The organism is Hymenobacter bucti (assembly GCF_042681145.1).
Taxonomy (GTDB): Bacteria; Bacteroidota; Bacteroidia; order Cytophagales; family Hymenobacteraceae; genus Hymenobacter; species Hymenobacter bucti.
This window is the reverse complement of record NZ_JBHUFD010000001.1, coordinates 57672-288357: the sequence shown is the minus strand read 5'-3', so window position 1 is coordinate 288357 and position 230686 is coordinate 57672. Positions and strand designations below refer to the sequence as shown.

Sequence of the window (230686 nt, the reverse complement as noted above, 5' to 3'; positions counted from 1 at the left end):
TACCAAACCCCGGCTCCGGCATCGAACTTATGGTCAGAAGCGCCCTGAGCGGGTACGTTGATATCGTTGGGGTCGATGGCACGGTAAGTACCGTTGCCTAGGTAGGTGTAGGTACCTTGGATGCCGAGGCCCAGCACCCCACTGCCAAGCTTAATATGCTGCGAGTAAGACAGCGCTCCGTTGGTCGTTTTGATGGGTCCAGTTTGGTCGTAGTACACCACCAGGCCCACGCCACCGCTAATGGGCAGAATGGGCACCGAAAACGAGGCCATGCCAGTGCGCGGCGAGCCGTTATCGTCGCCCTGCGTATTGCTGAGGTTATAGTATTGGTAGCGACCAATTACGGTAACTTCAGTCTGCCCTTTTATCCCGGCATACGCCGGGTTCAGGTACATGCCATTGAAGCCGTAGTGCGTGAACTGGGGCTGCTGCTGGGCCATAGCAGTGCCTGCTGCTGCCAATAGCAGCAAGGGAGCAAGTACAATTCCCTTCATACAAGTGGAGAGAGAAAACGGAGAAGATAGGGCAGGCATGGGAAGAAAACGAGGAAACACCTCGCTTTCAAATGTAACTCCTAAATGGCCGCTACACGCAGCAGAATAGGCAAATAGCTCGCTCTTTACCCCCTAGCACGCAGCTACCTTCCTGCTAGCTGTTATCCTTGGCTTTGTCAACGCTGGCACTAGGAGCCAAGGTATGCTGCCGGATATACGCTTCGATGGCTCCCGTCATAGAGGGTGCATTAGGCATGGGGGCTTCGATGTCAAGAATAAGCCCAGCATCACGGACGGCCTTGGCCGTGGTAGGCCCAAACGCCGCGATGCGGGTAGTATCCTGCACAAAATCAGGGAAGTTAACGAAAAGCGAGCTGATGCCGGAGGGGCTAAAAAACGCCAGGCAGTCGTACTTCACATCCGACAGGTCGGAGAGGTCGCTGGCGACCGTGCGGTAGATAACGGCTTCCGTAAACTTGAGATTATTGGCCCGCATAAACTCGGGTAAGTCATCCTTACGGATGTCCGAGCATGGATACAAAAACTTCTCGCCTTTATGCTTTTTGATAACCTCGAAAAGGTCGGCGGCCGTGCGTAAGCCCACGAAGAGCTTGCGCTTGCGCAACACGATATACTTCTGCAGGTAGTTGGCCGTTTGGTCCGAAATACAGAAGTATTTCATCTCGGCCGGCATCTCCAGCTTGGCTTCCTGGCAAATGCGGAAGAAGTGGTCAACCGCGTTGCGAGAAGTAAAGATGACCGCGGTATACTCCAGAATGTTAATCTTTTCTTTCCGAAATTCCTTGTACGGTACGGCCTGTACGTCAATGAATTCGCGGAAATCAACCCGAATGCCGTACTTTTCAGCTAGCGGCGAATAGGGCGAAACATCAGTGGCGGGCTTAGGCTGGGTAACCAGAATGCTGCGGATGGGCTTGGCGTGCCGGTTCAGACCCGACTGTGCTGCGCTCTCGGCCATAAGAATAAATAAGGGTAACGCTAGGGCAATAGACTAAATGCTGGGGCTTCAACAGCCTACCTCAATCAGGGTATGTAAATACAATGATTTTGAGTAGTACTGCCAGGGGCAGTATTTCGGTAGCACAAAGGTACGCGAACAAATGAAGATTAAGCAGTGACGTGCGCTGATGCAGCGTACGCGCTACCCGCAATACCGTCACGGTAAGTAGTACCAGTACGAAACTATTTGCCAGTTTAACAATGGGGGGCCAGTAAGCGTTCAGGCTCAGCAGTAACAGCAGCACTACCGGCACCAGCAGCCCAATAAGCAGCGTAGTGCGCAGAAATTCGCGGTAGTGAATGGTAGCGAGGGGCCGCAAGTCAAAAATATAGCTCAATCCCTCGACTATCAACAACTTACTCACCATAAAGGCTACGATAAGCCCGGCATACAGCCCTACCCGCGACAGGGTGGCGGACTCGGGCATTTTGAGCAGTTGATTGACGAGCGGCAAACTGCTAAAATCGGTGTGCAACGCAGTCAGCAGTAGCGAAAGCGAAAGCGCAAACAGCAGAGTCAGAATTAAATTTAGCAGAGTGAACGCGGGCCGCACCAAAAAATCGGGCGTATCGGCCGACGTCCCAAACAAATCAGTCACCTGCAGCACCCGCGCCAAGCCCACCGGGTAGGCATTGCGCACTACACCATAGAGCAAGCCTACCAGCAACAACCCCAGCAGCAGCGGCTGGCTTTGCAAGGCTGCTTGCTGCGGCTGGGCAAGGCTAGGAGCTACGGCGGGCGTGCCCGCCGTAGCGGCGGGTCCTTTGGCCGCCGCTACGGCGGATGCAGGTTCCGTAGTAAATGACCCTAGGGCCGGGTAGCCATCGGGCTGCCACACGGCCAGCAGATGCGCGGCCGGGGCCTGGCGCGGCAGGCTGTGGGCAAGGTCTACCCTATAAGCACCAGCCTTAGTGGCCGTAAAAACCAACCGATTGTCGATAAAGATGCTCAGCCCGGGCTGGGCCGCGAAGGCAAGCGGCCAGGGCTGCCCGGCGCGCAGGCGCACCCACTGGTAGTAGGCGTGGGCGGGCGCATGGTAGCCCGGCAGGTACAGAATAAGCCGATTATGCAAGGCATCGTGCAGCAGCCAGCCGTCGGCCGAGAGGCCCGGGGCGGGCGCGGGGGGCAGCGGGCGGTACTCGGCCGCTTGGCTGGCAAACGCCAAACACCAGGCCATTGCCACGAGGGCCCACTGCGGCCGCAACCGTCGGCACCACTTAGCTACCGTGCGCACGCTACGAAGAGGCTACCTGCCGCCGGGCAACCCGGCTTTGATACACTCCCAGGAACACGCTCAGCAACACGCCAAAGGCGATGAGCGCGCCGATGAGCGCCAGATTGCCCAGGCCAGTGAAGCTGATAACGAACAGGATAACCACGGCGTTGAGCAGCCCTAGCAGGAGCACGGTGCTGATTTGGGAAAACCCCAGGGCCATAATCCGGTGGTGGATGTGGTTCTTGTCGGGCGAGAAGGGCGACTTACCGGCCAGCGCGCGCAGGGTAAATACCCGTAGCGTGTCGAACAACGGCACAAACAGGATACCTAGGGTCACGGCCGGCGCCATGTTGCCGAAGGGCTGCCCGGTGCCGTTGCCCATCTCGATGAACTGAATAGCCAGAATCGACACGATAAAGCCGCAGACCAGCGACCCGGTATCACCCATAAAAATGCTGGCCTTGTGAAAGTTGTAGCGCAGAAAACCCAGCATGCCACCAATTAGGCAAACGGCCACGAAAGCGTAGTTGCTGAACATGGCCCCGCCGTAGCGGTAGAAATAATAACCAAACGTGCCACTAATAATCAGTACCATCGTGCCCGCTAGGCCATCCAGCCCGTCGATAAGGTTGATGGCATTAGTGATGCCCACAATGACGACGAACGTGAACCCGTAGCTGAATCCCATCGGCAGCGTTTCGATACCTAGGATGCCCTGAAAGCTGGTGATGCGCACGTCGGCCATTATCATCACGACGCCGGTGGCCAGCAGCTGGCCGATGAATTTCTTCATCACCGAGATGGTCACCATGTCATCTTTGAGGCCCACGAAGAACAGAATGATGCAGCCCGCCAGCAGCTGCTGCACGCCATTGCCAAGGGGCGCAAAAATGGTGAGCGCCGACATAAAGCCCGCGAAGATGGCTACCCCACCCAGTCGGGGCGTCAGGGACTGGTGCACGGTGCGGCCATTGGGGGTATCGAGCAGGTTTTTGAGGTGCGCGATAAACACGATGGACGGCACCGCAAACATTGCAATCAGCAATGCCCACAGCGCCGCGAGTGCCAGGTAGATGGTAAAAGTGTGGTTCATAGCGCAAAAGCGACAAGCCCAACGACGAGCAAAAACAGAAAAAGCGGAGCAGGCGCCGCTACGCCAGAGGCAAGCGAGCGCTCATTAGCCGTGCAGCACCCCCGCCCGGCCCGCCAGCAGGTCGAGGCGGCTGAAGTTGCCGGGCACAATGGAATCCGGAACGAACACAAACTTTTTGTCGAAAATCTGTCGGTCGCGGTAGTAGCTCACCCAGTATTGGTTGGTGAGGTAAAAAATAGCGGGGTCAATCAGCTCAATGGGCGTGGCGGAGTGTGCCGCTACCTCCGGAAAATGGTAGCGCAGCGTAGAAGTCCGCACGGCCTCGCCATCGGGCTGCGTACCGTAGCCCTCTGAGGCAATGATGATATTTTCGAGCGGAAAGTCATTATTATTTAGCAGAAAAACCTGCCAGGTAGCCACGCCGGTTTCACCCGGTGTTGTTTCCGAAGCATCGGCATCGGGCACAATCGCAATGGAGACGCCCACAACGGGCTCAAAAGGAATGTCTTGTTTCATGAGGCAGCAAATGCTGGCGAGCCAGGGGCCGGGCCATCACTACTCCTTAGTGATGGCGACCCGCTTAAAAGTAAGCTACAGCCAGCTTATTTATTCTCGATATGGTGGGCGTAGATACTTGCATATCAGTATATAACACCCTAAAATTTCAACTTCATCTAACCTAGGTGCCATTGCACCGCCTACTCTAGCTGAGGCTAGCCCCCAGCTGAATGCCCAACTGCTCCAGCAACTGCTCCTGCACTTCCGCTACCGCCACCGCATACCCTAGCTCGGCTTGCAGCGAGGTCACGGCCTTATCAGTAATGCCGCAGGGCACGATGTGGCCAAAGTAGCTGAGGTCCGTGTTCACGTTGAGCGCCAGGCCGTGCAGCGTCACCCACCGGCTGCACCGCACGCCCATGGCGCAGATTTTGCGCGGGCGTGGGGCACCCTCTTCCCAGTCGAGCCACACCCCGGTGAGGCCCGCGATGCGGCCGGGCCGCAGCCCGTATTGCACCAGCGTCTGGATAACGGCTTCTTCAAGCGCCCGCAGGTACCAGTGAATATCGGGGCGAAAGTTTTCGAGGTCCAGCAGCGGGTACAACACCAGCTGGCCCGGGCCGTGAAACGTGATGTCGCCCCCGCGGTTGATGCGGTGGAAGGTGGCGCCGTGCGCCGCCAGGGCGGCCTCGTCGAGCAGCAGGTGCTCGGGCTTGCCGCTTTTGCCTAGGGTGTAAGTAGGCGGGTGCTGGCAGCACAGCACGTGGTTGGGCGTGGGCTGCGGCGGCTGGCCGGTGGCTTCGGCCTGGCGGTTGGCCGCCTTTATGGCAAGCGTGTCGGCCAGCAGCTGCTCCTGCAAGTCCCAGGTGGGCACGTAGGGCACGAGGCCCAGCCGCCGCACCTCTAGGCGCCGAGCGCCGGGCGTTGGCGGAGTACTTTCGCCTGGGCTAAGCGCTACTGGGGCGGCGCAGGCCGAATAAATATCCATAGCTTTCAGAGACAAAGCGCGGCGGTAGCGCGGTGGGCGGTTATACAAAGGTACTTCGCACCGCAGGCTTTGGCTTAGAGGCCGCGGGCAGCCCCCCGAGCAAGTAGCACGCAATGCTTTTTTACATTTCATGAGTACTTCCGCGCATGAGCTAGGCCGGGCCGGCGAAATGGCAGCGGCCACTTTTTACCAGCAGGCGGGCTATGCGGTGCTGGCCCGCGGCTACCGCCACGGCCGGGCCGAAGTAGACCTAGTCGTGCAACGTGGCCAGGAACTGCTCGTGTTCGTGGAAGTCAAAACGCGGTCGGGCAGCCATTACGGCCCACCCGAAACCTTCGTCTCGAACCGTAAAAAGGAGCTCTTCCGGCTGGCCGCCACGCACTTGCAGGAAGAGCTAAACTGGACCGGCGACATTCGCTTCGACATTCTGGCCCTTACCCAGCTCAGCCAGGGCTTCCGGCTAGAGCTATTTGAAGACGCATTTTATTAAAACTCCTTGACCATCGACCTCTCCTCAGCTGAGCCGACCAGCCCGCACCGCCACTTTCTGCTGCACAAACCCGCGGGCTACCTCAGCCAGTTTGTTAGTGCCTTTCCGCGCGAGGCGCGCACCAAGCGCTTCCTAGGTGCGCTCCACGACTTTCCGCCGGGCATCATGGCCGTGGGGCGGCTCGACGAAGACAGCGAGGGTCTGCTGCTGCTCACCACCGACGGCCGCCTGAGCGAGGCCGTGCGCAGCCGCCACATGGAAAAGGAATACTACGCTCAGGTCGATGGCCTCCTCACCGACGACGCATTAGCCCAACTGCGGCAGGGCGTTGATATCAGCATCCACGGCACGCGGTATCGCACCAACCCGTGCCAAGCCCACGCCTTGATTACGCCCCCTACCCTCGCCCCGCGGGCCCGCCCGGTGCGCGACGACCGCCACGGCCCCACCAGCTGGCTGTCGCTCACGCTCACGGAAGGCAAGTTTCGGCAGGTCAGGAAGATGACGGCGGCCGTGGGCTTGCCCACGCTGCGGCTGGTGCGGGTGCGCATCGGGCCGTGGCACCTAGGCGACCTGCTGCCCGGGCAGGTGCGCGAGCTGGCCGATGTGGCCGGGGTCTTTGCCTGAAAGAGTAGCTAATTAAGTTATTTTTCGTATCTTCGGCGGAATCTAATTGGCTGTTTTATCCTTTTATAGGATAAGATACTACTCCAACGATACCGCTACCAAAGCACCTATGGCAAGAGCACAGGAAACCTTTAGCAAAAAGGAAAACGAGAAAAAGCGCCTAAAAAAGAAAAACGACAAGGAAGAGAAGCGTAAAGAGCGCCAAGCCAATGCCACCTCGGGCCAGAGCCTAGAGGAAATGATGGCTTACGTAGATGAAGAAGGCAACATCACGGCGACGCCGCCCGACCCTAATCGTAAGCGCAGGGAAATCAGCCTGGAGAGCATCCAGGTGAGCGTGACCAAGCAGGAAGACCGCGAGCCGGAAGACACCATGCGTACCGGCACCGTATCGTTCTTCAACGACTCGAAAGGCTACGGCTTCATCAAGGACCAGGCTTCGCAGGAGAGCATTTTTGTGCACGCCAACGCCCTAGGCGGCCTCACCCTCAAAGAAGGTAACAAAGTGACCTTCGAGGTAGAGCCCGGCCAGAAAGGCCCCACGGCCGTGCGCGTAAAAATGGCGCCTACCGGCTAACGCGATTTTTTGAGCGCTTCGCGTTCGTACTACTCTATACAAAGAGGCAGCCGCTTTCGAAGCGGCTGCCTCTTTGTATTTCAGATGTATTGGCTTTGCTTTGGCCATTCCGTTAAGCACCCACTAGAATACTGTGCTCTGTGAGCAATAGCCAAACCGGACGATAGTGGCCTAGCAGGGCACCGCGCAGCTCACTAGGGTCATCCTGCTAGGCCACCAGCATCACCAGCAGCTGTCTATACACGCCGGCCTGAGCTTGGCGCGCCACCGCTGGGGCGCCGAAGTAGCTGCCACTACAACCAATTGGCAACCGCAACCTTGCCACAAACCGAAGCCGTATAGCCGCTTATGTCTGATTCGCCCATCTCCCCCACCCGCCCCGGCCAGGACAAGCCGGAGCTGACGCCTTCGGGCGCGCCCATCTACCGCTACGAAGGCACCGAGCCCGCCCCGTTTGAGCTAGCCAGCGGCGACGATACCACCATCACGGCCATTGCCGACCACATCGAGCGTTACCTAGGGCCAGTGAGCGGCGTGTACCACGAAATCATCTCCGACAAGGTGCACCTCGACGTGCACGTGGTGCCGCCCAGCGCCGACTTCCCGTTTTATGCCCTCGTCACTTCGGGCATGAGCGACCGGCCCATGACCGTGCCGCCCGAGGCCAGCCCCGACGATGCTCCGCCCTTTGCCGAGCTGTGCATCTTGCTACCCAGTACCTGGAATATTCCCGCTGACCCAACCGAAGTAGCCACTGCTTTTGAGGATGAGAACGTGTACTGGCCCATCCGGTGGCTGAAAATGCTGGCCCGCCTGCCGCACGAGTACGGCACCTGGCTGGGCTTCGGCCACACCATCCCCAACGGCGAAGACGCCGCGCCTTTCGCCGACAATACTCATTTGGGCTGCATGCTGCTACTCACGGCCCTCAGCCTGCCCGAAGAGTTTCAGACCTTGGAAATCAGCCCCGAGAAAACGGTGCATTTCTACACGCTCTACCCCATTTACCGCGAGGAAATGGAGCTAAAAATGGAGCAGGGCGTTGATGGGCTCATTGACCGCTTCGAGGCCTATGACACTGGCGACGTGCTGGACCTAGCGCGGCCCAATACAGCGCTGAGTTGAGCTTTATTGGAGTGGTTTACCAGAAACGCAAAAGAGGCTGAAGCTTCCATAGCTTCAGCCTCTTTTGCGTTTCTGCCGCAGGGCGGGGTATTACATGTGAATGGCCCTGTTCTCGGTAGCGGCCAGGCAGGCTTCTTTCATAGCCTCGGCGTAGGTGGGGTGCGAGTGGCTCATGCGGGCCACGTCCTCGGCGGAGGCGCGGAACTCCATGGCCGTCACGGCTTCGGCAATGAGGTCGGCGATACGCGGCCCTATCATGTGCACGCCCAGGATTTCGTCGGTGGTTTTGTCGGCCAATACTTTCACAAAGCCGTCAGTGTCGCCGCTGGCGCGGGCGCGGCCGCTGGCTTTGAAGGGGAACGAGCCCACTTTGTAAGCCTTGCCCTGCTCCTTGAGCTGCTCCTCGGTGTAGCCCACGCCGGCCACTTCGGGCCAGGTGTACACCACGCCGGGGATGAGCAGGTAGTTGATGTGCGGCTTCTGGCCCACGATGGTTTCGGCCACGAACACGCCTTCTTCCTCAGCCTTGTGGGCCAGCATGGCGCCGCGCACCACATCGCCGATGGCGTAGATGCCGGGCACGTTGGTTTGCATATGGGCATCGACCTTGATGCGGCCGCGCTCTTCCATTTCTACGCCGGCCGCCTCCAGGTTGAGGCCGGCGGTGTAGGGCACGCGGCCTACGGCCACGAGGCAGTAGTCGCCCTCAAATTTCACCTCCTCGCCCTTGGCGTTGGTGGCGGTCACGGTCACATTGTCGCCGTCGCGGGTGGCGCCGGTCACCTTATGATTGAAGAAAAACTCGATGCCGATTTTGCCCAGCACGCGGCGCAATTCCTTACCCAAGCCGCGGTCCATAGTCGGGATGATGCTGTCCATGAACTCCACTACCGATACTTTGGCACCTAGGCGGGCGTACACCGACGCCATTTCGAGGCCAATCACGCCGCCGCCAATCACTATCATGTGCTTGGGCACTTCGCGGATGTTTAGGGCCTCGGTGCTCGTGATGATGCGCTGCTTGTCCTGCTGAATGAACGGCAGCACCGTGGGCTTCGAGCCGGTGGCGATGATGACGTTCTTAGTTTCAATCTGCTGCGCCTCGCCGCCTTCGGTGGGCGCGATGCTGATGTGCGTTTTGTCAACGAACGAACCGACGCCTTGCAGCACGTCGATTTTGTTCTTTTTCATCAGGTAGGCGATGCCGTCCACGTTGGCCTTCACCACGCCGGCCTTGCGGTCTATCATGCGGTTCATGTCCACCGTCAGGTTGTCGAGCCCGATGCCGTGGTCAGCGAATACCGAGTGGGCGTTGTGGTAGTGCTCCGAAGAGTCGAGCAGCGCTTTGCTCGGGATGCAGCCTACGTTGAGGCAGGTGCCGCCCAGGGTGGGGTACTTCTCGATGAGGGCGGTTTTGAGGCCCAGCTGGGCGCAGCGGATGGCGGCCACATAGCCGCCGGGGCCCGAGCCAATGACGGTGACGTCGTACTGATTCATAATCACAAAAAACAGGTTCGACCAGCCAGCCGGCCAGCCCCACAAAGATACACGGGCCCGGCTGGCGAATACTCGCTGGCCGGGCCCGCTTTTCTAACATCCTAGGTCGCCGTAACGTGCTGCCGGGCAGCTACCCACCAGCCTAGGGTTCGCTATCTTTTAGCCAGGCCCTTGGCCAAGGCCGAGCCACCGGCCAGCACCAGGGCATCTTCGCCCGCGCCCACCAGGGCGGTGGGCGTGTTGGTTTTCTCACTGATGCCCTTGCGCAGGTAGTAGGTAAGGTAGGTGGCCGCCACCGTACTTAGGGTGCCGATAAGGGCGCCGCCCACCGCGCTGCCGCCCTTGGCCTTGTAGAGCGTGGCGCCTACCAGCGCGCCCGAGGCGGCGCGCGTAGCCAGCTGTTGCGGCACAATGCGGTTGGGCGTCTTGGGCAGCTTATCGCCCACCAGCTCACCGGCAATCAGAAATTTGAGCGCTTTGGCGGTGCCGGGGCGGGCCAAAAACCGCAGCGGCGAGCCGGCCAGGCCCGGTGCCAGCGCCTGGCCCGCCAAATACTGGCTCAGAAAAGCCGGGCCAACCGTAGCGCGCGAACCTGTGAGCGCGGCCAGACCGAGGGCCGGCCAGAACCGGGCTGCCTTGGGATTAAAAAATGCAGATGCCATGGGGGAAAAATCAAGTAAAATGAACTAGCCGCAGTACGCAAAAGCCGCGCGCCAGGCCGAAACCCCGGGCACACAAAAGCCCACCCGAAACCGGGTGGGCTTTTGGCCACAGTAGTCGGGTCGCCGCCGACTAGTTCATGCTGCCAGCGTGCGAGCGCAAAATTTCGCGGGCGATGGCCAGGTTCGTTTCGCGCGAGTTCACCACGAGGTAGATAAACTTGTTGCCCGCCGCATTCAGCTTGATGAGGTGCAGCTGGTTGGTGAGCGTAATGAGGATATCCTCAATGTTCTCACCCGTGAGCTTGAGCGCGCTCATAGCCTTCTGCTTTTGCTTCACCACCTCCGTGTTGTAGGCCGCCGCCGTCTCGGGGTTGAGCGAGGGCGAATTGGAGTGCGAGGCCAAAGCCATGCCCGAGGTAACGTCGACCACGGCGATGGCCACCAGGCCGGGCAGGTCGTTGATGATAGCTTCGACCGTTTGGCCGGCGGGGTTGTTTTTAGAATATGCCATTGGGGCTAGGGTAGGATAAAGTAAAGAATCGTTGAAAGTTGAATTGATGGACGATGAATCGGCGGAAGTTGAATGGGCAATAGTTGATAGCAACGCGTCTGCTTGCTGCTTCTTGGCAACGAGCTTGCGATAGGTCCTTGCTTTCACGCAGCGGGCATAAGGAGTGGGCGGGCCTAGGTGGGCTGGTGAGGCGGGGGCGGCGTGCAGCCCCTACCCCACCAGCTTCTACCCATCCCGCGTAACTCAGTTAAAAGAACAGCCAGTGCTTGCGCTTGCCCTCTTTGGGCTGCAACACAACGGCGGTAGTGGCGGCGTTGGCGGCTTTCACTTCCTGCTCGGTGTAGCCACCGTAGCCGTACTGAAGCGTGGCTTGGCTACTGGCCGCCACGCGCAGGCTGTAGTTGCCATTGGCGTCGGTGCTGGTACCGTAGGAAGTGCCTTTTTGCAGCACCGTGGCGCCGGCCAGCGGCAGGCCTTTTTCGTTCAGAATGCGGCCGTGCAGCACTACTGTGCGGGCCAGCGCTGCCTCGGGGGCCATGGCCTCGGGTGCGGCGGCCATCGTAGCCATCGACAGACTAGTGGCCGACGCCGATAGGTTGGTTGCGGGCAGCTTGCTAGCCGGCAGTTTGCTGGCGGGCAGGTTGGCCGCCATAGAAGCCCCGGCCACCAGGGCACCCATCATCACAAAGCTCATGGCCCGGCGACGGAAGCGCTGGGGCTGCTCGCGCATCGACTGCAGCTGGCGTCCTACCCAGGTGGGGGCGGCGGCAGGGTTTTCGTCGGCTTGCAGGTGGTGCCAGCGCGTTACTACCGAATAGGCCTCGCCAGCATCGCGGCGCAGGTAGTCTTCCACAGCTTGGGCCGAGGAGCGGGCGAGGTCGCCGCGCAGGTACGCATCACGATACACGGGCAGTAGTTCGCCGGTTTGAGCATCGAAGGGAGTAGCAGTAAGTTTCATGGTACGGAGGGTGTAAGAAGGTGAGAAGGGAATTAAATAAACTGGACTTTTGATACTAATAACTATTTGTGAATCTAAAATCTATCGTTTAGTAAGGCAATGGCTTGGCGCATGATTTCACGGGCTAGTGCCAGGTTGGTGTCGGCCCGGGCAATTGCCAGGCAGAGCAGGTATTGCCCGGTTGGGGCCAGGCGCAGCAGGTGCAGCTGGGAGGGTAGCGTCAGCAAAACCTCCTCTACTTGCTCAGCCTCTTGGTTTTGGGCTGCCTGGCTGGCTTGCAGTTGTTGCAGCGCGGCCGACCAAAACGGGGCCGCGCCCTTGGGCCATAACTGCGGCTGCGTGGTGTAGCTAGCCAACACCTCCCCAGAACCGGTAGCTATTACTGCCGCCATCAGCAGTTCCGGTAGCTCGGCCAGTAGGTACCGAAGGGAATTTTCTGCCCCGGTAGTGGTGGCTCCCGCAGTAGCTACCACTTTAAACAAAGGCCGTTGGCCCATACCGGGCAGATGACGCAGAAAGGGAAGATTCATAGTATCCGGGCTAGTAGCTCCCGGCTGATTCATTCAAAAAACAAAATTGGAGTGGACAAAGCTAAAGACTAGTTAGTGTAATTATTAATTATTAACATAATACAAATATCTATTTTGGTTAAAGTGCTTACTACCAAAGTTAAGCGAGGATAATTTGCAATGCGCTTCTGCCTTTTAACTATGACAAAGCTCGGCGTACAGCTGGTTTTGAAAAATGATAAACATCATTTTTCAGGATGATTATAGTCAAAATATATCATTTTCACGCTTTACACAGATTAGGAATAAAGTAACAAGTAGCTTTGTCCAATCAATCCTGGCTTAAAGCCAACGAGCAGGCCAACTACTTGCGCTAACCTGCTCGCAACTCAAGAAATTTTACGGACCTAGGGGCCTTAGTCGTACATCGTAGCGAGTTCTTGCAGGCGCGTCGGCCTAAGAATGGTAATCTGGCTGCCGCGCGTGGCAATCAAACCGGCATCCTTGAACTCGGAGAGCAGCCGGCTCACCGTTTCTTTGGCGGTGCCTACAATGGCCGCCAGGTCCTCGCGCCCCAGCGCAATCCGGAAGGGCAGCGCGTCGCCCTCCTCATGAAAGGTTTGCTGCACTTGCAGTAGGGCCAGGGCCAGGCGCTCGCGCACTGGCTTGTAGGCCAAGTGAAGCATGCGCTGCTCCGCTCGCCCCAGCGCGTGGGCCAGCAGCTGCATCAGGGCGGCCGCAAACTGCTGGTTGGCTTGTACTAAGTGCAGAAAATCGGGACGGGGCAGGAAGCACACCACGCAGTCTTCCAATGCCACTGCCGAATGCGTGTAGCGAACGCCCGCCACGAGGGCGCGGTAGCCAGCTACTTCGCCCGCGTGCAGCAGATGCACTATCTGCTCCTTATTGTCGCCCGCTGCTTTCGACAGCTTTACCTTTCCTTGATAAATGCAGAATAGGCCCATAGCCTGGCTGCCTTCCTGGTAGATGAGCTGCCCCTTCTGGTAGTGCTGGCTCGATTTGTTGTTATTAATAAACTCCAGCTCCTCTGGCGAGCAGCAGCTCATCAACGGGTTCTTTCGGTGAGGGCACGCTTGGCACTCGGGTTTGGTAAAGCGTTGCATGTGATAGTAGTAAGTATATAGCGGACATGTCAAAACTACTTGATTACTGGAAAAATATACGAAGTGATAAATACGTAGTTGGTGAAAAGCAATACGTATTTACCACAGATTATCAGCCGCTAATAACACTTACAACAAAAAAGGCCCATTCTTATAAAAAAGAATGGGCCTTTTAAAATACTATTTATTCTATTAAATACCTAACAGCAGACGCGTCGGGTCTTCCAGCAATTCTTTTACCCGCACCAGGAAAGAGACTGATTCGCGACCGTCGATGATGCGGTGGTCGTAGCTCAGCGCCAGGTACATCATGGGGCGGATGACCACTTGGCCGTTCTCGGCAATGGGGCGCTGGATGATGTTGTGCATACCTAGGATGGCCGACTGCGGCGCGTTGATGATGGGCGTGCTCATCATAGAGCCAAATACGCCGCCATTGGTGATGGTGAACGTGCCGCCGGTCATCTGCTCAATGGTGAGCTTGTTGTCGCGCGCCAGGCCAGCAAGGCGACCAATCTCTTTCTCAATGCCGTCGAAGGACAGCTCCTCGGCGTTGCGAATTACGGGCACTACTAAGCCCTTGGGCGCCGACACAGCGATGCTGATATCGCAGAAATCATTGTAAACCAAATCGGTACCATCAATCTGCGCGTTCACGGCGGGCCATTCTTTCAGCGCCACGCACACGGCGCGGGTGAAGAAGGACATGAAGCCCAGGCCTACCCCGTGCTTCTCCTTAAACTTGTCTTTGAACTTGTTGCGCAGGTCCATGATGGGCTGCATGTTCACTTCGTTGAAGGTGGTCAGCATCGCCGTTTCATTCTTCACCGATACCAGGCGGCGCGCCACCGTCTTGCGGAGGTTGCTCATGCGCTCGCGGCGCTGGGCGCGGTTGCCAGCCGGCGCGGCGTTGGCCGCGCTAGGAGTTGCCGCCGGCGCGGTAGCAGGCACCGGGACAGCGGGCTTGGCTTGCGCATTCTGGGCATCTTCTTTCGTGATGCGGCCATCGCGGCCCGTGCCGTTCACATCAGCCGCGTTGATGCCTTTCTCACCCAAGATTTTGCCAGCCGCCGGCGAGGGCACTCCAGTAGCGTACGTGCTGGCACCGCTGCTGGCGGGCTGTGCGGCCGCCGGAGCGGGCGCCGCCGCTGGCGCGCTAGCGGCCGGGGCCGCTGCAGGCGCGCCGCTCCCACCTTCGATGCGGGCGATAGTGGCACCAATGCTGATGGTTTCGCCCTCCTGCACCGCGTGGCGCAGGATACCGCTACCCTCGGCGGGCAGCTCAAAAGTGGCTTTATCCGACTCTAGCTCGGCGATAACTTCGTCGCGGTTCACCTGCGCACCGTCCGGCTTCAGCCACTTAGCCACCGTTACTTCGGTGATGGACTCGCCCACGGCGGGGATTTTCATCTCTACCGTGGCCGCCGTAGCGGGCGCGGCGGTTGGCGCGCCGGGCGTGGCCGGGCTGCTATCGGTGCGGTCGGCGGGCTGGCCGCCGTAGCCCGACTGGTCACTGGCCTGGGGGTTTTGCTCACCTTGGGCGAGGGCGTCGCCACCCGCGGCGGGCGCAGCAGCCGGGGCGGCTTGGCCGTTGCTAGCGGGCGCACCCGCACCATCCAGTTCAGCGATAACCGTACCGATGCCGATGGTTTCGCCTTCGGCCACCCAAATTTTGAGGGTACCATCGGCTTCGGCGGGCAGCTCAAAGGTGGCCTTGTCCGACTCTAGCTCGGCAATGACTTCGTCGCGCTTCACGGCCTCACCGTCAGCTTTGAGCCACTTGGCGATAGTGACTTCGGTGATGGATTCGCCAACGGCGGGTATTTTGATTTCGGTGGGCATGGTAGGCGGGTGGTAGGAAAGCGTATTTAAGGTTAAATCAAAAAGGCTTGTGCCAGCGGGCGCAGCTTGGTGCGAAAGCGGTAGGCCATCGCTAGTAAGTCAGCTGAGGTAAAGCTGGGCGCGTCGTCGGTTTCGTAACGTAGGTCTACAGCAAATTCGGTTAGCGTGGCCGCATCGGCAAAGTCTTGTTGAGTAAATGACACAACACCAGCCTGTTGAAGCGGCCTAATTAGCGTAACGATATTATGGATAAACTGTAATGGTATCCCAGAAGCGACTAGTACAGCTTTTGCATATTTCTCCACTGCCTGTTGGCATTGAAATCCAATGTTTTCGTATAGGTGAGGTGCAGCATTGACAAGGGCTTCGGCCGCTTCCATGTCGTGGTCGGCCGTCAACAAAGACATAGCTACCCGCTGTTGGTCAGGCGTTGGCATAGAGTAACCGGCCTTGCTCAGCCGCGATAGTTTCTACCGAATAGGAAATGCCTGCGGCCCGCTCCATTTCTGCTGGTGTACGAATTAGAATATCCATTGCTGGAAATTCGTCGTTCCATAAATGACGCCACACAGCTACAGCCCTTTCAGCCCGCTTTGCTTCCGCATTCTCCTTAATAATAAGTAAGTCCAGGTCACTGTGCTCCGTTGGAACGCCGTAGGCATACGAGCCAAACAAGATAATCTTGTCTGGCGCGTAGCCTTCGACGATGCGCCGTACCACGGCCTGAATTTGCTCTTCAGTTATCATAGACCGCAGATTTAGCGGATTTAACGGATTGCGCAGATACGCCCGCCTGCGGCGGGCTGACTAGGCTGTTAGCTGCTTGGGGTTACTCCTGCTTTTTGGCGATTTCGGCGGTTTCCTCGATTTGCTCGGAGGCTACCTCCTCGCGGCGCTCGCCGAAGGCGCGGGCCACGATTTCCTTTTGCTCTTTTACGTGCACTTTGTTGTAGCCAGTGGCGGGCGAAGCCGAAGGCTTGCGGGCCACTACGTCTTCGAGCTCGCGGCGCATAAAGCGCAGCAAGTAGTTCCAATAGCCCATGTTTTCGGGCTCTTCCTGCACCCAGTACACTTTCGCACCGGGGTACTTGGCCAGCTCTACGTCGAGCTGCTTTTTGGGGAAGGGATGCAACTGCTCCAAGCGCACGATGGCCACATCCTTACGGTCGGATTTCTGCTGCTCATCGAGTAAGTCGTAGTAGACTTTACCCGAGCATAACAGCAACTTCTCTACCTGGCCCGCGTCGGCGAAATCGTCACCTAGGACCTCCTGGAAGCGACCGCTCGTGAAGTCCTCCACCGGCGACACGCAGAGCGGATTGCGCAGCATAGACTTGGGCGACATCATCACCAGCGGCTTGCGGAAGCTCCAAGTGAGCTGGCGGCGTAGGGCGTGGAAGAAGTTGGCGGGCGTCGTGATGTTGGCCACCACGATGTTGTTTTCAGCCGCGAGCTGCAAAAAGCGCTCGGGGCGGGCGTTGGAGTGCTCGGGGCCCTGGCCCTCGTAACCGTGGGGCAGTTGCATCACGATGCCATTCATACGCTGCCACTTGCTCTCGCTGCTCACGATGAACTGGTCAATCATGGTCTGCGCGCCGTTGGCGAAATCGCCAAATTGCGCTTCCCAAATCACCAGCGCCGTGGGGTTGGCCATGGCGTAGCCAAACTCGAAGCCTAGGACGGCATATTCGCTTAGCAGCGAGTTGTAGATGCTCAACTGCTGGTGCTCACCCTCCAGGTGATTGAGCGAATTGTACGGGGCTGACGTTTCGGCATCGTGCAGCACCGCGTGGCGGTGCGAGAACGTGCCGCGCTGCACATCCTGGCCGCTCACGCGCACCATGTGATTTTCGCTCATCAACGAGCCGTAGGCCAGCAATTCGCCAGCGGCCCAGTTGAGGGTGCGGGTCTCGTAGAACATTTTGCGGCGCTCCTTCAACAGGTTATCAATCTGCTTGATGGGCCGGAAGTTCTCAGGAATCGTCGTCAGCGCCTTCGCTACGCGCTCTACTACTTCTTCGCTGATGCCGGTTTCCGGCGACTGGTCGAAGTCCTCATTAGTGCTGCGGCGCAGGGTGCGCCACTCGTTTTCGAGCGCCTGGTACTTATAAGGTAGCGGCTGTTGCTTCACCTGGTCGAGGCGGGCTTGCAGCGTGTCGCGGAACTCCTTATCCATCTGGCTGGCCAGCTCGGCGTCTACGTCGCCGCGCTTTACCAGCGTGGCGTTGTACACCTCGCGCGGGTTGGGGTGCTTCGAGATAACGTTGTAGAGCGTGGGCTGGGTGAACTTAGGCTCGTCTGACTCGTTGTGGCCGTGGCGGCGGTAGCACACCATATCAATGAAGATATCGGCGTGAAATTGCTGGCGGTACTCGGTAGCCAAACGCACGGCGAATACCACCGCCTCGGGGTCGTCGCCGTTCACGTGAATCACCGGCGCGTCGATAATCTTGGCGAGGTCGGTGCTATAGATAGACGAGCGAGCGTCCTCAAAATCAGTCGTAAAGCCGACTTGGTTATTAATCACGAAGTGAATCGTGCCGCCCGTCTTATAGCCTTCGAGCTGCGACATCTGGGTCAGCTCATAGCCGATGCCCTGGCCCGCCAGCGCGGCGTCGCCATGGATGAGGATGGGCAGAATCTGGTGGTAGTCGCCGTCGTACTGGTGCTCGATTTTAGCCCGCACAAAGCCTTCCACTACCGGGTTCACGGCCTCGAGGTGCGAAGGGTTAGGTGCCAACTTCAGGTTGACCTTATTGCCGTTCACAGCTTCTACTTCCGACGAGTAGCCCATGTGGTACTTCACATCACCGTCGCCCATGGTGAGGTCGGGCGTAGCGGTGCCTTCAAACTCGCTGAAAATCTGCTCATAGGTCTTACCCATGATGTTGGCCAGCACGTTGAGGCGGCCGCGGTGGGCCATGCCAATCATCACTTCCTTCACGCCCAGCTCGGCGCCCCGGTTGATGATGGCATCGAGCGCCGGGATGGCCGTTTCGCCGCCTTCCAGCGAGAAGCGCTTCTGACCCAAAAACTTAGTATGCAGGAAGTTCTCAAAAACTACCGCCTCGTTTAGCTTCTTGAGAATGCGCTTCTTGTAGTCTACATCGGGGTTGAAGGCCAATGCATCGTGCTCGGTTTTTTGCTGAAACCAGTCGAGCACCTGCGGATCGCGGATGTAGGTGTATTCAAAGCCAACGGTACCGGCGTAAATGCTAGTGAGCGCGTTGACAATCTCACGCAGCGTGGCGCCCTGACCTAGGCCTAGGTCCTCGCCCTGACGGAATTTGGTATCCAGGTCGCTGTCGCTCAGGCCAAAGTCGCTCAGGTTCAGGCGAGCCTGGCGGTCTTTGCGCTCGCGCACGGGGTTGGTTTTAGCGCGCAAGTGGCCCCGGCTACGGAAAGCGTGGATAAGGTTGCGAACGGCCGTTTCCTTGTCGCTAGCGGTTTCGCCGGTAGCAAGGCCAGGGGCATTGTTGGTTGAGGCGTTGGTGTTCAGCACTCCGTAGGCATCGAGCTGCGGCACGGGGCCGGGCGCCGGGGCAGCGGCCGTTTTGGGGGCGCTGCCATTGGTTGCGCTGGTGGCGCTCGGCACTACTGGCGCACCCTCGGGAAACTGCTGCGAGAAATCAAACCCCTCAAAGAACTTACGCCAGCCAAAATCGACGGATTCGGGGTTTTGTTGGTACGCTTGGTAGAGCGTTTCTATGGCCGCCGCGTCAGCATTGGCAATATAGGAGTAAGTGTCCATGGCGGGAATTTGAAAAGATGCTTGAAGCAGTGCAAAATTAAAGTGGCTGGCTACAAACTAAAAACCTACATGCGGTTCCACAAATTGACCTGATAGTCAATCTGTTATTAGTTGAATAACACCTGTCACAATTGTATTTTACTGCCAATCTAAGCTAAAACGATGAATTTTGGGTGGTAGCCTTTTTCAATGTGCGCTATTGCGGGCTTCATACAAAGCCCGCAGTCGTTTCCAGCTAAAGACAGCTGAAAGCAACTACGGGCTTTATTGATAGTGAGTAATCAGCTGACGATGAGCATTCGCTACTTTGTCAGCGCCATTTTATAGATGCGATAAGGCACGTGCGGCTGACCGACGCCCTTGTTCCAGTTAGGCGACTTATCGAGCTGCGAATCGGTAAAGTATATTGACTTGCCATCGGGGTCCCAGGCAAAGGTATCGGGCCACTGCAGGCGGTCTTCCTTCACCACGGTTTCGGTCTTACCATCGGGGGTGCGGCGCAGAATTTCGCCATTTTCGAAGCCGGTCAGGTAGAGGTTATTCTTGCTGTCCAGTTCCATGCCATCGCAGGCGGGGGCATCGGGCAGCTTCTCAACGGCGGCCGTTACCTGCGCCTCGCTCAAGGCCGCGTTGCGAAGCACCGCTGTTTTGATGCGATAGAGCGAGTGGCCCGACAGAGCCCGGTAGTAGAGGTACTGGTTGTCGGTGCTGAGGGCAATGCCATCGGCCTTGAAAGCGCCGGGCTTGCCGGTGGGGTCGTAGAGACCGTGGCCCTTGGCCTTCGTGATAAAGCCGGGGTCAGGCAACGTGGAGGGCTGCTTGGCGAGCAGGCTGCGCGACTTGCCGGTTTTGAGGTCGGCCACGACCAACGAGCCGGTGCCCGACTCGGTCATGTAAGCGTAGTTGTTCTGGAGGTCGATGCGTACGTCGTTGAGGTACGACTTGCGCGGGGCCACGCTCTCGGGAAAGAGAATGGTTTGCACTACTTTGTTGGTCCTAGGGTCAGTTTTGACCAGCTTGGGGCCACCGGGCACGGTAAACTTGAGGCCCGGCGCGGCGGGGTCTAGTATCCATAGCATGCCCTGGCTATCGACGTAGCCGGCCTGGGGGCAAATCCAGTGTTTTTGCGGCTCGGCTTTTACCGAGTCGTTCCACGTGCACCAGCTGGCATCGGGGTAAGGCGTGAGGGTATTGTTGGCGCCCACCAGGGCCACTGGGAACGTCGGGTTGTAGTCCCAGCGCGGCGAAAAAGCGAACACCTTGCCGCCCGGCGCCACCGCCACACCCGTGACTTGCGGCGCGTTGATTTCGGCCACGATGCTCAGGGGCGAATTGGCAGGCGCGGGAGCAGCTACGTGGGTGGCGGTGGAGTCGGCCGGAATGGTGCCGCGGGCTTGGTCGCCGGTGGCGGGGCCGCTGTTGCAGGCGCTGGCCAGGGCGCCCAGCGTAATAACCGCCGCGGGGGCCGCCCAGGCGGGAGAGAAAGGAGAGGACATAACCTAGGGAGAGATGGAGAAACAAAAAGCCCCCGCTTACACAGAAGCGGGGGCTTTGCATACGGCCGATGCGAGGTAGCGTTCGGCCGAACTCACTTATTTTTTGGCGCTTGGCTTAGCCACTGTAGGCCAGCACGGCCAGCTGCTCGGCGGCCGCGGCGGCCGGTTGCGGCTGCTCCGCGGCATCGTAGAGTAAGCTGAGCGGCTGGAACGGGTTGCGCATAATCAACTCCTCGGTCAGGCTCCAGCGCGGCCACAGGCCGGTGAGGGTGTGCGCGTAGGCGAGGTTATCCCAGGGATTGAAAATAGTAGCCGTCACATCATCCACCAGGGCATCGAGCACCAGCTCGACATCGAGCGGGTCGAGAGGGCCGGGGCGACGCGGATAGATATCGGGCACGGCGGCCAGCAGGTAGGCGGCGTAGTAGGTGCGGGCCTTGAACTCGGCTACCTGCGCCGGGTGCAGAGGCCGCTGCGCATCGGCGTACACCTGGCGCATGGCCTGCCCGATAAACCCGATATCGACCAGCGTGGCCACGAGCACGGACCGACCGAGCTTGATGCTGAATACCAGCGTATTCAAGTCATCGTCGTATTCAAAAACCGGGGCTTCGTACTGGTCATCGACTTCCAGCACAAACACGGAGCCGGGCACGAAATCGGCGTAATCGGTGGGCACCCGTAGGCCTTGCAACAACTGAAAAAACGCCCGGAAGCGCTGAAGCAGCTGCGCATTTTCAGCCAACGGGTACAGGGGCTTGATGAGCGGCTGCTGCTGCTGCACCAGCTCGGCCGCGAAGATGCCGTAGAACATTTTGCCCAGCCACTGCCAGAGGCGGGCGGGCGGTAGCGCCCGCAGCGCGGCGGGTCCTTGCTGCGCCGCGGCCTCTATCTCGGCTTCCAGCGCCGCCAAGCGCGGGCGCAGCGCGGGGGCCACTGGCAGGCGCAGGGCCTGGTAGGTGGTTTGGCTGTGGTCAAGCAGGTAAACGGGGCGCTCGGCTAGGTGATAAGTAGCTTGCAGCCAGTCGGCAAACACCGGCACCGTGTCGGCAGGGCCCACGGGCTGGCCGGTCAGAAAACACCGACCTAGGCCAAATTGCATCCCCTCGAAGGGGTCATAAAGAGAAATCATAGCGACGCGAATAGCCGCCGCAAAGGTCGGCAAAAAGTAACGCCGCTACGCAACGAGGACCTAGGGCGCCATTGTCATGCGTCCTAGGTCCTCGTTGCGTAGCGGCGCTAGGGGCTAGCGCGAGAGCAGGTTACCGGCCTTTATGAGCTGGCGGCTCAGGTTGTGCAGGGCATCGGAATAGCCGTTGGCAGCTTCCTCGCCCACCTTGGCGGTTTCGGCACCTAGGCTGGCCAAAATCTCGGCCACCTCGTGGGCTTTGGTATCGGGGGCCTCCAGCAGTTGGCGCAACAGCTTGACCTCCTGGGCTACTTTGGCCAGGCCGGGGCGCTCGACAGATTCGAGCACTACTTCCCAGCGCTCCAGCTCGTGCAAGCCGGCGGCATCGTTGGCATCGGGCAAGCCGTGCTCGAGCAGGCCCAGGGTATCAGTGAGCAGGGCCGAGCTTTGCTCGTCGCTGATGTGCAGCGGCACGATGGGCGTGGGAGTAGGCTGGGGGGTGGAAGCGGTGGAGTCCATGAGAAAAGAAAGTTAAACTATGCGGCTATACTCAGGCCGCTGCAAAAAAGTTAGTTGCCACCCTAGGGTAAGGCAAAGGTTACCTTTTGGTCAATACCCTAATTAAGCACTACAACTTCATCTTTTCACCAGTTTCTCTTTTTGTTATGCATACCACTTTCAAATCCCTGCTCGCCGTTGCCGTTGCGCTTAGCTTCACCGCCTGCTCGACCGAAACCGACACCACCAAAAACGCCGACGGCACCACCACCACGACCACCGAAGTAACCACCCCAAGCACCGACGCGGCCGAAGCCAAGATGGATGCTGCTGGCGACAAAATGGACGCTGCCGGCGACAAGATGGAAGCCAAAATGGACGCCGCTGGCAATAAAATCGACGCCAAGCTAGACGAAGCCGGCAACAAAATGGACGCCGCAGCCGACAAAGCCAAGGCTAACGCCAACGAAGCCGGTGCCAAAATGGACGCCAAAATGGATGCCGCCGGCAACAAAATGGACGCCATAGGCGACGCCGCTGCCAAGTCGGTCCGCCAGACCAAGGAGAACATGCAGAAAGCTGCTAACTAGTTGGCGTAAAACCCTCTGGTTAACGCATTGCTTCGGAAAAGACAGCCGGCCGCAGGGTCGGCTGTCTTTTTTTTGCGCCGGGCGTGTGCAATTGGGCCCGGCTAGGCATCCTGCCGGTGGCAGGTAGGGAGTATTCGCGCCTACGCCTACCTTGCCGCCGTGTTGTTCCGCCGCCGCGCCACCGTCGTTTCTGCCGCTTCCCTCCCCGACCAGGAGGTGCTGGCCCGCTACCGCCAAACCGGCAGCGTGGCCGACCTAGGTATACTCTACGAGCGGCACTTGCCCGAGGTGTTTGCCGTGTGCCGCCGCTACCTGGCCCCGCCCGACGAGGACGCTCAGGACGCGACCATGCACCTCTTCGAGCACCTTGTAACCAAGCTGCGCACCCACGTGCCCGATAATTTTTCGGCTTGGCTCTACACCACCGCCCGCAACTATTGCCTTATGGAATTGCGCGCGCGCCAGCGCGGCACCGCCAGCGGCGGCCCCCTGCTGCTGCTGCCCGACGCGGCCGATGTGGAGCTAGCCGCCGCCCGCCACCTACCCGATGCCACTGCCGACGCCGACGATACGGCCCAGCACGAAGCCGACTTGCAGGCCCTAGAGGCGGCCCTAGGCCAGCTACCCGCCGAGCAGCGCCGCTGCCTAGAGCTGTTTTACCTGGAAGAAAAATCGTATCAGGAGATTGTAGCAACCACCGGCTTGGCCCTGAACCTGGTCAAAAGCCACCTCCAGAACGGTCGCCGCATGCTCAAGCGCAGCCTGCAAAAAGAATTGAGAATGAACAATAAGGAGTAAAAATCATCCCTACCTCAATTTCTAATTCATAATTTCTAATTCATAATTCACCAAGATGCTGCCCACCAACCCGCTACTGAACGCTACTGCCCCGGCTGGCCCGCACCTGCCCGCGGCCCTGCTGCGCCAGTATGCGGCGGGCACGCTGGCACCCGCGGCCCAGCACCGCGTGGAGGCTCACACCCTAGGTTGCCCGCGCTGCGCCGACATCCTAGCCGGCCTGCTGCAAACGCCCGCCGCCACCACCGACCAGGCCGTGGCCCAGCTGCAACAGCGGCTGCGGCAGCGCGTGCAGCAAGTAGCGCCCGCCCGCCAGGGGCAGCGCCTGGCCCCCCGGCGGCCGCGCTGGCTGTCGCTCCAACTGGCGGCCGCGGCGGCATTGCTGCTGAGCATGGTAGCTGGCGGGTGGTGGGCGTGGCGGCAGCGCCAAGCCCCGCCGCAAGTCGCCACTTCCGCGACGTTGCCAGCGGCAGCCGGGCCAGCCGCTACGGCACCGCTCGCCTCCCCTACCCCGGCCGCCGTGCCCGAGGCACTACCCACGCCAGCTGTGGCGCCGCCGACGGCTCCGCTGGCGCACCTCGGCGCCCGGCGCCCGCATCGGCGGGCAGCGCCCGCTTCGGCTGCCGCGCCCTTGCGGGCTGCCCAAGCAGCCGAGGCCCCGGAGGTCGTTATACCGGCGCCCGCCGCGGCGCCAGTGCCTGACCTGATTGCCAGCCAAGCGCCCCACCGGCCCGACAGCCTTTCGCCTGCGCCCGCTACTAAGCCGCTGGTGGCTAGCCGCAGCTTTACCACCGACCCGGCCCACGTACGGGATGCTGCGATGCCGGCCGCCCGAAAAATTGCGCCCATGCCCATGGGGGGCATGGCCAGCCTTCGCGAACAGCTGCGCCGTGAGGCCGCCGAGTTTGTGCCCGAGGTGCCCGAGCGCTCGCTCTCGGGCACCGTGCAGCTTCGCCTCACCATCGGGACCGATGGCAAACTGGAAGCCATCAGCGTTTTGCGCGGCCTACGCGCCGACTACGATGCCGAGGCCCAGCGCTTGGTGCGCGACGGCCCCGCGTGGGTACCGGGCATCAGCGGCGGGCGGCGGGCGGCGCTGCAAGTTGATGTAGCGGTACCGTTTTGATGGAAGGTGATTAGGTGAGAAGGTTAAAAAGTGAGTAGGTAAATAAGTATCGGAGTTCAAGCTTGCTGACTTTCTTATCTAGTCACCTTCTCACCGCCTTACAGCTTCGTGCCGGGCTTGAAGGAGCCGTCATTCACTGCTTTGAGGAAGGTGATGAAGCCTTTCATGTAGGTCTGCTGGTCGTCATACATGGCCATGTGGCTGCCCTGGGGACAGGTAAGCGAGTTGCCGTTTTTGACCTGGGTGGCAATCCATTCCATGTGGGCGGGGTCCATAGTGTCGTACTTACCACCGATACTGAGCACGGGCACCGTCAGCCTAGGTAGGTCCTTGGTGCGGTCCCAGGTGGTGAGCTTGCCCGAGATACCGAACTCGCTGGGGCCCTGCATAGTCACGTAGAGCGATTGGTTAACCTTGCTCATGGCGCGGGTCACGGGCTCGGGATTGGGCACGATGCGGCACAGGTGCTGGGCGTAGAAGTTGGGCTCCAGCAAACCCATGTAGCGGGGGTTACCAAAATCCTTTTTGGCCTCAATCTGCCGGATTTCGGCCAGTACCTCGGGCTTTAGCTGCTTGGCCAGCACCTCGTCGGCGTAGCGGCCGTAGGCGGGGCAGCTCATCATCATGTTTGAAATGATGAGGCCCTTGAGGTTTTGCTGGTACTTAAAGGCGTACTCAGCGGCCAAAATGCCACCCCACGAATGCCCTAGGAGGTAAAAATTATCTTTGGTAAGGTGCAGCGCCTGGCGCACCTGCTCTACCTCTTCCACGTAGCGCGGCAGGCTCCACATGGCCGTGTCGCGGGGGTTGTCGGAGTTGCCACAGCCTAGCTGGTCGTAGTAGATAAACTCGATGCCCTCCTGTGGCAGAAAGCTCTCCATGCATTCGAAGTACTCGTGCGTGGCGCCGGGCCCTCCGTTGAGCAGCAGCACCTTAATTTTCGGATTATTGCCGAAGCGCTTGGTCCAGACGTTGAATTTGCCCTTGGGCGTCGTGATGGGAATAACCTCGACACCGCCCGTTTTTACGCCCGCTTCGGGCGCCGGGAAGTAGGTGGTAAGGCTAGGTCCGGCGGCGGCCGTGGTGGTAGCGCTGGACTGGCAGGCGGGCAGCGCGGCGGCCAGCAAGAGGCCAGCAGCGGCGCGGGCTAGGGTAACAAAAGACATAGGATAAGGCTGGGGCAGCACGGGTATTCGTACCGGCCCGCCAAGCTAGCGAGGATTTCAGAGAAGCTACTGAAAACGGCTTCCTCACCCACGAAGAAAGCATCTTGGTAAGGCCGAACGAGTTGTTCTGACCTCACCAAGATGCTTTCTTCGTCGGCATGACGGACGATTGGCAAGCGTTTGCTAGCCGCTGTAGCCGCCGCCGCTTTCGGGCTCGGTGGCACTGCCGCCGGCCTTATCGGGCGTGGGCAGCTCCGATTCGGTGTGGATTTCGAGGTGGCTGTAGTCGGGCACGCCGTCGCCTTGGACGGGTACGGGGGGCTCGGTGTGGGGGTCGGGGGTGGGCGTGGGCTCGTTCATTTGATAGGGTATGAGGGTGCGGGGGTAAGCGGGTAGGAGGTTATGGATACACCTACCAATAAGCTTTACGGAGCAAGCCGGCCGATGGCTGCCGGGCGGTGGGCAATAGCCTTACTTTTGCCTGCGCCGATGGCGTTGCTTTATCCGCAATGGCCGCGCCGCTTAACACCTCGCACCCTCTTACCCTCATACCCTATCACATGAGCCAGTTCCGCACCGAAAAAGATACCATGGGCCAAGTGCAAGTGCCCGCCGATGCCTACTGGGGCGCCCAAACCCAGCGCAGCATCGAGAACTTCCCCATTGCGCAGGACATCAATAAGATGCCGAAGGAAATCATCGCCGCCTTCGCCTATTTGAAAAAAGCCGCCGCCCTCACCAACCGCGACGCGGGCGTGCTCGATGCCGACAAGGCCGAGCTCATCGGCCGGGTGGCCGACGAGATTCTGGCGGGCCACCTCGCCGATGCCTTTCCGCTGGTGGTGTGGCAAACGGGCTCGGGCACGCAGAGCAATATGAACGTGAACGAGGTCATCGCCTACCGCGGCCACGTGCTGCACGGCGGCCTGCTGAGCGACGAGAAGAAGTTTTTGGCGCCCAACGACGACGTGAACAAGTCGCAGAGCTCCAACGATACCTTTCCGACGGCCATGCACATTGCGGCCTATAAAATCCTGGTCGAGCTAACCATTCCGGGCATCACGAAACTACGCGATACGCTGAAGAAAAAGTCGGAAGACTTCAAACACGTGGTTAAAATCGGCCGCACCCACTTCATGGATGCCACGCCGCTGACCCTAGGGCAGGAGTTTTCGGGCTACGTATCGCAGCTCGACCACGGCCTGCGCGCCATCAATAACACGCTGGCCCACCTTAGCGAGTTGGCCCTAGGTGGCACCGCCGTGGGCACCGGCATCAACACGCCTGCTGGCTACTCGGAGAACGTGGCCAAATACATTGCCGAGCTCACCGGCCTGCCCTTCGTCACGGCCGAAAACAAGTTTGAGGCCCTGGCCGCCCACGACGCCATCGTGGAAGCCCACGGCGCCCTCAAAACCGTAGCGGTGAGCCTGATGAAAATCGCCAACGATGTGCGGATGCTGAGCAGCGGCCCCCGCGCCGGCATCGGCGAAATCTCGATTCCCGACAACGAGCCGGGTTCCAGCATCATGCCGGGCAAAGTGAACCCCACGCAGTGCGAAGCCATGACGATGGTGTCGGCCCAAGTGATGGGCAACGACGTGGCCATCACGGTAGGCGGCAGCCTAGGGCACTTCGAGCTGAACGTGTTTAAGCCGGTCATGATTTACAACTTCCTGCACTCGGCCCGCCTGATTGGCGACGTGTGCGTGGCCTTCAACGACAAGTGCGCCGTGGGCATCGAGCCCATTTTGCCCAACATCAAGAAGCACGTCGATAGCAGCCTGATGCTGGTAACGGCCCTCAACCCGCACATCGGCTACTACAAGGCGGCCGAAATAGCACAGACGGCCCACAAAAACGGCTCGACGCTAAAGGAGACGGCCGTGCAGCTCGGCTACATCACACCCGAGGACTTCGACAAGTGGCTGAAGCCAGAGGATATGGTGGGCGAGATTAAGTAGTCTTTCAGACTTCTTCTGCTTGCTAGTTTTAAAAGCCGCTCGGCCTTGGTGCCGGGCGGCTTTTATTTTTCAGCATATTTGCAGCACCTGCTAGTCACCTTATCCCCTCCTAGGTCATGAGCTTCGACTTTTCCCGGCCCATTGTACTCGAAAATGCGCGTGTGCGCTTGCGCCCGCTCGAAACCACTGATTTTGAAGCCCTGAAGTCGGCGGCATTCGACTCCGACATCTGGCAGTTTACCCTCACCCGCGCCGACGATGCCGTGAGCCTAGCCGACTACCTAGCCACGGCCGTGCACGACCGCGAGGCGGGCCGGCGCTACGCGTTTGCCATCATCGACCGGGCCACGGGGCAGCTGGCGGGCAGCACCAGCTACTACAACCTGGTGCCCACCGACCAGCGCCTGAGCATCGGCTATACCTGGATAGGGCGCGAGTTTCAGGGCACGGGCCTCAACCGGGCGGCCAAGCACCTGCTGCTCAGCTACGCGTTTGAGCACCTAGGCTACGAGCGCGTGGAGCTCGAAACCGATTCGCGCAACCAGCAGTCGCAGCAGGCCATGCGCCGCATGGGTGCCACCGAGGAGGGCACCCTGCGGCGGCACCGCCTCACGCAGGGCGGTATTCGGCGCGACACTGTCATTTTCAGCATCATCCGGCCCGAGTGGGAAGGCTTGCGGCAGACTGTTTTTCGGGAGTACCATGCGTGAGGCCGATGCCCCGGCGCCCTACGTGCCGCCCGCGCCGCGCGGCCTGCTGCGGCGCCGGGCGGCCAGTTTTGGGCACGCCTTTCGGGGCGTGGCCGTGGCCCTGCGCTCCGAGCTGCACTTGCAGTTTCATGCGGTGGCCACGGTGCTAGCGCTGGGCCTGGGCTACTACTGCCACCTAGGTGCCACCGAATGGGCCCTAGTGGCGCTGGCCATCACTAGCGTGTGGGCGGCCGAGCTGTTCAACACCGCCATTGAAACTCTCACCGACCTGGCTTCGCCCGGCTACCACCCGCTGGCCGGCAAGGCCAAGGACGTGGCGGCCGGGGCAGTGCTGCTGGCGGCCCTGGGGGCCGTGCTAGTGGGCAGCTTAGTGTTTGGTCCCCGGCTGTGGGAGATGCTGTAGCGCTAACTTTTGGGGCTGTTTGGCGTAAGATGAAGCACTTTATGCGTGCTCTTCTACCTCTCTCCACCATGCGTCGTTCGCTCCTCTCCTTTACCGCGCTGGCGCTGCTCCTAGGGGCGTGCCAGCAAGATGTAGTGGTCAATACCCCCACTACCCCGCCCTCCGAGGGCTTCGTGCGCAACGCTGACACGCCCGCTCCTACTAGCACCAACACGGTGGATGCCCTGCCCGCCCGCGACATGCGCGTAGACAGCACCGCCCGGCCGCTGTGGCTGCGGCAGCGCATCCAGCGCATTCTGGCCACGCGCAAGCGCAACCCCACCATTCGCATCATGCGCTACCAGTACGGTGGCGAAACGGTGTACTACGAGTCGGCCCCGTGCTGCGACCAGCAATCAACCGTGTACGATACCGAAGGGAAGGTGGTCTGCCACCCCGAAGGCGGCATCACGGGCAAGGGCGACGGCCAGTGCGCCAACTTCGATAAGCGCAAAACCAACGAGCTGCTGGTGTGGCAAGACCCACGCTGATTGAGAGTTATGAGTTATAAGTTAGGGATTATGAGTTTGAGTGCGTGGGATGGCCGTCTGAGCCATCCGTAGCTTTGACCCATGAGTCTGCTTTGCCAACTCATAATTCCTAATTTTTAACTCATAACTACCTCATGATTAACACGATTGCCAAGCTTGGCGTTTTCAACGTGTGGGCCAACGAAACCCTGCTACGCCGCCTCGATTCATCGGTGGCGGCCGGCAAGGAGGCGCCGCAGCCCGCGCTGCGCATTTTCAGCCACGTTATCAATGCCCAAGCCATCTGGATTGCGCGCCTCACGGGCACCCAAAGCCCGCTGAAGGTGTGGCAGGAGCACGACCTCGCCGGCCTGCACCACTGGCACGAGCAAACTTCGCAGCGCTTTGCTGAGCTGTGCGCTACCACCGATGAGGCAGAACTGACCCGCCACATCCAGTACAGCAACTCGCAGGGCGACGCCTTCGATTCGCAGGTGAGCGACGTACTGACCCACTGCGTAGTCCACGCCAGCTACCACCGCGGCCAGGTAGCCGTGAAGATGCGCGAAGCGGGCCTGGAGCCGGTCAACTCCGACTTCATCACATACTGCCGCGAGGTAAGCGGCCAAGTTCAACCGCAGATTTAACTGATTTAACGGATTGCGCAGATACGCCCGCCTGCGGCGGGCTGACTAGGCTAGCGCAGGAGTGGCTTCGCCAGCTCTTTTTACAAGCTAGCCGAAGGCTGCTCTGCGCTAGCCTAGTCAGCCCGCCGCAGGCGGGCGTATCTGCGCAATCCGTTAAATCAGTTAAATCTGCGATACTGAGCGGGTGCCGGCGTAGTAGTAGAGTTCGGCTCTGGCCTTCTCGTAACTCGAGCGGAGGCTTTCCTGCTTGATGCGCAGCTCAATGAGCTTGCTTTCGCGGGCGTTGATGAGGAAAATGGTGCTTTCACCCAGCTCAAACTTGGCTAGCTCGGCGAGTAGCAGGATGCGCTGGTTTTTGATGGTCTGGGCTTGCAATGCCAGCTGGTACTGGTAGGCTTTGAGCGTGTTGTAGACCGTGTTTACCTGCGTGCCGATAGTGCGCTGGCTCTGCTGCTGCTCTAGGGCATTCTCCTTGAGCTGAATGCGGGCGTACTGAAGCTTGCCACGCTCGGCGCGGAGAAAGAGCGGGAAAGCAAAATCGACGGCCACCTTGTGGTTGTCTAGGCCCAGGCCGTAGTAGCTGGGCACCTCGCTTTGATAAAAATTACCCTGCGTGATGAGTGTGCCACTCACGTTGATTTTGGGCTTCAGCATCTCGCGGCGGTAGCGCTCCTCAATGCCGAGCTGCACGTTTTTGGCGCTCAGCTTCAGCAAGGTGGGGTGGTTGCTGGCGGCCTGCTCGGCCAGGCGCTGATACTCGGCGCGGGTTACGGTGTCGCGGGCGGGAGTTTGGGGGGCGGCGTAGGTGGGTAGCTCCACGGGTTGGCCATCTTTGTTCCAGAGGTGGTTGGAAAGCACCAGGCGCGCGTTTTGCAGCTCCACGAGCAACTGCGCGCCTTGCACTTGGCGGTCCTGCACGGTTATCTGGGCCTCTACCGAGTCTATCGGGGCTTGGTCACCGATTTGGGCACGGCGGGCGGTGGCCTGGAAGCGCCGGTCGGCCAGGGCCACGCCTTCGCGGATGAGCTGGTTTTGCTGGAAGGAATAGTACCAGTTCCAGTAGTCTTTGGCAGCTTGCAGCCACACTTCGTTTATCTGCTTCACGCGGTCGGCCTCGGCGGCGGCTTGCAGGGCTTTGGCCTGGCGCAGGGTGCTGCGCCGCGCATCGATGAGCAGGCCCGCCCCGAGGGGCACTGAAATACCCACGCCCGCCAAGCCGTTGAGCGGCGTGCGGTTTTCGGGGTTCACGTAGGTGCCCGCGTAGCGGTCGTAGGTGGCTTTCAGGTCGATGCCGCCGGGCCAAAGAGGCACCTTCAGCTCATTGTGCCAATTATTATAATAGTCGGTGCCGCCGAACTGCTTGCGGTGAAAATCAGACCCTAGTTTGGGGTCGAAGCCGCCACGGGCCTGCACCACCTGGCTGCGGGCCTCGTCGCTGAGCAGGGCTGCCTGCTTCACAATGGGATGGTTGGCAAAAACCAAGTCGGCCAGGTCTTGCAGCGAAAACACCTTGGCCGTGTCAGCGGGCCGGATTTCATCGAGCTGTAAGGTCTGGAGCGGGGCGTGCTCCAAGCCCGAGCGGCGGGCCGGCAGCTTGGGGTCCTGGGCCAGGGCCGGGATGGCCAGCAGCAATAGAACTGCCGTTGCGCGGGCTCTATAGTCCGCGTTTCCAAAGGCGCGTGCGCTGTAACCTAGGCTACCTGGCGAGCACACGCGAACTACGAAGTCCGCGCAACTGCGGGCCAGCCAATTAACGGTTTTTAACAAGAAAAAAAACAGGGGCATAAGCGGCTATTTGTCGGCTTTGCCGGATTCAGCTTTGGTAGGGGTTACGTTAGGTTCTTTGCTTAGGGTGGGCGGGAAGCCGTTGAGCTGCCGCCAGATTTCGTACCACACGGGCACCGTATCCAGGATAACCCAGCCCTGCACGCCCGAGCCCAGGCGCAATTGCTTAGGCCAGGGCTGGTCGCCGGGCAGGGGCTGGGTGGGGCGCACCAGCAGGCGGTACTTGCCGCCGGGGCTGTTGACCACGTCTATCACCGTGACCTCGCCGCCGAAAGTGCCCACCGCCGCCGAGGGCCAGCCCGAAAACTGGATGGCCGGAAACCCCTCGAACTGCAGGCGCACCGTGCGCCCGCGCTGAATGAGCGGCACATCCATGGCCCGCACGTAGACCTCGGCCGCCAGCGCCGGCGCCTCGGGCTGCAAGGTGGCAATGGATTCGCCCTCTTTTATCGTCTCGCCGATACCGGCTTTCAGAGCTCGCACGATGTAGCCGGTCTGGGGGGCGCGCACCACGTAGAGGCCGCGGCGCACCTGCACGTTGGCAATTTTATTGCGGGTGGCGGCTACCTCGCCTTCGTAGCTCACGCGGCTCGACACGGCCGTGCTACGGTCAGAGTTGGCTTTCGCCAAATCCTGGCCATACTTGGCGCGCAGGTTGGCCAGCTCGATGCGCGCATTAGCCAGGTTTTGGATGCTGCTGGCCACCTTATTGCGCTGCGAAGTCACCTTGGCTAAGTCTTCTTGCAGCTTGAGGCGGCGCGTTTCGATGTCGGTGAGCGAAAATAGGCCGTTTTTGTAGCCCTCCTCGTAGCGCAGCAGCCGGGCGCGCGACGTTTCGTAGAACCGGGTAATGGCCACCAGGTCGGCCCGGTCGCTGTTGAGGTAGTTCTGGGCCTGCTCCACCTTGTTTTGCGCCGATTGCAGCTGCACTTCCAGCGTGGTGCGCAGGGCTACTATCTGCTGGTCAGTAGCGTCGATTTTATTCTGGTAGGCCACTACGCTACCCTGCTTGGCAGCCAGCTGCTCGCGCAAGCGCTGAATCATGTTGGGGTCGAAGTACTCGTCCTTCACCTCCGAAAGCATGAGCAGCGTATCGCCTTTGCGCACCAGCTGGCCCTCGCGCACGTTCCAGTGCTCAATGCGGCCCGCTATCTGATTCTGAATATTTTGCGGACGCTCTTCGGGCGAAAGAGCCGTGAGCGTGCCGAAACCCTCAATGGTCTGGCGCCAGGGCAAAAACAGAATAACCAGGAACACCAAGCCGATAACCAGCAGGATGCGGCCCATTTTGCGGCTGGCGTAGGTGCGCAGCAACTCGGGGCGCGACTGCCGCGGCACATGCTGCCACACTTCCTCTATAACACTCTGATTAGATATATTAAGCATTCTCGAAGGCAATGGAATTCTTGTGCTCGTCCATGGGCAGGTCGGTCACGACGGCCACTTTCTCCACGGCCGTCAGCACGTCGAAGATGGTATTGATGCTGGTCATCAGCTTTTCTATCGAGCCGCTAATCATCACGATGAGCACCTCGGCAGCCACAAACTGCCCTAGGGTCATCTGGCGCGACACCACGAAGAGCGTACCCGCAATCAACAAGCCCGCCGTGAGGATGGTGCGCAGCGCAATGCCGTAGCTGTAATACGACTTGAGAATCCGGAAGTGGGCGTTGCGGGCGTGCAGGTACTCGGAGGTCAGCTCGTCGGCGCGGGCCAGAGTTTTGTGTTCCTCCTTGTCGTCGCCGCGTACCTCGTCGAGGCGGCCGGCTACTTCCTCCAGCCAGGCCACTAGCTCGTATTTATAAGCTGATTCTTCGATGCTTGTGCGCAGCGCCTGCCGGTAATTGAGCATGTACACAAACCCCAGCGCCAGGATAGTAAACAGCCCGAACCCGATGAAAATGGGGTGATAAAAGGAGAGCACAATCACGCCCATCAAAATCTGGAGCACCGCGAACATGACATCGACCAGCAGCTTAGTAAGACCTTTCTGGATGGTCAGGATGTCAAAAAAGCGGTTGACCAGCTCCCTAGGGTCCTGACCTTCCAGCGCCTCGGGCTTGATGCGCGGCAGCCGGTAGGCGTATTCAATGGCGGCTTTGGCAAAAATGCGCTGCTCGATGGCTTCGACCAGCGTAATCTGGCCCACTAGCAAAATGCCGCCCAGCAGCACACCGCCCACCACCACGGCCACCAGGATGTAGGTAGAACTGAACACGGCCCCGGTCGAAACCAGGTTGAACACGGCCTGCGTGCCCAGCGGCAAAGACAGGCTGATGAGGCCCGTGAGCACGGCGTAGAAAACGATATAGCGGATAGTGGGGCGCTCGGTGTCGAGCAGGCGGGTGAGGCGCTGCCAGGGAGTGGGCGGCGGCAAGCCAGCCGTAGCGTGATGGGCCATAGAGGAAGCTAGGGGTACTTAAGTAGGGAGCAGAAAAAATGCTTCGAATGCGAAGCAGGAGCCAGTAAGCTAAATGAACGAATGATGAATTTTGTTGCAAATTTATCACAAACACTCTACTAACAAGCATTTCTTGCGGCTCTGCCCGGCGCAACAAGACATTGTACGGGCCAGCTAAGCTGGCAGTTGGCTAGGCTTACTGCTCAGGTGTATTTAATTGGCCCCGGCCCGGCGGCCGGGGCGGGCCAACTTCTGGCCGCGCGGTAGGTATAGCTTACCTATCCTTTTGCTTCGTTTCATGCCCGCCTCCCCCACGCCCATACTCACGGCCGAGCAGCTCGCTACCGGCCTCCCCTACCCCGCCTACCGCCAGCACGTTGCCGAGGTGATGGCCACCCCACAGCCCGACGAGCAGCTCGCCAAAATGCTGCCCCACTACCAAACCGCCGTGGCCCAGATGGACCGCGTGGCGCCCACCATTACGCTGCTGCCCGAACTGCGGGCGGCCCTAGGTCAGCTCAGCGGGCGCTACCTCTGGGCCATCATCACGGAGGGCTGGTGCGGCGACGCTTCGCACACGGTGCCCGTGATTGAGGCGGTGGCCCAAGCTAGCGGCGGCCACCTGGAAACGCGCCACTTCCTGCGCGACTCGCACCCCGACCTCATCGACCGCTACCTCACCAATGGTGGCCGGGCCATCCCGATTGCGGTGGTGCTGCACGCCGACACCCTCACCGAAGCCGGCGTGTGGGGCCCGCGCCCCGCTCCGCTGCAAGCCATTCATCAAGAAATGAAAGCGCGCGAAGTACCTTTTAAAGAGGTGATAGTCACGGTAAATAATTGGTACGACCAGGACGCCACCGGCACCACGCAGCACGAGCTGCTGGCGCTGGTGCAGGGGTTGAAGTAGAAAGCACCAGACCAAAAAGCGGGTCATTTTCCACTGGAAAATGACCCGCTTTTTGGTCTGGTGCTTTGCTAAGCGCTTCGGCCAGTTAATTCAGTGGCGTGGCACCTAGGTCGGTTGCCTGGTCGTTGGTGACGGTGATGTTGGAGCGCACCACGTTCCTATAAGCTGGCTGGCCGGTGGGGGCGGCCACGCTCGGAAAGAACTGCACCTGATACGTGCCGGCCGGCAAGGCGTTGAGCTGGAAGGCGCCCGACGCATCGGCAAATGTGCTGACCGTATCGGGCCCCACGATAGACGAGCGGATGGCGAGCACCTGCGGCCGGGCGGCGGCCGGGTTCACGGTACCGCGCAGCCCCCCTTTGAGGCTCTGCGCCACCAGCCGAATCACGGGCTTCAGCAGGTAGCGCTCCTTTTTGTCATTACCAGCCCGCCAGTTGCCCCGCTCCACAATGGACTTGGCCACGTCAAAATCGAGCAGCAGCTGATAGGTGGCGTTGGCTTGCAGCGTCACGTTGTCGAGCTTGAGCTTGACGCCGGAAGTCTGGCCGCTAGGCGTTTTGAGGTCGTACTGCTGGTTATCGGTACCCACCACGTAGCTGTTGGGCCCCAGCACCAGCCGGATTTCCTTGAGGTCGCCGGGGGCAAAATCGGTATTTACCAGCAGCGCCGACTTGCCATTGACGTAGTCGAGCACGTTCACCGCCTGGGGCGTGAAAGCCAACGTTTGCCAGCCAGCGGGGTCGCTAGCTTCCTTGAGGTGCACCTCCACCTGGCGCACGTCGAGCACCACCGCGCTAAAATTACCGGGGGCATCCGTTAAGCGCACTTCCAGCTTGGCAGCGGTGCCGCTGGCACTGTCTGATTCGTTTTTTGAGCAGCCCGCTAATCCTAGTAAAGCCGCGCCGGCCAGCCCTAGAAGACGATAGTTTTGCATAAAATTGCTAATAGAAATAAGGAAAAGAATGGATTAAAAAAAGCCCAGCCCCCGAATCGGGAGCTGGGCTTTAAATGAGCAAAAACGCTGCCAGTGACCTCAACGCTAGGGCGTCGCTTTCTTGGTCGTGTCAGCGGGCGTTGGGGCGGGCGCGGCAGTCGGCGTAGCCTTGCGCCCCCCGCCAAACAAGCTGTTCAGGCCTTTGCCGATGGCTTGCTTGGCCTTTTCTTGCGCCTCCAATTTGCGCTTCTGAATCTCTAAGTTCAGCTGCTCCTGGGCGTTTTGCTGCGTAACGGCGGTGGCTTTTTGGGTGCTGTCGGTTTTCGCCCGGTTCTTGTTGGCGAGGTCGAGCAGGGTGCTGGTGAGCTTGGTTTTCACCACGTTGGTCACGATGGTTTTACCCTGGTCCTTGAGGCTGCCGCTGGTCAGCTTCACCACCGGGCTGGTCATATTGCCGCCAATGTTGAGGCCCAGCGTCACGCGGTCGGTGCCCTGGATGTTCTGCACGCCCGTCAACTGCGTGAGCTTGTTGCTAACGGCGCTGCCGAGCTTACCGGTGGGCGCGTTGATGGCGGCCACGTAGGACAGGATGCCTGCCAGGCTGTTGGTGCCCCCCAGGGTCATTTTTACGTCGCCCACCGTCAGGTCGAAGGGCTGCACCACGAGGTTGCCATTTACGATTTGAGCGTTCACAATCTTGTTAAGCACTTGCAGGTTTTTGAGTTCGGGCAAGGTCGTCAGGCTCGAAATCTGCGAGAGCACCGGCGACTGCAACACGCTGGCCTTCACGATATCAAACAATCCCTTGCCGCTCAGCGTGCTCAGCTTGGGCAGCATGTCCTGGCCCATCTCACCGCTCACGCTGAAGTTGGTACCGAATACGCCCTGCACCGTCGAGGCCAGCGGCACCAGCGCCTTCACTGTGTTAAAGGCTTTGAAAGCGTTCTGGAAATCGAGGTTCTTAATGTTCAGCCCCAGGTCAAACTTGGGATGCGCCAAATCCTGGGTGTTATAGCTGCCGGTGGTACCAAAAGTGGCCCCTAGGGTATTAAAGGTGAGATTATTGAGGGTAGCCACCTCATTCTTCACCGCTACGGTGCCGGTGGCGTTGGTCAGCTTCAGGTTGTCGTAGGTCACGTTATCGACCTTGCTGTTCAGTACCAGGTCGAAGAATTTGGGTATCGGCACCACGCCATCGGCCTTGGCGGGGGCGGCCTTCACGGCGCCGGCGGTGGGCTTCTCGCTCACCGGGTCCACCATAAACTCGTTCACGTTGAAGTTGTGCGAGGTCACGTTCATTGTGCCCTTCAGGGCCTGGCCGGGCGTGAAGAGGTACCCTAGGTAGTTGCTCACGGTGCCATTGGCCGCGAAGTCGGAGCTGCCAGCTGTGCCGTTCAGGCTCTGAATATTAATCTGGTTGTTGTTGAACGTGCCGGCTGCGCTGCTGATTTTTACGCCCTGCGGCAGATCCTTGCTCCGGTAGGTAATGTTGCTGGCCTTCACGGCGCCGCTGGCTTTCACGTTTTGGTAGCGGCCGGCCTGCACGTCGGCCATGTTGCCAGCGGCGGCGAGGTCGCCCGATACGCGGCCGGTCACGGTCATGCCTTCGAGCGGGAAGATTTTGGTGATTTTGGTCAGGTCCACCGTGCCCTTCACGTTGGCGTCGAAGATGGGCGAATTGATGTTGTGCGCCGTGAGGCGGCCGTCGAGCGGCTCGCCCTCCAACACCATGTGAAACTGCGGCAAGTTCACGTAGGTATCGTTCACCTGGCCGGTCGTGTTCACCACCGTACCGCTCAGGTTGATGTCCTCAATCGGCGCCGGAAACTGGTTCGACTTCACGTAGCCGTTGGTCATCTTGATGGCGGCGTTCACCACTGGCATCTGGGTTTTTGAGTAGGTGCCCTTGGCCGTGGCATCCACGAAAAACTGGCCGCGCATGTTTACGCCGGCCACCGGGTACACTTTCAGCGCCTCGGCCAGGTTCACGTTGGCTTTCACGCGGCCATCTACCTTCATCGGCTCCAAACCGTCGATAGTCACGTTGCCATCCACCGGGTCGTTGCCAAGGTCGAGATGAAATTTTGACACGTTGACTTTCACATTATTAGTGAAGCCCGAGGGGTTGTCCACCACCATCGCCACGTTGATATTCTTGGCCTCGCGGGGCAGCTGCGGGTATTTGAAGCGGGCGTTGGTCACGGTCAGGTTCACGCCGTAGCCGGGCATCCGCAGCTGGTTTTGCACGCCCTTGTAGTAGCCGTTAAAGGCGACTTGACCGCTAGCCTGCACGTCCTTAAACTGCGCATTAAACACGCCCGGCACCAGGCTCAGGATATTTTTAAAGTCGGTTTGCAGCGCCTTAAAGGTGATGTCATAGGTAATATCCGTGGCATTGGGCAGCCCCACCGCACCCGCGAAGCTGAACGGAAAGTCATTCAGCTTCACCTGGTTTTCCTTGAAGGTGTACAAGCTCTTGCCCAGGTCCATGTTCATGGCAATGTCGGCATCTACCTGCTTGTCGGTCAAGTAGTCCACGCCAGCGTAGTTGGCCGTGAGCTTGGCAATTTTGGTGTTCGAGGTCAGGTCGAAAATGTTCTTCGCAAAGTCGCCCTTGCCGGTGTGGTTGATGCCACGCGCATCCATGCTGAATGGGATGCTGCGGTCGTCGTAGCGCAGGCGGCCGTTCGTGATTTCCCAGCCCCGGATGGCGAGGTTCACGGCGCTGGTGTCTTGGCCCTTGGCGGCAGCGGCCGAATCAGAAATCATGATATCCCAGTTGGCGCGGCCGCTTTTCAGCACTTTCACCGCGATGTCAGGCTGGTCGAGGTTCACGCTCTTAATGTCAATCTGCTGGCCCTTGATGACGCTCATCAAATCCAGGCCCACCCGCAGCCGGGGCAAATACGCCAGCGTGTCGCGGCTAAACGAATCGACGCCAATCACGCGCAAGTTCTTGATATCCAGCCCTAGATCGGGAAACGTGCTGAGCAGCGTCACGTCGATGTCGGCGGGGTTGTACTGCACTTTGGCGCGCACGCGCTGGGCTATTTGCTTATCGGCCAGCGCCCGCAGCTTGTCTTTGAAAAGAAAGGGCGCCAGCGCGGCCGCCGCCACCAGCACCACCAGAAACAGCAGAAAACCAAGCAGAATTTTTCGCATCAGGAAGAGGTAATAAGTGGACCGGGGCAAAAGTAACCGCTCAGCCAATTACGGCTAAACGCGAAAATGCGGCCAACTACGCTGAGTCGCCGCATTTTTTCTACCAATCGGGTAGGTTCGCCTACTGAGGAAGAGGAACATACTAGCGTCTGTCATGCTGAGCGGAGCGCAGCGAAGTCGAAGCATCTCTACCGCTTCATCCAAACCGTTCAACGGTGCGGTAGAGATGCTTCGACTTCGCTGCGCTCCGCTCAGCATGACGATTTTGCACCTATACAATCTAACTATTCCATGCGCGACTTCTCGGCTTCCACGCCCGTTTCGCGGCGCTGGCTGGCTTTCACTTTCTGGTTGCCAAACTTGTAGCTGAAGTTCAGTTTCACAAAGCGGCTTTCCACTTTATTGACGTTCTGCGAGTTGATGCCGGCGGCGAGCACGTCGAAGCGGGCGCGCTGGGTGTTGAAGACGTCCGTGACGTTGAGGGTGAGCGTGCCGGCGCCCTTGAGGATGGTTTGCGAGATACCCACGTTGCCGCTGTAGCTCGACCGGATGGCCAGGCCGCCGAAGGTCATGGGCGACATGTAAGAGGCCGATACTTCGGCTTTCAGGCCGGCACGCAGCGTGAGAATGTGGTTGCTGGAGAGGTAAGCGCCGGGGCTGGCGGCACCTATGCCGATGGTGCTGGGGCCGGCCTGCACCCGGGCGGCCATCAAGCTTAGGGTGGTGTTGGTCTGCCACTTATTGTTCAGTAGCGGCTTCATCAGGGTGATGGTGGCGCTGAGCTGGTCGGCGCTGGGGTAGTTGGCGAAGGAGTTGGTCACGACCTGCGTGGCGTCGTTTTTCTCGAAGCTGCCGTTGATAACGTCGCTGAAGCGGCTGTAACTAACGGCGGCCGAAAGCAGGCTGCCGTAGGAGTAGCTCAGCTCAAAATTGTGCGAGAGCGAGGGCCGGATGGCCGGGTTGCCCTGCGCGTAACGGTAGGGGCTGATGTAGGTCAGAAAGGGATTGACGATGCCGAACTGGGCCCGCTCAATCTTGCGGCGATACGAGAAGCCAACCTGCGTTTTCTCCGAGTGGTTGTACTGCGCCGACACGCTGGGGAAGAAGTTGAGGTACTGGCGCTCGGTAGTTTGGTTCATCGTCAGCGAGGTGCCGGTGGTGCTGGTATGCTCGGCACGCAAACCCACTTGCAGCGCTACTTTTTTGATATCGCGGCTGAAGGTGGCGTAGGCGGCGCGCACGTTTTCCTGGTACACGAAGTGGTTGGTTTTACCGAAGTCGGTGGCCCAGGGCTGGCCGGCGGGCGCTTGCTCCCAGCGGATATTATTGTCGGTGGTGGTGCTGATGGCTTTCAGGCCGGCTTCGAGCGTGCCTTTCTGGAAGGGCTGCGCGTAGTCGGCCATCGCTGATTTTACCGAGTTGCGGGCCGGCGAATTGTCGCGTAGCAGGTCGGCTGGGCCGGTCGCATCGGAGCTGCTGGTGGCGTAGTCGTTGTAGCTGTTTTTGGCGTAGCTGAAGTAGTCGGCGCTCACGCGCAGCGTTTTATCCTTACCTAGGGTCGTTTTGTAGTACGCATTCACCGCGGGGCTCAGCACCTGCGAGGCGCCTTCGATGCGCACCAGCGTGGCCTGCTGCGCGGGGCTGAGCAACGCTTGGCTGTTGGCGTCGCGGGTGCGGTCGGTGAGCATACCTTTCACCAGCACGCCCACGGCGGTGGTTTTGCTCAGGTCGTAGTCGAAGCCTAGCTTGGCGTTGTTAGTTTGGAGGCGGCGGGTTTCGAGGCTGCTTTCGGCCAGCTGGCCCTCGGTGCTGAGGGGGCGCACGGCGCTGGTGGTGCTGTAGGTTTGGTTGTCGAGGCGGTCGAGGCCGCCGTACACGTTCAGCTTTTCGGTGCGGTGGTTGAGGTTAAAACCGGCGTTGTAGCGGCCGGCGCCCACGCCTAGGGTAGCGGTGCCGTTGGTGCCGAGTTTTAGGCTTTTGGTCGTCACCAGGTTCACGATGGCACTGGCGCTGGCATCGTACTTGGCCGAGGGGTTGGCGATGAGCTCGACCTTATCCAAGCTGTTGGCGGGCAGGGCGCTGAGCATGTTTTTCAGCTCGTCGCCGCTCAGGTTGGTGAGCTTGCCGTCGAGCATTACGGTCACGGTTTTGCCGCGCAACTGGTAGCCGCTGCCTTGCTCCAGCACGCCGGGAGCGCGGCTGAGCAGGTCGGCGGCGGTACCACCCGCGGCGATGGGGCTGGCGGCCACGTTCAGCACCAGCTTGTCGGCCTGCTGCTCGATGAAGGGCTTGGCGGCCGTCACTTTTATTTCGGCCAAGGCGTGGCGCTCGGGGGCCAGCGCCAGGGCTACGGCCGGGGTGCTGCCGGCGCCCACCGTTACGGCCACGGGCTGCGGGGCACGGTAACCTAGGTAGCGTACTTCGAGGGTGTAAGGGCCGGACGCCAGATTAGCGAAGCTGAATGCGCCCTTGTCGGTGGTTACCGCGCTCAAGGGATTCTTAGCATCGGCGGCGGGGCGCAGCACCACGGTAGCGAAGGCCAGCGCCTGCCGCGATACGCTATCGGCCACGGTGCCGGTAAGGGTACCTAGGGCAGTGGCGGCGGCGGTAGCGGGTGTTTGGGCAGCGGCCAGGGTAGCGGCCGAAGCCAGGGTGCCAGTGAGGAGCAGGGAGGCGAAAACGTTTTTCATATCGAGGGGGAGAGGTTGCTGAGTGAGTGACTCCCACGCCGCCAACCGGCTGGGAATGGGACAAAGCAACGACCGCCTAAACCCTTGTTTTCGCTTTTTTCGACCACGCCAGAGCCGTTTTCGACCAAGGCCGGCCGGCCGATTTTTAGTCGAAAAAATTCCCCATTTGGTCGAAAAAGCCTGTGCCGCGCACCCGTCTTGCTGCCAAAAGCCGCCACCTTCGCCACATGCAAAAAGACACCGTGCGGCCTAGCCGCTTCCCTTTGGTTTTTGAGGCCCTGATATGGGTTATTTATGTGGGCCTGTATAAATATTCCGCCTGTGTCAACCAAGTGCCGGGCCATCCGGTGGGGCATCCCAACTTTCCCTACCCCCACTTATGCGTGTATGCCTTCCTGATTACACTCTACGCTATCCCATACTACCGCTGGCTGATGCCGCAACTGCTGCAACGCCGTCGGTATTGGCTGCTGCTGCTGCTTACGCTCTTGTACTTCTGGCAAGTACCAAACTTGGAAACAGGGCTTGTCATCAAGCTATTTCGCTACCTGGCCAGCCACGGATTTAACAGTCTCAGCACCCTACCGCGCTACTGGGGCAGCCTGGATTTGCCCACCACTGACCTGATTGCCTTTAGCTGCGTGGCTTTCGTACGGGTGGCCTTCGAAAGCGAAACCCGCCGCCGCCAAATCGAGAAAGAGCACGCCGCCTTACAGCTCGAACAGCTCAAGGCGCAGCTGCAACCGCACTTCCTCTTCAATACCCTCAATAGCATCTACGGCCTGAGCCTAGCCGGCTCGCCCGAGACGCCACGCTTCATCCTGCTGCTGTCGGAACTGATGCGCTACGTGCTGTATGACAGCGGCAAAGAGTACATCAAGCTTGCCGACGAGGTGACGTTTCTAAAGAATTACTTTGAGCTGGAGCAGCGCAAGTACGAAGGCGCGAGCATCCGCTTCACGGCCAGCGGGGCCGACTTAGGGGCGCGGCAGGTGCCACCGCTGCTGTGGCTGCCGCTGGTCGAAAACAGCTTCAAGCACGGCCGCCACCACTTCAGCGACGACGCCAGCGTGGAGGCCACGCTCACGGCCGCGGCCGGCACGCTGCGCTTTGTGGTGGAGAACGATATGCTGCCCAGCCCACCGCCCGCCACGCCCCGCCGCAGCGGGGGCATTGGCCTGGAGAATATTAAACGGCGCTTGCAGCTCTATTACCCCGGCACCCACGAGCTGCACCTGACCGAGCACGCCGGCCGCTACCGCGCCGAGCTTATTTTGCACGTATGAGCATGAGTACCTCCCCCACCCGCTGCCTGATAGTGGACGACGAGCCGCTGGCCCACCAGGTCCTGAAGCAGTTCATTGCTCAAACGCCGGGCCTCGTGCTTAGTGGCCAGTGCCGCCACGCCCTAGAGGCCCACGAGCACCTGCGCCAGCACCCCGTCGATTTGCTGTTTTTGGATATTGAGATGCCGCTTATCACGGGCCTACACTTTCTCAAAACGCTGCCCTCTCCGCCCCAAACCATCCTCACCACCGCCTACCGCGAGTACGCCTATGAGGGCTTCGAGCTCAACGTGCTTGATTATTTATTAAAGCCTTTTAGCCTCGAGCGCTTTCAGAAGGCCGTGGCGCGCTACCAGCCGCCCGCGCCCGCCGCCACCCCAGCCGCCGATGAGCCGCACCTGCTGCTTAAGGAGCAGGGCAGCCTGTTGAAAGTGCCGCACCGCGACATTCTATTTGTGGAAGGCTGCAAAGACTACGTCAAGGTCGTGACCGCCACCAAAACCTACCTGCACCACGCCACCATGAAGGAAATGGTAGACACCCTAGGCGAGCGCTTCGTACGGGTGCAGCGCTCTTTCATCGTGGCGGCGGCCCATATCAAGCTGCTTCAGCCCGAGCAACTGGTGCTAACCACGGGCGACGAAATCCCGATTGGCAATTCGTACAAGGCTGACCTCTTGACGTTTTTCAAGAAGTAATCTATTCTAGAACGACCTTCACGCCGGAAAGCGAATGGTGAAGGTGCTGCCCACGTTCACCTGGCTCTCCACATTGATAGTGCCGCCCGCGTTCTCCACTATTTTCTTCACCATGTACAGCCCCAGGCCCGAGCCCTCGACGTGGGTGTGCAGGCGCTGAAACAGCTGAAACAGCCGCGCCTGCTGCCACTCACTCACGCCCAGGCCATTGTCCTGCACTGTCAGTACCAGGCTGTTGCCCTCGGTAGCGCAGGCCACCCGGATGCGGGGCGGCCGGTCGGGGTGGCGGTATTTGAGGGCGTTGCTGAGCAGGTTGTACACCACCGAGTGCAGGTTTTTTTCGGAAAACACGCGGGGCTGGCATTCATCCACGGCCACCTCTAGGTGGGCGCCGGCTTCGGTGAAGCGGGGCAGCAGGTCCTGGCGCACGTCTTCGACCACGGCCGCCAGCAGCAGAGTGGCGGGGGGCTGGGCAAATTCAGTTTGCAGCTTGGTAACGTCGGTGAGGTGGCCGATGGTGCGCGTAAAGCGCTCTACCGAGCTGTGCATACGGGCCAGCACGTTGGCCACCAACTCATCGGCGCGGGTGGCGGCGGGCAGCGCTTTTTTGAGCAGATACAGCAACCCCTCGATGTTGGTAATAGGCGCTTTGAGGTCGTGCGAAGCGGTGTAGATGAAATTATCGAGGTCCACGTTGGTGCGCGTAAGCTGCTGATTGGCGGCGCCCAGGTCCTGGTTGGCGGTGGTCAGCTCCTGGTTTAGGCGCTGCACCTGCTGGCGGGCCCGCACCTGGTCGGTCACTTCGTAGCCAAATACGAACACGCCATCTATCTCGCCGTGCTCGTTGCGGCGGGCCTGCTCGATATAGTTAAAGTAGCGCTCTTCCACCACCCCGTCGGGCCGGGCCACGGGCACCGGCTTACTTTCTGCGGTGTGGGTGCGGCCCGTTTCGTACACTCCTTTCAGGCCGTACCACACTGGCTGGCCCGCAAACTCGGGCACCGCGGTGAGGATGGGCTGCCCGACCTTGATGCGGCCCGCAAACAGCGCCTGGTAGCGGGGGTTGACAAGCTCGTACACAAAATCGGGCCCCGACAAGACGCAGATGGCGGCCGGGGCCTCGGCAATGAGCTGCGCCAGGCGGGTGCGCTGGTGCTCGGCCTCGGCCTGGGCGGCCAGGGCCTGCCGGGTGCGCTCCTGCACGCGGGCTTCCAGCTCCTGGTTGAGCTGCTCGAGCTGCCGGTGGGCCAGCACCTGGTCGGTAACCTCAATGGCAACTATCATGGCGCCGATAATTTCTTCTCCCTCCGCTCGCCAGGGCTGGTACCTGACGTAGTAGTACCCGTGGTTAGCCTGCCCTAGGTGGGCGCGGTCGAGCACGACGGGCGTCTCATCAAGCACAATAGTTTCGCCCTGCAAAACCCGCTCGAGTACCCGGTCGAAGCCCTGCCGCTGCAGCGCGGGCAGGGCTTCCATCATGGGCTGGCCCAGCAGCTTTTCGCGCGTGCTACCCAGCAGCGCAGCGCTGGCCTCGTTTATGAGCTCTACCACGTGCCGGGGGCCGCGCAGCAGGGAAATCGCCACGGGCGCCTGCTCAAAAAACCGGTTGATGTCCTGCTGCTGGCGCTCGGCCAGCTGCCACGCGGCCCGCTCGCGGGCCTGGCTGGCGCGCAGGGCGGCTTTGATGGCCGCGTGCGGCTGGTCAGCGGCCCCGGTCATGCTCACCACCAGCCGGCCGGCCTGCCGCCGCGCCACCAGGTGAAAGTGAAAAGCAGTGCCGGCCCGCTGGTAGGTACCCGAGTACAGCGACCGCGCCTCAACCGCCAGAAAAGCCGTGCGGAAGAAGGCAAACAGGTCGGTTTCGGCCGGGTAGATGGTCAGAAACGACTCAGTGGGCTGCGCTGGCAGCCGCAATAGCAGCTGCGCCTTCTCGTTGAGGTATTCGTAGGCGACGTCCACAATGGCTTCGCCCGCGGCGTCATACACGGGCCGCAGCAGCAGCAGGCCCGTGGGAGTTACGTCGAGCAGGGCATGCGCCAACTCGCCAAAGGCGTCGACATCGGCTGGCCAGGGGGATGCCATAGGCATACGTTATTGAAGTGGAAAACCAATCAACACCTGCATTCAACTATACTATGTTAACTCGGCCGTGCGCCTCGCCCCGCCCGTTGGCGGTGCGGGCGCCTAGGGCGGCTACTTGCCCGCGTGCTGCTCTAGGTACTGGTAGCGCGCGCGCGTCTGGTCGGGCTCGGCTTTGGTAGCCACGTCGAGGCGCAGAACCTGGCCATTCGCCTGGCTGGCCTTGGGCCAGGTAGGCAGGCCCGCGCCATTGGGATTGCCGGTTTTGATGAAGTTAGCGAAGTAGCCCTGCATGGTTTTAGACACCTGGTAATCATCGGGCGTCCAGGCAAATACCTTATTGCCGGGCAGGTTGCCCAGGGCGTACTCAATTTCGGCCGAATGCACGGCGCCCTTGGCGGGCGGGGCGGGCGTGGCCGCGCCGGTGCCTTTGGTCACGCCGCCGGCTAGGTTGGCGGTGGCATTACCCATTTCGGGCGTCATGGCCGGGCGGGGGCGGGCGTAGAGGTAGCGGTACACGGGCTGGCCGCCAGTCTGAATTTGGGCATCGGCCAGCTTCCAGGTGCTGTAGGCGATAAAGCGGTCGCCGGCCAGGTCGGTGGCCGCCTGCTCGGCGTCGGCATCGGTGGCGGCGGGGTAGAGGCGCTGAATATCAGCCGCCTGCTCGCCGTACAGCTTTTGCACGGCGGCGGCGTAGTTCTCCTTGGTCGGCGCGTTCGGGCCGAGAATCATCTGATAGGCCATTTCCTGCGAGTTCCAGCCCACCAGTAGCGGCACGTGCGCCTGCTGGCCAGCGGCAAAAATCTCGGCCGGCGAGCGCGGCAGAAAGTACCCGTCCACGATGGGCGAGAAGCGCGGCGCGCCCTGCTTACCGCCGGCTTCGAGCAGCTGCTGGGCCGGCATGGCCCGCAGCGCGGCCAGCGAGGCGGCACCTAGGCTGGTACCGAAGGCCGTACCCGTGGCCTCGCCCTGCACTAGCGTTGGCAGCGGCTGCAAGCCCAGCAGCGAGCCACTTTCGGCAATGGCGCCCTTTAGCAAATCCTTGGTAGCCGGCGCGGCCATCTGGGCGCTCACCGACCACGAACCCGCCGACTCGCCCGCGATGGTAATGTGCTGCGGGTCGCCGCCGAAGGCCGCAATGTTAGCCCGCACCCACTGCACGGCGGCTTGCTGGTCGAGCAGGCCATAGTTGCCCGAGGCGTGGTGCGGCGATTCCTTCGTCAGCTCGGGGTGGGCCATAAAGCCAAACAGCCCCAGGCGGTAGTTTACCGTCACGGTCACGATGCCTTGCTTGGCCAGGGCCTCACCGTCGTAGCGGGGCTCCGAGCCATCGCCGGCCACGAAGCCGCCGCCGTAGAAGTACACCAGCACGGGCCGCCGCTCCTGCGCCGCTTTGGCGCCCGTCCACACGTTCAAATACAGGCAATCCTCGCTCACGCCGTTCGAGCGGAAGTTCATGTCACCAAACAGCGGCAGCTGCATGGCCCTAGGGCCAAACTGGGTGGCCGGCCGCACGTTGGTCCACTTCGCGGCGGGCTGCGGGGCTTGCCAGCGGCGCTCGCCCACGGGCGGCGCGGCGTAGGGCACGCCCTTAAAAGCGTGGATACCACTAGGCAGCGTAGCGCCTTGCAGCGCCCCGCTCGCCGGGCGGGCGCGGTCGTGGGCCAGGTCGGCCGGGGTTTGGGCCAGCGTGGCGGTAGCGAAGAGCAGGGTGGGGAAGAGAAGAGCTTTCATGCCAGCAAGGTAGGGAAATTATTATGCCCGCCCCAACCGTTCAGCTATTGCCCGCCCGGCCGGCTTGAGCCCAAGAAAGCCCGCTCCGGGCACGCGCCCCAGCCGGATGGCGGGGGCCTGGTACCTTACCACTACTTTATACAAAATGCCAGCCCCTATGAAACCTGTTGCCATCGACGCGCTCTACGCCGCCTTCACGCCGGCGGTGGGCGATGCGCCGCCCGATATGCGGCGCGAACTAGGTCATTTCGACGTGTTTACGGTGGGCGGCCCGCAGTCCGGCGCCCCGCACCGCCCGCCCCGGCACTTCAACCGGCAGGCGTTTTACAAAATCAGCCTCACGCACGGCAGCGGCCGCCTCGAATTTGCCGACCAAAGCCAGGAAGCCGGGCCGTATTTTCTGTTTCTGGCCACGCCCAGCCTGCGCTACCGCTGGACGCCCACCGAGGCCACCCAAACCGGCTGCTTCTGCATCTTCACCGACGAGTTTTTGCCGCCCGCTCGCGGTGGCGTGCTGGTAGAGGAGCTGCCCCTATTTCGGCCCGGTGCCCACCCCATCATCACGCTCACCGAGGCCGAATACCGGGCTGTGGAAGCTATTCTGCGGAAGATGACCCAGGAAATCGCCTCCACCTACGCCTATAAATACGACCTGTTGCGCACCTACCTGGTCGAGCTGATTCACCTGGTGCAGAAGCTCCAGCCGGCGCCCGGGCCGGCGCTGGTACCGGCCCCTGCGCGGCTAGCGACTCAGTTTGCTGAGTTGCTAGAGCAACAGTTTCCAATAGATGCGCCCGCCGGCCCGCTGCGCCTGCGCACGGCCCGAGACTACGCCGAGGTACTGGCCGTGCACGTCGTGCACCTGAACCGCGTGCTCAAGGAAGCCACCGGCCACACCACTACCACCTTGATTAGCAACCGGCTGGCCCACGAAGCCCGCGTGCGGCTCAAGCAAAGCGCCCAGAACGTATCGGAAATAGCCGACTACCTAGGCTTTGCCGACGTGGCGCACTTCTGCACGTTTTTTAAGCGCCACACCGGTCTCACGCCGGGCGATTTCCGGCAATAAACGCCCGCTTGTTTGATTGGCGCAGTAACTGGTTTAACTGGCGCAGCCGGGGCCCTACCCCCTCCCCAGACCTTTGTGAGGTAGCAAGCCTGACGCAGGCAACGGCGCCGCACCGGGCTTACTACCTCACGATAAATCAGACTATTATGCGCGTTTTTGTTACCGGAGCCACCGGCTGGGTCGGCTCCGCCATTGTTCAGCAGCTCCTGGCCACCGGCCACCAAGTCCTCGGCCTAGTGCGCTCCGAAGCCAATGCCCAGGCCCTAACCGCCGCGGGCGGTACGCCGCACCTAGGGTCGCTCGGCGACCTTGACAGCCTACGGCGCGGGGCATCCCAGGCCGAGGGCATCATCCACACCGCCTTCGGGCTGGACCTGGCCGACATCGCCAAATCCAGTACCGAAGAGCAGCAAGCCATCGAACTATTTGGCGACGTATTCGCCGGCTCCGACCGCCCGCTCATCGTGACGAGCGGCCTTGGGTTTGCGCCGGTGGGCCAGGTGCTGCCCGAGGCGCTGACTCTGCCCGAGATACCGGGCTTTCCGCGCGCGCCGGAGCCCGCCACGCGGGCCGTGCTGGCGCGGGGCGTGCGAGCCACGTTCGTGCGGCTGCCGCGCACGGTGCACGGCGCCAATGAGCAGCACGGCTTCATGCCCATGCTCATCCGGCTGGCCCGCGAAAAAGGCGTTTCAGCCTACGTCGGTGCCGGCCAAAACCAGTGGCCCGCCGTGCACCGGCTCGATGCGGCCCGCGTGTTTTGCCTGGCCCTGGAGCACGGGGCGCAGGGCGGCCCCTTCCACGCCGTAGCCGAAGAAGGCGTGCCCTTCAAGGACATTGCCGAAGCCATCGGCCAGCACCTAGGGGTGCCCGTGGTGTCGCAGTCGCCCGAGGAAGCCGCCGCTCACTTTGGCCCCATTGCCCTGTTCGTAGCGGGCCACGGCCCCGCTGCCAGCGCGCAAACCCGCGCCCGCCTGGGCTGGCAGCCGACGCAGCCCGGCCTACTGGCCGATTTGGCTAATTATGCTGTTAGCTAACCAGCTGTTAGAATAAGTAATTGTCTTACTGCATTAACCAATGTAAAAAAGCCCCGTTGCTTCTCAGCAACGGGGCTTTTTGTTACCTAGGGCACTGCTTACAGCAATTCGGTGCTGCGCTTCACGAAGGCCGTGAGGGCCTCACCTTTCAGCATGCCTTGCGCCAGCAGGGCCAGGTCGAAGGCTTGCTTAGCTACGGTTTCGCCGCCGTCGGCGAGCACCTTGCTCACCAGCGGGCTGTTGGCGTTCACGGTCACGTCAAACGAGTCGGGCATCGAGCCAAACATTTGCATGCCGCCCCCGCCGCCAGTGCGCTGCATGTCTTTCATGCGGCGCATAAATTCGTTTTGGGTGATGACCACCGGCGCATCCTGCGGCGACAAAGCCGCCACTTTGACGTGCATGGCCGGGTTCTGGATGGCGCCCTGGAACACTGCTTCGAGCTTCTTCTGGTCGTCGTCGCTCAGTACGCTGGCCGTGGTCTCATCCTTCTCAATGAGCTGGCTAGCCGTGGCCGAGTCCACGCGCTTAAACGTGGTTTTCTCCAACTTCTGCTCGAGCTGGCCGATGAAGTGGGCATCGAGGATGTGGTCCATCAGCAGCACGTCGTAGCCGCGCTCTTGAGCCGCCGCCACGAAGCCGTGCTGCGCCTCAGCATCGTTGGTATATAGCACCACGGTGTTGCCATCTTTGTCCTGCTGGTTGGCCTGCACGTACTCGGTGTACTCGGGCAGCGTGCGCAGCTTGCCGTCCACGCTTTTCAGCAGCACGAAGTCCTTGGCGCGCTCATAAAACTTATCGTCCGAGAGCATACCGTACTTCACAAACAGCCCGATATCAGCCCATTTCTCCTCGTAGCCGGCGCGATCCTTGCGGAACAATTCGGCTAGTTTGTCGGCCACCTTACGGGTAATGTAGGTGTTGATTTTGCGCACGTTAGCGTCGGCTTGCAGGAAGCTGCGCGACACATTCAGCGGAATGTCGGGCGAGTCAATTACGCCGTGCAGCAGCATCAGAAACTCGGGCACCACGTCCTTCACCTCGTCGGTAATGAACACCTGCCGCGAGTACAGCTGAATCTTGTTGCGCGAGAATTGCAGCTCGTCCTTCACCTTGGGGAAGTACAAGATACCCGTCAGGTTAAACGGATAGTCCACGTTCAGGTGAATCCAGAACAGCGGCTCATCCATGCTCATCGGATACAGCTCCTGGTAGAACTTCTTGTAGTCCTCGTCGGTCAGGTCGGCCGGCTGCTTGGTCCAGATGGGCGTGGTGTCGTTAATCAACTCACCCTCAAACTCAATTGGAATGGGCAGGAACTTGCAGTACTTGGTGAGGATGGTCCGCAGCCGGGCCTCTTCCAGGAACTCGTCCGAGTCGTCGGCCACGTGCAGCACCACGTCGGTACCGCGCTCGGCTTTCTCGTGCTCGCCAGTGGGCTCGTCGAGCGTGAACTGCGTGCTGCCATCGCAAATCCAGTGCGCGGTCAGCGTGTCTTCTTTGTACGATTTCGACCAGATTTCAACCTCTTTCGACACCATGAAGGCCGAGTAGAAACCTAGACCGAACTGGCCGATTATCTGGTCTTTAGCCTGCACATCCGTCTCCTTGTACTTCTCCACAAACTCGGTGGCGCCGGAGAAGGCAATCTGGTTGATATACTTCTTAATTTCGTCGGCCGTCATGCCGAGGCCGTGGTCCGAAATCGTGATTTTGCGGGTGTCTTTGTCCACCGTTACGCGCACTTTCAGCTCGCCTAGGTCGCCTTTGTACTCGCCTAGGGCAGCGAGGCTCTTAAGCTTCTGGGTGGCATCGACGGCGTTGCTGACCAGCTCGCGCAGGAAAATCTCGTGGTCAGAATACAAGAACTTCTTGATAATCGGGAAGATGTTCTCGGTATGGATGGAGATGGAGCCGGTTTCGGACATCGGAAAAGCTAGAATGGGTGAAAACAATAAAAGGCTGACTAACAGGCAGCGCCTGTCAATCAACCCTTCGTTTCAAAGGCTGTTCCAAGGTGGTGGCGGCTGCCAGGTTGGCAGAGGCCCGCGGTTAGGGGCGGCGGTAGGGGGCCCGCGGCTCGGCCAGTAGGTAAGTATCGGGCGCTACCGGGCCAAAGGTACCTTCCCACTCGGCCAGCAGGGCCGGCAGGCGCCGCGATTCGTTGGTGAGCCAGTGCATGGCGGCTACCGGCTGGCCAAAGAACTGAAAATCAGTCTTTACAAATCTGCGATTGAGCGTCAGCAGCGTCTCGATGGCTTGCTGGTTGTACACCTTACCCGACGAGAGCACGACGACGGCCTGTTTCAAAGCCAGCCGCTCGTTCTTGGGCAGCCATTGCGAGCCCAGCCATATCTGGTCGTACGCCGAAATGTCGGGCAGCGTGTCAATGGCCAACAGGCCGTGCGTGACTTGCAGCCGAATAGCCACTTGGGAGAGCTGCTCCAGCGCGGGCCGCAGGCGGCGCATGTCGCGGCCCGCCGCCCACTCTACTCGCAACAAATGCAACGGTTCGTCATACTGAATTTTGAATTCTTTAATGTCCGTAATAATCATAAAAGCGACGCAGAAGAAAGAAGAGCTTATCCTGATTATACGACGTAACGCACAGCAGGCAACATAATTTCGTGCAAGAAAGCGGCCGAGATACGTAGAAACCTTATTTTTGGTCGGGATAGACACTCAAAAAAAGCAAAATATATTAAATATAAGATAAATGCAGCACGCTCATCAATAAAGGTCACTATTTCCTTGATTTCCTGTGAATTCTATGCTTAGTATTAAATTAATATTTAGATAACAGCTATCGCCTGCGCTACCCGCAAAGGAGGTTATATTTAAGCAGTATTTTTTATTACTTTAACCAATAATAAGTTACTTTTCCGCTCGCACTAGGCATACTTCCGCAATGCGCGGGCCGGCACCTACGCATTAGGCGGAGGCCAAGCTCAGCCGGGACCATAGGATAAGCTGCTTGCGTAATGCCGTTCCTGCTCGGCCGCGCCCACCACGCTGGCATCATGCGCACTGAAACCTAGGGCCTTTGCAGCGCCCACGCCGCCGCCACTCGCCGGGCGGCAACTGCCGGGGCGGGAGTTACGACCTAGCCGCTAGCACCACCCAACGGCATTTGCACATGAAACAATGTTGTATTTACGGTGCCACGCTTGCCGGGCTCTGCCTACCTTTGCCACGGCAGTGCAACGCTGGAAAGCGGGCGTAGTCTGTTAATCGGTTGTTTTAACGTCATCGTGTTGCGGCTCCTTCTTCGCCCCTACGTTGCTTTGCTGCTGCTGCTCTGCCTCACGCGGACGCTGCTGCCGGAGGCGTGGATACTGGCGCTGCACGCCCACGAGCACACCGCTGCCGAGCCCGCCTTTGCCCCGCGCGCCAAGCGCCAGCCGGGCAAAGCGCTGCTCACCACCAAGCACACCCACTGCCAAACCGAGCAGTTTTACAACGTGGCCTACCAGCCGGCGCCGCCGGTAGCTGTGCCCCTCCCCCACCGCGGGCCTACCTACCGGCCGCTGGCCGTGCCCGCCACCCTAGCCTGCTCGGCCGCCGCGCTGCGGCGCACGGCACTGCGCGGCCCGCCGCGGGCATAGCGCCTGGGCGGCAGCGCGGGTAAGCTACCCGGCCAAACCGGCGCAATTGCAGGTTTTCCACTTCATTTTCTGGGTTTTAGCCCGCTGGCTGCGTGTGCGCCAGCGGGCAAGCGCTAAGGCGCCGGTATACTAGCCGGGCGGCTCCCTCTTTCTCTGGTTTGGTTTTAGAGAAAATGCAAACAGGCCCTGGCTGCTGGCGGGGGCTTGTTTGCGGAGCCCGGCCGCTGGCTGGGGCAGCCGATTTAGCGCCTCCTTTATTCTTTACAATAGCGGGTTTTATGTTTCGCACCTCTTCTATTATGCTGCTGGCTAGCAGCTTGTCTTTTGCAGCGGTGGGCCAGACGGCGCCAGTAGCCGCACCTCGCTCGCGGGCGGCGGGCCCGGTGAGCGGCCGCCTCACCGATGCCAAAACGGGCGAGGCGCTGCCGGGCGTCAACGTCGTTTTTCCGGACCTCAAGCAGGGCACGGCCACCGACGCCGACGGCCGCTTTAACTTCGCTAACCTACCTAGGGGCCGCTTTACGGTGCAGATTACGTCCCTAGGGTATAATACGGTCAGCCAGCTGGTAGACACGGGCACGGGCCAATTGCTCGACTTCAAGCTGAGCCCGGCGGCCACCGAGATTGGGCAGGTGGTCGTCACGGGCGTGAGCCAGGCCACGGAGCTGCGCCGCTCGCCGGTGCCCACCACTGTTATCGACCGCACGCGCCTGAATCAGACGTCGGCCACCAACGTGATTGACGCCATCGCGCACACGCCGGGCATCAGCCAGATTACGACCGGCGCGGCCATCAGCAAGCCTGTCGTGCGCGGGCTGGGCTACAACCGCGTGGTGGTGCTCAACAACGGCGCCAAGCAGGAGGGCCAGCAGTGGGGCGACGAGCACGGCATTGAGCTCGACGAGTTTAGCATCGACCGGGCCGAGATTATCAAGGGGCCGGGCTCGCTGCTCTACGGCTCCGATGCCATGGCGGGCGTCATCAACTTCGTGGCGCCCGACCCTATTGCGGAGGGCCACATCACGGGCCAGGCCACGGCCAACTACCAGACCAACAACCGCCAGCAGGGCTATTCCTTGCAAAATGCGGGCAACATCAACGGCCTCAACTGGCTGGTACGCGGCACCCGCAAGGTGGCCGGTGACTACCGCAACCGCTACGACGGCCGGGTTTTTAACTCGGGCTTTAACGAGTGGGACGCCAACGGCTACGTAGGCCTGAATAAAAGCTGGGGCTACTCGCACCTCACCTTCAGCACCTTCAATCAGAACCTAGGGCTGATTGAGGGCGACCGCGACAGCCTGAGCGGCCGCTTCGTGCGCGACGTGGCGGTGGGCGGCCAGGTCGAGTCGCAGGTGGTGGCCGACAACCACTCGGGCTACACCTTGCAAGTGCCGCGCCAGCGCGTGAACCACCTGCGTTTGGGGGTTGATAACAGCTTTATTGTGGGGCAGCGCGGCGGGCGGCTGGCGTTGCAAGTGAACTACCAGCAGAACTTGCGCCGCGAGTTTGGCAACGCGTTGGCACCCAACACGCCCGATTTGTACTTTCAGCTGCGCACCGTGGACTACGCGCTGCGCTATTTCCTGCCCGAAATGAACGGCTGGAACCTGGCCGTGGGCACCAGCGGCCTGCACCAGCAAAACCGGAACCTAGGGCAGGAATTCCTGATTCCGGCCTATAAGCTGAACGAGGGTGGCGTGTTTGGCGTCGTGAAAAAGTCGCTCGGCGGGCTCGACCTCAGCGGCGGGTTGCGCTACGACGTGCGCCGCATCCGGGCCCAAAGCTTGTACCTAGGGGCCGACGAGCAGCCCGTACCCGCGGGCACGGCCGGCGCCGAAACCAAGTTTGCGGGCTTCGAGAGCACCTTCAATAACTACAGCGGCAGCCTGGGGGCCGCCTACAGCTTCAGCGACCGCCTGACGGCGAAGGCGAATATTTCGCGCGGTTTCCGGGCGCCTAACATCGCGGAGCTGGGCTCGAACGGCGTGCACGAGGGCACTATTCGCTACGAGGTGGGCCAGCCGGGCCTGCGGGCGGAGACCAGCTTGCAGGTCGATGCGGGCGTGAGCTACGTGAGCGACCACGTGCGCTTCAGCGTCGATGCGTTTGAGAACAGCATCAGCAACTACATTTTTGCGCGGCGCGTGCTCAACCAGGCGGGCACCGACTCGCTGGTGTCGACGGGGCCCGACATCGGCCTGTTTAATTACGTGCAGGGCCAGGCGCGGCTGCTGGGCGGCGAGGTCACGCTCGACTTTCACCCCCACCCGCTCGATTGGCTGCACTTCGAAAACTCGTTTTCGATGGTGCGCGCCCGCCAGCTCGACGTACCCGAGCCGCAGCAGTACCTGCCCTTCATCCCGGCCGACCGCCTGCAATCGGAGCTGCGCGGCAATTTCCGCCGCCAGGGTAAGCGCCTCACCAACGTGTACGCCCGCTTTCAGCTGGAGCAGACATTTGCCCAAAACCGCTTTTTTGGGGCCTTCGACACCGAAACGGCGACGCCCGCCTACACCTTATTCAATGCCGGCGTGGGCAGCGACGTGGCCGATGGCAAGGGCCGTACGCTGTTTTCAGTGTACCTCACCGCCAACAACCTGTTCGACGTGGCTTACCAGTCGCACCTGAGCCGGCTCAAATACGCGGATATTAACTACACCACGGGCCGCCGTGGCGTGTACAACCTAGGCCGCACGGTGAGCGTGAAAGTGGTGGTGCCGCTGGCGTTTAAATAAGCTTTTTCGGTTCGGGAGATTTTAAGCCGTCGGCTGCTCGCAGGAGGAGCCGACGGCTTTTTTATTATAGTAAAGCGGCGAGCCGCCGGGGCCCAAGGCAGGGCCAGAAACCTACAGCTAAGCCGAAGAATAGCGGTGTAACTTGCTGCCGACTAACTTTTTCTCGACTGCATGGCAAACTCCTACTTTCGGTTACTCTTCTGCCTACTGGCCAGTGCCTTTCAACCAGTGTTTGGGCAGGGCATCGACCAAGCGTTTAATGTAAATGCGCTGCGCTTTGGTGCTGCTTCCTCCATGGCTACGCTGCCCAGCGGGCACGTGGTGCTGCTGGGCGAGCAGCTGTACACCAACGGCCAGCTGACGGGCGGCCTGGTCCGCTTTCTACCCACGGGTGAATTTGACGAGGATTTTTTCAGGCAAACGGGCCTCGTTAGCAATGGCACTGTCGATGCAGCGAACCCCTACCGCACCCTGGTACGAGCCTACGCCGACGGCGGCCTTTTGCTCGTGGGGGCCACCGCGAACAACGTGGCCAACAATGGGGTGCAGCGGCTGCTGCCCAGTGGGCAAGTAGACGCTGCCTTTTACCTGCCCGCCACCGTTATGCTGCCGAGCATCCGCACGGCCGCCATTCAGCCCGATGGCAAGATTCTCCTGGCGGGCTTGCCCAACAGCTACTCGCAGGCCCCGTGCTTGCTGCGGCTGAATGCCGATGGCAGCCTCGACCCAACGTTTAGGGCGGCCCTGGGCAACGCCCGCACCGACTATGTGCAAACCTTGGCCGTGCAGCCCGATGGCCGCATTCTGGTGGGTGGGCGGTTTACCCAGCCCGCCACCGGCCTGGTGCGCCTCTTGCCCGATGGCACGCATGACCCCAGCTTTCAGGCTGCCCTAGGGGGCGGCGGCGTGGCCGAAGAAGTGCTGTGCCGGCCCAACGGCCGCATCCTGGTAGCTGGCAGCAGCAGCTTGGTGGTGCAGGGGCGCGCCGGGGGCCTGCACCAATTGCTGGCCGATGGCCGGCGCGACCCGGACTTTGAGTCGGCCCCCAGCGCGACGTACAGCCTGGTGCGCTTCGGCGATAACCGGCGGCTGCACCTGCTACCGGGGGGTCGGCTGTGCCTGCTGCCGCTGGCCCCGGCCCCGGCAGCGGTATTTCTGCTGCCCAATGGCCGGCCCGACCCCGCCCGGCCACCCCTAACCAGCTGGCCGCTGAGCAGCCTCACGGCCGCCACCCCCGACTCGGCGGGCCAGCTGCTGCTAAGCGGGACTTACCGCCACCGGGGCGGGCCCCCCAGCAACCTGGTGCGCGTGCTGGCCAATGGCCAGCGCGACCCGCGGTATGCGCCGCAGCTGTGCACCCTAGGTACCATCGGCCGAATGGTGGAGCAGCCGGGCCTGGGCGTGGTGCTGGCCGGCACGTTTGACCTCGTGAATGGGGTGCTGGCCCCGAATATTGCCCGCCTGCTGCCTATTACCAACAAGGTAGATACCGCGTTTATCCGCCGGCTGCCCCGGCTAGCCACGCTGGATAGAATAGCGGTGCAGCCCCCAGCCAGCCACCTGCTGATAACGGGTTTTTACACCATTGATGAGCGGCCGGCGAGTGGCTTGCTGCGCCTCACCCCCGACGGCCGCCTGGACACGCTGTTTCGGCGCCGGCCGGTTGGGTACACCACCCCCGGCTTGGCCGTGCAGGCCGATGGCCGCATCCTGGTATCGGGCACGCTGGGCGATGCCGTATCGGGCCGCGGCGTGGCGCGGCTGCTATCAAACGGCGACAACGACCCTTCCTTCGTGCCGCCGCCCAACTCGGCCTCGGCCTACAGCAATACCCGGCTACTCGTTCAGCCCGATGGGCGCGTGCTGCTGCTCGCTACTACCGGTTTAGCCCGCTTGCAAGCCAATGGCAGTACCGACCCTACTTTTCAGCCCACGGAGGTGAAAAGCTTTGCCAGCCTGCTCATCGACGATGCCGTGCTGCAAGCTGATGGCCGCCTCACCCTGTGCGGGCAAATGCCGCCCACCCTAGGCTACGCCCGCAACTGCGTGGTGCGGCTGCTGCCCAACGGCCGCCGCGATTCTACCCTGGCCAATATCTACCCGGCGCCCGATTTTCGCACCCGCGTGCTGGCCTACCAGCCCGATGGCCGCCTGCTGCTGGGCGGCATCTTTTATCCCAACGCTGGCCAGGAGCTGGCCTTGCGCCAGTACTTGCCCACTGGCCAGCCCGACCCGGCCGCGGTGGCGCTGCCGGGCGTGGGCAATGTGGCTAGCCTGCTGCGCACCAGCACCGGGCAGGTGCTGGTGGGCGGCTATTTTTTGCAAGCCAACTCGGCTGCTACGCAGCATTTCAGCCTGCTGGCCTTGGGCAGCGCCACTGCCCTGGCCGCCGCCCAGCCAGAAGTGGGCAACCCGCTGGAAGTATATCCGAACCCGGCCCACGGCCAAGTGTACGTGCGCTTGGAGGCCGCTCGCCGCCCGCGCCAAGTGCGCCTGCTCGATGGGGTAGGCCGCGTAGTACTAACCCGGGGGGCCCTCGCCCAGGCTGCCACGCTGGTGCTTACTACGGCCGCCTTGCCGGCCGGCACGTACCTGCTGCGGGTTGACTACGAAACGGGCAACCCGGTTACGCGCCGCCTCACCCTGGAGTAGCGGCGCCGCGCACCGAAAATCAGCGGTGCGCGTTCCACTATTCGCTATTCTATTTTTTACCTTGATGGGCCATTCACACAATCACTCGCACGACCACGGCCACGCCGGCCACGTCCACGCCGCCCCGCCGGCCGGGGGCAAGTTCAGCGCCGCTTTTGCCTGGGGCATCGGCCTGAATCTCGCCTTCGTAGTGGCCGAAGTCATTGGCGGATTAGCCGCTAACTCGGCCGCCCTACTCTCCGATGCCGGCCACAACCTGAGCGACGTACTCAGCCTGGCCTTGGCCTGGGGCGCGGCCTGGCTGGCCGGGCGGCCCGCCACGGGGCGCTACACTTTTGGCTACCGCGGCGCCACCATTCAGGCGGCCTTGCTGAACGCGGCGCTGCTCTATGGCGCGCTCGGGTTTATTCTGTGGGAAACCATCGACCACCTGCGCCACCCCGAGCCCGTGAACGGTAAGTTCGTAATGCTGCTGGCTGGCGCCGGCATTCTCGTCAACGGCTTCACGGCCTGGCTGTTCCGGGCCGGGCAAAAAGGTGACGTGAACGTGCGGGGCGCCTACCTGCACATGCTCACCGATGCCCTGGTGAGCCTGGGCGTGGTGGTGGGCGGGGCCATTACCTACTTCACGCACTGGACCTGGCTCGACCCTATCATCAGCCTCGGGCTGCTGGCCGTAATTGCCGTGGGTTCGTGGGGCTTGCTGCGCGATACCATCCGCCTGGGCTTGCAGGCCGTGCCTGATGGCATTGATTTAGAGAAAGTTCAGCAGTTCATGCTAGCCCAGCCGGGCGTGCAGAGCCTGCACGACCTGCACATCTGGAGCATGAGCAGCGACGGCCACGACACCGCCCTTATGGCCCACCTCGTGCGCCCCGGCGGCGCCGATGCCGCCTGGCTCGCCAACCTGTCGGCGGGGCTGCTGCGCGAGTTTCACATTCACCACAGCACCGTGCAGGTTGAAGATGCCGAGCTGCCCGACGGCTGCCACAGCGGCTGCGCCGTGCCCGCGGCTGCCCTGCTGGCTCAGCATTAGCCCTAGGTGCGCGGAGTGAGCACGTTGCCGGCCGCCCCTTGGCCAACGCCTTTATCTACAGGACACTACTTGTGGATAAGGCGTAACCCGTTAAATTATTGATTTGCAAAACCCTCTGGCAAGGGTTTTGCGTTAAAGTAATTATCCAGCTAAACCGCTGTTTCTTCACATCCAATGAAAAAAGTATTCTTGCTGGCTGCCTTCGCCGTAGCTAGCCTGGCCGCTACTTCGGCCCACGCCCAAACGACCACCACGACCACAGCCGACCCGAATGCGGTAGCCGTGCCCACGCCGCAGACTGCGCAGGATGCGAAAGCCGCCTACGAGCAGCAGCGCGACCAGCGCAAACTTACCGAGCAGTCGGTGAAAGAAAGCAAGCGCGAGCTGAAGGCGCAGCAAAGCCAAGCCGACGACCTCAAGCACCAGATGAAAGCGCAGCGCGCCGTAGCCAGGCAGCAGAAAGAGCAACTCAAAATGCAGAAAAACGCTGACAAGGCGGCCCGCATGCAGGAAAAAGCTGCTAAGGAGCAAATGAAAGCCCAGAAGAAAGCCGAAAAAGCGGCCCGTGGCTAGCCGCTAGCGCCGCTTGCACGTTTTTAGTTGAAAACTCCGGCCCTGGCCGGAGTTTTTTCGTTTGCTCCTATTCCTACTCTTTTCTTTGCTTTCCTCGCCTCCCCGTATGGCCGCCAAAAACCCCGTTCGCCTCTACCCGCTGCACCATTTCATCCTGCTGCCGCTCACGCTGATAATGGTCATTTACACCATTCGGCGCTACATCGGCGTGGCCGGCGACGACTCCGAAATTTCGCGGCTCTGGTTTTCGCTCGCCGCCGTCACGCTGCTGTTTTTCGTCACGCTCGTCATGATGCGCCAGCACTATGCCCTCACTTTGCAAGACCGCATTGCGCGGCTCGAAGTGCGCCAGCGGTATTTTGAAGTGAGCGGCCAACGCTTTGCGACGCTCGAAAAAGACCTGACGCTAGCCCAGATTCTGGCCCTGCGCCTGGCCGGCGACCAAGAGCTGCCAGCCCTGGCCCAGGCCGCCGCGCGCGAAAAGCTTTCCGCCAAAGACATCCAGACGCGTATCAACGACTTTCAATTTGACCCGATGCGGGTGTGAGGCAGTGAGTTAGTAGAATGGGGAATCAGTGATTTGTTTCTCCGTTTCACCAACTCTCCAGTTCACCACATCACTATTTCACCACTTATGATTCTGTACAACGTCACCACCAGCGTAGAGCCCCGCATTGCCGACGAATGGGTGGCCTACATGCGCGAGCACCACATGGCCGAGGTCGTCGGCACGGGCTGCTTTATCAAGAGCAGCCTGCTGCGCCTACTTAACGAAGAAGACAACGGCATCACCTACGCCGCCCAATATTTTGCCGTGAGCCTCGAGCAGCTTGAAGCGTATCAGGAGCACTTTGCGCCCGCCCTGATTGCGGAAATGGACAAGAAATTTAAGGGCAACTACATTTCTTTTCGCACCGTGCTGGAAGTAGTAGAATAGCCAGACGCTTAGCGACTGGTAATGTCCGGCTGGGGTAACCCGGCCGGACATTTTTTTGGGGGTTGCTGGCCGGTTTCTCGGCGTTGACCAGGCAGCTGGCCCAGCCACTAAACTACTTGCATAGCGCTATTCTTAACTATCTTAGTAAGCTTAACCATAGCAACTTCCTAGTAGCTGTTTCGTTTAGATAGCCATCACTCAGTTAGCTAATAGGAGTGCTTTATCATGGAAGAAAATAATATCAGCCGGCGCAAGCTGCTGGGCGGCCTAGGAGCCGGCCTGGCCGCCGCGGCCGTAGCGCCCATCTTATCGGCCGAAGCAGCCCCTAGCCCCCCGGCCGACAAGCTGCAAGACCCCCTTACCAAGTACCCTAGGCCGCCTTTCAAAGGGCAGTCGCAGCCCTGGCCCGGCCTGGCCAGCCAAATGGACCCCAAGCCCGACCACGGCGAAACCAGCTACAAAGGCTCGGGCCGCTTGCAAGGCCGTAAGGCCCTGATTACGGGTGGCGACTCGGGCATGGGCCGCGCCGCCGCCATCGCCTACGCTCGCGAAGGCGCCGACGTAGCCATCAACTACCTGCCCGCCGAAGAAGCTGACGCCAAAGAAGTTATCGCGCTCATCAAGAAGGAAGGCCGCAAGGGCATCGCCATTCCGGGCGATTTGCGCGACGAGGCTTTCTGTAAGCGCCTGGTCGATGAAGCCGTGCGCCAGCTCGGCGGGCTCGATATTTTGGTCAGCAACGCGGGCCGCCAGCAGGCGCACGCTTCGATTCTGGACATCTCGACCGAGCAGTTCGACTGGACGATGAAGACCAACATTTACGCACCATTCTGGATTATCAAGGCCGCGCTGCCGCACATGCCGCCCGGCTCGGCCATCATCGGCACAACCTCGGAGCAGGCCACCGACCCTTCGGAAGACCTTTACGACTACGCCCAGACCAAGGCAGCTACCACCAACTACGTGCGCTCGCTGGCCAAGCAGCTGGCGCCTAAGGGAATCCGCGTTAACGGCGTGGCCCCCGGCCCCATCTGGACGCCCCTGCAAGTGAGCGGCGGCGCCACCCAGGAAAAGCTTAAGCAATTCGGTGGTGACACCCCCCTGAAGCGCCCCGGCCAGCCCGTGGAGCTAGCCAGCATCTATGTGCAGCTGGTTGCCAGCGACGCTAGCTACACCACCGGCCACATCTACGGCGCGGCGGGCGGCAAGGGCATGCCCTAGGGGATTATTCTGGTCGCCTAGGTCTCTTCCGAACACAGTCGTCATGCTGAGTTTGTCGAAGCATCTCTACCGCTTCATCCAAACCGTTCAACGAAGCGGCCAAGATGCTTCGGCTGCGCTCAGCATGACGACTGTACTTATAATGAAAAAAGCCCCGCCTTCTTCAACAGAAAGCGGGGCTTTTTCTTTACAATCAATAGCTTACTTCAAATTCACGCCCATATTATAAAAGGCGAAGCTCCAGATATCGGCCCACTCGTCGATTTGCAGCTTGGTGCTTTTGCCGGCGCCGTGGCCGGCGTTCACGTCGATGCGGATGAGGGTGGGATTGTCGCCGGCCTGGTCGGCTTGGAGCTGGGCGGCAAATTTGAAGGAGTGCGCCGGCACCACGCGGTCGTCGTGGTCAGCGGTGGTGATGAGCGTGGCGGGGTAGTTGGTGCCGGGCTTGAGGGTGTGCAGCGGCGAGAACTTATAGAGGTTCGCAAACTGCGCCTTGTCGTCGGAGGTGCCGTACTCGGGCGCCCAGTTCCAACCGATAGTAAACTTCTGGTAACGAAGCATATCCATTACACCCACGGCCGGAAAAGCCACTTTGCAGAGGTCGGGGCGCTGCGTCATGGTGGCGCCCACCAGCAGGCCGCCGTTCGAGCCGCCCGCGATGGCGAGGTGGTCGGCATCGGCGTAGTTGAGCACCTTGAGGTATTCGGCCGCCGCAATGAAGTCGTCGAATACGTTCTGCTTGTTGGGCGTCATGCCGGCTTTGTGCCAGGCTTCGCCGTACTCGCCGCCGCCGCGCAGGTTGGGAATGGCCAGCACGCCGCCATTCTCGAGCCACAGCATACGCGCCGCCGAAAAGCCCGGCGTAAGCGACACGTTGAAGCCGCCGTAGGCGTAGAGGTAAGTCGGGTTTTTGCCGTTGAGCTTCACGCCTTTCTTGTGGGTGATGAACATCGGAATCTTGGTGCCGTCCTTGCTGGCGTAGAACACCTGCGTGGTGAGGTAATCCTCGGGCTTTACGTCCACCTTAGGCGCCTTGAAAACGATGCTCTGGTTAGTGGCCGGGTCGTACTTGTAGATAGTGGTGGGGTACGTGAACGACGTGAAGGCGTAGTATAGGTCCTTGTCGGTGCGCCGCCCGCCAAAGCCGGCCGCCGTGCCGATAGCCGGCAGCTCCACATCGTACTTATACTTACCGTCTTCGCCGTACACTTTCACCTGCGAGCTGGCGTCGTGCAAGTAGGTGGCCAGCAGAAAGCCTGCTGCCTGGCTGATGCCTTCGAGCTTCTCCTTGGCCTCCGGAATCACCGTTTTCCAGCTGGCGGGCTGCGGGTACTTGGGGTCGATGCGCACCACTTTGTAGTTGGGCGCGTGGTCGTTGGTGTACACCAGCAGCTCGCCGCCCACGTTGCCGATGACGCTGGTATCGAACTCGTAGCTCGCCTGCACAGTCGTCCAGGCGCTAGCCTGCTTAGCGTCGGTGAGGTCACGCACCAGCAGCTGGTTGCCATCGGCCTTGCTATCGGTGAGGCTCAGGAAGAGGAAGCGCTCATCCTCCGTCACGCCCGCAATGCGGAAGCCTAGGGCCTTGGTTTTGTCTTCGTACACCAGCTTGTCGGCGGCTTGGAGAGTGCCGAGCTTGTGGTAGTACACCTTGTGGTACTCGTTTTTGCCGGCCAGGCTGTTTTCGCCCGCTCTGGGCGCGTCGTAGCCGCTGTAGTAGAAGCCCTTGCCGGCCCACGAAATATCCGACACCTTCACCCAATCGAGCTTGTCGGGTAGAGGCTGGCGGGTTTGCATGTCGAGCAGCAGCACCTGCTGCCAGTCTGAGCCGCCGCCGCTGGTGGCGTAGGCCAGGTAGCGGTGGTCGTTGCTAAAGTGCAGGCCGGCCAAGGCCGTGGTGCCATCGGCCGAGAATTTGTTGGGGTCGAGCAGCACCACGGCGCTTTCCAGGGGCTGGCCCTTGGGCACGGCGTACACCACGGCCTGGTTTTGCAGGCCATCGTTCTTACTGAAAATCAACAGGTCGCCCTCCACGCTGGGCACGCCGTAGCGCTCATAGTTCCAGAGCGTGGTGAGGCGGTCGCGCACTTTGTCGCGGAACGGGATGCGGCTGAGATAGTCAAACGTGACCTGGTTTTCGGCCGTCACCCACGCCTTGGTTTCGGGCGAGTCGAGGGCTTCGAGCCAGCGGTAGGGGTCGGCCACGGTGGTGCCGAAGTAGTCGTCGGTGTGCGCGTCGCGGCGCGTTTGGGGGTAGGTCAAAGCAGTAGAGGTAGCCGAAGGATGCAGGCGCTCGGCGGTGGCCGATTCGGTCATGCGGTCGCGGCCGGTGTTGGTTTTGGAAGGAGAAATACCCGTTTGGGGCGGCGGCGCGGTGCGGCAAGCCGCTAGCAGCAGCAGGCCCGCCGCCGGTAACACACAAGTTGCTTTCATTAAGGTAAGGAGTGGGTGTTCAATACGTGCCGACAACTCGGCGGGCGGCCGCGGCCCTTGGCACAACTGGGCTAGCGTGGGCAGCAACTAGGCGGCCTACGCTAGCCCGGCTGCTCGCTTTCGCGCTCGCGCAGGGCCTCGGCCACCCGGCGGGCTATCAGCTCTTCTACCTGCCGCTGCTGAGCGGGGCTCAGCTCGGAAGCCAAGCTGGTCATGCGCTGCATCTGGCGAATCTCGCGGCTCATGCTCATGCGTAGCAATGCAAACAGCACCAAGCTCACAATGCTCAAAATCAGGGCCAACGGCGCAAAAAAGCGGTTGAGTACGGGCTCGGCGGCGGGGGCGTCCGCGCGGGTAGCCAGCGTGCCGGGGGCGCTGGCTTCGGCGGCTTCGGCCAGGCCGGTGGCCGCGCGGGCGGTGGTGTCGGCAGTAGGGGCATCTTCTTCGCGGCCGGGGGGCAAGCCGGTTTGCACGTAGTCGTTCAGCTTTTTCTCCAGGCCTTGCAGGCGGGCCAGGCGGGCCGGGTCACGCTGCCGCGAGGGCGACGACTTTAGGCGGGTAATGATGGCCTTGGTGAGCGCCGCTAGGCGTGCGGGGTTGTCCTTTAAGCCTTTATAAATCCGGCCTCTTTCCTCAATGGGGGCGTAGAGCAGCGAGTACACCCGCAGGCTATCGGGGCGCAGGCTCGCGGCCAGGGTGCCTAGGTTACCTTCGCAGCGCAGGGTGCGCTTGAGGTTGGGGCGGCCGGCGTCTTCGTACACGTAGCGCACGGTGGCGCACCACACCTGCACCTTAGACTCATCGAGCGAGGGCTGGCCCAGGGGCGTTTGGGCGCGGGCGGGCAGCCCGATTAGCAGCAGCAGGTAGCACAACAATCCGACCCCTAGGGCCGGGCGAGTCATCTGAAAAACGGGGTGCGGCATACCTGGGGCCTATAAATGAAATTGAGGCCGGAAGGTACAACTCCTTCCGGCCCCAAGTTATACGCTGCCTGCTGCCCGGTGCGGCCCAGGGGGCGGCAGTGGCCCGGGCGCCCCCGCCCGCTCAAATGCAGAGGGCGCTACTTGCGCGCTGGCTCGGGGGCCACGCGCGTGGGGGTTTGCTGCCCGCTCACAATGCCAGTGGCGCTGCGCGCAATGGCTGAGATAACGTTGGTCATGTTCTTCACATCAAGGCTACTAACCTCATCATCGACGCTGTGGTAGAGCTTGTCGGTCGGAATCTGGTCGGTGCTGATGGTGTGGGCCGGCACGCCCAGCTGGGCCAGCGTGGCGTTGTCGGAACGGTAAAACAGGTTTTGCTCGGGATACGGGTCGGGCTCAAACTTAAACTTCGTACCCTTCAGGTTGGCTTGCAGCAGCGGGCCAAAGTCCGACTTGTCGTAGCCCGTGATGAAGGCCGTTTTGGGTCCGAACTTAGCTTCTTTGCCAATCATTTCGATGTTGAACATGGCTACTATTTCCTTCGGGTCGAGCTGCTTGGAAAAATAGCGCGCCCCAAAGCCCCCGATTTCCTCGGCCGTGAAGGCCACGAAAATCAACGGCCGGGCGTTGTTTTTGCGCTTCTTGAAGTACTCGGCCAGCGCCACTACCGCCGTGGTGCCGCTGGCGTCATCGTCGGCGCCGTTGGCGATGGAATCGCCCGCCACGGCTTTGATAATCCCTAGGTGGTCGTAGTGGCCCGAGAAGATGACTTTTTCGGCAGCGCGCTGCGGGTCGCGCCCGGGCAGGTAGCCCACCACGTTGCGCAGCGTCACGGTTTTGGTGGCCGCACTGGCTGCCACGCGAAAGGTATTGACTTTCGGCATGGGCGCTTCGGCCAGCACCACCACGCTGGCGTAGGGGCTGCCGGCGGCCTCGCCGCGCAGCCTAGGCTGGCCAAACTGGCTGACCAGCGCCTGAAAAGCCGCCGCCTGCGCGGGGTCCAGCACCACCAGCGTATGCTGGCTGGGGCGCAGAATCTCGCGGTAGTGCGCCTGCATTTTCTCGGCCGGCCCCAGCAGCACCTTCACGCTGTCGCGCTCGGTCCAGCTCAATTGGGGCTGGGTGGTGAAGGCGAAGGCCCGCCCGGCCGGTACCGGCGCGCCGTTAAGCGTCACGGCCAGGCTCGTCACAGCTGACTGGTATGCCGGAAATTCCTGCAGGAAGCCCGTGGCCCCCGGCAGCGGCTGCAAGCCAATGCGCTGAAACTCGGTGGCCAGAAACTCGGCGGCTTTCAACTGGCCGGGCTGGCCGGTGGCGCGGCCCTGCATGTCGTCGGCGGCCAGCGTCGTGAGCACGCGCCGCACGGTGGCGCCCGACACGGCTTTCTTGGTTTGGGCGGCGGCCGGCAGGCTGATAAGCGCCCCGAAACAGGCCGCCAGCAATGAAATGCGCATAGTATTACTCATTCTCATCAACAGATTATTTCGCTGGCGCCGTCAGCAGCGGGTCGAGGGCCAGCAGTGCAGCGGCCATATCGGCTTCGCTGCCTAGGTTGCCTTTGCGAGCCTTGAGGGCGGCCAGCGCGGCGGGCTGCCCAGCGAGGGCCTGCTCCAGGCTGGCGCGCTTGAGGCGCACGGGCACGAAGCGGCCATCGGCCCAGCGCAAGTAGTAGGCGGTTTGGTCTTCGAGGTGGCTGACGCTCGTGTTTGAGGCGTACGAGTTGCTCTCGCCGGGGCGCTTCACCACCGTTTTTTTCCAAAATTTCAGCAGTTGCAGCTGGGTACCGCTGGTCAGTGCCTCGCCGCAGCCGCCACCCGCCTCGGGTGGCAGGCTAGCAGCCGGGTAGCAGACAAAACGCCGGGCATTTGTCGCCGCGGGCTGCAGCGTAAACTCCTGCACCCGGCTCAGGGGCACTACTACCGAGTCGCCCTTGGCGCGGCGCACCCGCAGCTCCTGGCGGTACAGGTCGTACTTGAGCGGCACTACTGTGGGGGTTTTATTGCCGGCCAGCAGCACCGAGGCGGGCACCCAGCCCGCCAGCAGACCAGTACTCTCCCTCAGCAGGTTATCATCGGGCGGAATGAGCGAGTAGCCGTTATTGAAGTTCCCGTTCAAATCACGGCCTAGGTCGGTGCTGGTGGCCTGGGCTTGCCCCACCAGCGGCAGGGCAAGCAGGGCAAACAGCGGAAATTTAGAAAATAAAGACATGCTTACAAACAGTAAGTACTAGCTAACTAGTTCGTTACGCTACCGTCAGCACCAGGTCGTCGGCCAACACGCGGGTGCCTTCACCCAGAGTAATAGCACCCACCGTGAGGTCTTCGGGCGCGGTGATGGTGGTTTCCATCTTCATGGCTTCAATCACGAAGAGCGGCGCGTTTTTGGCGACCTGCTGGCCGGCCTCGACCAGCATTTTGCTGAGCAGGCCTTGCAGCGGGGCCGCTATTTGCTTGGCGTTGGCGCGGTCGGCTTTGGCGTTGTGCACGGTTTTCACCTCCACGCTTTGGTCGCGCACCTCTAGGTTGCGGGTTTGGCCGTTGAGGGTGAAGAACATGGTGCGCATGCCCTCGGCATTGACCGGGCCGATGGACTGGAGCCGGATAATAATCGACTTGCCGCGCGCGATTTCGATGATAGTTTCCTCGCCTTCCTTGAGGCCGAAGAAGAACACCGGCGTGGGCACGCGGCTCACGTCGCCGTAGCTCTTGCGGAACTCCCAATAATCAGCAAATACCTTGGGGTAGAGCAAGCTAGATAGCAAGTCAGTGAACTGCGCGTAGGGGTGCGTTTTCTCAAACTCGGCCCACTCTTTATCAAAATCAATAGGCGCCAAATGCTCGCCGGGCCGCTCGGTAAACGGCTTCTCGTCGCGCAGCACGGCATGCTGAATGTCGGCGGGCCAGCCGCCTTCGGGCTGGCCGATATCACCGCGCAGCAGCTCGCGCACCGACTCGGGGAAGTTCAGCGTCGGGCCTTTTTCGAGCACGTCCTGCGGCGTGAGGTTATTGGAAACCATGAACAGCGACAGGTCGCCCACGACCTTTGAGGAGGGCGTCACCTTTGGAATGTCGCCCAGCAACTCATTAGCGTCGTGGAAGCGCTGCTTCACCTCCTCAAACTTATCGAGCAGCCCGAGGGCCGCCGCCTGGGGCCGCAGATTAGAGTACTGGCCGCCGGGGATTTCGTGCTCATAGACCTCGGCCGTGCCAGCCAGCAGGCCGCTTTCGAAGGGATAGTACTGCTCGCGCAGGGCCTCGAAGTAGTCGCTGAACTCGTTGAGGCTGTGCTGGTCGAACTCGCGGTGGCGGGGCGAGTGGCGCAGCATTTCCACCACCGAGTTGAAGTTGGGCTGCGAGGTGAGGCCCGAGAGGCCCCCTAGGGCCACGTCGATGACATTTACGCCCGCTTCCACGGCCTTGAGGTAGGTGGCGCTTTGCAGGCTGCTGGTGTCGTGGGTGTGCAGGTGAATCGGGATTTTCACCGTTTCGCGCAGGGCGGGTATCAGCTCGGCGGCGGCGTAGGGCTTGAGCAGGCCGGCCATGTCCTTGATGCAGAGGATGTGGGCGCCGGCTTCTTCGAGCTGGCGGGCCAGCGTGAGGTAGTAATTGAGGTTGTACTTGGGGCGGCTGGGGTCCAGGATGTCGCCGGTGTAGCAGATGCTGCCTTCGGCCAGGCCGGGCGTTTGCTTGCGCACGGAGTTGATGCAGCCTTCCATGCCCTTCATCCAGTTCAGGGAGTCGAAGATGCGGAAGACATCAATTCCTTTTTCGCTGGCCGTGGCCACGAATTTCTCGGTCAGGTTATCCGGATACGCCTTGTAGCCCACGCCGTTGGCGCCCCGAATCAGCATTTGCAGCATGATGTTGGGCACCGCCGTGCGCAGCCGGGTGAGGCGGGCCCAGGGGTCTTCGTGCAAGAAGCGCAGGGCCACGTCGAAGGTGGCGCCGCCCCACACTTCCATCGAGAAGGTTTGGGGGTGCTGGCGGGCGTAGCGTTCGGCCACCTTCAGCATGTCGACGGTACGCATGCGGGTGGCCAGCAGGCTCTGGTGGGCGTCGCGCAGCGTGGTATCGGTGTAGTGGATGACGGGCTCGGCGCGCAGCCACTTGGCAAACTCATCGGGGCCCAGGGCCAGTAGTTTCTGGCGGGTGCCGTCGGCGGGTGGAAGGCTGAGGTCGGCGGCGGGCAGTGTCGGCTTGCGAATCTGGCGGCGCTCGTCCACGCGGCCGGCCACGTCGGGGTTACCGTTCACCACTATCTCGCCCAGGAAGTTGAGAATGCGGGTGGCGCGGTCGAGGCGCGTCTTAAACTGGAGTAGGTCGGGGTTGTCCTTGATGAAATCGACGGTGGCGTGGCCCGCCTGAAACTCGGGGTGACGCACTATATTTTGCAGGAACTGCATGTTGGTCTTCACCCCGCGCACCCGAAACTCGTCCAGCGTGCGCAGCATTTTTTGGGCCGCGCTGGCCAGCGTGGGCGCCTGGGTCGACACTTTCACCAGCAGCGAATCGAAAAACGGCGAAATCACCGCGCCCTGGTACACCGAGCCTTGGTCGAGCCGGATGCCGAAGCCGCCCGCCGAGCGGTAAGCCACGATGGTACCGTAGTCGGGCTTAAAATCGTTGGTAGCGTCTTCGGTCGTGATGCGGCACTGCACGGCCACGCCCATGCGCGGCACCACCACGTCGGGACCTAGGCCGATTTCGGGCGACTCGAGCGGGAAGCCCGACGCAATAAATAGCTGCGTTTTAACAATATCTACGCCCGTTATCATCTCGGTCACCGTGTGCTCGACCTGGATGCGGGGGTTGACCTCGATGAAGTAAATGCGGTCCAGCTCGGGATTCACCAAAAACTCGACCGTACCCACGTTGTCGTAACCCACGGCCCGCCCGATTTGCAAGGCGTACTCGTAGAGCTTGCTGCGGGTGACGTCGGTGAGGTCTACGGCGGGCGCTACTTCCACCACCTTCTGGAAGCGCCGCTGCACCGAGCAGTCGCGCTCGTAGAGGTGGGTGAGGTGGCCGTGCTGGTCGCCCACCAGTTGCACCTCGATGTGCTTGGGGCGCTCCACAAATTTCTCCAGGAACACCGTGTCGTCGCCGAAGGCGTTCAGCGCCTCGTTGCGGGCTTCAAAGAAGCCTTTGGCCAGTTGCTCGTCGTCGCGGATGACGCGCATGCCGCGGCCGCCGCCGCCGCTGGCGGCTTTCAGCATCACGGGGTAGCCGATGCGGTGGGCCTCGGCCAAGGCTATGTCGGCGTCGGTCAGGTCTTTTTCACTGCTTTCAATAAGCGGCACGCCGCACTGCATCGCCACCGCTTTGGCGGCTACTTTGTCACCTAGGGCCTCCATGACCTCGGGGCGCGGGCCCACGAAAATGATACCTTCCTCGCGGCAGCGGCGGGCCAGGGTGGCGTTTTCGCTGAGAAAGCCGTAGCCGGGGTGGATGGCGTTGGCGCCGTTTTCCAGCGCCAGCTTAATAACGCCTTCAATATCAAGGTAGGGCCGCAGCGGCTCGTCGTCGCGCCCAATTTGGTAGGCCTCGTCGGCCTTGTAGCGGTGCAGCGAGTACCGGTCCTCATAGGTGTAGAGGGCTACCGTGGGAATACCGAGCTCGGAGGCGGCGCGGAAGACGCGAATGGCAATTTCGCCCCGGTTGGCGACGAGCAGCTTAGTGATTTTCATGCGACTGAAGGAGAGCTAGGGCAGCAGTGAGGCGGCTAAGCTACGCAGCCCCTCCCGTCCGTCCTACACGCGCTGCGCTTAGTCCAAAAACTTGGCACCGGGCGCCGCCGCGGCTAGCTGGTATCTTTGAGCGCTATTTTATCCCGATTTTATGCACATCGAAGTTCTCAAGTCCAAGATTCACCGCGTTAAGGTCACCCAGGCCGAGCTGCACTACGTGGGCAGCATCACCATCGACGAAGACCTGCTCGACGCCGCCAATATGGTTGAAAATGAAAAGGTAACGGTCGTGAACGTCAACAACGGCGAGCGCCTCGAAACCTACACCATCCGCGGCGAGCGCGGCACGGGCACCATCTGCCTCAACGGCCCCGCCGCCCGCCGCGTGGCCGTGGGCGACGTGATTATCGTGTTTTCTTACGCCCTGGTCGACTTCGCCGAGGCCCGGGCGCACAAGCCCACCGTCATCTTCCCCGACCAGCACAACCGGATAAGTGAGTAGATAAGAGGGTAAGAAAGTGAGGAAGTAGGACAGCCTGTTTTACCTCTTCACCCCTTCACCTCGTCACTTTCTCACCTCTTCACCCATCATATGAAGCACCTGCTTACCGTTCTTAAATACGCACTGCTGCTCAGCATTTCAGGGGCGCTGATGTGGTACGCGGTGCGCGGCCAGGATTTGTCGCGCATCGGGCACTACATCCGCACAGCCAACTACTTCTGGCTCAGTCTTTCGCTTGTGCTATCGGCTATGGGATACTTCAGCCGCGCCTACCGCTGGCAGATGCAGCTCGACGCCTCCCAAAACCCCGCGCCCTACTGGAAGGTGTACCACGCCATGATGGTGGGCTACCTCGCCAACCTAGTGCTGCCGCGGGCAGGCGAGGTTATCCGGTGCTCGGTGCTGCGGCGCACCGCCGGCGTGCCGGTGCAGGTGGCCCTAGGTACCGTGGTGACCGAGCGCGTAATTGACGTGCTGATGCTGCTTACTCTGCTGGGGTGCACGCTGCTGCTCGATTTTAAGACCTTCTGGGCCTTCATCAATGACAAGCTGCTGGGGGGCCAGGCCGACACCATTGCCCGCAACCCCACGCCGCTGGTTGTGGCGGCCATTATTGCCCTGGTGCTACTCGCCGTGGGCGGCTACGCCCTGTTTCGCAACCTGGAGAAGCTGCGCCAAATCGCGCTATTCAACAAAGCGGCGGTGTTCGTGAAGGGCCTGCTGGCGGGCGTGTTCAGCGTGCTCAAGCTCAAAAACAAGGGGCTCTTTTTGCTGCACACGCTCTTTACTTGGCTCGTGTACTACCTGCTCGACTACCTGGCGTTTTTCTGCTTTCCCGAAACCTACGGCCTCGATATGCGCGCCGGCCTAGCGGTGCTCACCTTCGGCGCCTTCGGCATGGCCGCGCCGGTGGCGGGTGGCATCGGGCCGTTTCACGTGCTGGTGCAGGGCATTTTGCTGGTCTATGGCATTAGCAAGGAGGCCGGTATTGCTTACGCGCTGGTGGTGCACGGCGCCCAAACGCTGCTGGTGGTGCTGATGGGCGGCATCAGCTTCGTGGCTGTGGCGGCCTCCGACAAAGGCAACATTGCCGACGAGGCCGAGGCTCTGGCCCACGAGCCGCTTACTACAGAATAGGCAATGGGGGTAATGGGTAATTTGAGTAATCCAAACAGCGTTGCACTGCGGGTTGGTCATGCAGATTACGCCAATTACCCATTACTCAAATTACCCCTATCAAGATGACTGCTGATAAAATCCTCACCTCCGAGCAACTGCCCGCTGCCCTCGCCGCCTGGCGGGCCGCCGGCGAGCGCGTCGTGTTCACCAACGGCTGCTTCGATTTGTTACACCTAGGGCACGTGGACTACCTCGAAAAGGCCCGCGCCCTCGGCGACCGCCTGGTGGTGGGCCTCAATACCGATGCCTCGGTGAGCGCCCTCAAGCCCGGCCGGCCGCTACAAGACCAAACCTCACGCGCCCGCATCATGGCCGCGCTGGCCTTTGTCGATGCCGTAGTGCTGTTTGGCGAAGACACGCCGTTGCAGCTCATCGAGCTGGTGCAGCCCGACATTCTGGTGAAGGGCGACGACTATAGCATAGCCGGAATTGTGGGGCACGAATTGGTGTTAGAAAGAGGCGGCCAGGTTCTGACCGTGCCGCTGGTAGCGGGCTACAGCACGTCGCGCATTGTGGCGAAAGCACGCGGCTAAGCAGCGCGTCTACCTAGGGCAACCGCCACCGGAAACTAGCCGTTTAACTAGTGTCTTCATCTTTTCTTCATCATGTACCTGCTTCTGATTTTAATAATGGTTGCCAGCGCCGCGGTGCAGTGGCGCCTGCGCAGCAAGTTTAAAGAGTACGGCCAAGTGGGCCTGCGCGCCAACCTGAGCGGCCGCGAGGTGGCAGCCAAAATGCTGGCTGACCACGGCATCCGCGATGTGCAGATTACCAGCACCGAGGGCAGCCTGAGCGACCATTACAACCCGACCGATAAGACCGTGAACCTCAGCGCCGACGTGTACAACGAGCGCACGGTGGCCGCCGCGGCCGTAGCCGCCCACGAATGCGGCCACGCCGTGCAACACGCCCAGGCATACGGCTTCCTGAAGTTTCGCTCGGCCATGGTACCCACGCTGTCGGCCGTGTCTAAGTTCATGCCGTTCATTTTGCTGGCTGGCATCTTTATGATACGCACCAGCATCATCCCCCTAGGTATCGGCATTGGGCTGTTTGCCCTTACCACGCTGTTCTCGTTCATTACGCTGCCCGTCGAGTTCGACGCCTCGCGCCGCGCCCTGGCCTGGATGGACCGCAGTGGCGTTGTGACTACCCAGGAGCACGCGGGCGCCAAAGACGCCCTTTGGTGGGCGGCCATGACTTACGTGGTGGCCGCGCTCAGCTCGCTGGCTACGCTGCTCTACTACGCCAGTATTTTCCTGAGCGGTAGCCGCCGTAACTAAAACACTGCGCGCTCAGTAGTGAACTAAAAAGTCGTCAGGCCGGTACTCGGCATGACGACTTTTTTTTCGGCCCACATGCACCCTAGGCCGTATTTTTGTGTCTGTATTCTCACCCTACCCCACCCCTGGCTTCGGCCCCCACCCCGTATGACGACTACCACTGCCCCCACCTCACCGTTTCAGCTCACCGAAGAGCACCTGGCGGTGCGCGACGCGGCCCGCGACTTTGCCCAAGAACTATGGGCGGGCGTAATTGAGCGCGACGAGCACCAGAAATTTCCGACCGAGCAAATCAAGAAAATGGGCGAGCTCGGCTTCATGGGCATGATGGTGAGCCCCGAATACGGCGGCTCGGGCCTCGACACCATGAGCTATGTGCTGGCGATGGAGGAAATCTCCAAGGTCGACGCTTCGTGCTCGGTTATCATGTCAGTGAATAACTCGCTGGTGTGTTGGGGCCTCGAAAAGTACGGCACCGAAGAACAGAAGCAGAAGTATCTGCCGCGCCTGTGCTCGGGCGAAATCGTCGGTGCCTTTGCCCTCTCCGAGCCCGAAGCTGGCTCCGACGCCACCAGCCAGCAAACCACCGCCGAAGACAAAGGCGATTACTACTTGCTGAACGGCACTAAGAACTGGATTACCAACGGCACCACCGCCTCGGTGTACCTCGTCATTGCCCAAACGCATCCCGAGCTGAAGTCGCGCGGCATCAACGTGCTGATTGTGGACAAGGACATGCCCGGCTTTCAGCAAGGACCTAAGGAGAACAAGCTCGGCATCCGGGGCTCCGACACGTGCTCGCTGCTCTTCAACGACGTGCAGGTGCCCAAGGAAAACCGCATCGGCGCCGATGGCTTCGGCTTTAAGTTCGCCATGCAGGTGCTGGCGGGTGGGCGCATTGGCATTGCGGCGCAGGCCCTAGGTATCGCGTCGGGCTCGCTCGAGCTCAGCATCAAATACGCCAAGGAGCGCAAGGCTTTTGGAGTGCCCATCGCCCAGCACCAGGCCATTCAGTTTAAGCTGGCCGACATGGCGACCAACGTGGAGGCTGCCCGCCTGTTGTGCCTGAAAGCCGCCGCTGACAAAGACAACAACGCTGACTACGCCAAAAGCGGCGCTATGGCTAAATTATTCGCCTCCAAGACGGCCATGGACGCTGCCGTTGAGGCTGTGCAAATCCACGGCGGCTATGGCTTTGTGAAGGAATATCACGTGGAACGCTTCATGCGCGACGCCAAAATCACGCAGATTTACGAAGGCACTTCTGAGATTCAGAAAATTGTGATATCACGGGAAATCCTCAAATAGGCCATTTGGTGGCCCTGTTTACGGGCATTTTGCACAAAACCCAGGCCTTTTGGCCTGGGTTTTTATTTTTACTGAATTTTACCGTGCTTTATTGGATTATTTAATCGTAACTTTCGGCACCTTTAACACTCATTATACCCGAGAGCTACTCATTAACTTATGGAGGATTACAATAAAGTCATCGAATCACTAGGGGTCCGCTACATCAAAGCCAAAAATTTGGTACTACGGCAAGGCTTTACCGCCCGCAACGTATATGACGTGGGTAATAATATTATTTTATTGCACCGGGGCCAGGTTCGCTTCGGGGAAGATGAGCAAGTTGTAGAGGAAGGTGAACTGCTATTTGTGCCGGGTGGCCGGGCCACGCGCATTGGCTACGGTGCCGGCGCTGGCAACCGCGTTATTTCCAACGATGACCTGATTACTAATAAGGACCGTTTCTTCTCGTCGAACGACAATCTTGACCTGATTGGCGACGCAGAAGAGAGCCACAGCTTCGTGGCTTTTGAGGCCAAAGTATTTGACTCGGTTAACTTTTTCTCTTCGCTTGATGTGCCGGCCTTTGTTATCAAAGGCAATACTAAACTGGCCAACTTAATTATTAAAGTTGTTGAAGAAACGCTACAAGATTTGCCGGGCCGCGAACGGCTAGTGAGCATCTACACCGAAAATATCGTGGTAGAGGTGGTGCGCTACATCTTGCGCAACAACCTGTTTGTGGAGCAGCTCGCCACCAACAGCACCTACTTCAAGGACCCGCGCCTCATCGACCTGTTCAACTTCATTAAGGAGAACCTCAGCGGCGACCTTTCGAACAAGGTGCTGGCGGGCGTAGCGGGCGTGAGCGAGGACTACGTGGGCCAGTACTTCAAGATGCTGACCAATATCAACCCGCAGGACTACATTGAGTACCAGCGCATGGAGCGCGCGGTATCGCTGCTGCGCACCACCAAAAAGAGCATCCGCGACATCGGCCGCGAGGTGGGCTACAAAGACACTGCCTACTTCTGCCGCCGCTTCAAGATGATGTTCGGCATCCCGGCCGGCAAAATGCGCCGCCGCGAGTCCGCCATGAACATATAATCGCAGATTTAACGGATTTAACGGATTTCACAGATACGCCCGCTAAAGCGGGCTGACTACTCACTCGGAAATTAGCGATAAACCAAAAAGGCTGCCTTGAGGCAGCCTTTTTGGTTTATCGCCTCTGCTGGTGCTTACCAGACAGACATACCAGACAACACACCTAGACAAGTAGTCAGCCCGCTTTAGCGGGCGTATCTGTGAAATCCGTTAAATCTGCGATTTGTGTGGCGGCTTCTGCTAGGAAGTGGGGGTTGCGTTCGAGGTGGTTGCCTATTACTACCAGGTCGGCGCCGGCGGTTAGGGCGGCGCGGATTTTCTCGCCCGTGTTGAGGCCGCCGCCTACGATGAGGGGCACATCTACGGCTTCGCGCACAGCGCGTATCATGGCGGCCGAAACGGGGTGCTGGGCCCCGCTGCCACCGTCGAGGTAGATGAGGCGCAGGCCAAGCTGCTCGCCAGCCATAGCCGTGGCCGCCGCGATGCTGGGCTTGTCGTGGGGCAACGGCGTAGTGCCGCTGATGTAAGAAGCAGTGGTGGGCCGGCCACTATCGACCAGCATGTAGCCAGTGGGCAGCAGCTGCAAGCCGCTTTGGCGCAGGCGCGGGGCGGCCACCACGTGCTGGCCAATCAGGAAATCCGGGTTGCGCCCCGAAATGAGTGACAGCAGCAGAATACCGTCGGCGGCGGGGTCCACGTGCAGCGCGTGGCTCGGAAACAGGATAACGGGCACCTGCGGCGCCTCCGCCTTGAGCAACGCAATGAGGGCAGCCTGGTGCTCAGTAAGCACTAGGCTGCCCCCCACGAGGAAAAAATCTACGGGATGCTGCTGGGTCAGGCGCAACAAATGGCGCAGGTGGTCAGCGGCAAAATCATCGGGGTCGAGCAGAACGGCGAGTGCTTTACGCCCGCGCCGCCGCAACTCAGCCAGCGTGTCAAGCAAGCGGCTCGCGGTAGGTAGTGGTGTCGTTGTGGTGGGCGGCAGCAGAGACATCCTGAGCGGCAGTAGTAGCAGGCCACGCAGCGGGCAAATCGCCTGACAGGGCCGGTGAGGGCGCAAGGTCGGCATTTTTGCCGGTTTTGGCCTCATTGCCCGGCAGAATATCCTTTACCTTGCTGGTTATAAATGCCATAGCTATGGCAGCTGCCTGGGCCACGATTACCTTACCCGTTTCAGTCTTGGCAAAAGCCATCACTGTCGGAATCAGCCACGGCTTCTTAGGTTCGGGGGCTTCGGCTGCCGCAACCGGCGTGGGTGCTGGCTTATCTTCTTCGGGAGCAGCAAAACTATTTGACTCGGGCAAGCGGCGGCTGTCGTCGTAAGGACGCGCCTGATACGAACTGGCTGATGCGAAAGAGTGCGCCTGCGTTGGCTCTTCATCGTCTACGCTTTCTGCAGCTTCATCGTAGCCGTGGTCCTCATCGGTGTGGTACACATCGGCATGGCTGCCATACGTTGTGTCGACGTCGGCCTCCATTTCGGCATCGGCGCCGTGCTGCGGGCTAGAGTGAGCCGGAAAGTCTGGGTAGTCGCTCAGGCCGTTGTCGTCAGCCTCGGTGTCGACGTCAACAACACCATCCTCGTCCTGAAAATAGTCCGCACTGCTGCCGGCTTGGTAAAAGCCGTCGCCCGCAGCATAGCGGTCGGCGTGGTCATACGCATACTCAGGCGAGTTGTAGGCCGTGGCCAACGAATCTAGCTCCTGGTCGTGGTCATCATCGTCGTAGCCCTCGTAGCTATCAAAGCCTGCGTAATCTTCGAAAGCCGCGTGGTGCTTGTGTTTCTTACGCTTCTTCTTGGACTTACTGCCGCTGAAAGCCTTCACTAGCAGCCACACCCCGCTCGCAATGCCAGCGCCCACAAGCGCTATTTTGCCAACGTGAATAGTCTGCTCTTTTATTTCTTCGACATCACCGCGTAAAGCCCGTTCGTACTCGAGCTTTTTGCGCTCCAGAAATTCCTTTTCATCTTCAAAAAGCGGGTTGTTCGGCTCAGTCATGGTAGGTGGTGGTTGCTGGTTGGGGGAGGGTAGCGTAGCCGCACTGGCCGCTGGCACAGCTCGGCTGCGCCAGTGGCCGATAGCGCTCGGCTACTTGGCGCCTTCGCGCTTATCCGATTTATAGATGGTATTGTTGAGCAGCTTATCGGCTACGCCCTGGAACACTTTTTTATCAATGCCCACAAAGAAAAGTACCGCTAGCACCAAGTACAATGCGGCCACTAGCCCAAAGCCCGCCGAGGGGCTATCGAGTACCTGATTCAGCGCTAAACCCAGGTACACGGAGCCAAACACGATAAACAGGACACCTAGGAACGCCAGGGCCACGCCGTGCACGGTGCTTACAAACGCACCCTTCACTTTTTCCTGGGTTTCGAGCTTTATGATGTCGATGCGCGTATCGAGGTAGCCGGTTAGGTTGCTGATGAGGCTATCGTTGCGCGGCGTTTTGTCGTCGGTCAGGGTCGCCATAGAAGAGGAATTGTTTAGCTGGAGATTGCGGTTAAGAAGCAGGCGCCGTGGGCAACAGCCCACCCGTCTGGGGCGTTCTTTACGCAAAACTTGCGGCCGGGGCTGACTTTTATCCCTGGCTTTTCTTTAATTTTTTCGGGACGTGAGTCAGAATCATTACCAGGTGCTAGGGGTGCCCGCGTCGGCGTCGGCCGAGGTTATCAAGCAGGCCTACCGGCGCTTAGCCAACCAGCTGCACCCCGACAAGCACGGGGGCGACCCGCGCTACGAGGAACAGTTCAAGGCCGTGGCTGCTGCCTACCGGGTACTCTCCGACGCTGGCCGCCGCGCCCAGTACGACTCGCAACAGCAGTACGCTGCCCAGTATGCCGAAACCCAGCGCCGCGCTGCCGCCGAAGCGGCGGCCGGCGGCCCCTCGGTGTACCACATGCCGCCGCCCATGGCCGCGCCCCCAATGCGCACCCGCCCCCCGGCCGGCAGCCGCGAGCGCCACTACCAGCAGCGGGTGCCGCGCCAGCAGGTGCGCTTTAATCGCCAGGATTTCTGGTTGGTAGCGGCCATCACGGGCTTGATTTTCTTGTTTGGCATCTCGGCCAAAGTGGTGATGGACCGCGTGGCGGCGGGCGTTAATTATGACGATGCCCGCACGGCCTTTGCCCAGGGCCAGTGGAGCACCGCCTACAGCTACCTTGACCAAGCCATCGGCTTTCGGGAAGACTATACTTCGGCCCTACGCCTGCGGGGCCAGCTGGCCGAAGACATCAACCACGATTACCCCGCCGCCCGCGCCGACTATCAGGCCGCCCTGCTGGCCAGCGCCGCCGGCACCGACCCGCTGCCGCCCCCCGAAGCCGCCCGCGTTTTCTACCGCCTAGGGCGCTGCCAGGCGGTGTTGCACCAGCCCACCGAAGCCGAACGCAGCTACTCGCAGGCCCTGCGCCTCGACACTACGCTAGCCGAAGCCTACCTAGCCCGCGGCGAAAACCGCTTGCTCGACCTGCGTCGCCCCCGCCCCGCCCTGGCCGACCTGCACCAGGGCCGCCGCCAGTACCAGCGCCTGGGCCGCGCCGTGCCCCTAGCCTACCTGCAAGCCGAAGGCGCCGCCCTGGCCCACCTAGGCCGCTACGCCGACGCCCGCACCGCCTACTTCCAGGCCCTGGAAAGCCAGCCCGCAGATGGGCGCACGCTGTTTTTGCTGGGTCGGCTGGCGCAGCAGATGGGCGACTCGGCCAGCGGCTGCTCATTTTTTCAGCGCGGAGCGGTGGCAGGGTATGCGTATGCGGTGAAGGCTGCGCAGCAATGCAATTAGTTTCCTTTATATTCAGGTGTTTGCCTAGTCATAGCTGCAATAAGAGGCTGGTATCTTTGTGGCTCACTATCTCGATTTAGTTACCGTATTCTATGAAAAAACTTATTCTCCTTTGCTTCGGTATTGCCACGCTAAGTGCCTGCAAAAAAGACAGCGAGCCTACCCCTACCTCGCCCGCCGACCTACTCACGGCTAAGAACTGGCGTATCACTACCTACACAGTATTCCTTTCTGGAGTACCGTTGCCAGGAGCAGTACCGGCTTGCAATCTAGATGACTACCTAAAATTTAACTCGGATAAAACACTGGTTCACAATGCAGGGGCAATTAAATGTAATCCCACGGACCCGCAAACGGACACTGGTACTTGGAGTATGCCAAGCACCGACAAGCTGATTCTTATGGAACCAAACAACCTAAGCTTAGGAAGTCCCAGCGTCCCATACGATATCAAAGAACTATCAGCTACCACCCTGCACATTAGCAGTGTTCCAGGCAATGGGTCGATAACTGCTGATGTTATACTTACTGCCTTTTAAATATTAGTAGTCAAGCGTTTGTGCTAAAGATAAGGCCTCTCTTTCCATGGAAAGAGAGGCCTTTTTCATTACTCTATAAGCAACTACTCCCTAAGCGGTAACGGGTGCTCCAACCATTGCCGCCGCAATAAGCTGCGCGTGGTGGCGCCCATTCTCAATAAACCAGCGGCTGGTGGCCAGGCCGCCGCATACCGTGCCGGCCGCGTACACGCCGGGGCGCGCCGTTTCGTGGGTAGCGGGGTCGAAGATGATGGGCCGGGCGTCGTCGTTTTCGTCCAGCGGCAGGGCCAGCATATCCACCAGCAGCGTGTAATCGGGGCGGTAGCCGGTGAGGGCGTACACATAGTCGGCCGGAATGCTGCGCGGCCCTTCGGGCGTGACGACCTCCACCGTGTGCGGCGTGATAGCCGTGATGGTAGTATTGAAATACGCTGCGATGCGCCCCTCCTTGATGCGGTTGAGCAGGTCGGGCCGAATCCAGTACTTCACGCTTTCCGACACTTCGGCGCCGCGCACAACCAGCGTGGCGCGGGCGCCCGAGCGGGCCAGCGAGAGCGCAGCTTTGGCCGATGAGTTCTTGGCGCCAATCACCACCACGTTTTGGCCGGCGTGGGCGTAAGGCTCCTTAAAATAATGGTTTACGTGTGGCAAATCCTCGCCCGGGATACCTAGGGTATTGGGCACGTCGAAGAAGCCGGTGGCCACCACCACGGCCCGCGTAGCGATGTCGCCCTTGGTGGTTTCGACCACAAAATCGCCGGCCTGGCCGCGCAGGCCCGTCACGCGCTCGTAGAGGCGCAGGCTAAGTTTTTCGGAGGCCGCTACACGCTGGTAGTAGTCGAGGGCATCTTCGCGGTGGGGCTTGTAAGAAGCCATCGGGAAGGGGTAGCCGCCGATTTCGAGCAATTCGGGCGTCGAGAAAAACTCCATGTTGGTGGGGTAGCCCACGATGGAGTTGACGAGCGCGCCCTTGTCCACCACCGTCACGGTGAGGCCCTGGCGCTGAATTTCGAGGGCGCAGGCCAAGCCCACGGGGCCGGCCCCGATTACGACGGCGTCTAGCATTTCAATTATCAGTTAACAATTATCAGTTATCAAATCACCTAGTTAACCAACGGCCCGCCGCGTGGTTGGGTTCTGCTGCTGAACTTTACGGGTAGAATTAGCTGCCTTTATCGCCCAGCCGCCTTGCTGATAACTGATGATTGCTAACTGATAACTGAAAAAGATGCGTCACTGCGATTTGTGCGGAGCTACGAGCTTCGAGCCCCTACCTTTCTACTATCTCTTTGACGGCCAGCGCCTACAAGGCACCCGCTGCACCAGCTGCGACCTCGCTTTTCTGGACCCGCAGCCCACGCCCGCGCAGCTCGAAAAGCTCTACGGTAAGGAGTACTTCACGGACCGGCCCAACTACGACCGCACGGAGAAGGACAAGACTTTTATCGAAGAAGGCAAAAACCTGGACCTGAGCAAAGTCAAGGAAGACAAGTTCACAACCTACATGCAGCGGCACTACGCCGGCCGCCGGTTTCGGTACCTAGAGGTGGGCTGTGGCCCCGGCTACACCCTCAAAAGCCTGCAAAGCCTGGGCTGGGAAACGGCGGGCCTCGAAATATCGGCGCACGCCGCCGACTACGCCCGCCGCGAACTGGGCCTGCCCGTGGTGACGGGCAACATCGAAACCACCGAGGACTTTCACGAAAACCAGTTCGACCTAGCCTACCTAGGCGACGTGCTCGAGCACCTGCTGTCGCCGGCCGCCGCCATTCGCAAGTTTGGCCGCATCCTGAGCCCCGGCGGACTACTGGTGCTGGCCCTACCCAGCGTGACCAACCTACCGAGTATGCGCCTAGGTTTTGCGGCTTACAAGGCCCTAGGGCGCCAGCGCCGCATGGATATTCCGCCCTATCACCTCTACGAGTTTACGCCGACTACTATTCGCAAGATGCTGGCTAAGAATGGTTTCTCAGTAGTCGATTTACTGAATCCGGTGAAGGCGCCCGCCAACATTCGCCTAGGGGGCAACCTGGTGGAGCAGGCTACGAAACTCGGCACGCAGTACCCCACGTATTGGCTCAACAAGCTGACGGGCCAGTTTGGCGACCGCATGTTTGTAGTGGCGAAGAACGAAAAGGCGCAATAGCGCGAGGCAAAGCTTCGCACTACTGAGCCTTCGGCGTCAGATTTCGTCTGCTTGCGTGGGCGCGCGCCATGCGCGCCCGAAACGAAGTTATTACGCTACTTCTTGCGCAATGCTTGTAGCGCGCCGGTGCTCCAAAGCGCCACGCCCATGAGCACGGGTTGGCCGAATAGGCGGGCCAGCCGCTTGCCATCGGTGTCGAGGTTGAAGGCCGAAATGTGGTGCGTGTGCTGATGGATATTGCCCGGAAAAATAGCTGCGTAAAACGCCGCCAGCCCTAGGCCCATACGCACTCGGTTTTTGCCTTTCAACAGCAGCAGGACCAGCCCCAGGCCGATTTCGACCACGCCCGAAATCAGCACCACGTTGTCTTTGTCCATTGGCACGAAGTCGGGTACTTGGGCCTGAAAATCGCGGCGCACGAAGGTGAGGTGGCCGGTGCCGGCCGCCACCATAAAGCTGCCTAGTAGGCAGCGGGCTACGTTTTGCAGCGGCGTAGTTTTGGGGGCGGGCAGCTGGGCCAGCCAACGAAGAGTAGGTTCCATAGCTCGTCCATACGGCTAACCCGCGCCTAGGGTGCGGTGGCGCGCTTAACTCACGGCCAGCACCCGCACCGGCTTGCCGTTGAAAACAATTTCTTCGCCCGCCCGCCGCCCGTGCAACGCTACGGCCAGTGGCGCTGCCGGCGACACCGCCATAAATTCCTGCCCCTCGGCCGTAGCCAAGCGCCCCGCGCTGACACTCACGTAGAACAGCCCCAGGCTGGTGCTGGCCAGCGCGCCCAGCCGCACGGTATCGCTGGCCAGCTCGGGGTTGATTTTATGCAGGGCCCCGAGCAACTGCTGGGCCTCGTGGAGCTGGGCGGCGTGGCGGTCACGCTCCTGCTGGGCCATGGCGCGGCCGGTTTCGTATTTGTCGCCGGCGCTGCTCTTGGTTTCGGAGTTGCTCGACTCCTGGGCGGCGGCCATGCCAGCGCGGGCCGCATCGAGGCGCGTTTGCACATAGGCGAGGCAGGCGGCGTGGAGGGCGGGTTTACTAGGTAGCATAGTGTTAAGTAATCAAAAGGCCGCTTCTTGCTGAGTAAGAAGCGGCCAAATGGTCAATCGAACTTATTGATTTCGGCTTTAGTGCGCCTTCAGCCAGTTGTCGCCCGTCCCTACCTCCACTTCCAGCGGCACGCCGCGGGGCAGCAGCAGGGCAGTGGTCATGAGCTCGCGGATTTTGGGCGTCACGTAGTCCACTTCCTCGCGCACGGCGTCGAATACGAGTTCGTCGTGCACTTGCAGTATCATCTTGGTGCCCAGCTTCTCTTCGATGAGCCAGTCGTGGATGTTTATCATAGCCATCTTGATAATGTCGGCGGCCGTGCCCTGGATGGGGGCGTTGATGGCGTTGCGCTCGGTGTAGCCGCGCAGCGTGGCGTTGCGCGAGTTGATGTCGCGTAGGTAGCGGCGGCGCTTGAGCAGCGTTTCGGCGTATTCGAGCTCGCGGGCGCGGTTAATGCTCTCGTCCATGAACTGCTTCACCGACGGAAACTCTTGGAAGTACGTTTCGATGATATCCACCGCCTCCTTGCGGCTGATGCCGATGCGCTGGGCCAGGCCGAAGGCGGAGATGCCGTAGATGATACCGAAGTTCACGGTCTTGGCCTTGCGGCGCATCTCGCCATCGACCTCGCTCAGCGGCACTTTAAACACCTTGCTGGCGGTGCTCGTGTGCACGTCCTGCCCCAGGCGGAAGGCCTCAATCATGGTCGCATCGCCCGAAAAGTCGGCCATGATGCGCAGCTCCACCTGCGAGTAGTCGGCCGCCAGCAGAATATGGTCGGCATCGCGCGGCACGAAGGCTTTGCGAATTTCGCGGCCCTTCTCGGTACGAATGGGAATATTCTGGAGGTTGGGGTTGGTACTGCTGAGGCGGCCGGTGGCCGTCACGGCCTGGTTGAAGGTCGTGTGCACGCGGCCGTCGAGCGGGCTCACTAGCTGGGGTAGGGCCTCCACGTAGGTGCTGCGCAGCTTGCTGAGCTGGCGGTATTCGAGGATAAGGCCGGCAATGGGGTTATCGGTAGCAAGTTGGCTCAGTATTTCTTCGCCCGTGGCGTACTGACCGGTTTTGGTCTTCTTGATTTTGCCCTTCCCGATGTCCATTTTGTCAAACAGCACCTCGCCCAGCTGCTTGGGTGAGCCAATGTTGAACTCCTGGCCAGCTTCCTTAAAAATCTGGGTTTCGAGCTCCTGCACGTAGCCTTGCAGCTCGGCCGAATACTCGTTCATGGCGCCTGAGTCGATGCGCACGCCCGCCCGCTCGATGTCGGCGAGCACGGGCACCAGCGGGTTTTCTACATCGACCAGCAGGCCCAGCAGCCCTAGGTCCTTCAGCACGGGTTCGAACACGTGGCGCAGCTGCAAGGTCACGTCGGCATCCTCGCAGGCATAGTCGCTCACCAGGGCCGGGTCGAGGTCTGCCATCGTCTTCTGGTTCTTGCCCTTGGCCCCGATGAGGTCCGTAATGGGCACCGGCGTGTAGTGCAGATAGGTTTCGGCCAGCACGTCCATGTTGTGGCGCATGTCGGGCTCGATGAGGTAGTGCGCCAGCATGGTATCGAAGAACGGCCCGCTCACGCGCACCTCGTAGTTCTTCAGTATCAACAGGTCGTACTTAATATTTTGCCCGATTTTGAGGATGGTTGGGTGCTCGAAAAACGGCCGAAATTCATCGACCAGCGCCTGGCTGGCCTCCGCATCGTCGCCCGGTACGGGCACGTAGTACGCTTCGCCCGCCACCCAACTAAAGCTCAGGCCCACCAGCCGCGCCGTCATGGTATTGAGGCCGGTAGTCTCGGTGTCGAAACTTACTTCTTTTTGCTGTAGCAAGAACTGCATCAGCGATTTGCGCAGCTCGGGCGTGTCTACCAAATGATAATGGTGCGGCACGTCTTCCAGCGTTTTAGTAGGGCCGTCGTAATACTCGCCGACCACGTCGGTCCCTAGGTCGCCGTTTTCGGCTGCGTTGATAACGGCCGCGCTGCCCTCGCCGAAGAGCGAGCCCTGCGCGCTCGGCGCGGCCACTTTGGGCCGGCGGGCGCCGCGTCCCACGGGGCCGGCTGGGGTGCGCGGCGCGGCGCCCGCAGCGCTTTCGCCCAGCACCCGCGTGGCCAGCTGCCGAAACTCGAGCTCCTCAAACAGCTCCCGCAGACGCGCCGCGTCGGGCGCGTCCATGAGGAGTTTATCCGCCTCAAATTCGATGGGCACGTTCACGTGAATCGTGGCCAGCTCCTTGCTCAGCAGGCCCTGCTCGGCGAAGTTGCGCACGTTCTCCTGCTGTTTGCCCTTCAGCTTATCGACGTTGGCAATCAGGTTTTCGACCGAGCCAAACTGCTTGATGAGCGTCTTGGCCGTCTTCTCGCCAATGCCTGGAATGCCGGGGATATTATCGCTCGCATCGCCCTGCAAGCCCAGAATATCAATCACTTGCTCGGTGCGCTCAATCTCGAAGCGTTCGAGCACGTGCGCCACGTCGAGCACCTCGGCCGCATTGCCCATAAAGGCGGGGCGGTAAATCTTGATTTGCTCGGTCACGAGCTGGCAGTAGTCTTTATCGGGCGTCATCATGAACACCTCAAAACCTTCTTTTTCCGCCTTTTGGGCCAGCGTACCAATCACGTCATCGGCCTCGAAGCCGGCCATCAGCAAAATCGGAATGTGAAACGCCTCCACAATCTGCTTGATGTACGGAATGGCAATGCCGATGTCCTCGGGCATGGCCTGGCGGTTGGCCTTGTAGTTCTCGTCCTTCTCGTGCCGGAAGGTCTTGCCCGAGTCAAAGCACACCCCTAGGTGGGTCGGCTTCTCCTTGAGCAGCACCTCCACCAGCGTGTTGGTGAAGCCCAGAATGGCCCCGGTATTCATGCCCTTCGAGTTGACCCTAGGGTTCTTGGCAAAGGCAAAGTGCGAGCGGTAGATGAGGGCAAAAGCGTCGAGCAGGAAAAGCTTTTTAGCGGGAGTAGCGGCGGTATCAGACATGGTGGGGCAAAGTACGGGCGAGGCGGGCAGAACGCGGGTAGGTGGCTTTACGGCTGTTCAACAAAAAAGCCGGGCGTTTCCGTCCGGCTTTTGGGCAAATAAAGCAGTCGCTTAAAAGTTGGGCGACAGCGAGTACTTATGGTAGAAATCGTCAATGATTTTGACGGCTTCGCTGGCGTCGTCCACTATCTGCACGAGGTTCATATCCTCGGGCGAGATGTTGTGTTCCTCGGCCAGCATTACATTGCTAATCCACTCGAAGAGGCCGCCCCAGTAGGCCGAGCCCACGAGCACGATGGGGAAGCGGCCGATTTTTTTGGTCTGAATCAGGGTCAGCGCCTCAAACAGCTCGTCGATGGTGCCGAAGCCGCCGGGCATGCCCACAAAGGCCTGCGCGTACTTCACAAACATAACTTTGCGCACGAAAAAGTAATCGAAGTCGATGCACTTGTCCTGGTCGATATAGATGTTGTGGGTCTGCTCGAAGGGCAGCTCAATGTTGAGGCCCACCGACTTGCCGCCCTCGGCGCGGGCGCCCTTGTTGCCGGCTTCCATGATGCCGGGGCCGCCGCCCGTGATGACGCCGTAGCCGTGGCGGACCAGCTTGGAGGCGATTTCCTCAGCCAGCTTATAGTATTGGTTATCAGGCTGGGTGCGGGCCGAGCCGAAGATGCTCACGCAGGGGCCGATTTTGGACATCTTCTCGAAGCCCTCCACAAACTCGGCCATTACCTTGAAAATCTGCCAGCTATCAGCGATTTTAATCTCATTCCAGTCTTTGTCCACGAATGCCTTGCGGATGCGTTGCTCGTCGGGGTCGTGGCCGGTGGTCGAGCCAGTCTGCTGGCGTAGTTCGGTGATGCTCGTCAGCTTGTTGTCGTTGACGTTGGGCTGCACGATGGTTTTGCCGGAGCCGGCGTTTAGGTTATCATCGGCCAGTTTGGTCTTGCTGGTTTTCTTAAGTTTGGACATACTGCCAGGGTGGGGAAAAAACGAAACCGCCCCAGCTCAGCAAGCGGGGCGGCCACAAGGGGCGAATATAAGAGCCCAAGAAGTAACAAGCATATCGAAAGCCCTATCGTTCCAAGCCAGAAACAATAGTGCCAAAAGCTAGCCTACCGCTTACTTGGCCCGAATGGCGATAACGGGGTCGAGGTTGGCGGCCAGCACGGCGGGCACGATGCCCGCCACCACGCCGATGCCCACCGACACCAGCAGCCCAAGGGTGATGTTGCCAGGGCTGAGGAATAGCGTGAGGTCGCCGAGCGGAATAAACGTGATGAGCCAGACCAAAAAGATGCCCGCCGCACCACCTAGGAGACACAGAAACACGGCCTCGAACAGAAACTGGAACAGAATAAAGTAGTTTTTCGCTCCCAATGATTTCTGAATGCCGATGACATTGGTGCGCTCGCGCACCGACACAAACATGATGTTGGCAATGCCGAAGCCGCCCACCAGCATCGCAAACGACCCAATGACGCCGCCCGCCAACCCAATGACGCTGAAGAGCTTAGTAATAAGCGAGGCTATCATCTCGGGCCGGTTGAGGGCGAAGTTGTCTTCCTCGCGGGGCTTGAGGCCGCGGATAGTGCGCATGGCGCCCTGCATCTCGGCCTCCAGGTTGAGCAGGCCGGGGTCGGCATCGGTGCCCTTCACGCCGAGCTGGGGCGAGGGGCCGCTCATGCCGGTGCTACTGAGGGCGAAGATGCCAGCGAAGGTATTATACGGGATGAGGCAGTTAGCATCGTTGCTGGGGGCACCTAGGAGGTTTTTGCCCTCCTTTTTCAGCACTCCAATCACGGTGAAGTAGCGGCCGTGGGTTTTGAATTGTTGGCCCACAGGCTCGATGCCGGGGAAGAGGTTTTCGGCAATGGTGGCCCCGATGATGGCCACCGGCCGCGCCCCGTCGATTTCCTGCAGCGTGAAGTAGCGCCCCTGCTCCACGGGCACGTTCGACACGTTGCGGTAGTCGAAGCTCACGCCTTGCAAGGCGCAGTCGGTCACCGAGTTAGTACCCGCCTTGAAGGTGTTGCCGCTCTTGCTCACAAAGATGGCCACGCCTTTGTTGCCGCCGGGCGTCAGCATGCGTTCGAGCTGCCGAAACTCGCGGGCCGTGGGCACGGGGCGGTTGAAGTACTTCCACCAGGGCTGGTTGGGCTCAAATACCCAGGGCCACTTGCCCACGTACACCACCTTGTCGCCCATGAAGCTCATGCTCTGGCGCACGTTGGCTTCGAGCGAATCGACGACCATAAACACGGCGATGATGGCAAATATGCCCACCGTGACCCCTAGGAGCGACAAAACGGTGCGCAGCAGGTTGGACCGCAGGGCCTGCCAGGCAAACGCAAAACTCTCGAACGTAAGGCGCAGGGCGAGTAGCATAGGCGGAGCAGAAAAGGCAAGTAGCAGATAAGCAGCGCAAAGGTATTCGGAATCTCAAAACAAACACGTACCTTTGCCCGCCCAAATTTTTGGTAACTTCCCCCTAGTACGTCCCACTACATGGCGATGAAACTGCACGAGTTCAAGTTTGAACTCCCCGAAGAGCTGATTGCCTCGCACCCAGCCCGGCACCGCGACGAATCGCGCCTGATGGTCGTGAACCGTGCCACCGGCCAGTTCGAGCACCGGATGTTCAAAGATATTCTGGAATACTTCTCCGAAGGCGACGTATTCGTTTTTAATGATACCAAAGTATTTCCGGCCCGCATGTACGGCCAGAAAGAGCGCACCGGCGCGCAGATTGAAGTATTTTTGCTGCGCGAACTCAATAAAGAATTGCGCCTGTGGGACGTGCTCGTGGACCCGGCCCGCAAAATCCGGGTCGGCAACAAGCTGTACTTCGGCGAGTCCGACATCGTGGCCGAGGTGATTGACAACACCACCTCGCGCGGCCGCACCATCAAGTTCCTGTTTGATGGCACCGACGAGGAGTTCCGCAAGGCCCTGCACGAGCTCGGCGAAACGCCCGTGCCCAAGGACGTGCTAAAGCGCGAAACCGAGGAAGGCGACAAGGAGCGCTACCAGACCATTTTTGCCGAGAACATCGGCGCCGTGGCGGCCCCGGCCGCTGGCCTGCACTTCTCGCGCGAGGTAATGAAGCGCATGGAAATCAAGGGTATCGAGAAAGCCTTCATCACGATGCACGTGGGCCTGGGTACCTACCGCCACGTGGACGTGGAGGACCTGACCAAGCACAAGATGGACTCGGAGCAGTTCTTCGTGGACGCCGAAGCCGCCCAGATTATCAACAAAACCATCGACGCTAAAAAGCAGGTGTGCGCCATCGGCACCACCACCGTGCGGGCGCTCGATGCGTCGGTATCGGCGAGCAGCCGCGTGAAGGTGACCCAGGGCTGGAACGACAAGTTTATCTACCCGCCCTACGAGTTCAAAATTGCTAACTCGCTGCTAACCAATTTTCACCTACCCGAAAGTACGCTCGTGATGATGGCCTCGGCCTTCGCTGGCTACAAGTTGATGATGGCCGCCTACGAGGAGGCTATCAAGGAGAAGTACCGCTTTTTCGCCTACGGCGACGCGATGCTCATTCTGTAAGTATTGGCTTGCTGAATGGCTGATTATTAAATGGCCCGGTTGCTTTTTTTAGCGGCCGGGCCATTTTTACGGTTAGACAGTATTGCACCCTTGCTCCTATCCCACCGCCATGCTTCCCAAGCCCGCCGTTCAACAATCAATCAATTCAGCCAGCCAGCCCCTCCCCCGCTACGCCATCCTGGTGGCCGGGGGCAGCGGCCTGCGCATGGGCGCCGACCGCCCCAAGCAGTTTTTGCTGCTGCGCAACGAGCCGGTGCTGCTGCACACGCTACGGCGCTTTGCCGAGCCCGCCCTAGGGGTGGCTCAAACCGTGGTGGTGCTACCCGCCGACCAGTTAGCCTACTGGCAGGCCCTGGCAGCCGAATACGCTGACGTGCCGCCGCATACGGTAGTGGCCGGTGGCGAAACCCGCTGGGCCTCGGTGAAGGCCGGGCTGGCGGCGCTGCCCGCCGCCCGCGCCGCCGAAGCGCTGGTGGCCGTGCACGACGGCGTGCGTCCGCTGGTGCCCAAGCGCGTGGTGGAGGCCACCTACCAGGCCGCCGCCGTGCACCTGGCCGCCGCCGCCGCCGTGCCGCCCAAAGACTCAGTGCGGATGCTGGGCGCCGCCGGCTCGTCGCCGCTCGACCGCCGCCGCTTGCGCCTGATGCAGACGCCCCAAACCTTTGACCTCGACCTGCTGCGCCGTGCCTACCGCCTGCCCGAGCTACCTACCTTCACCGACGACGCCAGCGTAGTCGATGACCTACTCGCGGTGCACCTGGTAGAAGGCGACTACCGCAACCTGAAGATTACCACCCCCGAAGACCTAGTACTAGCGGCCGCCATCATCGCAGATTTAACGGATTAAACGGATTGCGCAGATACGCCCGCCTGCGGCGGGCTGGCTAGGCTAGCGCAGGCGGCCTGCGGCTCGCTTTGTTTTTAGGACGTTATAGAAATTGGCTTCAAGGCATGAGAATCATGAGAATGAAGTAAGGTAGAGCGAGCCGCAGGCCGCCTGCGCCCGCTTAGTCAGCCCGCCGCAGGCGGGCGTATCTGCGCAATCCGTTAAATCAGTTAAATCTGCGATTAGCGGAGTTGGATGGGGTAGGTGCGGCCGTTGAGGGTAACGGAGGCGATGTTGTCGCAGGCCTGGGTGCCGGTGGGGTCGTAGTTGAGCAGCATGGCCTTGGCATTCGTATTGGTGAGTTCGATGGTACCGGCCACGAAATGCCGGGCGCAGCCTAGGGCAAACTTCTTTAACAGCGGCTGCTGGATGGCGGCCGTGTAGCTGATGCCGCGGCGGTTGGTACCCGTGAGCGAGCCCGTGATGCTGTAGCTATCGCCGAGAATACTGGGGGTGCCAAAACCCGCCGTGCGGACGTAGCGGCGCTGCGACGACCACGCCGTGGTGCCCCCGCCATTGGCGAAGATGATGCTGGCATCTTGCACGGCCAGGTCGAAGGAGCCGCTACCCAGGCTGGTAATAATACGGGTGCCTAGGTGTTGATTATCATTGACAAAGTAGCTGGTCCGGCTGATGGTGACCACGGCCCCCGCCTGGCGATAAGGCCCGCTAAACACGGCCCGCAGGATGCCGCGGCGGTAGCGCCCGTCGGGGCACAGGCAGTTGGTGGGGCCAAAATTGAGCGTGAGGGTACGCATGGCCGCGTCGTAGGTGCGGGTGGCGCAGGGTGGCAGCAGCCGGGCCAACTCGGGCGTGTCGGCCACCGTGGCGCTGGTGGCGGCCATGGCATCCTGGGGGGCGGCGGCCTCTACCATGTCGGCGGTGGCGGCGTCTTCCTCCTGGCCGAGGCCTGTATCCTGAGCCGAAACCACGTCATCGGCCGATGTGACCTCGTTATTTTTTTTGCAGCTGGCCGTGAGGAGTAGTCCGCCCGCCAGGGCCACGCCGGCTACGGCGCGCAGGGAAGTAGTGAAACGCATAGAGCAGAAAGGTGAAAGTGATGCCCGTAAGATGGCCACCTGCCCGGGCGGTTTAACCTAGGCACCAAAGATTTGGCTAGTAGCCTCCTCCTTTCGAGGCAGTCGCCTTTGACTATCAATATCATAATACGCGCAATACATTCATAATCAAACATTTCTGTAAAAATCTACGTAAACAACCCCTACGACCCACTTTTTAAATTTCCTTTATGAAACGCCTGATTCTTCCCCTCCTAGGTGCCGGCCTGCTTGCCCTGAATGCCTGTAGCACCACTGATTCTTCGACCACTACGTCGGCTACTGACGCGGCTTCGACCAGCGCCACGGGCACGGCCGCCGATGCCACGGCAACTACTGCGACAGATACCGCTAACACGGCTATGGCACCAGCCTCGGCCGATAGCAGCCCGGCCATGCAGGACGGCAGCATGGCCAAGGCCGACCCTACGGGACCCACCGCGCCGCACGCCGATGACAAGGAGTTTATGATGTCGGCCGCTCACAGCGACCAGAACGAGATTCAACTCAGCAGAATGGCCCTCACCAAGGACGTATCGGCCAATGCTAAAACCCTGGCCAACCAGATGATAGCCGACCACACCAAGAGCACGGCCAACCTGAAGCCCATTGCGGCCAAGGCCGGCGTAACGCTGCCGCTGGGCATGGATGCCGAGCACAAAGCCCTGGCCCCCACCATGGCCAAGCTAACTGGCAAAGAGTTTGAAACCAAGTACCTGGCCCAAATGGTGACCGACCATCAGAAAACGGCCAACACTCTGGCCGCCCACAAAACCATGACCAAGAACACGGCCCTGAACGGCTGGATTACGACCACCCTGCCGGTGGTAGAGCAGCACTTGAGCATGGCGCACAAAGATTCGAACATGAAAATGTAGGTTCGCCCCAGGGCTACCTAACACCCATTCTGACTACCAGCTTTGTAGCTATGAAACAGGCTTTTATAATGCTTTTGGGAACAGCCGTGCTGCTGAGTGCGGCCGGCTGCTCCTCGAAGCCCGACTCGGTGGAGCAGGCGCAGGCAACCAACAATGCCAAAGAAGGCATTACCAATGCTGACACAGTCGTGACCACCGCCAAGGGCGTGAGCGGCGAGCAGCGCCCCGCGTTCGACTCGCAGTTTATGACCAAAGCGGCCAGCGGCGGTTTGCTGGAGGTACAGCTAGGCCAGCAGGTAGCCCAAAAAGCTACTACGCCTGATGCCAAGCAATTTGCGCAGCAAATGGTGACCGACCACACCAAGGCCAACAACGAGCTAAAGGCGCTGGCGGCCCAGAAAAACATCACCCTGCCCACCACCCTCGGCGAGGACCAGCAAAAGGTGTACGACGAGGTGCTGGCCGAAAAAGGCGCCGACCTGGACAAGAAATACGTGAGCGCCATGCTCACCGACCACCAGGAGGACATCAAGGAGTTTCAAGGCGCGGTGACGCAGTCCAGCGATACCGACATCAGGGCCTTCGCGCAAAAGACGCTGCCGGTACTCCAGATGCACCTAGGCATGCTACAGAAGATGCAGCCCGTGATAGAGGCAAAGAAATAAGGCTTTCTACGCTGCTCCAGTTACTAAGAACCGTCTCGGACTCGTCCGGGGCGGTTCTTTTGCTTTATGCTAAAATTATTTTTAATTTATTATTTAAGTTCCCTTTTAACAACACCTTACAAGAGTATTGGCTTTCGAATACCTAGCAGCCCAAACGTACATAATTCGGGTTTTACAACATTTGGCCGCCCGCTTATGGAACTTTATCGGGAAGCCGCAAAAGTGCCATTTCACATCGGCCCCGTATTTGTATTTCCCAAAGTCCATGCGGTTACTTCAGCGGCTTTAGCGCCGCTATTGACCAGCGCCAGACCCTTTTCACCAACTGATTAGCCTAGCAATAGCTAGCTGGTCACTAATGCTGTCTGGCCTATGGAAATCTTTTTGTTTGCGCTACTACTTGGCGCCCTTTTTCTAGCCGTTCGCGTCTGGGGTCTCCCAGAACAGCTAGACGACCTGCAGGCGGAACTGACCCGCCGCACAGTCGAGCAGAACAAGTTCCGCACCGAGTTGCAGCAGTTGCGCGAGCAGCTCAGCGAATTTAGGGCGGCCAGCCCAAGCCTGGCTCCGGCGGCGAGCTTTCGCACTCCCACAACCTCCCATTTTGCACCGCCAGTGAGTGGCTGGGCGCCCGCCGCGGCTACGGTAGCGCCGGAACCGCCAGTGGTAGTGGCCGAACCAGCTACTCCGGCCCCAGCCACACTGCCAACGTTGGAAGAACCAAAGCCAGCCGCTGCAGCCAGCGAAGTGGCGGAGATAGCAACATCTACGGTAGAAGACACGACCGCACCAGAAGCCGCACCAGAGCCCTTAGAGGAACCCATTTCTGCTACGGAGCCGACGCCAGAAATCGAGCTAGCGGCCGAGCCCAGCGCTGTCCCCGCCTGGCTACCAGAGCCCGTGGCAACGCCCGAGCCAGCACCCCTAGAGGAACCAACGTTAGTGCCCGTAATTGAGGTGGAGCCGGACCTAGGTACCGAAACTGACTTAGCAGGTGAACCAGAACTGGCAGCTGAACCGGAACTAGTAACCGAGCTAGCTTTGGTAGCTGAGGAAATAGCAGCTTCTGAGCCTGAACCACTAACCGAGCCCAGCCCCACTAGCGAACCAGAGCATCTAGCGGCACCTGAGCCTGCCGACGAGCCCGTACCTACCCCCACGCCCGCCACCGAACCCGCTCCAACTTGGGCTCCGCTGCCGCGCCCGGTGAGCCGGCCCAGCCCGCCGCCCCCGCGCAAGCCGGTGCTACCGCGGCGGGCCGCGCCCAAGCCCATACCCACCGGGCCCACGTGGTGGGAACGCGCCTCGACCATGCTACTCGAAAACTGGACCGGCATTCTGGGCGCGGTGGTACTAGTGACGGGCGTCGGCTTCCTGGGTATCTACGCGGCGCTGCGGGTCTCGCCCCAGCTCCGATTTTTGATGATTTGCGCCTTTGCAGCGGGCTTGCTGGGGGCGCGGTATGCGCTGCGCGAAAAAGCTTTTGCCAAGAAACTGAATGCTTGGCTAGTAAGCAGCGCGGCGGCCATTTTCTTATTTGCCTGCGTGGGCTCGGTGAGCATAGCGGGACTGCGCTGGGTTACGCCGCCGTTCGACTACCTGTTGCTGCTGGCGGGCGTGAGCGCCAACCTCTACCTGGCCTGGCGCACCAGCCGCCAGGAAGTGGCCACGCTGCACGGCGTGCTGAGTTTGGTGGCGCTGGCAGTGCTGCCGCCCACGCCCCTCACGCTAGGCGCGGCGGCGGGTGTCACAGCCTTCAGCATCGCCATCACCTACCGGCAGCTCTGGAAATACCAGCTGCTGCTGAGCATCGTCAGCTTCTTCGCCTTTCACCTTTATTGGCACCAAGCGCTACCAACTATTTCGAGCCCGTTGCGCCTGATGGCTATGGCGCTGGTGCTGCTGGTGGGCGGTGCGGCGGCCGTGGTGCAATACCGCAAAGTGTACGCCCAGCGCCGGTTCGACGCACTGCTCTTCACGGCCCACCTGCTGAACTGGACCTGCCTAGGTATCAATTTGTACCTCTACAGCACGGGCTCGATTTGGAAGACCATTCCGCTGGCCCTAGGTGCCCTCCTCACGTTCTGGGCCGGGCGCAAGGCCAAGCAGTTGGGCATCGGCTGGCTGTTCCAGACCGACACTATTATCTCGCTCATCCTGGCCCTAGCTACGGCGCTCTCGCTGCAAGGCTGGCACGCCACGCCCATGGTCATTGGGCTGTTTATGCTGCTTGAAGCCTTGCTGATAACCCTGGTAATGGCCCGGCAGGGCGAAATACTAGTGTACCGCACGGCCCTGACGGTAGCCTCGCTGGCCAGCGCGGGCCTGCTGGTGCTGGCCGGCGGCCACCTGGCGGCTAGTCCGCCGGCCGTACTGTACCGCGAGACGTTGGTGCTGGCCGTGGCGGGCTGGGCCGGGCTGGCGTTTGTGCAGTTCATTCTCCAGCAGCGCCTGCTGCGCGGCAACACGCCTGAGCAAGACGCGGCCGCGAGCTACGAGTCGCCGCGCCAGCAGCTGAACGTTTTTGCGGGGCTGATGGGCCTGCTGCAACTGGGCGCGGGCCTAGGGCTGGCGCGCATCCTATTCGGCTGGTCGAGCGCGCCGGTGGGTTTGCTGCTGCTGGGTTTGGCGGCCGCGGCGCTGGCCTTCGCCACGTGGGTGCGCCGGGCGGGCCGCGCGCCAAGCTGGGTGCGCTGGCAACAGCTGGTCATAGCTCAGTTGTTCGTGGGGCTGGCTATTCTTGGTTTGCACGAAGCCGGCTTCAGTTGGTCAGCAGTGCTGCTAATAGGCTACGCTGAAACCCTGGGGGCTATTCTTTTGCTAGCCGGCCGCGCCGAGCGCGACGGGCTGCATCAGCTCGTGTACAGGGCGGCGCTGGCCGAGGCGGCGGTAGCTGGGCTGGGCGTATTGCTGCGGGCCAGCACCCACCTGCTGGGTAGCTCGGCGGCCGTGCTCTACTGCGAGACGCTTGTGCTGGCCCTGGCCGGCTGGGCCACGCTGGCCTTCGTGCAGCTGGCCTTCAAATGGCCGCGGCTGGCGGGCGCCAAGCCCTACCCTACCGCGGACCCCAATCCGGAGCTAGTATCAAACCACGAGGCGCATACTGGCTACCTCAACGGCTTTGCGGCCCTGGGTGGTGTGTTGCAAGCCACCGCCGGGCTAGCGCTGAGCCGCCTGGTTATGAGCGGGCTAGCCCCAGCGGCAGCCTGGCCCCCAGGTGCCTTGTTGGCCGTAGCCATTATCTCGCTGGGGCTGGCCCGGTGGGTACGCACGGCGGGCCGGGCACCCGGCTGGGTGCGCTGGCAGCAACTCGGGCTGGCGCAATTTTACGTGCTCCTAGCCTTGCTGGGGCTGCACGAGGTGGGACTGAACTGGTCGGCCGTACTGCTACTAGTTTACACCGAAACCTTACTCGTAGCCGGAGCGCTGGCCGGGCGAGCGGCCACCGATGCGCTGCACCGCCTGCTCTACCGGGCGGCCTTGGCCGAAGCTGCTTTAGCTGGCCTAGGATTGGTGTGGCGGGCCAGCAGTTACGTTGCCCACGGCACGCCCGCCGAACTGTACCGCGAGGCGCTGATTTCAGTTTTGGCCGGTTGGCTGAGCATAGTCTCTGTGCAGTTGACGTTTAAATGGCCGTTGCTGCCGGGCATAAAACCCTACCTACCGCGCTTTACCGCAGGCACGACGCCCGGTGCCCTCGTTTCTAATCCCGCCGAACACCGCCGCTGGGTTACGGGCTTCGCTGGGTTGGGTGGCGGGCTCCAAGCCTTGGCCGGGCTCGCGCTACTCCGCGTTGTTTTTGAGTGGACGGGGGCGCCGGTGGCGCTGTTGCTGGGGGCACTGCTGGCCTTGGCCGGTATCTCGCTGGGGCTAGCTTGGTGGGTACGCACGGCGGGCCGACTACCCGGCTGGGTACGCTGGCAGCAGTTGGTACTAGCGCAATTTTTTGTCCTGCTGGCCTTGGTTGGCCTGCACGAGCTGGGGCTGAATTGGTCGGCCGTACTGCTAGTGATTTATGTGGAAACCCTAGCGGTAGCGTTGCTACTGGCCGGGCGCGCCGCGGGCGACATCCTGCACCAGCACGTATACCGGGCCGCTTTGGCCGAAGCCGCCTTGGCGGGGCTGGCCGTGTTGTTGCGGACCGCGACCCACCTAGGCCACGGCGAACCAGCTGTACTCTACCGCGAAGTACTGGTGGTCGCCCTAGCCGGTTGGGTCAGCCTAGCCTTCGCGCAGCTGGCGTTTAAATGGTCAGTACTGGCCGCTATCAAGCCCTACCTGCCTCATTTCTTCAGCGATGAGTCAGCGGCATCTGCTCGCCTGGTTTCCAACCCTAAGGAGCACCGCGACCTCGTTGCTGGCTTTGCTGGCCTAGGTGGAATTTTGCAGATGGTGGCGGGGATAGGGCTGGGGCGGCTGCTTTTTGGCTCGCCTACTACGCCCACTTGGCTCATCCTGGGGCTGCTTGTGGCCCTGGCGGCTATTGCCGGCGGACTGGCCAAGTGGGTGCGCCGGGCCGGCAACCTGCCCGGCTGGGCGCGGTGGCAGCAGCTGGTGCTGGCGCAGGGGCTCGTGGTGCTGGCCGTGGCCGGCCTGCACGAGGTAGGCCTGAGCTGGTCGGTAGTGCTGCTGCTACTCTTCGGAGAAAACCTACTGGTAGTGCTCTTGCTCGCCGGTCGCGCGGCGCCCGACCGGCTGCACACCCTCGTGTACCGCGCGGCCCTGGCCGAAGCGCTGGGCACCGGGGCAAGCCTGCTACTGCTGGCCGGCAGCCACGTAGCCAGCGCCGGGCTGGTAGTGCTCTACCGCGAAGCACTAGTACTGGCCCTGACGGGCTGGGCCGCCCTAGGCTTGGTACAAGCCGCCTTAAAGTGGCCCCTGCTCCGGGGCGTGCGGCCCTACCTGCCTGGCTATAAGGCAGCTTCAGACGCGCCTTTCTCGACGCAATTGGTATCCAACCACGAAGCGCACCTCGACTTGCTGCACAGCTTTGCGGGCTTGGCGGGCGTACTGCAGCTGGGGGCCGGTCTGGTACTCGCCCGCGTGCTGTTTGGCTGGGTGGGCGCACCGGTGGCCGGGCTGCTGGGGGCGCTGGGGCTGCTGGCGGGTATCGCCCTAGGTCTAGGGCTGTGGGTACGGGCCACGCCGGCCCTACCCAAGTGGATGCGGCGCCAGCAACTAGTACTAGCCCAAGTCTTTACATTAATCGCCGTATTTGGCCTGCACCAACTCGGGCTGAGCTGGCCGGGCATTCTCAGCGTGCTGTACGCCGAGAGCCTCGTGGTGGCCCTGTTGCTGAGCGGCCGCGACGAAGACGACCTGCTGCACGTGCAAACCTACCTGCTGGTGGTGCAGGCCTTGGTGCTGCCCATGCTGGTACGCTACACTTCGCTGAGCGCCCTAGGGCCCTGGGCGCGGGCGGCGCTGCTGGTGGGCGCGGCGCTGCTCACGCTGGGTTACCAGGCGCGGCGCTTTTACTGGCGGCGGGCCCAGGAAGACTTCGCCCGCTTGGCCCTGGGGTCGGGCGTGCCGTTGCCGGCCTTGGGCCTCACGGTAGGCTGGCTACTGCTGGGTGCGGGCGCGCTGGTGTATGGGCAGGCGTGGGCAGCGTGGCCGGCCATGGCGCTGCTCGGGGCGCTGCTCTACTTGCGGCAGCGGGTAGCTCTACCGGGCCTCTGGGCCGGGCTGATGCTGGCCGGAGTAGGCTACGTGGGGCTGCAATGGTGCCACGTACTGCAGCCGCTAGCTACGCACAGCATGGGATATACTGCTGGCTACGTGCTGCTTTATCTACTGCCTACGCTGGCCGTGCCAGTAGCGGGCCTGCTTACCTCATGGTGGCCGGCCGGCGAGCGCTACGTGCGCTGGCCCTGGCTGTACCTGCTAGGTGCGCACCTGGTCGTGGCCCTAGTGGCGGCCGTGCCGGCTAACCACGTTGCCTACCTCATGCTCGGTCTGCTGGCCTTGGGCGGGGCGGCTTTTAGCGCGGCCCTGGCTTGGCGACGCGTTCTCCCCGAGGCAGCCGCTGTGCTGCGCGCCGGCCAGCCCGACCGCTACCTGCTGCACCTCAGCTACGCAGGGCTGCTCGGCAGCCTGATGCTCCAGGGCTGGTTGGTGACGCACCACGAGTCGCTACTCGGCCTGCGGGTCGATTACCTGACGGCGGGCTTGTTCTTCGGCGTGGTGGCCGCGGTAGCCCTGGCCCGGCCGCCGGCCACCGAGCCGGTGTACGCCTCCTGGCGGCGGCTGCACCCTTGGCTGCCCGAAGTGGCGCTGCTGTTCGGCTCAGTCACGCTGGCGCACGATGTGCGGGCGCAGTGGCTGCCGCTTGTCTGGGTAATCGGGGCACTGGTGCTGGCTGGCGCGGCCCCGCGGCTAGCTCTCCGCTTTCGGCGACTGGGCTTATATGGCCGGCTCTACTACTGGTTGGCGGCGGGCACGGCTAGCCTCAGCTGCTTGCTGTATATCACTCCTAGCCAGCTGCTTAGCCCCGATTGGTACGCGCTGATAGCCGCCATGCTACTCTTGTTTGGCTACGTGGCGCTGGCGTTACGCCAGGGCAATGGGCCGTTTGCCAGCCTCTCACCGGCCTGGCATATCCTAGCCTTGCCTGCTCGCCACCAGCTCGAAACGTGGCTGCTCTACCCCGCTTTCGGAGCGCTGGCGGTACTGCTCATCCAGTCATTCGACCGCTCAGTGCTCACCGTGCTGCTGATGCTGCAAGTGGTGGCCGTGTTCAGCGGCAGCCTGGCGCTGCGGCGGCAAGACCTGCGCTACGTGGCGCTGGCTGGCCTGCTGGGCTGCATGGCACGGCTACTGTTCTTCGACCTGCGCCAGAGCGGTACCATCACGCGGGCCGTGGTCTTCATCCTCATGGGCTTGCTACTGCTCGGCATGAATGCGCTTTACGCCCGCTTCAAAAGCCGGTTTGAGCCCGAAGTTGTACCCCAGCCCGACCCAGGCGAAGACGACTTGGCAGTAGATATCGAGTAAGCCCTAAGGGTCGTTTACTGCATAGAACCACTTGAGCGGGCCGGATTGAGGAAGTGAAACGCCGGTTGTTTCACTTTCTCAACCCGGCCCGCTTAGCTTTTTAATCCCGCCTACCGACTAATCATCCCAGGTATGCAGCTAACAGCAAGCCTTCTAAGAGTAACAAATAGCTAACCTAGGCGCCCAATTCGCAACCGTTGAGTCAGCATAGCTTTGTGAACCATCCTCTTTCTCTTTTCCTAGTTCTCTCCTTATGTCTAACTACTTGACCTATTGGCGGCGGCCACTAGCGGCAGCCCTTGCCATGGCGGCGCTACTCACGGGCTGCGCCCGTACCGAAGTTGCCCCCAGCGACCCTACCACAGCGGCCTCGACTGCTAATAACAAGTCACTGTCGGCCATCAGCACCAACGCGGTAGCCACGGGCTTCCCCGAAACCTTCGAAACCGGCACCAAAACGGCTTACACCAGCGGCACGGTAGCCCTAGGGTCGGGCTCGTGGACTTTCAATGACGCGCTGCTCGGCAACACCAGCGCCGACGCGAAAAGCGGCAGCCAGTCGGCCCGCGTGCGCAACAGCGGCACGCTCACCATGAACTTCAACCTGAGCAGTGGCGCGGGCGTCGTGACCCTCGACCACGCCCGCTACGGCACCGACGCCGCCAGCACTTGGGAGCTGTGGGCCTCTGCCAACGGCGGCTCATCGTTCAGCAAAGTGGGCAGCACCATCATCAGCAGCGGCACCGCGCTCGCCACGGCTAGCTTCACGGTGAACCTAGCTGGCAGCGTGCGCCTGCAAGTACGCAAAACCGATGGCTCAACCAACCGCCTCAACCTTGATAACCTCACCGTGCAGACCTACGGCGGCACCACCGGTGGCGGGGGTACCGGCACCACGGGCGGCAAGAAATTCCTCTTCGACGGCAGCCACGCCGAAACGGCCGGCAACGCCGACTGGGTGCCCGACAGCGACAACGGCACCGTGGTGCGCACGCCCACGCCGGCCCAGAGCGGCATCACCAGTAGCACCGCCGAAACCTACTGGACCGGCGCGCTTTCGGCCTGGGCCGTGACCTTGGTGAAGCTCGGCAACACCGTGGAGGCCCTGCCTACCGGCGCGGCCATCACCTACGGCAACGCCAGCAACCCCCAGGACCTGAGCAACTACAGCGTGTTCGTGGTCGATGAGCCCAATACGCTCTTTACCAGCACCGAGAAAACGGCCATCATCAATTTTGTGAAGAATGGCGGCGGCTTGTTTATGATATCGGACCACGACGTGTCGGACCGCAACAATGACGGCTACGACTCGCCGGCCATCTGGAACGACCTGATGACCAGCAACTCGGTGCAGAGCAACCCGTTCGGTTTCAAAATTGACCTGACCAACATTTCCGAGACCAGCAGCAACGTGCTGGGCAGCGCCAGCAACGTCATTTTGCACGGCTCGCAGGGCAACGTGACGCAGCTCAAGTTCAGCAACGGCGCTACCATCACCACGACTTCGAGCGTGGCCCAGCCGCTGGTGTGGCGGGGCAGCGCCAGCCAGGGTACCACCCAGGCCATGTGCGCCAGCAGCACCTACGGCACCGGCCGGGTGTTCGTCATCACCGATTCGTCGCCCGCCGACGATGGCACCGGCGCCAGCGGCAACACCCTCTACCCCGGCTGGACCGAAATCGGCAGCCACGCCCCGCTGCACCTCAACGTCTCGCTCTGGCTGGCCAAGTTGCAGTAAGCCAAACATCTGCCCAGGCTTGTTGGTAAAAGCCATAGCCTAGGTTAATTCGCTTTTCAAAAAGCCCTTGGCACCGCGTAGCCAGGGGCTTTTTCGTGGCTCGCCTGGCTTCACCCTAGGTCACTCGCTCCGTCCGTTTCTTTGCTTCGTCAACCTAACTCCTTTTATGGGACTCTTCACTAACCGCGGCTTTCAGCCCAAGCGCCCCGCCAACCCCAAGCTGCCGCCCGGCCAGTACGAAACCACCGATTTTCCGGTGCTCACGGCCGGCCCCACCCCGCGCATTGCGCTCACCAACTGGGAGTTCCGGCTCGAAGGCTTGGTCGAGGAGCCCATGAAGTGGAGCTGGGAGGAGTTCAACAAGCTGCCGATGCAGGACTTCAACCCCGACATTCACTGCGTCACGAAGTGGTCGAAGTTCGACACCCACTGGCGCGGCGTGAACGTGGACACGCTGCTCGAGCACGTCAAGCTGAAGCCCGAGGCGCAGTTCGTGACCCAGTTTTGCTACGGCGGCTACACCACTAACCTGCCGCTGGCCGACCTGCTGGGCGGCAAAGCCTTCGTGGGCTTACAGTTTGAGGGCCAGCCGCTGGCGCCCGAGCACGGCGGCCCGGCCCGCCTGGTGGTGCCGCACCTCTACTTCTGGAAAAGCGCCAAGTGGGCGCAGGGCCTGCGCTTCACGGCCACCGACGAGCCCGGCTTCTGGGAGCGCGGCGGCTACAGCATGTACGGCGACCCGTGGAAGGAGCAGCGCTACCGCGACGACGATGACGACGCGGCCAGCGCCAGCAACATCCGCTTATGAGTAAGGTAACCTGGCAGTTGGGCACAGTAAAAAGCATCCGACCGGAGACGCCGCACGTCAAAACCTTCGTTCTCGCGCTGCCCAACTGGACGCCCCACCTCGCTGGCCAGCACTACGACCTGCGCCTCACCGCCGACGGTGGCTACCAGGCCGAGCGCAGCTACTCCATTGCCTCGCCCCCCGAGCAAACCGGCGAAATCGAGCTGACCGTGGAGCTGGTCAACGAAGGCGAGGTATCAGGCTACCTCTTCGAGGGCGTGGCCGTGGGCGACGAGCTGGAGGTGCGCGGCCCCATCGGCGGCTACTTCGTGTGGCGCGGCGCGCCTAGCGCGCCGCCGCTGCTGCTCGTGGGCGGCGGCTCGGGCGTGGTACCGCTCATGGCTATGCTGCGGCACCGCCAGCACCTAGGGCTGCTCACGCCGGCCGTGCTGCTGTTCAGCATCCGTACGCCGGAGGAAGTGATATACCAAGCTGAGCTAGAGGCGATGGCGCAGGCCGACGACAGCTTTGCGCTGCTGCTCGACTACACCCGCCAGGCGCCGCCCGGCTGGGCCGGCTACCAGCGCCGCATCGACGCGGCGCTGCTGGCGGAGGTAGTGGCGCGCTTCGGCGAAACCCAGCCGCAGGCGTTCGTGTGCGGCCCCACGGGCCTGGTCGAGGCCGTGGCTAATGGCCTGCTAGCAGTGGGCTTACCGCCTGATATGGTGCTAACCGAGCGATTCGGGCCGACGGGCGGGTAAAGCGTTAACCACTACAAAAAAGCAGCTGCCTTTGCCAGGCAGCTGCTTTTTTGTAATAGGCAGTATACCTACCTAGCTATTCGGGCTCGTTACCGTCGTTTTGAAAATACTGCCACGCGTAGCCGCCCAAGTCGCCATCGTTTAGCGAGTTGCCAGCTGGGTCACGCAGTTCATAGCGGATTTGCGTGCCGCCAATGGAGGCGCTGCCTTCCAGGCCGAGCAACGTACTGTAAAAGGCATTAGTTAACACGTTATCAAGTAACTCAGCCACCGTAAGCTGCTGCCCATTGCGTAGAGTAATGTATTGCGTTGCCGGTGCCCCGTCGGCCTGAGGAAGCCGTTCGAGGTAGAATTGTAGAAGGCCTTGCTTTTCTCGGTAAAGCCCTTGCACAAATTCTTCAGTCGTCATAACTAATTATTAATCAGCATATAACACTTACCGTCTACACGTACATGCTCGTCTTGAGCTCCTCAGCCAAAAAGCGACTGGTGTGGCCTTTGCCGCTCTTGGCCACCTGCTCGGGCGTGCCCTGGGCCACGATGCTGCCGCCGCCCGCGCCGCCCTCAGGGCCGATGTCGATGACGTGGTCGGCCACTTTGATGAGGTCTAGGTTGTGCTCGATGATGAGGACGGTATTGCCCTTGTCGGCGAGCTTGTGCAGCACGTCGGCTAGGTGGCGGATGTCCTCGAAGTGCAGGCCCGTGGTGGGCTCGTCGAGGATGTAGAACGTCTTGCCGGTGTCCTTTTTGCCCAGTTCGGTGCTCAGTTTCACACGCTGCGCCTCGCCGCCCGAGAGCGTGGTGGCCTGCTGCCCTAGGGTCAGGTAGCCCAAGCCTACATCAGACAACGTCTTGATTTTGCGCAGGATGCGGGGCTGAAACTCGAAGAACTCCACGGCTTTCTCCACCGTCATGTCGAGCACGTCGGTGATGGACTTGCCTTTGAAGCGCACTTCCAGGGTTTCGCGGTTGTAGCGGCGGCCTTTGCAGGTTTCGCAGGGCACGTGCACGTCGGGCAGGAAGTTCATCTCGATGGTGCGGATGCCAGCGCCCTCGCAGGTTTCGCAGCGCCCGCCCTTCACGTTGAAGGAGAAGCGACCCGGCCCGTAGCCCCGGATTTTGGCCTCCGCCATCTCGGCAAACAGCTGCCGAATCTCCGTAAACACGCCCGTGTAAGTAGCTGGGTTCGAGCGCGGCGTGCGGCCGATGGGCGACTGGTCCACCTCAATCACTTTGTCAATCAGCTCCAGCCCTTCGAGGCTGCCGTAGGCCAGCGGCTCGCGGTGGGCGTTGAAAAAGTGCTGGTTCAGAATCGGGTACAGCGTGTCGTGGATAAGCGACGACTTGCCCGAGCCCGACACGCCTGTGACGGCAATAAGCTTACCTAGGGGAAACTTAGCCGTAACGTTCTTGAGGTTGTGACCTTTAGCACCTTTCAAAACCAGCTCCTTGCCTTCGCCCACGCGCTTTTTCTTGCGTATCTCCACATGGCGCTGCCCGCTGAGGTACTGCGACGTAAGCGAGCCCGAATTGAAAATAGCCTCCGGCGTGCCCTCGGCCACAATGTGGCCACCGTGGATGCCCGCGCCCGGCCCGATGTCGAGCACGTGGTCGGCGTGCAGAATCATGTCCTTGTCGTGCTCCACCACAATGACCGAGTTGCCGATATCGCGCAGGTGCTGCAAGGCTTTGATTAGCCGCTCGTTATCACGCTGATGCAGGCCAATACTCGGCTCGTCCATGATGTAGAGCACGCCCACGAGCTGCGTCCCAATCTGGGTGGCCAGGCGGATGCGCTGGCTTTCGCCGCCGCTCAACGTCCGCACCGAGCGGTGCAGGCTGAGATAGTCTAGGCCCACTTCCAGCAGGAAGCCGATGCGCTTGCGGATTTCCTTGAGCAGCTCGCGGGCAATGAGGTTCTGGCGGTCGCTCAGGCGGCCTTCCACGTCTACAAACCACGCCGACAGCTCGTTGATGTCCATCACCGAGAGCTCGCCGATGTGTCGGTCGGCCAGCCTGAAGTGCAGGCTTTCCTTTTTGAGGCGGTAGCCGTCGCACACCGGGCAGGTTTGGGCCTGGGTGTACTGCTGAATCCAGTCGCGGATACTTTCCGAATCGGACTCCATCTGCCGGCGCAGGAAGGGAATAATGCCCTCAAACGGCTCGGTATAAACGGCTTTCGCGTCGTCGGCCTCGTCCTGCGTGATGCCGTGCAGCAGGTGCTTGAGCAGCTCGGGGTCCAGCTTCTCGATGGTCGTGTTGAGGCTGGCCTTGTGCTTTTTGAGGATGAGCTGCAGCTGCTGGAAAATCCAGATGTCGCGGTACTCCCCTAGGGGCGCGATGGCCCCGCGGCTGATGCTCAGCTTGGGGTCGGGAATGACCGTTTCCTCCGTAATCTGCTGCACCTCGCCCATGCCGGCGCAGTGCGGGCAGGCGCCGTAGGGCGAGTTGAAGCTGAACGTATTCGGCGCCGGGTCGTCGTAGGCGATGCCCGTTTCGGGGTCCATCAGGAAGCGCGAGAAGAACTGCGGCGCGGCTTTTTTGGCATCGGGGTCGAGCACCAGCATGGTGCCCTTGCCGTGGGTCATGGCGTTCTGCACCGAGCCCGAGAGGCGGAAGCGGTCCTCCTCCTTCACCACGAGCCGGTCAATCACGATTTCAATGTCGTGAATTTTGTAGCGGTCGACCTGCATTTTGGGCGTGATGTCGAGCAGCTCGCCATCGACGCGCACCTTGGTGAAACCCAGCTTAGCAATCTTCTGAAAGTCTTCGCGGTAGTGACCCTTGCGGCCCTTCACCACCGGCGCCAAAATTATCAGCTTTTTGCCGTCGTAGTGCTTGAGGATGTAGTTGATAATCTGGTCGTCGCTCTGCCGAATCATCTTCTTGCCCGTGGCGTAGCTAAACGCCTCAGCCGTACGCGCATAGAGCAGGCGCAGGAAGTCGTAAATCTCGGTAATCGTGCCCACCGTCGAGCGCGGGTTGCGCGAGGTGGTTTTCTGCTCAATCGAAATTACCGGCGACAAGCCTTCAATCTTGTCCACGTTGGGCCGCTCCAGCCCGCCCATGAAGGAGCGCGCGTAGGCCGAAAACGTCTCCATGTACCGCCGCTGCCCTTCGGCATAGATGGTATCGAAAGCCAACGACGACTTACCCGAGCCCGATATCCCAGTGAAAACCACCAGCTTACCGCGCGGAATGCGCACGCTCACATTTTTGAGGTTGTGCTCGCGGGCGCCGTACACTTCGATGTAGGGCGCCTCGGCGGCGGCACCTAGAAGTGGCTGTTCCGTGCCCGGGGCCTCGGTGGGCGGCAGGGCAGCGGGCGTTTGGTGCTGCGCGGCCACGGCCCAGCCGGCGGGCGCGGGCTGGCGGCCCACGGGCAAGTCGTGCTGCACGTCTGGGGTCTGCTTTTCAGCTACTTCCACCAGTTCGGAGGCAGTAGCGGCCGTCAAGATTTCGGCGGCGGGGGCAGTTGACTTAGCTGCCTTTTTAGGGGCGGCTTTGGTTTTTTTCGGAGCGGGAGCAACGGGAGCGGTAGCCGTTTTTTTAGCCATGCGGGCAAATCAGAGGAACAAGCGAAGGTACGGGAACGAACCGGCGGGGGCGGCAAAAACTTAAATTTTAACCTCCCGCGTGGCGGCGGGCCGACTGCCACTAACAAGCCTGGCCGCCGAATGGTGCGGGGCTATTTCCCTTTCTTTACTGGCCCGGCGGCTGGGGATGGCCGCGCTTCCACTTTTTTTATACATCGTAGGTATGCATCAGCTCTTCCGCTTTCCCATCTTGTCGAGCGTCCTTTTAGGCGCTGGTTTACTGCTGAGTAGCCCGGCGGCCCACGCCCAACTGACTGTTCCGGCCACGCTTGGCTACGACTTCCTGACCATGACCACGATAGAGGGTACCAAGGCTTTCTCCGCTATCTTATTCTCCCCGGCGTTTCAGGGTAAAACCGAAATGCCGCTTATAGCTCGCAATGTGCTGAGCGCCGAGAAATACAAGGAGCTTATTCGCCAAAATACGGAGCTGGTCAATGGGCAGCTCAGTGCCCTGACGGTAGCCGGCTGGGAGCTGGTGCAGGTTTATACGCCCAGCTCCCCGGCCGAGGCGCGCTGCTACCTTTTCCGCAAAGCCAAAAGTTAAGCTGCTGCGTATAGCTCTCGCCAACTGCATGGCCAGCGCCTTTTTGGCACTGTGCTTGCCTAGGTGCCGCTATCCTATTCTTTCTTTCTCATGACTATTTTTCAAAAAACTGCCGCCTTCGCCGTGCTCAGCAGCCTGGCGCTGGCCGCTGAGCCAGCCCGCGCTCAGGTCAACATCAACATTAATACGGCCCCGCCCGTGGTAGTGGGCGCGCCCGCCAATGCCCAGTACTACTACATTCCGGAGGCTAACGCCTATTACGACGTGCCGGCCCGCCGCTACCTCGTGCAGCGCAATGGCCAGTGGGCACGCTACGAGCGCCTCGATGGCTACGACCCGCGCAACTTCCACCCCCAGTACATCGACTACCGCGGCGATTCGCCCTGGCTCTGGAAAGGCAAAGGCCACCCGCACGGCATGCCCCCCGGCCAGGCCAAAAAGATGGGCTACGGCGATGACTACGGCAAGGGCAATGGCAAGCATAAAGACAAGGACAAAGGCCACGGCCGCCACTAGGCCAGCCCGGACCCTAGGGTCATCCACTACTCCAAAAGGCGCCCGAGAGGGCGCTTTTTTTGGGCCTAGCCGGCTAGGCCGGCCCGTCGAGACAGTTGGGGCGTTGGGCCGCACAATCGGCTTGCCCATCGAATGCGACGGTTTTCAGGCACCTGCTTTGCCTTGGAGTAAGTATCCCGTTCACTTCTTCTTCGCTTCCATCATGAACTTCCGCTCGCAGCTTCTCGCCTTCGCCTTTGGTGCCATTACTACCCTGGCCGCCCCCGCCGCCCACGCCCAGGGGCGCGGCAATGCCCAGTTTGGCCGCCCTGCCTGGGGGCCCGCCACCCCAGCCGGCGCGCAGTACTACTACGTGCCCGAAATAGATGGCTACTACGACCTAGCTGCCCGCAACTACATGGTGCAGCGCAATGGCCGCTGGGTAGCCGTGGCGACGGTGCCGGGCTACAATACGGCCAACTTCCACCCGGTAGTGGTCGATTACCGGGGCCGCCAGCCCTGGACGCAGTACCGCGACCACCACGCCCGCTACTACCGCCCGGTAGCCGTGCAGCCGCGCCCCGTAGTAGTGCAGCCGCGGCCCGTGGTAGTGCGGCAGCGCCTGGTAGTGGTGCGGCAGCGCACCGTGGTAATCGACCGCGACAACCGCGGCCGCAACCGCCGCTAAGCCGCCGAGCTGCCCTAGGCAACAACCCAAAAGCCCCGCCACCAGGCACGGCTTTTGGGTTCGTCGGCAGCGTAAGCCGCCCGGCCCGTAGATTGGGCGATTCTATCGAATGACCCAAAATCCGGCACTGAACTTGCCTGGTAGTCAAGTAGTAATTCCTCGCTTATTTTTTTGTTTTTGTCATGAAATTCCGCCTTCGTTTTCTTGCTTTCGCGCTGGGCACGGGCCTGGCCTTTGCTGCGCCCACGGCCGCCCAGGCACAAGTGAGCGTGGGCATAAATATTGGCCTGCCGCCCTGGGGGCCGGCCGTGCCGCAGGGCACGCAGTACTATTACATTCCGGAGATTGACGGCTACTACGACATTTATAATGGCGTGTACCTCGTCTTTGATGGGTACCAATGGGTGCAGATGCCCTACCTCGACGGCTACGACCCCTACTACTTTCACCCCTATCCGGTGAGCTACGTGGGCGCGCAACCCTGGCTGTACATCGGCACCTACCGCAACCGCTACCCGCAGTACGTGACCGGCTTCCGGCGCGGGGGCTACGGCAACAATGGCCGCTCGTATAGCCACGACTACGGGGCAGGCCGCGTGTATGGCTACGACCGCGGCGGCTACAACGGCCGGGGCTACGACCGCCCCGGCAATGGCTACGGCAACCGCCCTGGCAATGGCTACGGCGACCGCCCCGGCAACGGCAATAGCTACGGTAATCGACCCGGCAACGGCGGGGGCTACCGGCCCGGCCAGGCTCAGAATGGGCCTGGCAATGGTGTTCGGCCCGGCTTTAGCGGCGGGCAGCCTGGGGGTAATCCTGGCGGGCAGCCCGGCGGAAACCAAGGCGGGCAGGTAGGCCCTGGCCGCGGGCAGACGGGCGCCGCGGGTGGCTTTGGCAGCGGGCAACCCGGTGGGCAGGCGGGCCAAGGGGGCGGCCGGCCCGGCGGCTTCGGCGGCGGCAACTCCGGCGGTGACCAGCGCGGGGGCGGCGGTAACCCCGGCGGCGGCCAGCGCGGAGGCGGTAACTCAGGGGGCGGCCAGCGCGGCGGGGGTGGCAACCCAGGCGGCGGTGGAGGCGAGCGGCGTGGCGGACGCTAGGCTATTGCCGGCTGCCAGCTAGTTAGACATAAAGAAAGGGGCCTGTCTGCCAGACAGGCCCCTTTCTTTATGTCTAACTAGCTGGCTTAATAGTACTAGACCTGATTACTCACTGCAAGGTCTTCCCACTTCGTATTCTCCTGCAGGGCGGCAGGCGCGGGCATTCGGCCCTGGCCAAGCAGCTCGGTGATGTAGAGCATGTCGGCGTCGCGGCCCATGCCGGCCACAGCCGTGATGCGGTCGGCCTGCACGTAGAAGGCCAGAAAATCCTGCTTGGCTACCTCGCCGTGGTAGATGATGGTGTCCCACTGCTCGGCGTGGCCGGCGTAGCGCAGGCTCTTACCATACTGCTGCGTCCAGAAGAAGGGCGCCGCTGTAAACTCTTCCAGCTGGCCCAGCATGTTGCGGGCCGCTACGGCGCCGTGCTGCTGCGCCAAGCGCCAGTGCTCGATGCGGGCCGGCTGGCCAGTGGCCGCCAGTGGGAAGCGGGCAATGTCGCCGGCCGCGTACACGTTGGCGGCGGCTAGCAGCTGCGCGTTCACGGACAGGCCGCCGTCTTTGTCGAGCGTAAAAGCATCTTTCAGAAACTCGGTGGCCGGGCGCACGCCCACGCCGAGCACAACGGCATCGGCGGGCAGGGTATGGCCGGTTTTGAGCTGCGCGCCCGTTACGTGGCCCTGTTCCCCTAGGAGGGCGGTCACCTCGGCTTCTACCTCAAATTTTACGCCTTTCTCCTCGTGCAATGCTTGAAACATCGCCCCGATTTCGAGACCTAGGATGCGGGCGAAGGGCACCTTTTCTTGGGCGATAACTGTCACGGCCCGGCCTTCGCTGACCAGGCTGCTGGCGGCTTCCATCCCGATAAAGCTGGCGCCGATGATAACGACGTGCTTGGCGGTCTGGGTGGCTTCGAGTAGCGCCTCAGCATCGGCCTGGGTGCGCAGGGGCAGCACGCCGGGCAGGTCGTGGCCGGGCAGCTTGGGCAATAGATTAGGCGTGCTGCCAGGGGCCAGCAGAAGCTGGTCGTAGGGCAGCGGCGGCTGGCCATCCAGCTGCACTTCGTGCTTACCTAGGTCTACACCCGTGACGCGGCTATTTTGTCGGCGCTCAATCTTTTGCTGCGCGTAGAAATCGGCTTCGCGCAGCGGCAGTGTCTCCGGCTTGGCCTTGCCGGCCAGGTAGGCTTTGCTGAGCTTGGTGCGGTCGTAGGGCAGTTGCTCCTCGGCCGACACCAGCACCACGCGGCCCGCGAAGCCTTCGCGGCGCAGCGTTTGGGCCGCAAACTCGCCGGCCGCTCCGCCGCCCACGATGACAAACGTACGCGGGTCGGCCGGCGCGGCGGCCGCGGGTGGGGGCGTGCCGCCCAGCTCGGCCGTGGGGGTGGTGTCGGGCTTGTCAGTGCTGGCGGGCGGGCTTGGGGGCACCTGCACCAGGATGCGGCCCTCGGCCTCGCGCACGGCGTAGGTGGGCAGGTCGTCGAGGGCGGGCGGCTCGCAGAGGTGGCCGCTGTCGAGCTTGAAGCAGGCGTGGTGCCAGGGGCAGATGAGCTTGCCATTCACCACTTTGCCTTTTTCGAGCGGCGCGCCGTAGTGCGGGCAGTTGGGCGCAAAGGCGTGCACCTGGCCCTGATGCCGGGTCAGCAGCACTTTGGGGCCGTCGTGGGGAGTAGGGAAGGTTTGGATGGCGCCTTCGGGCAGACTGGCGGCGTCGGTGAGGTCAATTTCGGAGAGCATGGGGCCTAGTAAGTACAGTTGAGCTAACAACGTAGCGCCCTAGGTTAGGGTTAGTTGGCTAGCGGGGCACCTAGGGGCCGCCACGGCGGCCAGGCACGTAGTTTTGGGGCCGCCGCGGGGGAGCCGCCTCTTTTTTTGCCTATGGTTTTCAGTAGTACGCTCTTCCTGTTCTACTTCCTGCCCGTGTTCTTGCTGGTGTACTGGCTGGTGCCCACCCGCGCTAAAAACCCGGTGGCCCTGGTAGCCAGCCTGCTCTTCTACGCCTGGGGTGGGCTCAATTTTCTGGCTTTGTTCCTGGGCTCGGTGGTGGTCAACTTCCTGCTCATTCGGTTTATGGATGCCGCGGAGGCGCGCTGGCAGCAGCGTATATTTCTTATTATCAGCATACTACTCAATGTTGGTATGCTGGTTTATTTCAAATACGCTAACTTCTTTCTCGACAATGCCAGTGCCGTGCGCAGCTACTTCGGCGGGCCGCCCCTGACGTGGGAGAAAGTTGTCCTCCCCATCGGCATCTCGTTTTTTACCTTCGAGAAGCTCACCTACACCATCGATGTGTACCGGGGGGTGAACAAGCCGCTGCGCTCGTTCTGGGATTTCCTGCTCTATATCATGCTGTTTCCGAAGATGATAGCCGGGCCTATCGTGCGCTTTCACGAAATTGCGGGGCAGCTCACCGACCGCCGCGCCTTTGATACGGTCGATGAAAAGCTGGCGGGCCTGTTTCGCTTCGCGGTGGGTTTGGGCAAGAAAGTGCTCCTTGCCAACGTACTCGGCGAGCAGGCCGACCGCGTGTTCAGCCTCGACCCGGCGGGCTTGGCTATGAGCCAGGCGTGGCTGGGGGCGCTGGCCTACACCTTTCAGATTTACTTCGACTTCTCGGGCTACTCCGATATGGCGTTGGGCCTAGGGCGGCTCATGGGCTTTCAGTTTCCGGAGAACTTCAACTCGCCTTACGCTGCGCGCTCCATCAGCGAGTTCTGGCAGCGGTGGCACATTACCTTGGGGCGCTGGATGCGCGACTACCTCTACATTCCGCTGGGCGGCAACCGCGTGCGGCCCAGCCGGCTTTACGTCAATCTGTGGACCGTCTTCCTCTTGTCGGGCTTCTGGCACGGCGCTGCCTGGACGTTTATTGCCTGGGGCGCCTACCACGGTCTGTGGCTGGTGCTCGAGCGGTTGTTTTTGCTACGCGTGTACCGCCGCCTTGGCGCGCTCAGCATCGTGCCCACGTTTCTAATTACCGTGGCCGGCTGGGTCCTATTTCGGGCCGAAACCCTGCCCAAGGCCCTGGCCTACCTAGGCCGCATGGCTGGCCGCTGGCCCCAGTCGGTGGCTATGCTGAGCGGCAAGCCGATTGACAACCGGTTCTGGTTGGTGCTGGGCCTATGTGCTTGCTTTGCCTTTATGAACGCGGTAGGCACCCTAGAGCGGCGCAACCTGCGCCTGTACGCCGCGCACCCGCTTTCGCTGGGCCGGGCGGTGGGCCTCGGTATCGCGAGCGTGGTGCTGCTGGTCCTGAGTGCCGGCGCTATCGTTAGCAGCACGTTCAATCCATTTATTTATTTTCGCTTTTAGCGGCTTGCGCCGGGCTGCGTTCGCTATGGAAGTTTCTGCTCCTTCTCCTGCCAAGCGCTGGCTGCTAGGTATCCTGCTAGGACTTTGGCTGCTGCCGGCCGTGCAAACGGCCTTGTACATGAAGTTTTTGCGGCCGACCCGGGCGGCGTTCGAAGTCAAGCTCCCCCGCCCCGCTTTCAGCTGGCGGCAGTGGTATCGCGGCGAGCTTCAGCCCGCTTGGGAAGACTACGCCACGCAAAAGCTGGGCCTGCGCGAGTGGCTGGTAGAGCCGTACAACCAGCTTCAGTACAGCGTATTGCAGCAGTCTACCAATACGCAAGTGGTGCGGGGCAAGCACGGCATGCTGTTCGAAGTAGGCCCCCTGCAAAGCGCGCTGGGCCGCATTGCGCCCGCCACCGGGGCGCAGGTGGCCGCGCAGGTGCAGCGCCTGCGCGCCGTGCAAGACACCCTGGCCCGCCGCGGTAAGCTACTGGTCTTCGTCATTGCCCCCAGCAAGCCCGAGCTATACCCCGAAAACCTGCCCGACTCGTGCCAGCGCCTGCCGCGGCGGCCCACGGCCTACGAGCGCTACCGCCAGCCTATGCAAGCGGCCGGCATCAACGTGCTCGACCTGGCGGCCGTGTTCCGGGCCTGGAAGCGCAGCAGCCCCTACCCCCTGTTTCCCAGCGGTGGCACGCACTGGAGCGGCTACGGCTTCGTGCGGGCGGCCGATACTCTTATGCAGTATCTGGAGGCGCGGGGTAAGCTACGGCTGCCCCGCGTGCGCCAAACCGGGCTGGTAGTGGGCGCCGCCCCCCGCTACTCCGACAACGACCTGACGCGCCTGCTCAACCTGCTGCACGACCCGGCGCCCACGCCACCGCTAGCCTATCCCGAAGTAGCTTTTGACCCGCCAGCCCCCGGCCAGCGCCCGCCGCGCCTACTGCTGGTGGGCGACAGCTTCGGCTGGAGCTTCATCGAGTTCTACCCGTATCTGCCGCAGTTGAGCGCGCCGGGCTCGGCCTACTGGTACTACAACCACGACGTGGCCTGGACCAACGGCCCGGCCACCGGCCCCGGCCTCGTGGCGGACCGCGACCTGCGCGCCGACCTAGCCAACACCGACGTAGTGCTCTTGCTGTTTAACGCGTCCAACCTAGCCGATTTCGACCACGGCTTCAGCGAACGGGCCGCGCGCGAACTGGCCCTAGGTAAGTAGCCGGACCGCCCGGCGGCCCGGCTACTCAGTAGTGGTTTAAAACTCGGCGTTCTTGGGGAAGCGCGGGAAGGGAATCACGTCGCGGATGTTGGTCATGCCCGTCACGAACAGCACCAGGCGCTCGAAGCCCAGGCCGAAGCCGGCGTGCGGCGCAGTGCCAAAGCGGCGCGTGTCGAGGTACCACCACAGGTCGTCGGCGGGCACGTGCATCTCGGCCATGCGGGCTTCGAGCTTGCCTAGGTCCTCCTCGCGCTGCGAACCGCCGATGATTTCGCCGATGCCGGGAAACAGCACGTCCATGGCGCGTACGGTGCGGCCGTCCTCGTCGAGCTTCATGTAGAAAGCCTTGATTTCCTTGGGGTAGTTGGTCAGGATAACCGGCTTCTGGAAGTGCTTCTCCACGAGGTAGCGCTCGTGCTCGCTCTGCAAGTCGGTGCCCCAATCCACGGGAAACTCGAACTTCTTCTTGGCCGATTTCAGAATCTCCACCGCCTCGGTGTAGGTGAGGCGCTGGAAAGCGTTGTCGGTCACGAAGGTGAGGCGGCCCAGCAGCTCCTTGTCGTAGGTGTCGTTCAAGAATTGCAGGTCGGCAGCGCAGTGCTCTAGGGCATATTTTACCAGGCTCTGGAGGAAGTCCTCGGCCAGGTCCATGTTGTCAGTGAGGTCGTTGAAGGCCACTTCAGGCTCTATCATCCAGAACTCGGCGAGGTGGCGGGCGGTGTTCGAGTTTTCGGCCCGGAAAGTGGGGCCGAACGTGTACACGCTACCTAGGGCCATCGCGGCCAGTTCCCCTTCGAGCTGGCCCGATACGGTGAGGTTGGTTTGCTTGCCAAAGAAGTCCTCGCCAAAGTCTACCGAGCCGTCTTCGGTGCGCGGCGGGTGCTCGGGAGGCAGGGTGGTCACGCGGAACATCTGGCCCGCGCCCTCGGCATCGGAGCCCGTGATGATGGGCGTGTGGACGTAAAAAAAGCCGTTTTTGTTGAAATAATCGTGGATGGCAAACGCCAGCGCGTGCCGGATGCGCAGCACCGCCCCAAACGTGTTGGTGCGAGGGCGCAGGTGGGCAATTTCGCGTAGGTGCTCCAGCGAAGTGGCTTTCTTTTGCAGCGGGTAAGCTTCGGGGTCGGCGGTGCCGAGTACGGTTATTTCAGTGGCCTGAATCTCCGACGATTGGCCTTTGCCTTGGCTGGCTACCAGCTGCCCCCGCACCGCAATGCACGAGCCGGTCGTGATTTCCTTGAGGCTTTCCTCGGGGAATTTCTCGGCATCGGCCACTACTTGCAGCGTGGCCAGGCCCGAGCCGTCGTTGAGGGCGATAAACTGCACATATTTGTTGCCCCGGCGGGTGCGTACCCAGCCCTTCACCAGCACTTCGCGGTTGAGGTCGGTACTCGTGAGCAGTTCTTGGACGCGGGTGCGGCGCAATTGGTCGGCAGGCATAAGCGGTAAGCAAAAGGCAATTGAGCCAGCAAAGGTATAGCCAGCGCTTGCGGCTATCGCCCCTGAGGAGCTAACCCCGGCCGGAATTTGCAAGTATGCGCCTACGACCGGTTAGTTTGTTCTCCCGTATCTCTATCGTCCGCCCTGGCCACCCGGCCCATTTCTGCTAGTTTCCTACCCTATGCAACGCCTCGACCTTTCGCAACACCTCTCCCAGCGCCTTTCGCCCCAGCAAATTCAATTTATCAAGCTGTTGCAAATACCCACGGCCGAGCTCGAAACCCGCATCAAGGAAGAAATGGAGGTGAACCCCGCCCTCGAAGAAGGCGACAGCGACGAGCCGGACGAACGCGACGAGAACTCGGACGACACCCCCGAAACCGCCGATGACCCCAACGACTCGCTCGACAGCGACGACAATACCCTGGACGAGGATTATAGCAGCCACGAGCCCGCCGACGACGGCCCCAGCGGCCCCGATGACTACGCCGACGAGCGCCCCGAGCCCGCCGCCGAAGTCGAGGCCCTAGGTATCGACAACGACAACCACGAAATCGACATCAGCGACTACGTCAATGACGACGAGATAGCGGGCTACAAAATGCAGGGCGACGGCCCCGGTGAGGAAGAGGAGCGCGAAATGCCGCTGGCCGACACCGGCGGCTCGCTCCAAGACTCGCTGCTCGACCAGCTACACTACGCCCAGCTCGACGAGCTGGAGCAAAGCATTGGCGAGCAGCTCATTGGCTCGATTGACGGCGATGGCTACATCCGGCGCGACCTCGCGGCCATTGCCAACGACCTAGCTTTTAGCCAGAACATCGAAGCCACCGAGGCTGAGATTGAAGACGTGCTGCGCGTTATCCAGCAGTTCGACCCGCCCGGCATCGCCGCCCGCGACCTGCCCGAGTGCTTGCTTTTGCAGCTGGAGCGCCGCCCGCAAGATGAATCGACGTTGAATGCGGAACGCATTCTGAACGAGACGTTTGAGGAGTTTACCAAGAAGCACTACGCCCGCATTCAGCAGAAGCTGGACCTAGAGGACGATGAGCTGAAGGAAGCCGTGGCCGTGATTCTGCGCCTCAACCCCAAGCCCGGCGGCAGCGGCCCCGTGAGCGGCGGCAAGGGCAGCGCCGGCGGCGCGCAGTACCTGATGCCCGACTTCATCCTCACCAACGACAACGGCGAGCTGAACCTGACCCTGAACGCCCGCAACGCCCCCGAGCTGCGCGTGAGCCGCGACTACCGCGAGATGCTGCAGACCTACGACAAGGCCGCCAAGAAGGACCAAAAAATGAAGGAGGCCGTGAGCTTCGTCAAGCAAAAGCTCGACTCGGCCAAGTGGTTTATTGACGCCATCCGGCAGCGCCAGAACACCTTACTGCGCACCATGTCGGCCATCGTGGAACGCCAGCGCGAGTTTTTCCTGACGGGCGACGACTCGAAGCTGCGGCCCATGATTCTCAAGGACATCGCCCAGGCCATCGGCATGGATATCAGCACCATCAGCCGGGTGGCTAATTCCAAGTCCATCCAAACAGAGCACGGTATTTATCCGCTCAAATTCTTCTTCTCGGAGGGCATCGCTACCGACTCGGGCGAGGACGCCAGCAGCCGCGAGGTCAAAAGCATTCTCAAAGACCTCATCGGCGGCGAGAAAAAAGACCACCCGCTGAGCGACGACAAGCTGGAGAAAATGCTGAACGCCCGCGGCTACAACATCGCCCGCCGCACGGTGGCCAAGTACCGCGAGCAGCTCAATATTCCGGTAGCCCGGTTGCGCAAGGAGCTGTAATGCGGGCGCTGTGAGTTCGCGAGTGGCCAAAACCCACACCTAGGCCGCCCTGCCAAAACAAAACCCGTTCGCCCGCGTCTTGCTGGCGAACGGGTTTTGTTTTTCTAGCTATGTCCCAACGCATTATTCTCACCGGCGCTACCGGCATGGTCGGCGAAGGCGTATTGCTCACCCTGCTCGAACGGCCTGAGGTGGAGACGATACTGTCCATCAGCCGGCGGCCCAGTGGGCACGCGCACCCCAAGCTACACGAGCTGCTGGTACCCGATTTCTTCGACCTAGGCGGTATTGAGGAGGAGCTGAAGGGCTACACGGCGTGCTTTTTCTGCGCAGGAATATCAGTGGTGGGGCTCACCGAGGCCGAGTATACCCGCACTACCCACGACCTGACGCTGCATTTCGCCGAGGCGCTGGCCCGGCTCAACCCCGATTTAATATTTTGCTACGTCTCTGGTGCTGGCACCGATAGCAAGGAAAAGTCTCGCCAGATGTGGGCCCGCGTGAAGGGCCGCACTGAAAACGACCTGCTGCGCTTATTCCGCACGGCCGGCATGTTTCGCCCCGGCTTCCTGAAACCTGTGGCGGGGCAGCGGCATATTCTGCCACTTTACCGGTGGATGGGCTGGCTGTACCCAGCGCTACGAAAAGTCGCGCCCGCCACCGCTTGCTCGCTGCGAGAATTGGGCCTAGCCATGCTGGCCGCCAGCCAGCGCGCCCACCCGATGATGGTGTATGAGGTGCGGGATATCGTACGGCTAGCCAAGCAAGCAAGCCTAGGCGCAGCTAGCCCTCAGCCAGCTGTAGTAGCACCTCGTAATAAGGCCGGCCCAGCACCCGCGCCTTGAGCCAGGCGTAGAAGCTAATTACTTGTAAATCTTCGCGCTCTTCGGACAAAAAAGCGGGAATGCGCGCCACCCGCGCGGCAAACTCGGGGGTGCGCGCCACGGCCGGGTTATCGATGATTTCGCGCACAAAGCCCATGTAGCGCAGCACCGAGTGGTAGGGGCCACCTAGGGGCGTGGCGGCCGTTTCGGCCGTGGCCTCGGCGGCCGGAAACTGCTCGTACAGCCGCCGCTCCACGGCCTTGAGGCGGCTGAGCGCCTGGTCAGGGTTGCCGAGCTCTATTTGCACGAGCATCTCGCCCAGGTTGTGGTTGAGAAGCCACTCCAAGCCCAGGTTTTGCTCCATCCAGTGGTCGGTGCGGTCGAGGCTGATGAGCGTCTGGTTGGCCTTGTGAAAATTGCCTTCAGCAAAGTAGTGGAAGCTAAGCTGCAAGCGCGCCGTAAGCTGGTCGGCGGGCAGCAGCGCTGGCTTGGCTTTCAAAGCTTCGTCTAAAATACTGATGCTGTCGCGGTTGCGGTGCAAAAAAGCATAATTAGCCGCCAGCAAAAACGTGAAGCGCGGCCCTAGGTCGGCAAACTGCCGGCCCGGCGTGCCGGCCAGCACCGCCAGGCCCTGCTCGAGGTACGCTACCGACTCGGCAAAGCGGCGCGAGCGGTACAGGGCGTGGGCCAGCATGTAGAGCAGCCGCAGCTGGTAGCCCCGGTGGGCCGGCGCAAAGCCGTGGCGGCGCTCCATGAGCCGGTAGCAGCGCTCGATGTAGGGCGCAAACGTGGGGAAGTCGCCGCGCACCAGCATAGCGTGCCGCGTGATGCTCATGAGCCGGCACAGCAGCGAGGGCGAGCGCGCAAACGCCTCTTGCAAGTCGTACTCGACCAGAATACTGCGCAAAATCTCATCGACCGGCACGGCGCCGCGGCCCCGCAGCCGGGCCTGGCGCAGGCGCTGGCGCAGCAGGCTGTCGGCAATGGCGGCGCGCTCCTCCTCGTCGGCAGCCTTTTTGTTGCGGTGGCGGCGCTGGATAATCTCGTCGAGCGGGTCGGCATAGGGCGAGTTGGCGTACTGAATCTGCAGGTTATACACCGCGTTCAGGGGCTCGTACTGCTCGTTGTCCTGGGCCAGCTTTTCGGCCTTGCGCAGCAGGTTCCAGGCCAGGCGCGGCACGCCGGCCCCAAAGAGATACTGGGCCAGCGTGAGCTGCCCGCGCACCGAGGTGGCGGCCGTGGCATCGTGCTGCCGCTGGCGTAGCAGCAGAAAATCAGTGAGATACCGCAGCAGGCGCTTGCGCAGAGCATAGTACGCCACGGCGTTGGGCTCGTCGGGGTAGAGCTTCTGGATGAGCTCTTCGGAGCGGTATTCCTTGGGGCTGAGCAGCAGCTCGAGCAGGCGCAAATCTTGCCGGCCGGTGGCCTTGCGGCGCTGCCACTGAATGAATTGCCCTAGGTCGCGGCGGTCGTCGGGCGGCAGGGTTTGCAGGGTCAGGCGCAGGTCGTCCATGGCGGGTAACAGAATTCTTCTGCCCGAAAGTAAGATGAACACTCTCTGAAAAGCGCAGGCGGGCGCCTACCCACCGCTAATACCTAAACGGATTACAGATAAGCTATTCATTTACAAGCGCCTATCCGCATTACCCATTCATTTCAAAAGTCGGATTATTCTAAAAACCGCTTTTTGCTGGCTGTTCGCAGCGCCTAGCTTCGCTTTCCCATCTGGCTTGGCTCTGCTTATGAAACAGTTATACCGCCTCCTGCTACCGCTGAGCGTAGCGAGTAGCTTATTATCGTCGTGCAGCCCGCGGGCTTACCTAGGTTCGCAGGCGGCGTCCGTTGCGGCGCCGGGCCGGCCGGTGCTCGCCTCGGCCACGGTCGCGGTGCCGCTGGCTGCCCCAGCCGCCCTCTCGCCGGCCGACCTCGCCAGTGCAGCACCGGCATTGGCGCCGCCTATGCCAACGGTTCAGTCTCCATTGGGTAAGGCTGCTCGCCCGGCGCGCAAAGCCCGGGCTGAACCCCGCAAACTACTAGCTACAAAGCCACTAGCGCGAGCAATGCTACCGCGCACGCGGCACCGCGCCCCTGAAGCAGCGGGTATCCCCACGGGCCTGGAAGGACTGGGCGGTGCATTTCTACTAATAGCCCTGCTCGCATTCGCCTTTTTGGCCTTGGTGGGAGTAGCCTTGATGCTCTTGACCAGGTTTATAGTGAACTCACTTGAAAACCGGAAGCGACGCAAGCCCTAGGCAGCTAACATAAGCCCATCCATAACTCAACCGTTAGTCCCCCCGTATAAGCTCCACAACCCACCTCTTTCTTTTTCACTCATGGACGCTAATAACAATAACATCGACGACAGCACCGAACTGCAAGCTCGCGGCAACTGGAATGAAGTAAAAGGCGCTGCCAAGCAGAAGTGGGGCCAGCTCACCGACGACGACCTGACCTACGACGAAGGCAAGCAAGACGAGTGGTTTGGCAACCTGCAAGCCAAAACCGGCCATGCCATTGACGAAATCAAAGATTGGTTCTCGCAAACGTTCAGCGGCACGGACAACGACCCGAACCGCCCTTCGAACCAGAACCACAGCTAGTTTCTAGCTTTTCCTTTTTCTAAAGAAGCCCCGCTCCTATCCTGGTGCGGGGTTTCTTTTTGAATTATGAGTCAGAAGTTATGAGTTGATACCTAGCTCGCAACTCACAACTTTTAACTCAAAATTCTTCACTCATTTCCTACCCCCACAAGTCGGCGGCCACGCGGTAGGTGTTGGCGTGGGCCTCCACGATGTCGGCGATGCGCTCGGAGTAGCCGCCGCCCATGCACACCACCGTGGGCAGGCCGCGCTGGTGCAGCGCGCTCAGCACCAGCTCGTCGCGGCGGCGGCAGCCGGCCCTGGTCAGGGCCAGGTAGCCAAGCTTGTCGGTGGCCAGCACGTCCACGCCGCTGAGGTAAAACACAAAATCGGGGCGCACCTGCTCGTCGAGCAGGCGGGGCAGCGTGTCAGCCAGCAGCCCTAGGTACTCGTCGTCGCCGGTGCCATCGGGCAAGGGCAGGTCGAGGTCCGAGATTTCTTTGCGGCCCGGAAAATTGCGGGCCCCGTGCATCGAAAATGTGAACACCCGCGGCTCGTGTTGAAAAAGGGCCGCCGTGCCGTTGCCCTGGTGCACGTCGAGGTCAATAATCAGAATCTGGCGCACGCGGGCCGGCTCGTGGGTTAGCAGCCAGTTGGCGGCCACCGCTTGGTCATTGAGCAAGCAAAAGCCCTCAGGCCGCCCCGCAAACGCGTGGTGCGTGCCCCCGGCAATGTTGAGGGCCACGCCCGCCCCCGCCAGCACCCGCTGTGCGCACCCGATAGTGCCGCCCAGCAGCGTCATTTCGCGGCCGGCCAGGGCGGCGCTCCACGGGAAGCCGCTGGCCCGTTCCTCTTGGCGCGTAAGCTGGCCGTGCAGCAGGCGGTGCACGTAGTCAGCGTCGTGGGTGAGCAGCACATCGGCCAGGGCCGGGGGCGTGGGCACGAAGAAATCGCTGGCCGTGGCGGTGCCTTCGTGCAGCAGCTGCTCGGGCAGCAGCTCGTACTTCAGCATCGGAAAGCGGTGGCCCGGCGGTAGGGGCAGGATGTAGTTGGGGGCGAAAGCAATAGTCACTAGCTACCTAGGGAACAACTGGGGTATGAAACGTGGTTGACATGGGAATAAATAGTAATTTTCCCAGTAAACTCGTCCAATGTGAATTTGGTCGATTTATTTAGCTGTTAGGTCGAGAAATATAATCCGATGCCGGAGCATTTTCGTATTTTTCTTTAACCAAATTATGGCTACGCTGCTCCTTCCCACCCGCTTACCTTATCTTATTAATGGCATCTCCTCGGTCTATTCCTGCCAGGTCGCTGGCCCCTTCCGAACGGCGCTACCGCCGTTCAGCTTTCAACGGCGCTAAACAGCTCAGCGCCGCGCAGGCGCCCAACCGCCGCATTTTAGTACTATTGGCATTACTTACTTTTGCCCTAGTGGCCTCGTTGGCCATCATCGTGGGCGTGCACTTGCAGCGCGACGGCGAGCAGGCGACGGGCTATCCGTCAGCCGTTATTCATCCAGCCAACCGTTAACGAGGCCACCCAGTACGCTGCCACTTTCCTTCTGGGCATTGCCGCCGCCGGCCGCGAGCGCCCGAACGAGCTTCTTGATGGGCATCGACTGAATCCAGACGCGGCCCGTGCCGCGTAGCGTGGCCAGCAGCAGCCCTTCGCCGCCAAATAGCATCGACTTGAGCCCGCCGGCCCGAGCCACGCTGAAGTCGATGCCCGGCTCAAAGGCTACTACGCAGCCCGTATCCACGCGCAGCAGCTCATTGGTGAGGCGCTTTTCGATGATGGTGCCGCCCGCGTGCACAAAGGCTTTGCCATCGCCGGTGAGCTTTTGCAGGATAAAGCCTTCGCCCCCGAAAAAACCCGCCCCAAACTTCTGGTTGAAGTGCAGGCTGATTTTGGTGCCCTTGGCGGCGGCCAGAAAGCCGTCCTTCTGCACGATGAGGCCGCCAGGCAGCGCCCCTAGGTCGAGCGCAACGATGGTGCCGGGGTAGGGCGCCGAAAAGGCCACGCGGCTTTTGCCGTGGCTGCCCCGGTGCGTGAAGTGCGTCAGGAACAGGCTTTCGCCGGTGATGAGGCGGGTGCCCGCCGAAAATAGCTTGCCCATCAAGCCTTGGTCGGGCTCCGAGCCATCGCCCATTTTGGTTTCGAAGGCAATGGCCTCGTCCATGTACACCATTGCGCCGGCTTCGGCAATGATGGTTTCCTGCGGGTCGAGCTCTACTTCGAGCACTTGGATATCGGAGCCGAGAATGCGGTAGTCCACATCGTGCGAGCGCATGGGCAAAGGCAATGGGGTGAGCGGGCAAATGTAGGCGGCAAACCAAACCGGCGCGCTCAGCCCATACTTGGCGGGCGGTTTTTCCGTTTAGGAGTTGTTCTCAACTCTCACGTGGCCAAGCAGTACCATGCGCTTCCTTTTCCTCGCTTCTCTAGGGCTGCTGGCGGTGGCCTCGGCCTGCACCACGGCGGTACCCGGCCGCCAGCACGCCGCGTTTTGGCGCACCAATGGCTACGACCGCCAGGGTGAGCAGCAGGGCCGCTGGCGCACGTATTTTGACGAGCAGAAGCAAACGCGCCTCACTACCGGGCGCTACCGCCACGGGCGCCCCATGGGCCACTGGCGCTACTATACCCCGCTGGGTACCCTCGACCACGAGGAGCGCTACCGCCGCGACTACAGCGACATTACCTTCTACCACCCCAATGGCCAAATGGCCCAAAAGGGCCGCGCCCGCGTAGTTGACGAGGGCACCGTGCTGCATTATTTCTGGTTTGGCGAATGGCGCAAATTCTCCGACACCGGCCGGCTGGTCGAGATTGACACCTACGAGAAGGGCAAGCAAGTCGCCAGCCACCCCATTCAGGATATGTGAAGGAGGTGAAATGGTGAGGGGTGAAATAGTGATTTTTTCTGTTTAGAAACTCACCATCTCACCCCTCACCATTTCATCTCTGCTACAGCTCCGCGCGCGTTTCGGCGGCTTCATCGGCTTCGTTGCCCACGTCTTTTTTGCGCTTGGCCTCGCGGCTAGTGCGTTTCATGAAGTCTTCGTCGGTTTCCTCAGGCTCCTCGGGTGCTTCGATGGCATCGAAGTCCTCTTTCTCGTCTTCAATGGCTAGGCGGGCGGCTTCGGCAGCAGTTTTGGCTTGGGCCTCTTCGCCGAACTGACCTTCGCGGTGCACGATTTTTTTATCGCGCACGTGGCGACCTAGGAACTGGTTTATTTGCTCGATGGAGTAGTTAGACGTGATTTCGCCCAGCGGATTCACGCCGATTTCGAAGCCGTCCAGCTCCTTGTGCACGCGGGCCTTCTTTTCGGGCTCGGGGGCTTTTTGCTTGGGTTTAGTGGGTTTCTTAGCCATCCTCTTAATGAGCAGTTAGTAATGAGCAATGCGTAATGGCCCCTTACTACGCAAAAGGCCGCGCCGTAGGCTATACGACGCGGCCTGAAACCAGGGCTTAGCAACACCAAGCACCTACTCCACGGTGAGGCGGGTGGCTTGCTGGCCGGCCCGCACGAGGTACACGCCCCTGGGCAGGCCAGCGGGCAGGGCCAATTGAGCGCTGCCCGCGGCATTGGTAGTAGTAGTGGCCACCACCCGACCTAGGGGGTCGAGCACCCGCACGGTGGCGCTGGGCGCCGCCCCAATCAGCGTGGCGTGGGCCGCGGCCGGGTTAGGAAATAGGGCCAGGCCCGCGCGCCCCACGGCTACGGTGCGCACGGGCGAGTAGGTGGCCTTGCCATCACTATCTACCTGGCGCAGGCGATAGTAGAGGGCGGGCGCTGTGAGGGCCGCGCCTTCGGCATCGGCAAACTGGTAGGCGTGGGCCACCGTGGCCGTGCCAGCGCCAGCCTGCCGGCCAATCGTTTTGAACATCACGCCATCGAGGCTGCGCTCGATGGCGAAATAGTCGTTGTTTATTTCCGAAGCCGTAGTCCAGCTGAGTACCGGACCGCCCGGCGACCAGGCGGCCTCAAAGCGGCTGAGCGTGACGGGCAGCGGCTGCACCAGCCGCACGGTCACGGGCACGTCTTTGGAGAGGGCGCAGCCCGCCACCGTGCTCGTCACACGGTAGGTGGTAGTAAGCAGAGGCGCCAGAATGGGCGCATCGGCAATGCCCAGAATCGTGCTAGTGCCCATATCCCTCCAGCTGTACACCGCGCCATTCACGTTGGTAGTGGCCGTCAGCTTCACCGAGCTACCCAGGACGATGGTTGCCGCGGCGGGGCTCACGGTCAGTTCCGGCACGGTTACCGTAAGCTGCTGCTGGGTGGCCGGGCCGCACGCCGTAGGTGCCGTGACGGTATAGGTAGTCGACACGCTAGGCGCCACGGTGAACACCCCCGTGGTATTAGTTTGGGTAGGCGTGTTGGGGGCCGTGAGTGTGTAGCTGCCGGTCGAGCCCGTGGCCGTGAGCACCGTAGCGCCGCCCTGGCACACGGTAGTGGCGCTGGCCCCCAGGGTGAGGGTAGGAGCTAGCGTCAGACTAAAATTCAGCACTTTCGCATTGTTACAGTTGACCGTGGTACCCGTGAGCTTATAAACTGCGGACTGCGTGGCCACCGGAAAGATGAACGTGTAGGCCGTGCCGCCGGTCACCGTTCCTGCATTATAGGTAGTCACCGTGTTGTCGGCCAGCGTCCGGGTCAGCAGCACGGTGCTGTTGGAGGTCGGCGTAACCTGAATCTGCTGGTTAGTGGCCGCCGCGGGTGGGCAGTAGCTGTTGGTAACGCTACCCGAGCCATTGTTGGTAGAAGTGGTTGCCGTGCTGCTTCCTGCCGGGTACACGATATCAAAATGGCCCGAACAGCCCCCACCAGCCTGTCCTAGGCTAATGCGCGGTACCAAGAATACAATTATTCCGCCTATAAGTAAAAGTTTTTTTCTCATCCTATAAAAGTGAAAAGATGCTAAAACCAAAAGTCAAGTAATGCTATCTAAAATTTATACAATCTTATAACATTTTATCATAATGCCTTAATAGATAGCATTCAAATCTAGGGTGAGACCAACCTTACAAAAAATGATTATTCTCAGTATGAATAAAAAAACACAAAAGCCCCCTGACCAAAATGGCCAGGGGGCTTTTGTGTACAGTGCAATTTTAGCTAGCCTAGGCGCTCGCTGGCGGCGCGCAGGCGCCCGCTTACTTCGCCCGTGCCCAAGATGGCGAGGGTCTCGAAAAGGTCGGGGCCGGCGCCAGCGCCGGTCACGGCCACGCGCAGGGCTTGCAGTACCTGGCCGGGCTTGAGGCCCTGGGCGGCAGTGGTATCGTTAAAGATGCTCTTGAGCACTTCGGCGTTGGCGCTGGGCTCCGAGTCAGCGGGCAGGGCCTCGGCGTAGGCGACCAGGGCTGCCGACACCTGGGGGTTCCATTTTTTGCTGACGACCGCCTGGTCGTATTCAGTCGGGGCCTCGAAGAAATACTTGGCCTCCTGCCAGAAATCTTGCGGGAAGCTGACGCGCTCCTTCATCACGCCCACTACTTGCTCAGCCTTCTCGGGCGAGCAGGTGATGCCGTGCTCGGCGAGCGCGGTGAGCAGGTAGGGCGCCAGCTCGACGTTGGATTTGGCGCGTAGGTAGTGCTCGTTAAACCACTTTATCTTGGCCTGGTCAAACTTGGCGGGCGACTTGCTCACGCGCTCGATAGTGAAGGCTTCAACCAGCTCCTGCATCGAGAAAATCTCCTGCGCGGTGCCAGGGTTCCAGCCCAGGAAGGCTAGGAAGTTGACCAGTGCCTCGGGCAGGTATCCCTCCTCGCGGTAACCGCGACTCACGGTGGGCTCGCCGGTTTCAGCGTCAGTGCCGCGCCACTCCAGGGCAAACACTGGGAAACCTAGGCGGTCGCCGTCGCGCTTGCTGAGCTTGCCGGTGCCGTCGGGCTTGAGCAGCAGCGGCAGGTGGGCAAACTGCGGCATGGTCTTTTCCCAGCCTAGGTAGCGGTAGAGCAGCACGTGGAGCGGCGCCGAGGGCAGCCACTCCTCACCCCGAATGACGTGGGAAATGTCCATCAGGTGGTCGTCCACGATGTTGGCGAGGTGGTAGGTCGGCATACCGTCCGACTTCATCAGCACCTTGTCATCAACGGCGCTCGAGTGTACCACCACCCAGCCCCGAATCATGTCCTGAAAGCGGATTTCCTCTTTGCGCGGCACCTTGAGGCGAATAACGTAGGGCGCGCCCGCGTCGAGCAGGGCCTGGGTTTCGTCCTCGGGCAGGGTCAGCGAGTTGCGCATCTGGGCGCGCGTGATGCTGTTGTACTGCGGGTTGGGCACCTTAGCGGCCTGCAGGCGCTCGCGCATTACGTCGAGCTCCTCGGGGGTGTCGAAGGCGTAGTAAGCGTAGCCGTCGCGGATGAGCTGGTCGGCGTACGCGCGGTACATGGGCTTGCGCTCGCTCTGGCGGTAGGGGGCGTGGGGGCCGCCCTTCCAGGGGCTTTCATCGAGCTCAATGCCCACCCACTCCAGGCTCTCGCGGATGTAGTCCTCGGCGCCGGGCACAAACCGATTCTGGTCGGTGTCCTCGATGCGCAGAATCATGGTGCCGCCCAGCTTGCGGGCCAGCAGGTAGTTGTAAAGGGCCGTCCGCACGCCGCCAATGTGCAGCGGGCCAGTCGGCGAGGGTGCAAAGCGCACCCGAACAGGTCTTTCACTCATAATACCCCAAAGGTACGGCAGTAGTGAAATGGTGAGATAGTGAGGTGGTGAATTGATAAGCTTCTTGCTGAGAATTCACCACCTCACTATCTCACCATTTCACTACTCGCCAACGGCGATGCACGAGATTTCCACCTCCACGTCGCGGGGCAGACGGCTCACCTCCACGGTTTCGCGGGCCGGGGCCGTGGCCTCGTCAAAATAGGTACCGTATATCTGATTGATAATGGCGAAGTTACCTAGGTCCTTCACGAAGATGGAGCACTTCACCACGTCGGTGAGGGCCAGGCCCGCGGCGGCGAGCACGGCGGTCAGGTTCTTCAGCACCTGGTGGGTTTGGGCGCTCACGTCGCCCGCGCCCACGGGCTGCCCAGCGGCATCGAGCGGTATTTGGCCCGATACGTACACGGTATTGCCAGCCTTAATGGCCTGCGAGTAGGGCCCGATGGGCGCGGGCGCCTGGTCGGAAAAAATAATCTGGTGGGGCATGGGGTGAAAAAGTACGTTAAGTTGGTGTGTCAAAGTAACGCACGAAGCCCCGGCTCCACCTCCTTATAATAAGCTAGCGAGGCTCGTCTTTCTCCGACACGTATACCGCCGGGCACCCGTAAAACTGGGCGTAAGCCACGTTTCCCCACAGGTTTTCATTGGCCGAGATATCGTAGTAAAAGATGGTCTGAGGTCGCTCACGCAAGGGGTCCAAACGCAGGGGCGCAGCGCTGGACGGCGCCGTATGCACGAAGGCTACCCGAGCGCGCTGTTGCTGGTCGTAGCGAGCGGCACTGCCCCCAAGCCAATCGCGGTAGGCCTGCACGACGGTATTGCTTCCCGCCCCAATGCTGTCGTGCGTTAGGTGCACGTTATGGTCCGATAAGCAGGCGACCAGCAGCCAGCCAGTCAGCCCCATCTGTACTGGCCGGGCTACCAGCAGTGCCACGTAGCGCGCCTCGAAGCGGCTGGCCCAGCTGTAGGCACTAAGCAGCAGCCCCGCCACAAAGTAGAGGTATAGTAGGTTTTTCACCCGCAGGGCGGGCGCAAGGCCCGATGCCACATGGCAAAACAAAAAAGCCACCCACACCCCAGCCAGCGTGAGCAGAGGCCACAGCAAAGGCTGTCGCGTGAGGCGGTGCAGCAAGGATGAGTGCGTATCGGCTTGGGCTAGTGCTGCTGCTAGCGGTAGCCCAAGCAGTAGCACTAGCAAAAGTATCCCATCGCCTAGCCAGTTTACTACGCAGTAGACCATGCCGCCGGTAGCTAGTACCATGGCCTTTACCAAAGCGCTAGCGCCGTGCCCGGCGCCAAGGGTATGCCACTCTGCAAAGTGAGCTGGCGAGGCGAGGGTTAGTAAGCTGCCTAGCAACATGGCTGCCCCTAGCCCACCCCACGGCCCGCGCCAGGCGGGCACCCGCAGTGCCCCTGCTGCGCCTATGTAGACCAGCGGCAGTAATAGCGCAGTGACTTCACTAAAGCCCGGAATCAGAAAGCATAGTAGCATTGCGGTTGCCCACTGCAGCCAGTGCGCACTCGATGGCCTGCCGTATAGCCAACAGAGTAAGGCGACTAATACGCCCGTTAGAGTAGCTGGATAGAGGTACGCGACGGAGCCCGTTAGCCAGAATATTCCCTCCGCGGGCCACGGAAATTTTATCAAGGCAATAATAGTCAACAAGCTACCCAGCGCCACGGCTAGTTCACTGCCAGCCTTCGCCCGCCCGGTCACCCCGGCAGTCACTGCATAAAGACTAAGCACAAAGCTGCTTAAACCGCCAAAAATCAGGGCCTGATACGCCTGCGGGTGCGTCCCAAAAAACTTTATTACCACACTAAACAATGAAGCCGAATAGCGCCCGGAAGTATGGCGATACACTCCTGCTACATAGTCTGCCATTGGGCGGCCACGCAGGTAATTTCCAATCGCAAAGTCATCGAGCGCGGGATGACTATAAAATGCCAACACGCTGAGGGGCAACACACACACCCCCGCCGCCAGGGTTACTAGCATCTGGGAGGATAGCCAAGACAACACGCGCATAAAAGAGCAGCAAGCTTGCGTTAAAAACCCCGCTGGTGCTGGCCAGCGGGGTTTTTGGGTTAATGACCTAGGGTGCCCGGTTACTCCACCGTCACCGACTTGGCCAGGTTGCGGGGCTGGTCTACGTTGCAGCCGCGCAGCACGGCAATGTGGTAGCTCAGCAGTTGCAGGGGAATAACGGACACGAGGGGCGTCAGGACCTCCGAAGTAGGCGGCACCTCAATCACAAACTCGGCCATGGCCGGAATGGTCGTGTCGCCCTCCGTCACTACGGCGATGATGCGGCCCTTGCGCGCTTTTACCTCCTGAATATTGCTCACTACCTTCTCGTACGAGCTGTCGCGAGTCGCAATCACGACCACCGGCATGTTCTCGTCGATGAGGGCTATGGGGCCGTGCTTCATCTCGGCGGCCGGGTAGCCTTCGGCGTGGATGTAGCTGATTTCCTTGAGCTTGAGCGCGCCCTCCAAGGCCACCGGGAAGTTGTAGCCCCGCCCTAGGTATAGGAAATTAGGCACATCCTTAAACGTTTCGGCAATGACCTGAATTTCGGCGTCGAGCTTCAGCGCCTTCTCGACCTTGGCCGGAATGCTGTGCAGCTCGGCCATCAGCTCGCGCACCTTGGTTTCGGAAAGCGTGCCGCGGCGCTGGCCAATGCTCATGGCCAGCAGCACCAGCACCGTCACCTGCGCCGTGAAGGCTTTGGTCGAAGCCACTCCGATTTCGGGGCCGGCGTGGGTGTAGGCGCCCGCATCGGTAGCGCGGGCAATGCTGCTGCCCACTACATTGCAAATGCCGAAAATGGTGGCGCCCTTGCTCTTCGCCAGCTCCAGGGCGGCCAGCGTATCGGCCGTTTCGCCGCTCTGCGAGATGGCAATCACAATGTCGCGCTCCGAGATAACGGGGTTGCGGTAGCGAAATTCCGAGGCGTACTCGACCTCGACCGGAATGCGGGCTAGGTCCTCAATCAGGTACTCGGCCACCAGGCCGGCGTGCCAGCTCGTGCCGCACGCCACAATGATGATGCGATGGGCATTAACAAATTTTTGCTCATAAGCCCGGAAACCGGCCATGTTCAGGTGGCCGCCGTCCAGCTCGAGGCGCCCGCGCATCGAGTCGAGGATGGAGCGGGGCTGCTCAAAAATCTCCTTGAGCATAAAATGCTCGTAGCCACCTTTTTCAATGCTATCCAGCTCCAGCTCCAGGCGCTGGATGTAGGGCGTCTGCACCACGTCCTCGCGCGAGCGGATGGCCAGCTGCCCCCCGCGGATAACGGCCAGCTCATGGTCATTCACGTACACCACCTCGTTGGTATACTCGATGATTGGCGTGGCATCGGAGGCCACAAAAAACTCGCCCTCGCCGATGCCGATTACCAGCGGCGACCCCTTGCGAGCGGCAATCAGCTGGTCGGGCGCATCCTTACTCAGCACTACAATGGCGTAGGCGCCCACCACTTCGTGCAGGGCCAGGCGCACGGCTTCTTCAAGCGTGCACTCGTTTTGCGTCTGAATCTCCTCGATGAGGTTGACGAAAACTTCCGTATCGGTGTCGGAGTGAAACACGTGGCCCTGCTGCACCAGGTGGGTTTTGAGGGCCGCGTAGTTCTCAATGATGCCGTTGTGAATGATGGCAATGCGCTCCGAGGTAGAGAAGTGCGGGTGGGCATTCACATCGTTGGGCTCGCCGTGGGTAGCCCAGCGGGTGTGGCCCATGCCCACGGTGGCGTGGGTGTCCTTGTCGCTCAGAAAACCTTCTAGGTCGGCTACTTTACCTTTTTTCTTATAAACGTTCAAGTTACCGTTGAGCAAGGCTACGCCGGCCGAGTCGTAGCCTCGGTATTCGAGGCGATGCAACCCTTTCAAAATAATAGGACAGGCCTCACGATGACCTAGATACGCAACAATGCCGCACATGGCTTATAGGATAAAAAAGAGTGAACGTAAATTTTTATAGGAAAAGTATTAGGCTAAAAACCAGCTTAAAAGTACGGCGTAGTTTCTTAACCAAATGCAATTTTAAAATTTTGGATTAACAAAAAACCGGCCGCCGGACCGCTTGTCGCGGTGCCAACGGCCGGTTGGTAATGCAAAGTTACTACGGCTGAGAATATTCCGGGGCGAGGACTAGCTAGCGAGGTCGTTATAGAGCGCTTGGTAGGACGAAAGCAGGTTTTCGTCAGCGGCTACCTGGCTTAGGTGCTTGCGCGAAGCATATTCCTTAAACAGGCCGTTCAGGTTATCGGAGAAGTCCTCGTCGGAGCGCACCACCGTGTCGGCGTACTGCATACCGAGCTTCACGAAGCCGCTGAAATCAGCCGTTTTTAGCTCCTTCAGCATCTCGTCGTCGATGTCGAGCATTTTGGCTTTCTCAACCAGGTTGCCCTCAAACTTGTCCAGGAACTCGTTGTTGTAGACCGTGAATACCGATTTAGCATCCTTAAAAACCGGGTCTTTCTTGTACGTAGTTTTCAGGTACAACGGAATAAGCGAGGTCATCCAGTCGTTGCAGTGCACGATATCGGGCGACCAGCCGAGCTTTTTCACCGTTTCGAGCACACCTTTGCAGAAGAAAATGGCGCGCTCGTCGTTATCCGCGTGAAATTTATCGTTTTTGTCTACCAGCGCCGATTTGCGGTGGAAGTAATCTTCATTGTCAATAAAATAAACCTGTAGCTTCGCGGTCGGAATCGACGCCACTTTAATTACCAGCGGCTTTTCATCGTCGCCCACGGCAATGTTGATGCCCGAGAGACGTACTACTTCGTGCAGCCGATTCTTGCGTTCGTTGATGATGCCGAAGCGAGGCACGAAAATCCGGATTTCAGCCCCGGCCTCCTGCATGGCGGCTGGCAGGCGGCGCAGCAGCTCAGCCACTTTCGTGGTTTGCAGGAAAGGGTCAATTTCGGTGGCCGCGTATAAGATGCGCAACTTCGACATGATAACTTGGGAAAGGATTTAGGAAAAGGCCAAGGCTTGGCTACACAAAATTACGCATTTTTTAGCGAAAAATCAACAAAATTCATTCAAACCTTGCTTTTAGGCTATACTAAAGAATGTTAATTTTTACCACCGCCGCCGAGCTGCGCGCCCACGCCGAGCAGGCGCGCGCCGCTGGCCGGCGCATCGGCCTGATACCCACCATGGGCGCCCTGCACGAAGGCCACTTGCAGCTCGTGCGCACCGCCGCCGCCGAATGCGACGAGATTATCGCTTCGGTGTTTGTCAACCCCACGCAGTTCAATAACCCCGACGACCTGCGCCTCTACCCGCGCCTGCCCGAGCAAGATGCTGCGGCTCTGGCGCCCGCGGGCTGCACGGCGCTGTTTATGCCCGCTGTGGCCGAGGTGTACCCGCAGCCAACGGTGCTGCGCTTTGACTTCGGCCCGCTGGAGCGGGTGATGGAGGGCGCGCACCGGCCGGGCCATTTCAACGGCGTGGCTACGGTGGTCAGCAAGCTCTTTCACCTGGCCCGGCCGCACGCGGCGTACTTCGGGCAAAAGGACTTTCAACAGGTCGCCATTGTGCGGCAATTAATTGCCGACCTTTCTTTTGACCTGGAATTAGTCGTGTTCCCGACGGTGCGGGAAGCCGACGGCTTGGCCATGTCCTCGCGCAATGCCCGGCTCTCGCCCGAGACGCGGGCGGCAGCGCCACTGCTTTACCAGGTGTTGCAGCAGGCGGCGGCGCAAGTGCGCCTAGGGGTGCTCCCAGCCGAAGTGCAGCAGCACGCCTCAGCCACGCTAGCGCAGCACCCATTGTTTACCCCCGAATATTTTGAAGTAGCCGACGCGCAAACCTTGCAGCCAATCAGCAGCTACGACACCGGCCGCCCGGTGGTGCTGTGCGTAGCGGCTCACCTAGGTGGCGTGCGACTTATTGATAACGTGGTAGTTGAGTAATGGGCAATGGGAGTAATGCTATTCAGTTATTACTCCCATTACCCATTACCTAAAATTACCCATTTTTACCCCCTTGCCTGGCTGTAGTCAATCTCCGTGTTGTCGCCTAGGTTGAGGCTGTGGTTGAGGCCGCGGAACGAGGCGTCGGAGCCCACGATGCAGTCATGCATGACGGCCGAGCTCAGCTCGGAATAAGAGCCGATGATGCTGTCGCTCACGATGGTGCTGCGAATGATGGTGCCCTCGCCAATGGCCACGTTGGGGCCAATGATGGAGTGCGTGATACGGCAGCCGGCGCCGATGCTCACGGGCGGAATCACAACGGTGTCAGTGAAGTCGGGGTAGTCGTGGGCGGCGTAGAACTCGGGCTGGTCGAGCAGGCGGGCGTTGGCTTCGAGCAGGGTTTCCTTGCGGCCGCAGTCAAACCAGTTGTCCACGGCGGCGGGGTGCATCACCTCGCCTTCCTCGATGAGGTGCATGAGCGCATCGGTGAGCTGAAACTCCTCGTGGGTGCGCTGGTCGGTGGCAATGAGCCACTCCAGGGCCTGGGCCAGCTTTTCGGCGTTAGCAACTTTGTAGAGGCCCACCAGGGCGTAGTTCGACTTCGGGATGCGCGGCTTCTCGACCACGCGGTTTACCTGGCCATCGGGGCCAGTTTCGACGATACCGAACAGGCTGGGCGTTTTTACTTCCTTCACGGCCAGGATGGTGCCGGGCTGGGCCAGCAGGGCGGGCAGGTCCACGTCCACAATGGTATCGCCGAGCAGGATGAGCACGCCGTCGGTATCGTGCCGGAAGGTCTCGCGGGCCATGTACAGCGCGTGGCCCAGGCCCTCGCGCGGGGCCTGCACCACGAAGGTGGCGTTGAGCTCAGGGTAGCGCTCGCGCACGTACTGCTCTATTTTTTCGCCTAGGTAGCCAATAATGAATACGTACTCGGTGAGGCCCGCCGCTTTCAGCCGGTCAATGATGTGGCCCAGAATGGTATTGCCAGCCACCGGCACCAGGCTCTTGGGCTGCGTGTGGGTGTGGGGGCGCAGGCGCGAGCCGATGCCGGCAACAGGAATAATGGCTTTCATACGGCTAAAGGTAGGGCTAGCAGCGGTGGAGGCGGCAGGGAAATGCAGCAGCTATACAACTGTGGCGGGGCGCGTGCGTATTTTGCCCCGGTCGGGTCATCAACCGCTAACTAGCGGCGGTGGTTGCGGCGATACACTATCTCATTTCTCACCGCTGGACCTTCAAAATTAACGGCCAGCTTTCAGAAACCCTTAAACCCTTATGAAACGCCTTCTTCTTTACTTCGCCGCGATGGTCACGCTTCTTTCGCAGTCGTCGTGCGGCTACAATGGTATGGTACAGCGCGACCAGGCCGTGAAAGCTCAGGTTGGCAACCTGCAGGGCGCCTACCAGCGCCGCTCTGACCTCATTCCTAACCTAGTAAACACCGTGAAAGGGGCCGCCAAGCAAGAGCAGGCCACCCTGACCGGCGTAATCGAGGCCCGCGCTAAAGCCACCAGCGTGCAGCTAAATGCCAACGACCTCACGCCCGAAAACATCGAGAAATTTCAGGCGGCGCAAAGCCAGCTTTCGGCCGGCCTAGGCCGCCTGCTGGCGGTGAGCGAGAACTACCCCGAGCTGAAAACTAACGCCAACTTTCAGGAACTGCAAGCCCAGATTGAGGGCACCGAAAACCGCATCAACGTGGAGCGTAACAAGTTTAACACGGTTACCAACGACTACAACGGCTTTGTGAAGTCGTTCCCGAACAACCTGTTTGCGGGCATGTTCGGCTTCAAGGAGGCGCCCTACTTTAAGGCTGCTGAGGGGTCGGAAAAAGCACCCACCGTTCAGTTTTAAGTAGGTTGTAAATAGTAAGTTATGAGTTGTGAGTTTGGCCGGATAGCTGGCCGAGCTCACAACTCATAACTTTTGCCTTTTAATTCGTAACTCTCCAACATGACCTCTCCGCTCACTCCGGCTCAGGAAGAATCGCTGGTGGCCGCCATCAAACAGGCCGAGCTGCGCACCTCGGGCGAAATCAGGCTGCACCTCGAGCAAAAATGCCCGACGCCCGAGCCGCTCGACCGCGCCGCCCAGGTATTTGCCGAGCTGAAGATGCACAAAACCAAGCTGCGCAACGGCGTGCTGTTTTACCTGGCCTGGCAGAGCCGGCAGTTTGCCGTGGTTGGCGATGCGGGTATCAATTCGGTGGTGCCCGATGAGTTTTGGGAAGCCGTGAAGGAAACGATAGTGAGTCAGTTTCGGCAAGAGAAGTACGTGCTAGGTCTCGAGCACGGCATCAAGCTGGTGGGCGAACAACTCCAGCAGTTTTTTCCTTACGACGCCGCTACGGACACCAACGAGTTGGACGATACCATTTCTTACGGGGACGACGCCCCTACCTCGCCACCCCGCCGATGAATCAGTTTTTTTTAACGCTACCTACGGCGCGCTCCGTCTTTCGCCCGTCACGCGGGCTCCATTGGCGCAGCTTACTTTGCTTGCTGCTGTGGCTGGGCCTGGGGCTGGCGGCGCATGCCCAACAGCTACCACCAGTACCCAATCCGCCGCGCCTGGTCAACGACCTGGCCGGGGTGATGCAGCCGCAGGAAGTGGCCGCGCTGGAGCAGAAGCTGGTGAGCTACAACGACAGCACGACCTCGCAGATAGCGGTGGTGACGGTGCCCACCCTAGGGGGCAGCGAGATTGCCGACTACGCCCAGAAGCTCTACGAGAGCTGGGGCATTGGCTCCAAGAATAATAACAACGGCATCCTGGTGCTGGTGGCCATCCAGGAGCATCAGGCGCGCATCCAAACGGGCTACGGCCTCGAAGGCGCCGTGCCCGACGCGCTGGCCAAGCGCATCATCTCCAATACGCTGATACCAGCTTTCCGCCAGAACCAGTACTACGCGGGCCTCGACCGGGCCACCGACCAGCTCATTGCCCTAGCCAAGGGCGAGTATAAGGCTGACCCAGCCGACGCGCAACGCACCCGCGGCCGGCGCGACCGCACCGGCTCGGGCTCCTTTTTCTGGATAATTATCGGCGTGCTGGTGCTCATCTTCCTGCTGCGCTCGCGCGGGGGCGGCGGCCGAGACGGGCGCGGCGGCCTAGGCGGCGGCTTTGTGCCCCCCATCATTTTCGGCGACTTCTCAGGCGGCCGCGGGGTCTTCGGGGGCGGCGGCGGCGGTTTTGGCGGCGGAGGCGGTGGTGGCGGCTTCGGTGGCTTTGGCGGCGGCAGCAGTGGCGGCGGCGGCGCCAGTGGCAGCTGGTAGGATTTCAATTAGCAATTAACAATGAGCAATTATCAGTTCCTGGGTCGTGTCAAGCGCACCCTAGGAGTTGATAATTGCTCATTGTTACTTGCTAATTGTCTTATAGGCCGGGTGCTCGTAGAACGGGCGCAGCAGGCGCACTACCTCCAGGGCATCGGCGAGGGCCTCGTGGGCTACGTGGGGCTCGGCATCGCCGGCGCGGGCCTGGCAGATGAGCATCGAGGGTAGGCGCGAATCTTTGTGCCAGTTTAGGTAAAACGCGGCGGGGTCGAGCACGGCGGGCTCCGACCTAACGAGCGTACCCCAGCCGGGCAGCTGCCGCAGAAAGAGCAGGTCGAAGGTGGCGAAGTTCTTGCCGGCCATCACCACGCTCAGGCAGTCTTTTTTATTGGGCCGAAAGCCGTTTGCCAGCAGAAACTCGCGTAGCTGGGGCAGCAGTTCGTCGGGCCGGCAGATGTCGGGCGCGGCCAACTTGGTTTTGTCGGCCAGCTCGTGCAGCAGCCCCGCGTTGAGGGCCAGCGCACCGGCCGTGCCGCAGATTTCGGGGTGGCGCACGGCGCGGCGGAAGGCGGGCAGCTCGGCCAGCGGCGTGGCGGCAGCCCGCTTAGTATCCTCCACCACGGCGGCTAGCTCCAGCACCTGGTGGCGCAGCGGGTCGGGGCCGCTCATTTCGAGGTCAACAGAAACGTAACGCAAGACTTAATGGGTAATTGGCGTAATGGGTAATGAGCGTAATAACTCTGAATACGGTTAAACGCATTTCAGACTCATTACGCTCATTACCCATTACGCCAATTACCCATTAACCTACTCCCAGCGCAAATCCAGCAGCCGCAGCTGCAACGTGCGCTGGCCCCGGAACTCGTTCATCTCCAGGATGTAGCACGCATGCAAGAGTGCCTCCGGGGTATCGAGCAGGCGGGGCAAGTAGTGCCCCAGTCCAAAGCCAATGGCTTCGAGCACGATGCCCGGCGACTGCCCGGGCTGCATCAGGCGCATTTTGAGGTGGCCGGCCTGGCCCACGGGCCGCACCGAAGAAGGCACCGCCCGCAAGCCGGCGCTGGCGAATACGGGCGCGGGGTTGCCGGGGCCGAAGGGCTCCAGGCGCTGCAATTCGGTCAGGAAATCGGCCGTAAGTTGGGTAAAATCAAGCCACGAATCGATGTCCACGGGCCGCACGGGTTGCTGGCCGGTGGGCACGCGGGCCGCCACTTCGCGCATAAACTGGGCCCGGAAAGCCGGCAGGTTCTCGACGGGCAGCGTGAGGCCGGCCGCCGCCCGGTGGCCGCCAAACTGGCTCAGGAGCGGCGCGCAGGCTTCCAGCACTTCGTGCACGTCGAAGCCCGCAATGGAGCGCGACGAGCCGGTGGCCATGCCATCCTTTTCGGTGAGAATAACGGTGGGGCGGTAGTACTGGTCGAGGCAGCGCGAGGCCACGATGCCCAGCACCCCCTGCGGCCAATGCGGCTGAAACAGCACCGTAGCGGGCGACGTAGCTCCGTCGGGGTCTTCGGCAATCAGGGCCAGTGCCTCCTGGGTGGTGCGTGCGTCGGAGAGGCGACGCTCCTGGTTCATGTGGTCGACTACCTCAGCCGTGTAGCGCGCCTCTTGCTGGGTGGGGGCCAGCAGCATATTCACGGCGCGGTGGGCATCGCCCATGCGGCCGGCGGCGTTGATGCGCGGCGCAAAGCCAAACACCAACGAGCTGAGGCTCAAGGGACCCTGGCGCGGCGCGGCTAGCTCGTGCAGCGCCGCCAAGCCAGGGCGCAAGCCGTCGCTGGAGGGTAGTGCCGACGAGGCGTGCGCGGGCCGCGGCGCGGGGCCATCGGCCGTGTCGGAGGCCGTTTGGGCTACTTGCGGCGCGGTGGCCTGGGCGGCGGCCGCCTGCGTCACGTTGAAGCGGCGCAGGCCGTGGGCGGCTAGCACGCGGTTTTCGCCCGTCACGGGCACCACGTCGGCGGCGATACTCACCGTCACGAGGTCGAGCTGGGCGTAGAGCGGCTCGGTGGGCAGCCCTAGGCGCTCGGTGAGGCCTTGCAGGAGCTTGAAGCCCACGCCGCAGCCCGACAGGTCAGGGTACGGGTAGCTGCAATCGAGGCGCTTGGGGTCGAGCACGGCCACGGCGGCGGGCAATGCCTCGCCGGGCAAGTGGTGGTCGCAGATGATGAAATCGAGCCCTACGTCATTGGCGTGGGCCACCTGCTCCACGGCCTTCACGCCGCAGTCGAGGGCAATCACTAGGCTGAAACCGTGAGATTTAGCAAAATCCACGGCCTGCAGCGAGATGCCGTAGCCCTCACGGTGCCGGTCAGGGATGTAGGGCTGGAAGCGGCTCTGCTCCTCGGGCGTGTCCGGGGCTTCGGCAAGCGGCCGCAGATAGCTCACGACCAAGGCCACCGACGTGATGCCGTCGACGTCGTAGTCGCCCAGCACCAGTATTTTCTCCTTATTGTGGAGCGCTTTTATCACTCGCGCCACGGCGAGGTCCATGTCGCACATTAGCCAGGGCGATGGCAAATCGGCTAGCTTAGGCTCGAAAAACTCCTGCGCCGCCGTGGGCGTCGTAAGGCCGCGCTGCACCAGCAGCCGGGCTAGTACCGCACTGATATTCAGCGTCTCCTCGAGGCCGGCCACTGTGTCGGGGTCGGGGTCGGGGGCAAATATCCAGCGCTTGAGAGGTATAACAGGCATTAATAAATAGAACAGGAATAGCCTCAAAAGTACGTAAAAAATAGCCGCCGTACCTTCGCCCGCTCTTTACCCCTGCCATGAGCCGCCTCCGCGAGTTTTACCAGCGCTACCGCCAGTACATTTTATCCGATGGCCTGATGTACGTCGTATTCCTCCTGGCTTTGGCGGTGATGTTCGTCTTTTTTAGATAGGCCTAGGTGGCGCTGTGGCAGACGGCACCCAAGGAAGTGACTTGGCCTTTTGTAAAGCTCAGTGAGGCAGCTTTTCCAGCAAGTAAAAACTGCGCTCGATACAGGATAGTATCTTTATAGCAAGTCATTTAGCCTACTAAATCCTCCTCCCGCCTGGTCAAATCAGCCGATGTACCTTCTCCCGGCCCAACTGGTTGCGCCCGGGTAGCCAGCGTGGCGCTGAGCGCCTGTGCGGCGGCGACCACTTGCGCCGGGTAGTGCAGGCGCGCCAACAACCGAATGGCATTGCGCGTGGTCAGCGGACCGGCTTTAAGGCGGTAGTCGAAGTACCAGTCGTCCGCCGTGACCGTCTCGCAGAAGTGGTATTCGACGTAGCAGGACTGCAAGAGCGCGCCCAACTCCCCATCGTGGGTGGCCGCCACTACCCAGCTGCGCGGCTGCAAGTAGGCCAGCACGGCCTTGTTAGCGGCGACGCGCTCCTGCGTATTCGTGCCTTTGAGGAGCTCATCCAGCAGCAGCAGGTAGCTGCCGGGGGCCGCGTCGCAGGCCAGCAGTAGTTGCCGCATGGTTTCGGCTTCGACCAGGTAGTAGCTCTTGCCCGTGGGCAGGCTGTCGGCCAGGCTGAGGCTAGTGAGCACCCGGCAAAACGGGGCGCGGTAGGCGGTTGCTGGGCACGTCGCTACCGTCTGGGCGAGCAGGGCAGTCACGCCCAGCGTGCGCATAAAGGTGGTTTTGCCCGCCATGTTCGAGCCGGTAAGCAATACTCCCTGCCCGGCCAGGGTGAGGTTATTGGGCACGCACCCCGGCACCAGCGGGTGGTAGCCGCCTTGCAGCTGGATGCCCTCGGCCGCCGGCCCAAAGTGCGGCACGCAGGTGGCGTGGCGCTGGCGGAAGCTGGCCACCGCCAGGGCGCAATCGACGTAGCCCACGGCCTCAAAGACCGTCCGAATTGCGGGCGCGTGCTGCTGCACGGCCACCCGGCAGCGGGCATACAGCAGCACGTCGAGCAGCAGCAGCATCTTGAGCAGGTCGAGCACGAACAAGTTGTCTTCCACCTGAAAAAATGCAACTTGCCACATAATGTCCCTCAGCCGGGCCAGGGGCGCGGCCAGCTGCTGCAGCGACCGCAGGGGCAGGGCCGCCCGCTGCAGCGCTTGGCCCGCCCGGCGTAAGCGGCCCAATTGTAGCAGCGGGCGAACACAGTTCCTAATCCGTGTGCGCTGCCACAAGTGAAATACCGTATTGGTGAGGGCCAACGCAAGCGTACCCAACCAGAGCCCGGGGAGCCAAAAGCCCCCGAGCAACGTGGCCAACAGCCCCAGCGCGAGCAACGGCGCGAAACGCGCGCCGGGCAACGTGGGTAGGGGCTGCCCCTGCAACAAATCGGTCAGGTAGTACGCCTCGTGGGCCGTCATCTGGTCGAGGGCGAGCAAGGCTTGCCCGCGGGCTACGGATTGCTGCGCCAACAGGGTCGCGGCCGCATCAAACTCGTGCAAGGCGGCCTCGTCGGCGAGCGGGCTACGCAGGCGGTGGTAGAGGCATTGCTGGCCGACCGGGCTCACCGTCGCATCGAGCAGGCCAAAGAGCAAGTCGCCGTTCAGGTCCTCCCAGGTTTGGTCCGGTAGGCGCTGGTAGGCGGGCTCGTGCTGGACGTGGTCGTAGTAGCGGGCGACCAAGGGGAAGTAAGGAGCGCGCGTAGCCGGCTGGTGCCAGGCCGCCTCCAGGCGGCGTAAGCGCGTGCGGGAAGAAGTCCACATGAGAAGCAAGGTCAGCTACCAAGGCGCGGGCAGTGAGGTGGTGCCGCTGGTAGGTACGGGTAGCTAGATAGTACTTGCAAGGAAAGTATTACACTAGGTACCATAGCTGAGCGAGCCAAACCCTACACTTATTTAAAGAGTGGGTTTGTAAGAATTCTTACGCTGAGTGGCTTATTCAAGAAATGAGAACGAAAAAAGCCAACTGCTACCTTATCCAAAGTTCTATTTTTATTGCCTGCTGTTCAGGGAGGGGCTTATAGCATGCCTCGCCTAAATTTAGTGAACATTCAAACTTAGCGACGGACTAATATGGGCGCGTTCCCATCGGTAATACAGTGCTGCCCCTACCAACCCAGTAAAAGCGTAGATGCTCAGCAATGCCCCGTCCCGGGACCATTCTATCCACGCAAACCAGGGCTTGGTATCTGCTCCGCTGGCATGAATGGTATACAGTGTAGCGGCGTGCCAGTACCACAAAAACCGCGGCAGCAGGTAGAGCACTGCTCCAAACAATGCGCCGAGTCCTAACACCCATTGATAGCCCTGCCGAGCGTGTCGCCATAGTGAGCGTGTTAAGGAAAAACCGATGATTCCTACTAGGTACCCCCACCCACAGTAAACCAACTCATAGAGGGGCAACCCTAGAAGCAGCCCTAGTTTATTACGCAGTGAGGCGTGCGCCCACACAGGCCAACTACCTAGCGGCGAGGCGAGAGGTACTACCATCTTTAATGCGCCTGCGATGCTGGCACAAGCTAGCACTAGCAAGAAGAGACGCAGCGCATGTTTCATTGTGTCTTATAACGTTTATTCAAGGAACGTTTAAGAGACATCATCAACTCTCTCACTCAAGGCACTACTCCTCTCTAAAGCTTCCCTGTAGCTACCTAGGCACTCATAATAGCCCTTTTTACTGCACCGCGTCGCCGCGCAGGCGGCGGAAGCGCTTGCGGGCCTCGGCCACGTAGATGCTGCCGGGGTACTTGGTCAGCAGTTGCTGGTAGAGCGTCTGGGCCTGGGCTTTGTCCTTCACGTCCTCCTCCTGAATGCGGGCCAGCAAAAACAGCGCGTCGTCGCTGAGCACATCGTACTTGGGGTTTTCGGTGAGAAGCTTGAGGGTGGCGGTGGCGCCGGGCGCGTCGCCGGTGCGGCGTTGCAGCTGGGCTTTCAGGTAGAGGGCATCGTCGGTGAGGGCGTGGGCGGGGTAGTTGCGCAGCAGATTGTCGAGGCCGGTTTTGGCTTCGGCCAGCTTGTTTTGGAACACGAGTTGCTCCACGGCGGCGTAGGCCTTCAGGCCGGTACCTAGGGTGTCCTCGGCGGTGTTTTCCTGGATGAGCAACGAGAGCTGCATAGCGTCGTTGGCGATTTCGCGGGTCGTGGCTTCCTTGAGAATATCGAGGTGGCTCTGGGCCAACTTAAAATCGCCGGCGAAGTAGCTGAGGCGAGCGTTGCGCAGCTTGGCCTCGTAGCCCAGGGGCGCCTCGGGGTGCGCTTTCTCGACCTGCGAGTACAGCAGGGTGGCTTCCCAGGGCTCGCCCTTCAGCAGGTAGAGGTCGCCTAGGGTGGTTTTGGCCTCGTCTACCACGTCGGCGCTGGCGCGGGGCATGGCCACCACCGCTTGCAACAGGCTCATGGCCTTAGCCTTGTCATCGAGCGAAAACGCGTAGAGGTCGGCCAGGCTGCGAATGACCGGGGCGGTGTCGGGCGTGCGGCCCAGCTCGGCAAGCAGGCTTTCGTACTCGGTGGCCAGGGCGCGCACCTTAGCCTGGTCTACGGGGTAGGTGTCGCGCACTTGGGCCTCGCGGGCTTGCAGCAGGCGCTGGCGGGCTATTTGGTAGTACGGGCCCTGGCGGTACTCGCGCACCACGTAGTCGTAGGCCGCGATGGCGCTCTCGTAGTCCTTGTTGCGCTCGGCGATGCTGCCCAGCTGCAGCACGCGGCTGCCCTTGGTGCTGCCGCGGCGGTCGAGGGCGCGGGCCTGCACCAACGCGCCCGCAAAGTCGTGGCGCTGCACTTGCAGCCACAGCAGCAGCTCGCTGTAGGCGCCCTGCTCGGGGTGCGTCTGCACGGCCGTTACCAACTGCTTTTCCAGCGCATCGAAGTCTTTTTCTTCGTGCAGAGCGTTCTGGAGCATGTTGCGCACGAAGGGCAGCTGCGCCTCATCCTGCTGCACCAGGCGCAGGGTTTCGGCCAGCAGCTTGTCTTGCTGCTGGCTTTGGGTATAAAGCTGGATGAGCTGCGGGGCGTACTCCGAGTTGTTCTTGGCCAGCTCGCGGCCGCGCAGGTAGGTGCGCTCGGCCCAGGCGGGCAGCTCGCGGTGGCCAAACTCGGCGGCCACCGGCGCCACTTGCTCGGCCGTGAGTTGATTGACGACACGCTGATACTGCTTGTCGGCCGCGGCTGCGTCGCCGCTGGCGGCGTAGAGGCCCCCTAGGGCCACGCCGTAAGTGCCTTCTTCGGGGTGCTGCTTGATGGCTCGCTTCACCAGCTTTTCGGCGTCTTTGTAGCGCTTCTGGGCTTGCAGCGCGGCCAGGTACTCGGGTAGTACGGTGGGGCTGGTTTGCTCGATGTCCTTGAGCTGGCCGAATAGGAAAACGGCCTTTTCATACTCGCCACGGCGGGCGTATTCCTTGGCCAGCGTGGCCCCGCTCACGGGCGCCCAGCTGCCGGGGCGCGGGCCGCCGAAGGTGGGCTGGGCGTGCGCGGGGGCGGCCACGGCCAGCCAGCCCAGCGGCAACAACAACGATAAGCGACGCATAGTCTTCATAGCTATAGAACCAACGATAATAAGCCTCAACGCCGCAGTGCAATTACTTTGTTCAACCGCCGGTCTCTGCGCATTTCTTATTTAAATGCAGCCCGCCGACGGGCTGCGCTAGCTGCCGGGCTAGCGGGCCACGGAGCCCAGCCAGAGCGACACTACTAGCAAGCCCGAGGCTAGCAGCTCCTTTTTCATGGTATGTAATGAGCGCTGGTGCACATAGCTACCCACCAGATTGCACCCGACCACGGCCAGCAGCAGGGCCAACGGATACACCAATGGCTTCGCCTCGACAGCCCAAGAGCTATGCCGACCAAGGCTCAGGCCCAGCAGCAACCCTAGGGCTAGCAACAGTAAGCCCGGCAGCCCGCGCCTAGTGAAGGAAAGAAGAGGTTTTGCTAGCATAGCCATGGCGCTTTGGGCGAGCCCTAGGAAAGCCCGCCGGGCAAGATACAAGAAAAGCGCCTGACCAAGTGGAGGCGCACAGCCTCAGCACTTAGTCAGGCGCTAACCTAGGGTCGCCGCGACGCTTAGAAGAACTTCGAGCGGTTGTCCTTCACCTCGGCGTGGGCCTTGATGGCTTCGTAAATCAGGCCGTCCTGGCGCTGGGCGCGTTGCTGGGCCAGCTGCGTGCGCAAGGTTTTCACGTCGGCAGGCGCGCCGGGCGTCACGCTGGTGCCTTCTACTACCAGCACGCCCTGCTCACCCTGGATGGGGGCCGACTTCTGGCCGGCTTTCAGGGCGAAGGCGCGGCCCACGGCCTCGGGCTCGTAGCCCACGTTCGGGATGGTGCCCTGGCCCTGGGCTACGCCCTCGGCGGTTTGCACCTGAGCGCCGGGGCCGGCCAGCTTGGCTAGGTCGTCGAGCGAGCCCGTCTTGCCTTGCAGCTTGGCGATGATTTGCTTGGCTTTCAGTTCATTGCGCACGGCGGCGGTCAACTCGGGCTTCACGCTAGCTACCGTGGCAGTGCCTTTCTCGCGGGTGTCGGTGAGGGCGGCCAGGATGTGCTGGTCGCCGATGTCGAACAGTTGCACGTCGCCCACGTTGGTTTTGTCACCTTCTGGGCCGTAGCCGTAGGCCCAGCGCACGATTTCGCGGGCGTTCTGGATGGTACCCAGCGAGCGGGCGGCGCGGTCTACGTACTTGGCTTCCTGCTTTTGCAGAGTCTTGTCCTTGGTCACGAGCTGGCGGAAGGCCTCTAGGTCGGGCGCATCAGCCTTGAGCTGCTGGGCGCGGTCGTAGGTGGCGTTCTGGGTCGCTTCGCTGGGCTGCACGGCCTTCACAATGGCGGCCAGCTGATAGGTCTGGCTGGTTTTGGGCGCCGTTACCTTCACGATGTGGTAGCCAAAATTGGTTTCGACCAGCGTGGGCAGCAAGCCCACCGAGCTGGTAGCAAACACGGCCTTGCTGAACGCGGGCACCATGCGGCTCTCGTCGAACCACCCTAGGTCGCCGCCCTGCTCCTTGGTACCATCCGAGCCAAACTGCCGCGCCATAGTGGCGAAATCAGCCCCGGCCTTGATTTTATTGAGGATGTCCTGCGCCTTGGCTTTGGCCACCGCTTTAGCCTCCGGCGTTTCGGCGGTGGGCTTGATAAGGATGTGGCTAGCGCGGGCGGCGGGCTTAGCGCCGGCTTTGGCCGCCTCCACTTTGTATACCGAGTAGGTGCCGTTCTCGGCGTAGGGGCCGTACACCTCGCCCGTTTTCAGGGGCAATTGCTGGCGCAGCTTCTCGGGCAGGTCGGCTGGCGACAGGAAGGCGTGGTTGTAGGGGTGCTCGGGGTCGGTGTTTTGCTTGGCAAACAGCGAGTCGTTGGGCGCGGTGCGGAATTGCTGGGCTAGCCCGTCGATGCTCTGGCGCACGGTGGCGCTGTCGTCCTTGCTGGCTACTTCCGGAATCACGATGTACTCGATGCTGCGGCCATCCTCTACTTTGTAGCGGCCCTTGTGGCGGTCGAGGTAGTCTTGCAGCTGGGCATCGGTGGGCTTCACGGCCGAATCCGAGACGCTGGTGTAGGGCACGAACAGGTAGCGGAAGCTGGCCTTAGCGTTCTGGGCCTCATCGAAGCGCTTGGCTTCGGCCGCGGTCACGTACACCGAGTTCTTCAGCAGCGCGTTGTACTTCAGCATCGGGCGGTCGAACTCGCGCAGGCTGGCTTCGAAGTTGCGGAACGCGGCCTGCGACTCGGGCGGCAGCTTGTCGAGGTTCTTGAGGTAGTCGATGAGGCGAGCCTTGTCGAACTGCCCGGTTTTGGGGTCCGTGAAGGCCTGCTTCAGGCTGGGGCTGATATTGTCGCCTTGCACCAAGTCCACAATTTCGTCGTCGGAAGTCTGCAAACCCAGCTTCTCAAACTCGGGCTGGTAGGCGCGGCGCGCCAGCAGCTGGTTCCAGGTTTGCTCGCGCAGGTAGCTCAGGGCCTGGTCGTCGGGCGGGCGGCCCTGCTGATTGGTAAAGTTTTGCTTGGCTTGCTCCAGGGCCGCGGTGAATTCGGGCAGCTCGATTTTCTCGCCGTTCACCTCCCCCACCATATTTTCATCGCGGCCAAACAGCCGGTTGCGCCCGCCCACCAGGTCGCCGCCCACGATGAAGAGCAGCATCCCGATGGCGACGGCGCCCACGGCTACCCCCGATTTTTCCCGAATCGTGTTAATTAAAGCCATTTATCAATCTAAAAAAATGTAGGCGCACTAGTCAATTGAGGCGCAAAATAACCACAATTTGCGCGAACTCCCAAGCTAAGCGCCTAGCCCGAAGCCCTTGCTTGCCTTGGATGGTTTATAAAAACGGTCGTCATGCCGAGCTTGCCGAAGCATTGGGCGTGGGGCAGCAGACCTAGGCGTTAGATTTTACTGCGCCACGCGCGATGCTTCGCTGCGCGGACGCCAGATGAGCATACCAACCGTACTGGCGATTTTCTACCGCTTCTTTTTGGGGCTCTTTTTGCCGGCCGTCGGCTTGTTAAGGGCGGCTACCTGCTTGGCTACCTCTATTTCCTTGGCCCGGCGAGCTTCCTGGCGGCGCCAGTATTGCAGCGGCAGCCAGCAACCCAGCGATATCATGTATATCCAGTAGTTGCCCACCAGGTCGTTTTGCAGCACCGTTTGGTAGGTGGCAATGACGAACGTGACAACCCCGAAGGCAAAAAAGACTGTTTTTAGCAGCGACTTATCGAATTTCATACCGCGTTACTTGCCCTGCGCCTGGGCCTGGTCGAGGGTGAACGTACCTACGGGCCGGCGAATTTTGTAGCGCGAAAAATCTTCGTTGGCTTCCAGGCCGTAGCCGGTCAGCACCTCGGTGGGGGTTTGCACCCGCACAAACATGGCCGTGTCGGTGTAAATCTTCCGCTTGAGCTTGTCATAGAACAGCTCCTGGGTGGTAAGTGTCTGCTGCTGCGGCACGTTGGCCACGCGCACGTCGCCGCGCATGGTGTAGAGCTGGGTGCTTTTCTCGACCTTGGCATACTTGGCTTGCAGCGTGTTAACTACCACTTTGCCGGGTTTGTCGTAGAAAGTCACTTTCACCCGCTTTGGGTACACCATGTCGCCGTTTTCGAACTGCTGCTCAAGCGGCGAGGTGAGGCGCAGCTGCAAACGCGCTGAGTCGCTCACGAGCGTTTCCACGTTGGTGGTTTCGGCGAGCGGGCCTTTATAATTCACGGGCACCACTACTTCTTCTTTCTCGCCGCAGCCCGCCAGCTGCAACGTGGCCAAGAGGAGGCCGCCCGTTAGCGGCCGCCAACTACCTAGGGCGCGCATATTATTGCAGGCGGCGCTTGATAAACCAGCGGTTGCTGAGCGTGACGCCAAGCTGGGCCCGCAGGTAGTTTTCGCGCACGTTGCTGGCGCCGCTGCCGCCGCTGCCATACAGGTAGTCGGTGTTGCCGCGGATGCCATACATAAAGCCTAGGCTGATAATGGTCGATTCGAGGGCCGTGGCCGTGGGCAGCGGGAAAGCGAAGCCCCAGTGGATGGCCCGGTCATAGAGCGCCTGGCCCTGGGGCCGGTACGGCATCTGGGACACGCTTAGGCCAACGCGATACGTCACGCGCTGAAAGTAGTGCTGCACCGAGCCGGGGTCGGGCGTGAACTCGCCGCCCGCGCCCACGCGCCACGTGTCGCTAAGCTGCGAGATGGGCGCACCCCCAAACGACCGAAATTCCGACCACTGCTGATACGACCCGTCCACGTTGACCGAGAAGTTGCGGCTGTTATCAAGCGAGAAGCCCACCTGCGTGAGGGCCGGCACAAAGGTGCGGCCCGAGTCGTCGGTGAGGCTCACGGCCGCCCCGATGAGGGCGCCATTGGCATCGCGCTGCTCCTGGGTGCGCTGGCGCGTTACCGTGGTATTGGTCTGGAGGGTATAAACACCCCCTAGGTTCAGGTTCAGGTCCTTGCTAAGCTTGTGGCGGTAGTGGATACCCGCGCGCAACAGGAAGTCGGCGTAGCGCAACTGCTCGCGCTCCACTACCAGTTGGTTGGCCGTCACGGTACTCGTCGAGATAGCCGTGCCATTGGTTTGGTCGAGCGTACCGAACAGGTACGAGGCACTTACCCCCACGTTGAGGTCGCGCAGGACATGAATGCCGTGGGCGAAGTACGCCTCCGACAAGCCCCCGCTACCGGTATACTGCTTGTAGGCCACAGCAAACGGGTCGCCGTTGACGGTGCCGGTGGTGTTCACCTGGTAGTCTATCACGCTGTATGGCTTCAGGCCCACGGCGGCGCCCCAGCGCTTGTTTATCGGCACGGCCAGAGCCAGGTAGGCCAGCGTGCCGCTACCCGTGCGGTACGATTGGCTGGCGTTGCGCACGGTTTTATACTGGCCATTGAAGCCGGCTTCAAACGTGGTGCGGGGCGTATAGTAGAGCAGGGCCGGGTTGAGCTCGTTCACGTTGCCCGTGTTGGGCGCGGCCAGGCCCGCTCCGCCCATACCCAGCTGGCGCACGCCGCCTAGGTTGCCGACATTGTCGCCCAGCCCGATGCGCGAGTAGGGCGAATTACCTAAACCTTGCCCCAGGGCCGAACCAGCCAGCAGCAACGGGGCGGCGGTGAGCGCGGCCAGAAGTAGTTTTTTATCGGTCAACATTGTGGCGTAAAATCCGGTCCAGGCCAATTAGCACTAGTTCGGGGACTACAAAGATAAGGCCCAGGGCCGGGGCTAGGTGCGGCTGCAGATAAGGAGCGTCGCCGCCCGTGAGCACGAGGCCCAGGCCGGGGTAGCGGCGGCGGTAATCGGCCACCAGGCCGTTTACTTCCGCCGCCGCGCCATTCAGCACCCCGCTCAGCAGCGAAGAGGCCGTGGAGTCGCCAATTAGTTGCACCTGGGCCGTCGGTTCGGGCAGCTCTACCAACGGCAGCCGCCCCGTAAACGTGTGCAGCGCCCGCAGCCGCATGCGCAGCCCCGGCGCAATGCTGCCGCCGTGGTACGTGCCATCGGCCGTTACGAGGTCCATCTTCAGCGCCGTACCGGCGTCGATGATTAGCGTGGGCTGGCCGGGCCGCAGGTGTGCCGCGCCCACCGCGCCCGCCAGCCGGTCGGCCCCTAGGGTGCGGGGCGTGGCGTAGGCATTGGCGAGGGGCACGGGGGTAAAACCAGGCCGCAGCGGCAATATCTGACGCAGCACGGCGCTCAGCTCACTCAGCCAGGGCTGGGCCTCAGCCTCGGTAGCCACCGAGGCCAGAATGGCGTGCTCGGGTTGGGTTCGTGCCCACAGGTCGCGCAACTGGCCGGGGGCGGCCAGCACACCGCTTTCCTGCAAGCCGGCGGCCGTAAACACGCCGTATTTGAGCGCGGTGTTGCCTAGGTCGAGCGCTAGCGTAGTCATGAGCTTATTTGTCAACTAAAAAAGGGGTGATTATTAATGTGCGTTTGACATCAATAATCACCCCTTTTTACTTAACCATCTACATGAAGTACTTCAAGCGAATTACTTCCTGCTCGCTCAGGTAGCGCCACTTGCCACGGGGCAGCTCCTTCTTGGTGAGGCCGGCGTACTGCACCCGGTCAAGCGCGATTACGTCGTACCCTAGGTGCTCAAAAATGCGGCGCACGATGCGGTTGCGGCCGCTGTGCAGCTCGATGCCCACGAAGTGCGGGTTGCCGGCCACTACGGCTACGTCGTCCACTTCGGCCTTGCCGTCTTCGAGCTCCAGGCCAGCCGTTATCTCACCTAGGTGCTCGGCCGTGAGGGGCTTGTCGAGCTCCACCTGGTAGATTTTTTTATTGCGGTGCGAGGGGTGCGTCAGCTTCTGCGCCACTTCCCCATCGTTGGTGAAGAGCAGCAGGCCGGTGGTGTTGCGGTCGAGGCGACCCACCGGGAAGATGCGCTCCTTCGAGGCCGTTGCCACAAGAGCCATCACGGTCTTGCGGCCCTCGGGGTCGTCGGTGGTCGTGATGAAGTCCTTGGGCTTGTTGAGCAGCACGTACACCGACTTCTCGCGGTTCAGGTTGGTTTTGCCATACTGCACCGTGTCGGTAGGCTGCACTTTATAGCCCATTTCGGTAATTACCTCACCGTTCACCCGAATCTCGCCAGCCGCAATCAGCGCGTCGGCTTCGCGGCGCGAGCAGATGCCCGCGTTGGCGATGTAGCGGTTCAGGCGCAGCTCTTCGTTGCCAAAATCCTCCTCGCTAGCGCGGCGCTTATTACCCCGCGTTTTGTCGTTTTCGTAGTGCTTGAGGTTTTTGTAGTCGGGCGCCTCGCCCGGCTTCTCGCCAAACTTGGGCTTATCGGCCCGGCCGTAGCCCGTGCTCGAGCGCGGCCCGCTCGTGGCGGCCCGCATGGCCTCGCGGCGCTCGCGGAAGGTGCCGCCCGTGCTGGGGTTCTCACCAGTGCTGCGCGGCTTATCAAAGCTGCCGGCCGCGCGCTCGCCGTAGGGCTTGCGCTCGCGGTCGTTGCCGTAGCTACTGGGGCGGCTAGCATCGCGGTCGCCATAAGGTTTACGGTCGCGGCTGTCGGCGCGGTCGCCATACGGCTTGCGCTCGCGGCTGTCGGCGCCTTCAGTGCGGTCGCCGTAAGGCTTACGGTCGCGGTCAGCACCATAGCTGGGGCGGCTGGCGTCGCGGTCGCCATAGGGCTTACGGTCGCGGTCGTTGCCGTAGCTGGGGCGGCTGGCGTCGCGGTCGCCGTAAGGTTTGCGGTCACGACTGTCGCCACCCTCGCGGCTGCCATAGCTGCGGCGCTCATCGCGGTTTTCGCTCTCGCGCCGGTTGGGACGGTCACCACTGCCGAAGCTGCCACGGTCGTTGCCGCGCCGGTCGTCGCCATCGCCGCTGGGGCGCGGGCGGGGCGCGTCGCGCTCCTCAAACGAGCGGCGCTCATCGCGGCCTGTGTAGGCGGGGCGGTCCGAGCGCTCGCTGCCGGCGGGGCGCTCCAGGCGCGGCCGCTCGGTGGTGGGCGTTACCTCGCTGCCGTCGGGGTTGCGCTTGATGAACTTGCGGTTGCGCTCGCCAGCACCCCCGCGGGGCACCGTGGGCTTGCCTTCGTAGCGCACCGGCTGGCCCTGCCAAATAGGCTTGGCTGGGTAGGCGGGCCGCTCGCTGCGGTCGTCGCGGTTGCGGCGCTCGCCGCCCTCACTACCCTCGAAGCGGCGGGCCGGCCGGGCTTCGCCACTGGAGGCTGGGCGACGGTCGCGGTCACCGAAACTCCGGCTGCTGCCTTCGCTGCGGCGATTATCATCGGCCCCCGAGCGGCCCCCGAAGTTGCCGCCACCCTGCCCAAAGCTAGGCCGCGAGCCAGCGAAGCCGCCGCGGCCGGCGGGCCGGTCGTTGTCGCGCCCGGCACCCCCGCGGGGAGCGCCGTAGCTGCCGCCATTGCCGCGGGGCTCGTAGCCCCCGCGGCCCTCGGGCCGGTTAGAACGGTCGGGGCGACCGGTACCTCCTGCCGGGCCACGCCGGCCGGGCTTGTTATCTGAAGAATGTTGCTTACCCATAAGTATTCGGCTGGTTGCTAGGTGCGGGTTAAGGTGTGTACTGGCAGGCTAGCCTTTGGTTGGCTTAGAAACGGCAATGGCTCTACTTAAACATCTAGCAACCAGTAACCTAGTAAAAAAGACCCGGACCCAGCCGCTGGTCGCCTAAGCGCCAGCCGCGGGTCCGGGCCGAAAAATAAAATCGTGCTTAATCGCGGCGGGCCATCTTGGCCTCAATCGAATGCTGGGTGTGGGGCACGGCCCGCAGGCGCTCCTTCGGAATAAGCTTGCCCGTACCGATGCACACGCCGTAGGTGCCGTTCTTGATGCGGAGCTGCGCGTTTTCGAGCTGCTGAATAAACTTCATCTGTCGCGAAGCCAGCTGATTAAGGCTTTCTTTCTCAGCAGTTTCGGCGCCGTCTTCCAGCACTTTCAGCGAGGCCGCCGTGGTATCGGTGCCCGACTCGTTGTTGCGGGTCAGCGTTTCCTTGATGAACGACAGCTCCTTGCGGGCAGCCGTAAGTTTATCTTGGATAATCTTGTCAAACTCCGCCAAATCTTCGCGCGAATAGCGCAGGTTTTCCTCAGTCATCGAAGGGGAAGGCATTAAAGGTAAGTCAATTGCTGGCTCACGCCAGTGTCGGCAGCCGAACAACGGGCCTCGCTAAAAAGTTTAGCGGCGGTTAGCTCGTCCGGTTGGCAATTCGGAGGTTGAATTATTCGCTTGCCACCCGAGCCACCACAAATATACTGCCCCCTAGGTGCTTTTGAAGCGCTTGCCCTAGAAGCCCAGCATTTGGATAGCGGCCACAGCGGCCTCCACGCCCTTATTACCGTGCTGCCCACCGGCCCGGTCCCAGGCCTGCTCCAAAGTATTAGTGGTGACCAACCCGAAGATGACGGGCTTGTTGTACTTCAGCCCCACCGTAGTAAGGCCCTGCGCCACGGCGTGGCAGATATAGTCGTCGTGCTTGGTGTCGCCTTTGATAACGACCCCTAGGCAAATAACGGCGTCCACTTCTTCATGTTGCGCCAGCAGCTGGGCCCCTAGGGTCAGCTCGAAGCTGCCAGGCACCGTGTTGCGGAACACGTTCTCGGGCTTGGCGCCGTGCTTGAGCAGCGTTTCGTAGGCGCCGTTGCTTAGGGTGTCCGTCAGTTCGCGGTTCCACTCGGCCACTACCAGCCCGAAGCGTTTTTCACTGATATCGGTAAAGCCAGCGCTATCGTAGGAGCTGAGGTTTTGTAAGGCAGTTGCCATGAGAAAAACTTAGTAGGTAAGAAAAACTGCGGCGTTAACTAGTTGCCATATCGCCACGCAAAGCGGGCTCACGGGCTAGTAGCAGTTCACAAATTAAATAAGGAGGTCCCTCTAAAAGTTTAACGGCACCCTTCCTCGCGGAAGAGTGCCGTTAACGGACTCGGGGCTTTTATGCGGCTAAGACTACTGTTGCAAGCGGGCTTTCGCCTGCCGGGCTTCGGCCGCTTCCTGTGACGTGGCGTAGTCATTCACAATACGGTCGTAGGCTTTGGTGGCGCCTTCGTTGTCCTTGGCTGCTTCGAGCGCAATACCTTGCTTCAGCAGGTAGCCCGGCGTGAAGTATTCGTTGGCGTTGTGGTCAGCCGCCTTGCCATACAGGTCAGCGGCTTCCTTGGGCTTGTTGAGTTCCAGCTGCGCATCACCCATCAAGGAGTAAGCCCGCGACTGCACCAAGTAGTCGTCGGAGCTAAACTTGTCGAGCGAGTTGTAGGCATCCTGAAATTTACCCTGCTTTAGCAAAGCTACCCCGGCGTAGAAGCTGGCGAGGTTGCCCGCTTTGGTACCGCTGTACTCACTGGCTACGCGGTTCAGGCCGGGTAGCTTGCCATCGCCCTGCAGCGCGGGCTTCAGCGAGTCGGCTTCCCAGTTGTCAACCGCCCGGAACATGGCCGCCTGCGCCTGCGTGTCCTGCTGACTTTTCCAGTAGGTGTAGCCAAAGAAGCCACCCACCGCCAGCACCACCGCGGCCAGGATGCCCAGCAGCACGTTGCGGTTGCGGCGCAGAAAGTCTTCCGAGTCGGCCAGCCGAGCAGCTAGGGCGTCGGGGTCTTCGAGCAGCGGGTTCTCGGTTACGTAGCTTTCTTCGGCCGGGGCCAGCGGGTCGGTCGAAACCGGGCGAACGGGCTGGCGGGCTCCCGGCGTTTTGCCGGTATAAGGAATTTTAGACATCAGCTAGGATAGCTCAACGGCGCGGCTCGTGAGGAGCCGCGCCGCAGATGGGGCCAGTGCAAAGGTGCACCGGCTAGGTGTCGGGTTAATCTACTTAGTCGTGAATGTAGGGGTAGTCGTTCTGCACGTACACATCTTCGTACAGCTCGGACGCTTCGGGGTAGGGCGACTTTTCAGCAAAGTCAACCGCCTCCAGCACGCGGGCCTTTATCTTCTCATCAATAGCCGTGAGGTCGTCCTCGGTAGCCATGTTGTTGTTCAAGATAGTGTGGCGCACGGCCTCAATGGTATCGCGCTGGCGGTACTCTTCTAGCTCGTCCTTGGTGCGGTACTTCATGGGGTCGCTCATCGAGTGGCCCTTGTAGCGGTACGTTTTAAATTCCAGGAAAGTGGGGCCTTCGCCAGCGCGGGCACGCTCAGCGGCGCGGGCTACGGCATCGTGCACGTCTTCCACGTTCATGGCATTCACTGGCTCCGAAGGCATGTCATAGCCCCGGCCAATGTGGAAGAGCTCGGTGACGTTGGAAGTGCGCTGCACCGAGGTACCCATGGCGTAGCCGTTGTTCTCCACCACAAAAATCACGGGCAGTTTCCACAGCATGGCCATGTTGAAAGCTTCGTGCAGGGCACCCTGGCGCACGGCGCCATCGCCCATGTAGCAGATGCAAAGCTTGCCGGTTTTGTTGTACTTCTCGGCAAAGGCAATGCCCGCGCCCATTGGTACCTGAGCGCCTACGATGCCATGGCCGCCCATAAAGCCTACTTCCTTATCAAACATGTGCATCGAGCCGCCTTTGCCTTTCGAGCAGCCGGTGACCTTGGCAAACATCTCGGCCATCACCGCATTGGGCGATGTGCCCAGGGCCAGCGGGTGCGCGTGGTCGCGGTAAGCGGTGATGTACTTGTCGCCCTTTTCTAGCGCCGACACGGCCCCAGCAATACAGGCTTCCTGGCCGATATACAGGTGGCAGAAGCCTTTGATTTTTTGCTGGCCATAGAGCTGGCCCGTCTTCTCCTCAAACTTGCGAATGAGCTGCATTTGCTCATACCAAGTCAGGTAGGTTTCCTTCGGAAACTTCGGCTCAGTGGGCGAAGTAGCCTTGGGCTCATGGGCGGGGTTCTCGCCGGCGGGTGCATTGGGCAGTACTTCTACTGCGGGCTGCTGCGCGGTTTCTACGCCGGTAGCTGCATCGACGGCTTTGGGGGCCGGCGCTGCTGCGCCAGTACCATTGCTGCCATTCGCGCCAACCTTCGACGCATCCTTTACTTTCGACTCCGCCATAATCTGGGGTATATAATTTCGCGTTGGGAGGGCGAAATTACGTAATTCTATCCGTAGTTACGTAATATCATTTTGCACTCTCCTTCGCCGCTCTTAATGACGCTCGACCAGCTCCACCTGCTGTTTTTCAAAAACTACGACGATGCTAACCTAAGTCTCAGTCCGGGTATCAATTGCTTTATTGGTGACAATGGCAGCGGCAAGACCAATCTGCTGGATGCCATTCACTACCTAGCGCTGACAAAGAGTGCTTTCACTACGCTCGATGCCCAGAGCATAAAGCAGGGCGCCGACTTTTTTGTGGTGAAAGGCAAGTTCAACTCTCCTGCTCAGGAGCGCGCCGAAACTATTCAGGTCAGCCTACGAGCGGGCCAGAAAAAAACACTCACGCACGACAAGCAGCCCTACGAGCGCATGGCCGACCACATTGGCCGCTTTCCTGCCGTCCTCATTTCGCCTTATGATACTGACTTAATCAGGCAAGGCAGTGAAGAGCGGCGGCGCTACTTCGATAGTCTACAGTCGCAGCTGGACGCTGAGTTCTTGCAGTTACTCATTCAGTATAATGGCTTGCTCCGGCAGCGCAACGCGACACTGAAGCAGCAGCCCAGCGGCAGCCACGGCTTCGACAGCTTATACCTGCAAGCGCTCGACGACCAGCTAGCTCCCCTGGGTGAAAGCTTGTCGGCCATGCGAGTGAGCTTCCTCGTAGAGTTCACCCCCGTGTTTCAAAGTCACTACCAGCAACTCGCCGAAGGACGAGAGGTAGTTTCGCTGGATTACAAGAGCCAGCTACCCGGCCAAAACTTCCGACATCTGCTGCTAGCCAATGAGCGCCGTGACCTAGCCCTGCAGCGTAGCAACGTAGGGCCTCACCGCGACGACTTCATTTTTCTGATGGATGGCTTGCCAGTCAAGTCATACGCTTCGCAGGGACAGCAGAAGTCATTTGTCATTGCGCTCAAGCTGGCGCAGTTCGAGCTACTGGCTAATCGAAAGCTGCCTACTGCTGCTGCTGACAACAGTGCAAAAGCAAGCAAGCCGCTACTTCTACTAGACGATATTTTTGACCGGCTCGATGACAGGCGTATCGCCCGGTTATTGCAGCTTGTGGCTGACCACACCTTTGGCCAGGTATTCATCACTGACACTAGTCTTGGTCGTACCGACCAGGCGCTAGCCGGGGTAACCAGCGACATCAGACGCTTCCGCGTCCAGGCTGGTACTGTCAATCTTATTTAGCCTTCGCAGAAATACCCTAGGTAGCCAAGCTTGTAATTTTGCCTCATCAACTCCTGCTGTCAATTGGCATCGCCTAGCTTTTACGCTACGTTGCTTACTCCTTATCCTAATGAAGAAACCACTTCCCTCCGCTTCTGCTCGCCGGGCCGACATCATCCCGCTCAAGGAGGGCTTGGAGGCCTTGGTACGAGCCTACCGCCTCGGAAGCAAACTAAACGAGGTAACGGTGGTAGCCAGCTGGGAGCGCGTGATGGGCAAGGCAGTTGCTCAGAAAACCAAAGAGGTTTACGTCAGCAAGGGGAAGCTTTTCGTACGCCTCACCTCGGCTCCCCTCAAGCACGAGCTTGTGATGGCCAAGACCCGCGTACTAGAATTACTGAACGCAGAGGTCGGCGAGCAAGCCGTGACTGAGGTAATATTCCTTTAGCACTGTTCCGCCATTCCTAAACCTGGGCTAGCCCACCGGCCGGCACGTAGTTTCCTCCTACAGCTTCGAGAGTGGCGGCGCAAGACAGACATGGAGTAGAGACTAGTATCTCTAGCGTGCATATTCTGTCCAGTGAACGCACGATTTTACTGTTGCAGCAGTCAGACAAAAATGTTTCACGTGGAACATTTTTGTCATTTTGGGCCGTACACTTTTAGCAGTAACTCATTGTAGGCTTCCAGAAGGGCAATATACTTTGCTTGAAGGCTCATTAATTGTTGAGAAACGTCTAAATCAGGCTGTTGGCTCACCGTTACACGCGGTGTAACAGTGGGTGTAACGTAACTTTTGGGGGCTTGTGATACAAAAGACAGCGATGATTGCTCAGGCATTGTAAAGTCCTGCGCGAAGTCATGACCAATAATTTCGCCGATTCTTCTTACAAATTTTGCGTCCAGTGTATCATCCTTGAATTTACGGTAGATAGTCGGCCGTGTAATTCCTAGCTCCTCCACGATACGCGTGATGGAGATACCGCTATTTTTGATAGCTTCCTGCACTATTTCGCCCTGATGAGGCATTGCGGAGGTGTTTTAGTGATAGACAAATATGTAATAAAACCCGTTGTAAACCAAACTGATACTAAAACAAGCTGAGTGTAACAACTAGTGTAAGTGTAAGTAGTTGTAACAATTAAGATTTGTATCGTTACACGCAATTACAACGTGTCATTACATGCCTGGGGTTACAATCTACGGTGTTTTGATAATGCTGCTACTGTAACAGACTATCCGCAAGATTTATCACGCCTTGCCGAGCAATGACAGCAAGCGGTCGGGATAGTCAGTAGTGATGGCGTCGGTTTGCCAACTCAAGACGAGAGCGAGTTCTGCGGGAGTGTTTACTGTCCAGGGTGCGAGACGTAGCTCGGGATACTCCGCGCGGATACCTTGCACAGTAGCGGCCGAGAGCAAGTGAAAATCCGGACCTAGCACTTCTGGTTCGAACCCTAGGGCGCCGAATAGCTCAGCTACGGGAGGCAGGTGGTCTTCAATGAGCAGGCATAACGCCAAGCCGGGGTAAGAGTGCCGAGCTGCTTGCAACACGCGCGGGTCGAAGCTGAGCAGCGTAGTGCGGTCAATAGCCTCGGCGGTTTGCAGCTCAGCCATGACCAGGTCAACAAACTGCGCCGGCCTCGGATGGAATACATCGTCGCCCTCGGGGGAAGATTTTATCTCGACCGAGAAGCCGATGGAACGGCCCTGCAGTTGGCTGGCGGCCGCAGCTTGCCGCAACATATCGCACAGGAGTGGCCGGTAGCTGGGTATGGGCTGCTGCTCCGGAAAATCCGGGTGCGGCCACTCCCCCACCGCGCAGCGCCGGATGGCGGCGTAGGGCAACTGGTATAGGTTGTACTGTTGCTCCTGCGCAGGGTCGATGAGTTGCCCCAAAGCATCGCGCCCTAGCTTGGCCGATAGCCAAGGCTCGTGCGAGACTACCACTTGGTGGTCCTGCGAAATCACCACATCCAGCTCCAGCACATCGGCTCCCAGCGCTACCGCGTGCAGGAAAGCCGGCAAGGTATTTTCGGGGCGCAGACCGCGGCAGCCTCGGTGCCCATGCACCTCGGGGCGGTGAGGTTGGGGAGGAAAAGAGTCGTTCATGCGCTCTGTACGCAGGGGTGGTGCCGGTAGTCTATTCTGCTAGATGACTGCCTAGACTAGGCTACGGCACAGGTAATTTTGTGAAGCACCGAGTGGTGCTTCTTTCCTTTTTATATGAAAAAACTAGTACTTCTGGTGGTACTGCTAGCCTTGGCGGCGGGCGGCTACTATTACTATAACTCGCTCAAGGCAGGCCCTAGCTACGCGCTGCTGCAGGCGGCTACGGCAACCCAAACCCATGACCTAGCTACTTTCGAGCGTTACGTTGATGTAGATGCGCTGACTGGCCATCTGGTCGACGATGTAGCCAATCAGGGTTCGCTGCTGAGTGCGCTAGTGCCGGGCGGCGGCCTTGCCATGCAAGGCGCCCTCCACTTTCTGAAGCCGCAGTTGACTAAAGCCGCGCACCGCGAAGTACAGCGCTATGTGGAGACGGGCTCGCTGGAAGCCGCGGCAGCGGCCGCTCCCAAGCGCATAGCTAATCTTTCGCTCATCGGGCTGGCGAGCCGGGTTGTGAGCGCTGACAGCAAGTTCAAGGGCATCAAATACACTACCGAGAAGGGCGATGAGGCCCTGGTCGGCCTGGAGTTTACGCAGCCCAAATATGATACTACGATGGTACTAGAAGTGAAGCTCCTGAGGCAAGCCGATGACCATTGGCAGGTGAAGGAGATTACTAATACCGGTGACCTAGTGCGCAGCGTAGCCCGCTTGGAGAAGAGCCGCCTCCTAGGTGGCCGCTAGCCGCTGCCTCTGGCTGGTACGCGAGTTCACAAAAAAAGCGCCCCTTGCTATGGTAGCAAGGGGCGCTTTTTTGTGGGTTAACTACGGCTAGCTATTGCGGCCGAAGAGGTAATAGAGGATAAGACCGCCGAAGGGGAAAAAGAAAATGATGGCAGCCCAAATGAGCTTCTTGCCAATTCCCCAGGGCTTGTTAAAAACGTTGATGACGGCAATCACGTCCAGGATGAGGAGCAGGATGCCCCAGGGTGCCAAGCTGCCATCGGCCTGAAAGCGGTTGCAGCTGGCGGTGAGCATCATCAACGGCAGCAGCAGGGTAGCGAGGAGCGGCAGGCGTTCGGGGAAAGAGCGGAGAGCTTTCATGTCAAGAAGTAGCATTTTGTGAAAGAATGTGTGGACTGTACGCGGCTTGCCTTCACTTAGATACCTTTTCAAATGCAAATTACTGATAATCAAATATTTAAAATCTATAAGCTGCCACTTGTTGAATAAAACTGAGTAGCACACCGGGTAGCAGTGCTACCGTGAGTACCACCCCGTAGAGCGCTCCGTAGAAGTGCGCATCGTGGTTGATGTTATCGCCCCGGCGGCGGCCCATGTAGTATGAGTACAGGAGGTAGAGCACGCCCCAGATGAAGCCCGGAATGCCAATCGGGATAAACATCATGTAGACCTTGCTGGTAGGCTGGAACAGGATGCCCGCGAACAGCACCGACGCAACCCCGCCCGAGGCCCCCAGGCTGCGGTAGCCGGGGTCGTGCCGATGGCGGAAGTACGTGGGCAAATCGGACACAATAATGCCGCCCAGGTACAGCGCCAGAAAGGCGACAATGCCGGGCACAGCCCCTAGCTCGCTGGCGAAGGCCGTTAGGGCCAGCCCGCCGAAAGAGTAAAGAGTAATCATGTTGAACAGCAGGTGGCCCCAGTCGGCGTGCAGGAAACCGGAGGTCAGCAGGCGGTACCACTGGCCCCCGCGGCGGTTCATCTGGTAGGGGTCGAGTATCCAGTTGTTCATCAATTCCTGGTTCGACCAAGCGTAGGCCGATACGGCCACGGTAAGGCCAAGCAGGATAAGGAGCGGATTGAGCGGCATGGGCAAAGGGGAAAGTAGCGCGGGCTTTCAGCCCGCGGGTAGGCAAATAGGACCGGGCGTACGTACGGATTAAACGGCCGCGCTACTGCCCTAGGACTCGCGCTCGAGCAGTTGCAGCGCCAGATGGCGCAGCGGCTCTTTGCGCGCCGCCAGCACGCTGATGCGACCTAGGTGGTGCAATGCATCCTCGAAGTACTGGTTGATGAGCGCCTCGGTTTGGGGCCGGATTTGGAGCTCATCGTAGATGGTGCGCACGGCCTGCACCTTGGCTTCGGCATCGGCTACGGGCTGCCCGATGTGCTGCCCTAGGGCGACCTGCTGGGCGGCGTTGGCCTGGGCCTGGGCGGTCAGCAGCAGGTAGGTTTTCTTGTCGGAGATGATGTCGCCCCCTACCCGCTTACCGAAGGTGGCGGCGTCGCCATACACGTCGAGCAGGTCGTCGCGGAGCTGAAAAGCCAGGCCAATGTCGGTGCCGAACTGCCGCAGGTGCTCGGCATCATCGGCCGAGGCGCCGGCCAGCACGGCTCCCAGTTCTAGGGCGAAGCCGAGGAGCACGGCCGTTTTCAGCCGAATCATGTCGAGGTACTGCGGGATGGTGACAGCCGTTTCGGTCTCGAAATTCATGTCCCACTGCTGGCCCTCGCATACCTCGGCGGCGGTCTGGGAGAAGCGACGGAGCACCTGCGGCAGCACGGCCACGGGCACGTTTTCGAAGAGCAGCTCGTAGGCGCGCACCAGCATCACGTCGCCCGAGAGGATGGCGGTACTAGGGTTCCAGCGTTCGTGCACGGTGGGCTGGCCGCGGCGCAGGGGCGCCTGGTCCATGAGGTCGTCGTGCACCAGCGTGAAGTTGTGGAAGACCTCGGTGGCCAGGGCGGGCTTCACAAGCGGCCCTAGGTCGTCGGTAAACAGCTGGCCGCCGAGCAGCGTCAGGAGCGGGCGCAGGCGCTTCCCGCCGAGGCTCATGATGTAGCGGATGGGGTCGTAGAGAGTGGCGGGCTGCTGGCCGTAATCGAGTTGAGCGAGGGCCGTGGTCAGGAGGTTCGGGAGGTCAGTTTGCACGGGGCAAAGGTAGGTTTGGGATGGCCGGGCGGCCGGGCTTTTATTGTGGTGCTCGCCAAGCAAAAGACCTTCTCTTGGGAGGCAGTGCTTGAGTTATTAAACCCAAGCACTGCCTCCCAAGAGAAGGTCTTAACTTGACCTAGGCTGATGAGCGCGGACTAACGACGGCGCTTGCCGCCCTCGCGCCCACCTCGGCCGCCGCTGCTGGCGCCGCTACCGCCACTGCTGGCACCACCGCGCGAGCTGCCGTTGCTCTTGCCACCCTTGCCGCCTTTGTCGCCGCGGTAGCCCCCGCCGCGGGCGGCGCGACCAGCTTCGCGCTCGGCCCGCTCGCGCTGCTTCACGTGCTCGGGGCGGTCATCGACCAGCTCCATGTCAATGGTGCGGTCGAGCAGATTGGCGGCGGTAATGACCACCTGCAACTCGTCGCCGAACTGGATGATGCGCTTCGAGCCGCGGCCTACCAGGCGATAGTTTTCCTTATCCAGCTCAAATGTGTCGCCCGGAATGTCGGAGATACGCACCATGCCTTCGCACTTATTCTCTTCAATCTCGACGTAGATGCCGCGCTCGGTGAGGCCCGATACCACGCCCTTGAACTGCTCGCCGACGTGCGCGCCGATGTACTCGACCTGCTTGTATTTGATGCTGGCGCGCTCGGCATTGGCGGCCAGTTTCTCGCGGGCCGACGAGTGCTTGCACTCCTCCTCCACGGGGTCGACGGGGATGTTCTTACCGCCGCCTAGGTAGTGCTCCAGCAGGCGGTGGGCCATCATGTCGGGATAGCGGCGGATGGGCGAGGTGAAGTGCGAGTAGTGCGCAAAGGCCAGGCCGAAGTGACCTAGGGGCTCGGTGCTGTAAATGGCCTTCGACATCGACCGGATGGCCAGCCCCTGAATTACGTTTTGCTCGGGCTTGCCCACTACGTCGGTGCTGAGTTTATTGAGCTCGGTGCTGACCTTTTTGGGGTTGCTCAGGTTCAGGTTGTGGCCGAACTTCTGGGCGAAGAGGGCGAAGTTTTCGAGGCGGTCGGGGTCGGGCGCGTCGTGGGTGCGGTACACCATCGTGAAGCGCGGCTTGGTTTTCTTGAGCCCAAACACGAACTCGGCGACCCGTTTGTTGGCGAGTAGCATGAACTCTTCAATGAGCTTGTGCGCGTCCTTGCGCTCCTTCACGTACACGCCGAGCGGCTTGCCATCTTCGCCGAGCTTGAACTTCACCTCCTGCGTCTCGAACGAAATGGCGCCCTTGCGGAAGCGCTCGGCCGAAAGCATTTTGGCGAGCCGGTTCAGCAGGTTCACTTCTTCGGCTAGGTCGCCCTCGCCGGTCTCGATGCGCTCCTGCGCCTCCTCGTAGCTGAAGCGGCGGTCGGAGTGAATGACGGTTTTGCCAAACCAGGAGTCAATCAGCTTGCCTTTCTCGTCGATTTCAAACACGGCCGAGAAGGTCAGCTTGTCCTCATTGGGCCGCAGCGAGCAGAGACCGTTCGAGAGGTTCTCGGGCAGCATCGGAATCACGCGGTCTACCAGGTACACCGAAGTCGCACGGCTCTTGCCCTCGCGCTCCAACTCGGTGCCGATGCGCACGTAGTGGGTCACATCAGCGATGTGCACGCCTATCTCGTAGTTACCGTTCTCCAGGGTGCGCAGGCTGAGCGCATCGTCAAAGTCCTTGGCATCGGCCGGGTCGATGGTGAAGGTGAGGATGTCGCGGAAGTCGCGGCGCTTGGCAATTTCCTCTTTCGAGATGGTTGTCGGAATGGCATCGGCCTCTTCCTCCACCGCGCTCGGGAATTCGAAGGGTAAGCCGAACTCGGCCATGATGGCGTTTATCTCGGCCTCGTTCTGACCGGCCGCGCCGAAGTTACGGATGATGGTGCCGACCGGGTTGCGGCCCTGTCCCTCGTGGTCCGGAAACTCGGTGATGCGCACCAGCACCTTGTCGCCGTTGCGCGACTCACCCAGCTCCTGCGCGGGCACCATCACGTCGAAGTAAGCCTTGCGGTTATCGGGCTTCACGAAGCCGATGGAGCCCTGCACTTGCAGGCGGCCCACCACTTCCGGGCGCTGGCGCTTGAGCACTTCTACCACGTCGCCGGTAACGCGGCCGTCGCGCACACCCCGCAGGCGCACCCGTACCAAGTCGCCATCTAGGGCGTAGCGCAGCTGGTCGGTGAAGATGCGGATATCGTCGCCTTCGCCATCCTCGCGCACCACGAAGGCGAAGCGCGGCGTGGCCAGGGCCACCGTTCCGATTACGGTATTGGGGTCGCGGTGCGGGCGGTCGGGGCCATCGCCGGGGTGGTCGAAGCCCGCCGAGCGGCGGCGGTGCACGATGGGGTCCTGGCCAAATTCCACTTCGATGGCAGGGTCAACGGCGACTGAAGCAGCGGCCGGAGCGGCGGCCTTTTTGCTCGTTCTGCGAGCCGGAGTGTTGCTAGCAGCCATTTGTAGGTCGGTGGGGTTGGCCAGCCGATATTCATCGTTTTGGAGCAGCTCCAAACGGCCATTTTTCTTCAGCTCTTTGAGGTGAGCGAACAGCTCCTCACGCTGGTCCTTGGTGGTAATACCTAGGCGGCGCGAGAGCTGGCGGTAAGCCAGCACTTTGCCGGGGTTGTCGGCAAACTGGCGGTACACGAGGTCTTGGCTCAGGCTGGCGGCGGGGGCGGCCTTCGCGCGGGAGGCGCGGGGGGCTGCGGGGTCTTGGGGGTTTTTCATGTAACAAAAAAGAGGGGCCGCCAGACAGCTGTAGGTAAGATTGACGGAGGCGGCCGATAGCGCCAAGCACTAGCTTGGCTAATGGGTAATACGAGGCGCCGGGCGGAAGGGTGACGGGCCCTGGCCCAGCGCGCCGGGCAGTGCAAATGAACTGCCCGCAAATTAAACAACGGGTTAGCGCGTCTCGCTAGCCTCGGCCGCAGCTAGGGCCCGCAGCACGCGGCGGCCAAACTCGGCCACCGACCATTCCTTGAGGTCCGAAACTTGCCCGTCGCCCACCTCCACCAGCACGGGCTGGCCGGCTAGGGTTTCGGCCACATCGAACGAGTAGAAGAGCCGGGGCTGCAGCGCGGCCACCGCCGCGTGCAAGGCCTCAGGCAGCACCGTGCCACCGGCCCCAAAGGCTTGCCCACGCACTACAAAGAAGCGGCGCTCGGAGGTAGGCTTTAGGTCAACAAAATCGCGCACGAAAAGGGTCGTGCCGACTGGCAAACCTTGCTGCTGCCAAAAGCCTGTTAGCTGCGGCTGGCTCACCAGCACCGAGTCAGCACCGAACGACTTCACCAGGCTCTTCACAAAGTAGCGCCGGCCCTTGGCGAAGTCCAGGGCGACCGGCTCCGCTAGGAAGCGACTCGGGAAGGTGTGGGTAGCCACGGCCTCGTACCAGCCGGTTGCCTGGTGCGAAGAGAGGTACTCGGCCGACGACACGGCCAGTGGAAGAAGCCGGGCGAGATGGCAATACTCGGCGGCCGTCAGCATCCAGCCCCGGTACAGCGCAGGCCCTAGGTCGGCGGCCGCGCTTGGTGTGGCGGCTAGCGAGGGTACCCAGGCCCGGTCGTTATCCATATCGACCAGTCCGGTGGCCAGGCCCTGCGCCCGCGCCCAGTCGTACTCCGGCGCCCACATAGGGTCCACGGTGCGCGGCTGGTACGGCAGGCAGGGATAAACGAAGTGCATGGGACCTAGGCTGGCGTTAGGCTTGCACCCGCGCCGCAATGTGGGCGGGGTCGTCGCTGGGAATGGCGGCCAGCAGCTGCTGCGTGTAGGGGTGCTGCGGGTGCGCGTACACCTCAGCGGCGGGGCCGCTCTCCACAATCTTACCCTGGCTCATCACCAACAGGCGGTCGCTCATGAAGCGGGCAACCGACAGGTCGTGCGTGATGAAGAGGTAAGTAATCCCTAGGTCGCGCTTGAGGTCGTTGAGCAGGTTGAGCACCTGCGCCTGCACGCTCACGTCGAGCGCCGACACTGACTCGTCGCACACGATAAGCTTAGGCCGCAGGGCCAGGGCCCGCGCAATGCAAACGCGCTGCCGCTGGCCACCGCTGAACTCGTGCGGGTAGCGCTGCTCGGCATCGTCGCTCAGGCCCACGGTGCGCAGCAACTCCCGCACCCGAGCCCGCTGCTCGGCGCGGGTGCCGCCTACTCCGTGCACCCGCAACGGTTCGAGGATGGCCTCGCCCACGGTGAGCATTGGATTGAGGGCCGCGTAGGGGTCTTGAAATACCAGCTGAAATTCGCGCCGCCGGTGGCGGAGCTCGCCGGCGGGCAGCGCTGCCAGGTCCGTGCCTTCAAACAGGATGCGGCCGGACGTCGGCTCCGTGAGGCGGAGCAGGGCCCGCCCTAGGGTCGTTTTGCCACAGCCCGACTCGCCAACCAAGCCCACTGTTTCGCCGGGGTAGATGGTAAAGCTGACTTCGTCCACAGCCCGCACGTAGGTGGTGGCGCGGGTGAAAAATCCTTTACGAATCGGGAAGTGAACCTGCAGGTTTTCGACCTGTAGCAACGGCTCCGCGACCGTGGAACATTGAAATTGTTCCACGGGGAACGTTTTGGCAGTATCAGAAATGCTTTGTAACCTCGCGAGAGGCTTTTTTGGCTCCACCTCCCCTGCCTGGCTCGGGCGAGCCACCAGATTACCGGCCGCATCCGATTCCATGAAATCGGCTACTACCGGCAGCCGCGTCTTGCCAATCGAAAGCCTAGGTCGGCAAGCCAGCAGGCCTTTGGTGTAAGGATGCTGCGGGTTGGTAAAAATGTCAAGCACCGTACCCTGCTCCACCACCTTGCCCCGGTACATCACCAGAATGCGGTCGGCAATCTCGGCCACCACGCCCAGGTCGTGGGTGATGAACAAGACGGCCGTGCCGTGCTCGCGGCGCAGGTCACGGATGAGCTGCAGGATGCGCGCCTGCACCGTTACGTCGAGCGCCGTGGTGGGCTCGTCGGCAATGAGCAGCGCCGGGCGGCAGGCCATGGCCATGGCTATCATCACGCGCTGCTTTTGGCCGCCGCTGATTTCGTGCGGGTAGGCCTTGAAGATTTGCGCCGGCCTAGGTAGCTGCGCTTCAGTGAACAGCTCGACGGTGCGCGCCTCGGCCTCCGCTTTGCTCAGCGTGGTGTGCAGCCGCAGCGCCTCAACTACCTGCGCCCCGCACGTCAGCACCGGGTTGAGCGAAGTCATCGGCTCCTGAAAAATCATGCTGATGTCGTTGCCCCGCACCTGCTGCAGCTGCGTTTCGGTGAGCTGCAACAAGTCTACCTGGCCCAGCCGCTCCGACTCGAAGCGGGCCACGCCGCCCTCTACCCGCGCCGCCGGCTTGGCCAGCAGACCTAGGAGCGCCAGCGAAGTCACCGATTTACCTGAGCCCGACTCGCCTACGATGGCTACTACCTCTCCCCTACCCAGCTCAAACGACACGCCGGCTACGGCCCGAGTGTGCCCGCGCTGGGAGTGAAAATCAACGGTGAGGTCTTGAACGGAGAGCAGCGGCATACATAAAAAAATAGCGGCGCAGGATGGTCCCGCGCCGCAAGTTTACTAGGCAGTTTCTGAAGCCGGCGGACTAACCGGCCTTACGGGCGGGCTAGCGGCGGCGGGTTCGTCTTGATTGAAGAACTTTCCTTGAAACAACAAGATGAGCGCAACCCCAATAAAAATAGAAGCATCGGCCACGTTGAAGATGGGCCAAAGCGAAACGTACTTGCCCCCAACCAAAGGCCAAGAAGCCGGCAGAAAGCCCTCGTAGATGTCAGCGTACAGCATGTCAATTACTTGCCCAAAAAACCACGGCGAGGGCGAGCCAGCCGGCGCATTATTATAAATGACGCCGTAAAAAATCGAGTCAATGAGATTGCCCACGGCCCCGCCCAGGATGAGGGCCATGCAGGCGATGAAGCCGCCGGCCGCCCGCTGCCGCCACAAATGCACTATGTAGTAGCTGAGCCCGCTCACCGCCGCCAGCCGAAAAGCCGTCAGCAGCAGCTTGCCGTAGGGCGGTGGCAGCTCGACGCCGAACGCCATGCCGGGGTTAGTGGTGTAGTGCAGCTTAAACCAATTGCCCAGCAGCAGTATCTCACCGCCCGAGGTGAGGGTTTGGCTGCTATGCACCAAGTACTTAGAAAGCTGGTCGAGGCCAATAACCAGCAGCGCCAGCAAGAAATAAAGGGCCGGGCTACCCAAGCGCGCAGAACGGCGCACGGGCTCAGGATGGGAGGTTAGTTGCTGGTCGCTTTGCACTAGTGAAACTCAGGTTACTTTGTACTGTTTTATACCGAATTACGGGCTTTAAGAACCACTTTAAAACGGGAACAAATGGGGTTTGTGCGCAGGAAAACCCGCCTGCCTTTTATGAGGCAGGCGGGTTACTCAGCATCAGGCAGTTACTACGTCTACTTTGGCGGGCACCGAGAAGTCGTCAAACTCCAGCACCGCGCCGCCGGCTACTTCGGACACAAAGTCGAGGCGCAGGGCCTGCACTTCCTCGCGGATGTAGTCGCCGAAAGCGGCCACAGCGGCTTGCAGCTCGGCGGGTGCGCTGGCGGCCAGATGCACGCTGATGCGGTCCTGCACTTCGAGGCCCGAGTCTTTACGCAGATTTTGAAGGCGATTGACCAGCTCGCGGGCCAGGCCTTCCTGGCGCAACTCCTCGGTGAGCGTCACGTCGAGCGCCACGGTGAGCGGGCCGTCGGTGGCTACGAGCCAGCCGGGCAGGTCCTGGGTGCGGATTTCGACTTCGTCGAGGTGCAGCGTTAGGGTTTCGCCTTCTACTTCCACGGCTAGCTCACCTTGCTTTTCGAGCTGACTTAGCTCGTCGCTATTCAGCGTTTGGATGCGGGCACCCACCGCCTTCAGGCGCGGGCCGTAGACCTGGCCCAGGCGCTTGAAATTGGGCTTCACTGACTTCACCAGCACGCCGCTGGTATCGTCCAGAAACTCGATGTGCTTCACGTTGACCTCGGCGCAAATGAGGTCTTCCACCAAGCCAACTTGCTCTTTAGTAGAATCATTCAGTACGGGCACCAAGATGCGCTGCAAGGGCTGGCGCACCTTCAGCACCGACTTTTTACGTAGCGAGTGCGTGAGCGAGCTGATGCGCTGGGCTAGCTCCATGCGCTCTTCTAAGGCCTTGTCGATGAGCGAGGTATCGGCCTCGGCTAGGTAGGTCAAGTGCACCGACTCGGCGGCATCCTGGCCTTTGGTGAGGTTGCCGTAGAGCCAGTCGGCGAAGAAGGGCGCGATGGGCGCCATAAGCTGCGCCACAGTGCTAAGGCACTCGTGCAGCGTCTCGTAAGCGGCTTGTTTATCGGTCGTTAGTTCGCCTTTCCAGAAGCGGCGGCGCGAGAGGCGCACGTACCAGTTGGAGAGCTGGTCGGTCACGAAATCCTGGATGGCGCGGGCGGCTTTCGTGGGGTCGTAGGAGTCGAAATGGCCGCGCACTTCGGCCAGCAGACTCTGGAGCTTGCTCAGAATCCAGCGGTCGAGCTCGGTGCGCTCGGCCACGGGCACGCTGGGCGTGCTGCCCTGCTGGAAGCTGTCGAGGTTGGCGTAGAGCGCAAAGAACGAGTACGTATTGAAGAGCGTGCCGAAGAACTTGCGCTGCGCCTCCACAATGCCGGCCTGGTCAAACTTGAGGTTATCCCAGGGCGAGGAATTGGCAATCATATACCAGCGGGTGGCATCGGGGCCGTACTGCGCGATGGTCGCAAAAGGGTCCACGGCGTTGCCGAGGCGCTTGCTCATCTTGTTGCCGTTTTTGTCGAGCACCAGGCCGTTGGCAATCACGTTTTTGAAGGCCACTGAGTCTTCCAGCATCACGGCCAAGGCGTGTAGCGTGAAGAACCAGCCGCGCGTTTGGTCCACGCCTTCGGCGATGAAATCGGCGGGGAAGTTCTTGGCGAATTTCTCCTGGTTTTCAAACGGATAGTGCCACTGCGCATACGGCACCGCACCCGAATCAAACCACACGTCGATGAGGTCGGGCTCGCGGTACATGGGCTGGCCACTGGGCGAAACCAGAAAAATGTCATCGACATACGGGCGGTGCAGGTCAATTTTCTCGCCGTTGGCGTAGGGGTTGTGGGTCATGACTTCAGCCGCTACGGCCTTGTCAATCTCCGTTTTCAACTCCGCAATCGAGCCGATGCAGATTTCCTCGGTGCGGTCCTGGGTACGCCAGATGGGCAGCGGCGTGCCCCAGTAGCGCGAGCGGCTGAGGTTCCAGTCCACCAGGTTTTCGAGCCAGTTGCCGAAGCGGCCGGTGCCAGTGCTTTCGGGCTTCCAGTTGATGGTTTTATTGAGCTCGATGAGCCGGTCTTTCACCGCCGTGGTCTTGATAAACCACGAGTCGAGGGGGTAATAGAGGACAGGCTTGTCGGTGCGCCAGCAGTGCGGGTAGGTGTGCTCGTACTTCTCGGTTTTGAAAGCCGTGCCGTTGGTCCGCATCCGGATGGCGATGCTCTCGTCCAGCGTTTTATAGTCGGCGCCGCTCTGGTCGTGGCCGTCGTAGTTCTTCACCCAGCGGCCGCCAAACTCACCCATTTGGGCCACGTAGCGGCCCGTGCGGTCCACGATGGGGCCTAGCTTGCCCTGGTCGTCGGCTACCATCAGCGCGGGGATGCCATTGAGCTGCGCTACCCGGAAGTCATCGGCGCCAAACGTGGGCGAGATGTGCACGATGCCCGTACCGTCCTCCGTCGTCACAAAGTCGCCCACAATAACACGAAAAGCGTTTTCCTCGCCTTCAAAATGCGGGAAACCAGCTTCGGTATTGAATAGGCGTTCGTAATAAATGCCTACTAGGTCGGCCCCGGTAAACTCGGCTTCGATGCGCCAGGGCAACACTTTTTTGTCGCCTTCGGCATAGCCCTCGAAGGGCACTACGGCGCCTTTTTCCGAGAAATATTTGCTCACCAGTGCCTTTGCCAGCACCACCCGGATGGGCGCGGCGGTGTACGGATTGAAGGTCGAAACCAGCACGTATGGGATGTTCTTTCCCACCGCTAGGCCCGTGTTGGCAGGCAGCGTCCAAGGCGTAGTTGTCCAGGCCAGGATATACGTTTCGCCCTCGCCTCCGCCGGCAAACAGCTTCTCCGATACGGCATCGCGCACCACCTTGAACTGGGCCACGATGGTCGTGTCCTTCACGTCCTTATACGTGCCGGGCTGGTTCAGCTCGTGCGAGCTGAGGCCGGTGCCGGCGGCCGGCGAGTAGGGCTGAATGGTGTAGCCTTTGTAGAGGAAACCCTTGTCGTAGAGCTTCTTGAGCAAGGCCCAGCAGCTCTCGATGTACTCGGGTTCGAAGGTGATGTAGGGGTCGTCGAGGTCGACCCAGTAGCCCATTTGCTGGGTCAACTCATCCCACTGCGCCTTGAAGCGCATCACGGTTTCGCGGCAGCGCTGGTTGTAGTCTTCGACGCTGATTTTATGGCCGATATCCTCCTTCGTAATGCCGAGCTCCTTCTCTACTTGCAGCTCGATGGGCAGGCCATGGGTATCCCAGCCGCCCTTGCGAGGCACCTGTTTGCCAAGCTGCGTTTGGTAGCGGCAGAAGATGTCCTTCACTGCCCGCGCCATCACGTGGTGGATACCGGGCTGGCCGTTGGCCGAGGGCGGGCCCTCGTAAAACACGAATGTGGGCTGGCCCTCGCGGCTGCTCACGCTCTTCTCGAAGATGCCGTTGGCGTCCCAGCCGGCCCGCACGTCGGTGGCGAGCTTGGCGTAGTCGAGCGGCTGCTTGTATTCGGGGTAAGTCATTTTTTTAAGCTGTTAGCTAGCAGTTATTAGCTGTTAGCTTTTCTCGTTGGTTATGCAGAGCGCAGCGAAGCATCTCGCTCGCTACGTTCGGTTTGTAACCCTAGCGTCAGCACGCGAGATGCTTCGCTGCGCTCTGCATGACCAACGTTATTCAACAAATAATTAAGTCGTTTTAACCGGCGTCCGCTCCACGCTTAGGCGCTGCAAGTTCAGGTCTATATCGTCGTCTTCTTCGTGATAGTTCTCGTCGTAGTGGTGCACCAGGGCCGCTTTGGGCGTGTGCCAACTGCCACCGCGCTCAAAGGTTACTAGCAGCGCCGGCAGAAACACTAGGTTTGAGAAGTTGGTAATGAGCAGCGAAGCGCCCATCAATACCCCTAGGGCCTTGGTACCGCCAAACTCACTGAAACCGTAGATACTGAACCCGATGAAGAGTACAATGCTGGTATAGAACATGCTCGACCCGGCCTCACTCAGCGTGTTGGTAATGGCCTCGCTCACGCTCTTACCGGCCACGGCCATCTCCTGCCGGAACTTGGCTAGCAAGTGAATCGAGTTGTCGCCGTCAATGCCCAAGGCTATCACGTATATAAGGGCTGTAGCCGGCTTCAGTGCGATGCCGAAATAGCCCATTACGCCGGCCGTCAGCGTGAGCGTTAAGATATTGGGCACCAGTGCGTAAAAGATGGTGCGCACCGAATGAAACAGCAGTAGCACTACCAGCGCCACCAGCCCAAAAGCCCACATCAGGCTCTCGCCCAGCGTGCCGATAACGTACTCGTTGCCCTTGGTGAAAATCACCGTCGTGCCCGTGCGGCGCACTACCATATCGGTGCCCGCAAAAATGCGCTTAATGGCCGGGTCAATGCGCTTACTCACCAGCGTATCCAGCTTGTGCGAGCCAATATCGGCGATTTTCACGCTGATGCGAGCCCGCTGCTGCGTGCTGTCCACGAAGGTTTTGAGCAGCTTGCTGGTCGAGTTGGCGCCCTTACCCTGCGAATTAGCCAGGTAGCTCAGGATGAAGTTTTTGTCGTCCTTATCCGGCAGCTTGTAAAAGTCTGGGTTGCCGTTGTAGAATGCCTGCTTGGCGGCCTTCAAAAACGTAACCATGCTGAGCGGCGTGGACAGCTCCGGTTGGGCTTGTAAAAACTTATCAAACTGGTCGATTTTCTGCAAGTTGAGCAGCTTCAACAGGCCTTTCGGCTGCTTGGTATCCACCACAAATTCCAACGGCATCACCCCGCCGAAGCGGGCTTCGAAGAAGCTCAAATCCTCGTTTACGGAGCTTTGCTTGGGTAAGTCATCCACCATAAACGACACGGCTTCGATGCGCGAAATCCCGATGGAGGCTAGCCCCACCAGCACCGCCGCCGTGATGTAAATAGTGCGCCGGCGCCGCAGCACGATGAAATCGAGGAAGTGGATGATGCCCACCAGCGGCTTTGAATCGAGGTGCTCCAGCTGCTTCTCGGTGGGGCCGGGTAGGTAGGTAAACACCGCCGGAATCATGATGAAGCTGATGACAAAGGCGATGAAAATGTTAATCGTGGCCACCAGCCCAAACTGGTAGAGAATGGCAATATCAGTGAAGGTGAACACGAAAAAGCCGATGGCCGTGGTCGTGTTATTCACCAGCGTGATGAGGCCGATTTTGCGAATAACGCGCGTCATGGCCAGTATCTGGTTGCCCGATTTGCGGTAGTCGTAGTGGTAGCGCGAGAGCAGGTAGGTGCAGTTGGGTACGCTGATAACCACCAGGATAGAGGGTATCAGACCGGTAAGCAGGTTGATTTTGAACCCAAGCAGCACAATGGTGGCGATACACCATATCATGACAATTACCACTACCAAAAGCGGCACCACCACCGCCGACCACGTGCGGAAAAAGATGTACAGGATGACGGCCATCACGACCACCATCAGCCCAGCGAAAAACTTCATTTCGCTTGACACCTTGCTCGTCATCGTGGAGCGCACGTAGGGCAGGCCCGCGTAGTGCAGCTTGATTTTGGAGTCCTTCTCAAACTTGGCACTCAGGTCCAAGATATTGTTCATCACCTCCTTGCGCCGGTCCGAGTTTAGCCACTTGGGGTCGAGCGTCACGGCCAACAGCGTGGCGCCGGTGCGCGGCGCAATCACCTGCCCTTTGTAAAATTCGATGCTATTTACGACCCGCATCAGCGAGTCGAGCTGCGCCTGGCTGGTGGGCGGCCGCGCAAAAACGGGCGCCGTCACGAAGCTATTATTAACCGTATCCTTCTGAATCTGAATCAGCTTGGGCAGACCCAGCACACCCGATACGCCGGGCACCTTCACCAGCTCATTGGCGAGTTGGTCGTAGAGCCGGAACTGCGGGAGCTTGTACACGGCGCTGTCCTGCATCCCTAGCACCAGGATATTGCCATCCTCGCCGAAGGTCTTTTTGAACTGCTGGAAGTACACCATGTCGGGGTCCTTCGGGCTCACCACCTGGGCAAAGTCGTAGGTCATTTGCACGTCTTTCGCCACCCAGGCCATGCCCAGGGTCGAAACGGCAATGAGTATCAGCAAAATACGTCGGTACTTGATGATAGAGAGGGCGATATGTCCCCACATAAGCTTAAAATTTTAGGTTGGACAACCGCCTGGCCTTAATGCGATGCGCTGCCTTACAGCTTCGCAAACACCGTTTTAAAGCTCACGGCTTCGCCGATGTACGCCCGCAACGCGCTGATGGGCATCCGGGTTTGCTCGCGGGTATCGCGGTGGCGCACTGTCACGGTGTCGTCTTCCAGGGTTTGACCGTCCACGACAATACAAAAAGGCGTGCCGATTAGGTCCTGGCGCGTGTAACGCTTGCCGATGGCGTCTTTGTCCTCAATTACCAGGCGGAAATCGAAGCGCAAATCATCGAAAATCTGCTGCGCTTTTTCGGGCATGCCGTCCTTGCGCACCAGCGGGAAAATGGCGGCCTTGATGGGCGCCACTGCCGGGTGCAGCTTCAGTAGCGTGCGCTGTTTAGTGGTTTGGGCTTCACCCTCCCCTTCTGTGATGGTTTCCTCCTGAAACGCTTGGCAGAGCGTGGCCAGGAACAGGCGGTCGGCGCCCACCGAGGTTTCGACCACGTAGGGCACGTAGTTGCCGTAGGGCTTGCCGGTGGTTTCGTCGATGTCGTTATCGAAGTACTGCTGTTTCTTGCGGCTCAGGTTCTGGTGCTGGGTCAAGTCGAAGTCGCCGCGCGAGTGGATGCCCTCCATCTCTTTGAAGCCGAAGGGAAACTCGTACTCGATGTCTACGGCGGCCTTGGCGTAGTGGGCCAGCTTGTCGTGGTCGTGGAAGCGCAGCTTCTCGGTCGGCAGCCCTAGGGCCTCGTGGAAGCGGCGGCGGGCGGCCTTCCAGGTGTCGTACCACTCGCCTTCGGTGCCGGGGCGCACGAAGAATTGCATCTCCATCTGCTCAAATTCCCGCATGCGGAAAATGAACTGCCGGGCCACAATCTCGTTGCGGAACGCCTTGCCAATCTGCGCGATGCCGAACGGAATTTTCATCCGGGCCGACTTCTGCACGTTCAGAAAGTTCACGAAAATACCCTGGGCCGTTTCAGGGCGCAGGTACACGGGCGGCGCCTCCGAGTCCACGGCCGAGCCTTGGGTCGAGAACATCAGGTTGAACTGGCGCACTTCGGTCCACTTGCCGGTGCCCGAGACGGGGCACTTAATTTCTTCGTCAATAATGAGCTGGCGCACGCCGGCCAGGTCGTTGGCGGTGAGCAGGCGGCCCATTTCGGCCGTAAGGGCCGCGCCGCGGGCGGGGTCACCGGCTTTTTCGTACTCGGCGGCTTTTTCTTCGAGCAGCACGTCGGCGCGGTAGCGCTTTTTGCTGTCGAGGTTGTCGATGAGCGGGTCATTAAACCCGGCCACGTGGCCGCTGGCCTCCCAGGTGCGCGGGTCCATGAAGATGGCCGCGTCGATGCCCACCACGTTGCCGTGCAGCTGGGTCATAGCCTCCCACCACAGGCGCTTGAGGTTGTTTTTCAGCTCCACGCCGTTGGGGCCGTAGTCGTACACGGCGGCCAGGCCATCGTATATTTCCGACGACTGGAATACGAAGCCGTATTCTTTGGCGTGGGCGACAATATCTTTTAGCTGCGTGTTCTCAGCGGTAGGTGCGGGCTTGCTCATAAGCCGCAAAGTTAGACCGCAGATTTAACTGATTTAACGGATTGCGCGGATACGCCCCTGCGGGGCTGGCTGGTTGGGGTGGGTAAACTGGATTGATGCGCCCCCTGCGCGGGCTGGCGGGCGCGGGGGTAGGCAACCATTTGGGGAGATGGCGGCTCTTCATTCGCCTAGGTGGGTGGCCCCTACTCCCCTATCTTGGACGGGGCTAACCTACTTCTACTCTTTTTCTTTTCTGCTATGAAGCAGTTTTACCGCGGCCTGCTGCCGGTCTGCTTACTGGGGGCGGGCGTGGCGCAGGCGCAAGCCCCTACCCCGCCGCTGCCGGCGCGCGTCACCATCAGCGGCTACGTGCGCGACCAAGCCACGGGCGAAAACCTTATTGGGGTGGCGGTGGTGCAGGCGGGCACTAGCCTAGGCACCGCCACCAATACCTACGGATTTTACTCGCTGACCTTGCCCACAGCGGGCCTCGACTCGGTGCGGCTCGTGGCCAACTACCTAGGGTATGAGCGCCAGCGCTGGGCCGCGCCAGCTACTGGCAGCGCCCGGCACGACTTCGGCTTGCCCGCGGCGGCCAATGAGCTGGCCGGCGTGGAAGTGGTGGGCGACCGCCAGGCCTACGACCACGGCCCGCGCAGCACCCGCATGGGTACCATCAACGTGCCCATCGCCCAGATTAAGAGCCTACCCAAGCTCATGGGCGAAACCGACGTGCTGAAGGTATTGCAGCTGCTGCCCGGCGTGCAGAGCGGCGGCGAAGGCACCAGCGGCCTGTACGTGCGCGGCGGCTCGCCCGACCAAAACCTGATTTTGCTCGATGGCACGCCCGTTTACAATGCCTCGCACCTGTTCGGCTTCTTCTCGGTGTTTAATGCCGATGCGCTGAATAATGTGGAGCTTATCAAGGGCGGCTTTCCGGCGCGCTACGGCGGGCGGCTGTCGTCGGTGCTCGATATTTCGATGAAGGAGGGCAACGCGCAGGAGCTGCACGGCGAGGGCGCCATCAGCCTCATTGCCTCGCGCATTACCCTAGAAGGGCCGATTAAGAAGGACGTAGCCTCGTTTATCGTGTCGGCCCGGCGCACCTACCTCGATGTGCTGGCCCGGCCCTTCATCAAGTCGCAGCTCAAGAAGGAAGGCAAGGCAGGCTCCCTAGGGTATTATTTCTACGACCTCAATGCCAAGCTCAACTGGAAGGTGGGCACCCGCGACCGCCTCTATTTGAGCGCTTACCGGGGCTACGACAACTTTTACTACGACGAGCGCAACGCCCAGGAACGCCCCGACGACTACAGCCGCTCCGACAATAGCCTGGGCTGGGGCAACCTCACCGGCGCCCTGCGCTGGAACCACGTCGTCAACGACAAGTTGTTTCTAAACACGCACCTCACCTACAGCCAATATCAGTTTGATGTAAGCCAGGAGCAGGAGCGGCGCTACGTTCAAAACAGCCAGCCCCTGGCTTCTACCAACGCGCTGAGCTACCGCTCGGATATCCGCGACTGGACCCTGAAGATGGACTTCGACTACGTGCCTTCGCCCCGGCACTACGTTCGGTTTGGGGGGCAGTTTATTCGGCATACGTTTCGGCCGGGCATCTCCTCGCAGCAAGACAACACGGCCGGCGTGGTGAGCGAAGCTGCCTCGGGTAGCCGCACCCTAGGTAGCGAGAGCGGGCTGTACGTAGAGGACGACTACCAGCTCAGTAACCGCCTGAAGGTAAACGCGGGCCTGCGCCTGAGCAGCTTTTACGTGGATAGCAAGCTCTACCCCTCGCTGGAGCCGCGCCTGGCCGCCCGCTTCATGCTCACCGACGAGTGGGCGCTGAAGGCCTCCTACGCCCGCACCACGCAATACGTGCACCTGCTCACCAACAGCGGCATCGGCCTGCCCACCGACCTGTGGGTGCCCGCCACGGCGCAGGTGCGGCCGCAGGTGGCGCACCAGGTGGGCCTAGGCGTGGCGCGCACCTTGCGCTACCGTGGTGAGGCGTTCGAGTTCAGCTTCGAGACTTACTACAAGCCGATGCAAAACCTGGTGGAGTACCGCGAGGGCGCCAGCTTTCTCAACACCACCAACAACGACTGGCAGAGCAAGGTCACGAGCGGCCGGGGCTGGGCCTACGGCGGCGAGTTCTTTTTGCAGAAGAAAACCGGCCGCACCACCGGCTGGCTGGGCTACACGCTGGCCTGGAGCAACCGCCGCTTTCCGGAGTTGAACCAGGGACGGACTTTCCCCTACAAATACGACCGCCGGCACGACATTTCGCTGGTGGTTATTCACAAATTCAGCCCTACCCTCACGCTGTCGGGCACCTGGGTCTACGGCACCGGCAATGCGACTACGCTGGCTTCGAGCCGCTTCCAGCTTGGCCCGTACCAAGACTACAGCGATTACGGCGACCGCAACTCGTTCCGGATGGCGGCCTACCACCGCTTCGACCTAGACCTGAGCAAAACCAAGAAGAAGCGCTGGGGCGAAGTTGTCAACAGCATTTCTATCTACAATGTGTATAACCGCCGCAACCCGTACTACCTGTACTTCGCGCCAGCCGATGTGTTCAATGGCGTAGTGCGCACGCCCGCCCAGTACCGCCAAGTATCGTTGTTTCCCATCATCCCGTCGGTCAGCAAGGCCTTCAAGTTTTAAGCGCTAGTACTTATGAGAACCTCTTTGCTACGCGGGGCCCTGGCGACTACCCTAGGGCTGGCCGGCTGCGAAAGCGTAGTGCCCGTAGACCTGCCCACCCACACGCCGCGGCTGTCGGTGGCCTACACGCTCAGCAACCATGCGCCACCGGCCGGCGAGCGTGATTTTTTTGACAGCCGCTCGCTCTATGTCAGCACTAGCCAAGATGTTGGCAATATCAACCGCCTGGCGGGCCGCGCCGACGCTACCGTGGAGCTACGCGACGCTAGCGGCCAGGTAGTCGAGCAGTTTCGGCCCCGCGGCCGGGGTGGCTACGGCGGCACCGACAGCACCCAAGGCTTTTACGTGCCGCGGCGTGGTTACGTGGGCCAGCCCGGCCAGCGCTACACGCTGCGCGCCAGCGCGCCTAGCGTCGAGGCCGTAGAGGCGACGCTTACCTTACCGGCCGCGCCTATCATCGAGGCGGCTAGCTATACCCTCGACCCTGCCCAGCCCAACTATTATTATCGTGGGCGCCTGACCTTCAGCATCCGCGATAATGCCGCCACTACCGACTACTACCTGGCTTACGCGCAGATACTCGACGCTGCCGGCCAGCCTATGGGTATCGTGGAGCAAGAATATGGCGCCCGCAACGATGCCGAGCTTGCTATCAAGCTCACGCGCTTGGACTTATCGCAGCCCGGCTACCTCTACCAGACCCTGCCCATCAGCGACGCCGGCCGCCAGGGCCAGCGCCTCAATTGCAGCGTCGATGCGTACTTATCGGGCAATTTTAGCCCTATCGCCGGCAGCGCACAGCCAGCCTTCATCGAAATTATTGTGAGTAGCATCCCGGCCGATACCTACGAATTTTACCAGTCCATTCAGCGCTTCTACGATACCGAGGGCAACCCCTTTGCTGAGCCCGCGCCGCTGCGCTCCAACGTGCAGGGCGGCTACGGCCTCTTCGGTGGGGCCGCCGATGCGACACTGCGCATCCGGCTTTAGGGCCGCTATCGCTAAGCCCGCCTCAGCCCATCGCGCCCTAGGTCAGGCGCTTGGTGGAGGCTGGCAACCAGCGAGGGTGTGCCGGTCACAATTAGGTAACATGCCCCTAGCAGGATGTCGAACTAATTTTGGGGGCCGATTTCCCCACTCGGCATTTATTTTATGTTCGGACTTGAACCCCATGTCTTACTGCTCCTAGGCATCTGTCTGTTTGCAGCTTGCGCCTTTGAATTTGTCAACGGCTTTCACGACACGGCTAATGCCGTGGCCACCGTTATCTACACCAACACCTTGCGGCCCTGGGTGGCCGTGGTCTGGTCGGCGTTCTGGAACTTTATCGGCGTGTTTTCGGGCGGCATTGCCGTGGCCATGGGCATCGTGTACCTGCTGCCCGTCGAGAGCCTGATTGACCAGAACGTGTACCACGGCATTGCCATGGTGGGCGCGTTGCTGGTAGCGGCCATCATCTGGAACATCGGCACCTGGTACTACGGCATTCCGTCGTCATCGTCGCACGCGCTCATTGGCTCCATCCTAGGGGTCGGCATTGCGTTTTCGCTGCTGCCCGGCGGCAAGGGCGCGGCCATTAACTGGAGCAAGGCCAGCGAGAGCGGCCTGGCGCTGCTGCTGGGCCCGCTGCTGGGCTTCACTTTCACCATCGGCATGATGTTTCTGCTCAAGCGCTTCTCGCCCAGCAAGGCCATCTTTAAGGAGCCGCACAAGCGCAAGCCGCCGCCCTTGTTCATCCGCCTCACCCTCATTGCTACCTGCACGCTAGTAAGCTTTTTCCACGGCTCCAACGACGGCCAGAAGGGCGTGGGCCTCATCATGCTGATTCTCATCGGTATCGTGCCCGTGCATTTTGCGCTTGACACTACCAAGAATCCGCTCGATTTGCGCGACTCGCTCACTAAAGTAGAGTACGTCATTGGCCGCATCAACGCAGCCGAGCTAGGCGCCACCGACCAAAAGCTTCTTGCTGATGTGCGCGCCCAAACCACCGACCTAGACCGCGTATTTGCCGGCAAAACCAAGGTCGAAGACTTGCCCAACCAAGCCCGCTTCGAGATTCGGCGCGACATTCTGCTGCTCGCCAACCGCGGCAAAAAACTGCTGGCCAGCGAAAGCGTCAGCCTCAATACTGCCGACCGCGATACCTACAAAAAAGCTGTCGACCAGATGAGTACGTTCACCGACTACGCCCCCTGGCAGGTGCTGTTGATGGTGTCGCTCTCCCTAGCCTGCGGCACCATGATAGGCTGGCAGCGCATCGTAAAAACCATTGGCGAGCGCATTGGTAAGGAGCACCTCACCTACGCCCAGGGCGCCAGCTCGGAACTGGTAGCCGCCATGATGATTGGCGCCAGCACCCAGCTCGGCCTGCCCTCGTCTACTACGCACGTGCTGTCATCGGCCATTGCGGGCAGCATGGTGGCCAACCGCGGCATCAAGAACCTCAACCCCCAGATGGTGCGCAGCATTGCCCTGGCCTGGGTGCTCACGCTGCCCGTAACCATGGTGCTGGCGGGCGGCCTGTTTCTGCTCTTCCGCTCCATCAGCGGCTAAGTTCAGCTCCTTTCGCAGCTCACCAATACTCAAAAACGCCCGGCTCTTTCTGTAAGAGTCGGGCGTTGTTGCTTCTAGAGCACCAGCTGTTTTGGGTGCAGGCGGCTTTTGCCCACGGGTGCCACCTAGGGGGCGCCCCCTGCGCGCGTCTTCCCTGGTGCCAAGGCATGGTGCGCTGGCCCTTCCGGGACGCCCGCGACTTGTGCACAGCTAGCCACCTAGTTATCCACAAGCAGCCGAATTCTTGCTAGTTGCCCGCGCGCTAAAACCGCGCTGCCGCCGTAGTTGTGGCCCGCTTAAAACGAAAAAAGCCAACCCGCTTAGGGCTGGCTTTTTTACTAGAATGATTGGCCAAGCCAACTATCGGTAACCTGGGAATAATCCCACCGTCACAGAGTTATCCACTTATCCACACTCAAAAACGGCCTTTTTGTGGATAACTTTTTGCTGAATGTGCTAATTCTAGGAAACTTTTACCTATTTCCAGTTTTCCACAGGGGCCTACTTGCTGGGCCACTGCACCTCTAGGTCGTCGTTGATAAACACGCCGAAATTGACAAATTGCAGTTGGCCTTCCTCGAAGTACATATCTATCATCGACTTCTCGTAACTCAGGCGCACCTCGCCGCCCTCCATAGTTTCGAGCTCGGGCGTGTTGCCCTGGCCGTGGCGCTGCATCAGGTCGCGCACCTGGTCGAGGGTGCGGCCGTGCAGGGCTTCGCCAAACAGGCGCAGGCCGGGGTTATCGGTCTCGATGCAGCTCAGGCGGAAGTCATCCTCGCGGTCGAAGTACAGCGACAGCAGGTGGTCGTCTTCGTAATAATTCCAGGCTTGGTGCTCAAAATCGTCCTCGTCTTCCGACTCCTCTATTTCCTCGGGCTCGCCCACCAGGGTGCGCACCTCGTCCATGGTGGCCCCGAAGCGCAGCGGGCCCATGCCGGTGCCCAGGATGATTTCGTTTTCTTCGATGCTATTGGGGGTGCTTTGCGGGTTCATATCAGCAAGGGGTTTAGGTCAAACAAAGGTAGGTGAGCGGGTGAGTGTAGAGGGTAGCGAGTTGAGCAGGCATGTGTCACAGGGTGGTTGTCATTGCGAGCGCAGCGAAGCAATCTTTCCTGCATGCATTGCGAAAGTCAGGTAAGCCAAAAGGAAAGATTGCTTCGCTGCGCTCGCAATGACAACCGTCCTCCTACCCTCCTACCCTACTTCCCATACTTGGCCTCAAAGGCGGCCTTTTGGCGCAGGTATTCGGGCAAGGCTTTGGCCTCGTCCCATTTCTGCTTGAAAATGGCGGCGGCTTCCACTTTATCCACATCGGGGGCGTCGGTGCGGGGCAGTTCGGCGCGGCCGTGGGCGCCGCTCTGGCCTTTTTTGTCGGCGGGCACCGGGCCGTCGTACTTCTTGCCGCCGCGGTGGTTGGCGTAGCGCCGGGCGCGGGTGAAGCCCATCTGCAAAAACTTGCGAGCCATGTCGGCCCCCACAAAGTCCTCAGCCTTCAAATAAGCCTCGAAGAGCCCCCAGATGGCTGCCGATGAGGCTCGGGCTGTCGCCGCGTCCTTGAAGCGCCAGTGGGGCAGGATTTCGCCCTTGTAGGGCTGCACCAGCAGCACGCCCTGCTCGCCCTTACCCACGCGGTACAGCTCGGGATGCTGGCGAAAATCGACCGTGTGGAAATCTAGCGTGTAATCAAACGGCATAATGCGGGGTACGCAGCCCAGCGCTGTTCGTTTTCCGGCCCGGCCGGGTTTTCCACTTCTTTCTGCGCCCTAGGCAGGTTTTTCCACGGCGCGCGCCTGGTTGGGTGTGGAAAAGCCTTCGAAAGCCCGAAGTTTTCCACAAGCTAATAAGTTTAATTAAATTCTTTTTTCAAAAATCTTTTTTATTATCATCCATTAGGGCAGTGGATAAGTTCATAACTCTGAAAGGTTATCCACAGCGTGGATAACGGGTGCATAACTATGGGCTTATGCACCGGCTATCAACAGGCATTGTGGATATCATTGTACTGATTAACAAAATCTTAGCCTAGTTTCCCACTATTCACATAGGTTATCCACTTATCCACTATTCACACCCTAAGGCCAGTGTGGATAGTGCTTCTGGCGGTGGATAGTTATCCACTCTTATCCACAGCGTTTGGCTACTGTGCTGGTAGCTGCGTGGACAAGAAAAGTTACCCCCAACTTATCCACGGGTTGTACACGGTTATCAGTCGGGTTATCCACCGTTTTGTGCACCGCGCCCCTGGGCGGTGGGAAACTATGTGGAAAACCCGTGGATAAACCCCAAAAAACGCCCTCAGTAACTGGAATCGTGGATAAGTTATCCACGCCGCCACCCGGCGCAGTGGAAAAAAGCCCTATTTATCCACTTATCGGCTACCAAACCGCCCTAGGTGCCGGTTTTGGGTCGGCAGTTAATTGAAAGCTGGCAAACGCCGGTGCTGGCCTGCCGGGCAAACCGCCCCGGATGGCCGCCTAGCTGGCCTCAGCATTGTGGAAAAGCGAAAGCCCGGCCCGCGAAATACCGCGGGCCGGGCTTAAAGCTGTGGAAAACTCCTGGGGAAAGCTAAAACGCCAGCTTAACCGTGTCGTCCAGCTCAAAGTTAGCGCGCAGCTTAATCAGCGTGGGCGACACGTACACGGGCTCGGGCGGCAGGCGCAGGCTGGTGTCGGGGCCGCGCCAGCGGCCGTCGCCGTCCTTATCCACAAGCACGCGGAAGCGGTAGCTGCCTGGCGGCAGGCGGTCGAAGCGGTAGCGGCCCTTGGGCGAGCGCAGCTGCCGCACCACTTGGTATTTATCGTCGAGCAGCTGCAGGTCGAACTGCTTTTCCTGGGTCTGGATGGTGCCTTTCAAAACGCCGCTCGGGTCAATATCCGTCACGGTCAGCCGCAGCGGCCGGCGCAGCCCCAGCGACTGCCCCGTGATGGCCGTAATGGCCGTGGTATCGAGCCGAATCTCAACGGTTTTCTGCGCCTTGGTATCCAGCGTAATGGTCAGCTCGGTGCGGTCGGGGCTGAGCGTGCCGTCGGCGGGCAGGCGCAGCGGGCGGCGGCGCACCGAGTCTTCGGCGAGCGCGCCCACGGGCTGCCCCGCCGCCAAGCGCACCGGCACCGGAAACCTAAACCGCACCTGACCCTGCCGAAACACGCTGCGCGGGTTGCCTTCCACGGCGGTGCCGGCGGGCGGCGCGGCCTTGCGGCTGGCCGCCGTGGGCACCGGAAAATTGATGTTGAGTGTATCGCGGGCCGTGTTGCCGGCGCTGTCGGTCACGGCCAGCAGGTAGCGCCCGTCGCCCAGCTCGGGGGTGCGGTAGAGGGTGGCCGTGCGGCCCTGGTCGGTCAGCAAGATTGACTCTTGCAGGGCGGCGGGGGCGGCGCCGGCGGCGGGCGCTAAGCTTACGGTGCGCAGGCCCTCGTTGAAGAGCAGGCGCACCTGAGTGGCGTTGCGCTCAATGTTGGTGCGCCGCGGGGGCAGGCGGTCGGGCCGCGTGAGTTGCAGCGCCCTAGGTTGAGTGGTATCGCTGAGGGTGATGGGGGCCGGCAGGTAGGCGATTTTCTCGCCGTCGTCGAAGCGACCGTTGTTGTTCTTATCGGCCCAGGCGTAGAGATTATACTGCCCGCTCTTGATGAAGTTCAGGTCAAAATTGCCCCGGCCATCGGCCCGGGTAAGGTAGTAGGGCAAGCCCCGGCGCACGCCGGCCGTGTCGGCCACGCGGTAGAGCCCCACGCTGGCATCGGCCACGGGCCGGGCCGTGAGCAGGTCCGTGACGGTGCCCTGCACCTTGGCCGAGTCCAGGGTGGGGCCGGTGCTGAAGCTCAGGGCCTGGTACTTGGCGGGCGTGCTCTCGGTGATGTCCACAATGGCCTTGCGGAAGTTGAACGAGTACGTGGTATTAGGCTCCAGCGGCTTCGGAAATAGCAGCGTTACGCTGCTGCGGTCTTCGCGCAGCTGATACTGGTTATCGGGCGCGAGCTGCGGCGTGATGAGCAGGTTTTTGGGCAAGTCTTTCACCTGCACTGCCTCCGAAAACGTGAGGCGGATAAACTGCTGCTTCACATTGCGGGCCGCGCTATCGGGCGAGGTGGCTATCAGGCGCGGCGCCGTTTTATCGCGCGGGCCGCCCTGGGGCGAGCTCACCGCCGCGCAGCTACCTAGGGCCGCCAGCCCGGCCGCGGCCGCCAGCCCCGCCCAGCCGCGAAGCGCCGCACGGCTACCTAGGCGGCAAAAAATGGAAGACGGAAGGCGAGTAACTAACGAGAACGGAGCAGCAGGCATGCGGGGCAGCAAAGTGAAAAGCAGAACAAAGATGGCCGCCCCAGCCGCTACGCGCCGCGGCTAGGCCTCCCGCTCGGCTACGTACAGCACGCTGGAATATTGCCCGTCGTGCTGGGCGGCGTAGCGGTTGGAGCTGTAGCCGGCGCGTAGCACGGTCAGCGGCCCGCCGGCCCGCTCGGGCGAGCGGTGCTTTTCCGAAAGCATACTCACGTAGTAAGCATCGAGGGCCAGCGGCAACGTCTGGCGCACGGTCAGGCCATGGCGGCTCAGCAGCCGGCGCATCGAGGCCGGGCTGAAGTGGTAGAGATGGCGCGGCACGTCGTAGGCAGCCCAGTCCTGGCGGTAGTGCTGGGCGTCGAGGCTCTCCACATTAGGCACCGCGATGAGCAGCTTGCCGCCTTTCCCTAATACCCGAATAAGCTGCTCCAGCGTTTCGTTAAGCGTGTGCACGTGCTCCAGTACATGCCATAGCGTAATAACATCGAAGCTGCCAGCAGGTATGCCAGTTAAGTCAGTGGGTCGACCAATAGGCTCATGAGTACGAGCAGCAGCATCGGCGCGGGCCAAATCATTAGGCTCTAGGCCCGCTACCCACCACCGAGCTTTTTGGGCGCCAGCCAGGAAGTGGCCCGTGCCGCAGCCGTAGTCGAGTAGCCGGCCCGGCTGGCCGCCGTTCAGCTTCGTTATCAAGGCCACCTTGCGGCGCACCGTGAAGAAGCGCGCCACTTTATACACCTGGTTTATCAGGCCCTGCGCACCACTGTTGTGCGAAACGTAGGCCGCCGACTCGTAGTACGGGCCGATGCTAGTCGCATCGGGCCGCGGGTTGGTAAACTGAAACCCGCAGGCTTGGCACTGCACGATGGTAAACGTTTCCTGGCTTACCGACTTGTCCTGCACTTGCAGCTTGGCGCGTAGGTCAGTACCGCCGCACACTGGGCAGCGTTCTAGTAGTTCGTTGGTCACACGGTTGAGAATCAAAGACCAAAAACTAAAAGTTGAGAATCGGATAAAGCGGTCAGCCTCGCTCCCATTCTCAACTTTTAGTTTTTAATCCGCACTTTTTAATTAACGATTCAAGTACACCATCAGCACCGATACGTCGGCCGGGCTCACGCCGCTGATGCGGCTGGCCTGGCCCAGGGTTTCGGGCTGAATCTTGAGCAGCTTTTCGCGGGCCTCGTGGCTGAGCGCCGGCATGGCGCCGTAGTTCAGGCGGCCCCGAATCTCGAAGTCTTCGAGCTCGCGCATGCGCTGGGCCTGCTGCTGCTCCTTCTGCAAATACGTCTCGTACTTGGTCCGGATGATGGCTTGCTCCTGGGCATCAAGGCTGAAAGCAGTTAGCTTTTCGGCCAGCTCGGGCAGGGCGGCGGCTAGGTCGGCCAGTTCGATGTTGGGCCGGCGCAGCAAATTCAGGGCGCGGGTTTTTTCGTGAATCTCAGCCGAGCCGCGCTCCGTCAAAAATCCGTTGATAGTCGCGGGTTCGATGCCAAATTTTTCTAGCACCGTGAGCACGGCGGCCGTGTCGGCCTCCTTCTGGTGCACGCGAGCCAGGCGCTCGTCCGAGGCTAGCCCTAGGGCGTGGCCCAGCGGTGTCAGGCGCAGGTCGGCATTGTCTTGGCGCAGCAAGATGCGGTGCTCGGCGCGGCTCGTAAACATACGGTAGGGCTCCTCGGTGCCTTTATTGATAAGGTCGTCGATGAGCACGCCGATATAGGCTTCGTCGCGCTTGAGCGTGAAGGCGGGCTTGTCGTGGGCGCGTTGGTGGGCGTTGATGCCGGCCATCAGGCCTTGGCAGGCCGCCTCTTCGTAGCCGGTGGTGCCGTTGATTTGGCCCGCCAGCCAGAGATTGCGCACGGGCTTCGTTTCCAGCGTATTGGTAAGCTGCGTGGGCGGAAAAAAGTCGTACTCAATCGCGTAGCCCGGCCGGAACATCTTGGCCTTCTCGAAGCCCGCGATTTCGCGCAGGGCGCGGTACTGCACGTCCTCGGGCAGCGAGCTGCTGAAGCCGTTAATGTAGCACTCCACCGTGTTCCAGCCCTCCGGCTCCACGAAAATCTGGTGCCGGTCCTTGTCGGCGAAGCGGTTGATTTTGTCTTCCACGCTGGGGCAGTAGCGCGGCCCCAGGCCCTTGATGCGGCCCTGAAACATGGGCGACTTCTCAAAACCCTCCTTCAAAATCTCGTGCACCCGCTCGTTGGTGTACGTGATGTAGCACGGCCGCTGCTTGGTGAGGGCCGGCGTGTCGAGGTACGAGAAGCGGCTCGGGTTCTGGTCGCCGTCCTGCACTTCCATTTTCGAGTAATCGAGCGAGCGGCCGTCCACGCGGGGCGGCGTACCGGTTTTCATGCGCCCGGCCTCGAAGCCCAGCTCCACCAATTGCTCGGTGATGCCGTGGCTGTTTTTCTCCGCCGCCCGGCCGCCGCCGAAGTTTTTCTCGCCGATGTGAATCAGGCCATTGAGGAAAGTGCCGTTGGTGAGCACCACGGTTTTGCTCCGAAACTCGACCCCTAGGGCCGTGCGTACGCCCACGCAGGCGCCGTCTTCGATGAGCAGGCCGGTCACGCCTTCCTGCCAGAAGTCCACGTTCGGAATCTGCTCCAGAGTCAGGCGCCACTCCTCGGCAAAGCGCATGCGGTCACTTTGGGCGCGCGGGCTCCACATGGCGGGGCCCTTCGAGCGGTTCAACATCCGAAACTGAATCATCGTCTTGTCGGTGATAATACCCGACTGGCCACCTAGGGCATCTATCTCGCGCACTATCTGGCCCTTGGCCACGCCGCCCATCGCGGGGTTGCACGACATCTGGGCGATGGTGTTCATGTTCATCGTGATGAGCAGCACCTGCGAGCCGAGGTTGGCGGCGGCGGCGGCGGCCTCGCAGCCCGCGTGGCCGGCCCCCACTACAATGAGGTCGTATTCAGTATCGGAGAACATGGGATTCAGTTATCAAGTAACAGGTATCAATTATCAGAGCGCTAAGCATCAAGCGCAAAAGCGCCGCTAATTGTTCATTGCGGGCTGTTAATTGACAAAGTTCGCTATAAAACCACTAGCGTGTTCCCATTTGCTACGCGGCGCTACCGACCCAGCGCCTTCCGCATGCACACGCTGTTCTCGATGCCTACGTACTGCCCGTAGTTGGGAATGCGTGCGTAGCCGCTGCGCTCGTACAGCCGGATGGCTTCGGGCTGGCGCTTGCCAGTTTCGAGCACGCCGCTGGCGTAGCCTAGCTCGCCGGCCCACTGCTCTAGCTCGGCCAGCACGGCCTGGGCTACGCCCTGCCCCCGGTGCGCGGGCTGCACAAACATGCGCTTGACCTCCACCGAATCCGCGTCAAAGGGCTTAAACGCGCCGCACCCCACGGGCTCGTCATCTTGGTAAGCCACTACCACGTGCTGCAAGCTGGCGATGGTGTTGAACTGGGCGTAGTAGCCGTGCTCGGCGCCGTCGCGCGCGGCCAGGTCCTGGTCGAGCAGCTGCACGAGGGCACGAAAATCAGGGTTTTCAGAGGTGGTGCGGATGAGGCGAGGCATAATGCAAGCGATGAGTTGGGTCGCAAAGATTTGTGCTATACCCCAAACAATTCCGCGTTGTAGCATTTCATCGTGCGTGACAAACGGCGCATCGACTAGCAGCCCCATCTTTTCATATTGATTATGCAGGTTGACAGACTCAACTCCTTTTATATCCCAACGAGTGCCATCCTTAAAAACCAACTGATAGCCCGGTGCTACTTGCCCACTAATCTTACCTAGTAGCACTAACCCGCGCCCAGTGATACGGAAAGAGTCGTCTACTGCAAAGGTGCCTACTGTTTCTGTCATTTGAAAAGTGGTTTTTGAACAAGATAGAAATTCAAATTTCACCTTACAACACAGTTGTATAAACCACCTTACTCTACTTCCCCCAGCCAATTATCGGGCAGCCAGCCGGGCAGAAGCGTGGCCGATTGGCGAGCTACTTCCTCCCACGAGAACGGTTGCCACTCGCTATTTTGCGCGTCGAATACCTCGGTGGCCTCGGGGCTGGCAAACAGCTTGTAATCAAACTTGGCGTAGCCGTGCACTAGGTAGCCAGGGTAATAATACGCCAGCTGCTGAGCACGGGCGTACTCCAGCTTGAGCAGCAGCAAATACTTACCTAGGCTGTGCTTGCGGTAGGCGGGGTCGTAGAAATTGACGATGCCCGCGATGGTGCTAGTGCCCCGGTCGAAGACGCCGGCCGCAATAAGCTGCTCACCGTCGCGCACTTCGATAATGTAGCTGTTGAACACCGAATGCGTGGCTCCGGCCAGCAGCAGTTCTTCCAGCGAAGGCGACGCGTCGAAGTCAATAAAAGCGTGGTAGCGAGCGTATAGCGCCTCGTACTCGGCCGTGATGCGGAAGGGCTGCACGGCCACCGCAAACTGCTCGTTGAGGCGCAGCAGGCGCCGCTGCTTGCTGCCATACTGTACCTGCGGCACCACCAGGCGCAGCCAGTGCACGGTATAAATGCGCGGCCCCACCGGCAAAAATCGGCAGGTAAACAGGTCCTGGTTCATCCGGTAGTATCCCAGGGCCAGGTAGTAGTCCAGCACGTCGCCCGGAATACTAGAAATAGAGGACGCCACTGTCATACGGCCAAAAAAACCACTGCTAAGCGGTGGGTCAAAACCCGCGCAACGACAGGCAGTAGTCCTCCTTACGGCGCATGGCCGTTTGGCTCAGCAGGTCCTTGTCGTGGTAGCCCAGCAGGTGCAGTACACCGTGAATCATGACGCGGTGCAGCTCATCGCGGAACGTGATACCTAGGTCTTTAGCATTGTCGGCCACCCGCTCCACGCTGATGAAAATGTCGCCTTCGAGCACCTCCGAATCATCGGCATTATCGAAGGTGATAATGTCGGTGAGCGTGTCGTGGTTGAGGTACTCCACGTTGAGCTTGTGCAGGTAATCGTCGGAGCAAAAGATGAACGTAAGCTGCGCGATGCGGTACTCGTGCACCGCGGCAATACGCTCAATCCAAGCCACGAGGTCTTCGGCGTCGTGCAGGCCAAACGCCGGCACGTCTTCCACGACAAACTCAATACCGGGCGCCTCAAAGTAGTGAATACCCGTGGTGGGGGCGTTGCTCATGCGGCCGCAGCTTCGGGGGAAATAGGGTTGGTAGCGGGCGCATCGGGGCCGGGCGTGAGGGCAAACGTCAGCTCGACGCGGCGGCCATCCTGGCTAAATTCTACCTCATCGGCCAGGTGGCGAATAAGGAAAATGCCGCGGCCACCGGGGTTTTCCAAGTTCTCGGGCGCCGTGGGGTCGTCTAGGTTATTGTAGTCAAAACCCGTGCCCTCGTCCTCAATCTCGAACTTCAACTGATTGGCATTCACGTACAACGACAGATACACGTTCTTGTCCTTGTCAAACTTATTGCCGTGGCGAATAGCGTTGTTGACGGCCTCCGTGACAGCTACCATGATGTTGCCGTAGATATCGTCTTCGATGTGGAACGTGTCCTTGGAGTTGTCAATAAAGCTCTCCACGACGCGGATGTTTTCCACAAGTGACGGAATCTGAATTTTAACCTGCTTCATAAAATGGTAGCAAAGGGTAGTAAAGGCAGCACGGAAGTAAGAAGAGCAAAAATAGGGTAGTACACACAAAATTCAGGCAGAGTCAACCGCAAGGTTTTACAACCACTTACGCGTGACCTCACCTGAACTTTAGAAGTAGGATTCGCTCCTTACGAAGCATTAAAAGAAGAGTTGCGGAAAAACTACTTATTTTTTTGGAAGTACTCAGTCACTTTTTGCTGATAGTAAGGCGTAAACGTGGGCTGGGCCCGACGCAACAAATCGGTCTGCTGGGTTTTGGCAGCGGCCTTGTACTTATCGAACGCCGGCGGGAAAACCGGCGGGTGGTTCTGGGCGGTTTGGGCTTCGCGCTTGGTGTCCTGGTCGCGCTCGCGGGCCGATTTTTCGGCTTCGAGCATGCGGCTCAGTATCTGCTGCTGGCGCTGAATGGTTTGTTCGGTGAGGCGCTTGTTCACGAGGTCAGTCTCGGTTTGCTCCATCAGCTTCTTCATTTCGCCGGCGTTGCCGCCCTGGCCGTCCTTGCCTTCCTTACCGTCTTTACCACCGGGGCCATCCTTGCCCTCTTTACCGTCTTTGCCACCGCCGGGCTTGCCATCCTTGCCGGGCTGGCCGCGGTCGAGCTGCTGCATGGCCTGGCGCAGCATCTGCTGCTGGCCGGCCAGCTTGGCCAGCTCCTGCGAAAGGGCGCGGCCGGTTTTGCCGCTCTGCGAAAGCTGCTGAATCTGCTGGTTCAGCTGCTGTTGCATCTTACTCAGGCTGCCCGAGCCGGGTGAGCCGCCCTTGCCCTTCTTCTTGCCCGGCTTGCCGCCACCGCTCTGGGGCTGGCCTTTGCCCTGCTGCTGCATCTCGTTCTGCATCTGTTGCAGGGCGTCCGATAGCATCAGGGCCAGGTTGTTGATGCTGGTCATGGCCTGCTGCTGAGTGGCGGTGGCCCTAGGTACGTCGCGCTGCTTGATGTGCCCGAACGACTCGTCCATGCGGCCGTTCATCTCGCCCACTTCGCGGGTCACGAAGCTCTGAATCTTAGGCTCGCGCTTGGCCAGCGCGTACAGCGAGTCCTGGATAATCTGGGCGTCGTCGCGCAGCTTGCGCTGGGTCTGGCCGAGCTGCACGAAGCGCGGGTCGGTCTGGTCCACGGCCCGGAAATCCTTCATCAGCTTCTCCTGGTCGAAGCTGAGCGTGACGAGGTTATCCAGAATGTCGCGCAGGTCGTCGATGTTCTGCTGGGCCTTCTGCTGCTCGTCGTCGCCCATCTGGTCCTTCATCTTCTTGGCCATTTTCTTCATCCGCTCAGCGGCGGCTTTCTGGCTCTGGCTGGCTTTCTGATTCTGGTTCTTGGCCAGCTGCTGCTCGCCGTCCTGCATATCCTGGTCGGTTTGCTGCTGGTCGGGCTTTTGCTCGTCAAGGCCGTTTTGGTCGCCCATTTCCTTGTCCTGCTGCTTCAGGTCTTGCAGGTCCTTTTTGAGGTCTTCGAAGTCTTGGCGCTTGTTGGCCTGCTCCTGGGCTAGCTTCTGGTTTTTGGCCTTTTGCTGCTCGTTGCTGAGCTTGTTGTCGGGGTTGTTTTTGTCGTTTTTGGCGGTTTCCTGCGCCAGCTTTTCTTCCTCCTTAGCCAGCTGGTCGAGGCGGTCGGCAGTTTGCTCGGCCTTCTGCTCAAACTGCATTTGCTTGAACATTTCGAGGGCGCGGTCCAGCTCTTTCTGCAAGGTATTTTCCTTGTTTTCGAGCTGGGCCAGCAGCTTTTGCATTTCGGCGTCGGGCTGCTTTTGCTGCTCCAGCAGCTTTTGCAGCTTGTCGTAGAGCTTTTTGGTTTCGGGGTCGAGCAGGTCGCTCATGAGCTTTTTAAGCTCCTCGGCCTTCTTGGCCAGCTCCTCGCTTTTGGGGCTAAGCTGGTTTTGCTGCTGCTGAAGCTGCTCAAATTTCTGCTGCATGGCCTGCACCTGCTCGTCGAGCTGCGACTTTTGGTTGAGCATCTTTTCGAGCTGCTTGCGGTCCTGGAAGCTCATCTCGCGCTTGGTCTTGAGCTTGTCCTGGCTTTGGGCCAGCTCCCGTTCGAGCTGCTTGCTCTGTTTGGCCGCCGAGCTCAACTCGCTCGCCACCGAGTTGGCCTGCGAGGCCAGTTGCTTATCCAGCTCGCGCACGCTGGGCAACCGGAATTCTAGCGGCCGCGAGCGGGTGCTCTTCGGCCCGTGAATACCATCATTATCCACGGCTTCCACAAAGTACTGGAGCCGGTCGCCGGGCCGTAGGTTCAGCGGCTCTAGGTTCCAGGTGTAGGAATAGGTGCCGCCCGCGCCGCCAGGCAGCCCTAGGGGCCGGCTGGCGGAGGCGCCGCCCTTGGGGTTGCCATCGCGCTGCACCTGGTAGTGCAGGCGCAGGGCCGTGAGGCCATAATCATCTTGCGCAGAGCCACCTAGGGCCAGGTAGCTGCGCGAAGTCGTGTCCGAAAACGCCTCTACCGTGAGGGTCGGCGGCGCGTCGGGCACCACCGTGAGCTGGTAGCCGATGGGGTCGCGGTTGAGGCTGGCCGCGTTTTGCAGGCGCACCTGGTAGGGCTGCGAGCGCAGCACCCGGCGCTCGGCCACGAAGCTTTCACCGCTGCGGGTGGCCAGTACGGTTTCGGTTGGTTGGCCAAATACCAGACTCAGTGCTTCGGTAGCAGCCGTGCTGAACTGCCAGCGCAACTGGCTGCCCTCGGGCACCGTGAGGTTGCCGCCGTTGCGGATAGTTTCAGCCGCCCGGCCGGTGTAGGCGGGGTAGGTCACCTGCACCGAAAAGTCGCGCAAATCGGGCCGCTCCACCACCGTCAGGTGGTATTCGGGCGACACAAAACCCGCCCCGCTGAGTTGAAACGTCACGTCTTGCGTCGGCTGTTCGAAGGTGTAGCGAAACTCATCGGCCCGGCCGCTGACTTTGGCCAGAGGTCGCTCGGTGCCATCGGTAAACAGGCTCACGCTGGCGGGCAGCGCCTGGCCGGCTACGGCTACGTCGAGGGTGAAATTCTCGCCCTTGAACACGCGCAGCTGCTTGTTCTTCAAGACAAAATTGAACGGGGCGGGCCGCGAGTACTGGCGCTGGTAGTGCCAGATGCGGCTGGTGCCCTGCGTGATAAAGGCGGGGTAGAATACCGCCGCCAGCAGCAGCACGGCCAGCGGCGGCAGCACGTACTTCCACAGCGGGCGGCTCTGCTGCCCTAGGTCGATGCCCTGGGCAAACGACACGCCCTGGAGCTGGGCGGCGCGCTGCTCTAAGCTAGCCAGCAGCAGCTCGTTGTCGCGGGCCTGGCCTTGCAGCTGCAAGGCATTAAGCAGGCGGTCTTGCACCTGCGGAAACAAGTCGCCCACCTGGCGGGCGGCCTGCTCATCGCTCAGCAAACGGCGCAGGTTGGTGAGGGCTGCCAAAGGCTGCCACAGCCAGCGCCCCACCGCATACACGGCCAGCGCCAAGAAGCTGAACAGCAGCCCGGCGCGCACCGCCGTGGGCAAGTACAGGAAGTATTCGAGGGTATTAAACACCACGAACAAGCTCAGCAGCAACGCGGCCGCCACTAGCCCGCCCCGCACCAGCAGGCTCAGGTAAAACTTGCGCTTGTAGGCTTCCAGCTCGGCCCGCACCTGGGCAAAAGCGGGGTAATTAGCCGAAGAAACCCCGGCGGCCGCAGCCGGCGGAGACGCTACCATCGTCATAAGCTAAGCAAAGCAAAATAAGCCAGACGCGGGCCGCCCCCGGCCCGCCGCAACAAGTTACGCCCAGTCGGCCAACGCCGCCGGGGGGCCGACTGGTTCGCCGCCCGGCGGCGACCGCCCAACGAACTTAGGGCAGAAGCGGCGCGGGCGTCGAGTCGCGGACGAACAGCACGGCGTCGAACTCGGCGCGCAAGCTATGCAGCATATACTGGTTGTGCGCGTCGGCGTAGCTCAGGTCGTGCAGCAGCTGGCTCTGAAAAAGCCAGGCATTGTCCTCCGTCAGCTCCAGCTTGCTTAGCCCCAGCCAAAAAGCGGGCGGCCCGCTCCGCAGCCACGCCTCGTACGCGCCGGGCCGCACCGCCGCTAAGGTGGCCGGGGCCCACTGGCCCGCGGGGCTCTGCGCCGCAAAGCGCCCCTGCCCCAGCACCACGCCCAGCGCCAGGTAGCCCGCGCCCAAAGTGGCGCGCAGCCACTCGCCCATTGGGCGCTCATCGGGGGTGAGGAACTTGGCTACGCTGCGGTTATTGGCCCACAGTAGAAGCTTGCCGCCGGCTTGTTGGCTCAGGTAATGGGCGTTTTCGGCCAGGCAGGCTTGGCGGTAGTTTTCGGCCGCGCTCGGGTCGAGTCGCCGCCAGGTGGCGCCCTGCTCCACCAGCCGCAGGTAGTAGCGCTGGCGGGCCAGCAGCTGCAAGTTGGTGGGCGGGCCCAGCTTGGAGCGGGTGTCGAAGTCGGTACCCAGCTCGGCCAGCAGCCGGCGCAGGGGCGCCAGCAGCGAGTCGCGCGGCTGGTCGGGACCGAAGCGCAAGTCCAGCTCCGCGGTCGCGGGCTGGCGGTAGTCGGCCAGCAGCTGGGTTAATTGCCGCAGGCGCGACTGCGCAAAGTCATCCTTGGCCTCTACCAGCTGCCCTAGGTAGGCCAGCGCTTGCTCGGGCTGCCGCACCTCGATGCCCGCCAGCAGCAGCGGCGGGCCGGGGTGGGCTTGCTGGTAGGCGCGCAGCCCGCGCACGAGGTCGAGCATAGCGGGCGTGTGCCAGCCTTCCAGGGCGGCCAGCAGGCGGGCGGGGTCGCCCTGGCCGGTGCGCAGGTAGTCGCCTAGGGCGGCGCAGCCGGCCGGACTAGCTTCGAGCAGCAAGCCACTAAAGCCCTTTTGCTCAATTAAATAGTGACTAAGGCGAGCATTCAAACTAAAAACTTCCTGCGAGCCGTGGGTGACTTCGCCCAGCCCCACCAGCCGCGCCGACCTTAGGATACTGCCGAGGGCCGCCAGGTCGGGGCCGGCCGTGGCGGGCGTGGCCAGGCGCAGGGGCCGCAGGGCGGTGCGCAGCCAGGCTTGCTCGGCGGCCGTGGGTGGGGGCGGCCCGGGCGGGCCGGTGGGCGCGTAGGGCTTGCCATCCAGGGTAAAGGTCAAGTTGTCCAGCTCCAGTGCGCCGGGGCTGGGCAGCACCACGCTAAGCGCGCAGGCCCCCAGGGCGGCAGGGTCGGTGCTGGCGCTGAAAAACCCCTGCATGGGCACATCAAAGGCGAAGCTCGTCCACTGCGGTCCCGGCGCGGGCAGGTTGGCGGCGGTGCCTAGGGTATCGGGTAGCCACGCGCCGCCCTGGGGGCTGGCCCGGTAAGAAAGCAGCCGGTAAGCGAAACTGGGCGGCGGCCCGCCGCCCGCGGGCCCGCCGGGCCGCCGCCAGTAGCCCAGCACGCGCAGCCGCTGGCCGCCCTGCCGGGGCGCTAGCCGCAGGGCGCCCAGGTACGCGGCCGGGGCCGGCCCGCTGGGCGCGTTTGGGCGCATCAGGCGCAGGTAGCGGCGGCCGTGCTGTGCCTTCGCGCTGTCGAGCGTGGCGGTGGTGGCGGCCGGGTCGGGCTGGGTGAGGTAGGGCAGCCGCCGCTCAAAATCCCAGTTGGTGGTGAGCACTTCTTCGGCGGGCCGCAGGAGCGCGGCGGTGGCGGGCACCGGCAGCTCGGGCAGCGGCCGGCCCCGCACGCTTAGCTGCATGTCATCGAGCCACACCCGGCCGCTGCCCCGCAGCTGCACGCTGAGCCCGAAGCTGAAAGCCACGGCCCGCACCGGCACTTGCAGCGCCAAGCGGTGCCAGTCAGCATTGGGCAGTGAGTCGAGGGCGGCGGCCGTTTGGGTAGTCAGGCCCGCAATGGTCGTGGCGGTGTTGTTGGCGCTCAGTCGGATGGTACCGCGCCAGCCGCGCGTGCGTACCCACACGCTCACCGTCACGAGTTGGCCCCGCGTGGAGTCGAGTGGTACCAGGCCCGTGAACAAGTACGCCGCCCGCGGCGCCGCTTCGGTGGCGGGCAGCTCCAGCCGCAGGCTGCTCCTCCCCTGCCGAAACACCACGCTATCGAACGCCGCGCGGCCGTTGGGCGGTACCGTTAGTCCCCACAGAGCCAGGGGCTGGCCACGGTTGGCGCGCGGTTCCAGCCCTAGGTTCAGGTAGGCCTGGGCCTGGGCGGCAAGGCCAGCGAGCACGAGCAGTAGCACCAGCCCGCCGCGCATTAGCGGGCGCTGGCTGGGGCGCTTGTGGGCTTCTGGTCCGGGTCGCACCCGCGTAGAGGCTAGGCAGTTGGTCGAAGAAAACCTGCCCGCCGCAGGGAGCGCTACCATCGTCATAAGCAAAGCGAAATAGGCCGGGCGCGAGCCGCCCCAGGCCCGCCGCAATAAGTTTATGCTCGGCAACTCGACGCTGCGCAACGGCCGGGTAGAGTACCGGCCTGCGCCCGTGCCCCACCCGGCCGCCGCTGGCGCACCCGGCTACTTAGTTTGCACTACTATCGCTCGCTTTACGCCAGGGTCGTGGGCGTAGTCCGCGGCTTTTTGGCCGTCCAGTACATCCATGCGCGTCATGGTCTGGGGGTCAAGCTGCTCAATCACTGTCTTGGTTGAGGGCTTCGCATTCAGGTAATAGCTGGTCGGCTGTAGTTGCGGCAGGGGCGCCGTCGAAACCGGCTCCGCCTGCCGCTGCTCGCAGCCACCTAGGCCCAGCGCCAGCACTGCAACGCCGAGCAAATGCTTGTGTTTTAAGAAGTTATTTGGGAAAGTAAGCATGGCTAAGTTTGAGAAAGAGGGTAGGATGAAGAATTAGTGCCTTACTTCTTTCAGAAACTCCCCTTGGGGTGTGAAAAAGGCATAGAATGGCCGCTTGCCTTGTATTAGCTGCACTTGATATTTTACGGCCCCAGTCGTTTTCCTCTTCACTTCTATCACCTCACCACTCAAGCGAGCATCGGGATAATGCTGGGTTATGTAAGCCAGGGCTTTGGGCGTCACGGCATTTGCCTGCGCTGGCGTATGCGTGTAGCCCGAGCCCAAGTCACCCTTTTCAATAAGGTCCAGCACGGCTGGCGAATTAGCGTTAGCCCTCGTGGTAATAATGACGGCGCTGGTCGCCGTGGTATTTCCAAAGATTCGCTTGATGTTAGCCGGCTCATCTTGGAGGATGTCCATATCAAAAATAGTGCTGGGTGGAAGGTCGCCTATAGCCTGCTTGCTGCTCGGCTGCCCATCCAGGTAATACAGCGCATTATCAGGAATATTAGGGTGAAAAACTGCGGGCTGAACAACAGCTGTTACAGTCTGGGCCCGAGCGCCCGAGTACCCCAGGGCCAGCGCCATCACGAGCGGGGCGGCCAGCAGGTAGCGGCCGAGCTGGCCGGTGGTCGAAGCGGGTTGGTTGAGCATGGTAATGCGGTTTTTGAGGGTGAGAAAGGAGAAATGAAAGGCGAGCGCCGGCGCGGGCACGCCGCCCGGCTGCTGGTGCAGCAGGCTGTATTGGTAGGCGCGGCGGTCGAGGCCGGTTTGCAGGGCCGCGTGGTCGGCCAGGTATTCGAGGTTGTCGAGCACGGCCCGGCGCAGCAGCCAAGCGGCGGGGTTGGGCCAGGCCAAAGCAGTGATTACCTGGGCCAGCAGCACGTCGAAGGTGTGGTGCTGGCGCACGTGGGCTTGCTCGTGGCGCAGGGCGGCGGGCAGGTGCTGCGTATCGGCCAGCGTGCTGTCGCTGAGGTAGATGTCGCGGCCGAAGGAGAACGGGCCACCTAGGCCCGCCAGCCGGCGCACGGGCTGACCCAGCACCACCAGCGGCTGCGTGCGCTGCCGCACCCAGGCCAGGCTCAGCAGCTGCCCCAGCAGGCGCAGCAGCAGCGCGCCCGTACCTAAGGCGTAAATTCCTAGTATCAACAGTTGCCAGTCGAAGCGCGGGGTGGCGGGGCCCAGCGCTCCGCTGTCCGCGCTAGCGGCCCCTAGGGTAGCCGCGGGCAGCGCGGGTAAGGCCACGGCTGGGAGCAGCGCCGGCACCGGCAAGGCTGGGTACACGGCCGCAAAAACCAACGCCAGCAGCAGAAAAGCCCGGTTCAATTTGAAGAACGTGAGCCGGCGCAGCAGTCCATAATACGCCGCTGCGAACAGCGCCAGCACCACATTGGCCTTGAGCAGGTAGAGCAAAGTGGCTTCCATCGCTACTCGGGCTTTTGCTTTTCGATGAGCCGGATGATTTCCTGCAAATCCTCGGCGCTCACTTTTTCCTCCTTGGCGAAAAAGGAAACCAGCTCCTTGTACGAGTCACGGAAGTGCTCGCGCACTAGCGCGCCCAGCGAGCGGCGCTGGTAGTCCTCTGCGCTCACCAGGGCAGCGTAGCGAAAGGAGTTGCCCAGCTTCTCGGCGCTGGCGTAGGCTTTGCGCTCGAGGTTGCGCAGCGTCGAGGCCAGGGTGGTGTAGGGCGGGCGCGGCTCGGGTAGCAGCGCCAGCACGTCTTTGACAAAGGCAGGACCGGTGCGCCAGAGCGCGCGCAGGGCGTCTTCCTCGGGTTGGGTGAGGCGTTCCATAAGGCTATTTACGAATTTTTCGTAATACTACGAATGTTTCGTAAATAAAGAGTGCTAGTTCTTTAAAGTTTTTTTAGGACTGCGGAAAAACAATCACTAAAAATGAATTAAGCAGTTTCCCAATCCGTAATTTTTGTCAATCAGCTATACCCAACTTCAAGGCAGCGGTGGCGCAGCGGCGCACTGTCAGGCCGCTGCGCCACCCGCCGGCTGGTGCGTTTGCAGCCACTGAACGGCGGTCCCTTCATTACCAAAAAAATCGAGGGCAAACGGTGCCTGGTGGTAGGCTTCGGGCGGGGCATAGTCGGGGGCCTCCACAATCTGGCGGTGCATCTCGGGGCTGAACAAGTAGGCCACGAACAACCGCTGGCCCAGGCGGCGGGCTACTTCGGGGTAGTACTCATCGATTAGCCAGCGCTTGGTTTGCTGGTCGGGCGAGGCGCGGCGGCGCAGGTCTTGCAGCCAGAAGCGGCAGCCCGTGGCCAGCGCCAGGTCGGCTAGCTGCTGGTAGCAGGGCCGCAGTTCGGCGGGGTGCTGGGGCTGGTAGTGCCAGCGGCCCAGCAGCACATCCAGGTCGGGGCGCAGCGTCAGCTCCAGCAGAGGCGGGGTGGGTGGGTAGTCAGCCATAAAACAGCGATAGCGGTGGAAGGCAGATAGTAACCAAGGACCTACGCAAATTAGTGACCGCCGGGTACTTCGGCTAGCTGGGGTGCGCTATCGGCGGGCAGGCGGCGCAAGGAGCCGGCGGCCACCAGCAGCGCCAGCAGCGTGAGCCCGGCCCCCACTAGAAACGGCATACCGGGGAAATAGACCGGCGCCGTGGGCTTGGTGAAAGCCGCGAACAGGCTCGTCATGGCCAGCGGGCCCACCACGCCCGTAGCGCTGATGAGCGAGGTGAGCGCGCCCTGCAGCTCGCCCTGCTCGGAGGCCGGCACCTGCCCCGAAATGCAGCCCTGCAACGCCGGCCCCGCCAGCCCGCCCAGGCAGTAGATGCCGGTGATGGCAAACATCATCCAGCCCTGCGACGCGAACGCATACAGCACAAAACCCGTGATGTAGAACAGCAGCCCTAGGGTGATGGCGCGGGCCGTGCCGAGCTTGGGCAGCAGCACCCGCACCAGCCCGCCCTGCACAATAAGCGCGCCCAGCCCCACCGCGCCCAGCGAGTAGCCGATGAGCTTTTCATCCCAGTTAAACTTCAGGATGGAGTAGAACGTCCAGACCGACTGGGTGGCCGAGCCGGCCAAATACAGCAGCACCAGTGCCACCACCAGGCTGATAATGGCCGGGTACTTACCTAGGCGCAGCAGCGAGGACACGGCATTGGCCCGCGCCCACTCGAAGGGCCGGCGCTGGCTGGCGGGCAGCGACTCGGGCACCAAAAAGAAGCCGTAGAGGAAGTTGCACAAGCTCAGCACCGCCGCCACCACAAACGGCACCCGCGGCCCAAAATGCGCAAATAACCCCCCCAGCACCGGCCCGATGATGAAGCCCAGCCCAAAGGCCGCGCCCACCAGCCCAAAGTTCTGGGCCCGCTTTTCGGGCGTGCTCACGTCGGCGATGTAGGCCGTGGCCGTGGTGAAGCTGGCCCCTGTGATGCCCGCAATCACGCGCCCCACAAACAGCCAGGCGATGCTGGGTGCCAGGGCCAGAAAAATATAGTCGCATCCCAGCCCCAGCAGCGAGGCCAGCAGCACCGGCCGCCGCCCGTAGCGGTCGGACAAGCCCCCAATCACGGGCGCAAAGAAGAACTGCGCCGCCGCGTAAGCAAATGAGAGCCAGCCCGCGTACTGCGAAGCCCGGCTCACGCCCTCGCCCGTGAGCTGCTCGATGAGCGCGGGCAGCACCGGGATGATAACTCCCAGCCCAATAACATCAATAAGAATGGTGACGAAGATGAAAGCCAGCGCGGCCGGGCGTTTGGGCGACATAACGATAAAAGCAAGTAAACAACAAAGCTGGCGACAAAACCCTGCTCGGCCGCCGCCCGGCCGCTACCCTAGGCCAGTGTTACCAAACTTTTACGGCTGACTATCAGCGTGCAAGCTGTTGTTGTGGGCTTTTTGCCAGCCCAGTGCTTGCAATAGCCGATTTTTTTAGTACTTTTGTACTACCAAACAATGCGGGGTGGAGCAGTTGGTAGCTCGTTGGGCTCATAACCCAAAGGTCACTGGTTCGAGTCCAGTCCCCGCTACTCAGTCTAAAAGGCCGCTTTCTTACCGAAAGCGGCCTTTTCTTTTTAGGCGCCGCCGCTCGCACTGCGAAACCGAGGTATTTTGCGGGTGGGCAAGCGCCTCTGGTGCCGCGCCTTGCCCACCCGAATAATTTTAACCTATTGATAACGAAAGCGTATCAGGTAGTTAATACTTCTTTTGTGAGCCGATGCGCAAAGGCTAGCGTCGTTTTATCGTAGAGGGCTGCATGTCCTCCTATACCAACCTGATAATTGCCCGCGCGCGTCGTTCGTGGGGGGTATCGTGCACCTTAGTGCTGAGCATCTGGCTAAGTCTGGCGCCCGCCGCCCAGGCGCAAGTTCCGCTCAACCCGGCCGCGGCCGATACCACGCACAAGTACGAGAACCCCGCGGGGATACCCTCGCCCGATAAGAAGCCCTTTTTTAAGAGTAAATTATTTAGGGCGGCCATTGTGCCGGCGGTGCTCATTGGCTACGGCGCTTACACGTTCAACGGCGGTGGCTTCTACACCAACCAAGAGGCCCGGCGCGACATTCACCGGGTGTTTCCTCGAAACGACAGCCGCGTGGCCGACTACCTCATCTTCGTGCCCTACCTCGAGCTGGGGGCCGTGGCGCTGGCCGGCGTAGAGTCGCACAATGACCGTATCAACATGCTGCTCATTATCGCCAAAAGCGAGGCTATTATGCTCAGTAGCACGTTCATCGTGAAGGCGCTTAGCCACGAAGAGCGGCCCGATGGCTCGGATAACCTCTCGTTTCCGTCGGGGCACACGGCGCAGGCATTTTTGGCGGCCAGTATCGTGCACACCGAGTTTCGGGATAAGAGCCCCTGGTACGGCATCGGCGCCTACACCGTGGCCACTAGCGTAGGCGTGATGCGCATGGTGGTAGACAAGCATTGGCAGAGCGACGTGGTAGCGGGCGCGGGCTTCGGTATTTTGTCGGCCCACCTGGCCTACCTCACTCACCGCAACCGTTGGGGTCGCAAGTCCATCGGGCGCGACATAGGCGTGATGCCCACTTTCTACGGCAGCACGCCGGGCTTGACCCTGACGTGGCGGCCCAAGTAGGCGCCACGGGCACCTAGGGCGCGCGTATTTATATGAAGAAAGAATGAGTGGGGAGGTAGCGCTGGGCTACAAGAATCCTTCAGATTTCCTGCCGTTTTTCACGCAGGAAATTCTCCCCACCCATGAAATTACTTTTAGTTGAAGACGAACCCGCTCTGCGCAGCACGCTCCTAGAGTCGCTGCGACAGAGTGGCTACGTGGTTGAAGTAGCGCCCGATTTTGCGCAGGCCTACGAAAAAATCAGACTCTATCGCTACGACTGCGTGCTGCTCGACCTCACGCTGCCCGGCGGTAATGGCCTCGATTTGCTGCGCGCCCTCAAAACCGAAAATGCGGCTTCGGGCGTGCTCATCCTCACCGCCCGCGACACCCTTGAAGACCGGATAGTGGGCCTCGACCTAGGTGCCGACGATTATCTGGTCAAGCCTTTTCACCTTTCGGAGCTGAATGCCCGGCTGCGGGCCATCATTCGGCGGCGGCAGTTTCAGGGGCAGCACCACATTGTGTTTCGCGACCTGCTGGTTTGGCCCGAGCAGGCCGAAGTGCTGGTGCGCGGCGAGCCCCTCACCCTCACCCGCAAAGAATACGACCTGCTGCTGTACCTGCTGGCTAATCCCGGCCGGGTACTCACCAAAGAAGCCATTGCCGAGCACCTCTGCGGCGATGCCGTGGACACAGCCGACTCGTTTGACTTCATCTATACACACCTCAAAAACCTGCGCAAGAAATTGCAGGAGAAAGGCGCCGACAACTACATTCGAACTATGTATGGCGTTGGCTATAAGCTGAGTAATGAGTGAGGTGGAGAATGAGTGAATGAGTGATTTTGCAATTGTGAGCACAGCGAAGCAATCGCATCAGAACGGGTTACGTGTAATTTTTCTGGGTTCTGAATAGGTGCGATTGCTTCGCTGCGCTCGCAATGACAGGCTAATTCACTCATTCACTTATTCACCACTGTGAAGCTGCTAACCGCCACCAACCGCTACTACCTGGGCCTGGTGGCGGTGCTGTTTGCCGTGGCGAGCGGGGCGCTGTACTACGGGATAAATGCGGCGCTACGCCACGAGGTAGACGAGCAGCTGGGCCTGCACCGGGCCCAGCTAGAGCGCTTGGTGCGAGCTGGCGAGCCGCTGGTGGCCACGCCCTTTGCCGACCAGTTTGTGCTGAGCGCCCGGCCCCGGCGCCTGGGCCTGGCCGACACCATCTTGCCCGATAACCACGAGCATACCTGGGTGCCGCATCGGCAGCTCACCTTTCGGCTGCAAGCCCAGGGCCAGCCCCAGTGGGTGACGCTGCGCAAGTCGCTAGTCGAAACCAACGACCTGCTGGCCGTGGTGCTGGGCATTATGCTGGCCGTGCTGGCGCTGCTGTTCGGGAGCGTGCTGCTGCTCAACCGCTGGCTGAGCGGCCGGCTGTGGCGGCAGTTTTACCGCACCTTGGCCGCGCTGCGCCATTACGATTTGCAGCAGCACCAGCCGCTGGCTTTGTCTAAGCCGCGCATCAAGGAATTTGCGGAGCTGAACCTGGCCGTGACCCACCTGAGCGAGCGCCTGGTGGCCGACTACGAAAGCCTACGCGAATTCACGGCTAATGCGGCCCACGAAACCCAGACGCCGCTGGCCATCATGCAGGCCCAGCTCGAGCAGTTGCTGCAAGTGAGCGCCCTGGCCGACGACCCCACCGCCGCGCCGCTGCTGGCCGACCTCTACGGGGCCACGCGCCGCCTTTCGCGCCTGCACCAGGCCCTAGGGCTGCTGAGCAAGATTGAAAACCGGCAGTTTGCCCAGGTGCAGCCGCTGGACCTGGCCGCCGTGCTCGATGAGAAAGTCAACCAACTGGAGCCCTTGCTCGAAGCCCGCGGCCTGCGGCTGCACCGGCAAGTAGACCAGGCGCCCGTGCTGACCATGCACCCCGGCTTGGCCGATTCGCTGCTGCACAATCTGCTCTACAACGCCATCAAGCACAACCAGCCGGGCGGCGATATCACGGTGCACATCAGCGCCGCCGCGTTAGAAATCAGCAATCCCGGCCCGGCCATCAGCGGCGACCCGAGCCGGTTTTTTGAGCGCTTTCGCAAGCACCACGCCGCCGCCGAGTCGCCGGGTCTGGGCCTGAGCATCGTGCAGCAAATAGGTGCCTACTACGGGTTTGCGGTCACGTATGGCTACGCGGCGGCGGGGCAGCGCCACACGCTGCGGGTGGCGTTTCGGCCGGCAGTGGGCTAACTGCCGGCTAGCGGGCTGCGTACTTTGCCTTTGTCGTACTTATAGTCCGCCCTCATGTCCGATTTAGCCCCCAAGCTCACCCACCTCAACGAAGCCGGCCAGCCCGCCATGGTCAATGTCGGCGCCAAGGCCGTGACGGCCCGCGTGGCCCGCGCCCGCGCCCGCGTGCGCCTAGGGGCCGATATCCTGGCCCTGGTGCAGGCCGGCGACCTGCCCACCCGCAAAGGCCCGGTGTTTCAAACCGCGATTATCGCGGGCGTGATGGCGGCTAAGAAAACGGCCGACCTCATCCCCCTCTGCCACCCCCTAGGTCTCGACGACTGCCAGATTACCATCGAAGTGCTGCCGCCCGACGCGCTGCTCATCGAGTGTACCGCCCGCGTCACGGGCAAAACCGGCATCGAGATGGAAGCCCTCACCGGCGCTTCCGTGGCCGCCCTCACTGTGTACGATATGTGCAAAGCTATGTCGCATGACATTGTGATTGAGGAAATTAGATTATTGGAGAAGACGGGCGGGAAGTCCGATTTCCACCACCAAGACTAGCGGCTGCCCGCCTGGCCTCGCCAACTTATTGGGCCTAGGGCAGTTCTTAGCGCCATGATTGGGCTTCAGACTTTAGCGGATTTCTACGCCGACCGGGTGCCCTTGCTCCAGCCTGGTACCGCCCGCGGCGGAGCCGATTTCAGCGCGTGGCGGCTCGAGGATTTTCTCACCGACATGGCGCTGGTGGGCGTGTACAGCCGCAAGGATTTCTACAAAATAACCCTGACTACCGGGCCTGCCACCTACCGCTGCGCCGACCAGCGCCTGGCGCTGGCCCCCGGCGAGCAGGCCATGGTGTGCACCAATACGCAGGTGCCCTACACCTGGGAAGTGCCCCCGGATGGTGCGTGCCGGGGCTACTGCTGCGTTTTCACCGAAGGGTTTTTGCCGGCCCACACGCACCTGCGGCCGGCCGACTGGGCCGTTTTTGCGCCCGACAAGCCCGCTTTTTTCCGCCTCACGGCCGCCCAGGCCGCCGCCTTCGGCGCGCTGTTCGAGAAGATGCTGGCCGAGCAGGCGTCGGCCTACCCCTACAAATACGAGCTGCTGTACCACTACCTGATGGAGTGCATCCACGGGGCGCTGAAGCTGGCGCCCGTGGCCGAGCCGCACGGGGCCACCGCCGCCACCCGCCTGGCCGCGGCGTTTGGCACGCTGCTGGCCAGCCAGTACCCCATCATCACGCCTGCGCGGCGGCTGGCGCTGCGCACGCCCCAGGCCTTTGCCGAGGCGCTTGCGGTGCACGTCAACTACCTCAACCGGGTCCTGAAAGCGGCCACTGGCAAGACGACCACCCAACTGCTGGCCGAGCGCCTGGTGCAGGAGGCCCGCACGCTGCTGCTGCACACCGACTGGCCCATCGGCCACATCAGCCACTGCCTGGGCTTCGAGGAGCCCACGCATTTTACGCAGCTGTTCCGCAAATACGCGCACTGCACCCCGTCGTCGCTGCGCCGGGTTTGATTGGGGTCACTATCCGTTCGAATCGCGTTAGCCGGACCTAGGGCGCGCCCAGGACCTTTGTAAAACCAGCGAGAAGCGGTTTTTCGCTGGTTTCACGCCTTACTTTTTCTTTGATGGAAACGTGGTTCATTACGGGTACTTCGACCGGCTTTGGGCGAATACTGACCGAAAAACTCCTGCAGCGCGGCGACCGCGTAGCCGCCACCGTGCGCCAGCCCAGCGCGCTGGCCGAGCTAAAAGCGCAGTACGGCGACCACCTATGGGTGGCCACGCTCGACGTCACGGACACGGCCGCCGTGCGCCGGGTGGTCGATGCGGCTTTTGCCGACCTAGGGCGCATCGACGTGGTGGTGAGCAACGCGGCCTACGGCCTATTCGGCGCGGCCGAAGAAGTGACCGATAAGCAGGTGCGCCACCAAATTGATACCAACCTGGTGGGCTCTATTCAGCTCATTCGGGCGGCCCTGCCCCACCTGCGGGCCCAGGGCGGCGGCCGGCTGATGCAGGTATCGTCGGCGGGCGGCCAAACTACTTACCCCAACTTTAGCCTCTACCACGCCACCAAGTGGGGCATCGAAGGCTTCGTCGAAACCGTGGCCAAGGAGGTGGCCCCGTTCAACATCGGCGTCACCATTGTGGAGCCCGGCGCCACGCCCACCAACTTTGGCGGCGGCTTGGTGAGCGCCCCCATCCTACCCGCCTACGACCAAACGCCCGCCGGCCACGTGCGCCGGGGCGTATTCAACGGCGACTTCCCGATTCCCAACGATGCCGATAAGATAGCGCAGGCCATCCTGGAGTCGGCCCGCCAGCACCCGGCGCCGCTGCGCCTGGCGCTCGGCTCCGATACCTACGCCGACGTGCGGGCCGCGCTGGTGGCCCGCCTTGCTGCCCTCGATGCCCAGCAAGCCGTAGCTCTGTCGGTAAAAGCCGACGCCTGAGGTACCTAGGGGTGGGCGGCGACCCACACGGTGCCGTCCTCATACTCCTCTTTCTTCCAGATGGGTACGACTTCCTTGAGTGTGTCGATGATGTACTCGCAGGCGGCAAACGAGTCGGCCCGGTGGGGCGTGGACACGGCCACGACCACGGCCACGTCGCCAATTTCGAGGGTGCCGTGGCGGTGTGTCAGGGCTACTTTGCGCAGCATGGGCCACTTTTCCTGGGCCATTTCGGCCACGCGGGCAAGCTGGCGCAACGCCATGGGCGGGTAGGCCTCGTAGTGCAGGCGCACCACGCGGCGGCCCTCGCTACGGTTGCGCACCGTGCCGATGAAAACATTGACGGCCCCGGCTTCCTCCGATTCGGCGGCGTGCAGCACGGCCGCTACATCGATGGGCTGGTCGGTGAGGTCGATATGATGCATAAGGTGTTCTATAGTAGGTAATGCTAAGCGGCGGCTAGCCGCCGCTCACGGGCGGAATCAGCGCGATTTCGTCGCGCTCGTGCAGCGCTACGTCCTCGGCCGCGTACTCGCTATTAACGGCAACGGCCAGGCTGCGCAAGCCGGCCAGCGCCGGATACTGGGCGCGCAGCTCGGCCAGCAGGCCCGCGGCCGACTGCCCGGCGGGCACGCTCACTTTAAGGGACGACTTGCCCACGATTTCGCGGGCAATGCCGAATAAGGCAACGGTAAGATTCATATTGTCAGTTATCAGTTAACGGTCATCAGTTATCAGCTGCTCATCACCAAGTTGATAACTGATGATTGTTAACTGATAACTGAAAAACTACCCGCCAATCGTGGCCATGCTCTCAAAGTTGAGCTGGTGCGTGGGGCGCAGGCGCTCGGCTTCGAAGCCATTGGCGGCACGGTGGTAAAAGGCTTGCCCTAGAGCCTCGGCGATTTCCTGGTCGGAGGAGCCGCCGCGCAGCAGGGCGCGCAGGTCGAGCACGCCTTGGTCGTAGAGGCAGGTTTTGATGCCGCCTTCGGCCGTGAGGCGCAGGCGGTTGCAGGTGCCGCAAAAGGTGCGCGAGTACGCCGCGATGATGCCGATGCGGCCCACGTGGCCGGCCACGGTGTACTCGTCGGCGGTGGCGCCCGTGGCCGTGTAAGCCGGCACCAGCGGCCCTAGGTGGGCCTCCAAATGCTGCCGGATGCGGCGGTGGTTCCAGGGCAGCGACTCGGGCGTAGCGATATGGCTGCCGCCATTGAAGGGCATTTCCTCGATGAAGCGCACCTCCACGGGCAACTCGCGGGTGAGCTCGGCCAGCGGTACCAGGTCCTGAATATTGCGGTCGCTCATCACCACCGCGTTGATTTTGAGCTGAATACCCGCGTCGAGCAGCGCGTGAAACGTGCGCATGACCTGCGGCAGCTCGTCGCGCCGCGTAATCTCAAAAAAGCGCTGCCGGTCCAGCGTGTCAAGGCTGAGGTTCACGGCCTTCACGCCTAGGCGGGCCATGGTGGGCACGTGCGGCGCGGTGAGCACTCCGTTGGTCGTCAGGCTTAGGTCGTCGATGCCGGGGATAGCGGCCAGGCGCTCCATGAAGGGCACCAAGTCGCGACGCACGAAGGGCTCGCCGCCGGTGAGACGCACCTTGCGCACGCCCAGTCCGGTCATGATGCTGACCAGGCGCAGCATTTCTTCGTAGCTAAGCAACTCGTGCTTAGGCATGTACTTGATACCCTCTTCGGGCATGCAGTAGAAACAGCGCAGGTTGCAGCGGTCGGTTACGGCTAGGCGCAGGTATTCCAGGGGCCGTCCGTGGGCATCTAATAGCGTGGTAGGCGAGGAAAAACTGCTCATGCGGAAACCTAAGGAAGCCTGGTTGCGCCAAGCTGTAATAGTACCCTAAACACTAGGTAGGTGTTTTCATTCCATCCAACCCAATAGCGTTGTATAAGGTTGGAAATAGCGGTTGCGAAAAGATGTAGCTTGGACTCTACGAGTCCGAGCGCGAGCGCAGCTCGCATCTACGGTAGGAAACGTTTGCTTACGCGGGATGCGAGCTGCGCTCGCGCCCGGACTCGCAGAGTCCAAGCTACTTAAAACTCTTCCAGGCCACCGCTCAGCGTCTTCACGTTATCATACCCTAGGCCGCGCAGCAGCTCCACGGCCTGGGCGCTGCGCACGCCGCTCTGGCAGTACACCACCACCGGGCCCTGGCGCGGTACCTCGGCGGCGCGGGCCGGCAGCTGGGGCAGTGGCAACAGCACGGCGCCCGGCAGGTGGCGGCGCTGGTACTCCAGCGGGTTGCGCACATCGAGCAGCAGCGGCGGCTCGGGCGCGGCCAGTAGCGCCCGCAAGTCACTGCTAGTTAGCAAAGTATTAGCCGGAGTGGGCGCGCAGCTCGCGTCGAAGTAGTCGGCTGGGTTGGCCGTGTCGAGGTTGATGGCGCTTTGCACGGCATCGCGCTTGAAGCGTAGTGTGCGGCTTTGAAAGCTCAAGGTATCGAGTAGCCAAAGGCGGCCGCTGAGCACGTCGCCGAGGCCGAGCACCACTTTTAGCGCCTCGGTGGCCTGCACCGTGCCGATGAGGCCGGGCAGCACATTGAGCACGCCGGTCGTGTTGCAGTCGGGCGCTTCGGCGGCGCTCGGCGGCTCCGGAAAGAGGCAGCGGTAGGTGGGCCCGCCCTGGTAGTTGAACACCGAAACCTGCCCCTCAAACTTGTAGATGGCGCCCGAAACCAGCGGCTTGCCCAGGCTCACGCAGGCGTCGTTGAGCAGGTAGCGGGTCGGGAAATTATCGGAGCCATCGACCACTACGTCGTAGGCCGCCACTAGGTCGCGCACGTTAGCGGGGCTCACGCGCACGTGGTGCAAGTCATAGGTCACTAGGTTGTTGAGGCGACCTAGGGCGCGGGCGGCGGCTTCTATTTTGGGCTGGCCCACGTCGGCGGGGCCGTAGAGAATCTGGCGGGGCAGGTTGGTTAGCTCCACGTTGTCGGCGTCGGCCAGCCCTAGGGTGCCCACGCCGGCCGCGGCCAGGTATTGCAGGATGGGGCAGCCCAGGCCACCCGCGCCCACCACCAGCACGCGGGCCTGGCGCAGGCGCTGCTGGCCGGCCTCGCCGATTTCGGCCAGCTGGAGGTGGCGGCGGTAGCGCTGGCGCTCGGAAGGAGAGAAATCAGAATCGGACATGGTAATCAAACTAACAAAAATCGACCGTCATTGCGAGGAGGCACGACGAAACAATCGCATCAGAATAGGCCGTTCGAGTGCAATTGTTTCGTCGTGCCTTCTCGCAATGACAGTCGATAATAGATGTTAAACCAACCTAACAGGTATTCAGTTTATAGCCCGTAAGTAACTGTCAAATAATATAGGCCGCCCACGCTGGGGCCGCCTAGGTAACTCACGTAGTAGTGATTGAGTACGTTGCTGGCCCCGAGCTTGAGGCGCACCTGGGCGGCCGGAATATGGTAGCTGAGTTGGGCGTCGAGAGTGCTGTAGGCGGGCACGTCGCCATTGACCAGGAAGGTCTGGGAGTAGTAGCTGACTTGGTGCCGAAAATTGAGTCCGAAGCCGGCGTTTTTATACGCGTTTTCGTTGCCCAGGCTCAGGTTGTACATCCAGCGCGGGGTGTTGAAGCCGTCTTCGAGGCCGTCGCCGTTTTCGGTGCGGTCGAGGCGGGTGTAAGTGGCGTTGGTGCCGAGCAGGTAGCCGCCGGCCAGGTTGTAGCGCAGGCCCGCCGAGCCGCCGTAATTGTAGACCTGGCTGCGCGAGTTGGTCCAGAGGCGGTAGCGGGCCTGGGTGCTGCGGGCGTTGAGGGCGGTGGCCACGGCGTTGAGGTTGTCGCCGCTCACGGGCACAATGGTGCTGGGCAGCGGGTCCTGGATGGTGCTGCCGCCCGTGGTGGCCGCGATGGGCACGTAGGCCTCGACCTGCGCAATGAAGTCGCGGTAGGAGTTATAGTAAAAATCGACATCGAGCAGCAGCCGGCCGCTTTCCCCAAAGGCCGCTTTGTAGCCCATTTCCAGCGACTTAATGTACTCGGGCTGGAGGTAGGTGTAGGGCGTTTTTTGCAGTGCGCCCTGGCTAGCCAGGATGGCGGCGGCCCGCTTCTGGGCCGTGGTCTGGGCCGAGGAATTGGCGTTAATGGCGGCCGTTACCTGGTTGTTAAAGGCGTCGATGCTGGCGCGGGTGTAGCTGTTTTCAAATACGCCGTTACTCATCACGCGCAGCCCGCCGATGCGCTTTACCTGGCCGCTGTTCACGTTCGAGAAACCCTCAAACAAGCTCGGGAAGCGGTAGCCGCTCTGGTAGCTTAGGCGAAAGTTTTGCCGCTGCGTGGGTGAGTACACCGCCGTAAAGCGGGGGTTAAACTTCACGTCGAAGTAGTCGTTTTTATCGACCCGCAGCGTGGCCGTGAGGCGCAGCTTCTCCTGAAACAGCCGCCCGCCGGCCTGCACGAAGCCACCAGTTTTGGAGTACGTCAGGTTGTCGCCTAGGGCGTCTTTGCCGGGTTCGGGGTTCACGAAGTAATTGCCGTCGGGCACCACCACGTAGGTGCGGTGGTCGGCGCCGGCCAACAGGTCGAGCTTATTGGTCAACGACTTGCCGCTGCGGCGCAAGACTTCGGCGATGTTTACCTGGGCCTCGCCGTGCAGCAGGCGGGCCTGCACGCGCAGGGCGGCGCCCACGTCCCAGTTATTCACATTTTGCAGCTGGCCTAGGCGCTGGTTGAAGGCGTCGGTGCCGGGCTGGAGGCGGCCGGCGTCGGCGGCGCTGCGGGCGGTGGCCAGGGCCTGGGCCACGGGCTGGCCGCCAGCCGTGGCGGTGTTCCAGGCGCTGGTAAAGTCGTTGTTCCAAACGGCGTCCGGCTTATAACTGCGGTCGATGTTCTCGCCCATCGAGCGCAGGTTGTAGCTCTGGCCGGTGTTTTCCTGGGTGAGGTAGGCGCGGGCCTGCACCACAGGCGAAGAGAAAGTAAACGCGTGCTGCTGAAGTAAATAGTTTTGGAGCCGGAAGCGGTTCGAGCGCTGGTACACGTTGTCGAAATTCGCCACGCGGTAGGTGTAGGCCAGCTCCACGCCCGGCCGGAAGCGGTAGTGCAGCCCTAGGTCGGCTTTGAGGGTCCTGAGGTTGTAATCGACCAAATCGCGCTCGTCGTAGCCGGTGCGGGCCACCGCATACTGCCGCCCGCCGAGCGTGAGCGTGGTGCGGTCAGAAGACTCGTTGCCGTAGCGGTTTACCTGGTCCGGGGCCGGGTTGTCGGCCCCAAACAGGCCGGTGGTGGCGTTGCCCTGGCCGTTGATGTCGGTTTGGTCATTGGCTACCCAGTCGTAGGCCCGCAGGTAGGTGCCATTCACCTTGAAGGCCAGCTTGTCCGGCATCAGCACCTTGGCGTAACGCACGCTGGTTTCGGAGTAGCTCTTCACCGGCGAGCCGCCCTCGCCAAACGTCTTCACGTTGGGGTCGTTCAGGTGGTTGACGCCCGTTTGCTGGCGCACGCTCAGCCCCTGGTAGGCGAAGGGGCTCTTGGTCTGGAAGTTGGCGAGCCCGTTGATGGCGTTGAGGCCGTAGAGCGCGGCGGCCGTGCCGGGCACTATCTCCACGCTCAGCACATCGAGGTCGCTCGGCCCCAGCACGTTGCCGATGGGCGCCCCAATGTGCGGCGCCTGGTTATCGACCCCATCCACGAGCTGCGCAAAGCGCACGTTGGTGGTGTTGGTGAAGCCGCGGGCATTTATCACCTTAAAGCCTAGGCTGGGCGTGATGACTTGCACGCCCTTGAGGTTTTCGATGGCATCGAAAAACGAGGCCGCCGGCGACAGCCGAATGGCCCGCGCGTTGAGCTTCTCCACCGTCACGGGCGAGCGCAAAAAGCTCTCCTCGACCCGCGAGGCCGATACCACCACTTCGGTGAGGGCGGTGTGCAGCGTGTCGGCGGGCGCCGGTGGCCGCGGTGATTTGGCAAGCTGGGTAGCCGGGCGCGCTGCCTGGCCATAGGCAGCTGGCGTAGCTGCCAAAAAGCTGGCGGGCAACAAAATAGTTAAGGTGCCCGCACGACCTAACCAAAAAAGTAGTGGATTTACCAAGAAAATAGAGCGTTATATCTTCAAGGATATAACGTGGTTCGCTGCTACTTGTTTGGTAAATAGCAAATAGCCTTGATTATCAGAGTATTTAACAGCCTAGCCGCCCGGCACTCGCAAACTGAGAGCCCGCGCTACGGTGCGGCGTAGAGCCGGGCCGTTTCGTCGGCCAGAAACTGGGCGAAGCGGGCCTGCATGGCCTGAAACTCGGCTACGGCCTGGGCGCCGGCCTCCGTGAGCACTGCGCCGCCGCCGTGCGCGCCGCCCGCCTGGGTGCCCACTAACGGCTGCCGGGCCTGGGCGTTCATGGAGCTTACTAGGTCCCAGGCTTTTTTATACGACATGCCCATCTCCTTGGCAGCCCGCGAGATAGAGCCCGTGGCCGCAATGCGCTCCAGCAGTTCGAGCCGGCCAATGCCCAGAAAGCGGTCGGCCGGGCCCTCTACCCAGAGGCGGCCATTGGCGCGGAAAGACTGATTTTCGGCAAAAAGCTCGTGCATGAGGATATCGGCAGGGAAGGCGGGGGCCGCAAAAATAGCTGGCCGGCCCGCGGCCCGCGTTGCTTTCGAAGCCCCAGCGCCGGGCTACCTAGGCCGGTTGCTGCCGCAGCCAAGATACGGCATCGGCCTCGGCATCGAAGGAGCGGTAGCGCATGGGCAGGCCGCCGACGTTGGTGGTGATGTAGGCCGTAGCCAAGCGGGCGTAGGTGTCGGCCGATACCACGATGGCGCCGTAGCGGTAGCCACCGACCTGCACGGCTTCGGGCAGCCACTCCTGCGACACCCACTGCTGCTCGGCCGTTGAGAAGGGAAGCATCGCCAGTTGGTTGCCCAGCACCTTACTCCAGCCGCGCTGCCGCAGGGCTTGGGTTACGTGGCTGAGAAAGGCCTGCGTGTCGGCCAGAGTACGTGGGGTGGCCGACCAGGTCAGCCGTAGAAACCCCGCCGGGTCGGCCGCGAACTGGCCCGCGGCATTCTGAAATAAAACGGGTAAAGTAGCTGCCATCAAGCCCCAAAGATAACCTGGACAGGGTGAGAAGCGGCTGAAGCGTGGTAAAACGGCCCTTTACAAGTTGGCCTTCCCAAAAGCGGAGGTCTGGCGCGGGAGGGGAGAAATAAGTGGGCGACTATGGGCGTTGGGCAGGGGAGAAGACCGGGGCATCCGCGCCCGGCTGCCGACCTTTGCCCGTATGATGCGCCCTCTGTTGCTCTTTTTTGGCCTGGCCCTGCTGGCGGCCTGCTCCGATGTGAAGACGAATACCGGCCAGCGCCTCGATTTTGTGGGCAGCAGCCGCCTCACGTCGAGCAACCGCACGACCTCGGTGCCCGGCGACACGCTGGCCAGCCGCATCTACGCCGAAGCTAACCCCGACGACCCGAGCCAGCTACTGACGCGCCTGCGCATCACGGTCACGTACTTGCCGCGCCGCGCTCCCTTTTTGTACCCCACGCCGGTCAGCTCCCTCAACCGCGACTCGATTAATAATAACCCCGATGCGGGTGTTATTTACCTCGATACGCTACTGAGTAGTAGCGCGCTAACCTCTAAGAGCCTCTTGTTCACTTCCGTGTTTGGGGTGCGCACCACCACGGGCGCCGAACGCTGGCAGTATGAGCTGCTTGACCCCGACACCACGGTGCGGGCTAGCCGGGCCTTCCGGGTGAGCATGCGCCGCCCCGACTCGCTCAACACCTACCACGACTACACGCTGCGGCTGGTGGCGCCGGCCAACGGCGTGGGTGCCCGCCGCTTCTTGCAGCTGAATGCGGGCTTGGCGCTGCCCGCCTACTCGGTGCTGGGCACCACCACCAGCCGCCCCAAGAGCCGGGCCGCGCTGCAAAAGCTGACGGACCTCATCCTGCAGCCCGACGGCCTAACGCTGGTGACGCCCGATTCGCCAAATTCGGGTACCTTTCGGCTCGATGACCAGCGCTGGCCCGTGGCCAACCGGCGCCTCACGCGCATTTACCCCACTGCCGAAACCGCCACCACGTTTGTGGGCCTGCTAACCAACTCGGCCATCACCAATGCCTACAACACGGCGCAAACCGTCGGCGCCACGGGCCAGCGCATCGGCCCGGTGCAGGCCGGCCAGGTGTACGCCTTCCGCACCGGCGGAACCACCCCGCGCTACGGCGTGCTACTCGTGGTGAGCGTTCCGGTTTCTACGGCTACCACCACCACCCGGGGCCTCCAGCTGCAAGTGCGTATGGCCAAGCAGTGAGCGTTGCGGCTAAGGTTAATTAGTAGTTAAAGGTCTGATAAAAAGCAAAAAGAGGCGCCCCGAGCAAACTGCTCGGGGCGCCTCTTTTTGTGGCGGTGGCCCTAGGGTCAGAACGTGAAGCCTGCCGTGACGGAGCCGGAGTAGCGGTCGTTGCTGACCTGCACCACGGGTGCGCTGGCGCTGACCAGGGTGTAGGGCGAGTAGTAGGTGTTGTAGCGGGTGTATACGCCGGCCACATCGAAGAAGAAACTGCCCGTGCGCAGGCCTAGGCCGGCCGTGTAGTAGTCCTGGGCGAGGTTGGTGGCGCTTTGGTTCAGCACCGTGGTGGCACTGTAGGGCGAGCCGTAGCGGGCGTAGCCCAGGCGCACCCGAAAGATGTCGAGCCGCGCCTCGCCGCCCACGCGCAGGTTCACGGCCTTGGCGTAGCTCCGCTGCACATCAGCATTAACGTCGGAGAAGTCGGCGTTGTCGCCTAGGTTGTTGCTGGGGTCGCTATCGAGGCGCGCCTGCTGGTAGCCCACGTACTCCACGTCGCCGGTAATAAAGCCGTACTTACCGATGGTGACGGCCACGCCGCCATTGGCCCGGAAGGGCGTGGTGATGTTGTAGGCGTATTGGTTGGTGCCAGTGGTGGGCGTGTATATCTCGGCCGGAGTGCCTGAGAAGTTGGTGGTCAACGACTGACTATAGGTGTCGGTCATGCGCATCCAGGTCGGCGTTTGCACCGAGGCGCCAATGCGCACGGCGTCAACCACGCGGTAAATTAGACCTAGGCGGGCGTTGAAGCCCGTGCCGCTGGTTTGCACATCGTCGTAGAGCGAAAGGTCAGTAAACGGAGTGGTCGGGTCGTTTTCCGACTCCGTGAACGTGCGCCGCGTGTGGTAGTTCGACGTCACGAGGCCCAGCCCCAGGCCGATGTAGAGCTTGTCGCGGTACGAGCCGCCGTAGGCTAGGTCAAACTGCGACATCGAGCCCGTAGTCTGGATGCGCTCGCCCTGCGTGATGGGGCCCCGGCGCCGCTGCGTCAGCAGCGTGTCCTGGCCGCGCCGCCCCCGGTCTACCCGCGTAAGCAAGGCGCCAGCGCCCAGGCCATCGAGATTATAATAACTATCCGGCACCTGACTCTGAATGCTGCCGTTGGTGGTGCCCGTGAGCGGCGTGCGGTACTCGCGTAGGCGCTGCAGCAGCGAGGTGTTGTCACCCACGGTACCTAGGTAGTTCGAGCCCCCGTTGAAGTCGGCAATGCGCGTAAAGCCCAGGGCAAATGCCCCGCCTTTCCAGTTACTGTCGCCCGCGCCGTAGCCCAGCCGGCTGCGGCGCGACGAAAACACGGCCCCGCCGCTGAAGTTGAAGTTATTGGCCGTTTGGCTCAGCGGCCCGGCGGCCGTGGTGGTGTTGAGCAGCGTACCATCGCCCTGCGCCACGCCAAAGCCGGGCGTAATCTGAATCTCAGACTTCTGGTACAAGCCCAAGCCAGCGGGGTTCGAGCTCACGTTGCCGTAATCAGCCCCGAGCGCCACGTTGGCCCCCCCGATACCTAGGGTGCGGGCCGAGCCCCCAAACTGGAGCCGGGAGTAGCGCAGGGCATCAGTAGCATCCTGGGCATAAGCGTGGCTGGCCTGCCCGAGCGCCAGGGGCAGGCTGAGCCAAAGAATCCGTTTTTTCATAGGGAAAAGGAGAGAAAAAAGGGAGCCGGCCGTGGGGCCGGCTCCCTGAGAAACACGTTTCTGCAAAAAGAAAAGCCGAAGAAAAAAACTGGCCTAGCGGCCGCGGCGGCCACCGCCGCCCCCACCCCCAAAACCACCAGCGGCCCCGCCACCGCCGCCAAAGCCGCCGCCCGAAGGCGCCGGAGCGGGCTGGTAACTACGCTGCTCCATGCGCGGCTGCGAAAAACCGCGGTCGGGCTGCGAGTAGGCGCGCTGCTGCTGTTGCGGCTGCGAGAAGCCCCCGCGGGCGCCCCCCATGTTGCCGCCGTTGTTGACGCTGCCGCCGCCATTAGCCGGCTGGGCAAATACGTCGCGGAAGAAGCCCCCGCGACGCGGCTGCGCGGCACCGGGGTTAGCGGCCGCCGCATCGGCGTTGCGTGGCTGGTTGTAGCCACCATTGGCACCCCCATTATCCATGGAGCGCCAGCCGCCGCGGCCACCCGCGTTCGGCGAGTTGGGGTTTACGGTAGTCTGGTCGAAGCGCCGGCCGCCCACACCAGCCGTGGGGTCGTTACCAGTGACCTGGCCCGGGGCTACGCCAGTTGCCTGGCCGAAGCCCGTAGCTGCGCCATTTACCACGCGGCGGCCGCCAATCACTCCCGTAGGAGCGTTCACGCCGCCGGGGTTGCCGGGGTTACCAGGGTTCATACCCCGCTGGCCACCCACGGCATTTACAGCGCGGCCATCGCGCCGGCCCACCCGAATGGCGTCGCGGTCGTAGCCGTTGGGGTAGCCACCGTTCACGATGGAATTCTTATACACGTAGTTGCGGGCTCCGCCGTAGCCACCCTCGTAGTAGCCAGCGCCGCCGCCATAGTAGCCGCCCCCACCGTAGGGGTAGCGGCCGTAGGCGTAGGGCGAGTAGCCGTAGCCAAACGGCGAGCCAAACCCAAATGGGGAGCCAAAGCCGCCCAGGCCACCGTAGCCAAAGCCCAGGCCAAACGACGAGCCGTAGCCGAAGGGCGAAAAGAAGGGGTCGTAAAAGCCACCGTAGCCGGGGTAACCTAGGCCGTAGCTGAAGGGGCTGTAGCCGCCAAAGCCGCCGCCGTAGCCGTACCCAATGCTCATGCCTAGGCCGTAGCCGAAGGGCGAGCCGTAGAACGAGGGCGCTACCGACCAGTTGGGCGTGTAGTTGTAGGTGCTCACGCCGGGCCCGGTGTAGGGCTGGCCAAAGCCGCTGGGCGAAGCTGAAGTATAGCTATCGTCGTAGTAATCAGTGCCGCTGCCCGTAGCCTGGGTGCCGTCGCCCTGGTAGTCGGGGTTGGCGTCCTCAGTCGTTTGGGTAGTCTGGGTTTGCACCCGGGCCGTCTCGTAGCCGTAGCTATCGGTCTGGGGGCGGGCGGGCGCCGGGGCCACCGTGGTGCGGTCGGCCGAGGAGTAGTACACCCCGTCGTCCTCCGTGGAGGAAACGGCCCCCGTGGTAGCGCACCCGCCGAGGGCGAGCAGTGCCAGGGCCGGCAAAGTAGCGGTGAGTATTTTTTTCATGGCTGAAAAAAGGCGAAATCAGCTTGCTGCTGAGTGAGATAGTAAAAAAATGCTATGCGTGTGGAATCTACGTGAAGCCCTGCTAACGTGGCCAGACCGAACAAGATACAGGGCCAACGAAGATTCCGCCCCGGCGCACGTTACTATAACGTAATTTCGCCCCGAAACGGTGCCTTTATTCTGAAGTTACTGACACAAAACCTGTACCAGTTTCGACCGGCCCTAGGGCGCGGCCGACCAACTGGGCGTTAGATGCCTGATATGAGCAAAAAGTTGCCTACCCGCCAGGAAGATTATTCGGCCTGGTACAACGAATTGGTGAAGCGCGCCGGCCTAGCCGAGAACTCCGCCGTGCGCGGCTGCATGGTGATAAAGCCCTACGGCTACGCCATTTGGGAAAAAATGCAGCGCCAGCTCGACGATATGTTCAAGCGCACTGGCCACGAAAATGCCTACTTCCCGTTGTTCGTGCCCAAGAGCCTGTTTGAGGCCGAGGAAAAGAATGCCGAGGGCTTCGCCAAAGAGTGCGCCGTGGTGACCCACTACCGCCTCCAGAGCGACCCCGACCGCCCCGGCAAGCTGCGCGTGGACCCCAACGCCAAGCTCGAAGAAGAGCTCATCGTGCGCCCCACCTCGGAGGCCATCATCTGGAGCACCTACAAAAACTGGATTCAGAGCTACCGCGATTTGCCGCTGCTCATCAACCAGTGGGCCAACGTGGTGCGCTGGGAAATGAAGACCCGGATGTTTCTACGCACCGCCGAATTTTTGTGGCAGGAAGGGCACACCGCCCACGCCACCGCCACCGAGGCCGTGGCCGAAACCCGCCAAATGCTCGACGTGTACGCCGAGTTTGCGGAGGAGCACATTGCCCTGCCCGTGGTGAAGGGCGTGAAGACGGCCAATGAGCGCTTTGCCGGCGCCGAAGACACCTACTGTATCGAGGCGCTGATGCAGGATGGCAAGGCCTTGCAGGCCGGCACCAGCCATTTCCTAGGTCAGAATTTTGCCAAGGCGTTCGACGTGCAGTTTCAGACTAAGGATGGCGGCCTGGAGCACGTGTGGGGCACGAGCTGGGGCGTGAGCACCCGCCTGATGGGTGCCCTCATCATGGCCCACTCCGACGATGAAGGCCTGGTGCTGCCGCCCAAGCTGGCCCCGATTCAGGTTGTGATTATTCCGATTTACAAGACCGGCGAATTGGACGCGCTCATCGAGCGCATTCGGCCCATCCAGCAGGGCCTGCTGGCGCGCGGCATTTCGGTGAAGCTCGACGCCCGCGACACCGAGCGCCCCGGCTTCAAGTTTGCCGAGTGGGAGATGAAGGGCGTGCCTGTGCGCCTGGCCATCGGCGCCCGCGACCTCGACGCCGGCACCGTCGAAGCCGCCCGCCGCGATACCAAGCAGAAGCTGCAATTGCCCCTGGCCGACGTAGTGGACAGCGTAGATAAGCTGCTGAACGACATTCAGCTAAACATCTATACCAAAGCCAAAAACTACCGCGACGCCCACACCACCCGCGTCGAGACCTACGACGAGTTTAAGGCTGTGCTCGACGGCAAAGGCGGCTTCGTAGTGGCCCACTACGATGGCACCTCCGAAACCGAGGAGCTCATCAAGGAGCAAACTAAAGCCACTGTGCGCTGCCTCCCCCTCAACGAAGCCGACGAGGATGGCGTCTGCATCGTGACCGGCAAGCCAAGTACCCGTCGCGCTTGGTTTGCGCGGGCGTACTAGAGTTAGGCTCTCTAGGTAGCAAAAAGGCTGTGCTGCCTATCTAGCGTTGGCTAGGTAGGCAGCACAGCCTTTTTAGCGCGCGTAAAAGCGTGGCGCTACAGCTTTTCCTCCAGCCACAGAAAGCCTGCGGCCAGCAAAAACAACCCGAAGAACCACCCGGCCGGCCACGGCTCCTGCTTAGCACCCGCGGCGGCGCTACCAAGTTTGTGGGTCCCTAGGTGCTGTGCCAGCGCCTGCCGGCGCTCGGCCAGCTCGGGCCCGCGCCAGGCGGCCGAGTCGTAGACGAAGAAATTGTAGGCTGTGCGGCCGGGGCCCTGTACCTGGTGCCAGCCCGCGGTGCGGGGCCAGTACTGGGCGGTGCTCCATTCGGGCAGGCGCAGGTCCTGGGCCAGGGCCAGCTGCACGGCCGCGCCGCCCGCCAGCGGGCGCACGGTGGGCAGCGCAGCGGGCGCGGGCAGGGCGCCACTCAGGCGCAGGGCCAGCGGGTACTGCGGCCGGGGCCAGCGGCTGGCCAGCTGCCAGGTAGCGGCCAGCGCGGGCGGCGGCGTGGCCGCCACCAGCAGCTGGCTCCAGAAGGCGCCGTAGGCCGTTTCCTGCCCCTGCAACGCCCACCGAAACGTGGCGGGCACCACCGATACTACCACCGTGCCTAGGCCAAAACGCCGGCTGGCGGCCACTAGCGCGGCATTGGGGCCATTCACCAACGGTTTTAAAGCGGCCGTGGGCCGCAGGTGGGCAGGCAGTGTGGCGCGGAGGCCGGCCGGAGCGCCCGGCCAGGTTACTGGCTGTGGGTTGGCGCTGGGGCCGGTAGTGGGCTGGGCTACGATGGCGAACGCAGCGCGGGCGGGCGCCGCCGCCGGGAGCGGCGCGATATCGGCCAGTACCACTATGCCCAGGCGGCCAGCCTGGGTGGCTGCGCGCAACGCTTGATTTTCGGCGGCAGGGAGGGCGGCCAGCGTGGCGGCATCGGCCACTACCACGGCGTAGCGGCTGAGCAGGGCAGGCGTGAGGTGGTCGAGCGGCTGGGCGGGCTGGTTAATAAACTCGGTTTGCACCAAACCTGTGCTCACGATGCTGCGCAGGCCCACGGCCCGGCCCTGGGCGACCAGGTTGTTTTTAAGAAACTTAAACTCGAACGATGGCGTGGCGCTCAGCAGCAGCACGGGCGGCAAGGCCGTGGTCGTGACCTCGACCGGCACCGGCTCGGTGGCGACTACGCGGCCATATTGGCGCAGCACCAATTCGGGCAGTTGTCGCCCCGCCGCTTTGGGTAAATAACGTAGCCGGAATGCGCCGCTTTTGGTCAGCCGCACCGAGTCGCGCCCCGCGCCGGCGGCGCGCAGGCTCACCCAGGCGGGGGCGCTGCCGGCGGCTACTGTGCCTTCTACCACCAGCGCCTGCCCTAGGCGCAGCTGCGAATTCCAGTGCGCCTGCCGGAAGCCCTCGAAGGCCGGCGCTGTGTGGGCTTGCAGCGGCACGTTGCCCAGCGCGCCTAGGTCGGCGGCGGGCAGGCCGTGGCCCAGCACGTGCAGCTGGCGCAAGGCCGGGCGCTGCTCGGCCAGGGCCAATAGGCTACCTAGGGGCCGGGTGCCGGCGGGGGCGGGCACGCCGTAGCTCCACACCGGCGTGCCAGCGCCGAGGCGCTGCCGCAGCTGGCGCAGGCTATCGGGCTGGTAGCCTTTGGTGAGTAAGATGGCAGCCGACTGTGTGGTTGGCACCGCCCGCGTGGGCGGGTAGGCACTGAACCACAGCCCCAGGGGTAGCAGCGCGCTGGCCAGTACCCGCAGCAGGCGCCGGCGCGGGTCGGGCCGCCGCCAGGCTGCCGCTACCAGCCACAAGCCCAGTAGGAGGCAGCCACCCAGCAGCAGGTAAGAAAGAAGCGGAGAAGACAATAGGTAATGCGTAAAGTGGTTGACTAGTAGCTAATAAGATAACAGGAGTCGTTTTGGGCGTATCTGAGAACGGCTGTCCTTGCGAGCGGAGCGAAGCAATCGCAACTGTTCAGTCGCGCCGTTTGGGTGCGATTGCTTCGCTCCGCTCGCAAGGACAACTACTTTCATCGGAAGCAGCCTTTTACTGGCCGAGCTCCTGGAAGTAGCGCCGGGCCAGCCGGTTGGGCGCCACGGCCGGAGCCGCCGTGGGGGTAGGAGGAGGAAGCAGGTCAGCCAGCGCGCGCTCGGCCACGGGCAGGCAGCTGGCGCAGGGTGTGCGGCCGGCGCGGGCATCGGCCGCCAACGTGCGCAGGGCACGCAATGCGGGCAGGTAGAGGCCAGGCTTTTGCAGCGCCGCCTGGGCTAGTACTTGGCCGGCTTGGTCGAGGGTAGCGGCTTCGGTGGGGCGGCCGGCTTGGCCGGCCTCGGCGGCGGCTAGCCAGCGCAGGGCCCCGCGCACGGCGGGCTGGGCGGCGGGCACCGGCACGGTGCCGGTGAGGTGCGGCACGGCGGCGCCCTTCAGCTCGCCGGTGAGGCGCAGGGTAGCTTCGGGGAAGGGCTGGGGCGTGAAGCCGGCCTTCTTGACATAAGCACGGGTTTGCTGTTGTACCTCCTTGAGCAGGCGCAGGGCGCGGTACTCGTAAGGGCGGGCGGCCTCGGGCTGGCCGGTGCGCAGGCGCAGCTCGGCGGCCCACATCTCGCTGAGCACCGCTTGCAGCTTGGCCTTCACGGCGGGCTCCAGGAAGTCGGCCGTTTCGGCATCGTCGTGTTTGTGGATGTAGGGGTCCATCAGGGCGTCGGTTTCGGCGGTTTGCGAGCCCAGGGTGCCGGGGCGGGGGGAGGCCACTGCGTGGTCATGGTCGTGGTCATCGGCCTCGGCGGTGGGGGCGTGGGCGGCGGGCGCGGCCGTGGCGGCCGGCGCATCGTCGTCCTCCGCGATGGGCGAGTGCGAGGGACCGGCCGTGACGCCCATGCCCTTCTCGGTTTCTTCACCTAGGAACTTGCCGTAGCGCAGGCGCAGCGACTGCTGGTCGAAGCCCAGGGCGTTGGCCCGGTTGGTAAACTCGGCGGGCGTGAGCTTCCGGCGCTCGGCGATGAGTTTTTCGGTGTCAATAATTATCTGGCGCTCACTGCGAAAGTAGGCCGGCGCGGTGTTCACGCCCATGCCCATATCAATGGCGCTCGTGGCGGCAGCCGTGTCTTGCCACTGCACCAGGTAGGTGTCGGAGCGGGCGCTCTGGCCGTGGTTGTCGCGGGCCTGGATGTAGAAATACAGCTCGTCGCCGTAGGTCATGCCCAGCTTGGGCAGGCTGAGCAGGCTGCTGAGCGTGCCTTGCGCCGGCTGGCCGCCGAGGCCGGCGCTCAGGTCGCGGCGCACCTCGTGGAATTTCACCGCCTCGCCCTGCCCCTGCGCCACCGTGATAATCATTTCGGCGTGGCTCAGGCCGTAGTCGTCGCGCAGCGTGGCCTGCACCGGCACCTCGGGCTTGGTACCAATGGCGGCGATAAGTGTATACGGTTTAGGCGTTTGGATGCGCACTACCGGTACCTGGTCGGGCCGCACGTCGATAGCGTAGTCGTCGGACACCTGGCCCGCGTAGCGCAGCCGGTACAGGGCCGGCGCGGCCAGGGTTTGCTCTGCAAAAAAGGTCCTAGGTTGGCCCGCCACCGGCTGCAGCGGCCGGCGCTGCCCCCCGATTTCCAGCACTGGTGCCGGCTGCACAGCCCGGTTCACTTCCACCACCCAGCGCACCCGCGAGCCCTGTGGGCACTGAAACGAGGCCTGCGCCGGCACATAGGCCGCCCGCCGCGTGTAGGCCGGCGGCGTCACGAGCAGGCTCACTTTTGAGATGTGCGCCGGGCCCGCCGGAGTTGGCTTCTGAGCTGGGTCGGGGGTAAAATGTACTGCCACGCTGGCGGGTGCGGTTGTAATGCGCGCTGCCACTGGTGGAAGAAGCCATAGCACAGTCGCGCAAACGCCTAAAAGAGCACTCAGAAGTAAAGACTTTTTAAAGGAAAATGGTAGTAGTGCTGGGCTATCTGCTGTTAGCTGCGTTAGTTGGTGACTTACATGCTCGTACTGCAATTTTCCGAGCAAGGGTAAGGTATCAGGTTTTTGCAGCAACAAGCCAGTGCTGTCTTCTAGCTCAGGATATTGCCGGTCGAGCCGCCGCGCTATGGCATCGTGGTCAAGTCGAGTTAAGGGCTCAGCAAACCACGCGTTGACAGCTAATAGGCATAGCACAGCAAGCCCTGTTAATAGTGGTGAAATAACAAGCCAGTGATGCACTATTGCCGCGAGGAGCGCCACTGCTGCCAGTGTTGGCAGCAGTAGCGCTTTTGCGTATCGACTAGCATAGCTCTGACGCACAGCTCGTAATTGCTGATAAGCTCGCGCATGTGCTTGGAGCAAAGCAATGTCTTTCGGAAGAGTAACAGACTGCATCATGCCAAAGAAGGTGAGGTGAATGCCGCCCGTCGAGTAGCTAGCCAGCGCTCCACGGCCAGAAGCAGGGCGGCCAGCAGCACCAGCCACGGCCGCAAATCAAGCAGCTGGAAGTCGGTGGGGGCGGGCGGCCCGGCTACTTGGGTGGCCGAAGTCGGCAGTTGCGCCGGGTCGAGGCGGCGCTGGTCGTGAGTGCCTAGGCGGGCTAGTTCGGCGCCCACTGACTCGGGGCGCAGCACGCTGAGCAGTAAGGCGGGCAGGGCCGGGCTGTCGGGCAGCTCGCTCCAGGCTGAATTGAGGCGGGTGGTGAGTTGGTAAATAGCTCCTTGGCCCTGCTCTTGGCGAGCCAGCACGGTACGACCTAGGCCATCGGTCCAGAGCGGCTCGGCCGCGGTGTTGACCGGTTGCTGGGCCCGCCGCCAGATAGTGACCGGCGTACTTTCTTCCAGCGCAAGCGCTGCCAGGGCAGTGGTGTCGGCCACACCGGGTCCGGTGGCGCTTTGCCACAGGTGCAGCCCTTGGCCCACGCGCCCCCGCCAAGCCGCCGGCACCGGCGCCGCCGACAGCCAAAACAGCCAATCGGGCGCGCTCGCCGGGTCGGGTAGGGTAGTGGCTACGGTCAGCGCTAGCGGGCCGGGCAAGCCAGCGCTCGCCGCTCGCAGCGCGGCGCGTAGGTAGCGCGCATCTTCGGTGTAGGCGGGCGTGGTGTATACCCATACCCGCAGGGCGGCGGGACGCACCGGTACGGCGGGTTGCGCCCAGCCCGAGTCGGCGGGCGTGATGGGTAGCGGCTGCACTTGCGCCAGGCCCGTGTTGGGCGCCTCGTAGCGCAGGGGAGGTAGGGCCGGGCCGGTGAGCTGCTGCCCCGCGGCGGGCCGCGCCACGGCCACGGTGCGGAAGGTCGTTTGCCGCTCGGTGCTGTGGCCCAGCAGCAGGCGTAAGCTGTCGCGGCTGCCGCTAGCTGCTTGCAGCCAAGTCGTTTCCGTGGTCAGGGGTAGCGTCTGCCAGGTCATGTTAGCAGGAAGAACACTGTGCGTGCCCTGGGCGCCGCGCAGCGTGGCCGGCGTCAGCACGTGCAGCGGCTGGCCGGCAAATGTGTCGGCCGCCTGCCGGATGCGCTCCCACGCAAAGCCCACCGTGGCGCCCTGGCTTAGCGCCCGTACGCTATCTGTTTGTCGCCCCAGCGAGTCGGCGCGCCAAGCCGCTTTCGATATTTTTGGTAGCCCTTCACCCAGCCAGCGCAGCGCGTAGCCGCGCCGCCGCAGGGAGTCGATGCTGGGCCGCACGGCCGCCAGCGAGCTGGTGCCCGCCAGCTCGGGGCTTATCAACACCTGCCCGCGGCCGCCCGGGCGCACCTGCCGCCACACCGGCCCGGCCACCGCCACGGCCAGCACCGCCAGCAGCGCTGCCCGCAGTAGCAGCAGCAGCACTTGCTCGAGGCGCAGGTTGCGCAGGCGGCGGTTGGCCCCGGCCGTCAGCCAGCGCAGGCTGCCCACCGCCACCTCCTGCCCCGGCCGGCGGTTCCAGAGGTGGATGGCCAGCGGTACCAGAAGGCCGAGCAGGGCAAGCAGCGCAGAAGGAGTAGTGAGGGCGAGCAATAGGTAGGTATTAGTAGGTAGAAAGGGTGTTTTCACCGCAGACGACGCAGAGGGTTTCGCAGAAGAGACGCAGAAGAGTGGCCTCTGCGCTCCTTCTGCGAAGACCTCTGCGTCGTCTGCGGTGAAAACATCAACTCATCATTTGGCGGCGTTTCAAAAACTCGCGCAGCGCGCCATCCAGCGGCTCGGCAGTACTTAATAAATGGTAATCAAGCCCCTGGCGGCGGGCGTTGTGGGCGGTGTCGCGCAGCCACGCCTGCAACTGCTGCTGATAGGCCCCGCGCTGCTGGTCGGCGTCGAGCTGGATGGTTTGGCCCGTCTCTAGGTCGCGGAACGTGACGGGCCCTTTATGGCTAAAGTTCAGCTCATTGCCCGCCACTAGGTGCAGCAGCAGCACGTCGCCGCTCACGGCCCGCAGGCGACCCAGGAGGCGCGTTATCTCGCCATCTTCCTCGTACAAGTCGCTCACGCACACCGTAAGGGCGCGCTGACGGCGGGCGGTGAGCGGCGCCAGCGTGGTTGTGCCGGGGAAGGCGCCGGTGGCTTCCGTCGTTTCGAGGGTGTGGTAGATGCGCGGTAGCTGGCGCGTATCGGCGCGGGGCCCCAGGTGCTGCAAACCCGTGGGACTTAGGATGCTTAGGCCCACGGCGTCGCCCTGTTTCTGGGCTAGGTAAGCCAGCGAAGCCAGCAGTAGTCGGGCATAGTCGAGCTTGCTGAGGCCGTTGGCATCGCGGTGGTTCATGCTGGCGCTTGCATCGAGCAAGAGATTCACCGTAAGGCTGGTATCTACTTCCGATTCCCGGATATAATACCGGTCCGAGCGCGCGGCTAGGCGCCAGTCGAGGCGGCGCAGGTCGTCGCCGGGTTGGTAGGGGCGGTACTGGCTAAACTCCATGCCCACCCCGTGGCGCCGGCTGGCGTGGGCGCCGGCCAAGAAGCCTTCGGCCGCTCGCTTGGCAGCGAGGGGCAGGTTGCGCAGGGCAAATAGGAGTTCGGGGGTGAGAAGCGACATCAGGGGCGCGGGGTTTTAGGCGTTGCTTTCCCGGCTGCGGGGGCTGGGCGCCCCGCTTTGGCCCCGGCCTTTTTGGCCGGGACTACCTGGCTAGCTGGTACATAGCGCCTCGTGGTTACGACCTTGGTAGTAGTCACCGTCTGGGCCGGCAGGGGGGGCAGGTCCAGCAACAGGCTATCGGCCGTGGCGACTAGCCCGCGGCGCAGCACCCAGCCGCGGCCCGCCGCCTGCCCCCGGTAAGCTGGGTAGCTGATGTATACGAACTGCCGGCGCATAGCCGCCGAAATGCTACTAGGTACGGCCGCCGCCGGGTTGCTCAGCACGCGTACCGAATCGCCCATACCTAGGTAGTCCGCCTGCTCGTAGCCCGGCGCCGGTTGGCTCTCAATGGGCAAGTGGCCCTGCGTAGAAAAGCGAACTGCCTGAGCGCGACCCGAAAAGGCCACCAACAGGAGCATTCCGATGCAAAGTAAGTGTTTCATAGAGAGCAGGTAACGAGGGAAGTAGTACCGGCGCGCCGGCTTTATGGGCACCAGCGTAGCGGTAAAATCAGACGGCGACTGCTTTCAGCAACTCCCGCACCGCATCATCGGGCGTCAGGTTCTCCGCTTCGGCATTGAAATTCAGGAGCACCCGATGCCGCAGCACCGGTGGCGCTAGGGCTTTAATATCGTCGAGCGTGGCGGCAAAGCGGCCTTGCAGCAGCGCCCGCGCCTTGGCGCACAAAATGAGCGCCTGCCCGGCCCTAGGTCCCGCGCCCCAGCGGCCGTAGTCCTGAATAAACTTCACCGTGGAAGTGGCCGGGCGGGTGGCCCGCACCAGCCGGTTCACGAAGCTCAGCAGCTCGGGGCTGAGGCTAACCTGGCGCACCAGCTGCTGCAATTGCCGGATGTCCTCGCCGCCCAGGATGGGCTTTACCTCGGCGCGGGTGCCGCCAGTGGTGCCGCTGAGCACCGCCATTTCCTCCTGCTCGGTGGGGTAGCCGATGCGCACGTACAGCAAGAAGCGGTCGAGCTGCGCCTCGGGCAGCGGGTAAGTACCGCTCTGCTCAATAGGGTTTTGCGTAGCTAGCAGGAAGAACGGCTTGGGCAGCGCGTGTTCCTGGCCGGCGTAGGTCACGTGGCCTTCCTGCATGGCTTCGAGCAGGGCGGCCTGGGTTTTGGGCGGCGTGCGGTTGATTTCATCGGCCAGCACGAGGCTGGCGAAAATCGGCCCCTGGTTGAACTTGAACGAGCGGTGCCCTGTGCCGTGGTCCTCCTCCAACACTTCGGTCCCTAGGATGTCGGTCGGCATCAAATCGGGCGTGAACTGGATGCGGCGAAACGGCAGGTCGGTGGCCGAAGCCAGCGTGCGCACCAGCAGCGTTTTGGCCAGGCCCGGCACGCCCTCCAGCAGGGCGTGGCCGCCGGCCAGCAGCGCCACCAGCACCTCGTCGAGCACCGACTCCTGGCCCACGATGATTTTGCCAATTTCCGCCTTGAGGACGGGCAGCTTGGCGAGGAGCGTTTTTACGTCTTGTTCGGTCATGTGTTTAGCGTTAGCTGGCAGCGGCTAGCTGTCAGCTTTTCGAGAGATAGACAAGAAGAGTGGGTGGGAAAAGCTGGTGGCTAGTAGCAGCGGGCTAGCAGCTCAGGATAAGGCGTACAGCAGGATATTGACTCCGAACTTAGTGTTGTCCTCGGCCAGAAAGCGCTTGTTTCGAAAGTCGTAGTCCCACTCGCAGCCGTAGTCTTTGTTGGAATAGAGTACTCCTAGGCGGCCGTTTATCTCCACGCCCTTCAGATAGTCGTGCACCAAGTCGTCGCCCCAGCCATTGAGTTCG

Annotated in this window: 192 protein-coding genes and 1 tRNA gene (2 of these 193 only partly in view); 73 read left to right on the top strand and 120 right to left on the bottom strand. The window is 61.4% G+C overall.

What is annotated here, in order from left to right; translation table 11 throughout:
• From ACFSDX_RS01155 to lipB, 6 genes are all read right to left on the bottom strand, one after another.
• Positions 1 to 533 carry the 5' portion of a PorP/SprF family type IX secretion system membrane protein gene (locus ACFSDX_RS01155; protein ID WP_382311291.1) on the bottom strand. The gene continues 508 nt to the left of window position 1, outside the view, so 533 of the gene's 1041 nt are visible here — the first part of the coding sequence; the start codon lies at positions 531 to 533; its stop codon lies off the left edge, out of view.
• 115 nt (positions 534 to 648) lie between these two features.
• Positions 649 to 1473 carry a uroporphyrinogen-III synthase gene (locus tag ACFSDX_RS01150; RefSeq protein ID WP_382311290.1) on the bottom strand — a complete coding sequence of 275 codons (825 nt, stop codon included), beginning with the start codon at positions 1471 to 1473 and terminating at the stop codon, positions 649 to 651.
• Positions 1474 to 1534: 61 nt separating this feature from the next.
• Positions 1535 to 2749 (bottom strand): DUF4271 domain-containing protein, encoded by a 1215-nt coding sequence (locus tag ACFSDX_RS01145; RefSeq protein ID WP_382311288.1) that lies wholly within the window; start codon positions 2747 to 2749, stop codon positions 1535 to 1537.
• 1 nt (position 2750) lies between these two features.
• The gene (locus ACFSDX_RS01140) at positions 2751 to 3824 is read right to left on the bottom strand and encodes an MraY family glycosyltransferase (RefSeq protein ID WP_382311286.1); all 1074 of its coding nucleotides are present in this window, start codon (positions 3822 to 3824) and stop codon (positions 2751 to 2753) included.
• A gap of 84 nt (positions 3825 to 3908) precedes the next feature.
• On the bottom strand, positions 3909 to 4340 hold the full coding sequence (locus ACFSDX_RS01135) for a hypothetical protein (RefSeq protein WP_382311284.1): 432 nt from the start codon (positions 4338 to 4340) through the stop codon (positions 3909 to 3911).
• A gap of 187 nt (positions 4341 to 4527) precedes the next feature.
• Entirely contained in the window at positions 4528 to 5310 is a 783-nt protein-coding gene (gene lipB, locus ACFSDX_RS01130; protein WP_382311282.1) for a lipoyl(octanoyl) transferase LipB, read from the bottom strand.
• Positions 5311 to 5440: 130 nt separating this feature from the next.
• On the opposite strand from lipB, the gene ACFSDX_RS01125 reads away from it, so the two are divergent.
• From ACFSDX_RS01125 to ACFSDX_RS01110, 4 genes are all read left to right on the top strand, one after another.
• Positions 5441 to 5800: a YraN family protein gene (locus ACFSDX_RS01125; RefSeq protein WP_382311280.1), complete on the top strand. Its 360-nt coding sequence runs from the start codon at positions 5441 to 5443 to the stop codon at positions 5798 to 5800.
• Between the two features lie 6 nt (positions 5801 to 5806).
• Positions 5807 to 6427: a pseudouridine synthase gene (locus tag ACFSDX_RS01120; protein WP_382311278.1), complete on the top strand. Its 621-nt coding sequence runs from the start codon at positions 5807 to 5809 to the stop codon at positions 6425 to 6427.
• Positions 6428 to 6536: 109 nt separating this feature from the next.
• Positions 6537 to 7004: a cold-shock protein gene (locus ACFSDX_RS01115; protein WP_382311276.1), complete on the top strand. Its 468-nt coding sequence runs from the start codon at positions 6537 to 6539 to the stop codon at positions 7002 to 7004.
• 348 nt (positions 7005 to 7352) lie between these two features.
• Positions 7353 to 8129, top strand: coding sequence for a suppressor of fused domain protein (locus ACFSDX_RS01110; protein WP_382311274.1), 777 nt, complete (start codon positions 7353 to 7355; stop codon positions 8127 to 8129).
• Positions 8130 to 8219: 90 nt separating this feature from the next.
• On the opposite strand, the gene lpdA is transcribed toward ACFSDX_RS01110, so the two are convergent.
• The 13 genes from lpdA to ACFSDX_RS01045 form a co-directional block, all read right to left on the bottom strand.
• Entirely contained in the window at positions 8220 to 9626 is a 1407-nt protein-coding gene (gene lpdA, locus ACFSDX_RS01105) for a dihydrolipoyl dehydrogenase (RefSeq protein WP_382311272.1), read from the bottom strand.
• Between the two features lie 152 nt (positions 9627 to 9778).
• Positions 9779 to 10288 carry a hypothetical protein gene (locus ACFSDX_RS01100; RefSeq protein ID WP_382311270.1) on the bottom strand — a complete coding sequence of 170 codons (510 nt, stop codon included), beginning with the start codon at positions 10286 to 10288 and terminating at the stop codon, positions 9779 to 9781.
• A gap of 130 nt (positions 10289 to 10418) precedes the next feature.
• Positions 10419 to 10799 (bottom strand): hypothetical protein, encoded by a 381-nt coding sequence (locus ACFSDX_RS01095; RefSeq protein ID WP_382311268.1) that lies wholly within the window; start codon positions 10797 to 10799, stop codon positions 10419 to 10421.
• Between the two features lie 247 nt (positions 10800 to 11046).
• Positions 11047 to 11757, bottom strand: coding sequence for a carboxypeptidase-like regulatory domain-containing protein (locus ACFSDX_RS01090; protein WP_382311266.1), 711 nt, complete (start codon positions 11755 to 11757; stop codon positions 11047 to 11049).
• A gap of 74 nt (positions 11758 to 11831) precedes the next feature.
• Positions 11832 to 12287, bottom strand: a complete 456-nt coding sequence (locus tag ACFSDX_RS01085; protein WP_382311264.1) for a hypothetical protein — start codon at positions 12285 to 12287, stop codon at positions 11832 to 11834.
• Positions 12288 to 12682: 395 nt separating this feature from the next.
• Positions 12683 to 13390 carry a Crp/Fnr family transcriptional regulator gene (locus tag ACFSDX_RS01080; protein ID WP_382311262.1) on the bottom strand — a complete coding sequence of 236 codons (708 nt, stop codon included), beginning with the start codon at positions 13388 to 13390 and terminating at the stop codon, positions 12683 to 12685.
• A 192-nt stretch (positions 13391 to 13582) separates the two neighbouring features.
• On the bottom strand, positions 13583 to 15232 hold the full coding sequence (odhB, locus tag ACFSDX_RS01075) for a 2-oxoglutarate dehydrogenase complex dihydrolipoyllysine-residue succinyltransferase (RefSeq protein WP_382311260.1): 1650 nt from the start codon (positions 15230 to 15232) through the stop codon (positions 13583 to 13585).
• Between the two features lie 32 nt (positions 15233 to 15264).
• Entirely contained in the window at positions 15265 to 15669 is a 405-nt protein-coding gene (locus tag ACFSDX_RS01070; RefSeq protein ID WP_382311258.1) for a HEPN domain-containing protein, read from the bottom strand.
• The gene (locus tag ACFSDX_RS01065) at positions 15656 to 15979 is read right to left on the bottom strand and encodes a nucleotidyltransferase domain-containing protein (protein WP_382311256.1); all 324 of its coding nucleotides are present in this window, start codon (positions 15977 to 15979) and stop codon (positions 15656 to 15658) included. The genes ACFSDX_RS01070 and ACFSDX_RS01065 overlap by 14 nt, the downstream gene beginning before the upstream one ends.
• An 82-nt stretch (positions 15980 to 16061) precedes the next feature.
• On the bottom strand, positions 16062 to 18983 hold the full coding sequence (locus tag ACFSDX_RS01060) for a 2-oxoglutarate dehydrogenase E1 component (RefSeq protein ID WP_382311255.1): 2922 nt from the start codon (positions 18981 to 18983) through the stop codon (positions 16062 to 16064).
• Between the two features lie 302 nt (positions 18984 to 19285).
• Positions 19286 to 20479 carry an L-dopachrome tautomerase-related protein gene (locus ACFSDX_RS01055; RefSeq protein WP_382311253.1) on the bottom strand — a complete coding sequence of 398 codons (1194 nt, stop codon included), beginning with the start codon at positions 20477 to 20479 and terminating at the stop codon, positions 19286 to 19288.
• A gap of 115 nt (positions 20480 to 20594) precedes the next feature.
• Positions 20595 to 21611 carry a hypothetical protein gene (locus ACFSDX_RS01050; protein WP_382311251.1) on the bottom strand — a complete coding sequence of 339 codons (1017 nt, stop codon included), beginning with the start codon at positions 21609 to 21611 and terminating at the stop codon, positions 20595 to 20597.
• A gap of 114 nt (positions 21612 to 21725) precedes the next feature.
• Positions 21726 to 22127: a hypothetical protein gene (locus ACFSDX_RS01045; protein ID WP_382311249.1), complete on the bottom strand. Its 402-nt coding sequence runs from the start codon at positions 22125 to 22127 to the stop codon at positions 21726 to 21728.
• 146 nt (positions 22128 to 22273) lie between these two features.
• Here ACFSDX_RS01045 and ACFSDX_RS01040 point away from each other — a divergent pair, with 146 nt between their 5' ends.
• The 3 genes from ACFSDX_RS01040 (at position 22274) to ACFSDX_RS01030 (ending at position 24620) form a co-directional block, all read left to right on the top strand.
• Positions 22274 to 22696 carry a hypothetical protein gene (locus ACFSDX_RS01040; RefSeq protein ID WP_382311247.1) on the top strand — a complete coding sequence of 141 codons (423 nt, stop codon included), beginning with the start codon at positions 22274 to 22276 and terminating at the stop codon, positions 22694 to 22696.
• 159 nt (positions 22697 to 22855) lie between these two features.
• Entirely contained in the window at positions 22856 to 23494 is a 639-nt protein-coding gene (locus ACFSDX_RS01035; protein ID WP_382311245.1) for an RNA polymerase sigma factor, read from the top strand.
• A gap of 55 nt (positions 23495 to 23549) precedes the next feature.
• Positions 23550 to 24620 (top strand): energy transducer TonB, encoded by a 1071-nt coding sequence (locus ACFSDX_RS01030; RefSeq protein WP_382311244.1) that lies wholly within the window; start codon positions 23550 to 23552, stop codon positions 24618 to 24620.
• 98 nt (positions 24621 to 24718) lie between these two features.
• On the opposite strand, the gene ACFSDX_RS01025 is transcribed toward ACFSDX_RS01030, so the two are convergent.
• Complete coding sequence (locus ACFSDX_RS01025) at positions 24719 to 25786, bottom strand: proline iminopeptidase-family hydrolase (RefSeq protein WP_382311242.1); 1068 nt, start codon at positions 25784 to 25786, stop codon at positions 24719 to 24721.
• A gap of 183 nt (positions 25787 to 25969) precedes the next feature.
• Positions 25970 to 26146: a hypothetical protein gene (locus ACFSDX_RS01020; protein WP_198990630.1), complete on the bottom strand. Its 177-nt coding sequence runs from the start codon at positions 26144 to 26146 to the stop codon at positions 25970 to 25972.
• A 200-nt stretch (positions 26147 to 26346) separates the two neighbouring features.
• On the opposite strand from ACFSDX_RS01020, the gene fumC reads away from it, so the two are divergent.
• From fumC to ACFSDX_RS00995, 5 genes are all read left to right on the top strand, one after another.
• Complete coding sequence (fumC, locus tag ACFSDX_RS01015) at positions 26347 to 27750, top strand: class II fumarate hydratase (protein WP_382311240.1); 1404 nt, start codon at positions 26347 to 26349, stop codon at positions 27748 to 27750.
• A gap of 116 nt (positions 27751 to 27866) precedes the next feature.
• Positions 27867 to 28460 carry a GNAT family N-acetyltransferase gene (locus ACFSDX_RS01010; RefSeq protein WP_382311238.1) on the top strand — a complete coding sequence of 198 codons (594 nt, stop codon included), beginning with the start codon at positions 27867 to 27869 and terminating at the stop codon, positions 28458 to 28460.
• Positions 28453 to 28863: a diacylglycerol kinase family protein gene (locus tag ACFSDX_RS01005; RefSeq protein WP_382311236.1), complete on the top strand. Its 411-nt coding sequence runs from the start codon at positions 28453 to 28455 to the stop codon at positions 28861 to 28863. The genes ACFSDX_RS01010 and ACFSDX_RS01005 overlap by 8 nt, the downstream gene beginning before the upstream one ends.
• Positions 28864 to 28931: 68 nt before the next feature.
• Positions 28932 to 29393, top strand: a complete 462-nt coding sequence (locus tag ACFSDX_RS01000; RefSeq protein ID WP_382311234.1) for a DUF6970 domain-containing protein — start codon at positions 28932 to 28934, stop codon at positions 29391 to 29393.
• A 134-nt stretch (positions 29394 to 29527) separates the two neighbouring features.
• Positions 29528 to 30019: a DinB family protein gene (locus ACFSDX_RS00995; protein ID WP_382311232.1), complete on the top strand. Its 492-nt coding sequence runs from the start codon at positions 29528 to 29530 to the stop codon at positions 30017 to 30019.
• A 162-nt stretch (positions 30020 to 30181) separates the two neighbouring features.
• Here the strand turns inward: ACFSDX_RS00995 and ACFSDX_RS00990 are convergent, their stop codons facing one another.
• From ACFSDX_RS00990 to ACFSDX_RS00980, 3 genes are all read right to left on the bottom strand, one after another.
• On the bottom strand, positions 30182 to 31651 hold the full coding sequence (locus tag ACFSDX_RS00990) for a TolC family protein (protein WP_382311230.1): 1470 nt from the start codon (positions 31649 to 31651) through the stop codon (positions 30182 to 30184).
• Positions 31652 to 31810: 159 nt separating this feature from the next.
• Positions 31811 to 33190 carry an HlyD family secretion protein gene (locus tag ACFSDX_RS00985; protein ID WP_382311228.1) on the bottom strand — a complete coding sequence of 460 codons (1380 nt, stop codon included), beginning with the start codon at positions 33188 to 33190 and terminating at the stop codon, positions 31811 to 31813.
• Entirely contained in the window at positions 33183 to 34205 is a 1023-nt protein-coding gene (locus tag ACFSDX_RS00980; protein WP_382311226.1) for an ABC transporter transmembrane domain-containing protein, read from the bottom strand. The genes ACFSDX_RS00985 and ACFSDX_RS00980 overlap by 8 nt, the downstream gene beginning before the upstream one ends.
• 298 nt (positions 34206 to 34503) lie before the next feature.
• Between ACFSDX_RS00980 and ACFSDX_RS00975 the strand changes: the two genes are divergently transcribed.
• Complete coding sequence (locus ACFSDX_RS00975; protein ID WP_382311224.1) at positions 34504 to 35115, top strand: thioredoxin family protein; 612 nt, start codon at positions 34504 to 34506, stop codon at positions 35113 to 35115.
• A gap of 85 nt (positions 35116 to 35200) precedes the next feature.
• Here the strand turns inward: ACFSDX_RS00975 and ACFSDX_RS00970 are convergent, their stop codons facing one another.
• The 3 genes from ACFSDX_RS00970 to ACFSDX_RS00960 form a co-directional block, all read right to left on the bottom strand.
• Entirely contained in the window at positions 35201 to 36049 is an 849-nt protein-coding gene (locus tag ACFSDX_RS00970; RefSeq protein ID WP_382311222.1) for a DUF4382 domain-containing protein, read from the bottom strand.
• A 105-nt stretch (positions 36050 to 36154) separates the two neighbouring features.
• A complete protein-coding gene (locus ACFSDX_RS00965) occupies positions 36155 to 39211 on the bottom strand; it encodes an AsmA family protein (protein ID WP_382311220.1) in 3057 nt (1018 codons plus the stop codon).
• 284 nt (positions 39212 to 39495) lie between these two features.
• Positions 39496 to 41901, bottom strand: a complete 2406-nt coding sequence (locus tag ACFSDX_RS00960) for a TonB-dependent receptor (protein ID WP_382311218.1) — start codon at positions 41899 to 41901, stop codon at positions 39496 to 39498.
• Between the two features lie 227 nt (positions 41902 to 42128).
• Here ACFSDX_RS00960 and ACFSDX_RS00955 point away from each other — a divergent pair, with 227 nt between their 5' ends.
• Positions 42129 to 43187, top strand: a complete 1059-nt coding sequence (locus ACFSDX_RS00955) for a sensor histidine kinase (protein ID WP_382311216.1) — start codon at positions 42129 to 42131, stop codon at positions 43185 to 43187.
• A gap of 2 nt (positions 43188 to 43189) precedes the next feature.
• Positions 43190 to 43885, top strand: a complete 696-nt coding sequence (locus ACFSDX_RS00950) for a LytR/AlgR family response regulator transcription factor (protein ID WP_382311214.1) — start codon at positions 43190 to 43192, stop codon at positions 43883 to 43885.
• 18 nt (positions 43886 to 43903) lie between these two features.
• On the opposite strand, the gene ACFSDX_RS00945 is transcribed toward ACFSDX_RS00950, so the two are convergent.
• Together ACFSDX_RS00945 and ACFSDX_RS00940 are read right to left on the bottom strand one after the other, a co-directional pair.
• Positions 43904 to 45967, bottom strand: coding sequence for a sensor histidine kinase (locus ACFSDX_RS00945; protein WP_382311212.1), 2064 nt, complete (start codon positions 45965 to 45967; stop codon positions 43904 to 43906).
• A gap of 111 nt (positions 45968 to 46078) precedes the next feature.
• On the bottom strand, positions 46079 to 47698 hold the full coding sequence (locus tag ACFSDX_RS00940) for a carboxylesterase/lipase family protein (protein ID WP_382311210.1): 1620 nt from the start codon (positions 47696 to 47698) through the stop codon (positions 46079 to 46081).
• Positions 47699 to 47855: 157 nt separating this feature from the next.
• On the opposite strand from ACFSDX_RS00940, the gene ACFSDX_RS00935 reads away from it, so the two are divergent.
• Positions 47856 to 48767: a helix-turn-helix domain-containing protein gene (locus tag ACFSDX_RS00935; protein WP_382311208.1), complete on the top strand. Its 912-nt coding sequence runs from the start codon at positions 47856 to 47858 to the stop codon at positions 48765 to 48767.
• Between the two features lie 146 nt (positions 48768 to 48913).
• A complete protein-coding gene (locus ACFSDX_RS00930) occupies positions 48914 to 49801 on the top strand; it encodes an SDR family oxidoreductase (RefSeq protein WP_382311206.1) in 888 nt (295 codons plus the stop codon).
• 98 nt (positions 49802 to 49899) lie between these two features.
• Here ACFSDX_RS00930 and htpG read toward each other — a convergent pair whose 3' ends face one another.
• Positions 49900 to 51729, bottom strand: a complete 1830-nt coding sequence (htpG, locus tag ACFSDX_RS00925) for a molecular chaperone HtpG (RefSeq protein ID WP_382311204.1) — start codon at positions 51727 to 51729, stop codon at positions 49900 to 49902.
• A gap of 124 nt (positions 51730 to 51853) precedes the next feature.
• Positions 51854 to 52357, bottom strand: a complete 504-nt coding sequence (locus tag ACFSDX_RS00920; RefSeq protein WP_382311202.1) for a hypothetical protein — start codon at positions 52355 to 52357, stop codon at positions 51854 to 51856.
• Positions 52358 to 53052: 695 nt separating this feature from the next.
• Here ACFSDX_RS00920 and ACFSDX_RS00915 point away from each other — a divergent pair.
• The 8 genes from ACFSDX_RS00915 to ACFSDX_RS00880 all read left to right on the top strand — a co-directional run bounded on the left by ACFSDX_RS00915 (position 53053) and on the right by ACFSDX_RS00880 (position 62563).
• The gene (locus ACFSDX_RS00915) at positions 53053 to 53406 is read left to right on the top strand and encodes a hypothetical protein (protein WP_382311200.1); all 354 of its coding nucleotides are present in this window, start codon (positions 53053 to 53055) and stop codon (positions 53404 to 53406) included.
• 278 nt (positions 53407 to 53684) lie between these two features.
• A complete protein-coding gene (locus tag ACFSDX_RS00910; RefSeq protein WP_382311198.1) occupies positions 53685 to 56144 on the top strand; it encodes a TonB-dependent receptor in 2460 nt (819 codons plus the stop codon).
• A 171-nt stretch (positions 56145 to 56315) separates the two neighbouring features.
• Complete coding sequence (locus ACFSDX_RS00905; protein WP_382311196.1) at positions 56316 to 58796, top strand: T9SS type A sorting domain-containing protein; 2481 nt, start codon at positions 56316 to 56318, stop codon at positions 58794 to 58796.
• A 64-nt stretch (positions 58797 to 58860) separates the two neighbouring features.
• On the top strand, positions 58861 to 59832 hold the full coding sequence (locus ACFSDX_RS00900; RefSeq protein ID WP_382311194.1) for a cation diffusion facilitator family transporter: 972 nt from the start codon (positions 58861 to 58863) through the stop codon (positions 59830 to 59832).
• 174 nt (positions 59833 to 60006) lie between these two features.
• Entirely contained in the window at positions 60007 to 60405 is a 399-nt protein-coding gene (locus ACFSDX_RS00895; protein WP_382311192.1) for a hypothetical protein, read from the top strand.
• Between the two features lie 106 nt (positions 60406 to 60511).
• Complete coding sequence (locus ACFSDX_RS00890) at positions 60512 to 60952, top strand: DUF6526 family protein (RefSeq protein WP_382311190.1); 441 nt, start codon at positions 60512 to 60514, stop codon at positions 60950 to 60952.
• 87 nt (positions 60953 to 61039) lie between these two features.
• Positions 61040 to 61342, top strand: a complete 303-nt coding sequence (locus tag ACFSDX_RS00885) for a DUF4286 family protein (RefSeq protein ID WP_382311189.1) — start codon at positions 61040 to 61042, stop codon at positions 61340 to 61342.
• 225 nt (positions 61343 to 61567) lie between these two features.
• Positions 61568 to 62563, top strand: a complete 996-nt coding sequence (locus ACFSDX_RS00880; RefSeq protein WP_382311187.1) for an SDR family oxidoreductase — start codon at positions 61568 to 61570, stop codon at positions 62561 to 62563.
• Positions 62564 to 62764: 201 nt separating this feature from the next.
• Here the strand turns inward: ACFSDX_RS00880 and ACFSDX_RS00875 are convergent, their stop codons facing one another.
• The 5 genes from ACFSDX_RS00875 to ACFSDX_RS00855 all read right to left on the bottom strand — a co-directional run bounded on the left by ACFSDX_RS00875 (position 62765) and on the right by ACFSDX_RS00855 (position 71605).
• Positions 62765 to 64996 carry a prolyl oligopeptidase family serine peptidase gene (locus tag ACFSDX_RS00875; RefSeq protein WP_382311185.1) on the bottom strand — a complete coding sequence of 744 codons (2232 nt, stop codon included), beginning with the start codon at positions 64994 to 64996 and terminating at the stop codon, positions 62765 to 62767.
• Between the two features lie 101 nt (positions 64997 to 65097).
• A complete protein-coding gene (locus ACFSDX_RS00870) occupies positions 65098 to 65919 on the bottom strand; it encodes a hypothetical protein (protein ID WP_382311183.1) in 822 nt (273 codons plus the stop codon).
• 137 nt (positions 65920 to 66056) lie between these two features.
• On the bottom strand, positions 66057 to 67385 hold the full coding sequence (locus ACFSDX_RS00865; RefSeq protein ID WP_382311181.1) for a M20/M25/M40 family metallo-hydrolase: 1329 nt from the start codon (positions 67383 to 67385) through the stop codon (positions 66057 to 66059).
• Between the two features lie 13 nt (positions 67386 to 67398).
• Entirely contained in the window at positions 67399 to 68127 is a 729-nt protein-coding gene (locus ACFSDX_RS00860; protein ID WP_382311179.1) for a hypothetical protein, read from the bottom strand.
• A gap of 34 nt (positions 68128 to 68161) precedes the next feature.
• Positions 68162 to 71605: a pyruvate carboxylase gene (locus ACFSDX_RS00855; protein WP_382311177.1), complete on the bottom strand. Its 3444-nt coding sequence runs from the start codon at positions 71603 to 71605 to the stop codon at positions 68162 to 68164.
• A gap of 151 nt (positions 71606 to 71756) precedes the next feature.
• Between ACFSDX_RS00855 and panD the strand changes: the two genes are divergently transcribed.
• The 6 genes from panD (at position 71757) to ACFSDX_RS00825 (ending at position 76963) form a co-directional block, all read left to right on the top strand.
• Positions 71757 to 72107, top strand: a complete 351-nt coding sequence (panD, locus tag ACFSDX_RS00850) for an aspartate 1-decarboxylase (protein WP_382311175.1) — start codon at positions 71757 to 71759, stop codon at positions 72105 to 72107.
• Positions 72108 to 72197: 90 nt separating this feature from the next.
• On the top strand, positions 72198 to 73244 hold the full coding sequence (locus ACFSDX_RS00845) for a lysylphosphatidylglycerol synthase transmembrane domain-containing protein (protein WP_382311173.1): 1047 nt from the start codon (positions 72198 to 72200) through the stop codon (positions 73242 to 73244).
• Between the two features lie 104 nt (positions 73245 to 73348).
• Complete coding sequence (gene rfaE2, locus ACFSDX_RS00840; RefSeq protein WP_382311171.1) at positions 73349 to 73819, top strand: D-glycero-beta-D-manno-heptose 1-phosphate adenylyltransferase; 471 nt, start codon at positions 73349 to 73351, stop codon at positions 73817 to 73819.
• 72 nt (positions 73820 to 73891) lie between these two features.
• On the top strand, positions 73892 to 74569 hold the full coding sequence (locus ACFSDX_RS00835) for a zinc metallopeptidase (protein ID WP_382311168.1): 678 nt from the start codon (positions 73892 to 73894) through the stop codon (positions 74567 to 74569).
• 147 nt (positions 74570 to 74716) lie between these two features.
• Positions 74717 to 75877, top strand: coding sequence for an acyl-CoA dehydrogenase (locus ACFSDX_RS00830; RefSeq protein WP_382311166.1), 1161 nt, complete (start codon positions 74717 to 74719; stop codon positions 75875 to 75877).
• Positions 75878 to 76036: 159 nt separating this feature from the next.
• Positions 76037 to 76963: a helix-turn-helix domain-containing protein gene (locus ACFSDX_RS00825; RefSeq protein WP_382311164.1), complete on the top strand. Its 927-nt coding sequence runs from the start codon at positions 76037 to 76039 to the stop codon at positions 76961 to 76963.
• A 175-nt stretch (positions 76964 to 77138) separates the two neighbouring features.
• Here ACFSDX_RS00825 and ACFSDX_RS00820 read toward each other — a convergent pair whose 3' ends face one another.
• The 3 genes from ACFSDX_RS00820 to ACFSDX_RS00810 all read right to left on the bottom strand — a co-directional run bounded on the left by ACFSDX_RS00820 (position 77139) and on the right by ACFSDX_RS00810 (position 79434).
• On the bottom strand, positions 77139 to 77906 hold the full coding sequence (locus ACFSDX_RS00820; protein ID WP_382311161.1) for a geranylgeranylglyceryl/heptaprenylglyceryl phosphate synthase: 768 nt from the start codon (positions 77904 to 77906) through the stop codon (positions 77139 to 77141).
• Positions 77899 to 78963: a hypothetical protein gene (locus tag ACFSDX_RS00815; RefSeq protein ID WP_382311159.1), complete on the bottom strand. Its 1065-nt coding sequence runs from the start codon at positions 78961 to 78963 to the stop codon at positions 77899 to 77901. Before ACFSDX_RS00815 ends, ACFSDX_RS00820 begins: the two co-directional genes overlap by 8 nt.
• Before the next feature lie 90 nt (positions 78964 to 79053).
• Positions 79054 to 79434 (bottom strand): phage holin family protein, encoded by a 381-nt coding sequence (locus ACFSDX_RS00810; protein WP_382311157.1) that lies wholly within the window; start codon positions 79432 to 79434, stop codon positions 79054 to 79056.
• Between the two features lie 142 nt (positions 79435 to 79576).
• On the opposite strand from ACFSDX_RS00810, the gene ACFSDX_RS00805 reads away from it, so the two are divergent.
• Both ACFSDX_RS00805 and ACFSDX_RS00800 read left to right on the top strand, forming a co-directional pair.
• Positions 79577 to 80743 carry a J domain-containing protein gene (locus tag ACFSDX_RS00805; RefSeq protein WP_382311155.1) on the top strand — a complete coding sequence of 389 codons (1167 nt, stop codon included), beginning with the start codon at positions 79577 to 79579 and terminating at the stop codon, positions 80741 to 80743.
• 92 nt (positions 80744 to 80835) lie between these two features.
• Entirely contained in the window at positions 80836 to 81282 is a 447-nt protein-coding gene (locus tag ACFSDX_RS00800; protein WP_382311153.1) for a lipocalin family protein, read from the top strand.
• A gap of 90 nt (positions 81283 to 81372) precedes the next feature.
• Here ACFSDX_RS00800 and ACFSDX_RS00795 read toward each other — a convergent pair whose 3' ends face one another.
• The gene (locus ACFSDX_RS00795) at positions 81373 to 82347 is read right to left on the bottom strand and encodes a YpdA family putative bacillithiol disulfide reductase (protein WP_382311151.1); all 975 of its coding nucleotides are present in this window, start codon (positions 82345 to 82347) and stop codon (positions 81373 to 81375) included.
• A gap of 163 nt (positions 82348 to 82510) precedes the next feature.
• On the opposite strand from ACFSDX_RS00795, the gene ACFSDX_RS00790 reads away from it, so the two are divergent.
• Entirely contained in the window at positions 82511 to 83428 is a 918-nt protein-coding gene (locus ACFSDX_RS00790; protein ID WP_382311149.1) for a class I SAM-dependent methyltransferase, read from the top strand.
• Between the two features lie 95 nt (positions 83429 to 83523).
• Here ACFSDX_RS00790 and ACFSDX_RS00785 read toward each other — a convergent pair whose 3' ends face one another.
• The 5 genes from ACFSDX_RS00785 to ACFSDX_RS00765 form a co-directional block, all read right to left on the bottom strand.
• A complete protein-coding gene (locus ACFSDX_RS00785; RefSeq protein WP_382311147.1) occupies positions 83524 to 83970 on the bottom strand; it encodes a DoxX family protein in 447 nt (148 codons plus the stop codon).
• Positions 83971 to 84015: 45 nt separating this feature from the next.
• Positions 84016 to 84471, bottom strand: coding sequence for a 3-oxoacyl-ACP synthase (locus ACFSDX_RS00780; protein WP_382311145.1), 456 nt, complete (start codon positions 84469 to 84471; stop codon positions 84016 to 84018).
• 78 nt (positions 84472 to 84549) lie between these two features.
• Complete coding sequence (gene polA / locus ACFSDX_RS00775; RefSeq protein WP_382311143.1) at positions 84550 to 87447, bottom strand: DNA polymerase I; 2898 nt, start codon at positions 87445 to 87447, stop codon at positions 84550 to 84552.
• Positions 87448 to 87558: 111 nt separating this feature from the next.
• Positions 87559 to 88419, bottom strand: coding sequence for an LOG family protein (locus ACFSDX_RS00770; RefSeq protein WP_382311141.1), 861 nt, complete (start codon positions 88417 to 88419; stop codon positions 87559 to 87561).
• Between the two features lie 150 nt (positions 88420 to 88569).
• Positions 88570 to 89835, bottom strand: a complete 1266-nt coding sequence (locus tag ACFSDX_RS00765) for an ABC transporter permease (RefSeq protein WP_382311139.1) — start codon at positions 89833 to 89835, stop codon at positions 88570 to 88572.
• A 126-nt stretch (positions 89836 to 89961) separates the two neighbouring features.
• Here ACFSDX_RS00765 and queA point away from each other — a divergent pair, with 126 nt between their 5' ends.
• Both queA and ACFSDX_RS00755 read left to right on the top strand, forming a co-directional pair.
• Positions 89962 to 91011 (top strand): tRNA preQ1(34) S-adenosylmethionine ribosyltransferase-isomerase QueA, encoded by a 1050-nt coding sequence (gene queA, locus ACFSDX_RS00760; RefSeq protein WP_382311137.1) that lies wholly within the window; start codon positions 89962 to 89964, stop codon positions 91009 to 91011.
• 109 nt (positions 91012 to 91120) lie between these two features.
• Positions 91121 to 91858: a 2-C-methyl-D-erythritol 4-phosphate cytidylyltransferase gene (locus tag ACFSDX_RS00755; protein ID WP_382311135.1), complete on the top strand. Its 738-nt coding sequence runs from the start codon at positions 91121 to 91123 to the stop codon at positions 91856 to 91858.
• Between the two features lie 221 nt (positions 91859 to 92079).
• Here the strand turns inward: ACFSDX_RS00755 and ACFSDX_RS00750 are convergent, their stop codons facing one another.
• On the bottom strand, positions 92080 to 92937 hold the full coding sequence (locus ACFSDX_RS00750; protein WP_382311133.1) for a hypothetical protein: 858 nt from the start codon (positions 92935 to 92937) through the stop codon (positions 92080 to 92082).
• 209 nt (positions 92938 to 93146) lie between these two features.
• Here ACFSDX_RS00750 and ACFSDX_RS00745 point away from each other — a divergent pair, with 209 nt between their 5' ends.
• The 7 genes from ACFSDX_RS00745 (at position 93147) to ACFSDX_RS00715 (ending at position 104777) form a co-directional block, all read left to right on the top strand.
• Positions 93147 to 93833, top strand: a complete 687-nt coding sequence (locus ACFSDX_RS00745) for a DUF4142 domain-containing protein (RefSeq protein ID WP_382311131.1) — start codon at positions 93147 to 93149, stop codon at positions 93831 to 93833.
• Positions 93834 to 93901: 68 nt separating this feature from the next.
• Positions 93902 to 94498, top strand: coding sequence for a DUF4142 domain-containing protein (locus ACFSDX_RS00740; RefSeq protein WP_382311129.1), 597 nt, complete (start codon positions 93902 to 93904; stop codon positions 94496 to 94498).
• Positions 94499 to 94564: 66 nt separating this feature from the next.
• Positions 94565 to 94831: a hypothetical protein gene (locus ACFSDX_RS00735; protein ID WP_382311127.1), complete on the top strand. Its 267-nt coding sequence runs from the start codon at positions 94565 to 94567 to the stop codon at positions 94829 to 94831.
• Between the two features lie 567 nt (positions 94832 to 95398).
• Entirely contained in the window at positions 95399 to 101491 is a 6093-nt protein-coding gene (locus ACFSDX_RS00730) for a hypothetical protein (RefSeq protein ID WP_382311125.1), read from the top strand.
• 253 nt (positions 101492 to 101744) lie between these two features.
• Positions 101745 to 103229: a hydrolase gene (locus ACFSDX_RS00725; protein ID WP_382311123.1), complete on the top strand. Its 1485-nt coding sequence runs from the start codon at positions 101745 to 101747 to the stop codon at positions 103227 to 103229.
• A gap of 166 nt (positions 103230 to 103395) precedes the next feature.
• A complete protein-coding gene (locus ACFSDX_RS00720; protein ID WP_382311122.1) occupies positions 103396 to 104037 on the top strand; it encodes a sulfite oxidase-like oxidoreductase in 642 nt (213 codons plus the stop codon).
• Positions 104034 to 104777 (top strand): ferredoxin reductase, encoded by a 744-nt coding sequence (locus tag ACFSDX_RS00715; protein ID WP_382311120.1) that lies wholly within the window; start codon positions 104034 to 104036, stop codon positions 104775 to 104777. The genes ACFSDX_RS00720 and ACFSDX_RS00715 overlap by 4 nt, the downstream gene beginning before the upstream one ends.
• Positions 104778 to 104853: 76 nt before the next feature.
• On the opposite strand, the gene ACFSDX_RS00710 is transcribed toward ACFSDX_RS00715, so the two are convergent.
• Both ACFSDX_RS00710 and uvrA read right to left on the bottom strand, forming a co-directional pair.
• Positions 104854 to 105186, bottom strand: coding sequence for a hypothetical protein (locus tag ACFSDX_RS00710; protein ID WP_382311118.1), 333 nt, complete (start codon positions 105184 to 105186; stop codon positions 104854 to 104856).
• Positions 105187 to 105220: 34 nt separating this feature from the next.
• On the bottom strand, positions 105221 to 108334 hold the full coding sequence (uvrA, locus tag ACFSDX_RS00705) for an excinuclease ABC subunit UvrA (protein ID WP_382311116.1): 3114 nt from the start codon (positions 108332 to 108334) through the stop codon (positions 105221 to 105223).
• A gap of 202 nt (positions 108335 to 108536) precedes the next feature.
• Between uvrA and ACFSDX_RS00700 the strand changes: the two genes are divergently transcribed.
• The 4 genes from ACFSDX_RS00700 to ACFSDX_RS00685 all read left to right on the top strand — a co-directional run bounded on the left by ACFSDX_RS00700 (position 108537) and on the right by ACFSDX_RS00685 (position 111203).
• Entirely contained in the window at positions 108537 to 108920 is a 384-nt protein-coding gene (locus ACFSDX_RS00700; RefSeq protein ID WP_382311114.1) for a hypothetical protein, read from the top strand.
• Positions 108921 to 109010: 90 nt separating this feature from the next.
• Positions 109011 to 109436 carry a hypothetical protein gene (locus ACFSDX_RS00695; RefSeq protein ID WP_382311112.1) on the top strand — a complete coding sequence of 142 codons (426 nt, stop codon included), beginning with the start codon at positions 109011 to 109013 and terminating at the stop codon, positions 109434 to 109436.
• Positions 109437 to 109638: 202 nt separating this feature from the next.
• On the top strand, positions 109639 to 110103 hold the full coding sequence (locus tag ACFSDX_RS00690; protein ID WP_382311110.1) for a hypothetical protein: 465 nt from the start codon (positions 109639 to 109641) through the stop codon (positions 110101 to 110103).
• 182 nt (positions 110104 to 110285) lie between these two features.
• Complete coding sequence (locus ACFSDX_RS00685) at positions 110286 to 111203, top strand: hypothetical protein (RefSeq protein ID WP_382311108.1); 918 nt, start codon at positions 110286 to 110288, stop codon at positions 111201 to 111203.
• 95 nt (positions 111204 to 111298) lie between these two features.
• Here the strand turns inward: ACFSDX_RS00685 and ACFSDX_RS00680 are convergent, their stop codons facing one another.
• On the bottom strand, positions 111299 to 112936 hold the full coding sequence (locus tag ACFSDX_RS00680; protein ID WP_382311106.1) for an FAD-dependent oxidoreductase: 1638 nt from the start codon (positions 112934 to 112936) through the stop codon (positions 111299 to 111301).
• A gap of 141 nt (positions 112937 to 113077) precedes the next feature.
• Between ACFSDX_RS00680 and ACFSDX_RS00675 the strand changes: the two genes are divergently transcribed.
• Both ACFSDX_RS00675 and ACFSDX_RS00670 read left to right on the top strand, forming a co-directional pair.
• On the top strand, positions 113078 to 114514 hold the full coding sequence (locus ACFSDX_RS00675) for an MBOAT family O-acyltransferase (RefSeq protein WP_382311105.1): 1437 nt from the start codon (positions 113078 to 113080) through the stop codon (positions 114512 to 114514).
• A 25-nt stretch (positions 114515 to 114539) separates the two neighbouring features.
• Positions 114540 to 115712, top strand: coding sequence for an alginate O-acetyltransferase AlgX-related protein (locus tag ACFSDX_RS00670; protein WP_382311103.1), 1173 nt, complete (start codon positions 114540 to 114542; stop codon positions 115710 to 115712).
• Positions 115713 to 115748: 36 nt separating this feature from the next.
• Here the strand turns inward: ACFSDX_RS00670 and asnS are convergent, their stop codons facing one another.
• A complete protein-coding gene (gene asnS / locus ACFSDX_RS00665) occupies positions 115749 to 117137 on the bottom strand; it encodes an asparagine--tRNA ligase (protein WP_382312310.1) in 1389 nt (462 codons plus the stop codon).
• Between the two features lie 196 nt (positions 117138 to 117333).
• Here asnS and rpoN point away from each other — a divergent pair, with 196 nt between their 5' ends.
• Together rpoN and ACFSDX_RS00655 are read left to right on the top strand one after the other, a co-directional pair.
• Entirely contained in the window at positions 117334 to 118947 is a 1614-nt protein-coding gene (rpoN, locus tag ACFSDX_RS00660) for an RNA polymerase factor sigma-54 (protein ID WP_382311101.1), read from the top strand.
• 110 nt (positions 118948 to 119057) lie between these two features.
• Positions 119058 to 119792 (top strand): NAD-dependent epimerase/dehydratase family protein, encoded by a 735-nt coding sequence (locus ACFSDX_RS00655; RefSeq protein WP_382311099.1) that lies wholly within the window; start codon positions 119058 to 119060, stop codon positions 119790 to 119792.
• Here ACFSDX_RS00655 and ACFSDX_RS00650 read toward each other — a convergent pair.
• Complete coding sequence (locus ACFSDX_RS00650) at positions 119731 to 121284, bottom strand: tetratricopeptide repeat protein (RefSeq protein ID WP_382311097.1); 1554 nt, start codon at positions 121282 to 121284, stop codon at positions 119731 to 119733. The two genes, ACFSDX_RS00655 and ACFSDX_RS00650, sit on opposite strands and share 62 nt — an antisense overlap.
• Before the next feature lie 820 nt (positions 121285 to 122104).
• Here ACFSDX_RS00650 and ACFSDX_RS00645 point away from each other — a divergent pair.
• Positions 122105 to 122371: a CsbD family protein gene (locus ACFSDX_RS00645; protein WP_382311095.1), complete on the top strand. Its 267-nt coding sequence runs from the start codon at positions 122105 to 122107 to the stop codon at positions 122369 to 122371.
• A gap of 139 nt (positions 122372 to 122510) precedes the next feature.
• On the opposite strand, the gene ACFSDX_RS00640 is transcribed toward ACFSDX_RS00645, so the two are convergent.
• Positions 122511 to 123422 carry a histone deacetylase family protein gene (locus tag ACFSDX_RS00640; RefSeq protein WP_382311094.1) on the bottom strand — a complete coding sequence of 304 codons (912 nt, stop codon included), beginning with the start codon at positions 123420 to 123422 and terminating at the stop codon, positions 122511 to 122513.
• Between the two features lie 209 nt (positions 123423 to 123631).
• Between ACFSDX_RS00640 and ACFSDX_RS00635 the strand changes: the two genes are divergently transcribed.
• Entirely contained in the window at positions 123632 to 123883 is a 252-nt protein-coding gene (locus tag ACFSDX_RS00635) for a hypothetical protein (protein ID WP_382311092.1), read from the top strand.
• On the opposite strand, the gene ACFSDX_RS00630 is transcribed toward ACFSDX_RS00635, so the two are convergent.
• A complete protein-coding gene (locus ACFSDX_RS00630; RefSeq protein ID WP_382311090.1) occupies positions 123861 to 124643 on the bottom strand; it encodes a TIGR00266 family protein in 783 nt (260 codons plus the stop codon). The two genes, ACFSDX_RS00635 and ACFSDX_RS00630, sit on opposite strands and share 23 nt — an antisense overlap.
• A 127-nt stretch (positions 124644 to 124770) precedes the next feature.
• On the opposite strand from ACFSDX_RS00630, the gene ACFSDX_RS00625 reads away from it, so the two are divergent.
• Positions 124771 to 125238: a toxin-antitoxin system YwqK family antitoxin gene (locus ACFSDX_RS00625; RefSeq protein WP_382311088.1), complete on the top strand. Its 468-nt coding sequence runs from the start codon at positions 124771 to 124773 to the stop codon at positions 125236 to 125238.
• Positions 125239 to 125320: 82 nt separating this feature from the next.
• On the opposite strand, the gene ACFSDX_RS00620 is transcribed toward ACFSDX_RS00625, so the two are convergent.
• From ACFSDX_RS00620 to ACFSDX_RS00590, 7 genes are all read right to left on the bottom strand, one after another.
• A complete protein-coding gene (locus ACFSDX_RS00620; RefSeq protein WP_382311086.1) occupies positions 125321 to 125728 on the bottom strand; it encodes a hypothetical protein in 408 nt (135 codons plus the stop codon).
• A gap of 114 nt (positions 125729 to 125842) precedes the next feature.
• The gene (locus ACFSDX_RS00615; protein ID WP_382311084.1) at positions 125843 to 127156 is read right to left on the bottom strand and encodes a T9SS type A sorting domain-containing protein; all 1314 of its coding nucleotides are present in this window, start codon (positions 127154 to 127156) and stop codon (positions 125843 to 125845) included.
• 320 nt (positions 127157 to 127476) lie between these two features.
• Positions 127477 to 129024 (bottom strand): glutamate--tRNA ligase, encoded by a 1548-nt coding sequence (gene gltX, locus ACFSDX_RS00610; protein WP_382311082.1) that lies wholly within the window; start codon positions 129022 to 129024, stop codon positions 127477 to 127479.
• A gap of 102 nt (positions 129025 to 129126) precedes the next feature.
• The gene (locus ACFSDX_RS00605; protein ID WP_382311080.1) at positions 129127 to 129513 is read right to left on the bottom strand and encodes a Rid family detoxifying hydrolase; all 387 of its coding nucleotides are present in this window, start codon (positions 129511 to 129513) and stop codon (positions 129127 to 129129) included.
• Positions 129514 to 129586: 73 nt separating this feature from the next.
• The gene (locus tag ACFSDX_RS00600) at positions 129587 to 130912 is read right to left on the bottom strand and encodes a DUF6056 family protein (RefSeq protein WP_382311079.1); all 1326 of its coding nucleotides are present in this window, start codon (positions 130910 to 130912) and stop codon (positions 129587 to 129589) included.
• Between the two features lie 224 nt (positions 130913 to 131136).
• A complete protein-coding gene (glmS, locus tag ACFSDX_RS00595; protein WP_382311077.1) occupies positions 131137 to 132972 on the bottom strand; it encodes a glutamine--fructose-6-phosphate transaminase (isomerizing) in 1836 nt (611 codons plus the stop codon).
• Between the two features lie 210 nt (positions 132973 to 133182).
• Entirely contained in the window at positions 133183 to 133995 is an 813-nt protein-coding gene (locus tag ACFSDX_RS00590; RefSeq protein WP_382311076.1) for a glycogen/starch synthase, read from the bottom strand.
• A gap of 116 nt (positions 133996 to 134111) precedes the next feature.
• Between ACFSDX_RS00590 and panC the strand changes: the two genes are divergently transcribed.
• Positions 134112 to 134957: a pantoate--beta-alanine ligase gene (gene panC / locus ACFSDX_RS00585; RefSeq protein WP_382311074.1), complete on the top strand. Its 846-nt coding sequence runs from the start codon at positions 134112 to 134114 to the stop codon at positions 134955 to 134957.
• A 65-nt stretch (positions 134958 to 135022) separates the two neighbouring features.
• Here panC and ACFSDX_RS00580 read toward each other — a convergent pair whose 3' ends face one another.
• Complete coding sequence (locus ACFSDX_RS00580; RefSeq protein WP_382311072.1) at positions 135023 to 136036, bottom strand: sugar phosphate nucleotidyltransferase; 1014 nt, start codon at positions 136034 to 136036, stop codon at positions 135023 to 135025.
• A gap of 202 nt (positions 136037 to 136238) precedes the next feature.
• Between ACFSDX_RS00580 and ACFSDX_RS00575 the strand changes: the two genes are divergently transcribed.
• The 3 genes from ACFSDX_RS00575 (at position 136239) to ACFSDX_RS00565 (ending at position 138238) form a co-directional block, all read left to right on the top strand.
• Positions 136239 to 136817: a LemA family protein gene (locus ACFSDX_RS00575; protein ID WP_382311070.1), complete on the top strand. Its 579-nt coding sequence runs from the start codon at positions 136239 to 136241 to the stop codon at positions 136815 to 136817.
• Between the two features lie 99 nt (positions 136818 to 136916).
• On the top strand, positions 136917 to 137381 hold the full coding sequence (locus tag ACFSDX_RS00570; protein WP_382311069.1) for a TPM domain-containing protein: 465 nt from the start codon (positions 136917 to 136919) through the stop codon (positions 137379 to 137381).
• Positions 137382 to 137461: 80 nt separating this feature from the next.
• Positions 137462 to 138238 (top strand): TPM domain-containing protein, encoded by a 777-nt coding sequence (locus ACFSDX_RS00565; RefSeq protein WP_382311067.1) that lies wholly within the window; start codon positions 137462 to 137464, stop codon positions 138236 to 138238.
• 84 nt (positions 138239 to 138322) lie between these two features.
• On the opposite strand, the gene ACFSDX_RS00560 is transcribed toward ACFSDX_RS00565, so the two are convergent.
• From ACFSDX_RS00560 to pdhA, 15 genes are all read right to left on the bottom strand, one after another.
• Positions 138323 to 138934 (bottom strand): 3'-5' exonuclease family protein, encoded by a 612-nt coding sequence (locus tag ACFSDX_RS00560; protein WP_382311065.1) that lies wholly within the window; start codon positions 138932 to 138934, stop codon positions 138323 to 138325.
• Positions 138935 to 139045: 111 nt separating this feature from the next.
• Positions 139046 to 140929: a single-stranded-DNA-specific exonuclease RecJ gene (locus tag ACFSDX_RS00555; protein WP_382311064.1), complete on the bottom strand. Its 1884-nt coding sequence runs from the start codon at positions 140927 to 140929 to the stop codon at positions 139046 to 139048.
• 319 nt (positions 140930 to 141248) lie between these two features.
• On the bottom strand, positions 141249 to 142877 hold the full coding sequence (locus ACFSDX_RS00550) for a MutS-related protein (protein ID WP_382311062.1): 1629 nt from the start codon (positions 142875 to 142877) through the stop codon (positions 141249 to 141251).
• Between the two features lie 910 nt (positions 142878 to 143787).
• A complete protein-coding gene (locus ACFSDX_RS00545) occupies positions 143788 to 145635 on the bottom strand; it encodes a tetratricopeptide repeat protein (protein WP_382311060.1) in 1848 nt (615 codons plus the stop codon).
• A gap of 129 nt (positions 145636 to 145764) precedes the next feature.
• Positions 145765 to 146043, bottom strand: coding sequence for a hypothetical protein (locus tag ACFSDX_RS00540; protein ID WP_382311058.1), 279 nt, complete (start codon positions 146041 to 146043; stop codon positions 145765 to 145767).
• A 125-nt stretch (positions 146044 to 146168) separates the two neighbouring features.
• Complete coding sequence (locus ACFSDX_RS00535) at positions 146169 to 148298, bottom strand: peptidylprolyl isomerase (protein ID WP_382311056.1); 2130 nt, start codon at positions 148296 to 148298, stop codon at positions 146169 to 146171.
• A 255-nt stretch (positions 148299 to 148553) separates the two neighbouring features.
• Positions 148554 to 148817, bottom strand: coding sequence for a hypothetical protein (locus tag ACFSDX_RS00530; RefSeq protein ID WP_382311054.1), 264 nt, complete (start codon positions 148815 to 148817; stop codon positions 148554 to 148556).
• 6 nt (positions 148818 to 148823) lie between these two features.
• Positions 148824 to 149351 carry an LPS export ABC transporter periplasmic protein LptC gene (gene lptC / locus ACFSDX_RS00525; RefSeq protein ID WP_382311053.1) on the bottom strand — a complete coding sequence of 176 codons (528 nt, stop codon included), beginning with the start codon at positions 149349 to 149351 and terminating at the stop codon, positions 148824 to 148826.
• 46 nt (positions 149352 to 149397) lie between these two features.
• Positions 149398 to 150726: a hypothetical protein gene (locus ACFSDX_RS00520; RefSeq protein ID WP_382311051.1), complete on the bottom strand. Its 1329-nt coding sequence runs from the start codon at positions 150724 to 150726 to the stop codon at positions 149398 to 149400.
• Positions 150713 to 151465, bottom strand: coding sequence for a type III pantothenate kinase (locus ACFSDX_RS00515; RefSeq protein WP_382311049.1), 753 nt, complete (start codon positions 151463 to 151465; stop codon positions 150713 to 150715). Before ACFSDX_RS00515 ends, ACFSDX_RS00520 begins: the two co-directional genes overlap by 14 nt.
• Before the next feature lie 79 nt (positions 151466 to 151544).
• Positions 151545 to 153572: a pseudouridine synthase gene (locus ACFSDX_RS00510; protein ID WP_382311047.1), complete on the bottom strand. Its 2028-nt coding sequence runs from the start codon at positions 153570 to 153572 to the stop codon at positions 151545 to 151547.
• A 187-nt stretch (positions 153573 to 153759) separates the two neighbouring features.
• Positions 153760 to 154158 carry a TraR/DksA family transcriptional regulator gene (locus tag ACFSDX_RS00505; RefSeq protein ID WP_382311045.1) on the bottom strand — a complete coding sequence of 133 codons (399 nt, stop codon included), beginning with the start codon at positions 154156 to 154158 and terminating at the stop codon, positions 153760 to 153762.
• 174 nt (positions 154159 to 154332) lie between these two features.
• On the bottom strand, positions 154333 to 154809 hold the full coding sequence (gene ribH / locus ACFSDX_RS00500) for a 6,7-dimethyl-8-ribityllumazine synthase (protein ID WP_382311043.1): 477 nt from the start codon (positions 154807 to 154809) through the stop codon (positions 154333 to 154335).
• A 183-nt stretch (positions 154810 to 154992) separates the two neighbouring features.
• On the bottom strand, positions 154993 to 155757 hold the full coding sequence (locus tag ACFSDX_RS00495) for a tetratricopeptide repeat protein (RefSeq protein ID WP_382311041.1): 765 nt from the start codon (positions 155755 to 155757) through the stop codon (positions 154993 to 154995).
• Positions 155758 to 155851: 94 nt separating this feature from the next.
• Positions 155852 to 157039: a pyruvate dehydrogenase (acetyl-transferring) E1 component subunit alpha gene (gene pdhA, locus ACFSDX_RS00490; RefSeq protein ID WP_382311039.1), complete on the bottom strand. Its 1188-nt coding sequence runs from the start codon at positions 157037 to 157039 to the stop codon at positions 155852 to 155854.
• Between the two features lie 72 nt (positions 157040 to 157111).
• Here pdhA and recF point away from each other — a divergent pair, with 72 nt between their 5' ends.
• Both recF and ACFSDX_RS00480 read left to right on the top strand, forming a co-directional pair.
• Positions 157112 to 158281 (top strand): DNA replication/repair protein RecF, encoded by a 1170-nt coding sequence (recF, locus tag ACFSDX_RS00485; RefSeq protein WP_382311037.1) that lies wholly within the window; start codon positions 157112 to 157114, stop codon positions 158279 to 158281.
• Positions 158282 to 158390: 109 nt separating this feature from the next.
• Entirely contained in the window at positions 158391 to 158708 is a 318-nt protein-coding gene (locus tag ACFSDX_RS00480; protein WP_382311035.1) for a DciA family protein, read from the top strand.
• Positions 158709 to 158902: 194 nt separating this feature from the next.
• Here the strand turns inward: ACFSDX_RS00480 and ACFSDX_RS00475 are convergent, their stop codons facing one another.
• Both ACFSDX_RS00475 and ACFSDX_RS00470 read right to left on the bottom strand, forming a co-directional pair.
• The gene (locus tag ACFSDX_RS00475; protein WP_382311033.1) at positions 158903 to 159289 is read right to left on the bottom strand and encodes a helix-turn-helix domain-containing protein; all 387 of its coding nucleotides are present in this window, start codon (positions 159287 to 159289) and stop codon (positions 158903 to 158905) included.
• A gap of 222 nt (positions 159290 to 159511) precedes the next feature.
• Positions 159512 to 160372, bottom strand: a complete 861-nt coding sequence (locus ACFSDX_RS00470; RefSeq protein ID WP_382311031.1) for a glycerophosphodiester phosphodiesterase family protein — start codon at positions 160370 to 160372, stop codon at positions 159512 to 159514.
• 114 nt (positions 160373 to 160486) lie between these two features.
• Between ACFSDX_RS00470 and ACFSDX_RS00465 the strand changes: the two genes are divergently transcribed.
• Positions 160487 to 161116, top strand: coding sequence for a hypothetical protein (locus tag ACFSDX_RS00465; protein WP_382311029.1), 630 nt, complete (start codon positions 160487 to 160489; stop codon positions 161114 to 161116).
• Between the two features lie 87 nt (positions 161117 to 161203).
• Here the strand turns inward: ACFSDX_RS00465 and ACFSDX_RS00460 are convergent, their stop codons facing one another.
• From ACFSDX_RS00460 to ACFSDX_RS00415, 10 genes are all read right to left on the bottom strand, one after another.
• Entirely contained in the window at positions 161204 to 161476 is a 273-nt protein-coding gene (locus tag ACFSDX_RS00460) for a PLD nuclease N-terminal domain-containing protein (RefSeq protein ID WP_382311027.1), read from the bottom strand.
• 97 nt (positions 161477 to 161573) lie between these two features.
• On the bottom strand, positions 161574 to 162206 hold the full coding sequence (locus ACFSDX_RS00455; protein ID WP_382311025.1) for a rhomboid family intramembrane serine protease: 633 nt from the start codon (positions 162204 to 162206) through the stop codon (positions 161574 to 161576).
• A gap of 90 nt (positions 162207 to 162296) precedes the next feature.
• Positions 162297 to 163268 (bottom strand): polyprenyl synthetase family protein, encoded by a 972-nt coding sequence (locus ACFSDX_RS00450; protein ID WP_382311023.1) that lies wholly within the window; start codon positions 163266 to 163268, stop codon positions 162297 to 162299.
• A 158-nt stretch (positions 163269 to 163426) separates the two neighbouring features.
• On the bottom strand, positions 163427 to 165985 hold the full coding sequence (gene rnr, locus ACFSDX_RS00445) for a ribonuclease R (protein ID WP_382311021.1): 2559 nt from the start codon (positions 165983 to 165985) through the stop codon (positions 163427 to 163429).
• Positions 165986 to 166159: 174 nt separating this feature from the next.
• Positions 166160 to 166942 (bottom strand): ATP-grasp domain-containing protein, encoded by a 783-nt coding sequence (locus tag ACFSDX_RS00440; RefSeq protein ID WP_382311019.1) that lies wholly within the window; start codon positions 166940 to 166942, stop codon positions 166160 to 166162.
• A 16-nt stretch (positions 166943 to 166958) separates the two neighbouring features.
• Positions 166959 to 168761, bottom strand: coding sequence for an ABC transporter ATP-binding protein (locus ACFSDX_RS00435; RefSeq protein WP_382311016.1), 1803 nt, complete (start codon positions 168759 to 168761; stop codon positions 166959 to 166961).
• Between the two features lie 45 nt (positions 168762 to 168806).
• Positions 168807 to 169466, bottom strand: a complete 660-nt coding sequence (locus tag ACFSDX_RS00430) for a lipoprotein signal peptidase (RefSeq protein ID WP_382311014.1) — start codon at positions 169464 to 169466, stop codon at positions 168807 to 168809.
• A 174-nt stretch (positions 169467 to 169640) separates the two neighbouring features.
• Positions 169641 to 173021 carry an isoleucine--tRNA ligase gene (gene ileS, locus ACFSDX_RS00425; RefSeq protein WP_382311012.1) on the bottom strand — a complete coding sequence of 1127 codons (3381 nt, stop codon included), beginning with the start codon at positions 173019 to 173021 and terminating at the stop codon, positions 169641 to 169643.
• Between the two features lie 162 nt (positions 173022 to 173183).
• A complete protein-coding gene (locus ACFSDX_RS00420) occupies positions 173184 to 175619 on the bottom strand; it encodes an efflux RND transporter permease subunit (RefSeq protein WP_382311010.1) in 2436 nt (811 codons plus the stop codon).
• Between the two features lie 53 nt (positions 175620 to 175672).
• Complete coding sequence (locus ACFSDX_RS00415) at positions 175673 to 177184, bottom strand: glycine--tRNA ligase (RefSeq protein WP_382311008.1); 1512 nt, start codon at positions 177182 to 177184, stop codon at positions 175673 to 175675.
• A gap of 237 nt (positions 177185 to 177421) precedes the next feature.
• Between ACFSDX_RS00415 and ACFSDX_RS00410 the strand changes: the two genes are divergently transcribed.
• The 3 genes from ACFSDX_RS00410 (at position 177422) to ACFSDX_RS00400 (ending at position 182389) form a co-directional block, all read left to right on the top strand.
• Positions 177422 to 179833 (top strand): TonB-dependent receptor, encoded by a 2412-nt coding sequence (locus ACFSDX_RS00410; RefSeq protein WP_382311006.1) that lies wholly within the window; start codon positions 177422 to 177424, stop codon positions 179831 to 179833.
• Positions 179834 to 179845: 12 nt separating this feature from the next.
• Positions 179846 to 180823: a DUF4249 domain-containing protein gene (locus ACFSDX_RS00405; RefSeq protein ID WP_382311004.1), complete on the top strand. Its 978-nt coding sequence runs from the start codon at positions 179846 to 179848 to the stop codon at positions 180821 to 180823.
• 162 nt (positions 180824 to 180985) lie between these two features.
• Positions 180986 to 182389, top strand: coding sequence for an inorganic phosphate transporter (locus ACFSDX_RS00400; RefSeq protein ID WP_382311003.1), 1404 nt, complete (start codon positions 180986 to 180988; stop codon positions 182387 to 182389).
• 501 nt (positions 182390 to 182890) lie between these two features.
• Here ACFSDX_RS00400 and ACFSDX_RS00395 read toward each other — a convergent pair.
• The 16 genes from ACFSDX_RS00395 to ACFSDX_RS00320 form a co-directional block, all read right to left on the bottom strand.
• On the bottom strand, positions 182891 to 183385 hold the full coding sequence (locus tag ACFSDX_RS00395) for a hypothetical protein (protein ID WP_382311001.1): 495 nt from the start codon (positions 183383 to 183385) through the stop codon (positions 182891 to 182893).
• A gap of 206 nt (positions 183386 to 183591) precedes the next feature.
• Positions 183592 to 184086 (bottom strand): DUF4385 domain-containing protein, encoded by a 495-nt coding sequence (locus ACFSDX_RS00390; RefSeq protein ID WP_382310999.1) that lies wholly within the window; start codon positions 184084 to 184086, stop codon positions 183592 to 183594.
• A gap of 871 nt (positions 184087 to 184957) precedes the next feature.
• Complete coding sequence (locus tag ACFSDX_RS00385; RefSeq protein WP_382310998.1) at positions 184958 to 186667, bottom strand: Ig-like domain-containing domain; 1710 nt, start codon at positions 186665 to 186667, stop codon at positions 184958 to 184960.
• Between the two features lie 60 nt (positions 186668 to 186727).
• Positions 186728 to 187648 carry a methyltransferase domain-containing protein gene (locus tag ACFSDX_RS00380; RefSeq protein ID WP_382310996.1) on the bottom strand — a complete coding sequence of 307 codons (921 nt, stop codon included), beginning with the start codon at positions 187646 to 187648 and terminating at the stop codon, positions 186728 to 186730.
• Between the two features lie 87 nt (positions 187649 to 187735).
• Positions 187736 to 189604 (bottom strand): tRNA uridine-5-carboxymethylaminomethyl(34) synthesis enzyme MnmG, encoded by a 1869-nt coding sequence (gene mnmG / locus ACFSDX_RS00375; protein WP_382310994.1) that lies wholly within the window; start codon positions 189602 to 189604, stop codon positions 187736 to 187738.
• Between the two features lie 143 nt (positions 189605 to 189747).
• Positions 189748 to 190203 (bottom strand): GNAT family N-acetyltransferase, encoded by a 456-nt coding sequence (locus tag ACFSDX_RS00370; RefSeq protein ID WP_382310992.1) that lies wholly within the window; start codon positions 190201 to 190203, stop codon positions 189748 to 189750.
• Between the two features lie 359 nt (positions 190204 to 190562).
• Complete coding sequence (locus ACFSDX_RS00365) at positions 190563 to 191285, bottom strand: GNAT family N-acetyltransferase (RefSeq protein WP_382310990.1); 723 nt, start codon at positions 191283 to 191285, stop codon at positions 190563 to 190565.
• A 31-nt stretch (positions 191286 to 191316) separates the two neighbouring features.
• Positions 191317 to 191784: an rRNA maturation RNase YbeY gene (gene ybeY / locus ACFSDX_RS00360; protein WP_382310988.1), complete on the bottom strand. Its 468-nt coding sequence runs from the start codon at positions 191782 to 191784 to the stop codon at positions 191317 to 191319.
• Positions 191781 to 192236, bottom strand: coding sequence for an ATP-binding protein (locus ACFSDX_RS00355; RefSeq protein ID WP_382310986.1), 456 nt, complete (start codon positions 192234 to 192236; stop codon positions 191781 to 191783). Before ACFSDX_RS00355 ends, ybeY begins: the two co-directional genes overlap by 4 nt.
• A gap of 182 nt (positions 192237 to 192418) precedes the next feature.
• On the bottom strand, positions 192419 to 195913 hold the full coding sequence (locus ACFSDX_RS00350) for a DUF4175 family protein (RefSeq protein WP_382310984.1): 3495 nt from the start codon (positions 195911 to 195913) through the stop codon (positions 192419 to 192421).
• Positions 195914 to 196046: 133 nt separating this feature from the next.
• On the bottom strand, positions 196047 to 198467 hold the full coding sequence (locus ACFSDX_RS00345) for an erythromycin esterase family protein (RefSeq protein ID WP_382310982.1): 2421 nt from the start codon (positions 198465 to 198467) through the stop codon (positions 196047 to 196049).
• Between the two features lie 207 nt (positions 198468 to 198674).
• Entirely contained in the window at positions 198675 to 198968 is a 294-nt protein-coding gene (locus ACFSDX_RS00340) for a hypothetical protein (protein WP_382310980.1), read from the bottom strand.
• A gap of 33 nt (positions 198969 to 199001) precedes the next feature.
• Complete coding sequence (locus tag ACFSDX_RS00335) at positions 199002 to 200372, bottom strand: M56 family metallopeptidase (protein WP_382310978.1); 1371 nt, start codon at positions 200370 to 200372, stop codon at positions 199002 to 199004.
• 2 nt (positions 200373 to 200374) lie between these two features.
• Positions 200375 to 200740, bottom strand: coding sequence for a BlaI/MecI/CopY family transcriptional regulator (locus ACFSDX_RS00330; RefSeq protein ID WP_382310976.1), 366 nt, complete (start codon positions 200738 to 200740; stop codon positions 200375 to 200377).
• Positions 200741 to 200926: 186 nt separating this feature from the next.
• Positions 200927 to 201367: a hypothetical protein gene (locus tag ACFSDX_RS00325; protein WP_382310974.1), complete on the bottom strand. Its 441-nt coding sequence runs from the start codon at positions 201365 to 201367 to the stop codon at positions 200927 to 200929.
• A 50-nt stretch (positions 201368 to 201417) separates the two neighbouring features.
• Entirely contained in the window at positions 201418 to 202671 is a 1254-nt protein-coding gene (locus tag ACFSDX_RS00320; protein WP_382310972.1) for a TCR/Tet family MFS transporter, read from the bottom strand.
• A 190-nt stretch (positions 202672 to 202861) separates the two neighbouring features.
• On the opposite strand from ACFSDX_RS00320, the gene ACFSDX_RS00315 reads away from it, so the two are divergent.
• The 7 genes from ACFSDX_RS00315 to ACFSDX_RS00285 all read left to right on the top strand — a co-directional run bounded on the left by ACFSDX_RS00315 (position 202862) and on the right by ACFSDX_RS00285 (position 208685).
• Positions 202862 to 202934: transfer RNA gene (locus tag ACFSDX_RS00315), tRNA-Met, on the top strand.
• Between the two features lie 227 nt (positions 202935 to 203161).
• Positions 203162 to 204007, top strand: a complete 846-nt coding sequence (locus ACFSDX_RS00310; RefSeq protein WP_382310971.1) for a phosphatase PAP2 family protein — start codon at positions 203162 to 203164, stop codon at positions 204005 to 204007.
• 122 nt (positions 204008 to 204129) lie between these two features.
• The gene (locus ACFSDX_RS00305; RefSeq protein ID WP_382310969.1) at positions 204130 to 204807 is read left to right on the top strand and encodes a response regulator transcription factor; all 678 of its coding nucleotides are present in this window, start codon (positions 204130 to 204132) and stop codon (positions 204805 to 204807) included.
• 159 nt (positions 204808 to 204966) lie between these two features.
• Positions 204967 to 206235, top strand: coding sequence for a sensor histidine kinase (locus ACFSDX_RS00300; RefSeq protein WP_382310967.1), 1269 nt, complete (start codon positions 204967 to 204969; stop codon positions 206233 to 206235).
• Positions 206236 to 206289: 54 nt separating this feature from the next.
• Positions 206290 to 206781, top strand: coding sequence for a cyclic pyranopterin monophosphate synthase MoaC (gene moaC, locus ACFSDX_RS00295; RefSeq protein ID WP_382310965.1), 492 nt, complete (start codon positions 206290 to 206292; stop codon positions 206779 to 206781).
• A 54-nt stretch (positions 206782 to 206835) separates the two neighbouring features.
• Positions 206836 to 207744, top strand: a complete 909-nt coding sequence (locus ACFSDX_RS00290; protein WP_382310963.1) for a helix-turn-helix transcriptional regulator — start codon at positions 206836 to 206838, stop codon at positions 207742 to 207744.
• A gap of 113 nt (positions 207745 to 207857) precedes the next feature.
• Entirely contained in the window at positions 207858 to 208685 is an 828-nt protein-coding gene (locus ACFSDX_RS00285; protein ID WP_382310961.1) for an SDR family oxidoreductase, read from the top strand.
• 5 nt (positions 208686 to 208690) lie between these two features.
• Here ACFSDX_RS00285 and ACFSDX_RS00280 read toward each other — a convergent pair whose 3' ends face one another.
• The 7 genes from ACFSDX_RS00280 to ACFSDX_RS00250 all read right to left on the bottom strand — a co-directional run bounded on the left by ACFSDX_RS00280 (position 208691) and on the right by ACFSDX_RS00250 (position 215730).
• Entirely contained in the window at positions 208691 to 209110 is a 420-nt protein-coding gene (locus tag ACFSDX_RS00280; RefSeq protein ID WP_382310960.1) for a molybdenum cofactor biosynthesis protein MoaE, read from the bottom strand.
• 34 nt (positions 209111 to 209144) lie between these two features.
• Positions 209145 to 209387: a MoaD/ThiS family protein gene (locus ACFSDX_RS00275; protein ID WP_382310958.1), complete on the bottom strand. Its 243-nt coding sequence runs from the start codon at positions 209385 to 209387 to the stop codon at positions 209145 to 209147.
• An 87-nt stretch (positions 209388 to 209474) separates the two neighbouring features.
• On the bottom strand, positions 209475 to 210494 hold the full coding sequence (moaA, locus tag ACFSDX_RS00270) for a GTP 3',8-cyclase MoaA (RefSeq protein WP_382310956.1): 1020 nt from the start codon (positions 210492 to 210494) through the stop codon (positions 209475 to 209477).
• Between the two features lie 239 nt (positions 210495 to 210733).
• Positions 210734 to 211828 carry a molybdopterin-synthase adenylyltransferase MoeB gene (gene moeB / locus ACFSDX_RS00265; RefSeq protein WP_382310954.1) on the bottom strand — a complete coding sequence of 365 codons (1095 nt, stop codon included), beginning with the start codon at positions 211826 to 211828 and terminating at the stop codon, positions 210734 to 210736.
• A 152-nt stretch (positions 211829 to 211980) separates the two neighbouring features.
• Entirely contained in the window at positions 211981 to 214659 is a 2679-nt protein-coding gene (locus ACFSDX_RS00260; RefSeq protein ID WP_382310952.1) for a TonB-dependent receptor, read from the bottom strand.
• Between the two features lie 200 nt (positions 214660 to 214859).
• Positions 214860 to 215225 (bottom strand): winged helix-turn-helix domain-containing protein, encoded by a 366-nt coding sequence (locus ACFSDX_RS00255; protein WP_382310950.1) that lies wholly within the window; start codon positions 215223 to 215225, stop codon positions 214860 to 214862.
• 88 nt (positions 215226 to 215313) lie between these two features.
• A complete protein-coding gene (locus ACFSDX_RS00250) occupies positions 215314 to 215730 on the bottom strand; it encodes a hypothetical protein (RefSeq protein ID WP_382310948.1) in 417 nt (138 codons plus the stop codon).
• A 184-nt stretch (positions 215731 to 215914) separates the two neighbouring features.
• Here ACFSDX_RS00250 and ACFSDX_RS00245 point away from each other — a divergent pair, with 184 nt between their 5' ends.
• Complete coding sequence (locus ACFSDX_RS00245; RefSeq protein ID WP_382310946.1) at positions 215915 to 216949, top strand: hypothetical protein; 1035 nt, start codon at positions 215915 to 215917, stop codon at positions 216947 to 216949.
• A gap of 107 nt (positions 216950 to 217056) precedes the next feature.
• On the opposite strand, the gene ACFSDX_RS00240 is transcribed toward ACFSDX_RS00245, so the two are convergent.
• The gene (locus tag ACFSDX_RS00240; protein ID WP_382310945.1) at positions 217057 to 218616 is read right to left on the bottom strand and encodes an OmpP1/FadL family transporter; all 1560 of its coding nucleotides are present in this window, start codon (positions 218614 to 218616) and stop codon (positions 217057 to 217059) included.
• Between the two features lie 93 nt (positions 218617 to 218709).
• Positions 218710 to 220140, bottom strand: coding sequence for a hypothetical protein (locus tag ACFSDX_RS00235; RefSeq protein WP_382310943.1), 1431 nt, complete (start codon positions 220138 to 220140; stop codon positions 218710 to 218712).
• Between the two features lie 261 nt (positions 220141 to 220401).
• On the opposite strand from ACFSDX_RS00235, the gene proS reads away from it, so the two are divergent.
• Positions 220402 to 221877 (top strand): proline--tRNA ligase, encoded by a 1476-nt coding sequence (gene proS, locus ACFSDX_RS00230; RefSeq protein ID WP_382310941.1) that lies wholly within the window; start codon positions 220402 to 220404, stop codon positions 221875 to 221877.
• 95 nt (positions 221878 to 221972) lie between these two features.
• Here the strand turns inward: proS and ACFSDX_RS00225 are convergent, their stop codons facing one another.
• From ACFSDX_RS00225 to ACFSDX_RS00195, 7 genes are all read right to left on the bottom strand, one after another.
• On the bottom strand, positions 221973 to 223769 hold the full coding sequence (locus ACFSDX_RS00225; protein ID WP_382310939.1) for a hypothetical protein: 1797 nt from the start codon (positions 223767 to 223769) through the stop codon (positions 221973 to 221975).
• A gap of 181 nt (positions 223770 to 223950) precedes the next feature.
• Entirely contained in the window at positions 223951 to 225753 is a 1803-nt protein-coding gene (locus tag ACFSDX_RS00220; protein ID WP_382310937.1) for a hypothetical protein, read from the bottom strand.
• A 500-nt stretch (positions 225754 to 226253) separates the two neighbouring features.
• Complete coding sequence (locus tag ACFSDX_RS00215; RefSeq protein ID WP_382310935.1) at positions 226254 to 227888, bottom strand: BatA domain-containing protein; 1635 nt, start codon at positions 227886 to 227888, stop codon at positions 226254 to 226256.
• Positions 227889 to 227982: 94 nt separating this feature from the next.
• Positions 227983 to 228864 carry a DUF58 domain-containing protein gene (locus ACFSDX_RS00210; protein ID WP_382310933.1) on the bottom strand — a complete coding sequence of 294 codons (882 nt, stop codon included), beginning with the start codon at positions 228862 to 228864 and terminating at the stop codon, positions 227983 to 227985.
• Positions 228864 to 229346: a hypothetical protein gene (locus ACFSDX_RS00205; RefSeq protein ID WP_382310931.1), complete on the bottom strand. Its 483-nt coding sequence runs from the start codon at positions 229344 to 229346 to the stop codon at positions 228864 to 228866. The genes ACFSDX_RS00210 and ACFSDX_RS00205 overlap by 1 nt, the downstream gene beginning before the upstream one ends.
• Before the next feature lie 67 nt (positions 229347 to 229413).
• Positions 229414 to 230391, bottom strand: a complete 978-nt coding sequence (locus tag ACFSDX_RS00200; protein WP_382310929.1) for an AAA family ATPase — start codon at positions 230389 to 230391, stop codon at positions 229414 to 229416.
• Between the two features lie 102 nt (positions 230392 to 230493).
• Positions 230494 to 230686 carry the end of a DUF4159 domain-containing protein gene (locus ACFSDX_RS00195; protein ID WP_382310927.1) on the bottom strand. It continues 431 nt past the right edge of the window, so 193 of the gene's 624 nt are visible here — the last part of the coding sequence; its start codon lies beyond the right edge, outside the window — the gene reads right to left on this strand; its stop codon occupies positions 230494 to 230496.

Bases quoted from the DNA above. Each gene is read 5' to 3' on its own strand.
- lipB (WP_382311282.1), bottom strand. From the start codon at position 5,310: ATGGATATTTATTCGGCCTGCGCCGCCCCAGTAGCGCTTAGCCCAGGC.
- ACFSDX_RS00940 (WP_382311210.1), bottom strand. From the start codon at position 47,698: ATGAAAGCTCTTCTCTTCCCCACCCTGCTCTTCGCTACCGCCACGCTG.
- ACFSDX_RS00310 (WP_382310971.1), top strand. From the start codon at position 203,162: ATGTCCTCCTATACCAACCTGATAATTGCCCGCGCGCGTCGTTCGTGG.
- ACFSDX_RS01085 (WP_382311264.1), bottom strand. From the start codon at position 12,287: ATGAATCTTCCCTTTCTGCGTCATCTGCCCGGTATGGGCCAACGGCCT.
- proS (WP_382310941.1), top strand. From the start codon at position 220,402: ATGAGCAAAAAGTTGCCTACCCGCCAGGAAGATTATTCGGCCTGGTAC.
- uvrA (WP_382311116.1), bottom strand. From the start codon at position 108,334: ATGGCTAAAAAAACGGCTACCGCTCCCGTTGCTCCCGCTCCGAAAAAA.
- ACFSDX_RS00960 (WP_382311218.1), bottom strand. From the start codon at position 41,901: ATGAAAAACGTTTTCGCCTCCCTGCTCCTCACTGGCACCCTGGCTTCG.
- ACFSDX_RS01000 (WP_382311234.1), top strand. From the start codon at position 28,932: ATGCGTCGTTCGCTCCTCTCCTTTACCGCGCTGGCGCTGCTCCTAGGG.
- ACFSDX_RS00720 (WP_382311122.1), top strand. From the start codon at position 103,396: ATGGGACTCTTCACTAACCGCGGCTTTCAGCCCAAGCGCCCCGCCAAC.
- moaA (WP_382310956.1), bottom strand. From the start codon at position 210,494: ATGAGCAGTTTTTCCTCGCCTACCACGCTATTAGATGCCCACGGACGG.
- ACFSDX_RS00710 (WP_382311118.1), bottom strand. From the start codon at position 105,186: ATGACGACTGAAGAATTTGTGCAAGGGCTTTACCGAGAAAAGCAAGGC.
- ACFSDX_RS00540 (WP_382311058.1), bottom strand. From the start codon at position 146,043: ATGCTAGCAAAACCTCTTCTTTCCTTCACTAGGCGCGGGCTGCCGGGC.
- ACFSDX_RS01115 (WP_382311276.1), top strand. From the start codon at position 6,537: ATGGCAAGAGCACAGGAAACCTTTAGCAAAAAGGAAAACGAGAAAAAG.
- ACFSDX_RS00725 (WP_382311123.1), top strand. From the start codon at position 101,745: ATGTCTAACTACTTGACCTATTGGCGGCGGCCACTAGCGGCAGCCCTT.
- ACFSDX_RS00935 (WP_382311208.1), top strand. From the start codon at position 47,856: ATGAAACCTGTTGCCATCGACGCGCTCTACGCCGCCTTCACGCCGGCG.
- ACFSDX_RS00735 (WP_382311127.1), top strand. From the start codon at position 94,565: ATGCTAAAATTATTTTTAATTTATTATTTAAGTTCCCTTTTAACAACA.
- ACFSDX_RS01005 (WP_382311236.1), top strand. From the start codon at position 28,453: ATGCGTGAGGCCGATGCCCCGGCGCCCTACGTGCCGCCCGCGCCGCGC.
- ACFSDX_RS00370 (WP_382310992.1), bottom strand. From the start codon at position 190,203: ATGCCTCGCCTCATCCGCACCACCTCTGAAAACCCTGATTTTCGTGCC.
- ACFSDX_RS00785 (WP_382311147.1), bottom strand. From the start codon at position 83,970: ATGGAACCTACTCTTCGTTGGCTGGCCCAGCTGCCCGCCCCCAAAACT.
- ACFSDX_RS00290 (WP_382310963.1), top strand. From the start codon at position 206,836: ATGATTGGGCTTCAGACTTTAGCGGATTTCTACGCCGACCGGGTGCCC.
- ACFSDX_RS01055 (WP_382311253.1), bottom strand. From the start codon at position 20,479: ATGTCCTCTCCTTTCTCTCCCGCCTGGGCGGCCCCCGCGGCGGTTATT.
- ACFSDX_RS00770 (WP_382311141.1), bottom strand. From the start codon at position 88,419: ATGTCCAAACTTAAGAAAACCAGCAAGACCAAACTGGCCGATGATAAC.
- ACFSDX_RS00800 (WP_382311153.1), top strand. From the start codon at position 80,836: ATGAAAAAACTTATTCTCCTTTGCTTCGGTATTGCCACGCTAAGTGCC.
- ACFSDX_RS01065 (WP_382311256.1), bottom strand. From the start codon at position 15,979: ATGATAACTGAAGAGCAAATTCAGGCCGTGGTACGGCGCATCGTCGAA.
- ACFSDX_RS00505 (WP_382311045.1), bottom strand. From the start codon at position 154,158: ATGCCTTCCCCTTCGATGACTGAGGAAAACCTGCGCTATTCGCGCGAA.
- ACFSDX_RS00255 (WP_382310950.1), bottom strand. From the start codon at position 215,225: ATGCACGAGCTTTTTGCCGAAAATCAGTCTTTCCGCGCCAATGGCCGC.
- ACFSDX_RS00280 (WP_382310960.1), bottom strand. From the start codon at position 209,110: ATGCATCATATCGACCTCACCGACCAGCCCATCGATGTAGCGGCCGTG.
- ACFSDX_RS00880 (WP_382311187.1), top strand. From the start codon at position 61,568: ATGGAAGAAAATAATATCAGCCGGCGCAAGCTGCTGGGCGGCCTAGGA.
- lpdA (WP_382311272.1), bottom strand. From the start codon at position 9,626: ATGAATCAGTACGACGTCACCGTCATTGGCTCGGGCCCCGGCGGCTAT.
- ACFSDX_RS00755 (WP_382311135.1), top strand. From the start codon at position 91,121: ATGCTTCCCAAGCCCGCCGTTCAACAATCAATCAATTCAGCCAGCCAG.
- ACFSDX_RS00305 (WP_382310969.1), top strand. From the start codon at position 204,130: ATGAAATTACTTTTAGTTGAAGACGAACCCGCTCTGCGCAGCACGCTC.
- ACFSDX_RS00975 (WP_382311224.1), top strand. From the start codon at position 34,504: ATGCCCGCCTCCCCCACGCCCATACTCACGGCCGAGCAGCTCGCTACC.
- ACFSDX_RS01140 (WP_382311286.1), bottom strand. From the start codon at position 3,824: ATGAACCACACTTTTACCATCTACCTGGCACTCGCGGCGCTGTGGGCA.
- ACFSDX_RS00890 (WP_382311190.1), top strand. From the start codon at position 60,512: ATGGCCGCCAAAAACCCCGTTCGCCTCTACCCGCTGCACCATTTCATC.
- ACFSDX_RS00655 (WP_382311099.1), top strand. From the start codon at position 119,058: ATGTCCCAACGCATTATTCTCACCGGCGCTACCGGCATGGTCGGCGAA.
- ACFSDX_RS00240 (WP_382310945.1), bottom strand. From the start codon at position 218,616: ATGAAAAAACGGATTCTTTGGCTCAGCCTGCCCCTGGCGCTCGGGCAG.
- gltX (WP_382311082.1), bottom strand. From the start codon at position 129,024: ATGAGTGAAAGACCTGTTCGGGTGCGCTTTGCACCCTCGCCGACTGGC.
- rpoN (WP_382311101.1), top strand. From the start codon at position 117,334: ATGCAACGCCTCGACCTTTCGCAACACCTCTCCCAGCGCCTTTCGCCC.
- ACFSDX_RS00995 (WP_382311232.1), top strand. From the start codon at position 29,528: ATGATTAACACGATTGCCAAGCTTGGCGTTTTCAACGTGTGGGCCAAC.
- ribH (WP_382311043.1), bottom strand. From the start codon at position 154,809: ATGGCAACTGCCTTACAAAACCTCAGCTCCTACGATAGCGCTGGCTTT.
- ACFSDX_RS00415 (WP_382311008.1), bottom strand. From the start codon at position 177,184: ATGAGCAAGCCCGCACCTACCGCTGAGAACACGCAGCTAAAAGATATT.
- ACFSDX_RS00200 (WP_382310929.1), bottom strand. From the start codon at position 230,391: ATGACCGAACAAGACGTAAAAACGCTCCTCGCCAAGCTGCCCGTCCTC.
- ACFSDX_RS00740 (WP_382311129.1), top strand. From the start codon at position 93,902: ATGCTTTTGGGAACAGCCGTGCTGCTGAGTGCGGCCGGCTGCTCCTCG.
- ACFSDX_RS00575 (WP_382311070.1), top strand. From the start codon at position 136,239: ATGAAACGCCTTCTTCTTTACTTCGCCGCGATGGTCACGCTTCTTTCG.
- ACFSDX_RS00795 (WP_382311151.1), bottom strand. From the start codon at position 82,347: ATGCTAGACGCCGTCGTAATCGGGGCCGGCCCCGTGGGCTTGGCCTGC.
- ACFSDX_RS01025 (WP_382311242.1), bottom strand. From the start codon at position 25,786: ATGTCTTTTGTTACCCTAGCCCGCGCCGCTGCTGGCCTCTTGCTGGCC.
- ACFSDX_RS00250 (WP_382310948.1), bottom strand. From the start codon at position 215,730: ATGGCAGCTACTTTACCCGTTTTATTTCAGAATGCCGCGGGCCAGTTC.
- ACFSDX_RS00235 (WP_382310943.1), bottom strand. From the start codon at position 220,140: ATGAAAAAAATACTCACCGCTACTTTGCCGGCCCTGGCACTGCTCGCC.
- ACFSDX_RS01010 (WP_382311238.1), top strand. From the start codon at position 27,867: ATGAGCTTCGACTTTTCCCGGCCCATTGTACTCGAAAATGCGCGTGTG.
- ACFSDX_RS00395 (WP_382311001.1), bottom strand. From the start codon at position 183,385: ATGAACCCGCAAAGCACCCCCAATAGCATCGAAGAAAACGAAATCATC.
- ACFSDX_RS00905 (WP_382311196.1), top strand. From the start codon at position 56,316: ATGGCAAACTCCTACTTTCGGTTACTCTTCTGCCTACTGGCCAGTGCC.
- ACFSDX_RS00750 (WP_382311133.1), bottom strand. From the start codon at position 92,937: ATGCGTTTCACTACTTCCCTGCGCGCCGTAGCCGGCGTGGCCCTGGCG.
- ACFSDX_RS00405 (WP_382311004.1), top strand. From the start codon at position 179,846: ATGAGAACCTCTTTGCTACGCGGGGCCCTGGCGACTACCCTAGGGCTG.
- ACFSDX_RS00570 (WP_382311069.1), top strand. From the start codon at position 136,917: ATGACCTCTCCGCTCACTCCGGCTCAGGAAGAATCGCTGGTGGCCGCC.
- ybeY (WP_382310988.1), bottom strand. From the start codon at position 191,784: ATGAGCAACGCCCCCACCACGGGTATTCACTACTTTGAGGCGCCCGGT.
- ACFSDX_RS00810 (WP_382311157.1), bottom strand. From the start codon at position 79,434: ATGGCGACCCTGACCGACGACAAAACGCCGCGCAACGATAGCCTCATC.
- ACFSDX_RS00515 (WP_382311049.1), bottom strand. From the start codon at position 151,465: ATGACTACGCTAGCGCTCGACCTAGGCAACACCGCGCTCAAATACGGC.
- queA (WP_382311137.1), top strand. From the start codon at position 89,962: ATGAAACTGCACGAGTTCAAGTTTGAACTCCCCGAAGAGCTGATTGCC.
- ACFSDX_RS00910 (WP_382311198.1), top strand. From the start codon at position 53,685: ATGTTTCGCACCTCTTCTATTATGCTGCTGGCTAGCAGCTTGTCTTTT.
- ACFSDX_RS00855 (WP_382311177.1), bottom strand. From the start codon at position 71,605: ATGAAAATCACTAAGCTGCTCGTCGCCAACCGGGGCGAAATTGCCATT.
- ACFSDX_RS00830 (WP_382311166.1), top strand. From the start codon at position 74,717: ATGACGACTACCACTGCCCCCACCTCACCGTTTCAGCTCACCGAAGAG.
- htpG (WP_382311204.1), bottom strand. From the start codon at position 51,729: ATGTCCGAAACCGGCTCCATCTCCATCCATACCGAGAACATCTTCCCG.
- ACFSDX_RS01095 (WP_382311268.1), bottom strand. From the start codon at position 10,799: ATGGCATATTCTAAAAACAACCCCGCCGGCCAAACGGTCGAAGCTATC.
- ACFSDX_RS01020 (WP_198990630.1), bottom strand. From the start codon at position 26,146: ATGAACGAGCCCACGCCCACCCCCGACCCCCACACCGAGCCCCCCGTA.
- ACFSDX_RS00970 (WP_382311222.1), bottom strand. From the start codon at position 36,049: ATGCAAAACTATCGTCTTCTAGGGCTGGCCGGCGCGGCTTTACTAGGA.
- pdhA (WP_382311039.1), bottom strand. From the start codon at position 157,039: ATGGCGGAGTCGAAAGTAAAGGATGCGTCGAAGGTTGGCGCGAATGGC.
- ACFSDX_RS00590 (WP_382311076.1), bottom strand. From the start codon at position 133,995: ATGTCGAAGTTGCGCATCTTATACGCGGCCACCGAAATTGACCCTTTC.
- ACFSDX_RS00480 (WP_382311035.1), top strand. From the start codon at position 158,391: ATGAAGAAACCACTTCCCTCCGCTTCTGCTCGCCGGGCCGACATCATC.
- ACFSDX_RS00205 (WP_382310931.1), bottom strand. From the start codon at position 229,346: ATGAAACACTTACTTTGCATCGGAATGCTCCTGTTGGTGGCCTTTTCG.
- ACFSDX_RS00435 (WP_382311016.1), bottom strand. From the start codon at position 168,761: ATGCCGCTGCTCTCCGTTCAAGACCTCACCGTTGATTTTCACTCCCAG.
- ACFSDX_RS01100 (WP_382311270.1), bottom strand. From the start codon at position 10,288: ATGGCATCTGCATTTTTTAATCCCAAGGCAGCCCGGTTCTGGCCGGCC.
- rfaE2 (WP_382311171.1), top strand. From the start codon at position 73,349: ATGACTGCTGATAAAATCCTCACCTCCGAGCAACTGCCCGCTGCCCTC.
- ACFSDX_RS00680 (WP_382311106.1), bottom strand. From the start codon at position 112,936: ATGCTCTCCGAAATTGACCTCACCGACGCCGCCAGTCTGCCCGAAGGC.
- ACFSDX_RS00860 (WP_382311179.1), bottom strand. From the start codon at position 68,127: ATGTCTTTATTTTCTAAATTTCCGCTGTTTGCCCTGCTTGCCCTGCCG.
- ileS (WP_382311012.1), bottom strand. From the start codon at position 173,021: ATGACTTACCCCGAATACAAGCAGCCGCTCGACTACGCCAAGCTCGCC.
- ACFSDX_RS00675 (WP_382311105.1), top strand. From the start codon at position 113,078: ATGGTTTTCAGTAGTACGCTCTTCCTGTTCTACTTCCTGCCCGTGTTC.
- moeB (WP_382310954.1), bottom strand. From the start codon at position 211,828: ATGTCCGATTCTGATTTCTCTCCTTCCGAGCGCCAGCGCTACCGCCGC.
- ACFSDX_RS00715 (WP_382311120.1), top strand. From the start codon at position 104,034: ATGAGTAAGGTAACCTGGCAGTTGGGCACAGTAAAAAGCATCCGACCG.
- ACFSDX_RS00365 (WP_382310990.1), bottom strand. From the start codon at position 191,285: ATGACAGTGGCGTCCTCTATTTCTAGTATTCCGGGCGACGTGCTGGAC.
- ACFSDX_RS00495 (WP_382311041.1), bottom strand. From the start codon at position 155,757: ATGTCTAAAATTCCTTATACCGGCAAAACGCCGGGAGCCCGCCAGCCC.
- ACFSDX_RS00400 (WP_382311003.1), top strand. From the start codon at position 180,986: ATGTTCGGACTTGAACCCCATGTCTTACTGCTCCTAGGCATCTGTCTG.
- ACFSDX_RS00325 (WP_382310974.1), bottom strand. From the start codon at position 201,367: ATGGCTGACTACCCACCCACCCCGCCTCTGCTGGAGCTGACGCTGCGC.
- ACFSDX_RS00390 (WP_382310999.1), bottom strand. From the start codon at position 184,086: ATGCCGTTTGATTACACGCTAGATTTCCACACGGTCGATTTTCGCCAG.
- ACFSDX_RS00620 (WP_382311086.1), bottom strand. From the start codon at position 125,728: ATGGCTAAGAAACCCACTAAACCCAAGCAAAAAGCCCCCGAGCCCGAA.
- ACFSDX_RS00700 (WP_382311114.1), top strand. From the start codon at position 108,537: ATGCATCAGCTCTTCCGCTTTCCCATCTTGTCGAGCGTCCTTTTAGGC.
- fumC (WP_382311240.1), top strand. From the start codon at position 26,347: ATGAGCCAGTTCCGCACCGAAAAAGATACCATGGGCCAAGTGCAAGTG.
- ACFSDX_RS01110 (WP_382311274.1), top strand. From the start codon at position 7,353: ATGTCTGATTCGCCCATCTCCCCCACCCGCCCCGGCCAGGACAAGCCG.
- ACFSDX_RS00865 (WP_382311181.1), bottom strand. From the start codon at position 67,385: ATGAGTAATACTATGCGCATTTCATTGCTGGCGGCCTGTTTCGGGGCG.
- ACFSDX_RS00600 (WP_382311079.1), bottom strand. From the start codon at position 130,912: ATGGCAGACTATGTAGCAGGAGTGTATCGCCATACTTCCGGGCGCTAT.
- ACFSDX_RS00950 (WP_382311214.1), top strand. From the start codon at position 43,190: ATGAGTACCTCCCCCACCCGCTGCCTGATAGTGGACGACGAGCCGCTG.
- ACFSDX_RS00685 (WP_382311108.1), top strand. From the start codon at position 110,286: ATGAAATTCCGCCTTCGTTTTCTTGCTTTCGCGCTGGGCACGGGCCTG.
- ACFSDX_RS00695 (WP_382311112.1), top strand. From the start codon at position 109,011: ATGACTATTTTTCAAAAAACTGCCGCCTTCGCCGTGCTCAGCAGCCTG.
- ACFSDX_RS00465 (WP_382311029.1), top strand. From the start codon at position 160,487: ATGAAAAAACTAGTACTTCTGGTGGTACTGCTAGCCTTGGCGGCGGGC.
- ACFSDX_RS00605 (WP_382311080.1), bottom strand. From the start codon at position 129,513: ATGCCCCACCAGATTATTTTTTCCGACCAGGCGCCCGCGCCCATCGGG.
- ACFSDX_RS00930 (WP_382311206.1), top strand. From the start codon at position 48,914: ATGCGCGTTTTTGTTACCGGAGCCACCGGCTGGGTCGGCTCCGCCATT.
- ACFSDX_RS00210 (WP_382310933.1), bottom strand. From the start codon at position 228,864: ATGTCGCTTCTCACCCCCGAACTCCTATTTGCCCTGCGCAACCTGCCC.
- ACFSDX_RS00780 (WP_382311145.1), bottom strand. From the start codon at position 84,471: ATGCTACCTAGTAAACCCGCCCTCCACGCCGCCTGCCTCGCCTATGTG.
- ACFSDX_RS01050 (WP_382311251.1), bottom strand. From the start codon at position 21,611: ATGATTTCTCTTTATGACCCCTTCGAGGGGATGCAATTTGGCCTAGGT.
- ACFSDX_RS00985 (WP_382311228.1), bottom strand. From the start codon at position 33,190: ATGCTTAATATATCTAATCAGAGTGTTATAGAGGAAGTGTGGCAGCAT.
- ACFSDX_RS00920 (WP_382311202.1), bottom strand. From the start codon at position 52,357: ATGATTATTACGGACATTAAAGAATTCAAAATTCAGTATGACGAACCG.
- ACFSDX_RS00895 (WP_382311192.1), top strand. From the start codon at position 60,007: ATGAAAAAAGTATTCTTGCTGGCTGCCTTCGCCGTAGCTAGCCTGGCC.
- mnmG (WP_382310994.1), bottom strand. From the start codon at position 189,604: ATGTTCTCCGATACTGAATACGACCTCATTGTAGTGGGGGCCGGCCAC.
- ACFSDX_RS01040 (WP_382311247.1), top strand. From the start codon at position 22,274: ATGCATACCACTTTCAAATCCCTGCTCGCCGTTGCCGTTGCGCTTAGC.
- glmS (WP_382311077.1), bottom strand. From the start codon at position 132,972: ATGTGCGGCATTGTTGCGTATCTAGGTCATCGTGAGGCCTGTCCTATT.
- ACFSDX_RS00520 (WP_382311051.1), bottom strand. From the start codon at position 150,726: ATGTTGACCGATAAAAAACTACTTCTGGCCGCGCTCACCGCCGCCCCG.
- ACFSDX_RS01150 (WP_382311290.1), bottom strand. From the start codon at position 1,473: ATGGCCGAGAGCGCAGCACAGTCGGGTCTGAACCGGCACGCCAAGCCC.
- ACFSDX_RS00645 (WP_382311095.1), top strand. From the start codon at position 122,105: ATGGACGCTAATAACAATAACATCGACGACAGCACCGAACTGCAAGCT.
- ACFSDX_RS00870 (WP_382311183.1), bottom strand. From the start codon at position 65,919: ATGCCGCACCCCGTTTTTCAGATGACTCGCCCGGCCCTAGGGGTCGGA.
- ACFSDX_RS00630 (WP_382311090.1), bottom strand. From the start codon at position 124,643: ATGCGCTCGCACGATGTGGACTACCGCATTCTCGGCTCCGATATCCAA.
- ACFSDX_RS00580 (WP_382311072.1), bottom strand. From the start codon at position 136,036: ATGAAAGCCATTATTCCTGTTGCCGGCATCGGCTCGCGCCTGCGCCCC.
- ACFSDX_RS00815 (WP_382311159.1), bottom strand. From the start codon at position 78,963: ATGACTGAGCCGAACAACCCGCTTTTTGAAGATGAAAAGGAATTTCTG.
- ACFSDX_RS00355 (WP_382310986.1), bottom strand. From the start codon at position 192,236: ATGAAGCAGGTTAAAATTCAGATTCCGTCACTTGTGGAAAACATCCGC.
- ACFSDX_RS01030 (WP_382311244.1), top strand. From the start codon at position 23,550: ATGCTGCCCACCAACCCGCTACTGAACGCTACTGCCCCGGCTGGCCCG.
- ACFSDX_RS00790 (WP_382311149.1), top strand. From the start codon at position 82,511: ATGCGTCACTGCGATTTGTGCGGAGCTACGAGCTTCGAGCCCCTACCT.
- ACFSDX_RS00385 (WP_382310998.1), bottom strand. From the start codon at position 186,667: ATGCCTGCTGCTCCGTTCTCGTTAGTTACTCGCCTTCCGTCTTCCATT.
- ACFSDX_RS01135 (WP_382311284.1), bottom strand. From the start codon at position 4,340: ATGAAACAAGACATTCCTTTTGAGCCCGTTGTGGGCGTCTCCATTGCG.
- ACFSDX_RS00670 (WP_382311103.1), top strand. From the start codon at position 114,540: ATGGAAGTTTCTGCTCCTTCTCCTGCCAAGCGCTGGCTGCTAGGTATC.
- ACFSDX_RS00845 (WP_382311173.1), top strand. From the start codon at position 72,198: ATGAAGCACCTGCTTACCGTTCTTAAATACGCACTGCTGCTCAGCATT.
- ACFSDX_RS00440 (WP_382311019.1), bottom strand. From the start codon at position 166,942: ATGCACTTCGTTTATCCCTGCCTGCCGTACCAGCCGCGCACCGTGGAC.
- panD (WP_382311175.1), top strand. From the start codon at position 71,757: ATGCACATCGAAGTTCTCAAGTCCAAGATTCACCGCGTTAAGGTCACC.
- ACFSDX_RS00530 (WP_382311054.1), bottom strand. From the start codon at position 148,817: ATGAAATTCGATAAGTCGCTGCTAAAAACAGTCTTTTTTGCCTTCGGG.
- ACFSDX_RS00340 (WP_382310980.1), bottom strand. From the start codon at position 198,968: ATGCTTACTTTCCCAAATAACTTCTTAAAACACAAGCATTTGCTCGGC.
- ACFSDX_RS00460 (WP_382311027.1), bottom strand. From the start codon at position 161,476: ATGAAAGCTCTCCGCTCTTTCCCCGAACGCCTGCCGCTCCTCGCTACC.
- ACFSDX_RS00955 (WP_382311216.1), top strand. From the start codon at position 42,129: ATGCAAAAAGACACCGTGCGGCCTAGCCGCTTCCCTTTGGTTTTTGAG.
- ACFSDX_RS00350 (WP_382310984.1), bottom strand. From the start codon at position 195,913: ATGGTAGCGTCTCCGCCGGCTGCGGCCGCCGGGGTTTCTTCGGCTAAT.
- ACFSDX_RS00420 (WP_382311010.1), bottom strand. From the start codon at position 175,619: ATGTGGGGACATATCGCCCTCTCTATCATCAAGTACCGACGTATTTTG.
- ACFSDX_RS00765 (WP_382311139.1), bottom strand. From the start codon at position 89,835: ATGCTACTCGCCCTGCGCCTTACGTTCGAGAGTTTTGCGTTTGCCTGG.
- ACFSDX_RS00245 (WP_382310946.1), top strand. From the start codon at position 215,915: ATGATGCGCCCTCTGTTGCTCTTTTTTGGCCTGGCCCTGCTGGCGGCC.
- ACFSDX_RS00535 (WP_382311056.1), bottom strand. From the start codon at position 148,298: ATGGCTTTAATTAACACGATTCGGGAAAAATCGGGGGTAGCCGTGGGC.
- ACFSDX_RS00285 (WP_382310961.1), top strand. From the start codon at position 207,858: ATGGAAACGTGGTTCATTACGGGTACTTCGACCGGCTTTGGGCGAATA.
- ACFSDX_RS00690 (WP_382311110.1), top strand. From the start codon at position 109,639: ATGAACTTCCGCTCGCAGCTTCTCGCCTTCGCCTTTGGTGCCATTACT.
- ACFSDX_RS00335 (WP_382310978.1), bottom strand. From the start codon at position 200,372: ATGGAAGCCACTTTGCTCTACCTGCTCAAGGCCAATGTGGTGCTGGCG.
- rnr (WP_382311021.1), bottom strand. From the start codon at position 165,985: ATGAAAAACCCCCAAGACCCCGCAGCCCCCCGCGCCTCCCGCGCGAAG.
- ACFSDX_RS00625 (WP_382311088.1), top strand. From the start codon at position 124,771: ATGCGCTTCCTTTTCCTCGCTTCTCTAGGGCTGCTGGCGGTGGCCTCG.
- ACFSDX_RS00475 (WP_382311033.1), bottom strand. From the start codon at position 159,289: ATGCCTCATCAGGGCGAAATAGTGCAGGAAGCTATCAAAAATAGCGGT.
- ACFSDX_RS00900 (WP_382311194.1), top strand. From the start codon at position 58,861: ATGGGCCATTCACACAATCACTCGCACGACCACGGCCACGCCGGCCAC.
- ACFSDX_RS00980 (WP_382311226.1), bottom strand. From the start codon at position 34,205: ATGGCCCATCACGCTACGGCTGGCTTGCCGCCGCCCACTCCCTGGCAG.
- ACFSDX_RS00470 (WP_382311031.1), bottom strand. From the start codon at position 160,372: ATGAACGACTCTTTTCCTCCCCAACCTCACCGCCCCGAGGTGCATGGG.
- ACFSDX_RS00945 (WP_382311212.1), bottom strand. From the start codon at position 45,967: ATGGCATCCCCCTGGCCAGCCGATGTCGACGCCTTTGGCGAGTTGGCG.
- ACFSDX_RS00965 (WP_382311220.1), bottom strand. From the start codon at position 39,211: ATGCGAAAAATTCTGCTTGGTTTTCTGCTGTTTCTGGTGGTGCTGGTG.
- ACFSDX_RS00455 (WP_382311025.1), bottom strand. From the start codon at position 162,206: ATGCCGCTCAATCCGCTCCTTATCCTGCTTGGCCTTACCGTGGCCGTA.
- ACFSDX_RS00825 (WP_382311164.1), top strand. From the start codon at position 76,037: ATGGAGGATTACAATAAAGTCATCGAATCACTAGGGGTCCGCTACATC.
- ACFSDX_RS01080 (WP_382311262.1), bottom strand. From the start codon at position 13,390: ATGCAACGCTTTACCAAACCCGAGTGCCAAGCGTGCCCTCACCGAAAG.
- ACFSDX_RS00555 (WP_382311064.1), bottom strand. From the start codon at position 140,929: ATGCCTGTTATACCTCTCAAGCGCTGGATATTTGCCCCCGACCCCGAC.
- ACFSDX_RS01090 (WP_382311266.1), bottom strand. From the start codon at position 11,757: ATGAAACTTACTGCTACTCCCTTCGATGCTCAAACCGGCGAACTACTG.
- ACFSDX_RS00550 (WP_382311062.1), bottom strand. From the start codon at position 142,877: ATGTGGACTTCTTCCCGCACGCGCTTACGCCGCCTGGAGGCGGCCTGG.
- ACFSDX_RS00835 (WP_382311168.1), top strand. From the start codon at position 73,892: ATGTACCTGCTTCTGATTTTAATAATGGTTGCCAGCGCCGCGGTGCAG.
- odhB (WP_382311260.1), bottom strand. From the start codon at position 15,232: ATGCCCACCGAAATCAAAATACCCGCCGTTGGCGAATCCATCACCGAA.
- ACFSDX_RS00745 (WP_382311131.1), top strand. From the start codon at position 93,147: ATGAAACGCCTGATTCTTCCCCTCCTAGGTGCCGGCCTGCTTGCCCTG.
- ACFSDX_RS01070 (WP_382311258.1), bottom strand. From the start codon at position 15,669: ATGCCAACGCCTGACCAACAGCGGGTAGCTATGTCTTTGTTGACGGCC.
- ACFSDX_RS00635 (WP_382311092.1), top strand. From the start codon at position 123,632: ATGGCATCTCCTCGGTCTATTCCTGCCAGGTCGCTGGCCCCTTCCGAA.
- panC (WP_382311074.1), top strand. From the start codon at position 134,112: ATGTTAATTTTTACCACCGCCGCCGAGCTGCGCGCCCACGCCGAGCAG.
- ACFSDX_RS00275 (WP_382310958.1), bottom strand. From the start codon at position 209,387: ATGAATCTTACCGTTGCCTTATTCGGCATTGCCCGCGAAATCGTGGGC.
- ACFSDX_RS00330 (WP_382310976.1), bottom strand. From the start codon at position 200,740: ATGGAACGCCTCACCCAACCCGAGGAAGACGCCCTGCGCGCGCTCTGG.
- moaC (WP_382310965.1), top strand. From the start codon at position 206,290: ATGTCCGATTTAGCCCCCAAGCTCACCCACCTCAACGAAGCCGGCCAG.
- ACFSDX_RS00410 (WP_382311006.1), top strand. From the start codon at position 177,422: ATGAAGCAGTTTTACCGCGGCCTGCTGCCGGTCTGCTTACTGGGGGCG.
- polA (WP_382311143.1), bottom strand. From the start codon at position 87,447: ATGTCTGATACCGCCGCTACTCCCGCTAAAAAGCTTTTCCTGCTCGAC.
- ACFSDX_RS00320 (WP_382310972.1), bottom strand. From the start codon at position 202,671: ATGTCGCCCAAACGCCCGGCCGCGCTGGCTTTCATCTTCGTCACCATT.
- ACFSDX_RS00545 (WP_382311060.1), bottom strand. From the start codon at position 145,635: ATGCGTCGCTTATCGTTGTTGTTGCCGCTGGGCTGGCTGGCCGTGGCC.
- ACFSDX_RS00885 (WP_382311189.1), top strand. From the start codon at position 61,040: ATGATTCTGTACAACGTCACCACCAGCGTAGAGCCCCGCATTGCCGAC.
- ACFSDX_RS01060 (WP_382311255.1), bottom strand. From the start codon at position 18,983: ATGGACACTTACTCCTATATTGCCAATGCTGACGCGGCGGCCATAGAA.
- ACFSDX_RS00510 (WP_382311047.1), bottom strand. From the start codon at position 153,572: ATGGGTAAGCAACATTCTTCAGATAACAAGCCCGGCCGGCGTGGCCCG.
- ACFSDX_RS00650 (WP_382311097.1), bottom strand. From the start codon at position 121,284: ATGGACGACCTGCGCCTGACCCTGCAAACCCTGCCGCCCGACGACCGC.
- ACFSDX_RS01045 (WP_382311249.1), bottom strand. From the start codon at position 22,127: ATGGACTCCACCGCTTCCACCCCCCAGCCTACTCCCACGCCCATCGTG.
- ACFSDX_RS01125 (WP_382311280.1), top strand. From the start codon at position 5,441: ATGAGTACTTCCGCGCATGAGCTAGGCCGGGCCGGCGAAATGGCAGCG.
- ACFSDX_RS00875 (WP_382311185.1), bottom strand. From the start codon at position 64,996: ATGAAAGCAACTTGTGTGTTACCGGCGGCGGGCCTGCTGCTGCTAGCG.